Raw genomic sequence first — 222,711 nt, 5'->3', positions numbered from 1 at the left:
AGTCGCGCGCCGGCCAGGACCTCTACTCGGCCCTGCACGCCTGGTTGCACCGCGTGCCCGGCGGCCTCGGCGTCGCCAACGTCTTCGCCTGCGCGCTGTTCGCCGCAATGGCAGGCTCCTCGCCCGCGACCTGCTCGGCGATCGGCTCTGCCGGCATTCCCGAGATGCGCAAGCGCGGCTATTCCGGCGGCTTTGCCGCCGGGATCATCGCCGCCGGCGGCACGCTCGGCATTCTGTTGCCACCCTCGATCACCATGATCCTGTTTGCCGTCGCCGCGGAAAAATCGCTCGGGCGGCTCTTCCTCGCCGGCATCGGCCCCGGGCTTTTGCTCGTCAGCCTGTTCGGCGCCTATGCCGTGATCCGCTTCCGCCAGGAATATGCGGCGGCTGAAGCCGCCTACAAGAACGGCGGCCCTGAGGCTGCGATCCTGACCCGCGACGAGTTCACATTGGCCGAACGTTTCAGCGTGCTGCCGCGCGTCATTCCGTTCGTGCTGCTGCTCACGGGCGTCATGATCGCGCTCTATGGCGGCTATGCCACGCCATCGGAGACCGCGGGACTGGGTGGCCTGCTCGCGCTGGCGCTGATCGCGATGATCTACAGCGTCTGGCGGCCGACAGATCTCGGGCCGATCATGAAGTCGACGATCCGGGAATCGACCATGCTGATGATGATCATCGGCATGTCGCTGCTCTATTCCTACGTGATGAGCTATCTGCACATCTCGCAATCGGCCGCCGAATCCATCGTCGCGATGCACTTGCCGCGCTGGGGCCTGCTGTTCGCGATCCTCGCCATGGTGGTCGTGCTCGGTTTCTTCCTGCCGCCAGTCTCGATCATCCTGATGACCGCGCCGATCATCCTGCCGCCGCTGCGTGCCGCCAATTTCGACATCATCTGGTTCGGCGTCGTCATGACCATCGTGATGGAGATGGGGCTGATCCACCCGCCGGTCGGTCTCAACATCTTCGTCATCCGCAACGTCGCCCCGGACATCCCCTTGAGCGAGGTGATCTGGGGGACGCTGCCCTTCGTGCTGTTGATGATGGGTGCCGTGCTCCTGCTTTGCTTCGTGCCGGAGATCTCGACCTGGCTGCCGGATCTCGTTATGGGCCCCGACGGCAGCAGGTGAAGCTTCTACCGCGGGCTAACGGCACTGCCGTAGAGTGGGCAAAGGCGCCTAGCGCCGTGCCCACAATCTTTCGATAGCTACACACAGAAATGGTTTCACAGAAGTGGTGGGCACGCTTCGCTTTGCCCACCCTACGAGTTCGCTACGAAGCCGCACGCCGCTTCTTCGCATTCAATGCCGTCGCCACGCGACTCACCGGCGGACGACCGAGCAAGCCACTGATCTCGTTCGTCACCGGCAGCAGCTTCTCCATGTCGATACCCGTCCTGATTCCCATGCCCTCCAGCATGTAGACGACGTCCTCCGTTGCGACGTTGCCGGTCGCGCCCGGCGCATATGGACAGCCGCCGAGCCCGCCGGCGGCGGAATCGATGACGCGGATGCCCTCCTCCATCCCCGCATAGAGATTGGCGAGCGCCTGGCCATAGGTGTCGTGGAAATGCATCGCGAGATGCGCGGCCGGGACGTTCGCGGCAACCGAGCGCAACATGTCCTTCGCCTTGGTCGGCGTGCCGACGCCAATGGTGTCGCCGAGCGAAATCTCGTAGCAGCCGAGATCCCACAGCGTCTTGGCGAGATCGGCGACGGCTTTCGGCTTGATCTCGCCGTCGAAGGGGCATCCCAGCACGCACGAGATATAGCCGCGCACCTTCACGCCGTCGGCCTGCGCGCGGGCAAGGACAGGCTTGAACCGCTCGATGGACTCCGCGATCGAGCAATTGATGTTGGCCCGTGAAAATCCTTCCGAAGCTGCCGCGAACACCGAGACGACCTTCGCGCCAGCTGCACGCGCGGCGTCAAAGCCCTTCTCGTTCGGCACCAACACGTGGAATTCGGCATCCGTGAGGTGGCTCACGCCGCGCAGCACGGTATCCGAGCCCGCCATCTGCGGGATCGCTTTGGGCGAGACGAAGGCGCCGACCTCGACGGTGTGAAGACCGGCCGCGACCAGCGCCTCGACGAAGGCGATGCGCGCCTCCACGCTGACCGGCGTCTCCTCGTTCTGGAGGCCGTCGCGCGGCCCCATTTCGATGATGCGGACCTCGTCGCTCATATGATCTCACTCGCCGATCGGTTCGACCTCGGCAAGCTCGGCGCCTTCCTGCACGATGTCGCCGACCTTGCACTTGATTGCCGTCAGAACGCCCGCAAACGGCGCGCGCAGCGTCTGCTCCATCTTCATGACTTCGAGCGTCAGGATTGCTGCGCCTTTTTCAAGCTTGGCCCCCTCCGCCGCGAGCACCGCCACCACCGTTCCCGGCAAAGGCGCGGCGATCTTGTCCTCGCCGACGTGCTCCTCGCTCTCGCCGCCGAACGGATCCACCCAGTGTAGCTCGAACCGCCCGTTGCGCGTGCGCAAATAGAGCTCGTGACCATCGATCACGGCCGCGACCGATGATTTGACGCCGTCGAGCGTCAAATCGAATCCGCCCTCCTTCGGCGCCATCGCGAAAGCCAGCTCCCGCTCACCGATGACGAGCGTCGAGGGACCGCTGCCATAGTTCAGCGAAATCGTCTGCTCCGGCCCGTGGCCGACGCGGAAGGCGAAGCTGCGCTGACGCCGTCCGACCGGCTGCCAGCCAAAGGTCCGCCAGGGTGAAATTGTATCGTCCTGAGCGGCCCGGTGCTCCTCATTGACGATAGCTGCAACGGCCGCACACAGTTCGAGCTCGCCGGGCGCAGCGCCTGCCGCCGTCAGCCCCGCCAGCTCCCGCTCGATGAAGCCGGTATCGATCGCGTTCGATCGCACCTTCGGATGCGTCACCAGCGCCGAGAGGAACGGGATGTTGGTGACGATGCCGCGGACGTCGGAATTCTCAAGCCCGCGGTTCAACCGCTCGATCGCCGCATCCCGCGTCGGCGCCCACGCGATCATCTTGGCGAGCATTGCGTCATAGTAGGGCGAGACGGTATCGCCTTCACGATAGCCGGCGTCGATGCGCAGGCCACCGGCCTCCTCAGGCAAACGCCAGGTCGAAATCCTGCCGACCGAGGGCATGAAGCTCTTGGTCGGATTCTCCGCATAGACACGCGCCTCGATGGCGTGCCCATTGAGGCGGATCTCATCCTGCTTCAGCGGCAGCGTTTCGCCGAAGGCGACGCGCAACTGCCACTCGACGAGATCGATCCCGGTGATCAATTCGGTGACGGGATGCTCGACCTGGAGACGTGTGTTCATCTCGATGAAGAACACGTCCTTGCCGTCGGAGACGAACTCGATGGTGCCGGCGCCGACATAGCTGACCGCGCCGGCCGCCTTGCGCGCGGCGGCGCAGACGGTCTCGCGTTGCGCGGCATTGAGCGTCGGCGACGGCGCCTCCTCGATCACCTTCTGATGCCGCCGCTGGAGAGTGCATTCACGCTCGAACAGCGACAACAGATTGCCGTGGCTGTCACCGATCACCTGCACCTCGATATGGCGGGGATTGTCGACATATTTCTCGATCAGCATCTTGTCGTCGCCGAATGCCGCTTTTGCTTCCCGCTTGGCGCTGACGATCGCAGATCCGAGTTCGGCGGCCGAGCGCACGATGCGCATGCCGCGGCCACCACCGCCCGCAGAGGCCTTCACCAGCACGGGAAAACCGATCTTGTCGGCGGCCTTCGCAAGCGTCGTATCGTCCTGCGCCTCGCCGTGATAGCCCGGCACCAGCGGCACGCCAGCCTTCTCCATCAGCGCCTTCGAGCCTGATTTCGAGCCCATCGCCGTCATCATCCCGGCGGTTGGGCCGACGAAGACGAGGCCGGCATTCAGACACGCCTGCGCGAACTCGGCGTTTTCCGACAGGAAGCCGTAGCCGGGATGCACGGCCTCGGCACCCGTTTTCCGCGCCGCCTCGATCAACCGCTCGACATTGAGATAGCTGTCCCGTGCACGCGCGGGCCCTAGCAGCACGGCCTCGTCGGCGAGCGCGACGTGCATCGCGTCGCGGTCGGCCTCGGAATAGACGGCCACAGTATGCAGGCCCATGGCGCGCGCGGATCGGATGACGCGGCAGGCAATCTCGCCGCGATTGGCGATCAGCAGCGTGCGAAAGCGCCGGTAAAGGTTTGAGCGGTCCATCGTCACATCCTGAACAGGCCGAATTTCGTGGGTTCGATCGGCGCGTTCGACGCCGCTGACAGCCCAAGCCCGAGCACGAGCCGCGTATCGGCCGGATCGATCACACCGTCGTCCCACAGCCGCGCCGTGGCATAATATGGATGCCCTTGGCTTTCATATTGCGCACGGATGGGCGCGCGGAATTTCTCTTCCTCGTCTTTCGACCAGCTCTCGCCCTTGGCCTCGATGTTGTCGCGCCGCACCTGGCTCAACACCATCGAAGCCTGCTCGCCGCCCATCACGGAGATACGCGCGTTCGGCCACATCCAGAGGAAACGCGGACTATAGGCGCGCCCGCACATGCCGTAATTGCCGGCCCCATACGAGCCGCCGATCACGACGGTGAATTTCGGCACCGAGGCGGTCGCCACGGCCGTAACGAGCTTGGCGCCGTCGCGGGCGATGCCGCCGGCCTCGTATTTCCTGCCGACCATGAAGCCGGTGATGTTCTGCAAGAACACCAGCGGAATGCCGCGCTGACAGCACAGCTCGATAAAATGTGCGCCCTTCAGCGAGCTCTCGCTGAAGAGAATGCCGTTGTTGGCGATGATGCCGACCGGATATCCCCAGATGTGGGCGAAGCCGCAGACCAGCGTCGTGCCGTAGAGTTTCTTGAACTCGTCGAACTCCGAGCCGTCGACGATGCGCGCGATGATGTCGCGGACGTCGAACGGCTTGCGGCCGTCGACCGGCACGACGCCGTAAATCTCTTCTGCCGCAAACACCGGATCGCGCGGCCGACGCATGTTGAGGTTTGGCCGCGCCGGCGGTTTCAGCGTCCCCACGATACGACGCGCGATGCCGATCGCATGCGCATCGTTCTGCGCGTAGTGATCGGTGACGCCGGACTGCCGCGAATGCACGTCGGCGCCGCCAAGTTCTTCAGCGCTCACGACCTCGCCGGTCGCGGCCTTCACCAGCGGCGGGCCGCCGAGGAAGATGGTACCCTGGTTGCGCACGATGATGCTCTCGTCCGACATCGCCGGCACATAGGCGCCGCCAGCCGTGCAGGACCCCATCACGATGGCGATCTGGGGAATGCCAGCTGCGGATAGCTGCGCCTGATTATAGAAGATGCGGCCAAAGTGCCGCTCGTCAGGAAAGATGTCGTCCTGCATCGGCAGGAAGGCGCCGCCGGAATCGACCATGTAGACGCAAGGAAGATTGTTCTGGCGCGCGATGTCCTGCGCGCGCAGGTGCTTCTTCACCGTCATCGGGTAGTAGGTGCCGCCCTTGATGGTGGCATCGTTGGCGACGATGACGCACTCGCGTCCCGAGATCCGCCCGATCCCCGTGACGACGCTGGCCGAATGCACGTCGCCGCCGTAGAGGCTGTAGGCGGCAAGCGGCGACAGCTCCAGAAACGCAGTGCCGGGGTCGACCAGGAGATCGACGCGCTCGCGCGCCAGCATCTTGCCGCGCGCGGTGTGCCGCTTGCGTGAAGCCTCGCCGCCGCCGCCGGCGACCTGAGCGAGCTTTTCACGGAGGTCCGCGACGAGCGCGCGCATCGCCTCGGCATTGCCTGCGAAATCCGATGACGAAGGATCGATGATGGAGTGGAGCAGCATGGGTCCAGCGCTTCTATTGACGTGGTGAGATGCCGCAACAGGGTGGACCATTTTCGCGGCGATTCCAAATGGCTTCAGGCCGTCTCGGCCATCAGCTCCCGGCCGATCAGCATGCGGCGCACTTCCGAGGTGCCGGCGCCGATCTCGTAGAGTTTTGCATCGCGCCAAAGACGCCCGGTCGGAAATTCGCTGGTATAGCCGACGCCGCCGAGTGCCTGGATCGCCTCGCCCGCCATCCACGTCGCCTTCTCGGCGGAGTAGAGGATCGCAGCGGCAGCGTCCTTGCGCAGTGAGCGCGCGTGACCGCCGCGGTCGCAGGCGCGGCCGACGGCATAGACATAGGCGCGCGTGGCCTGCCAGGTCGAATACATGTCGGCAAGCTTGCCCTGCATGAGCTGAAAGTCGCCAATCGGCTGACCGAACTGTTTTCGCTCGTGCATGTAGGGCACGACTGCGTCCATGCAGGCCGCCATGATCCCGAGCGGACCGCCGGACAGCACGGCGCGCTCATAGTCGAGGCCGGACATCAACACCTTGGCGCCCTCGCCCACGCCGCCCAGCACGTTCTCGGCCGGCACCTCGCATTCGTCGAAGAACAAGGGATAGGTGTTGGAGCCGCGCATGCCGAGCTTGTCGAGATGCTGGCCGTGCGTAAAGCCCTTGAAGCCTTTCTCGATGATGAAGGCGGTGATGCCGCGCGGGCCCGCCTCCGGGTCCGTCTTGGCATAGACCACCAGCACGTCGGCGTCGCCGCCATTGGTGATCCACATTTTCGAGCCGTTGAGCACATAGCGGTCGCCGCGCTTGTCGGCGCGCAGCTTCATGGAGACGACGTCGGAGCCGGCGCCCGGCTCGGACATCGCGAGCGCGCCGACATAGTCGCCGGTAATCAGTTTTGGCAAATAGCGCTGCCGCTGCGCGTCATTGCCGTTGCGGCGGATCTGGTTGACACAGAGATTGGAATGCGCGCCGTAGGACAGGCCGACGGCGGCCGACCCGCGCGAAATCTCCTCCATGGCGACGATATGGGCGACATAGCCCATGTTGGAGCCGCCATATTCCTCCGGCGCGGTCATCCCGAGTAGGCCAAGATCGCCGAAGCGCTTCCAGAGGTCTGCGGGAAACAGGTTCGCCTTCTCGACCTCGGCGGCGCGCGGCGCGACCTCGGCCTCCACGAAGGCGCGTACCGTATCGCGCAGCATGGTGATGTCTTCGCCCAGGTCGAAATCGATGCTCGGGATGTTCATGGGCTGCGCTCCTCCAGTCTATCTTGCCTGCAAGCCTACCCCCGATCGGGCATTCGGGTCGTCGAAAAGGTTGCATTTTCCGCCATAGTTGGCGAGGATTCGGCATGCCTTTTCAAGCCACCGCAGCAGTTCCTCGCCGTGCCGTGACACCGGCCGCCTTTGTGCGCGGGGTGGTTGCCGCCTACGCCAGATATGGCCGCGACGCGGCCGAGGCGCTAGCCAAGAGCCAGGTGTCCGCCGACCTTCTCAGATCGGCGGACGGGCGGATCACGGCCACCCAGTTCGAGATCCTGGCGGGTTACGCCATGCGCGAGCTCGACGACGAGGCCCTCGGCTGGTTTTCGCGCCGGCTGCCCTGGGGCACCTATGGCATGCTGTGTCGAGCCTCGATCACCGCTCCCAATCTCGAGGTGGCGCTGAAGCGCTGGTGCCGGCATCATCGCATCCTCACCGAGGACGTGCTGTTCGAACTGGCGGTCGACCGCGACACCGCCGTGATCTGTATTCGCGAGCAGCGCGACCTCGGGCCCTTGCGCGAGTTCTGCCTGGTGACCCTGCTGCGCTACGTGCTCGGCTTCTCCTGCTGGGCCGTCGATTCCGCGATCGCGCTCCGCGCCGCGGAATTCCCTCATGCCGAGCCGCGACACGTCTCGGTCTATCCTACGATCTTCTGCAAGAACGTTCGCTTCGAAGCGGAACGCGCCAGCATCACCTTCGACAAGCGCTATCTGGCGCTGCCGCTGAAGCGCAGCCCGTCCGATCTCGACAGCATGCTGAAGGGTGCGCTGCGCCTGACCGTGCTGCCCTACCGGCGCGACCGCCTGATGGTGGAGCGGATCAGGCGCGTGCTGCGCAGTGCGCGCGGTCGGATCCTGACCGCCGACGACGTCGCAAGCGAGCTTGCGCTGTCGACCCGAACCATGCATCGTCGCCTCCGCGACGAGGCAACTTCGCTGCGCGCGTTGAAGGAAGAGGCAAAGCTCGAACTCGCCAGGGAAGCCTTGATGCGCGGCCGCGCGCCGATCAAGCGGATCGCCGAGATCGCCGGGTTTCGCAACGAGAAGAGCTTTTCGCGCGCCTTCCGCAATTGGACCGGCGCCTCGCCGCGCGAGTTTCGCGCCAGGTACCGTTAGGCTTGCACAGATGATCTTAACCGCTATCCGCCCCCTCGCCGCACGCGACGCTGCGCTTTGCCATGGATTGAGATGCAGGGAACGATGGCAAATTCGCTGACGAGCGCCTGCGTGCTCGAGACGACCGGCGCGCCAAGCGATCTGGCTGCGCGAAAACAGGCAACAGGGCGGACAACGAAATGGGGGCGTACCGGGGCTTATATTTGACTAAACGGCGGGCGTGGTCGCGGCGGCGATTTCCTGCACGGGCAGCGGTACGTCCTTGGCAACGCCCAGCACAGGGAAGCTGCGGACGTTCTTCACGTTCGGCATGGCGGCAAAATGCAGCAGCTGCTGCCGCATGCTGTCCACGCTCGGGGCCACGCATTTCAAGAGATAGTCGGTATCGCCGGAGATCCGCCAGCACTGCTGGATGCGCGGGATGGTGGCAATGGAGATCTCGAAAGCCTCCAGAACCGGTTGGGCCTGGCTGCCGAGCTGGATGGCGACGAACGAGATCACCTCGTAGCCGAGGAGCCGCTCGTCCAGAATGGCGCGCACTGCTTTGATCACGCCGCGGCTGACGAGGGATTTGAGCCGCCGCAGGCAGTTCGGCGCGGAGACGCCGACACGATGTGCGAGCTCATTGTTGCGGACGCGGCCGTCTTCCTGGAGCTCCGCCAATATCCTCAGGTCGACGCCGTCGAGCTGGTAACGCCCGGCCATACCCACCTCGTCATGATCCCGTCACGGTTCGCCCAGCGAAGCATGCGAGAAAATCCCTGCCAAGGGCTCGAGGGGAGGCTGGCAGCCGTACGGCCCTACGCTCAGCGCGTCCGGATCAGTGCGTCCAAGGCTCGCCGCGGCGGAAGGAGAAATTGTCGGCATAGGCGACCGGGCGGCGGATCGACTCCTTGGCCTCGATCACCTGGTAGGCAATACCCTTGCGCTCGCAATAGGCGATCGCCTCCTCCTTGGTCTCGAAGCGCAGCGTGATCTGCTGCTTCATGTCCGCCGACGAGGTCCAGCCCATCAGCGGTTCGACCGCGCGCGGCTGCTCCGGCTCATAGTCGAGCTGCCATTCCCGGGTCTTCCCCTTGCCCGATTGCATCGCGTTTTTGGCGGGCTTGAAAATGCGTGCGGTCATTGGACGGCCAGATCCCTTTAACGTCTATTCGGTCTAACTGTATGCGTCACCGAAGCTATTGGTGGAAACCACCGGGATAGTATAGAGAACACCGTATCGGGAATTTGAACGGTGATTCCACAATCCTGGGGGTAGCGTTGCCAACGGGTATAGTCATTATGCTGCGCCGTGACAATCTCAGCCCCCGCGCACCGCGGACCAGGAGCCTGGCCGCGCGGTACGGCTGATCTGGGCGTTCGCCGCGCGCTCCCCGTGTTCTGCGTTTCCTCCTCGAAAGCTGCTTCGAATGGCCTTCCTGAACATCAACGCAACGCTTCCCGAAAAAGGCCGTGACCTCCGGCTGGACCTGTTTCGCGGGGTCGCGAACTGGGCGATCTTCCTCGACCACATCCCCGACAACGTCGTGAACTGGATCACGACGCGGAATTACGGTTTCAGCGACGCCGCCGACCTCTTCGTCTTCATCTCGGGCTATACCGCCTCCTTCGTCTATGCGCGGATGATGCTGGAGCGCGGCTTCATCGTGGGCGCCACCCGGCTGACCAAGCGCGTCTGGCAGCTCTACGTTGCGCACGTCATCCTGTTCGTGATCTACATCGCCGCGATCAGCTATCTGGCCTTGCGCTTCGGCGATTCCGAAATGATCGATGAGTTCAATGTCGCCGGCCTCGTTGACAATGCCACCGAGACGCTGCGGCAGGGCTTGTTCCTGCGCTTCAAGCCGCTCAATCTCGACGTGTTGCCGCTCTACATCGTGTTGATGGGATTATTCCCGCCAGTCCTGTGGTTCATGCTACGCAAGCCGGACCTCACGATGGGGCTCTCCATCATCCTCTGGCTGGTAGCGCGGCATTTCGGCTGGAATCTCACTGCCTACCCGGCCGGCACCTGGTATTTCAACCCGTATTGCTGGCAGGTGCTGTTCGTGTTCGGGGCCTGGTGTGCGATGGGCGGAGCGCGGCGCTCGATGACGCTGATCAACTCGTCGATCACGCTCTATCTGTGCCTCGCCTATCTCCTGTTCGCGCTGATCATGACGATGGCGGGCCGCTTCCCGAACCTCGGCGCGATGTTTCCGGAGTGGCTGTTCTCGGCTTTCAACCCGAACGACAAGACCAATCTTGCGCCCTATCGCTTCATCCATTTCGTCGTCATCGTGATCCTCGTGATCCGCTTCGTGCCGAAGGACTGGCCGGGCCTGGAGTGGAAGGTCTTCGATCCCGTGATCGTCTGTGGCCAGCAGTCGCTCGCCGTGTTCTGCGTCGGCGTGTTCCTGTCCTTCGTCGGCCATTTCGAACTGTCGATGAGCTCGGGCTCGCTGTTCGCGCAGCTCTTCGTCAGCATCGCCGGCATCGCGATCATGACGACGGTCGCCTACTACATCTCCTGGTCGAAGCGACAGGACAAACCGTTAAAGCCGCCCGCTACGGCGAAGCCAACGGCCACCAGTGCGAAGGCGGGCTGAGCGAGCAAACGCGAAACGCCGCTTCAGGCCGCTTCGTCGCTATATTCGGTGAACTTCTTGTAGATCCACCGACGGCCGTCGTGGCGACGCCAGACCTTGCCGTAGACCAACTGCCCGTTGATCGAGCGCCTCGGCACGATAATGGTCCACAAGTGCCAGATCTCGGTCCAACCGGATCGTAAATCGGGGATTTGGGAGCTGCGATCGAAAACCATGACGAGAAACTCGCAAGAGACGAAGACGCCGCGGTGTCTGCGAAGTTGTGTGAGCTAGGTTCGTCGGCGCTGCGGCGAGCCGGGACTGATTTGATAACAGTCGACAAACTGGCCGCAACACGAGCGTGCGCTTAACCTAACCCATCAACCTTAACTGTCGTGGATGTGCAGGCCGCCGTGGTTGAAACGGTGTCCGGTCTTTTCTAGAATGCGTGAGATTTGAGATGACCGCGCCGTTTTGAGGCGTGACGATTTCGAACTGAATTGAATTTTTGAGACGCCTGCTATCCGGGTCGATCGAGATGAGTTTGCTCAGTGTGAATTTGCTCAACGTCAGTCTGCAATGTGCTTGTTTGCATCTGGCGATTCCGTCTCCGCCTTCGACGCCGACCGTCGGACGAGCCGCCGAAGAACTCCCCGATGCAGCGAATGACAATCAGACGGTTTGGCCGCTCGTCCCGTTCCCGGCGGGCTGGTGCGCGTCGAGTTGAGACGGTCCGCACGGCCAATCGGTTGGCTCCGGAAAAGCGCGACGCCGCTCAAGCGGAATATCATCGCTTGGCGGCGTCCGTTTACATATTGGGCGCTGAAATCCCCAATACCCGTATGTCTACCGCGGGCTCAAAAGGTTCGATGAAGCCTTGGTCATTTCGCATGAGGCAAACGCGCCATCTGCCTGAATCGCGCAGAAGTCGCGACGCGCTGCGAACAGAAACCCAAGGTTTGAATAGGCGGAGCTTGCCGCGGACTGAGACGTTACCGCTGCGCTGGAGATCGAACCGATCGCCGTGAACGACATGGGAGCCTCGCCAAATGCTGATTTGCCGGGCGCCATGCGAGATCCACCCTGTCCTTCAACGCGGCTCCCACCAAAAGCAGGCGCCGGGATCGCTTGCAGCGTGAGCGATACGACCTTCAACCCGCAGGCGGCGAACGTCGTCTTTCAATCCTTTGGCGATGCCTGTGAGCGAGGCCTCAATCTTCGTCGTAATCGTAGCCGCGACGGCCATAATAACCACGCCCCTGCTGGAATTGAGGCGGCACCGTTCCGTTCGGGTAGCAGCGTCCATCTCGGACGTCGACGTCTGCGCCATTGCCGCATGGGACAGGATATCTACCGTAGCCGTAGCCGTAGCCTCGACCGCGGCGATAGTAACCTTGCAGCGCTTCCTGCTCTTGCGGTGGAAGGTATCCGTTTGGATAACACATGCCGTCACGAGCGCTCACGTCCCATCCACGGCCGCATGGCGGGGGATGCCTGGGAACTCCATACTGGACCCGCTGGATGGAAGGTTGGATATCGGCGGCCGGCATTGCCTGGCCCAGCGTCAGCGCGGCTGTGAGAACAGTAACGATCATCGGAGAACCTCCTAGCTGCAGATTGGCCTAGGGAGAATGAACCCGATCTGAATGGGGCCGCCGGAGCAGCTATTCTTCGCACAGACCGGCAACGTAATGCTGCTGCGGATGTTCAATCCGTGACGCGGGCGAGCGGGACCGGGTCGTTCATTTCAGCCCTTCGCCTTGAGTGCCTGCTTGGCAGATCGCTGTCTCCGGTGCTCGGTTGACGGCTCCGAGTCTTCGTGGATCAGTTCTCTCGTTTGTCCGTCTCTAATTTTCTCGTGGCACCAGTTTATTGGCCCGACCTGACGATCTACGATCTTCTCGACCCGCTGCTCAAGCAGGTGCCGGCGGACGAACGCACGGGCGCGATCGTCAAGGGCCAGCACCGCACCTACGCCAAGACGTTCCGCAAGATTGCGCGCGCCCGCGGGACGGGAGAAGCTGCCGGGCGTGGTCTCAATCAGTCGCGATAGTAGTGCCGTGGCCGATACTCGTCCCTGTAGTACCGGCGCGGCTGGTAGTAGCCGTAGCCTTGGCGCGCGGCTTGGTACTGCGGCGGGATGACGCCATTCGGATAGCAACGACCATAGATGTCGATGTCATAGCCGTTGCCGCACCACCCACCACGAACCAGAACCAGTGGCGCTTCGTCCTGGATTGCGGGCACTTCGTTCTGGACGACTGCGGGTGTCCCGAGCTGAAGGGCGAGGATGGTAGCTGCGGCTGCGCTGGTCAATGGCATGTTCAGTTCCTTCCCATGGGCCTTGTTGTAGGAACTAAACGCCGCAAAGCCGCGCGCGGTTTCTCGGAGCGAGAGTGGATTTTGCTACTGGCCGCGCGCGGGCATTCATCGACTATTCATCAACCATGCCGGCTCGTGAGCGTGCCGGTGATGGCGGATACGGTTATTCTAGCGGATGAGCCGACAAGCCTTCGTTCACTTGCGCAAGATCAATTTGCGTCGCCGTTCCGCTCGCCTAGCCTCCGCAAGTTGAGCTTTCCGCTGTCGGCATACATCGTGGGTCATCAGCGGGGCAGAGCATCGAGCGCAGTCGGGCGTCTGCATAGCCCACGCGCGCTGTCTGGAGCTTGCCAACTTCGTGCGCCTTGATCTCATCGGCTCGCTGGACACGACCAGGGCGCGGGGCTCCGGTCCCGCGCCCTCTCAGGCCCCATCGAGGGATGGCTGCAGTGCCGGCATTTTCTGCTGAGGCTGGGTCGCCGTGGCGCGACTCTTAAAGTGGTCAAGGACGAACAAGCGTATCGCAGACGACAGATTGCCGTGCGGGCGGTTGCTGTCGATCTCGCAGACCAACTCCGACAGCGTCATGCTGCGCAGGCCGGAAATCTCCTTCATGCCATTCCAGAAGGCCGCTTCCAGGCTCACGCTGGTCTTGTGGCCGGCGACAACGATGGATCGTTTAACGACGGGGGATTTCATGGATTCCTCACACTCGATCGCCGCCCGCCTGAAATGAACGCGGGCTGTGCTCCAGCCCGGGAAGGAGAAGCAAAATCCCGGAATGACGTCAGTGTGGGCGAGTCGTTCGGTGCCGTCTGTTCGATATGCAACAAATCGTTCCGCAATCGCCCACTCGCACCCGCCCGCTGACCACCCGGTGACCGGGCGAGCGCGCTCTCATTCCAGAACCTCGTATTCGAAGGCAACGCCTTCCGGGTCGTTCTCATCGAACTCAATCGCGCCCAATTCGCTTTCCGCCCATTTCTATTGTTGCAGTTGCCGCTGCGCAGTCTCATTCCGCAATCAATTGCTCACGTATCGCCAGCATGTTTCGTTCAGGGACTAGACTAGAGTGACAGGTGTTTGACTGACACATCTGAAGGCATGGAATGGCTGTTTGGGAGGGCCGTCTATGCCATGGCGGCAGGTGCTGGCGATCGAGCAGCGGCTTCAGTTTATCAGGCCTGCGACGCAAGAAGGCGCGAACCGGCGCGAACTTTGCCGGCGGTTCGGGATAAGTCCGCAGGTTGGCAACAAGCGGATCCGCCGATGGTCGGCGGGCGATAGTGAGCATCTCGATCGATGCGCGACCGCACCAACGTCCCGATCGAAGCGAGGCGAGGGTCGAGCGGGCGCGTGCTTGGGGTTCGCGAGGCTCTCGAAAGCCCGTTTAGATTTTCTGCTAAGTGCTTGAAATTACTGGTCGGGGCACGCGGATTCGAACCGCGGACCTGCAGTACCCAAAACTGCCGCGCTACCAGGCTGCGCTATACCCCGAATGTCCAGCAGGCCCCGTCGATACACGCTTCAGGGGCAGCCAGCAAGGCGCTTCGGCCGGCTGTTTTCGTTTCTCTATTTGGCGCCGAACAGCGGGTGCGCGACGCGGTCGCCGGGGCGGATGCCGTATTTCTGGGCGGTGCCGGCCGGCACCTCCAGGACAGCACGGGCGAGCCCGCGCGAAGGGATGATCTTGGTCGACAGCGGCTCGGTATTCTCGGCGATCCGCAGGATGCGACCGTCGGCTCTGATGAAAATCATGTCTAGCGAGATGTAGGTGTTTTTCATCCACATCGTCACTTCCTGCTCGGGCGAGAAGTCGAACAGCATGCCCTTCCCGTCCGCGAGCTCCTTCCGGTACATCAGGCCGGTCGTCTTCTCCTCTTCGGTCGTGGCCATCTCGACGGAGAATACCTGAACGCCGTTCCTGGTCGCGATCTCGAGCGGCTGGAAACTCGCGGCCCGCATGGGGCTGACGCAAGCGGCGAAAACGAGGACTGCGGCCAACAAGCCCCGGATCAGCGACCAGGCTGCCTTGCGATCAAGATTCATGGAACGGCACTCATGCCAGCGGCGTGGGGTGGGATGCGCATCCTAACCCGGCGATCATGGCAAATGCCAGACTGCCCCACCCGCCCCGGCCGCTCACGAGTCCGGGAACAGCCGGCTGGAAGAACTGGTAGCTAGTGGGACTGGAGCCCCGGCGATCCGGTCTCGGGATGGATCTCGGCGGCCATCATGCCCTTGGAGCCCGGCCCATAGCGGACCAGCACATACTGGCCCGGGCGCAACTCGGTCATGCCGAAGCGGCGCAGCGTCTCCATGTGCACGAAGATGTCGGGCGTGCCCTCGCCGCAGGTCAGGAAGCCGAAGCCGCGAAGGCGGTTGAACCACTTGACCTGCGCCCGCTCGAGCCCGCTCGTCGGCGTCACCGTGACATGGGTGCGCGGCGGCAGCATCTGGGCGGGATGGATCGCGGTCGACTCATCCATCGAGATGACGCGGAACGCCTGGTAACCCTTGGTGCGCTGGATACACTCGACGACGACGCGGGCGCCCTCATAAGCGGTCTGGAAACCATCGCGCCTGAGCACGGTAACGTGCAGCAGCACGTCGGGCCAGCCATTGTCGGGAACGATGAATCCGTAGCCCTTCGAAGCGTCGAACCATTTGATGACGCCCGTGACTTCGACAAGATTGGCGCTGGCCTCACCGAGCCCGGTGAAGGGATTGAGTGCGGCATCGCGACCGGCACCAGCAATCTCACCTGGTGCCAGCCGCCCAGACGACGCGCCTGGCGCGGGAACCCCAACCTTCTTGGACTCGAATCCGTCCGACGACCCCATAACCCCGGACCTCACACATCAAAGGCAGACCGCCCTCAGCGACGGTGCCGAATCACGCGTCTGGACGAGACCTTCTCACCCTGACGCCACACGAATCTCTCGAATCAAAAGATAACATTCCCGGTTGCGGCGCATAGACAAAAAAGAGATTCGCCGGAACCTATGAACAGCCTTGCACAGCCACGAATCAAGTTCGACGTCAGTTGCCGACGAAGGGCCCCAAGGTCTCGCCGATGTCGTGGTGGATCACGAGGTCGGCGATGTCGTCCTGCTCGGTCGGCTCGCGGTTGATGATCACGAGACGAGCACCGCAATTCTTCGCCATCACTGGAAAACCTGCCGCCGGCCACACCACGAGCGAGGAACCAATCGCGATGAAGAGATCGCACTGCTGCGCAAGCTCCGTCGCACGCTGCATCGCATCTTCCGGCATCGCTTGCCCGAACGAGATCGTCGCCGTCTTCACCGGCTCGGCACAAAGGCTGCAATCCGGCGCGATGCCGTCTGCGTCAAACCGGCGCTTCACCCAGTCGAGCTGATAGGTCTCACCGCAGCCGATGCAGCGTGCGTAAGTGGTATTGCCATGGAGTTCAATCACGTGGTCAGGGGCAAAGCCCGACGCCTGGTGCAGATTGTCGATGTTCTGGGTGATGACGGCGGGAGCCTTGCCGGCGCGGTAGAGCGAGGCAAGCGCGCGATGACCGCGTCCGGGCTTCGCGGCGGCAAAGGTCGGCTCCATCGCGAAGCGTCGGCGCCAGGATTCATCCCGCGCCTCCTGGCTCGCGACGAATTCGTCGAACGGGATCGGACGGTTACGCGACCACAATCCGTCCGGCGAGCGGAAATCGGGGATACCGCACTCAGTCGAGATGCCGGCGCCGGTGAACGGCACGATGGTGCGTGCCGCGGCGATCAAGTCGCCGAGCCTGTCGACGCCGCTGCGAAGATCTGATGCAATCATAGGCAGCCATCCCCTTCGCGAAGGTACCCAGCACGCGACGAGGTCTGCAAGCGTTTTTCCGACCATCGCCTATCCACAATCCTGCAATGCCTCGTCCCCATTGACGCCCCATTCAAGGTCGAACAATGCATCCGTTCGAATCCGACTCAACGCAATGCGGCGGCAGCGCTTGAGTCGCTTGGTAAGAAGGGGATGGACATGACAGAAGAAGAACAGCGTAAAGCGAGGGAGCGAGAAGAGATCGCCGCGCGCGTCGCCGCTTTTCGCGCGACTCAGGAGAAATTCAAACGCGAACGAGAAGAATATTTTGTCTCGACGCTGGAGAACGCCCGCAAGGTCGAGCGGCCGTCGCTTTGGCCGTAAGGCCGTTTTGAATTGAACACGCAAAAAGCCCGGAGCGCTGCTCCGGGCTTTTTGTTTTGGCTTTTGGTCTTACCAGTGACGCCAGTGATGGTGTCGATAGTAGACCGGTCCGCCATAATAAGCATAAGGACCCGGTCCGTAGTAATAGCTCGGACCATAGTCATAATAATCCGGGCCATAACCATAATAATACGGATGGGACGCGGCGATCGCGCCCGCCGTGAGCGCGCCGGCTGCGAGGCCGAACGCGAGCCCCGGTCCGATTCCGCGCCCGCGCGCCTCTGCCGGTGACGCAATCGCGGTCGCGCCGACGGTCGCAACGGTGGCCAGAACTGCCAGTGTTTTTCTCATGCGCTTTCTCCTCCATTCCTGGTGGGACCAACGCCTGCATCGTCCGATGGTTGCGGGCGCTCGATGCCGGCGAAACCCGGCCCTTTCGAAAAAAATCGAACCATTGTGGAACAAACGGGCTCGCGGCGCATTCGACCCGCAAGTGCGGCAGCCTCCGCCATCCGGGTCGAGGCGAAAGCACGAAGCCCCGTCAGCATCCTCCGTGGTGCTGGCGGGGTTTTCAATTTCAGGGCGCGGTGGCAGCAGAGGCGCCCCTTTGCCAATCGGGGCAATTGAGGAGGTCCGTTTGCCGATATCCGCATTGCTTGCCCGCATCCGCAGGCTGATTCCCAGACGCCAGGATGAGCACTACGAGGAAATTGTCCGCAGTTTCGGGGTGGGCGCTTTGCGCCCGCCACCGACGCCGATGAGCGATGGCGAACTTGCCCGTGCGATCGCCGAGTTCCTGAAGGACCCGCCCTCGGCAACTTCGGTCTCGAACCTCGGGCGGCGGCTGGATCCGTCTTCCGGGACTTGAGTGATCGTCGAGCCGGAACAAAACTGCCCTTAGCGCGTTGGCTATCCTCGTTCGCGCAAAGAGGCTGCGATGCCCGCGTGGCTTGAAGTCCTGCTCAACCTGGTCGGCTACGCCGGATTCCTGGCTCTCGCCGCACACAGCGCCTCGCGTGCCCGCGGCCCCGGCGACGACTCACATTCGCGGCGATAGGATTCGCTGCGGCGCACTCAGTGCGTCTGCGGCGGTTGCCCCGCCGTCCGAATCGGCCGATCAGCCTTCACGAGCACGTGCGATCCCTCTTCCATCTGCGGGCGCAGCGAAAAGCTGATCACCATGAAGGCGGCGCAGAACAGCGTGCCGACGACCGTGACACGACGAAAGGTCTCCCGGTCGGCTTGGTAGAAGGACGGCGTCGAAGGTGGTGTCATGGCCGTTGTGTCTGCCACTCTCAATTGGCTTTGCCTGCGAGCCGACACCTATCGCAATGCGCCGCAACTGCAACGCGATATGGTTTTTAACCTAACCGAATAGGGTTATCCGATCTTGCGCAAGTTCTCGTTAGGCTTTGCCGCGCAACGCTTTCCGGTGCGCGATCAGATGTCGGCGAGCCGCTTCAAAGTCGCGCGAAAGCTCAGGCTGCGGTTGCCGCCGACCAGCACGGTACCGAACACCTCCGCCTCCTTGTCGGTGAACGTCCCGGAGAACCCGCTGGTGACCTCCTGCCCGCCGAACAGCGGCCGGACGAAGGGATCGGCAAACGGCGTGTGCTGGTTGGTTGCGAGCTCGCCCTTCCAGGTGCCGTTGCCGACCGTGTACGAACCTTGCGACCAGAAATACGGCCCGCCGCCGAGCAGCACCCCATCGCGCAGTACAAGCACGCCGCTGTCGCGACCCTTCACGCCGTCGAGCATGTGGATGTGGATGGAGTAGAGGCCGTTTTTCATGGCGGGCCCGACGATTCAACCCGGCGCCGACAGCGTCGAGCAGGGGCGCGAAGCGCGAGCCTGCCATGCAGCGGGTTGCAAGCTCCTCCCCTGCCCTCGCCGTGCGTTTGCTGCTATGGAACGGCCGAACGAAGCCCGCCTCAGTCAAGGACCGCCTAGGGAGAAAAAGACCATGCGTTACCTCCACACCATGCTGCGCGTGCGCAATCTCGACGTCGCGCTGAAATTCTACCAGGACGCGCTCGGCTTGAAGGAGGTGCGACGGATCGAGAACGACAAGGGGCGCTTCACGCTCGTCTTCCTGTGCTCTTCGGACGATCTCGAAGCGCTCAAGAAGCTCCCCCAGACGCGCGGCGCGCCGCTGGTCGAGCTCACCTACAATTGGGACGAGGAGAAATACGGCGAGGACCGCTATTTCGGTCATCTCGCCTACGAGGTCGACGACATTTACGCGACCTGCGACCGGCTGATGAAAGCCGGCATCACCATCAACCGTCCACCGCGCGACGGCAACATGGCGTTCGTCCGCTCGCCCGACCTGCACTCGATCGAGCTGCTGCAGAAAGGCGAACCGAAGCCCCCGCAGGAGCCGTGGCTGTCGATGCCGAACACCGGTCACTGGTAGGCAGCACGCTGGTTCCGTCTGGAACGAGCCCTGGCCTTCGGCGTTCACTCCTCAACAAGGACATCTGGAGGAGGACACGAATGGCGAGAGGGCTGTTGCTGTGGTTGCTTGGCGTGCCGATCCCGGTGATCATTCTGCTGTGGCTATTCTTCGGCCACTGAGGCCGGTCACCGCTATCGGATGCGTCTGAAAGCTCCGCCCGAGGCGGAGCTTTTTGCATGAGAGGGAGTTCGTCGACGCTGCTCGCGCGGCGCGCGATATTCCGCTATCACCCGCCGCAAAGCATGGGAGGAACAACGTGCCGGAGCAAAAGCTGCAATTGACCGTCTGGGGCCGCGCCAACTCGGTCAACGTTCAGAAGGTGCTGTGGTGCCTGACCGAGCTTGATCTTGCTTTCATGCGCATCGATGCCGGAATGCAGTTCGGCCGCACCCGCGATGCCGACTACCTCGCGATGAACCCCAATTCGCGCATCCCGACGCTGGTCGACGGCGACTACGTGCTGTGGGAATCCAATTCCATCATGCGTTATCTCTGCCTCGCCCATCGTCAGGACACCCCGATCTATCCGCAAGCCGCGAAACGGCGCGCCGGCGTCGACCGTTGGCTCGACTGGACGCTCTCAACGCTGCAGCCGGCCGATCGTCCCGTGTTCTGGGGTATCGTCCGAACGCCGCCTGGCGAGCGCGATATGGTGCAGATCCAGAAGGATGCCGACGCGGCGGCCGAGGTCTGGCGCATCCTCGACCAGCAGCTTGCGACACGCCGCTTCGTCGAGGGCGACGACTTCACCATTGCCGACATCGCGCTCGGTGCATATGCGCGCCGCTGGCTCGGCGTCGAAGGCATCACCCGCCCCAAGCTTTCCAATCTGAAACGCTGGTTCGCTGAATTCGCGAGCAGGCCCGGCTTCGAAAAGTACGTCGCGCCTCCGATGTCGTGACGACGTTGTTTTGGGGCATGATCTCGTCGGAAAAAGGTGCCCGGATCAGGCCCTAACGCCAGCCGCGTTCGACCAGCAGCACGCAGACGACCAGCACCAGCGTGACGGCGGCGGTCGCAAGCCGCGCGGTCCAGCCCATGCCGCGGCCGACCCACCAGAGCAGCGCGCAATACACCAGGATGGGGACGATGATGTCGAGCGACAGGACGTCCGCCGGCATGCGACGCTAGCGCCGGCTGGAGGCGCTGATCCCGACATCGAGCGTGCCGCCGATCTTCACGCAGCTTCCCGTGGCCTCGACCTTGACGAAGCCCGGGCCATAGGCGGCGCAGGCATTGGCGCTCCCCGTGCCCTTGAGCGGCAGCACCTTGCCGGTCTGAGGCGACCGATCCGATGTGGGCAGGCGCGCCGTCTCGGCACGGGCGGATGCGATGGCGAAACAGCCGATGGCGATGATGATGGAGAACGCGCGCATGCCGCCTTGTAGCTCGGGCACGGTCCGGTTTCCATCCGAACCGCCGCGGGTGCCGAAGGTCAGATGAATTTGATCCCGGCGGACTTGCCACGCCGCCACACCACCTGGCAGTTCCGGCCGGTCCGGGCATCGCGCGCGAAGGCCAGCCGGATGATGCCGGGCAGTTGGGCCGCGTCCTCGCCAAGCGTGATGCGGGCGCCCGAGGTGGAGATATCCGCCACGAGGCAGTGCCGCGCGGCGAACCCGCCCTCAAGCGTGATCCAGGCGTGCTTGGACAGCAATTTGCGTGCTTCCCGCTTCTTGGTTGCGGTCATCGGCCGAAACTCTCCTCCTCCAGAACTACCGCAGGGAACGCTAAGAAACCGTTGAAATTGCCTTCGAATTTTCCCTGGGCGGGGTTTCTCCACCGGTCCCAAAAGACGTTCCCGAATGGCTTGCCCCATCGGCCAAAGGCCACTATACGTTCGGCCGCCGCAGGGCATTCCGGGCACGACTCGTTTGGACCCCGGCACGGCGCAAGTTTTGCTCCCTTCGTCTATCGGTTAGGACGCCACCCTTTCACGGTGGAGAGAGCGGTTCGATTCCGCTAGGGAGCGCCACAGCCGGCCCTCGCACGCAACCAACGTATAGCTATCGGAATACCGCAAATTCCGGCCTCATCCGTGCATGAGGAACGAAACCGTCTGGATCATTGTGCCCGCCATCGGCTTCGCCATTTTCTTGGCGACGATCGTCCTGCTTATCGGCCGGTGATGCCAGGTTCCGCCCGCCAATCCCTGACCTCGGACTGGCTCAGAGACCTCGGACTGGCTCAGACCTCAAAATATACTAGAGTTCGGCGAGAGGATGTTTCATGCCGTTGTTCGTCGATCACGTCCGCCTTCGTCCGGTCGAGCCGCGCCATGCAGCGGCCTTCGGTTTCGCGCTGCTGACCACCTCATGCGCGCTTGCGAGCTTCGCGCTCGCCTGTGCGACTCCCTTTGCGGCGTTTGCCGTCATTGCCGCGGCCACACTGGCGCTTCGGCCGGCCCTGCTCGTCGTCGCCGGCGCGTGGCTCGTCAACCAAACCATCGGGTTTGCCGCGCTTCATTATCCGATCGACGTAGGCACTCTGGCCTGGGGTGTTGCGATTGCCGCCGCCGCCCTGGCTGCGACCACGGTATCGTCGGCCGCGCTCTGGCGTCTCTCCTTGAAGAGCACGCCGCTCATGCTCGCACTCGCGCTGCTTTGCGCCTACGGCGCGTACGAGCTCACGCTGCTTGCTATCACACCGCTCCTTGGCGGCACCGGTGCCTTCACGACGGCGGTGGTGGCACGCCTCGGACTGCTCAACGTCGCGTGGCTGATCGGTCTCGTTGCCACCTGCGAAATCGTTCGACTGATCGCTTCCGGCCGTCGCGACCACGCAGTTTCACGATAACGAGCCGTCGCGCGACCTCGTAGCACTCACATCGGGGATTGCCGCCGTGGCGATAGTGCACGCACGTCTGATCTAGTGGTTCGCTCCACAGCGCCCCCGAAGGCCCCGGCCTGAGACCCCGACGCTCGCCTCGGAAGCGGGGTAGCATTTTAACTTTCCTTCAACTGAATTGTTGGAATCGCTGGCCCTCAAGCTTTAGGGTGCGCGCGCGTACCCTCACAATCGCGGCGGGATCGGGAGTGTGGAATGTCCGTGGCTGATGCAGAGTTCGTCCCGGAAGGGTCCCAATCGACCCTGGCGCAACTTCCACCCGGGGTGATCGTCAGCGGACCCGTCGTTCAGGCCAAGCTGCGCGAAAGCTATCTCCTCCTCGGCATCCTTTACGTCGGCTCGATCGCGGGCCTGATCTGGGCCTTCACGCAAGGCATCGGCAAGGTGGAACTTGCTGTCTTCGCAGGCATGTTCTCGCTCACGACGTTCGGCATCGGCGCCGGCATGCATCGCTTGCTCGTGCATCGCAGCTTCCGGTGCGGGCCCGTGATGCGGACATTCTTCTGCGCCATCGCGCAGATGGCGATACAGGGCTCGATCGCCAAATGGGTCGCCAATCATCGCCGCTATCATCTCTACGCCGACCACGTCGGCGATCCCCACAGCCCGCTCTACGACGGCTTCGGCAACCGCTATATCAGCCTCTTGAAGGGCTTCCTGCATGCCCAGGGCGGCTGGGTGTTCGACCAGGCGACCACCGACAACGATTTCTACGCCAAGGATATTCTGGCCGACCCGATCGCGATGTTCTTTGTCCGCACGCGGTGGGTTTGGTATGGCCTGTCGGCGGTGTTCCTTCCGGCAGCCATCGGCTACGCCTGCGGCGGCATTCACACCATGATCGGCTGCGCGCTGTTCTCCGGGCTCTTCCGCGCCTACCTTCTCATCCTTGTCAGCCAGCTCACCGGCTCGGTCTGCCACAGCTACGGCTATCGCCGCTTCGAGCTCGACGACGCCTCGACCAACGAGCTTGTGACCACGATCCTCACCTTCGGAGAGGGACTGCACAACAATCATCACCGCTTCCCGCGCGATGCCTATGTCTCGCATGCCTGGTACGAGTTCGATCTCAACGGCCTGATCATTCTGGGCATGGAAAAGCTCGGCCTTGTGCATGACGTCTTCCGCGCCTCGCACCGTCAGCTTGAGCTTGCGGAGACGGCGCCGGAGGCGTGAGCCCCATCGAGAGCCGGCTGATCCCTTCCTGGCTGGTTGCCCGCGCCGGCCCGCCTTAACCGCATTCGACTAATCGCCTTGCCTTGGCCCAAATTTTCGCGGCAAACTGATGCCGACCGTGCCTTGTGCGCGGCCTTCGCTGTCATTGCTCGTTTGCGATCGGAGACCGAATGGCTGTCAACAAGATCACCTGGGAACGCGTCGGCCGGGTCACCGAGCCCGGTCGCTACATGTACACGTTCGGCTGGCTGACGATCACGGAGGGGGACCTCCAAGTCTGGCAGCAATATCCGGACGCAGCCTTCACGCTCCTGGCGCAAGTGCCGTCAGCAGATGCGGTCGGCGATGAATTCCATCTCGGCACGTTCGACATCTCGCCCGACGCCCAATCGGCTTCCGACGGCACATATGCGGGTGCGGTGACAGGCGGGCTGCACTAGGGCGCGATGAAGCTAGGATGAATCGTCGTCGCGCTTCAGGTTGTTGTTTGCGCAAGATCTCCGCGCAAACGCGTGCCGCGTTTGTCGCGAGGGAAAACCGCATCACACTTTTCCGGATCATGCTTTAGCAGCACGTCTGCACCGAACGCGGAGCGCCGCGGGGAACAGATGGCATAGGTGTTGCTTTGTCAGGGGCATGATCCAGCTTGCCGCTCCAGATCAAGCCGTCCTGCTACTGCTCATCATCGTCAGCCTGGGCTCATGTTTTGTGCGGGTCTTCTGGCAGCTCGAGCAGGTCCGCGCACGCCGCAACCAGCCGCCGCATCAGCGATAGGCGCTCTGGGCCTACCCGGTTTTCGCGATTTTGCTTGTGGACATGCCGTTCGAACATCGCATCGTAGAGCGAAGACGCGACCGGAACTCATTGTTTTGTCTGACTAAACATAGCTTCGCGCGGCCAGCGCGATTCTTGATGTAGATATCGAGCGGGGGGCGGTTATACGGTTGATTGCGCTCTCCCTTTCGATTCCCGCGTCGAGTACGGATGAACGGAAGCTGTCGGAACCGTAAAGGCTTGCGACAGCAAACGCATGACACATCGTCGCATCGCCGCAAGTGGATAAGCCGACCAAGGGAACCTATTGTCCAGCCGATGATGACCCTGCTTGAAGCATTGCCGACCGTGATCGGGACGGCCGCCGTCGCACCGGCCTTGTTGATGCTCTGGCTCGTCATTGCGGCCGAGGAGCGTCCCGGCCCGCCGGCCCAGGTCTGGACCGCCTTCGTGCTCGGTGCGGCCAGCATTTCGCTGCTGGGGCTCGCCCGTGCGCCGTTCGCCAAGATGGTCGCAGCTCCCGACGATCCCTGGGCGGCGCTCGCCATGCATTCGATCTTCGGCGTAGCGTTGCCGGAGGAAGCCGTGAAGGTCATCGCCATCGTGCTGGTTTCCTCGACCAAGCGGCGGAGCTTTGCCAATCCGATGGACACGGTGGTCTATGGCGCCGCGGTCGGGCTCGGCTTTGCTGCCTACGAAAACCTCGCCTATCTCGTGCAGCATGCCGACATGTGGCGCTCGCTGGCGGCTTTGCGCAGCGTGCTCACGGTGCCCTTCCACGGCGCGCTCGGCATCATTGCGGGGGCCTACCTCGCCATCGCCCGCTCCGGCACGGCGCTCGGCGCGCACCGCCATCATCGCGACTGGGCGCGTTTCTCGAGCCGCGTCCTGATGCTTGTGGGCCCGCTCGCGCTGCACGCGAGCTTCGATTTTCCGCTGCTGACCTTGCAGCGAATGCCCGACCTCGATCCGAATGTGCGGATGTGGTTCGGTGCGGCGAGCCTTCTGATCGGCTTCAGCTCGATCGCTTTCGCCATCCGCCTGGTGCGCCGCGTCGCGCGCCACCACGCACCGCGCACCGAGATTGCGCGCGAGCGCCTCAGCCAGCTTCGGCGGATGTGGGCCCTGCTGGTCATCGGCGGCGGCATCGGGTTTGTCGGCCTCGCTTTCGTGCTGACCTCGATCCATCACTGGCTGGTCAATCCCGATCACAACGTGACGCTGGTGCTGATCCCCATCGGTCTGACCTCGATCCTGCTCGGCATCGCCCTACTGGTTGTCACAACGGCGATCTACGTTCTCGGCCGCAACCGCATCCGCACCACCGCGGAAGGGTTTTCATCCGCGCCCTGAGTGGTCACTGCGGAACGCACATACTACAATGAGCTCTGGTCCTTGCGGCCTGGAGGCCACTATGACGTCGCCCGAGCAATTTACGCGCTTGGAGTCCGCCATGAGCCGAGCGGTCAAGGCGCATTGGAAAGCCTTCCTGTTCGAAGGCATCCTGCTCGTCATTCTCGGCATTGCCGCGCTGATCCTGCCGCCGCTCGCAAGCCTCGCGATCACGATCTTTCTTGGCTGGATGTTCCTGATTAGCGGCATCGGCGGGCTGGTCGTCACCTTCTGGGCGCGCAACATGCCGGGCTTCTGGTGGTCCCTGATCTCGGCGGCGCTGGCCGTGCTCGCCGGGATGGTCCTGCTGGCGCGGCCGATGCAGGCGGTGCTGACGCTGACGATCGTGCTCGGGGCATATTTTCTCGCCGAGGGCGTCACCACCATCATGTATGCGCTGGAGCATCGCCGCGAGCTGACCGGCCGCTGGTCGTGGCTCATGATCTCCGGCCTCGTCGACATCGTGATCTCGTTTCTGGTCATCACGGGCCTGCCGAGCTCGGCGGAATGGGCGATCGGTATCCTCGTCGGGATCAACCTCCTGTTCGGCGGCGCCACGCTGATCGGCATCTCGCTTGCGGCGCGCAACAGCAACACTTGATCGGCGCGTTGCTCGCCCCTTATTGGGGGTGACAAGCCCCAAATGCTGCGCTATAGAGCCGGCCATGATCACCCTCGCCACCAGCTATTTTTGGTACTTTAGCTACGGCAGCTTGCTGGCGGCGGGAGGATCGCGCTCAATCTGATACATTGCAGCAAGACATCCGAACAGCCGCCAGACCTGGCGGCTTTTTTATTGGCCGGCAGGTTCTCTAACAACAGGAGCCCGCCGTGCTGAGCACGACCGACGACCTTCGTATCCGCGAACTGAAAGAGCTGAGCACGCCGGAAGAGGTGATGCGGGAGGTCCCGCGCACGCTCACCGCAACCCGTGTGGTGATGGCAGCGCGCAACGCGATCCACGCCATCCTCAACAGCCAGGATGACCGCCTTTTGGTGGTCGTCGGCCCCTGCTCCGTGCACGATCCCAAGGCTGCGATCGACTACGCCGAGAAGCTCGCACGCCTTCGCGAGGATCTCGCCGACCAGCTCGAGATCGTCATGCGGGTCTATTTCGAGAAGCCGCGCACCACCGTCGGCTGGAAAGGCCTGATCAACGACCCCGACCTCGATGGCAGCTTCGACATCAACAAGGGCCTCCGGCTAGCGCGCAACGTGCTGTCGGCGGTGAACAATCTGGGCCTGCCTGCCGGCGCCGAATTCCTCGACATGACGACGCCGCAATACATCGCCGACCTCGTGTCCTGGGCTGCGATCGGCGCGCGCACGACTGAAAGCCAGATCCATCGCGAGCTGGCGTCGGGGCTTTCCTGCCCGGTCGGCTTCAAGAACGGCACCGATGGCAATGTCCGCATCGCTGCGGACGCGGTGAAGTCTGCCGCCCATCCGCACCATTTCATGGCGGTGACCAAGCGCGGCCGCTCGGCGATCGCGTCGACCGCGGGCAATGAAGACTGCCACATCATCCTGCGCGGCGGCAGCAAGCCGAACTACGACGCCGCGAGCGTTGCGGCGGCCTGCAACGAGCTCGCCAAGGCCGGCGTCGGACCGCGGCTGATGGTGGACGCAAGCCACGCCAACTCGAGTAAGAAGCCGGAGAACCAGCCGATCGTCACCGCCGACATCGCCGGTCAGATCGCTGGCGGCGAGAGCCGCATCATGGGCGTGATGATCGAGAGCAACCTCGTCGCCGGGCGCCAGGACGTCGTGCCGGGCAAGCCGCTCACTTACGGCCAAAGCATCACCGATGGGTGCATCGACTGGAGGACGACGGCGCGCGTGCTCGAACAGCTTGCCGACGCGGTCGAAATCCGGCGGAACACGCAGCGCTCCGGAGTCCACGAGCGCTCCGCGTAGACCAAGCCTGCGGGCGGGGCGAGCTGTCGCGCCCCTCCCGCAGAAAAATACTCTAGCACCCGCGGCAGATGCTCTTGATCTTCTTGTCGAGCGCCTGGTTTTCCTTGCTCAGGGGATCACTGGGATCGCTGAGGTTCTTCTCGCTCGGCACGTCGGAAGCGCGCGGCTGGCGATGACCGACGGGCGCAGGCAGTACCGAGCCTGACGCCGCTCCTCCCGATGAGGCTCCTCCCTTGCCGCCGGTCTGGGCGATGGCCGCACCATCGAGCAGGACCAGAAGCGACAGGGCCACGACGATTTTTTTCATTCTTCTCCTCCATTCCTTCCTGCCGACGCCCCAACCGCTTAGCTTTCGGGCGGATAGAGATGAACGTCGCCGCAATAGTCAACGATAAGATAGCGCGTTTCCGCCGCCGCATCACCTTTGGCGGGTGCGGTATTTTGCGCCCCCAACACGTAATTCGGGCCAACCGGCGATTTGCCGGCGCCACCGGGAAGATCGAGCACGAATTCCGGCTGGCACAGTCCCGATATCCGGCCGCGGAGCGCGCGCATCAATTCCTGACCCGTCGCGAGCGTGGTGCGCAGATGGGCAGTGCCCGGCGCGAGATCGCCGAGATGCAGATAGTACGGCTTGATCCGGCATTCGACGAAAGCGCGCATCAAATCCGACAGGGCGGAGACGTTGTCATTGACCCCGCGCAGCAACACGGACTGGCTCACCATGGGAATGCCGGCATCAACGAGGCGGGCGCAGGCGGCACGTGCCTTGTCCGTCAGCTCGCGGGCGTGGTTGGCGTGCAGGGCGACCCAGGTCGTCGCGCCCTCGACCTTCAACGCCGAAACCATCTCTTCACTGACGCGATCGGGATCGGCCACGGGCACTCGGGTGTGCAGGCGGATGACCTTGACGTGATCGATCCCGGAGAGATCGGCCATGATCTCGCCCATCCGCCGCGGCGACAGCATCAGGGGATCGCCGCCGGTGAGGATCACCTCCCAAATCTCGCTGTGCGCGCGGATATACGCAATCGCCGCGCGATAAGCGCTTTCCGACAGCGCGTTCTCCTTGCCCGGGCCGACCATCTCCCGCCGGAAGCAGAAGCGGCAATAGACCGCGCAGACATGCACGAGCTTGAACAGCACCCTGTCGGGATAGCGATGAACGATGCCGGGGACCGGCGACCAAGCCTGATCGCCGATCGGGTCGGCATCTTCGCCCGGCTGCACCTCGAGTTCCGCAAGATTCGGAACGAATTGCCGCGCGATGGGATCATCGGAATCGGAGCTGTCGATGAGACTGGCGAGTTCGGGCGTGATCGCGACCGCATAGCGCGAAGCGACGCGCTCGAGCGCCGTGAGCTCTGAGGCCGGCGCGAGGCCGTGCTCTACGAGCTCGGCCGGCTCGCGCAAGGTGCGTGCAAGATTGGTCTTCGTCATGTCTCACCTTGAGGCGGCGTCCACACCACCTGATCAATCCGCAATGCGCCGCTCGCCAACATCACCAGCCGGTCGAAGCCGAGCGCCACGCCGCTCGCCTCCGGCATTTGGCCGACGGCGGCGAGAAAATCCTCGTCCAGCGGATAGGCCTCGCCATAGCGCCGCTGCTTCTCCGCCATCGAGAGTTGAAAGCGCCGGCGCTGCTCCGCGGCATCGGTCAATTCGCCAAAGCCGTTGGCAAGCTCCACCCCGCAGGCATAGACCTCGAACCGTTCGGCCACCCGTGGATCGGCCACCTTCGCCCGGGCCAGCGCTGCCTCGGGAGATGGGTATTCGAACAGAATGGTCAAACGCCCCTGCCCCAGATTCGGCTCGATATGCTCGACCAGGACCTTGCTGAAGACGTCCGACCAGGTGTCGTCCTTCGTCACCCGCACTTTCGTCCCGGCGGCAGCGGCGAGCGCATCGCGGTTGCCCTCGCCGTCTGAAATCGTCGACAGCAGGTCGATGCCTGCGAACTGCTCGAAAGCACCGGCAACCGTCAGAAGCTCCGGCTCTGCAAAGGGGTCGGCGGTCCGGCCACGGAACGAGAACTGGCCGATCCGCGTCGCTTGCGCGGCGCGGGCGATCACACCGATGCAGTCGGCCATGATCGCATCATATGGGGTGCCCGCCCGGTACCATTCCAGCATGGTGAATTCGGGCAGATGCAGGTCGCCCCGCTCCCGGTCGCGAAACACCCGCGCCAGCTCGAAAATCCGGGGTTCCCCGGCCGCGAGCAGCTTCTTGCAGGCGAACTCCGGGGATGTCCGTAAATACCGCGTCATCCGGCTTCCGGCGGGGCGCATGATCTCCGTTCGGGGCGCGTGCAGATGGATCTCGTTGCCCGGCGAGACCTGCAAAACCGAGGTTTCGACCTCGACAAATCCCTGCTCGGCGAAGAAGTCCCGAACCGCGGCCGTAATGGTCCCCCGCGCCTGGAGGAAAGGCCGCCGGTCGAGGTGCCGATCCCTTGACCAGAACGGGGACGTGGTTTTGTCCCCAGCCATCAGCCGACCGCTCCGGGAGGCAGCAAAACGCTGGCATCCAACGGCAAAATCAGTATGTTGCGGCCCGAAACGGGCGCCGAGGTCCGAGTTAAGGCCCCCAGTCCCCCATCAATTTGACCACGCCCTGGCCAGTGCCGGGCCAAGCAAGCAGGAAATATAGCTTTGAGAGTCATCGCCAGTTCTATTCGCAAGGGCAACGTGATCGAGCAAGACGGCAAGCTTTACGTCGTCGTGACCGCCGAGAACATCCATCCCGGCAAGGGCACCCCGGTCAGCCAGATCGAGATGCGCCGAATCAGCGACGGGGTAAAGATCTCCGAGCGGTACAAAACCACCGACCAGGTCGAGAAGGTCACGATCGAGGAGCGCAACTACACCTTCCTGTATGAGGATGGCGACGGCTACCACTTCATGAACCCGGAGACCTATGACCAGGTCCAGGTTTCCAAGGACATCGTTGGTAGCTCGGCCGCCTATCTCCAGGAGAGCATGACCGTCAAGCTGTCCATGCACGACGCCAACCCTGTGTCGATCGCGCTGCCGCAGCGCGTGACGCTGGAAGTGGTCGAGACCGAGCCCGTGACCAAGGGCCAGACCGCCTCCTCCTCCTACAAGCCCGCAGTGCTCTCCAACGGCGTCCGCACCACCGTGCCGCCGCACATCTCGGTTGGCACCCGCGTCGTGGTGATGACTGAAGACGGTTCTTACGCCGAGCGCGCCAAGGACTAGGCAAGAGACCGAGCGGTCGGAACAGGCAAGGTCGCCGGGGGGCGAGACAACAGTGGGCAGGCACAGCTTCCGCTTCGTCTCGTCTCTTAGGGGATTGCTTACACTTATGGTCGCTGGCTCTTCGCCGCTGTTCGCGGACGAGTTCCGCACCCCATCGCTCACAGCCCTGCACGTGGATTGGCGCGCAGCACTCGACCAGCTCCGTAGCGAGATCAACGCGCATCCCGCGATCGCCAGTGACTTCGTGTTCACGCAGCGCCGTTCGGTCGGCCGATTCGACCCCCGCGCGCAGCCGGCGCTGGTGCAACTCAACGGGGTTTCCTCGCAGTTCTTCTCAGGTATCGCGCGCAGCTCCGTTCCGGTGCTGCTGCCGTTCGACGCCGCCGCCTATCTCGATGCGCGGCGCAGCGGCGCACCGGCGAACCTGCCGCTTGCCCGCTACCAGTCCGACTTCAGCCCGGCCGACGTGTTCGATGCGGGCCCTGCCGGCTACGACGCTGTCTTCTCGCTTGAGCCGGGCGTCGGCGACGGTCTGCCGCAGCGGGTGTTCGCAAAGCCGGTGGAGATCCAGATCACGGGCTCCGGGCTGATCTACGATCTTGCCGATCCCGCCGGCGGCAAGGGCGAGCCGGTCAAGGCGCTCTCCGGCCAATATCCGGATTTGCGCCGTTTCATCCGCGAAGGCTATGTGCGTTATGCCTTCAGCCGCTTCGGCGCCGCCTATGTCGTGTCGATCCAGTGTCTCGACAGCGTCGCAAAACCACGGCGGCTCGCCTGCAAGGAGGCTTATCCGGTTGCCGAGCGTTTCCTGAAGGCCTTGCATGTGGCGGGCGGCCAGCGCATGCGCCCGCCGACGGACCTCGCCTCCGAGATGGTCGATCGGCCTTTGGGGCGATCGGCGGATTTCGGCTACCGGCCGAGCGGCGACATTATTCCCAACACCGGCTACCGCAAGCAGGCGGGCCATCCCGACGTCATGGCCTATGCGCAGATCCGCTTTCCGCTGGCGAAGGCGCCGGCCTTCGTCCGCTCGCAATCCTACGGCAAGCGCGACAAGACGGAGGGACCAATCACCTATCCCTGGCGCGACAATTTTTGCGAGTCCCGCAGCTTCGAGGTCTGGCAGTGCCCGGGTGGCTACGGCCATCAGGGCGAGGACATCCACGCCGCCGATTGCCCAGCGAATTCTGACGCCAGCGAACGTTGCGACCCCAAACATCAGAGCGTCGTCGCCGTGCGCGATGCGACCGTGATCCGCGGGCCGAAGGACCAGGCGGCGACGCTCCAGGTGAACAGCCGAACCGAGCATATCCGCTTCCGCTATATGCACATGAATCCGGCCGCGATGAACGCCGACGGTCTCGTCAACGGCCGCATCGTCAGCGAGGGCGAGAAAATCGGCGTCATCTCCAATTATCTCGACCATCCCGGCGGCACCTCACTTCACCTGCATTTCGATGTCCAGGTATTCACCCGCGACGGCTGGATCTGGGTCAACCCTTACGTCACCCTCGTCTCCGCCTATGAACGCATGATCCACGGCCGCGGCCGCGAGATTGGCCCGGAGGTCGCCGGCGCGGCGCAGCCGCTTGCGCACGCGCTGCCCGAAGATGCGGTCAAGCCGGATCAGCGCGAGGGCGCGAGCAACGAGGAGAATTGAGGCGGGAACGGCCGTCGAGAGACGGCGCGTGCTCCGCTTCAACGTACGCATAGAGCATCCTGCCCATCGGAATACTGATGGCAGCGCATGATCCATTCCGAGCGTTCCTCCGCGATCGACTGGAAGTCGATGGTGTCGGGCGCCGGCAAGGCGACGCAATAGCGCAGCAAACCGACCAGCCTGATCGCGCTAGTTGATGAACGTTGTAAGCTGGGCGCCTTCATCCGCCACGAACACGGCGATCAGCTCCGCCGGCTCCGTGTTGCTCGCATTCGCCGACACCAGATGCGTCGAGCCCGGCGGTTCGAAGAAGGATTGCCCGACCGTGAAGGTCTCGACCGGGCCGCCGCCGAGCTGGGAGCGGATCTCGCCCTTCGTGATATAGGCGGTGACGGAGCCGGCGTGCCGGTGCGGACGCGAGAAGCCGCCCGGGCCGTAAGTGACGCGCACGATGGTGACGCGCTTGCCTGGTACGTTTGGCAGCGCGTACGAGCCGATCGGCTCGACCTTGTCGAGCGGCGATCCTTCCGTTGCGTTGGCGCAGAGCGGCGCCAGCGCGCCGGAGACGGTGTCCATCGTGAACGGCGGCGCCTTTCCAAGACCCAGCGCGCAGGCGAAACCCGCGACGATCGCGAGCGACAGCGGTCGTGATTGAAGTCGCCAGGGCGTGGCGGAGATGGCTGATATCGTTGACGACATCCTGTGTCCTCCGAAAGTGTATCGGATCACGACGCCTTGGCGTGCGCCGCGGCCGGCCGCTGCGCCGGCGTCCAGCGATAGGCGACCCCAAAGCGGTTCCAGACGTTGACCGAGGCGACCGCCGAAGTCAGGTACATCAGCTCCTTCTCGGAGAATTCGCGGCTCGCCTCGGCATGGACGTCATCGCTGACACCCTCGGGCAGGAAGGTCAGCGCCTCGGTCCAGGCGAGCGCGGCTCGCTCGCGCGCCGAAAAGATCGGAGCCTCGCGCCACACCGCGACCAGATTGAGCTTGTCGACGGGCACGCCGAGCCTCTCGGACAGCAGGATGTGATGCTGCACGCAGAAGGCGCAGCCGTTGATCTGCGAGGCGCGCAGCTTGATCAGCTCGACCAGCTGCTTGTCGAGACCGGCCTTGGCCGCAAGCTGGCCGAGCGCGAGCGTCAGGTCATAGGCATCGGGAGCAAGCGCCTTGAAGTCTTCATATTCGCTGCGGGCGTGTGACATGGACCTCATCTCGTGACATTATGAGTGTGCTTACAAGTTATCAGAGCTCTTATATTATGCGCAAGCCTCGCCAGATCACGAGTACGCAACCGGAACGGATGATCGTTCCGCCTGCCCCGGGCGAGGGCAAACGCGGCGAAGAGGGTTATCTCGGTTATCTCTTGCGCCAGGCCCAGGCCGCCGTGAGGCTGAGCATGGAGCGCAGCCTCGCCGATCTCGGCGTCACGCCGCCGCAATTTGCCGTCCTGACCATGCTGAAGGCCTATCCCGGCCTCTCCGGCGCCGAGGTCGCCCGCCTGGCGTTCCTGACGCCGCAGACCGTGGGCGTGATCATCGGCAATCTCGAACGCGACGGCGCTATCCGCAAATCGCGGCATCCCGTGCACGGCCGAATCCTGCAATGGACGCTCACGGCGCGCGGCAAGACGCTTCTGAAAACGTGCCGGGAGCGTGTCCTCGCCCTGGAGCACCGCCTGGCCGCAGGACTCGATGCGAAGGCGGAGATTGCCATTCGGCGCTGGTTGGTGCGGATCGCGGCGGAGCTGCAGGAGGGTTAGTCGCCACCCCGGTCGAAGTTCGGGAACTCCCTGCCGATGCTGTGATGCCCGCCGCCAAGGGTTTCCGCGATGATCGCCACGATCAAGGCAAGCAGTCCGCCGGCAAAAGGCAACGGATTGGCGCGGATGAGGTCGAACAGCTCATGCATGCCGCCATTCTGTGCAACGAGATGCGAAGGTTCCGTAAACCGATGGGCGCCAAAAGTCGCTCCCCCGGCGTCGGGTTTCACAAACGAGGGCGCCTGCTTCCGGCTAAACTGTCCGCATGAACCAGCCTGATTCCTTACCCCTGCCGACCCGCCGTGCCGCGCTGCAATCCGTGCTCGGCGCAGCCGCCCTCATCGCCTCTCCGGCCCTTGCGGCCGCTCCGCCCGGCTTCGAGGAATGGCGTGAGAGTTTCCGCGCTCGCGCCATGGCCAAGGGCATTTCGGCCGCCACGTGGCAGCGCGCGATGGCGCGTGTCGAGCCGGACATGAGCGTGTTCAAGGAGATCCGCAACCAGCCGGAGTTCAACGAGCAGGTCTGGCAGTACATCAACCGCCGCGTCTCCGACTGGCGCATCATCAACGGCAAGATCGCGCTGAAGAACAACGAGCCGCTGTTCGCACGCATCGAGCGTGATTTCGGCGTCGAGCGCGGCACGTTGCTCGCGCTGTGGGGCGTGGAATCCGCCTATGGCGATCCGCTGGTGCAGCAGAACCACATGAAGCCGGTATTTCCCTCGCTTGCTGCGCTCGCCTGGAACGAGCCGCGGCGAAAGGTCTACTGGGAGACCGAGCTGATCAACGCGCTGCGCATCGTCGACAGGGGATGGAGCACGCCGGAAGAGATGCGCGGCTCCTGGGCCGGCGCGATGGGGCATTCGCAGTGGATGCCGGAAGTCTGGCTCAATGTCGGCATCGACTACGACGGCGACGGCAAGGTCTCACCATTCGGCAAGCCCGACGATGCGCTGGGCTCGACGGCAAAATATCTCGTCAACCGCGGCAAGTGGCGCCGCGGCGAGCACTGGGGCTACGAGGTGCGCGCGCCCGGCAACATGAGCGGCGGCCGAACCTATGAAGCCTGGCAAGCCGCCGGCGTCATGCGCGCCGACGGCCAGCCGTTTCCGCAACCCAATGCTTCGGCGCAGATGTGGACGCCGGTCGCGGGCGGGCCGACGTTCCTGCTGGGACCGAACTTCTATTCGGTGAAGAGCTACAATCCATCGATGAACTATGCGCTGGCGATCTGCCATCTCGGCGATCGCTGCCTGGGCGCGCCGCCCTTCATCCAGCCCTTCCCCGGCTCCGAGCGTGCACTGACGCTCGCGGAAGTGCAGGAGATGCAGACGCGTTTGACGAAAGCCGGCTTCGATACCGGCGGCACCGACGGCCGCGTCGGCAACGACACCATGAAGGCGATCAAGGATTTTCAGCAGCGGGCCGGGATCGCGCCTGCGGATGGCTACGGCGGGCTGAAGGTGCTGGCCAAGCTAAGACAGGGCGGGTAGGCGCGAGCCTATTTCCACTGCCATTCCGGGGCGCGCGCAGGCGCGAACCCGCAATCTCGCGCCGCATAAGCTTCCAGGTTCGAGGCTCTTCCGAGCCCCCTACACCCTTCGAGGCACGCTGCCCGCGTTCATGCCACCGTCGATGACGAGCTCCGTGCCGGTGACGTAGCGTGAGGCGTCAGAGGCGAGATAGAGTACGCCGCTGGCGATCTCCGCTGCATGGCCGGCGCGCCCCAGCGGGCTTGCGAGCTTGGCGCGTTCCTCCGGATCGATCGGCGCATTGCTCTGGCTGCCGGCGGCGCCCGTCGGGATCTTGCCCCAGATTGGCGTGTCGATGATGCCCGGATGCACCGAGTTGACGCGGATGCCATCGCCGGCACCGGCGCATTCCATGGCAATCGATTTTGCGAACAGCCGCACGCCGCCTTTGGTGGCCGAATAGGCGGACAACCCCGGCGCGCCGCGCAGGCCCGCGAGCGAGGACATCATGATGATCGAGCCGCCGCCGATTTTGCGCATCAACGGTAGACAGTGCTTGACCGAGAGAAACACCCCGTCGAGGTTGACCGCGTTCTGCTTGCGCCAGTCCGCTAGCGTCATGTCGACGATCGAGGGCACGGCGATGCCGATGCCGGCATTGGCGACCAGCACGTCGAGCCGGCCAAAGCGTTTTGCGATTTCGGCTGCGATCTCCACCCAGCGCTCCTCGCTGGTGACGTCGTGCTCGAGGAAGACCGCCTTGCCCCCGGCTTTGGTGATCCGCGCCACGACCTCGGGGCCGCGGAGATCGTCGACGTCGGTTGCGATGACGATTGCGCCTTCTTTCGCCAGCAATTCGACGACAGCTTCGCCGATGCCCGAAGCACCGCCGGTCACGAGCGCGACCTTGCCTTCCATCTGTCCTGTCATTTGCACTCCCTTTTTTTATTGTTGGTTGACGCTTATCGGATGGTTTGTGGCCCCTGGTCAGGCAAAGCGACGTCGATCACGCGAAGTTGCACGCGCTCGGCGCCCTGGTACCGGTCGAGCGATAACGCGCCCGCGACATGCAGTTGCTGGCCGCGATTGGCGAGAAGCGCATTGCCGAGCTTCTGGCCAATGGAGCGGAACGCGATGCCGTTGACGATGGCGCCATCGCCCGACTTGAGGCGCAGCCGCAAATGCGCCTGGCCGACTTCGTCGGCATAGACGAGCTCATGCGCCGGCAGCGCCAGCATCGGCTCGGGATTGCCGCTGCCGAAGGGGCCGGCGCGATTGAGCGTGTTGGCGAGCTCCGGCGTCACCGCGCGCGCGGACACCGCACCGTCGATGAAGAGCTCGTTGACGTGGCGCGCCTCCGCGACGTCGCGCGCGAGCGCGCTCTCGAGATAGGCGCGGAATTCGGCGAGCTTCTCCCGGCGCAGCGTGACGCCGGCGGCCATGGCGTGCCCGCCGCCCTTGAGCAAAATACCGTCGGTAACGGCCTGACGGACCGCCTTGCCAAGATCGACGCCGGCGATCGAGCGGCCCGAGCCGGTGCCGATGCCGCCGGGTTCGAGCGCGATGGCAAACGCCGGCCGTGAAAACTTCTCCTTCAGCCGGGAGGCGACAAGGCCGACGACGCCGGGATGCCAGCCTTCGGAAGCCGTGACGATCACGCCGAGCTTGTCCTCCAGCCCGATCGAGGCGAGCGCCTCGGCTTCGGCCTGCGCTTCTGCCGCCTGCTCGATGATGCGGCGCTCGCCGTTGAGGCGGTCGAGCTCGGCGGCGATCCGTGCGGCCTCGACGCTGTCGCCTTCCAGCAGCAGCCGCACGCCGAGATCGGCGCGGCCGATGCGGCCGCCCGCATTGATGCGTGGCCCCAGCATGAAGCCCAGATGCCAGGCCTCCGGCGGGCCGTTGAGCCGCGCCACATCCATCAGCGCGGTGTGGCCGACATGGTCGCGCCGCCGCATCGCGATCAGACCTTTCGCGACGAAGGCGCGGTTGAGGCCGATGAGCGGCGCCACGTCGGCCACCGTGCCGAGTGCGACGTGATGCAGCATGCCCAAGAGATCGGGCTCCGGCATCTCGGAAGTCCAGAAGCCGCGCTGGCGCAGTTCGCGGTTGACGGCAACGAGCGTCACCAGCACGAGGCCAACGGCAGCGAGGTGGCCAAGGCCCGAGAGATCGTCGAGCCGGTTCGGATTGACCAGTGCATCGACTTCCGGGAGATCGGCGCCGCACTGGTGATGGTCGATCACGACCACGGACATGCCGAGGCGCCTCGCTTCGGCCAATGGCTCGATGCTGGTGGTGCCGCAATCGACGGTGACCAGCAGCGTGGCGCCCTTGGCGGCCAGCGCACGTACAGCCTCCGTGTTAGGGCCGTAGCCCTCGAACAGCCGGTCGGGGATGTGGATCAAGGGATCGAGCCCGCAATGGCGCAGGTGCCAGGCGAGCAGCGCGGCCGAGGTCGCGCCGTCGACGTCGTAGTCGCCGAAGATCGCGACCTTCTCGCCCCGCACCGCTGCCTCTGCGATTCGTTTTGCGGCCGCCTCCATCTCCGTCACGGTGAACGGGTCCGGCAGCAGCTTGCGGATGGTCGGATCGAGGAAGTCACTGACCGCGTCGATGTCGACGCCGCGCCCCGCCAGCACCCGCGCCAAAAGCTCCGGGAGTTGATGACGCTGGACGATGGCGAGCGCCCTTGCCGCTCCGCGCGCGTCCAGCCGGTCACGCCAGAGCTTGTCGGTCAGCGAGCGCGCGACGCCGAGGAACGCCTGGGGCAGCTCGACGGGCAAGGCAGTGGCGGGCGGCGTCATGATTCGAGGGCTCGATGAGTTCAGATCAGGCCGGTGGCCTCGGGCGATCAGGATTCCGCCGGGAATCTCGAGCCATTTGCAATGTCCGGGCTGAATAAAGCGGTGGATTGCCGAAACCAGATGCGATCTGACTATCATTTGAGCAGCCGCACCGGCAGCAAATTAAGTGGGCGTTAGGCGGAATCTTCGAAAAAGACCCATATTCGATCTGTAGTTTTTTGGTTCCGCGTCATTGCAGATCAGACTTCATTGCAAGGGAATCCCCTCGATGTCTGCTGCGCTGGCCCTGAAGACCAAGCCGCTTCCCACCGGAACCAATCCCGAGGCCGCCGACGACAATTCCGACATCTCCGTGCTGATCAACCGGCTGACGGCTGAGGTCAACCAGATCGCGGTCGACAAGACCAAGTCGATCCAGCAGATCACCAACCAGATGAAGATGCTGGCGCTGAACGCGCTGATCGAAAGCTCTCGCGCCGGCGCGCAAGGCGCAGGCTTCGCCGTGGTGGCGCAGGAGGTGCGCGGCGTCGGCCAGCAGGTCGAGACCATCGCGCGCGAGCTCGAAACGCAACTGACGAAACGCACCGGCGATCTCGTCGCCTCGATCGAGCGCATGAGCCAGCGGTCGCGCGGCGAGCGCATGGTGGATCTGTCGCTCAACGCCATCGAACTGATCGACCGCAACCTCTATGAACGCACCTGCGACGTGCGCTGGTGGGCGACCGATCCCGCCGTAGTGGACTGCGCAGCCTCGCCGAGCACGGTGACAGTTTCGCACGCCTCGCAGCGTCTGAGCGTCATCCTCGGCGCCTACACCGTTTATCTCGATCTCTGGCTCTGCGACCTCGACGGCAACGTCATCGCCAACGGCCGCGCCGGCCGCTTCCGTGCCGTCGGCCAGAACGTCGCCAACACAAGATGGTTTCGGGAGGCACGTTCCTTGCGCTCGGGCGACGACTACGTCGCCGGAGACGTCGAGAACCAGCCGCTGCTCGGCAACGCGCAGGTTGCGACCTATTGCGCGAGCGTGCGCGCGGGCGGCCAAGCCAACGGCGCGCCGATCGGCGTGCTCGCCATCCATTTCGACTGGGAGTCGCAGGCCCGCGCGATCGTGCAGGGCGTGCGCGTCGGCGACAGCGACAAGGCGCGCGTGCTGCTCGTCGACTCGAATCTTCGCGTCATCGCCGCCTCGGACGGCCAGGGCATTTTGTCAGAGCGCGTCTCGCTCTCGATGAACGGCCAGCGCTCAGGCTTCTATCATGACCGCAGGGGCGCCCTCGTCGCCTTCCACGCCACACCGGGCTACGAGACCTACCGCGGCTTGGGCTGGTACGGCGTGATCATCTGCGGGGCGTGACCAGCAGAAACCGAACGGCGAAAGCTCAGCCCGTTCGGCCCGTCCGAGCAAAATTGCGAAAACAACCCCATGCAAAGGAGCCGGGGGCGCCGCCCGACGCCCCGTGCATTTCGGAAAAACAGTTGACACGTCGGGCAAATCAGGGGCAATAGTCGACCATCGCGAGGTTTGCGGCAGGCCTGCGAAGAAGCTTGCGCTCGGATTTGAAGCACCTCCCCGCTATCGACTGTCGATGGTCTGCTGATGTCGCGTCTCCTGTGTCTATCGATTGCCATCGTTCTCTCGCTGCTGCCGGCCTCCGCACCGGCGGCGCCAACTCACAAGCGGCCGGCGCCGGTCTGGCGCGGCTACGGCTTCTTGCCGGCTATCATCAGCCGCCGAGCAACAGTCTTCCGCTTTACGCCCAGAAAGCCGCAGTGCGGCGCATGGCGCGCGGCAACCGACGGCCCTGGTATATTGATCCAGTGCCCAGCTACTACGGGTATGATGGCAACTGGCACTATTTCGGCCGGCCCGGCTTTTATGAAGGACGCTACAATAACGGCAGCTTTGGCCCATGCTGGACGCGGACACCTATCGGACCGATCTGGAATTGCGGCTGATTGGCTGATTGCCTCCGAGATCGCTTGGCCGATCTGACAGCGCTGCTCAATGGGCTTCTGCTTCCTCAACCCTTGCTCGAAAAAGATCGGAAGGGCCGAGGACATGAAATTTCTCCGTTTGAGGCCTGATCTGTGAACTAACTAACATTCGAAGGTCGTATTTCCCCTAGATTGCAGCCGGACGAGCTCATGGCGATTTGAGGCCTGACCTTTGAGGCTTGACCTTTGAGGCTTGACCTTTGAGTCTTGACCTTTGAGTCTTGGCCTATGGCCGCTGACACCGGTCCTTCGCAACCGTTCTGGCCAAAATCGCATCGACGCCAATGCAATTGAAGTCTGTTTAAGGTCAAATCGATGTAAGCGTTCGCGTAACGTTGAGTGTTGTGAGGCTGCCATGCCTGAGTTCAGCTCGACACGATCGCCTGTCCTGGATGTTCGGGCTCGCAATCTCCTGAGTACGGAGCAAGGCATACGGCGACACGTGATCGGAGCGCTTCGCAGCCGACGAACGAGCCTGAAGGGAGCGCTGCAGCCCCTGATCGACGAACAGGCCCGGATGCTTGCCCTGGAGCACGGACTTGACACTCCGACCATCGACAAGATCCTGCAATCGCAGTGCACTGTCCTCAATGTGCTGTCCGACCGTTACGACGCGCTCGACGACAGGACGGCGTCCTTCGCACTGACCTGACCGGCAGGATTCGGTTTGCCAACGAGCGCGCCACCGAGATTCTCGGCTTCTCGGAAGCCGATCTCAAGAAGATGCTACTGTCCGAGGCACTCGAGCTCGAAGGGGAAGATGCTGGCGAAAGACAAGCGGAATGGCTCGATGCACAGACGGGTTTCTCTGGTTTCGTCAAATTCCGCACACGTGACGGGCAACCCATCCCCGCCAGAATCAGCGGAGCGCCCTATCTGGAGGGGCCCAATAGCCGCGCCGGACTCCTGCTGCTCTTTGCCCCGCTCGCTGAAGATCTCGCCCGCCAAGAACTGAAGACCATCCTCGTTGACCATGAGGATCCGCAGGAAATCATCGAGGCGACGCTTGGCGCGATCCGCAAGGTCATACCATTCGAGATGGCCACGTTCGGAATCTACAACGAGGCATGCGATCATTGGCGGGCGCTCGCCATCGTGCCCCAGCCCCAGTGGGAGTGGACCACGCGCTGGTTTCGCGTGTCGCCCGGCGTGATCGACTGGCTCAAACAAGGCCGGACTTGGGACAATGATCTGCACTTGTTCGTCGAGCGGCTGAACCCGGACGAGATGGACAATCCGGTCAGCAAGGCCATCCTTCGTGATGGGCTCGACAGAATGATCGTGCTGCCCATCCGAGAGGCCGGCGGTCGCTTCCGGAGCGCATTGTGCTTGCTCAGCCGCACCCACAAGTTCACTGCAGCCGACCTGCGAACCTTGCATAACCTCGGCGTCGAGGAGGTCTTGCAGGCCGCGGACGCGGCCATGGAACGCTCCCGCGCCCTCGCCCAGCGACAGCTCAGGGACGACCTGAACAAGGCCGTCAGCACCCGCGCAATCGCGGAACTCCTGGCCAAGGGGACCATGCATTGCTTTGGCTGGGAATATGTCGGCGTATTCCGGGTCGACCGCGCTCGTTCGTGCTTTGTGTTGTTCGCAGAGCATTGCGAGAACGACCGGGACCTCCTGGTCAGGGAGGCCGGCAGCCGGGAAGAATACACGCAAAGCCTATCCGCAGGCATGCTTGGCCATTGCCTGGCCAAGCAGTCGATCCTGGTCGTCCCTGACGTCACTGATCGCGAGCGAAACTACGGCTTCATTCGCACTGCGCCCGATCAAAGGTCGGCGATGACGGTGCCGCTGTTCGTGAACGGCAAGATCGAGATGGTCCTCGACCTTGAATCATCCGAGTTCAATGCGTTCCTTGGACCCGATCTGGAGGCCGCACGCGGACTGGCTTCCGATTGCGAGCAGATTTTCGCTGCCCGTTGGCACCAGACCATCGAAGACAGCCTCATGAACAGGATTGAGCAGGCCGCCGTGATCGTAGATGGGGTCGGCGAGATTCGTCGTTTGAACCGCGCCGCCGAAGCCATGCTCGGGCAGGTCCGAGGCACACGGCTCGCTTCATTCGGGGCCCGCGACGAGGATTGCGCGGAATTGGCGCAGTCCGGCATCCAGCATCGCATCCGCATCCGTCTTCTCACAGGAGCAGAGCCACGTGTCGAGGTGGCGACGCTTGCAAACCGCGATCCGCTCTTTGACGACTATGGCCATCATCTCTGGCTCTTCACCAGCCTCGCCGACCAAAGTCGGGAGAGCGACTTGCAATATCTGGAAGAGACGGTCACCGCCGTCGCCCGCCAGACTCGGGCTCCCCTGCTGATGGCCGACGGCCTGCTACGGGGTGCCAAGAACCTCTTGCGCGAACCCGAACAGATGCAGGACTGCGCGAGTCTGCTTGATCAGGCTGCGAACCACCTCCTGAAGGCCGACCTCACGTTCGAACGGTTATCCGAACGTCTGACGGTACAGAAGATACCACGGGATGCGCCGATCGAGTTCGACGCGCTGCAGGGCCTCGAGCGCGAGATCGATAATCTGCCGCAGGAAGATCGGGAGGCAGTCGCCATCATCGACAAGATCGACCCGACCGCACGAGCACTCGTCAAGGGTTGGCCCGAGCGGCTGAGCTTTGCGTTCCGCTCGGCGCTGGGCTCCCTGCTCATGCTGCGCGTGACCCCGACCGACAAGCTGACGGTCGAAATCGCGGAGAGTCCGCCGCGTCACCTGCTGATACGCATGCACCTGCCTGAGCTTGCCATTCAGGTCCTCGAAACCCAGGTTGTAGATCCCATCGAGCGCAGTCAGATCCGGGCTCGGGAAATGGCCAGCGTCGCGGTTGAGGCGATTGAGATGTCCATCGCGCAGCACGGTGGCACGTTGACCGAACAACACGGCACGGGATTTGAGATCAGGTTGCCGCTGTGCGCCGAGGAGACCGCGCCATGGCCGCCAAGATTGCCATAGCAACCGCTGAACAGGGCATGTTCGAGACGCTGCGCAGGCATCTGCACGCGGCAGGCATTGCGCCGGATGACGTGCATGCCAAGACATTGAAGACCGCGGACCAGACAAGCGAATGGATCACCGCCGGCGAGCCGGGGCTGCTCGTCCTTGACGCCGAGTTGCCGACGGACCCGCGCGCGCGGCGGGATAGCCGCTCGACCCTCGGCGCGCGGAGTGTCTTCGAGGTCGTGCGGGCCCGCGAGCCCTGTGCGCTGGATCGGCACAAGCTTGCCCAGGAGCTGGCTGGACAAGTCACGTGGAGTCGGGACGCGGCTGTTCAAGAGCTTCGTGGTCAAGGCCGCTGGTGAGCACCTGTTCTCGCAGATCGAGAAGGCAGCCGGCGGGCTCGAGGGCCTGTCATTTCGATTCGTGATCAATGATGCGGACTTCTATCCCGCACCGTTCGAAGCAAGCGTCCGTTACCTCCGGACCGAGGAAAACGGACCTTTCGTGCTGCTCCACGCCCCGATTGTCCGGCGTATACCGCCTGCAATTCGGCTGAGGGCGACAGCCGCTGTCACACGTATCCCACGGGGCGCCACCCTCATGTTCGTTCGCTCGCAAATCGGAGAGCACCGCGAAAAGGCATATGAACGGGTGACGTACGACGGAAAGGTGTTCGACAAGCTGGGCAACATTGACATCGAGCTTCAATACCTGCGCGCTCTGCGAGAGGCCGGCCATTTCGACGTCAGAGAGGTCGACTTGTCGGATGCGCCGCCGGGCAAGGCGGCGGCTCACTTGCTTTCCCAGATCAATGAAGTGCAACCGACGATCCTTCACTACGCCGGCCATGCATGGAGCGATGGCCAGAGAAGCGCAACCCTCGTCCTACCCGGGCAAGCGCCAGACGAAGCCATGGGACTAAAGCTGGACAAAATGGCCGCGCATCAGGGCCTTTCGGCCACCAGGTCGTCTATCTCTCGGCGTGCCGCGGTATCTCCAAGGGCAGCGTGCAGCAATTGGTCATGAATGGGATTCCCTATGCTCTGGGGTTCCGCTGGAATGTCGAGGATGAGCGCGCACCTGACTTCGCGAGAGCTTTCTACGACGAGCTATGCGCTACCCAATCCGTTTGTCTGGCTTTCCGGAAAGCTTGCCGCGCCTCGTGGGAAGGGCTCAGCTACGAGGAGGAGAGCCCGATCTGGATCTCTCCCATTTTGCTCGCCCAGTCGACGGACTGGGCGATGAGGTCTTAATTCACGGGGGGAGTCTACATGACGCTCTGGGCCACACTAAGTACCGTGGTCGATCACTGGGCCAGCCGCGAGCTGGAACGCCCGTTCGTCGGCTACGTGCGATCTGCCAGCGGCAGCAACGCGATTGCGACGGACAAGACATTCGTCCCCGAGGCGAGTTATTTCGGCGTGCGCATGGTCGAGATGAACCTGCGCGAGGGCGGAAAATTCTTCAATTCGTTTCTTCCGCTCGGAGTCGTGCTCACGGAATTCAGCTTCGGCAGTGAGCGCCAGCGCCGCCCCACGATCCTGAGCAACGACGAGATCGCTGCCCAGCTCAGGGCCGCCGGCGCCACCCCGGGCTACATCGAATTCAAGAACATTTATGCCGTCAGGCGGGCTCCGATGAAGCAGGACAACCTGTCCCTCTTCGTGGGACTGTTTCGCCTACCCTTCCACGACATCGCCCAACAGGTTTTGCAACTCGCCGCCGACTTGACTTCGCAGACCGGCCTAGCACCGGGCGCAACCGAAGGGCTGAAAGTGGCGGAAAAGGTCTACGACCGTATCGCCGGCCTGTTCGGGCTGAACATTGTCACACCGCTGTTCTCGTATGCCGATGGGAACACGCTCGATCAAAGCGGTTACCTCCTGATCGCGGGGTCCACGCTGGACGACGCCACCGCGAGCCGCCTCACCGTGACGGACAACAGACTTCTTCTGGATGGCCGGCGCATGTCGGGAGTGGACTACTGCCTCCTCGCGATCGAGCACACCGCCACACTTCTCCCGGACGGGCCCGACTCCATCAACCCGCTGACGCAGCTCGGCTTCCATCAGCGTTGGCGAGATGTCGCACTCAGCACCATGAGACGGGATTTTGAGAAGGCCGAGGAGCAAATGCTGAACCTCCGGGCGGATGTGATCACCTCGCCCGAATTAGCCGAGAACGATCGCATCGTCGCTGTTGGTGCCTACGAAACCAGTTTCGACAAGCTCAAGGAACGAATGACGCCAACGGACGCGCATCGGGGCGCGCGCGGGCCGCTGCTGGTCGGACTCAAGGAGACGCCGCGCGGCGCGTCGGCCGTGGCAGAGGTTTTGGGAGGCGTTCGGCGGCGCCTGCTCGCAGGGGTGAAGAATGCGCCCGAGGACCCGGATAAACTTTTCGCACTGGAAGCCTCCGAGCTCAAGAAGACGCTCGACCAGGTGCCCCCGGTCGGCACGAATGCCGCCACCACGCTCGCTCGCGCATTCGATCGCGCGGTGACACAGCGCGGCCCCAACTAGCCTCCTCGTGCATGCCGAGCACGGAATGACGAGGCCACCAGCCTGGCGAGATCGCGACTTGTTGCAGTCGTTGACCCGTCAGTTAAAACAGCGGAACGCCGTCATCGCCCGCGGTTCCCTGATTGGCGGAGATCGCACCAACATTTGCGTCTCACAAGCAGCGGGAACGCGAGCGCTGGTTATCATGGCGTGCGTTCGGATCAATTTATGCGCGGGTGAATGTCAATGACCGTTGACAATGGCGCTCAAGCAACGAGGCCGCGGCCGATGGCCAATCTATAGGTGTGCCGACCCAGGGTGCGCTCGCGCTGCCCTGCCTCGCCCACGACCGCTCGATATGCCATCCTGGCCGCGAAATTACTGCCGAATGAGAGCACGCCCGTGACTGATCTTCGCCTGGGGCGCTGCCTGCCTGAATTCGCCGAGCGGGCGACCGAACACGCCTACCGGCTCTGGGCCATGCCCGACACTGTCGGCATATCCCGGCCGGTGCTGCTGATCGGCGGCGCGGTCACACTGCTGTTCGGCGTGAACGACGTGGCCTTGCTCGGCTGGCAGAGCACGACCTATGCACTGCTCCTGACACGCGTGGTGCCGACCGCGCTGGCGGGCGCGATCCTCTGGCGCATCCGGCGGCCGATCCGGCCCTGCCGTTTCGACCGCGCCATGGTGTCCTGGGCCGGGCTCGTGCAAGTGCCGGCGGTAGCCGGCGCGATGACGCGGCCGCCGGATTTCGTCAGTACCATGCTGGCGCTCCAGACGCTTCTGCTCGGCATGCTGGTCTTCGTGCCGCTGCGGATCCGCCCGCGCCTGATCATTTCGCTCGGGGGTGCCGTGTTGACGATCGCCGGCTGGGCCGCGGTCGTGCCAGGCGTCAGGCTCGGCACCATCGTGCCGGCGATGCTCTTCACGGCGCTCGCCGGCGTCGCCCTCATTCTCCAGCTGGAACGATTGCGCCGGTTCGAGTATGCGCGGCTTATGGAAGTCGAGGCGGCCAATGCGCAGCTCTCTGTCGAGATGGCGGAGCGAGCCCGGCTGGCCGCCGAGCTGGCCTCGCGCGAGCAGAGTCTGAGCAAGATCTTCGAGGTTGCTCCGGTGCCGATGAGCCTTGCGGATGCGGTGACCGGCGAGATGCTGCGCTCCAATCGCGCGGTGCCGGAAATGCTCGGCCTGGACCCCGAAAGGCACGGGCCTTTGAACGTGCTCGACTTCTACGACGATCCGCAGGAGCGGCACCGGATCGTCGAGCAGCTCTCGGCGGCGGGCAGGATCAACGATGTCGAGTTCGCGGCGCATCGCCAGGACGGCTCGCCGCTGCGGCTCTCGGCATCGGGGCGCCTGCTGGAGCTCGACGGCCGCCCTTGCATGCTGGGTGCCTGGATCGACATCTCGGCGCGGCACGAGGCGGCAGAGGCGCTGCGCCGGGCCAAGGAGGCGGCGGAGCGGGCCGATCAGGCGAAAAGCCGCTTCCTTGCCATGGTCAGCCATGAGATCCGCACGCCGATGAATGGCGTGCTGGGCATGCTCCAACTGGTGGAGAGCGGCGAGCTCGACCCGGTGCAGCGGCGGCAGGTTGCGATCGCACGGGATTCGGCCGAGAGCCTGACCGGGCTGCTCGATACGATCATCGACTATGCCCGGCTCGACGCCGAGATCGACCGGCCCGTCCCGGTCGATCTCGAGCTGGCGGAACTGCTCGAAGCGACCATCGAACTCATGCGCCCGCGCGCTGCTGCCAAGGGGATCGGTCTGGAACTCGACCTGGCGGGCCCGCTGCCATATGCAGTGCGCGCGGATCCGCGCCGGCTGCGTCAGGTGCTGGTCAACCTGCTCAGCAACGCCGTGAAGTTTACCGAGGCCGGGCGGATCACGCTGGGTGCGGCCGTCGAAGGATCGATCCTCTATTTCCGCGTCGAGGATACAGGGATCGGCATGCCGGCGGAGGCGCTTGACCGGATCTTCGACGAGTTCACCCAGGCGGATGACGGCATTGCCCGCCGTTATGGTGGCAGCGGACTTGGCCTCGCCGTGTGTCGTCGCCTCGTCGAGCTGATGGGCGGCACGATCGGCGTCGCCAGCACGCCGCGCATGGGCAGCGTCTTCACGGTCGCCGTGCCGGTCGAGCCCGGCGCCGCGCCCGAGCTGTTCACACCGGGAACGGGCGGGCGGCAGCGCCTGGAAGTGCTCGTGGTCGACGATGATTCGATCAACCAGATGGTCGCCTCGGGCCTGCTGGCCCAGCTCGGCCACAGCGCGACAGTTGCGGCGAGCGGAGATGCGGCGCTGGAACTGCTTGGCCAGCGGCATTTCGATCTTGTCCTCATGGATCTGCACATGCCGGGAATGGACGGGTTCGAAACGGTTCGGCGGCTGCGCCAACGGCCCGACACGGGGTGCACTGCGGTGCCGGTGGTCGCACTGACGGCGGATCTGGCGGCCGCCGACGATGCTCGCGTGGCGGCGCTGGGCTTTGCCGGCGTCGTCACCAAGCCGGTACGGCGCGCAGCTTTGGACGCGGCGCTTCATGTGGCGGTCGGCCGTGCGGAGCGGTCTGATGGTGCCGGGCGCTCCGATCGCCTTGCGGCCGACCAAGCGGCCGATGCCACCTATATCGCGGAGCAGACTGCCCTGCTGGGGGTTGCTGCGCTCGATCGCCTGTACCGCCAATTCCGCACCGCGGGCAGGCAGACGATCGGCGAGATCGTCGACGCGGTTCGGCGCGGCGATGGCGAGACGGTGCGATTCCTGGCGCACCGGCTCGCCGGTTCCTCGGCCTCGCTCGGCTTCGGCGCCCTCAGGGCGCAAGCCGAAGCGATCGAGCGAGCGGCGAGCTCGGGCGGTGACGGCTCCGATCGGCTCGCCAAGGCGCTGCGTGACACGTTCGAGGACGCCTATATAGCGCTGCGCAATCTGGTTCGGGAAACCCGGCTCACCCGGCAATCTCGACCGGCGAATCGAGACGATAGCCCTCGCCCTTGACGGTGCGAATCGGGCAGGGCATCGGCACGACCTGTTCCAGCTTGCCGCGCAGTCGGGCTACCAGGGAGTCAACCGTTCGGGGCGTCACGGCGATGTCCCGGTTGCTGACCACCTCGACGAGATAGTCGCGGGTCACCGTTCCGCCCCGCGCCAGCGCCAGGGCGGCCAGTAGATCGAACTCGCCGCGCGTCAGGCGCAGCACGCCGCCATCCTGGCGGAACAGTTCACGCCGCTTGAGATCGATGATCCAGCCGGCAAAGGACAGGATGACGTCGTCTGGCTGAAAACGCCGGTCGAGCGCCCGGCGGCGGGACAGCGCCCGCACGCGCGCCAAGAGTTCGCGCAGGTTGATCGGCTTAGTGACGTAATCGTCGCCGGCCGCCTCCAGCGCCTTGATCCGGTCGGAATCCTGATTCTTGCTGGTGACGAAGATTATGCCAACCGCGCTCTCGCGCCGCACTTCGCGCGCGAACTCGACGCCGTCGCCATCCGGCAGGGCGATGTCGAGCAGCAGAACATCCGCCGGAAGTCGCCGGAAAGCCTGGCGCGCCTCGGCAAGACTGGAGACGGCTTCAGCCTCATAGCCCTCGCCGCCGAAATATTGCCGCAGGATGGCCTGGGTGATCGGATCGTCCTCGACGATCAAAGCACGCTCGCGTTCTGCCGCCATCGCCTCTCTCGCGCTCGCCGATATGTCAACGGATGTTGACATATACTCTATCTATGGTTGTGAACAATATCTCTTGCTTCTATCGATCTCTGTGCGGGCCCGTGGTGGGCCGCGCTTGAACAGATCAAGCAAGATCACGTGTCAGGAGAGAAAGATGGCTAACCGCACGATTGCCGGGACAGTCCGCAAGGACGGTACGATCATCTCGGGCGCAGAGTTCTCCGTCGAAAAAACGAATCGCGGAGAATACGTGGTATCCTTCCGTCCCGCCTTTTCCAATGTACATGGCGGCAGCGCGACGCAAATCTACGAAGGGAAGGATGGTTCGACGCTTGATAACGTTGTACTGCGCGTGCTGAACGTAAACAACGCGATCGTCGCTACCGGCGGCCACAAGGGTGACCTGAACGATCGCGACTTCACCTTCGTCTTCAACGGCAGCTGATACCGCTAAGCTGTCATCGGTCCGCCGCCGTCACGACACCGAAGCTCATTCTACTCTTCTGGGAGCAGGAAGCACCAAACGTCGTATGGCTGAGAGAATTCCTCACATAGTAGACCACGGGCGGTGCGAGGGCTTCCTGGACGGGGCGGACCAACAACGCCATGGCTAATTACATGAGCGGGCTAGGCTTGGTTGAAGAGCCCGCGCTTCCGTTTTTCGGACGGGCGCGATCCATCACTGTCCCGAAACGAGGAGCGCAAGGTCAGCCCGATTCGACCTCACTGTGGCAGGGAATCCGGGGCAACGTCACTGGCAGCCTGGCTTCTTTGGGGAATGCCGATGTTGCACGAACCTGCTCCAACGGCAGGGACCGCAGCGCCCGTAAGTGCCCCCTGCCCTAGCACCCCAGCCGATCGGCAATCCCGCCAAAATCCTTGGCAACGATGTCCCAGTTGCCGGTGGCGTCGAAATCGATCTTCTGGAGCGGGCCGTATTCGGTCGGGCGCGCGACGAAGGCGGTCTTGAGACCATTGTTCTGCGCGGCCTGGAGATCGCCGTTGTGGGCGGCGACCATCATCACCTCCGCCGGTTTGAGGCCGAGGAGCCGCGCGGCACCGAGATAGGTCTCGGGATCGGGCTTGTAGTGCTCGAACAGCTCGGCCGACATCACGAGATCCCAAGGCAGGCCTGCGAACTTTGCCAGGTTGGTGAGCAGCGCGACGTTGCCGTTCGACAGCGGCGAAATCACGAATTTGGTCTTCAGCCGCCTCAAGCCGCCGACGCTGTCGGGCCAGGGGTGCAGGCGATGCCAGCCCTTGGTGAGGTAATCGAGATCGGTTTCGGTGAGGCCCTTGATGGCGAACTTCTCGACCAGCTTCTCCAGCGAGCGGCGGTGCAAATCGTCGAGAATGACATAGCCGCGCTCGGGATGTTTGCGCACGTCATCCATCGAAGCCATGTACATGCCGCGCCAGGCATCGACGAGGGCCGTCCAGTCCGCGGTGATGCCGCGGCCCTTCCCCCACCACATGAAGTCGGTGATCAGGCTGGTGCGCCAGTCGACGACGGTTCCGAACACGTCGAACACGAGGGCTTTGGTGGCTGAGAGATCGGACATGTGCGCTTTCCCCTGTTATTCTTGTTATCATTCCGGGGCACCGGGACCGCGCGAAGCGCGGCCCGGCGAACCCGGAAGTTGCGGCGCGAGATTTCGGGCTCGACGTCACCCCGGAGCGACGGCAGGCGTCAGTCGAGGTGGAACTTCGCCAGCTCGCGGTGCTCGGCCTTGATGTAGCGCACGGTGCCGGTGACCGAGCGCATCACGACGGTCTCGGTCTCGATCACACCGTCCTTGCGGAACTTGACGCCCGAGAGCAGCGAGCCGGTGGTAACGCCGGTGGCGGCGAACAGGCAGTCGCCGCGCGCCATGTCCTCGATGCCGTAGATCATCTTGGGATCGTTGACGCCCATCTTGGCGGCGCGCTCGCGCTTCTCGTCGGAGTCGAGGATCAGCCGGCACTGCATCTGACCGCCGATGCAGCGCAGCGCCACGGCTGCGAGCACGCCTTCCGGCGCGCCACCTGTGCCGAGATACATGTCGACGCCGGTGTTATCAGGGTCGGCGCAGTGGATCACGCCGGCAACGTCGCCGTCGGTGATGAGGCGCACGGCCGCGCCAGTCGAGCGCACGCTCTGGATGATGTCGGCGTGGCGCGGACGGTCGAGCACGAGAACGGTGATGCCTTCCGGCTTGACGCCCTTGGCCTTGGCGAGCCGGCGAACGTTGTCGGCCGGCGAGGCATCGAGCTCGACCACGCCCTTGTCGTAGCCCGGACCGATCGCGAGCTTCTGCATGTAGACGTCGGGGGCGTGCAGCAGCGTGCCACCATCGGCCATCGCCATGGTGGCGATCGAACCCGGCATGTTCTTGGCGCACAGCGTGGTGCCCTCGAGCGGATCGACCGCGATGTCGACCTTGGGGCCCGCCTTGAGGCCGACCTGCTCGCCGATGAAAAGCATCGGCGCCTCGTCGCGCTCGCCCTCACCGATCACGATGGTGCCTTCGATGGGCAGCTTGTTCAGCTCGCGGCGCATGGCGTCGACCGCGGCCTGATCGGCCGCCTTCTCGTTGCCGTGGCCACGCAGCCGCGCCGAAGATACCGCCGCCCGTTCCGTCACCCGCACGATCTCCAGCGTGAGAATGCGCTCGAGCAGCATCTGCGGGGGGACTGAAATATGGGTCGACATTGGCTCACTCCTTCAAAACAGCTCTCAGCGGATGTCCGCCGCATCAGTTCGCAACGTCACGGTTCGGTTCGAACCGCTCTTCCGGATCTTGCTCTAGTTCTTCTCGATCCGTATCACCTGCGGCCGCCCGCTGATCACCTTATCGTGCTGCACGGCGGCTAGCGCACGACGGACGGCGTCCTCGTGGGTCGCATAGGTGATCAGGATGACGGGCACGGGCACAGCCTTGCCGGCGGTCTGCGCAGGGCCGCCATTGGGGTGGCGCTGCACGATGGATTCGATCGAAATCTTCTGCTCCGCAAGCCGCGTCGCGATCGCCGCTGCCGTGCCCGGGAAATCGCGTGCCAAGAGGCGGATGTAGTAGCCGCCCTCGTGCCGCTCCATCGGCGCCTTGCTGGTGTCGCGCAGCTGCGCCACCGGCCGGCCGAATGGATTGGCGCGAATGCCGCGCGCGACATCGGCGATATCGGCGACGACGGCAGAGGCCGTCGCAGCGCCGCCCGCGCCAGGGCCGACCAGCGTGATCGGCGGAATGCCTTCGCCATCGATCGTGACCGCATTGGTGACGCCCATCACCTGCGCAATCGAGGACGACTTTGGAACCATGGTCGGATGCACGCGCTGCTCGATGCCCTTCGCCGTGCGCACGGCAACGCCGAGCAACTTGACGCGGTAACCGAGATCGGCGGCCGCGCGAAGATCTTCCGGAGCGATCGAGGAGATGCCTTCGACATATACTGCGCTTTGAGCAACTTTCGTGCCGAAGGCGAGGCTCGCCAGGATCGCGAGCTTCTGCGCGGTGTCGTGGCCGTCGACGTCGAAGGACGGATTGGCCTCGGCATAGCCAAGCCGCTGCGCATCCTTCAGGCATTCGGCGAACGACAGACCCTCCTGCTCCATCCGCGTCAGGATGTAATTGCAGGTGCCGTTGAGGATGCCATAGACGCGGTTGATGCCGGTTCCGGCGAGGCCCTCGCGCAGCGTCTTGATCACGGGGATCGCGGCGCCGACGGCTGCCTCGAAATTCAGCGCGCCGCCGTGCTTTTCGGCGGCTTTCGCCAGCTTGATGCCGTGCTTGGCAAGCAGTGCCTTGTTGGCGGTGACGACGGACTTGCCCGCGCTCAGCGCGGCTTCGACAGCGGACAGTGCGGGGTCGCTTGCCCCGCCCATCAGCTCGACGAAGCAGTCGATGCCGGGATCCGTGGCGAGCGCCATCGGATCCTTGGCCCATTCGACGCCGTGCAGGTCGATGCTGCGCTTCTTCGCCTTGGAGCGCGCGGTGACGGCGACGACGCGGATGCCACGGCCGCTGCGGCCCGCGAGCACGCGGGCCTGGGTTTCAATCAAGCGGACAACTTCGGCGCCCACAGTGCCGAGCCCCGCGATACCCACTTTGAGGGGTGCGACCATAATGCTTCGAAAACCTGCCGGAAGGAATTAACGCCGATTGGCGAGCGGAACGACGTTGTGCAACGTTTCGATGCCGCTTTCAAGGAAGCGGCGCACGCCGCGCGCGGCCTGCCTGATCCGTTGCTCGTTTTCCACCATGGCGATGCGGACATATCCTTCGCCATGCTCGCCGAAGCCGACGCCGGGCGATACCACCACGCCGGATTTCTCGACCATCAGGGTCGCGAACTCCATGCTGCCCACGCTGCGGAAAGCTTCGGGCAGCGGCGCCCATGCGAACATCGACGCATCCGGCGGCGGGATCTCCCAGCCGGCGCGGCCGAACGATTCCACCAGCGCGTCGCGGCGCTTGCGGTAAGTGTCGCGCATCTCCTTGATGCAATCGTCGGGGCCGTTCAGCGCCGCGGTTGCGGCAACCTGGACCGGCGTGAACGCGCCATAATCGAGATAGGACTTCACGCGGGCGAGCGCCGCGATGACGCGCTCATTGCCGACCGCAAAGCCCATGCGCCAGCCTGCCATCGAATAGGTCTTCGACATCGAGGTAAACTCGACGGTGACGTCGATTGCGCCGGGCACCTCGAGGACCGAGGGCGGCGGATTCTTGTCGTCGAAATAGACCTCGGCATAAGCGAGGTCGGACAGGATCAGGATCTCGTGCTTCTTCGCGAAGGCGACGAGGTCCTTGTAGAAGTCGAGGCTCGCGACGTAGGCGGTCGGGTTCGAGGGATAGCAGACGACGAGCGCCAGCGGTTTTGGGATCGAGTGGACGATCGCCCGCTCGACCGCTTCGAAGAATTGCGGCGTCGGCTCCGACGGCACCGAGCGGATCACGCCGCCCGCCATCAAAAAACCGAAGGCGTGAATCGGATAGCTCGGATTGGGGCAGAGGATCACATCGCCCGGCGCGGTGATCGCCTGCGCCACGTTGGCAAAGCCCTCCTTCGAGCCGAGCGTCGCGACCACCTGGGTGTCCGGATTGAGTTTTACGCCGAAGCGGCGGGCGTAATAGGCGGCTTGCGCCCTGCGCAACCCGGGGATGCCACGCGAGGCCGAGTAGCGGTCGGTGCGCGGCTTGCCGAGGGTCTCCTTGAGCTTCTCCAGCACGTGCGGCGGAGCCGGCAGGTCCGGATTGCCCATGCCGAGGTCGATGATGTCGGCGCCGGCGTTCCGCGCGGCCGCCTTGGCCCGGTTGACCTGTTCGAACACGTAAGGCGGCAGACGGCGGATACGGTAAAATTCTTCCATGGGTTCCAGGCTCCGAGCAACCGGCCAGGGCAGAATCGGGAGGGCTCGACAATTCAATCGAGAGGATGCCGGCCCCCGCCTGAAACCCACTCCAAATCAAATGTTTAGAGTGGGTTCTTTAAGGCAGGGACTGAACTCCCTCACCCTGACTTTCGGCTGAATGAGGTCTTTTAGCACGGAGAGGCGGTCGCGCCAGCGATTACGTTGGCGCGAGGTTACTTAGCTGACGGTTATTTGGCTTGAAATTACTTGCCGTTCGCGTCCTTGGCGGCCGCCGCGGCCTGACGGTCGCGCGCGGCCGTCAGCTCGGCTTCGATCTTGGCGCGCTGATCCGGCGGGATCACCGCCTCGTCGCGCGCCGGCGGCAGATCATGCACAGGCAGATAGCCGCCTGCCTCTTTCGGATGCGGCTGCGTGTCTGCCGGCGTCAAATCGGCGATCTGGCTCGAGCAGCCGCCAAGCGAAAACGCAATCATGAGCAGCGCACACGGCGCAAGCCGCCTCGTTTGTCGGTCCCACAACGCCAACACTTGGGGAATCCCCTACTCGTCCCAACAGCACGGCCGGTGGAGCTTACCCCCAACAGCGCACCTCGGCTCAAACCATTGCTGCCCTCAATGGCGCGAGCCGACTTACATCCAAGACCCCTGCCGCCATTGGTGAACCCTGATTGTGACAGAAGCAAGAACTATGTCGCAGTGCAACACATGTTCGCACGCGATTAACCTCAAAGCTGCGAGCTTCGCGGTGACGAATGCGGAATGAATCGTTACTGTTCTGTCCATGAGTACCGTCACGACCGATACCCCCAAGTCCGGGACAAACGCGTCCGAAAAGAAGTTCGATGCGGAAGCCTTCGCGATGAACGTCGCGCGGGCCATGGAAAGCGGAGGCAAGGCGCTTGCCGCCTACCTCAGACCGCGCGAAATCGGCGAGGTCCAGGACCGCCCGCCGCCCGAGCTGACCGAGATGGTCAAGACCTTCACCGCGGTCGCCGAATACTGGCTGTCGGACAATGCGCGCTCCTCGGAGCTCCAGGCGCGGCTCGCCAAGGACTATCTCGACCTCTGGGGCTCGGCGGCCCGCCGCATGGCCGGCGAGGACGCGCCGCCCGCGATCGCGCCCTCGCCGCGCGACAAGCGCTTCGCCGATCCCGAGTGGAAGTCGAACCAGTTCTTCGATTTCATGATGCAGCTCTATCTGCTCACGACCAAGCGCGCGCAGGAGCTGGTGAACGACGCGCAAGGCCTCGATCCGCACACTCGCCGCAAGGCGGAGTTTTACGTGCAGCAGATCACCAACGCGCTGTCGCCGTCGAATTTCGTGCTGACCAATCCGGAGGTGCTGCGCCAGACGGTCGCAAGCTCCGGCGACAATCTGGCGAAGGGCCTGCAAATGCTGGCCGAGGATATCGCGGCCGGCAAGGGCATGCTGAAGATCCGCCAGTCCAATCCGGACAATCTCGAGCTCGGCGTCAACATGGCGACGACGCCCGGCAAGGTGATCTACCAGAACGAGATGATGCAGCTCATCCAGTATGAGCCGACCACCGAGAAGGTGCTGCGCACGCCGCTCCTGATCGTGCCGCCCTGGATCAACAAGTTCTACATTCTCGATCTCAAGCCGGAAAAATCCTACATCAAATGGTGCGTCGATCAGGGCATCACGGTGTTCGTGATCTCCTGGGTCAATCCGGACAAGCGGCTCGGCAACAAGGGCTGGGAAGACTACATGAAGGAAGGCCCGCTCACGGCGATGGACGTGATCGAGCGGGCGACCGGCGAGATGAAGGTGCACACCGCCGGCTATTGCGTCGGCGGTACGATGCTCGCGACCACGCTGGCCTGGCTTGCCGAGAAGCGCCGCCAGCGCGTCGCTTCTGCGACATTCTTTGCCGCGCAGGTCGACTTCACCCATGCGGGCGATCTCCTCGTGTTCGTCGACGAGGAGCAGATCTCGGCGCTCGAGCATGACATGAAGGCCGCCGGCGTGCTCGAAGGCTCCAAGATGGCGATGGCCTTCAACATGCTGCGTTCCAACGATCTGATCTGGTCCTACGTCGTCAGCAATTATCTGAAGGGCCAGCAGCCGAGCGCGTTCGACCTGCTGCACTGGAATTCGGACGCAACCCGCATGACGGCGGCGAACCATTCCTATTATTTGCGCAATTGCTACTTGGAGAACCGGCTGTCGACGGGCAGCATGGTGCTCGACAACACGCTGCTCGATCTCTCCAAGGTCAAGGTGCCCGTCTACAATCTCGCCACCCGCGAGGACCACATCGCGCCGGCCGAATCCGTGCTCTACGGCTCGCAGTTTTTCGGCGGTCCGGTGAAATATGTGCTGTCGGGCTCGGGCCACATCGCGGGCGTCATCAACCCGCCGGCTTCGAACAAGTACCAGTACTGGACCAACGACAACATCAAGGCCGTCAACGTCGCGCAGTGGATGAAGGGCGCAGAGGAGCACAAGGGCTCGTGGTGGCCGGACTGGCGCGAATGGCTGGGTGGGCTGGACCCCGAGGAGGTCCCGGCACGCACGGTGGGCAGCGCGGCGGTGCCGCCGATCGAGGACGCGCCCGGCAGCTACGTCCGCGTTCGCGCATAGCGGAATCTCTCGCGCTTTTGTATAAGCTCCCTGTTTAGCACGGCGAACAAAGTGGGGATCGGACTATGACGCGCGAATTGTTCTGGCTGACCTTGACGGTGATCCTGACCGGCATCCTCTGGATCCCCTACATCATCAACCGCTGCCAGGTTCGCGGCCTTTCGGGCGCCATGGCCAACCCGTCCCGCAACGACAAGCCGCATGCCGAATGGGCGACGCGGCTGATGTTCGCGCACGACAATGCGGTCGAGAACCTCGTGATCTTCGCGCCGCTGGTGCTGATCCTGAACGCGATCGACTACTCGAGCAAATGGACGGTGCTGGCCTGCGCCGTCTATTTCTGGGCCCGCGTCGCGCATCTGATCGTGTACTCGCTTGGCCTGCCGGTGTTCCGCACGCTGGCCTTCACCGTCGGCTTCCTCGCCCAAGCCGTGCTGGCGCTGGCGATATTCAAGGTGGTTTGATCTCGTGTCCCGGACGCGGCGCAGCACGCCAGTGATGCGCCGCAGAGCCGGGACCCAGAGACGTTGGCAGCACCGCCGAAATATGTAACGTTAGGTAGTAACGGGCCGCCGGCGTCTTCTCCATGCAGACATGCTTTTTCGTCTACATCCTCGCGAGCAAACGAATGGCACACTCTATGTCGGGGTCACCAACGACCTCGCCCGCCGAATGGTCGAGCATAAGGCCAGGCTCGTTCCAGGATTTTCCCGACAGTACGACGTGACCCTGCTCGTCTATTTCGAAACGTACGCATCCATCCTCGACGCGCGGGCCCGCGAGCATTGCTTGAAGCGTTGGCGGCGCGCCTGAAAGCTCCGGCTGATAGAGAAGCTCAATCCAACTTGGCGTGATCTGACGAAGGATCTGAACTCCTTGGCGACCTGACTGGGCCCCGGCTCTGCAGCGCATCGTTTCACGCTGCGCTGCGTCCGGGGCACGAGCGCGCCCTACTCCTCCGGCAATCCCAGCATCAGCCGCATGTTCTGCACGGCGGCGCCCGAGGCGCCCTTGCCGAGATTGTCCAGACGCGCGACCAGCACCGCCTGGTGATACTTGTCGCTGGCGAAGACGTAGAGCTCGAGCGTGTTGGTCTCGTTGAGCGCCTCCGGCTCGAGCCGGCCGCTCCTGGTTGCCTCGTTCTGAAGCGGCATCACCGAGACGTATTTCGAGCCTGCATAACGCTGTGCAAGCGCGACCCGAAGATCAGCGCCATCAGGCTTGCCCGGCAGCGTGTCGAGCTGGAGCGGCACTGAGACCAGCATTCCCTGCCGGTAGTTGCCGACGGAGGGGATGAAGATCGGCCGCCGCGTCAGGTTCGAATAGAGCTGCATCTCCGGCAGATGCTTGTGCTCGAAGCCGAGGCCGTAGAGCTCGAAGGACGGCGCGCTGCCGTCTTCAAAGCTCGCGATCATCGACTTGCCGCCACCGGAATAGCCGCTCACCGCATTGACGGTGACGGGATAGTCTTGCGGGAGCAGGCCGGCATCGACGATCGGCCGCAATAGCGCAATCGCGCCGGTCGGATAGCAGCCGGGATTGGAGACCTTTTTCGCGGCCTTGATCTTGTCGGCCTGATCGGGCGTGAGCTCGGGAAAGCCGTAAGCCCAGTCGGGCGCAACGCGGTACGCGGTCGAAGCGTCAAGCACTTTCGGCGCCGAGGCGCCCATGCTGTCGACGAGCGCGACCGTCTCCTTGGCGGCGTCATCGGGCAGGCAGAGGATGACGAGATCGACCTCCTCCATCAGCGCCTTCTTGGCCGCCGGATCCTTGCGCTTGTCGTCGGGAAGCGTCTTCACCGCGACGTCGCCTTGCAGCTTGAGCCGCTCGTTGATGCCGAGGCCGGTCGTGCCGGAGCCGCCGTCGACGAAGACGACCGGCTTCTTGGTGGCAGCACCGGCATCCGGGGCTTTTTTGGTCTCAGCGAGGCTCATGTCGCGCTCCTTTCGAGCTTGGTCGTGTCATCTGCAAAGGCTTGATCAGTGAAGACTTGCGGCCGGGTCTGTCGCATCAATTGTGAAATCGCTTTCGCGTCGGCATCGCCATCGCCGAGCGCATTGGCGATCGCGGCATAGTCGGCTTCGGACTTGTGCTGGTTGAGCTTGAAACTGCCTTCGACCTCTTCAACCGTCATGACCAGGCCAACGATCGCCTTCTTCATCGACTCGAGTCGCCCCGCCGTCATCTTCGCCGAGGTCCAGGGCTTCTTCGGCTTGAGCCAGTCCTCGAACTTGGCGCTGAGCGTGTCGATCTGCACCGCGAGCTCCGCGTCCGACAAGACCCGCACCGGCCCGGTCAGATGCACCGACTGGTAGAGCCAGGTCGGCACCTGGTCCGGCGAGACGTACCAGTCCGGCGATACATAGGCTTCCGGACCATTGATCGCGAGCAGCCACGACGTGGACCCGTCCGCGAGCTTTACCAGCGGATTGTGACGGGCAGCATGAAAGGCGGCCTGCGGCGTGCCGTCATCGGCATAGGTCAGATAGAACGGCAGCGAGGACGCGACCGGCTTTTTGCCGTCGAAGGCGCACATGGTGCCGAACCCGCGCTCCTCCGCGAATTTGAGGCTCGCGGCGCGGTCCTGCTTGAAAAGGGGTGGCGTGTACATCTCGGTCTCCTGCTGGGCCTCTTGGGGGGCCGCCGGATCAGATCGCGCTGACAGGAGAGAGAATGCCGCGGATTGGATCCAGCGGCAAAGACGATGATCTCAAACGCGATCGACCGCCCAAACCGCGAAAGAGCGGCGGCGGCGACGGGCGAACGGAATGGTCGCGGCGTTGATCATGGCGCGCGGCTATAAGACCATGCAGTCCCGGCGTCAAGGTTTGACACCGTCACACCAGGCGCAAAATCCACTCCATGATCCTGGCCATCACGTCGCCGAACAACAGCAGCGCCGCCGCCCAGACCAGTGCCGAGACGAAATTGGCGGCCTGAAAGCTCCAATACGGCATCTCGAAAATGCCGGCGGCGAGCGGCACGGAGGCGCGCAAGGGGCCAAAGAAGCGGCCGATGAAGATGCTCGGCACGCCCCAGCTCCTGACGAAGGCTTCGCCGCGCGGCAGGATCTCCGGATAGCGCGACAACGGCCACATCTGCGCGACCTGCTCCTTGTAGCGGAAGCCGAACCAGTAGGAGACCCAGTCGCCGAGCGCCGCCCCGATCGCACCCGCAATCCAGACCGGATAGAAACTGATGCCGCTCACCCCGATCAGGGCGCCGATCGCAACCAGAGCACCCCAGGCCGGGATCAGAAGCGAGATGAAGGCGAGCGATTCACCGAATGCCAAAAGGAACACGATCGGTGCTGCCCAGACCTGATGAACGCGCACGAACTCCGCCAGCGCGTTCGCATATTGCTCCATGCCAAAAATGCCTTCCCCGCCCCGCCGCGCGTCCGTGATCGTGAAAATGACTGGTAAGCCAACGCCTTGCGTGACATCAAGTCACAAAGACCGGCTCGGTACGGGCCATGAAGTCAAATTGCCGGGAACAAAGGGCTGGGGCGGCGTAAAATCGCCGGGATTGGCTCGCAACGACACCGGCGACCGGCCGAAGGTCACTTTTTCAGGCCAGCCGTGGCATAGTCGGACTAACCGATTCGCCGCCTCCGCGGCCCTCAAAACGCATCAAGATATATGTCCAAGCAGTTGAAAACCAAAGTAAAAGACGACCTGTTCGGCGCCGATGAGCCGAAGCCCCGCGCGCCCGCCAAGGCAGCCTCGCGCGCGAGCGGTGGCGAGGCCGACTACACCGCGGCCGACATCGAGGTGCTGGAGGGTCTGGAACCGGTCCGGCGCCGTCCCGGCATGTATATCGGCGGCACCGACGAGAAGGCGCTGCATCACCTGTTCGCTGAAGTCATCGACAACTCGATGGACGAGGCACTCGCCGGGCACGCGACCTTCATCGAGGTCGATCTGAGCGCGGACGGTTTTCTCACCGTCACCGACAACGGCCGCGGCATCCCTGTCGACCCGCATCCGAAGTTTCCGAAGAAGTCGGCGCTCGAAGTCATCATGTGCACGCTGCATTCGGGCGGCAAGTTCGACTCCAAGGTCTATGAGACCTCGGGCGGTCTGCATGGCGTCGGCATCTCCGTCGTCAACGCCCTCTCCTCGCGCCTCGAGGTCGAGGTTGCGCGCAGCCAGAAGCTCTATCGCATGACGTTCGAGCGCGGGCACCCGAAGGGCAAGATCGAGGATCTCGGCAAGGTCAACAACCGCCGCGGCACGCGTGTGCGCTTCAAGCCGGATACCGACATCTTCGGCGCCAAGGCTGCGTTCAAACCCCAGCGCCTGTTCAAGATGACGCGTTCGAAGGCGTATCTGTTCGGCGGCGTCGAGATTCGCTGGAATTGCGCGCCCGAGCTCTTGAAGGGCGTCGAGGACGTGCCGCCGGAAGCGACGTTCCACTTCCCCGGCGGCTTGAAGGATTATCTCGCCGCCGCGATCCACGCCGACACGCTGGTGCATCCCGACATCTTCTCCGGAAAGTCCGGCCGCAACGGCGCGCACGGCGCCTGCGAATGGGCCGTGGCGTGGACTGCGGACGCCGACGGCTTCCTGTCCTCCTACACCAACACCGTGCCGACGCCCGATGGCGGCACGCACGAATCCGGCTTGCGCAGCGCGCTGCTGCGCGGCCTGAAGGACCACGCCGAGCGCGTCGGCCAGGGCAAGCGCGCGGCCTCGGTCACCTCGGAAGACGTGATGGTGGGCGCGGCCGTCATGCTCTCGGTGTTCGTGCGCGAGCCTGAATTCCAGGGCCAGACCAAGGATCGTCTCGCCACTGCCGAGGCCCAGCGCATCGTCGAGCAGGCGATGAAGGACCCGTTCGACCATTGGCTCTCCGGCAATCCGAACCAGGCCAACCGGCTGCTCGATTTCGTGATCGATCGCGCCGAGGAGCGACTGCGCCGCCGCCAGGAGAAAGAGACCGCGCGCAAGACCGCCGGCAAGAAGCTGCGCCTGCCCGGCAAGCTCGCCGACTGCACCGACGCGGGAACGGAAGGCTCCGAGCTCTTCATCGTGGAGGGCGACTCGGCCGGCGGCAGCGCCAAGCAGGCGCGCGATCGCAAGACCCAGGCCGTGCTGCCGCTTCGCGGCAAGATCCTCAACGTCGCCTCTGCCGGCAAGGACAAGCTGACGGCGAACACCCAACTCGCCGACCTCGTGCAGGCGATCGGCTCCGGCACGCTCGCGCAATATCGCGAAGAGGATCTGCGCTATCAGCGAATCATCATCATGACCGATGCCGACGTCGACGGCGCCCATATCGCTTCGCTGCTGATCACTTTCTTCTACCGGCAGATGCCGCGGCTGATCGACGAGGGCCACCTCTTCCTGGCGGTGCCGCCGCTCTACAAGCTGACGCACGGTTCCAAGTCGGTCTACGCCCGCGACGACGCACACAAGGAGGCGCTGCTCAAGAGCGAATTCAACGCCAACGCCAAGGTCGAGGTGAACCGCTTCAAAGGCCTTGGCGAGATGATGCCGGCGCAGCTCAAGGAAACCACCATGGACCCGGCGCGGCGGACGCTGCTCAAGGTGGTCCTGCTCGCCGACGACCGCGACACCACGGCCGATTCGGTCGAGCGACTGATGGGCACCAAAGCGGAGGCACGGTTTGCCTTCATTTCGGACAAGGCCGAATTCGCCAGCGAAGACATGCTGGACGTGTGAGTCCAACGCCACCTCTAAGCAGTTCATATCAAATAGTAATTTCGGTCGGCGCCAGCCGCTGGCTGAGGTGTGTCTTCCGTACAACTGCGGAGCGTTTTCGGGTGATTGTGTCTGACCGGCAACAGCTTTTCGCTGGGAACCAGCTATAGTTCGGGCATCAGTTGAACGGAATTCAGTGCGCTCGCGCCTGTTGGACACAGACCGGAACTTGGGGATTTGGATATGAACAAGATTGTACTCGCTCTGACGGCGGTCATGGCGATGACGAGCGCAGCTTCGGCGGCTGACCTGGGTGCCCGGCCCTACACCAAGGCTCCGGTGGTTGCAGCTCCGGTCACCAGCTGGACCGGCTGCTATCTCGGCGCCGGCGGCGGCGGCGCGATGACCAACAACGACTACAACGATTTCGTCACCGCGACCGGCGCTGTGCTTGATCCCAACATCACCGGTGGTGCACGCGGCTGGTTCGGCACGGTCCAGGGCGGCTGCGACTACCAGTACCAGAACTGGGTCTTTGGCGCGTTCGCCGATTATGACTTCATGGACGTGCACGGCGACCACTCCACTCTCGGTGGCTTTGCCGGTCAGCAGAAGCAAGACTGGCAGTGGGCTGTGGGCGGCCGCGTCGGCTATCTGGTCCTCCCGCAGTTGCTGACCTACGTCTCCGGCGGTTACACGCAGGGCCATTGGAAGGGCACGGACTATAGCTTCCTTGGAGCTCCGGCCGTTTCGACGTCTGGCTTCACGAAGGGCGGCTGGTTCATCGGCACCGGCGACGAGTATGCTTTGACCAGCTTCCTCCCCGGCCTGTTCTGGAAGACCGAGTATCGTTACTCGGAGTTTGACCGCGCCAACACTGACATCACCTTCTTTGGTGGCGGGCTGACGGGCGCTACCCAGACTCAGAAGCTGCGCGAGCACAGCGTGCGCAGCGAGCTGGTCTACCGCTTCAACTGGGGTGGCCCGGTCGTCGCCAAGTACTGATCTGAGATTCGACATTGACTTCAAAAGCCCCGGCATCGACGGGGCTTTTTCGTTGCTCACTCAATAGAACAGCCCGGCGTGGCGCTTGTCATAGTCGTTGCGCCATATCGCCGTCTCGAGCCATGCCGTCCCGGCCGGATCGAAGGCGCGCAGATCCGCTCTTCGCAGCCAGACCGCATAGATCGCGGTCAACGCGATCGCGAGCGCGAGCCCGACGCCTGCCCTGCGAAAGGACATGACAGCATCCCTCTCCTCGCCCCTCCGTCAGCCCGGTGGCCATTGTATCCGCACCAAAGCTACGGCTAGTCTGGCCCCAAGTTGTTTGCGACCGCCGGCATTGTCGATGTTGCGGCGCGACAGAAGCAGACCGACGGGAGGGACGCATGCGCAGATTTCTGCTGATCGCAGGCCTGTTTGCGACTGCCATCGGCCTGATCTGGATCGGACAGGGCACTGGCACGTTTCCATGGCCGCGGTCGAGCTTCATGGTCAACCAGCTGCAATGGGCCGGCTACGGCGCGGCCATGGCCGGGTTCGGGTTGGTCCTGATCTGGGAAAGCAGCCAATAGAAGAAACAAACAAGAAGAAAAGGACATCACAGCATGACACTCAGCCGGTTCGATCTCCGTGGCAAGGTCGCGATCGTCACGGGCGGCAATGGTGGCATCGGGCTCGGCATGGCTTGCGGGCTCGCCGATGCCGGCGCCGACATCGCCGTGATTGGCCGCAACGAAGCGAAGTCGAAAGCGGCGGTCGAGGATCTCCGCCAGCGCGGCATCAAGGCGATCGCGGTTGCGACCGACGTCACCGACAAGACGGCGGTCGAGGCGATGGTTGCGCGTGTCGCAAAGGAACTCGGCCGCATCGACATCCTCGTCAACAATGCCGGCATGAGCATCCGCAAGCCGCCGCACGAGCTCGAGCTCGAAGAATGGAGCAAGGTGATCGACACCAACCTCACCAGCGCTTTCGTGTGCTCGAAGGCAGCCTATCCCGCGCTGAAGGCGTCCGGCCACGGCAAGGTGATCAACATCGGCTCGATGATGTCGATCTTCGGCGCGAGCTTCGCGCCGGCCTATGCGGCGAGCAAGGGCGGCATCGTGCAGTTCACGCGCGCCTGCGCCAACGCCTGGGCGGCCGACAACATCCAGGTCAACGCCATCCTGCCCGGCTGGATCGACACCGATCTCACGCGCGGCGCACGTGAACAGGTGACTGGACTGCATGAGCGCGTGCTCGCCCGCACGCCCGCGGGGCGCTGGGGCCATATCGACGACTTCGCGGGCATCGCGGTGTTCCTGGCATCATCCGGATCCGATTTCGTCACGGGCACCGCGATTCCCGTCGATGGCGGATTCTCGGTGATGGCGTAGGAAGCGTCCGGCGCATTAAAAAAGCCCCGGCTTGCGCCGGGGCTTCGCGTTTCGTCTGGAAGGCTGTCCAGTCTCAGTAGCGCGCGATGACGGGCGCATCGAACTTGTAGCTCGCGCGCACCACCGCCCACTGAATGTCGCGCGGTTTGGCGTCGAAGGTGTAAGTTCCCGCGGCCGTGCCGGCGAGCTGATAGGTCTGGCTTGTGAAGGCGGCGTAGTTGTACTCGACACCGACGATCCAGTTGCGGGTGATGCCGTATTCCCAGCCGGCGCCGACGGTCCAGCCGTTTGCCCAGTGCGTCTGACCGCCCGCGCCAGTTGCCGGCCCAACCGTATCAGAGACCGAGAGGCGGTTGTTCGCGCCGGCGTAGCCGCCCTTGATGTAGAACAGGTTGTTCTGCACGGAGAAGCCGGCACGGCCGACGATCGTCGCCAGCACGTTGGTGCGCCAGCTGAACACGTCGTCACCTGCGCCGAACGCCGTGTTCACGACGGTGCCGCGATTGTCGAGCCCGGAGATCGTGCCTTCGAGGCCGAACACGTAGTTGCTGGCCTGCCAGTTGTAACCGATCTGTGCGCCGCCGATGAGGCCGGAGCCGCGCTGGCGATAGCCCTGGCCCGGCGTGAGATCGCCGAATGCCGTGGTGTTCGCGCTGTTGATGAACTGCTCGTTCGTCCAGGCGCCGCCGATGTGGCCGCCGACATAGAAACCCGTCCAGTTGAAGAGCGGCTCGATATAGGCCGGAGCCTTCGTGTAGGGCCGCGCGGCGAGATCGGCGGCGAAAGCGTGACCTGCAGCGACGAGCGCGGTGGTGCAGGTGAAGGCGGCAATCAACTTGGAACGCATTGTACAACCCTTGTCCTTGGATGGGGCGCACACTCACAGACAGTTCTTACTAAAATTGGAATCCACGAAGTTAAGCGGCATGACAGCTTTCGCTCGCTTCGAATCGAATTGCGCTGTTGCACTCGCGCAACGCGCACGATGCGATTTAACGCGCCGTTATCCCTACCGAACCGTTCACACGGTCACGATGCGCGCGCGACCGGCGAATGTACGTGCTCCGGTCGTACGCCGAGTGCGATAAAGCGCGCAGGAATTTTCTGGAGCCACGGCAGCGCCGTGACCAAGCGCACGATCAGCGGAACCTTCACGGGCTGGTTGCCGGGCCTGAGTGCACCGCTGATGATGTTGTTCTGCACGACGACCTGCATCGCCTGCGTCATCTTTACCGGAAATGCTCGCCGCTGCCGCACGGCGTCGAGCTCGTCTTCGGATGGGCAGCCGTTCCGGATCTTGTCCGCAAGCAGATTGGCGGTCGCAACCGCATCCTGGACCGCGAGATTGACGCCGACGCCGCCGACCGGCGACATCGCGTGCGCGGCATCGCCGATGCAGAGCAGGCCCGGCCGGGTCCAGCGCTTCATGCGGTTGATCGCGACGGTAAGGAGCTTGACGTCGTCCCAGCTCTTCACGTCGGAGATTCCGGATGAAAGGATCGGCGCCATGCGGACGACCTCGTCGAGCAGTGCTTGCAGCCCCCTCGCCTTCACCGCGTCATACTGCCCTTTGGCGATGACATAGGCGCATTGCCAGTACTCGCCGCGATCGAAGGTGATCATCATCTTGCCGGGCTCGACGCGCGCGAACACGTTCTCGGATTCGTTCGGCCGCTGTCCGGCGCGAAACCACAGCACGTCCATCGGCGCGCCGATCTCCTCGACTGCGAGGCCCGCGCGCTGGCGAACCGTCGAATGACGGCCGTCGCAGGCGATGGTCAGATCCGCCTCGATGTCGATCGGACCTTCCGGCGTCGTCGCGCGCACGCCGGCAATCGCCTCGCCGCGCCGGATCAGGTCGGTTGCCTCAGTGCTCATCATCACCTTGAGCGAGGGAAAGCGCTGACCGCTCTCGCGCAAGAAATTCAAGAAGTCCCATTGCGGCATGAAGGCGATGAAGGGGTATTTGGTGTCAAGCCGGCGGATATCGGCGATGCGCACCGGCGTGCCGCCGAACATGCCGTCGAGCGTCTGCAAGCGTTGATGCGGCAGTTTCAGGAAACCGTCGATCAGGCCGAGCTCGTCCATGACCTGGAGCGTCGAGGGATGCACGGTATCGCCGCGAAAATCGCGGAAGAAATCCGCATGCTTCTCCAGCACCGCGACATCGATGCCGGCGCGTCCCAGGAGATAGCCGAGCATCATCCCGGCCGGCCCGCCGCCGACGATGCAGCAGCGGACTTTCATGGAACGAGGTGCGGTTGGCTGTTGCAGCGCGTTGGCGTTCATGATCCGGTTCTCGGCGGTTTCAACAACGATTGTCGCGCCGGCTCGGCACCAAGATGCTGAGTGACAAGATCGAGGAACTCACTGGCCAGCGGCGAGATGCTGAGTGACCTATGGCGAATGACGCCAACCGTACGCTTGATTTCAGGGGCAGAGATGGGAACGGCCCGGATATTGGAGCCGGCAGTTGTCGGCAGGGCCATGGCCGGCAAGATGGCGCAGCCGACGCCTGCTTCCAGAAATCCAAGGATGCAGGAAACGTGCTCGACCTCGTAGAACCACCGCAGCTTCAGGGCGGCATTTCCGAGCAACACTTCCAGCAGGAGCCTGTTGCCACTGTCGCGCCCGCCAATGACGAGCCGAACTTTCGCCATCGCCTGTAGCTCTTGCAGGGTCACCTCGTGACGCGCGGCCAGCGCGTCGTCCTTGTGCACGGCCAGGACGAAACGATCTGCCAACAACGGTGCGAACGTTAGATCCGGATCTGTGCCCGGATCCACACCGATGCCGAATTCGGCCAATCCCGACAAGACCTGACGAACGACAAAGTCCTGGTTGCCATCGAAGACCTGCACACCGACATTCGGATGCCGCTCGGTGAACGTCCTCAGCAAGGACGGAAAGGCCTGGCACACGACGGTCGGAATGCTGGCCACCCGTATCTTGCCGAAGCGCCTCTCAGCGACCTCGCGGATCGAATCCAGCATCCCGTTGAGGTTGTTGATCTGCTGGCGAGCCATTGGAAGGAAATGGCGTCCAGCTCCGGTGAGAACAACCGACCTCGTGGTGCGGCTGAACAGCTCCACACCCAGCGTCTGCTCCAGCTTCTGGATCCGGCGCGACAGGCCAGGCTGGGTCAGATGGAGTTTCTCAGCGGCACGCTGGAAATTCAGCAGCTCCGCCGCGACCACGAAGGCCTCGAGTTCAGCGTTCTCGACTTTCATGCGGGAGTCTCATCAGTCGCAAGCGAACCCGCATTGGACCTCAATGATGGCGGTTCCTACCATCCTGGCGGATAGCCACAAAGGGAACAGGTAGCACCGATGCCCACCCAGCAGCAACTTGCTTCGACCATGCCGATCGCCGCGGCCGCAACACCCGAGGTGACCGGAGCGGACGCGACGTACCGGAAGATCGTGCTTCACATCATGCCCTTCATCCTCGCCTGCTATTTCTTTGGCTATTTGGATCGGGTGAACGTCGGCTTCGCCAAGCTCGGCATGGTCAGTGACCTCAGTCTGAGCGAGGCCGCTTATGGCCTCGGCGCAGGCTTGTTCTTCATCGGCTATCTCCTGCTCCAGGTGCCCGCCGGCTACCTGGTTCAGCTCTACGGCCCGCGCAATTGCATCGCGGGATCGATGATCGCATGGGGGCTTGTCTCTATGACGACCCTGCTGACGCGGGACGAAGCCAGCTTCTACGCACTTCGCTTTCTGCTCGGGGTCACCGAAGCAGCGTTCTTCCCGGCCGTCATTGCCTGCTTCAGCCTATGGTTTCCCTCGTACAGGCTGAGCAAGGTGATGTCCTTGCTGTTCCTTGCCCTGCCTCTCGGGGTGATCCTCGGCGGTCCGCTGTCCGGCTGGATCATGGACGTCACCCATGGCGGCTACGGTCTAAAGGGCTGGCAGTGGATGTTCCTGCTCGAGGGACTGCCCGCGTTGTTGCTTGGATTGTTCGCGATCAGGGCGATCGTCGAACGGCCGGACGATGTTGCCTGGTTAACGGCCGGCGAGAAAGCCCTGGTGCAGCGAGAGCTCGCCCTGGAAGCCCGGGACAAGCAGACGAGCTTGTTGCCAGCGTTGCGCGAGCCGACGCTGTGGATTCTGTTCGCGACGACGTTTCTCTACAACCTTGGCAATTACGGCCTCGTTTTCTGGATGCCGAGCATGATCAAATCAATAGGCGGGCTGACGAACTTCCAGATCGGTATCGTGACTGCGGTGCCGTACCTCGTTGCCGCCTGCGCCATGCTGCTCAACTCGTTCCACTCGGTGAAAACCGGCGAGAGACTCTGGCACACCGCGCTGCCCCTGATCGCTGGCGGCATCGCCCTGGTCGCGGGTGTGACCACGCGAGACGTGCCATTGCTGTCCCTCCTGTGCATGACCGTCGGCATCTGCGGCATCCAGTGCACGCTTGCCATGTTCTGGAGCCTGCCATCGCGCGTGCTTGCCGGAACCGCGGCGGCCAGCGGCGCCGGACTGGTCAATATCGGCGCGGCGATCGCGGGCTTTGCCGGTCCGGCGGTCCTCGGGCTCCTCGGTCAACTAACGGGCAGCATGACGGCCGGTGTTTCGCTGCTGGCGATCGCGCTGTTCGCCGCGGCTGGGCTGATCTTTGCGATTCCGCGGCACCTGATGGCCCGGCATATCGTCTCATCCTAAGGGGGCGACATGGTCTCCAAGGCTCCAATTCCCTCCACCCCCAAGCATGGCCTGCACAAACCGTTTCGGATTGCGACCGCCGGATTTCATATCGAGTCCGTGAGTTTCCTGCCAACCGCCTCGACCTGGGACGATTTCGAGCAGGTGGCCCTGCGCGGGAGCCGCATCGTCGAAGAACTCCGAGGCACCAACACCGTGATGGGCGGCTTCATCGAGGTCTGCGAACAGGACGGCGTGGAGTTGGCTCCGCTCGTGCACACGGCCCTCGGTGCCGTCGGGCCCGCGACCGACGAGGCCGTCAGACGTTACGCGGACGAGATGGCAGCCGGTATCCGCGCTCTGTCGGACCTGGATGGCGTGCTGCTCTTCCTCCACGGCGCGTGCTGGACGGCTTCCTATCCGGATCCCGAGCGCTTCATCATCGACACAGTCCGCGCCGCCCTGGGGCAGGACAAGCCCTTGATCGTCGCCCTCGACTACCATGGCAACATCGACGCAGACACGCTGAAGAACGCGACCGCAGCGTTCGCCTATCGAAAATCGCCGCATACCGATACGGGGGACACGGGACGCCGCGCCGCCACCTGCATGCTGCGCACGCTGCGGGGACAGATTTCGCCGGCGTGGGCGATCGCAAAACCAGGCGTGCTCGTCCCATCGATCTTCAGCGCGACCGCGCTGCGCCCCCTGGCGGATATCATCGAGGAAGGACAGCAAATCGAACGCGACAGCGAGCGCTACACCGATATTTCGTTGATGGCGGGCTTTTCCTATGCAGACGCGCACAATGCCGGCTTCTCGGTGCTGTGCGTCACGGACGGCGACCCCGACCGCGCTCGGAGGGTCGCGGACCATCTTTCGGATCGGATCTGGAGCGAACGGCATGCACTCTACAGCCCGTTCGACATCTACACCGCAGAGTCGGCGGTCTCCCGGGCATGCACGGGCCTGATGACGCGCAAGGCGGCGGGACGCCCCTATGTCCTGGTCGAGCACGCAGACCGAATGAACGATTCAACGTACCTGCTGGCCGAGCTGCTCAAGCGCCGTGTCCCGCGGGCTGCCGTGCCATTTCTCTGGGATGCAGCCGCTGCGCAGAAGGCGTTCGAAGCCGGCGTTGGTGCGGTGGTGAATCTCGAGCTTGGCGGCCACAGCTCGGAGAAGGCGGGGCCGACGCTCGACGTCGCCGCACGCGTGCTGTGGGCGGGCCCGAAGTCGTATCGCGTGTCGGGCTCCTACATGCATGGCATGCCCGTCGACCTGGGAATGACGGCGTTGCTTGATGTCGATGGCGTGTCGGTGAGTGTCGTCAGCGCTTTTGCATTCGCGGTCGATGGCGATGCATTCGGAGTTTTCGGGTTGCGTCCGGAAGACTTCGACATCATCGTGCTTCGTTCCAAGACCCATTTCCGTGCCTTCTACGAGGGACTGGCGGAGGAAATTCTGATCGTGGATACACCGGACCACGGCGTCGCCGACCTGCGGCTCCTGCCCTACGAGCGGCTGGATACGCATCGTGTGTTTCCTCTGGCTCCTGAAGGTGCCCGTTGATGTCGTCTGAACACGAGCAGAGGGGGACACGCGCGGAACGTCTGGCCCGCCACAGGAGAACGAACAAGCGATGACCGGCAAAGTGAGCGTGAGCCTGATCCAGTTTGATGCCAAAGTGCTGGAGCCGGAGTCGAATCTCGAGCGAATGCGAGCAGCGATCCTATCGGAGGCAAAGGCAGGCGCGCAGTTGATCGTGTTCCCAGAGCTGTCGAACACGGGATACGTGGAGCCGCTGACGCCGGGCGCCCCTTTCAGCCCGGCTTCCGGCGGATCAGAACAGTATGCCTTCCGATTATTTCAAGCAGCAGAACCGGTGAACGGCCCCTTCATCAAGTCGCTGTGCGACCTGGCTCGCGAGCACAGCCTCCATGTTGTTGTCGGGCTCGCCCTTCGTCATCCGGTGCAGCAGGGTGCCATGCATAATGCCTCGATCCTGATTGGTCCCCACGGCGTGCTCGGCACCTACCACAAGATTCACCGCTGGCATCTGGAAAAGCTCTACTTCATGGCCGGCGAGAGCATCTCCGTGCAGCAGACGACGTTGGGCCCGATCGGGATGCAGATTTGCTACGACATCCGGTTTCCGGAATTGACGCGGGCACTCATGCTGCAAGGCGCGCAGATCGTCACGAATGTTTGGGCGTCTTTCCGGCCCCAGGACAAGCCCCTGGAGGATGAGCAGATATTCACGCACCGCGCCTACACGCGCGCGACCGAAAATGGCCTCTTCTTCCTCAGTTGCAACCGCGCTGGCAGGCAGGGCAATTGCGCCTTCATGGGCCGAAGCGTCATCGTTGCGCCGGACGGCAAGATTCTCGCGCAGTCCACCTCGGAGGACGAGGACGTCGTACGCGCGGAAATCGACCTTGATGACGTCGCCCGCTATCGAAGCTATGTCGGGCTCGCCACAGACAGGCGCGCGGATATCTACGCACGATATCTGACGGCGCCCGTCTGAGAATTCACCGCACGGTGCGGCAGAAGGGGGCTGCACCTCGAAGCCAGCCTCATGGGTCAAATCGAACCGTTCAGTTGTTGCTGCGGTTCGCAGTGCGAAAGCTCTTGATCTCCGACACGCTGCCGTCGCGGTAGGTCAGCTCGACGGAGACGAACTGCGTCGAGGGCGCGAGCTTCATGTAGAGCGGCATGCCGGCGGAAATTCCCGAAGGGTCCCCGGTCGGGTCCCTCATGTTGCAAGGCGGTATCTTCAGCACCTGGTTCGGCACCGCGGTGTCGATGCCGATGCGCACCTCGCGGATGGCGCAGCGATAAGAAACCAGATGGGTATAGTAGACCAGCAGCCCGTTGAACTCGCGGAACGACAGCCAGCTCGTCGCGGTCATGTCGAGGATCTTGCGCTGATCGCGGAGCAGCGCAGCCTCGGGCTCGAACTTGATCGGAAACGGACCCTGCATGTCGCCGGAGGCATCCACATAGCGCACCTCGATGGTACCGGCCTGCGCGTCCGGCGGCAGCTCGATCGACGGGTTCGGCATCCGCTTGCGGGTGCGCGGGTCGAGCGCGTCGATGAAGCCGGTCTCGCGGAAATCGCCGTTGCCGGCCATCCGCCAGGAAACGCCGAGGGTCGGGTCTGCAAAGGAAAACGTCACCGTCCAACCACTGCTGTGGCGCGAGAAGTTCGCAATCGGCGCGTTGGTGACCTCCTCCTTCGGGACGCGCGGCACCGAGACCGGCGGCAGCGCCGCGACCTTCTGCGGCGGCGGGTCGTCCGGACGTGACGCGGCGTCGGACGCGACCTTTGCCGAACCATTCAGAAAGACGTCGTCGACCATCTGGTCGAAATAGACCGGCACCTGCTTGTGCTTGACCGTGTCGGCCATCTCGCTGACGAGCCGCCGGGTATGCTGAGCCACCTGCACGAGGTTCTCGCCGGGCTGCAACAGTTCCTTGGCAAACGTGCGCGTGAACACCGAATTGGGATTGGCATCGTCGTTCGACAGACGATCGAGCGCGGTCTGGCGGGGGCCGGCGGAGAACACCGAGAACACGCCTTCCGGCAACTGCGTCATCGGCGCGAGGCCTCCGCCGCCGGCGACCGCGCGCGTGCCGGTGCGCTCGAACGGATTGTTGCGGCAGGCATCGAACACGAGGATCGCAGTGCGCGCCTTCTTGTTCTGGAGCCGCTCGACGATGCGGTCGGCGAGGATGGAGGAATCGCGCACCAGCTCTTCCTGCCCTTCGGTCGCCGCCGGCACGTCGGTCGGCAGCAAATAGTTCTGGCCCGCGATCTCGAAACCGTGCCCGGCATAGAAGAAGAACGCGGTGTCGCCGGGCTCGATCGCCCTGTCGAAGGTGAGCAGCGTCTCAGAGAACTGCTGGCGATTCTGGTTCTCAGCTACCATCACGGAGAAGCCGAGCTGCTTGAGCGTATCGCCCATGGTGCGGGCGTCGTTGACGGCCTTGAGCAGTTTTGGAACGTTCCTGTAGTCGTTATTGCCTATCACGAGCGCGACGCGCTTTTCGGCATGCGCGGGGGCAGCGAGCGCCGTGAGACTGGCGGCGATGCCAACGGCTGCCAAAACCGAGAGAAGCCTGCGCGTCATCGAAAATCCCCGTTTGCAGGAGTCCTTGCCCGGCGCTCCTGCGGTCGCTGATGTCATAGTCGGCCGAGTCATGGCTGGGGTTCAACAGGGCCCGAAAGGGCTCCGCCGGGCTGGCCATGGCCCCTGCACCACTGTCCTATGGCATGCTCCGCTGGAATCTGCTTTTTCTTTGTTTGGTATTGCCTGTCTACCCGAGGGTCTTCCGTGTATCGCTGGTGCACCGACGAGGTCGAGCCGCAGGACCGCTTCGACTATTGGCGGGAGGTGCGCGCCAAGGGGCTGTTCGGCGTCACCGCGGAGCTCGCGCGGGAGCAGCGCGCTGATTTCTCCGGTGAGTTCTCGCTCCGGCAGATCGGCGGGGCCGGCCTCGTCGAACTGCGGGCCTCACCCTACCAGGTCGAGCGCAGCAAGACCGACATTGCGCACGCCGCCAGCGACAGCATCTGCGTCTATCAGCAGCTCGGCGGCGGCGGCTGGTTCGGCGGCATGCGCAGCGATGACTTCGCGATCGAAAGTGGCAGGTTCGCCACCAGCCATACCGACCTGCCCTATCGCACCGTGCCGCTCGGCGCCGCCGGCTTCCACCTGCGGATCCTGAAGATTCCGGTGGCCAGCATCCCCGGGCCGGACAGGCGCGTTCGCGACCTCACGCCGAAGCCGGTCGGCGACCCTGCCCTGGCCCCCCTGCTCGACGCCGCCTTTGCCGAGCTCGGCGAATTCGCCGGCGAGGACGAGGCTGCGCACGCCAAGCCGCTGGTGGAGGCGCTGGCCTGTCTCGTCTTGATCGAGCGCGGCATCGTCAGGCCCGCGGGCCGCCGCGGACAGTACGCGCTGCGGATCGCCCGCCTCTCGCTGGCGCGCCGCCTGATCGTGCGCCATCTGAACGATCCCCCGATTGTCCCCCGCGATGGTCGCCGACTGGCTCTGCGTGTCCCTGCGCCACCTCCACATGCTGTTCGAAATGGCGGAGAAGAGCTTCTCCCAGACCGTGACCGAGCAACGCCTGGCGCAAAGCCGCCGCCTCTTGCGCGAGGCGCCGGAACGGCTGATCGCCGATGTCGCCGCCGCCTGCGGCTTCGAAAGCATTGCGACCTATTACCGGGTCTTTAACGCCGCCTACGGACTGCCCCCGGGCGATTTCCGGGCCCAGCAAGCGGCGACGGACAAAGTTCCGGGAGGCTGACCCCGGGCGGGCGACGGGCGAAAAATCCAAGCTGCGCCGGCAAATTGAGCAAAAACGCTAGGTTTTTAAGAGCCTTCCCGCGCCTGCTCCATTGACTTTGCCCGATTCCGCCCTATGTTCCGGGCAACGCGGCTCGGTATCGAAACGCGATTCCTGAGCTTGGCGCTTTGTCCGCGCAGGTCAGCACCCCCAGCTTCTTTGAGAGCGCGCCGTTTCGGGGTGGAGCGCGACAGCCTTATTACCCCTCGATTCCGAACGGCGGTTTCGACTAGAGGCTCAATGTCCTTTTCAAATCTCGGACTATCCGAAAAAGTCCTCGCCGCAGTGGCGGCCACCGGTTACACCAACCCCACCCCCATTCAGGAACAGGCGATCCCCCACGTCCTTGCACGCAAGGACGTGCTCGGCATCGCCCAGACCGGCACCGGCAAGACCGCGGCCTTCGTGCTGCCGATGCTCACCATCCTCGAAAAGGGCAGAGCCCGGGCGCGCATGCCGCGCACCCTGATCCTCGAGCCGACCCGCGAGCTCGCCGCCCAGGTCAAGGAGAACTTCGACCGCTACGGCGCGGGGCAGAAGCTCAACGTCGCGCTGCTGATCGGCGGCGTCTCCTTCGGCGACCAGGATGCCAAGCTGACGCGCGGCGTCGACGTGCTGATCGCGACCCCCGGGCGCCTGCTCGACCATACCGAGCGCGGCGGTCTCCTGCTCACCGGCGTCGAGCTGCTCGTCATCGACGAAGCCGACCGCATGCTGGACATGGGCTTCATCCCCGACATCGAGCGCATCTGCAAGCTGGTCCCCTTCACGCGGCAGACGCTGTTCTTCACTGCGACCATGCCGCCGGAGATCCGGCGCATCACCGAGGCCTTCCTGCACAATCCGCAGAAGGTCGAGGTTTCCAAGCCCGCCACCACGGCGGTGACCGTCACACAGTCCCAGGTGCCTGCGGGGCGCGAGGCACATGAGAAGCGCGAGCTGCTTCGCCGCCTGCTGCGCGAGGCCAAGGATCTCAAGAACGCGATCATCTTCTGCAATCGCAAGCGCGAGGTCGCGATCGTTCACAAATCGCTCCAGAAGCACGGCTTCAGCGTCGGTGCGCTGCACGGCGACATGGACCAGCCGGCCCGCATGGCAGCGCTGGATCAATTTCGCAAAGGCGAGCTGCCACTGCTAGTCGCCTCCGACGTCGCCGCGCGCGGCCTCGACATCCCCGAGGTCAGCCACGTCTTCAATTTCGACGTCCCCCATCATCCCGATGATTACGTTCACCGCATCGGCCGTACCGGGCGCGCCGGCCGCACCGGCACCGCGATCTCGATCGTGACGCCGCTCGACCAGAAGTCGATGGCCGCGATCGAAAAGCTGATCGGCCTGAACATTCCGCGCGCCGAAGGCGAGTTCGAGGTCCACGGCGAGTCCGCCGAGCCAACCGAACGTTCGCGCGAGCCGCGTGGCCGGGAGCGGACCCGCGGCGGTCGCGGCAAGTCGCGCCGCGGCCATGAGCAGCGCGGTGACGCCAGGCACGCCTCGGACGCAAGGCCAGCACCGGAAGCAAGGCCTGCACGCGAGCCAAAGCCTGCGCGCGAAGCAAGGCACGCCCCCGAGCCGCGCCACGGCTCGCGCCAGCAGGCCAATACGTCGCACGTGCCGTCGATCGGCCGGCCCGAGCCGCGCCGTCCGCAGCGTGAGGCCGACAGCGAGCCCGGCGATCATTCGCATCTGCCGGCGTTCCTGCTGCGACCTGTTCGTTCCCCCGCCGGCGCCTGAGAAACGACCGTTTACCGGTCGTTCAGAATCGCCCGTTAGCCTACGAACATAATTTATGCATTGCAGCGATCGGCGGCGCACCGATCGCCGTGGGGAATGTTCAGTGGTCAACGTGCTCGATGAACACGAACGCACCATGGCGTTCGCCGAGGTGGCTCTCGGTCAGATCCGATCGCTCAGGCAGACCGCAATTCCCCGCAACTACGAGATCTGGTATGTCTACGCCACCGGCTACAACGCTCCCCTGAACAAGATCATCAACGAGACGCTGGCACGCAACGGCAGGCTGACCGAAGCCGATCTCGAGCAGATCTACGAGACCTACCTCTCCCACATCAAGACCACCGACCGCATCGACAAGGTCGGCGCGCGCGTCATCGGCGAAATCGACGACGTGATGAAGGTGCTCAGCGAAGCGCTCGGCATGTCCGCATCCTATGATGCGAGCCTGTCGGGCGCCGCCGCAAAGCTGTCCACGGCCAGGGACCGCGACCAGATCAAGGCGATCGTGGACGCGCTGCTGGGCGCGACGCGCGACATGCGCGAGACAAGCAAGGCGCTGGAGGACCGGCTGACCTTGTCCAAGAACGAGATCAGCAACCTTCAGCAGAGCCTCGAGGCGATCCGCGCCGAGAGCCTCACCGATCCCCTCACCGGCCTTGGCAACCGCAAATATTTCGATCGCATGATCGGCATGGCCGTGCAGAACGCCCTCGCAAACGGCGAGCCGCTGTCGCTGCTGTTGTTCGACATCGACCACTTCAAGTCGTTCAACGATTCCTACGGCCACCTCACCGGCGACCAGGTGCTGCGCCTCGTCGGCCTGTCGCTGAAGCAGACCATCAAGGGCCAGGACATCACCGCGCGCTATGGCGGCGAGGAGTTCGCGGTCGTGCTGCCCAACACCGCGCTGCGCCAGGCGCTCACGGTCGCCGACCACATCCGCCGCGCCGTGATGGCGAAGGAATTGAAGAAGAAATCGACCGGCGAGATCCTCGGCCGCGTCACGATCTCGGTCGGCGTCTCCATGCTGAAGCCGGGCGACGACACGGACTCCCTGATCGAGCGCGCGGATGCCTGCCTCTACGCCGCCAAGCGCAACGGCCGCAACCGCGTGATCTGCGAGGCCGATCCGGAATACAGCGCCGAAGCGCGCAGCCAGGTGGCTTAGCTCCGACCTCATTTGAGGAAGTCGTAGATTGGGCAAAGGCGCATCGCGCCGTGCCCACCATCTTTCCTACATCGCGATTCTCAGCGGTGGGCACGCTCGCTTTGCCCACCATACGGACCGCTACGCTTTCCGCCTGGCGCGCTTGCGAACCGCAGCCTTCTTGGCAGGCTTCTTCACCCTCGTCGAAGATTTGGCGGCCTTCTTCATCCCTTTGCTCGCCGCCGCCTTCTTCTGGGGCCGCTTCTTCACCTTGGCGCGCTGGGCAGCGGCGAGCGCGGCCCTCGCCCACTCGGCAAGCTCCTCGGAATCGTCGAACAGGCGCGCGGGCAGTTGCCAGTAGGAACTCACTGTCACTGTCTTGGCGCGGGTCTGGTACTGGAAGGGCGCCGAGCCTTCGGCCTCAAAGCCTGGGATTGTTACTTCATCGGCGCGAAAGAACAGCCCGGCGCGCAAGGCCAGCGCAAAATTGGTGCCGTCGGCAGAAATGCCATAGCCGGAAAACATCCGGCGGATGGTGACGGGGCCGAAATCGGCGAACAGGTCGATCAGGAATTCGCGGTCCATGGGCACCCTCGCGCCCCCAACGCAGCGCAGCGCGCCATCAGCGCGTCGACGCGCGTCTTCGACACGCTATGGCGCTGCTGAGCCGGGGGCCAGTCTTTTGCACCCGATGACTATAGCGTGGGTCCCAGCTTTGCGCAGCAGCGCACCGGACGATACTGCGCATCGCCGGGGAGCGCTGCTAGCGCGTCCGGGACACGAGAGAGTATTGGGGAGAAGCTACCCCTCGACCTTGGCCGGCCGCAGTTCAACCGACTCGCCGCAGCCACAGGCGGAAATCTGGTTGGGGTTGTTGAAGACGAACTGGGCCTGCATCTTGTCAGCCTTGTAGTCCATCTCGGTGCCGAGCAGGAACAGCACGGCCTTGGGATCGACCAGGATCTTGACGCCCTTGTCCTCGACGACCTCGTCGGTTGGGCGGATCTCGTGGGCGTATTCGACGGTGTAGGACTGCCCGGCGCAGCCACCGTTCTTCACACCGACCCGCAGGCCCACGATCTCCGAGTCCGCACGCTGCGTCAGCTCAGTGATGCGCTGCGCGGCGGCATCCGTCAGCCGCATCACCTGCGGGCGCGGGCGCCGCGGCTTGGGGGTAGTAGCTGGTGACGGCTGGGTCATGTCAGTCATGTGGTCCGTTGCGAAGCAAGTTCAATGCCAGATGTGGATCTCACCACATGTTGAGCACGAGGCGGGCCTCGTCGCTCATGCGTTCCGGCGACCAGGCCGGCTCCCAGACGACCTTGACGTCGACCACGCCGACGCCGGGAACGCTGGCAACCGCATTCTCAACCATGGTCGGCAGCTCGCCGGCGGCCGGGCAGTTCGGCGTGGTCAGCGTCATCAAGACGTCGACGGAGCGGTCGTCCTTGATCTCGACCTTGTAGATCAGGCCGAGCTCGTAGATGTCGGCCGGGATTTCCGGATCGAACACAGTCTTGAGCCCGGCGATGATCTCGCGCGTCAGACGCTCGGTCTCCTCCGGCGGCAACGCGGAATGCGTTTCCATCGGATTGGCTTTGATTTCGGCCGTGTCACTCATGCGAACAAATCCCGCGCCTTCAAGAGCGCCTGTGCCAGATGGTCGACTTCGTCCCTTGTATTATACATGCCGAAGGATGCCCGGCACGTCGCGGTCACGTTGAACCGCTCTAAAAGCGGCATCACGCAATGAGTGCCTGCGCGCACCGCGATGCCCTGGCGGTCGATCACGGTGGCGACGTCATGGGCGTGCGCGCCCTTCAGCTCGAAGGAGATCACCGGGCCCTTGCCGCGCGCTGTGCCGATCAGCCGCAACGAGTTGATTTCGCGCAGGCGGTCCTGGGCATAGGTGACGAGATCGTGCTCGTGGGCGGCGATGCGCTCCTTGCCGATCGAGTTGACGTAGTCGATGGCCGCGCCTAGCCCGACCGCCTCGACGATCGCGGGTGTGCCGGCCTCGAACTTGTGCGGGGGATCGCCATAGGTGACGATTTCGCGGGAGACCTCGCGGATCATCTCGCCCCCACCATTATAGGGACGCATCGCGATGAGGTGGTCGTATTTGGCCCAGAGCACGCCGATGCCGGTCGGTCCGTACACCTTGTGCCCGGTGAAAACGTAGAAGTCGCAGCCGATGTCCTGGACGTCGACCGGCAGATGCACGGCGCCCTGACTGCCGTCGACCAGCACGGGAATGCCGCGGGCGTGCGCGATTTTGACGACGTCCTTGACCGGCACGATGGTGCCGAGCGCGTTCGACATCTGCGTGATCGCGACGAGCTTGGTCTTCGACGTCAGCTGCTTCTCGAACTCATCGATCAGGAAATTGCCTTCATCGTCGACCGGCGCCCATCTGATCACCGCGCCGTGGCGTTCCCTGAGGAAATGCCAGGGCACGATGTTGGAGTGGTGTTCCATGATCGAGAGGACGATCTCGTCGCCAGCTTTGATGTTGGGCTCACCCCAGGACGAGGCGACGAGGTTGATCGCCTCGGTCGCGTTGCGCGTAAAGATGATCTCTTCGGTGCGGCTGGCATTGATAAACTGCGCGACCTTGGCGCGGCCGCCCTCGTAAGCCTCCGTCGCAGTATTGGCGAGGTAGTGCAGGCCGCGATGCACGTTGGCATATTCGCTCGTATAGGCCTGCGTCATGCGGTCGAGCACGGATTGCGGCTTCTGCGCCGAGGCCGCGTTGTCGAGATAGACCAGCGGCTTTCCGTAGACCTGCAGGGCGAGCGCCGGAAAATCCTGGCGCACCCGCGCGACGTCATAAGAACCGTTCAGGACCGCCGGATGCGTGCTCATGACCGTCGCTCCAGCCAGCGCTCGGCAATGCCGATCACGTGCTCACGCAGGTCATCATCGGCGATCTGCTCGATTGCCTCACCGACGAAGGCCTGGATCAGCAGCGCCTGCGCGTCCTTCTCGGACAGCCCGCGGGCGCGCAGATAGAACAGGAGACTGTCATCCAGCGCGCCGGCGGTGGCACCGTGGCCGCAGGAGACGTCATCGGCAAAGATCTCGAGCTCGGGCTTGTTGTCGGCCTCTGCCTCGTCCGAGAGCAGCAACGCCCGCGTCATCATCTTGCCATCGGTCTTCTGCGCATCGGGGCGGACGATGATGCGGCCCTGGAACACCGAGTGGGCGCGATCGTCGACCACGGCGCGGAAGATCTCGCGGCTGGTGCAATGGGGCACGGCGTGGTCGACGACCAGCGTCGTATCGCCATGCTCGGTCTTCTTCAGCAGGTTCACGCCGTTGACCGCGAGCTCGCTGCCCTCGCCTGCCAGCGTGATGAAACCTTGCAGGCGGCTCACGGCGCCGCCGGTCGTCATGTTGAAGAAGTTGAGCTTCGTATTCGCGCCGACCGTAATGATCTGCGAGGTGATGTTCACGGCGTCGGGCGCATCGTCCATCAGGCGGATATGCGCGACGTCGGCGTCATCACCGATCGAGACGATGACGGCGTCGTTGACCTGATAGCCGCCGGCGCCGGCCGCGACGAAGGTCTCGATGATGGTGGCGCGGACGCCCTTGCCGATCCGCAACTGCGAGCGGGTGAAGGCGGATGCAGACGCCAGGGTCGCGACATGGATGATCTGGAGGGGAGCGGAAGGCTGCACGCCGTCCGCAATTGACACCACGACGCCGTCGGTCGCCAGCGCCGCGTTCAGCGAGATCATCGCGTCCGTCGAGGCTGTCGCGAGCAGGTCGCCGGACTCCTTCTCCAGCGTTTCGCGCAGCGTCTTGACGCTGACCTGGGATGCGAGTGCCTTCAAATCCGACAGATCGGCCGCGAACACGCCATCGACCAGCACCAGCTTGCGGGCGCCCGCGAAGGCCTGTGCCTTCACGGCTTCGGCCGCGCGCGACAGCGCTGCGGCGTCAGGCGCGGCCGCAAGCGGCAGCACCTCGCCAAGGAGTGCGCGCAGGTCAGTGTATTTCCATTCCTCGATCCGGCGGTGCGGCAGGCCGAGACGCTCATAGGTCTCGAAGGCCTCGCGGCGCACTGCTGTGACCGCGGGCGAACCGGGCAGCCGGCCCTCGGCGCTGGTGAAGAGATCGCTCACCGCGCGGCCGTTCCCGGTCTTGGCCAAAGCAACGTTCATCGCAAAATCCCTTACGCCGCGTCCTCGAACTGGGCGTAGCCGGACTCCTCCAGCTCCAGCGCCAGTTGCTTGTCGCCGCTCTTCACGACGCGGCCGCGTGACATCACGTGCACGAAATCCGGCACGATGTAATTCAGCAGGCGCTGATAGTGGGTGATCACCACCATCGCGCGCTTGGGCGCGCGCAGCGCATTGACGCCGTCGGCCGCGATGCGCAGTGCGTCGATGTCGAGACCGGAATCCATCTCGTCGAGGATGCACAGGCTCGGCTCGAACAGCGCCATCTGGAGCACTTCGTTGCGCTTCTTCTCGCCGCCGGAGAAGCCGACATTGACGCCGCGCTTGAGCATATCCTGCGGGATGTTCAGCGACTTCGAGACCTCGCGGACCTTCCTCAGGAAGTCCGGCGTCGAATATTCACTCTCACCGCGCGCCTTGCGCTGCGCGTTCAGCGCGGTGCGCAGGAAGTTCATGGTGGCGACGCCGGGAATCTCGACCGGATACTGGAACGCCAGGAACACGCCCCTGGCGGCGCGCTCTTCCGGTTCCATCTCCAGGAGGTCCTCGCCCCTAAACAGGATCTGGCCGTCGGTCACCTCGTAGCCGGGCTTGCCCGCGATGACATGGGAAAGCGTCGACTTACCCGAGCCGTTCGGCCCCATGATCGCGTGCACCTCGCCCTCGTTCACGGTCAGCGTCAGCCCATGGAGGATCTCACGCTCCTCGACGCGAACCTTCAGATCTTTCACTTCAAGCAAAGCCATCTTGGTTTCCAGTCTATTCAAATGATCAAGGGAGCGCCGCGGCGCGCCGCGAGGGCCGGCAATTAACCGACCGACCCTTCAAGCGAGATCGAGATCAGCTTCTGCGCTTCCACCGCGAACTCCATCGGGAGCTGCTGGAGCACGTCCTTGACGAAGCCGTTGACGACGAGGCCGACGGCTTCCTCCTGGCTGAGACCGCGCTGGATGCAGTAGAACAGCACGTCCTCGGAGATTTTTGAGGTTGTCGCCTCGTGCTCGAAGGTGGCCGAGGAGTTCTTCGCCTCGATGTAAGGCACGGTGTGCGCGCCGCATTTGTCGCCGATGAGCAGCGAGTCGCAGGCGGTGAAGTTGCGGGCGCCGGTTGCTTTCCGATGCGCGGTGACGAGTCCGCGGTACGTGTTTTGCGACTTGCCGGCCGCGATACCCTTGGAAATGATCCGGCTCGAGGTGTTCTTGCCGAGATGGAGCATCTTGGTGCCGCTATCGACCTGCTGGAAGCCGTTCGAGATCGCGATCGAGTAGAACTCGCCGCTCGAATTGTCGCCGCGCAGGATGCAGCTCGGATATTTCCAGGTGATGGCCGAGCCGGTCTCGACCTGGGTCCAAGAGATCTTGGAGTTGTTGCCGCGGCAGTCGCCACGCTTGGTGACGAAATTGTAGATGCCGCCCTTACCCTCGGAGTTGCCGGGGTACCAGTTCTGCACCGTCGAATATTTGATCTCGGCGTCGTCGAGCGCGACGAGCTCGACCACGGCGGCGTGCAACTGGTTCTCATCGCGCTGCGGCGCGGTGCAGCCTTCGAGATAGGAGACGTAGGAGCCCTTGTCCGCAATGATCAGCGTGCGCTCGAACTGGCCGGTGTTGCGCTCGTTGATGCGGAAATAGGTCGACAGCTCCATCGGGCAGCGCACGCCCGGCGGCACGTAGACAAAGGAGCCGTCGGAGAACACCGCCGAGTTCAGCGTCGCGTAGAAATTGTCAGAGGTCGGCACTACGGAGCCGAGATATTTCTGCACCAGCTCGGGATGCTCGCGGATCGCCTCCGAGATCGGCATGAAGATCACGCCGGCCTTTTTCAGCTCAGCCTTGAAGGTGGTCGCAACGGACACCGAATCGAAGACCGCGTCGACCGCGATCTTGCGCCGGGCCGGATCCTCCTCCCCCACCTTCGGCTCGACGCCTTCGAGCATGGCGACTTCCCGCAAGGGAATGCCCAGCTTCTCGTAGGTTTTCAGGATCTCCGGATCGATCTCATCAAGCGAGGAAACCGTCTTCTTCGGCCTCGGCGCCGCGTAATAGTGGATGTCCTGGAAATCGATCTTGGGATACTCGACGCGGGCCCAGGTCGGCTCGGTCATGGTCAACCAGCGCCGATAGGCCTCGAGCCGCCACTGAAGCATCCAGGCCGGTTCGTTCTTCTTCTGGGAGATGAATTTTACGGTCTCCTCCGACAGACCCTTCGGGGCCTTCTCGGAGTCGATCAGGGTCTCAAACCCATAACGATATTGGTCGACGTCGATGCGCTTCACGCGCTCGACCGTCTCTTGTACGGCTGGCATTCCATCCTCCGCTCGCGGTTTCAAGGACCGCGGTGGATCAAACTCGGACGACTATTACGATGTTTCTATGCGGAAAGCACGCGCTTAGAACCGTTCAAGCCGTGTTTCGTCGCTTATCCCTTAAGTAGGGTATTACCGAGCTTTCGCCAAGCCTCCAGGGTACGATTGATGTCCGCCTCCTGCGTGGACCAGCCCAGACTGAGGCGCACCGCTCCCTGGGCGGTTTTGGGGTCGAATCCCATGGCGGAGAGCACGTGGGACGGCTGTACCTTCCCCGAAGAACAGGCCGAGCCTGAGGACACGGCGATGCCTTCGAGGTCGAAGCCGATCACGGCGGTCTCGGCCTTCATCCCCGGTCCCGTAAACAAGGTGGTATTAGGCAACCGCCTAGCATCGTCCGAGAAAATCATCGTGCCGGGCACGGTTCGCAGCCCATTTTCCAAGCGATTCCGGAGGCTTCGAAGATGCTCCGCATCCTTCGCCAGAGCCTGAACGACCGCCCCCACCGCCGCGCCAAAGCCGGCAATGCCGGCAACGTTCTCGGTTCCTGCACGGCGGCCGAGCTCCTGCCCGCCACCCCGCAGCACCGGTTCGAGCCCCGTCACGTCCCCGGCCAGGACCAGCGCGCCGATGCCCTTTGGGCCGCCGATCTTGTGTGCAGAGAAGGTGGCAAGATCGGCTCCTACCTCTTTGATATCAAATGGTATCTTGCCAAGCGCCTGAATCGCGTCGACGTGCAGGAGCCCCCCTGCCTCATGGGCGATCCGCGCCGCCTCCGTCACCGGCTGAAGTGCGCCGGTTTCGTTGTTGGCAGCCATGATCGACACCAGCGCCGGCGGCCCGGAACCGATCAGCGCCTTGAGGTGGTCGAGATCGACGACGCCAGACCGCGTCACCCGGATCTGACTAATGGCGTTGGCCGGAAACCTTCCGCCTGCCAGCACGGAGGCGTGCTCGATGGCGGACACCAGAAGCCGTTCGACCGGACCGCCCGACGGGCCTCGCAGACCCGGCGACAGCGCCAGCATGTTGGCCTCGGTTCCCGCGGAGGTGAAGACCACATTCCGCGGCAAGGCCCCGACGGCCCCGGCCAGCGCCGCGCGCGCCACCTCGACCAGCCGCCGCGCCTCCCGCCCCTCGGCATGCACCGAGGACGGATTGCCGACCAGATCATAGGCCGCGACCATCGCCGCCCGCGCCTCGGGGCGCAGCGGCGTGGTCGCATTCCAGTCGAGATAGACGCGGGTCGGCATGCCGCCCTCTTAGCACCTTTTGCCATCGCGCCAATCGGAACCCCGCCCGCATCAGGCTGGCTGCTGCTGCGCGATCCCGGCCGGGTGGCGCGGCCCGCTCCGCAATCCGAACAGCGGCCGCAGCCAGGCGATGCGCCGCGCGATCTCATATGTGACCACACATGTGAGCGCGGTGCCGACGATGATGATGGAGGCCTCGATCCCGGCCGACAAGCCGCCGTCATGCAATCCATGCGCGATCATGAGGATCGCGGTCTGATGCACGATGGAGTACAGGAAGATAGCGTCCGTGAGATAACGGCGCACGGGTCCGTCGGCCGTGAAGCGCCGCCGTGCGAAACCGAGCACCGCAGCCATTGCGAGCCACTGATAGCAGCCGTAGGCGATGCTGGCGCACTTCTTCAGCAGCGGCGACGACACTCCAGGGCAGCCGGCGTACCGGTCAGCGGTTGCCTCGCTCGGCGGTCGAACGGCTCCTGAATGAATCGCTCCAGGACTGCCGGACGATCGATAAAATCGCCGTGATTCCAATTGTTTAACTGTGGCGCCTGACCTCAGCGCCGGTTTTCGTCGTCGATTTGCCGCATGCGGCGGAGCACTCCTGATGCCGAGATGACCAGCTAAGCTCTTGAGTGCATTACGAGATGTCGAAGAAGCTTGCTTTTTGACCCTCAGCCTATGTTAGAACGCGCGCGTCAAGTCACCGTGCGCCACTCGCGCATCATCCGAGGGCGCCCTTCCACTCCAATTCGCGCTTTCGTCGGCTTTGCAGCCGGCGAAGCCGCCACAATCGGTTGATTGCTGAGGATCATCTCGAGGGAATCAATCAAGAGACCATCATGCCTGAAGTCATTTTCGCCGGCCCCGCAGGCCGTCTCGAAGGCCGCTACCATCCGGCCAAGCAGAAGAACGCGCCGATCGCGATGATCCTGCATCCGCATCCGCAGTTTCACGGCACGATGAACCACCAGATCGTGTACCAGTGCTACTACGCCTTCGCACATCGCGGCTTCTCCGTGCTGCGCTTCAACTTCCGTGGCGTCGGCCGCAGCCAGGGCTCATTCGATCACGGCACCGGCGAATTGTCCGATGCCGCCGCAGCGCTCGATTGGGCACAGACCATCAATCCCGAAGCGCGCGCCTGCTGGGTCGCCGGCTTCTCCTTCGGCGCCTGGATCGGCATGCAGCTCCTGATGCGCCGACCCGAGGTCGAAGGTTTTATTTCGATCGCGCCGCCAGCCAATCTCTATGACTTCTCCTTCCTCGCACCCTGCCCGTCTTCAGGGCTGATCGTACACGGCGAGAAGGACGCGGTGGTGCCGCCCAAGGACGTCAACACGCTGGTCGAGAAGCTGAAGACGCAGAAGGGCATCGTGATTGACCAGCAGGTCATCCCCGGCGCCAACCACTTCTTCGACGGCAAGCTCGAGCCGTTGATGGAGACCATCACCGCCTATCTCGACATGCGGCTCGCCAACGTGCGCTAAAGGCCTCACATGGGCTCGTTCGTTGCCTTGCTCCGTGCCGTGAATGTCGGCGGCACCGGCAAGCTGCCGATGAGCGAGCTCAAGGCGATGTGCGAGGAGCTCGGCCTTGCCGCCGTGCGCACCTATATCGCGAGCGGCAATGTGGTGTTCACCAGCCGCAAATCCGAGGCCGCGATCAAGGCCGCTCTGGAGAAGCGACTACACGCCTACGCCGGCGCGCCGGTCGGTGTGCTGCTGCGCAGCGCAGAAGAGATGGCGCAGGTCGCGGCCGACAATCCCTTCCCGAAGGCCGCGCCCAACCGCACCGTCGCGATCTTCCTCGACAAGGCCCCGCCGGCAGACGCACTCGCCGGCATCCGCAGTCAGAAGAATGAGGAAGTTCGCCTCGGCCGCCGCGAGATCTATGTCCACTATGGCGACGGCATGGGGACGTCGAAGCTCGTCATCCCCGCCGCGAAGACCGGCACTGCCCGCAACATGAACACGATCGCGACGCTGGCGAAGATGGCCGCAGAGCTGTGACGGCTGGGGAGCCGCTTCAAGCGGCGAGCTTCAACAGATGCGCGTCGTGACGCACGAGGAAGGCGCGCAGCAATTGCGGATAGTCGGCACCCACGGCGGTGCGAACGCTCGGACGCCTGGCAAGCTCTGCGCGCCATGCGCTGACCTTCGGCAAATCCTCGAAGATGCCCAATTCGGCGAGCTCATCGAACACGTCGAAGTAACGGAAGATCGGCGCGAAGACGGCGTCGACCAGGCTGAACGGTGCGCCGGCGAAGAACGGGCCGGCGCCAAGCGCGGCCTCGACGCGCGCGAACTTGCCCGCAATCGCCCGCCGCTTGCTGTCGAACACGGCCGGATCGGTCGCCGTCTCCAGCCCCCAGAGATCGCCGAGGATCGCGGAGCCGAACTCCATCCAGGCACGGTGCTCGGCGCGCTTGAGCGCGTCGGCCGGATGCAGCTTGCCACCCCCTTGTGTCTCCTCGATGTATTCGCAGATCACATTGCTCTCGAACAGCGCCACCTCGCCCTCTTCGGTTGCGACCACCAGCACGGGCACCTTGCCGAGCGGCGATATCTTCAAGAACCAGTCCGGCTTGTTGGCGAGATCGATGTCGACCCGCTCGAACGGCACGCCCTTCTCGGTCAGCGCAATCACGGCGCGCTGCACATAGGGGCAAAGCTTGTGGCTGATTAGTTTGAGGGCTGCAGTCATGACGGAGATCCTGACGGTTCATGCAATCGCATCAACATAGATGCATTTGCATGAAACCGTCAAGGTCGATGCATCTGCATCAACCAACCGTGATCTAAGGCCTTGCGATCACTCCGCCCGTCATCGGCATCGGCACCCCCGTGGTGGCCGGGTAGGACAGCGGCAGACCCTTCAAGCCGCGCGCCGCCAGGAAGCCGAAGGCCTGCGCCTCGATGGCATCGGACGCCCAGCCGAGCGTTTCGGCGGCCTCAACGGTCGCCGAACCAACGCGCTCCCGCAGCATGCGCAGCATGGTGAGGTTGCGCGCGCCGCCGCCGCACACGATCCAGCTCCGCGGCCGCCTCGGCAATAGCGGGATGATGCGGGCGATCGCCGCAGCGGTGAAGGCGGTGAGCGTTGCCGCCCCATCGGCCGGCTGTACATCACCAAGCTTCAGCGCGGCGAAATCGTTGCGGTCGAGCGATTTCGGCGGCGGCAGTGCGAAGAACGGCAGTTCCAGCGCCCGCGCGATCCAGGCCTCATTGGCCTTGCCGAGCGCGGCGAACTTGCCCTCGGTGTCAAACGCCTGATTCATGGTGCGGTACATGAAGTCGTCGAGCAGTGCGTTGCCGGGACCAGTATCGCAGGCGATCAGCGTGTCGATGCCGTCGATATAGGTGATGTTGGAGACGCCGCCGATATTGACGACGACGATCGGCCCCTCGCGCTCCAGCGATTGCGCTAGCGCCCGATGGTAGACCGGCACGAAGGGGGCGCCCTGCCCGCCGGCCTCGACGTCGGCGGCGCGGAAATCATGCATCACGGGAATATGGATCGCCTTGGCGAGCGCCGCTGCGTCGCCGATCTGCACCGTCATCCGCCGCTCGGGACGGTGCAGCACGGTCTGGCCGTGGAAGCCGACGATGTCGATCTCCTCCGGCTTCATCCGGTTCTGAGCCGTGAAGGCGGCGACCGCCTCGGCATGGGCCAGCGTCACCGCGCGTTCGGCCTCGGCCAGAACCCCCGGCCGGGCATCGCGCCGCGGCAAATGGACAGCCTCGGTGAGCGCCTGGCGCAGCAGGCTGCGCTCGGCATTGCTGTAAGGCCGGTAGCCGGACGGCCCGAACGCCTTGATCTGCTTTCCATCCGTTTCGATCAGTGCAACGTCGACCCCGTCAAGCGAGGTCCCGCTCATCAGACCGAGTGCGGTTAACATCATCTCAAGTAAGCCTCGACGTCTCCCTACCCCGACGCCTGGCTTGTATCAAACAAGCACATCTTATAATGCCACAGCGCGCCGTTCCGCGGCAGTCCGTTCCTTCCGGGTTCCGCAACTGGCCGCAATTACCGTAAAATAAGAATGATCAGAGCCGACGACAGATGAGCGCATTTAAATCGGATTTCCTCAATATTTTGCAGGAACGGGGTTTCATCCATCAGTGCTCCGATTTCGAGGGGCTGGACGCGCTCGCCGCCAAGGGCGAGGCGACGGCCTATGTCGGCTACGATTGCACCGCGCCGTCGCTGCATATCGGCAACTTCCTGACCATGATGATGCTGTACTGGCTCCAGCAGTCCGGCAACAAGCCTATCACGCTGATGGGCGGCGGCACCACCATGGTCGGCGATCCCTCCGGCAAGGACGAGACGCGCGCCATGCGCTCGATCGCCGAGATCGAGGCCAACAAGGTCTCGATCCGCGGCGTGTTCGCCAAGGTGCTGCACTACGGCGACGGTGCCAGCGATGCCGTGATGCTCGACAATGCGGAGTGGCTGACCAAGCTGAACTGGATCGAGATGCTGCGCGACGTCGGCAAGCATTTTTCGGTCAACCGCATGCTGACCATGGACTCCGTACGGCTGCGCCTCGAGCGCGAGCAGGAGATGAGCTTCATCGAGTTCAACTACATGGTCTGCCAGGCCTACGACTTCGTGCAGCTTTCGCAGCGCGCCGGCTGCCGGTTGCAGATGGGCGGCTCCGACCAGTGGGGCAACATCATCATGGGCGTCGATCTCGGCCGCCGCATGGGGACCCCGCAACTCTTCGCGCTGACGACGCCGCTGCTCACGACGGCCTCCGGCGCCAAGATGGGCAAGACGGCACAAGGCGCGGTGTGGCTCAACGCCGACCAGTTCAGCCCTTACGATTTCTGGCAGTACTGGCGCAACACCGAGGACGCCGACGTCGGCAAGTTCCTAAAGCTGTTCACGACACTGCCGATGAGTGAGATCAGGAAGCTCGAGGCGCTCCAGGGCTCGGAGATCAACGAGGCCAAGAAGGTGCTCGCCACGGAAGCCACCGCGCTGTTGCATGGCCGCGACGCGGCGAACCAGGCGGCCGAAACCGCGCGGCGGACGTTCGAGGAAGGTGCGTTGGCCGAGAGCCTTCCGACGATCGAAATTCCGCGTAGCGAACTTGAGGCCGGTCTGGGCGTGCTCAACGCCTTCGTCAAGGCGGGCCTCGTGGCCTCCAACGGCGAAGCGCGGCGTCAGATCAAGGGCGGCGGCCTCAGAGTCAATGACGAGCCTGTCACCGACGAAAAGATGACGCTTACGCCGGCCCATCTCACACCGGAGGGCGTGATCAAGCTCTCGCTCGGCAAGAAGAAGCACGTCCTCGTCCGGCCTGCATAGGCGTATGAGGTTTTCACTGCTTGTCAGGGCGCGCGGAAGCGCGCTCCCTGACGGGCAATGGATCAGAACACGCCCATAGGGAACGCTCAGCGCGACGCCGCGGCACAGTCGGGCGCGCCGGTGCGAATTGCCCTCGTCGTGCTCGCGCTGTGCTTCACGCTGTCGGTGTTCGGGCGCGGGCTCGGCGACAGCTTCACGGTGTTCCTGAAGCCGATCTCGGAAAGTTTCGGCTGGGATCGCGCGCAGATCGTCTCGGTCTACTCACTGACCTGGCTCGCGAGCGGCCTCACTGCGCCCTTCGTCGGACGGTTGTTCGACCATTCCGGACCGCGCAGCGTCTATGCGCTTGGGCTGCTCCTGCTCGGCGCCGCCTTCCTGATCGCGGCGCACGCAAACTATCTCTGGCAGTTCCAGGTCTCGATCGGCCTCTGCGTCGGCGTCGGCATCGCCTTCATCGGCATCGTGCCGAACTCAATCCTGCTCGGCCGCTGGTTCGGCCCCCGCCTGCCGACCGCGATGTCGGTGGTCTATTCGGCGATGGGCGGCGGCGTGCTCGTGCTGCTGCCGATCTCGCAAATCCTGATCGACCATGTCGGCTGGCGCGGCACCTACGAGATTTTCGGCTTCGCAGCACTCGGCCTTCTGCTTCCCTTGCTGCTGCTGCCGTGGCGGATGTTCGCCTCGGGCTCGCCGCATGTCGTCAAGAAGACCGATCCCGATTTCGTCGACGAAGGTTGGACGCTGCTCCGCGCGATGCGCCATCACGCGTTCTGGGCGCTGTTTTCGACCTTCTTCTTCACCGCGGTCGGCATGTACTCGATCGCGGCCCAGATCGTCGCCTATCTGATCGATGCGGGCTTCCCGCCATTGCAGGCCGCAACCGCCTGGGGATTTTCCGGCGTCGTGCTGGTATTCGGCATGTTAGGAGTCTCCGCGCTCGACGGCCTGATCGGCCGCAGGCCCTCGGTGCTGCTGAGCTACGCGATCTCGATCCTCGGCATCTTCCTCCTGTGGCTGTTGCAGTACAGTCCGAATACCCTCCTGCTCACCGGCTTCGTCGTCAGCTTCGGCAGCATGATGGGCTCGCGGGGACCGCTGATCTCAGCCACCGCCATGAAGATCTTTCACGGCAAGCGGATCGGCACGATCTACGGCAGCATCTCGATCGGCAGCGGGCTCGGCTCGGCATTCGGCTCCTGGAGCGGCGGCCTGATCCACGACGCGACCCAGAGCTACAAACCGCTGCTCGCCTTCGCACTTGCGAGCGTGGTACTCGGGATGCTTCCCTTTCTGGTTGTGCCCGCCTTGAGGCGTTAAGTGTACTGGAAGTAACCTGCAACCGTCGTAGTAACCGGGAAACTACGGAAAAATGCCGAATCTGCCGGGCTCAAAGTCCGGCCTGCGGTGTTTTTCTCAGTACTGACGAAAATGTCAGCGCGAATTGACGGCGCATGGCTTGCAGGAGGGAACCGAATACGTTTGAAGAGTTAAGGAATTGGATGGAAGGGCGCAAAACATGAATTCAATGTCTCGGTTTCAACCGGCTCTGTTGAGCCTGTTTCGCTTCATCACCGGCCTGCTGCTGTTTCAGTACGGCGTGGCCAAGATCTTCAAGTTTCCGGCGGTCCCCTACTTCGCCGACATCCCGCCGCTGATCTATGCGGCCGGCGCGCTTGAGCTCGTGCTCGGTGCCGCCCTGATGATCGGCCTGTTCACGCGGATCTCGGCGTTCGTCCTGGCGGGTGAAATGGCCTTCGCCTATTTCCTCGGCCACATGTTCAAGAGCGGCTCGCCGGTATTCCTGCCGCTTCTCAACGGCGGCACCGCGGCGATCCTGTTCTGCTTCGCCTGTCTCTACATCTCCGCGGCCGGCGGCGGTCCGATCAGCGTGGACGCGCTGGTGCGCAAGGAGGGCGAGGAGCCGAGCGGCGCCTTCGCGCGACGCTGAGATCGCCTGTATGCGCATTGGCACCGGCGAACTCGCCGGTGCCACGTCATCGCCCGCCGAGCACGTTCCAGATGACGGCCAGTGCCACGGCCAGCAGCACGGCCATGATGATACGGTGAACGAGGCGGTTCATTGCGGGCTTGCCGAGGCTGCTCACTTGTCGAAAGCCCTGTGCTGGTATTCTTGAGCCGATATTCTTGGGCCGATTTTCTTAACGATCTGAACGGACGCAAGCAGGCACGTGACGCCTCGCCGCGCTCATCCTATCGCCGCGCCACATTGCAACCGCTTGGGACCGGCCGCGACGATCCCGTGTCGCCCGACTGCGTCGGCAGCTCGTCGAACGGCGAGTTCTGCTTGCCGGTGTTGAACTCGAAGATCTTGCGGAATAGGCCCGGCGCCATCGCCGAGATCGGATTGACTCGCATCACGGGCGCGGCGGGCGTACCGACGACCTCATAGGTCACGCCGATCAGACCCTCATTGTTGCCGCCGCCAAGGAAGATGCCGAACAACGGAATCTGGCCGAAGATGTTGTTCACGCCGTACATCGGCACGAAGGTCCCGCTCATGCAGACCTGATTGCCGGGATAGTCGATTGCGCCTTCGATGGTGGCGCCGATCATCGGCCCCTTGACGACGCCGTCGCGGATGGTGAGCGCGCCGTTCTGCCGGGTGAATTCAGCGCGCAATGCGGAGAAGGCGACGCCGCTCTGCGTGCCGTTGGAGCCGCCCGCCGCAACGCGATCAAGCTGCTCCATGCCCTTGACCGTGAAGTCACGCACATTGATGAGACCTTCCCGCGACGTCGGCTCCGACGTCGGCGGCTCCATCGCCACCACCATCTGGCCGCCGAACACCTTGTTGGTGGTGTCGGAGAAGCGCAGGAAGGCGCCGGCGTCGTTGGTCTGGAGATAGATCACCTCGCGGCTGCCCTGCGCACGCCCGCCACGCAAATCCGCCGTCACCGGCGTGTCGCGGCCGATCTTGCCGTTCAGCGTGAAAGCCTTCACGGCTCCGCTCCGCCGCGACATCTTGGCATCGACGCTGCGCATCGCCTCGCCATTGAAGCCGGCGACCGCACCTAACTTGATGTCGATGTCGAAGTCGACGTTCCTCAGCTTGCTCTTGTTGTCGTCCTTGCCGGAATTGCCTGATATCGCCAACTTCAGGAAGCCGCGACCGTCGAACACGTCGCCGCGCATGGTGCCTCTCACCACGCCGTCGGGACCGCGCTCGACCCTGAGCGATGCCTTGTCGCCGTCGGACGGCGAATAGGTCGGGAAGTTCGCATTCATGAGATCGCCGTTCTGGTCGACCTCGAGCGAGCCCTTGATCGAGACGCCCGCGCCTTCGACGACGATGTCCTCGAGCCGCGTCGATTGCGCTGAAGGCACCACCTTGAAGCTGGCCTTGCCCGATTTGCCCGGCAGCTTCACCCAGCCCGGCAGGAGGTTGTCGAGCTTGAGCGAGGTCAGGTCGGCTTCGATGCCGAGGCGCGTGGTCTGCTCGGGCCCGCTCGCGATCTTGCCTGAGACCTTGACCGGCAGCGAACCGCTGACGGCGGGACTCAGGTCGAAGCCGAGACGGGCGCGGCTCGCATCGTCGAGCGTGGCCTGCAATTTGACGTCGGCATCGCCGTCGGCCGGCTTGCGGTAATCGAGCGAGGCCGCCTGCCCGTTGATCTTGACGTCGCCCTTGACCTGGTAGCCCTGGTTGCTGGCGACGATCTTGAGGCTGTTGGCCTCGAGCTTCTGGTTCATCACGATCTTGTCGGCGGCAAAGCCGTTGAGGTCGGCGGTGACGCTGTAGCTCGTATCCGCCTTGGTCAGCTCGCCCTTCACCGGCATGGCGAGCGTGATGTTGGCCGAGAACGTGCCTTTGCTGGTGTTGGGATCGACGACGGTGGCGGATAGATCGCTCAGGCGATCATTGGCGAGAATTTCCGCAGCCGCCGGCACCGGACCATCGACGCGGAATCTGCTGCGCGACGGCGACGGCTTTATCGCCATGTCCGGCACCTCGAAGGTGAAGTCCGAAAAGGTGATCTTGCGCCCCGCCGGCGTATCGGCAATGCCCTGCCCGATCGTCACCGTCGCGGTGCGACCGGTGATGTGCGCTTTGAGGTCGGCGTCGTGCACCGAAGGCATGCCGTCCACCGGGTGAACCGCGACGCCGCTGGCAACGATGTTGACCGACAGGCCGTCATCTGGGATCGGCGGTCCCTTGCGCGGGAGATTGCGCACCGGCGAGTTGACGCCGACCTCGATGCGCTGGAGCGTGCCGCGCTCGATCCGCTCGATCACCCATTCGCGCAGCTCCGGCACGATCAGCGTCGGCCACATCCGCTTGAGCGCGGACGCCGACATCGGCGTGCCCGCAAAGCCCAGCATCAGCCGCGGCTCGCCGGAATAGTCGATGGCGCCGGTCCCGGCGACGCCGATCTCGCCATTGCTGATGTCGGCCTGCGTCAGCACGACGCGCTTGTGATCGATGTCGAAACGGAAGCCGATGGCGATGCGGTTGAAGACCAGCGGCGCGTCATTGTCGATGCCGCCGAGCAGGATCGATCCGCCGCTGAACCCGAGCTGCCAGTCGTTGGTGGTGCCATTGGGCGGCTCGAGATGCGCGAGCAGCGTGACCCGGTTGGCGCCGGAGATGATCTTGAACGGTGCCACCAGCACCCGGCGCCCGGCGTCCCATTCGACGTTGATCTCGGCCGAGTCGATCGCCATCGGATAGTCCGGCGTATCGGTGTCGATGATGTTGCCCGCCCCGATGAGAACCTTGCCGCGGAAGAATGTCGGCAGGCCGTCGCGGCCGAGCTCGCCCTTGAGTTCGCCGGTCAGCGGCAGGTCGGCATTGTAGGTCAGGTCCTTCAACCGCAACGCCAGCAGGATGTTCGAGGTCGAGACCTTGTCGGCCCGGATATCGACCGAGCGCACGCCGTTCTCGGCAGGACCTATCGTTGCGCGGAGCGACCATGGCCGCGCGCCCTCTTCACCGAAGCTGAGCGCGACGCCACCGCCGTGCGGCCGGCGCAGGCTGAGGCTGATGTTCTCGAAGCTCCACTTGCTGCCGCGCTGCTGGTCATCGACGATCAGATTGCCGTTCTTCAGGCCGATCTCGTTGAGGTTCTGGCCGTCGAGCCCGGTCATGCTGAGGCTGTCGAGCCAGTCGAGCCCGGCAAGCAGTCCGCTCTGCGTGCCGCTGCCGGCCGACGACGCTGCAGCCGCGTCCTGACCGGACGGCGTGGCCGGAGCGGTCGCAGGAGGCGTTGCCGATTCCGGACGCGGGAAGGTCGGCGGCAGGCCCGCCTCCTTCTTCGACGCGACGCCGGTGGCGAGCGGCTTTGCGGTGTCGCCGGCCGACACCGTGACGGTGCCGTCAGGCGCGATCCTTATCGCGAGCTCGGCATCGACGAGATTGAGGCTTTCCGCGCGCAGCCGCCCCATCAGGAGCGCCATGCCCGACAGCCGCACTTCGGCCTTCGGCGCGCTTGCGACGATGGCGTGATCGCGGTCGCGGACGATGATGTCGCGAATGCGCACGGCGACGCGGATCCGCCCGGCGCGCTCGATCTGGGTGCCGCCGACCTCGACGGTATTGCCGTGGCCGATATTGTCCTCGATCGCGGCCGCGAGCCATGGCGTCGCCATGTCGAGATTGATGGGACCAGCGCCAAGCCGCCACCACAGCGTGGCGAAACAACAGACGAAGATGAAGACGAGCGTGCCGGTGACGAGGGCGAGCCGCTTGACCCAGCGATCAGCCGCAAGCCAGCGCCCGAACGCGCCGAAGCGGTCACCCAGGCGATGGAAGCGGGAATCGGAACGCGACAATAGCCGGCGCGCCCGGTGGCCCGCCGCCTCTTGGTCCGGATCCCAATCGATGTCATCCCATTCCGGAGAGTCCAACACTCCGGCGCGCCGATCGAGGTCCCGGTTATTGAAGGCCCCGTTGTGATCACGGTTATGATCTTGGGGCGACGTATTCCTAGACATTGCCTCTCGATACAGGCGCCCCTCTTTGGATTGAGCGCCGCCGGGGCCGCAGCCGTCCACGGGGACCAAACGCCCCTGCGCCGGCATTGCCGCCATTCCCTTGATATTCCTGCTGTTCGTCATGTCGCCCCGAGAGCGCGTTCAACGAGCAGTGGGGTGGTACTTGGAATTCCTTGTAACCATACTCCGGCGTCGTCAGACTTGCCCAGCCAAGGGCGCGATTCCGGCACGCCGGACGAGAGCTGCAATACCGCCTTGGTTGACCCGCCGAAAGCGTCGAAAGGAAGGCGTATGTCCAAGGAAACGCGAAAGAAATCGTCCAAAGCGGCCTCCGGCAGCCCAACTCCCAGGAAAAAAGGGACTCAAACGCGGACTAAAGCGACAAAGAAGCCCGCGACGACGCAGCAGGCCGCAACACGCAAATCAACCAAGGCCTCAACCGTTGCAGCATCGCACAAGGCCACGTCGAAACAGTTAAAATCTTCCGAATCGACTGCCGCCCCAGCGAGGGCCGCCAAGGGCGCCCTGTCCGAAGGCCAGAAGGCGCCCGCCTTTGGCCTGCCGCGCGACGGCGGCGGCCTGGCGAGGCTGGCCGACTATGCCGGCAAGAAGCTGGTTCTGTTCTTCTACCCACGGGCCGATACGCCGGGCTGCACCCGGGAGGCGATCGACTTCAGCCGGCTCAAGGACGCCTTCACTGCTGCCGGCACGAGCGTGCTCGGCATCTCGGCCGACCCGCCGAAGGCCCAGGAAAAGTTCCGCGACAAGCACAAGCTTGCCGTTCCCCTGATCTCGGATGAGCGACACGAGATGCTCGAGGCCTACGGCGCCTGGGGCGAAAAATCGATGTACGGCAGGACCTTCCTCGGGATTCTTCGCACGACGGTGCTGGTCGGCGCCGACGGCAGGGTGGCGCGGATCTGGCGCAACGTCCGGGTCGACGGCCACGCCGAGGACGTGCTGGCGGCGGCAACATCTCTTTAACCAGTCCCTCGAACTCGAGCGTTCCCGTTTCCGGAAAATTAACCATGAGCGACCCAGATTGCTTCGGCAATTCAGCCGTACGGAACCTCTCCGACCGGCGCGGGAGTGCCGATGTCGAAAAGTTCTGCCCAATTCTCGCAGTATCCCCAACACCATCCTCATGACCACGGGCGGCCCTTCAACCGCCGTCCGGTCAGCACCGCCACCGCCATATCCCCGCCCGCTGCCGACGACGCCTACACCATCGTCCATCATGGCAAGCAGGTCCGCCTCGGGCCCGTGGTGTTCTGGATCGTAGTCGGAACCGTCGTGCTGCTCGGGCTCTGGTCGGCGGCGACCGCCACCTATTTCGCCTTCCGCGACGACGTGCTGACGCGGCTGATCGCGCGCCAGGCCGAGATGCAATACGCCTACGAGGATCGCATCGCCGAGCTCAGGGCCAAGGTCGATCGCACGACGAGCCGACAGTTGCTCGACCAGGAGCAGTTCGACCAGAAGCTCGACCAGATCATGAAGCGGCAGACTGCGCTGGAGTCCCGGGCAACGGCGCTCGGCGCCATGCCCGACGTGACAGGATCGATCCCGCGCGCAACACCGCAGCGCGGCGACGCCACCCCTCCCCAGGGCACGCCAAAGCCATCGCCGATCAGCGACACCGTGATTTTCGTGGCGCCGCCGGATCGCGAGGCGCGACTTGAATCGCGCACGCCCGTCATCGCCAGCCCGCAGCCGAACCAGTTCGCCAAGATTCAGGGTTTTGACAATGTCCTGGTGCGTTTGCAGACCTCGCTTGACCAGGTCGAGCGACGACAGATCGCTGCGCTCAGCGCCGTCGAGGACAGCATTGAATCGCGCGCGCGCCGGATGCGCGGCGTGGTCAGTGATCTCGGCCTGAACCTCGCCGATCTCGAGGCCGCCGTGCCGCGGACCGCGATGGGCGGGCCTTTTGTACCCGTCAAGCTTACCGCGAATGCCGGCCCATTCGAGAAGCAGCTTTATCGTATCAACACCGCGCGCGCCGAGGTGGATCGGCTCAATCGCACGCTGGCGCTGGTGCCCTACCGCAAGCCCGTCATCGGCGAAGTCGAGTTCACCTCCGGCTTCGGCGTGCGCAGCGATCCGTTCCTCGGCCGGCCGGCGATGCACACCGGCCTGGATTTTCGCGCCGCGACCGGCGATCCCGTCCGCGTCACCGCCAACGGCAAGGTGGTCTCGGCCGGATGGTCGGGTGGCTACGGCCGCATGGTCGAGGTCGATCACGGCAACGGGCTCTCGACCCGCTACGGCCATCTCTCCGAGATCAACGTCAAGGTCGGCGAGATCGTGAAAATCGGCCAGGTGGTCGGACTGGTCGGATCGACCGGCCGCTCCACCGGCCCGCATCTGCACTACGAAACCCGCATCGATGGCGAAGCGGTCGATCCGCAGAAATTCCTGCGCGCCGGCGTGCGTCTCAGCGCAGGCTAGTCGCCCGATTCCAGCGCGTTCTCCATAGCGGCTGCTACGAACGCGTGGCCTTCGGCGGAATGCCCAGCGCCGTCGGCCGTGGACTCGCAACGTCCAGTTGTTGTCTCGCCAGGAACTCAAGAGGACGCCTTCCGGCATAGTGACCTTCGAAACGGCAATCGGTCGCGATCATGTTTTTCTACGTGGGGGTGGCCGCGTCGGGAGCTCCGCCTGCAGCAATCGTCGCGATTTTTCGCGCGGAGAACCAACGGTAGGCACAGACCGCGGTGCTGAGCCTCTGGATTGCGACAGAAGTTCTTCAAGGCGCTTGGCTTCAGCCTGCAATGACGGGACCAGGATGCGCTGTCGTGCTTCATCCAGCCGCTGCTCCACCGCGGCGATCGACAGGGCGCCTACCACATGCCCGTCGCCATCCCTGATCGGAACCCCAATCCCCCACGAGCCCTGCATGAGCAGACCGGGGTTGAGCGCATAGCCCCGCTTCCGAGTTTGCTCGATCAGGCGACGCAGCAGAACGGACGAGAACTTCGGATACTGCTCGCGCAGAACGCTGGCATTTGCGCGGAGGATGGCGTCGATTTCATCGTCGGCAAGCGCGGACAGCAAAGCGAGGCTGCCGGCGCCGACGCCCAAAGGATGGCGATCCCCGGCTTGAAGAACGTGCGTCCGGATTGGATATGAGCCTTCTTCGCGATGCAGACAGACAGAAAATGTACCACGTCTGACGGAGAGGAAGGTCGTATCACTTGTCGCTTGGCTGAGCCGCGCGAGCCCATCGAGCGCAAGCGCGTGGATACCGAAGCGGGCTGTCGCCAACGTGCCGATAACGTAGCTTTCCGGTCCGAGGAAATACAGTCGCGTGCTCTCGTCTTGATCTAGCAAGCCGGCTCGCACCAAGGCGAGAAGCACGCGCCGAACAGTAGGCTTGGGCAGCTGCGATCTCTTCACCAGGTCCGACAGCCGACTTCCCTGAGGAGAGGCACGTCCGACGAGCAGCAGAAGCTCGATCGCGCGATCGATGCTTTGGGTTCCTGCAATCCGCTCCGAGCGCTGACCGTCAGCCATGTCAAGTGGGTCTACATTATGGACTATGATCAACTAGCAGAATTCGTAGCGATGTCTACTTATTAACTTTCCACATTCGTTGGACGTCGAAGCACGAAACAGTGGCACGCTGTGCTTGGTAAACATATTGATCCATATTATGGACCACCTTCTCCCTCCATGGAGGAATGCGACATGCCCCGGAGCCTGTCGGAAACCGACCACTGTCCTCCGCGGAGCGCTTTCGGATTGAGGCTTCGGCCAAATCCCATAGGCGGTGGTCAGTGCCGCATTGAACGTGCCGTAGCATGCGCTTCTGACGGTTGCACGCCACTACTCGGGAAACGGCCTCGCCAGAACATGACGCGCTCACTCCTGAATTCGCATTTGTTCGATTTTCACGCGGGCTGGATCTACGTCCTTGGCGCCGGCGTCGCCGGCGGCATGACGCCTAAAGCATGATCCGGAAAAGTGCGAAGCGGTTTTCCGAAGAGATCATGCTCAGACAACAACCTAATGCGCGATGACGATTCATCCTGATCTCATCGCGCTTCAGAGGCCGAAAGCCGCTGAACAGCGGCGCCAGACCATCAACATGCGTCCGTCGATCACCAGCAACGCGCTACCGACGACCATCGCGCCCGCGATCTCGCGCAGCGAGACCGGCTCGCCCAACACGAGCCAGCCAAGAAGAATTGCGGTCACGGGAATGAGCAGCGTCACCAGCATGACATTGGTCGCGCCCGAGCGCCGCAGGATCTGGAAGAAGACGATGTAGGCAAGCGCTGTCGACAGACCCGCGAGGCCGAGCACTGCAAGCCAGGTCGTCACGCCCGGCATGGGCAGACGCCATGGCTGCTCCATGGCCCCGGCGACGATCGTCATCATCACGGTCGAAGCCATCAGTTGAAAGGTTGCCGTCCCGAGCGGCGGCGAGTCCTTCAGCAACCGCCGCGCCGCCAGTGCCGCAAGACCGTAGCTGAAGGCGCCGCCAAGGCAGAGCAGAATGCCAAACCCTTGTCCGTTCCTCGCCTCGGCGCCCCAGCCTCTCAGAGGCTGTGAATCTTTTTGACTGCTCGCAAGCGGTATAGCCGAAAGCTGGTGCTGTGTGATTCTCTTGCGGTGATGGATTCGCAGGAGGGATGATGGCCGCTGATGAATTGTTTGGGGATCTGCCGGAGCAGGCAAAGCCGCAAGCCGGTGCGGCGCCGCTCGCAGCGCCGCGACTTCGTGAGCCCCAACGCGATCAAATCGAGTTGCGAGCAGTGGATATCGAGAGCCTGATCGGGGAAGACCATCCGGTGCGCCTGATCTGGTCCTATGTCGAGGAACTCGACCTGAGTGAGCTGGAGAACCGGATCAAAGCGCGGGGCGATCGGCCTGGTCACCCCGCGACATCGCCGCGGCTTTTGCTGGCGCTGTGGCTCTATGCCACCAGCGAGGGCGTCGGCAGCGCGCGCGCGTTGGAGCGGCTTTGCGAGAGCCATGACGCCTATCGTTGGCTGTGTGGCGGGGTGTCGGTGAACCATCACACGCTGGCGGACTTCCGGGTCGGTTGCGCCGACCTGCTCGACCGGCTGCTTTGCGAGCATTTGGCGGTGCTGGCGAAGGTCGGCCTCGTCAATCTGGAAACGCTGGCGCAGGACGGTGTTCGGGTCCGGGCCAGCGCCGGGGCCGCTTCGTTCCGGCGGGAGGCGACGCTCGATCGGCACCTGGCCTTGGCTGAGGCGGTGGTGGAAGACCTCAAACGCGAGGTTGACGCTCGTTCGGATGCTAGCAATCAGCGCATGAAGGCCGCCAAGGAGCGCGCCGCGCGTGAGCGCAGAGCGCGCGTCAAAGCGGCGCAGACGGCGCTCGCCGAAATCAAGCAGCAGCGCAAGGAGCGCGAAGAAAAGCGCGGCAACGGCAAGAAGCCGAAAGAGCCGCGGGCCTCCACGACGGACGCCGACGCACGGGTCATGAAGATGGCCGACGGCGGCTTCCGCCCCGCCTACAACGTGCAGGTGACGAGTGCCGCCGGCCAGCCGATCGTCGTTGACATCAAGGTCTGCAACACCGGGTCCGACCGCGGCCTGATGCGGCCCATGCTGGAGCGGCAGCGCGCGCGTCCTGGCGGGTTGCCCAAGGACCATCTCGTCGATGGCGGCTTTGGCAGTGCCGAGGACATCGAGTGGGCGCACGCCGAGGGCATCGATATCTTTTGCCCGCCCACTCAATCCAAGCACGGCACCGATCCCCATCTACCGCGACGCGGCGACGGCCCGGGGGTGTTGGCCTGGCGTGCGCGCATGGCGAGCGAAGAGGGCAAGGCCCGATACAAGCCCCGGTCGATTTGCGAGTGCATACATGCCCGCTGGCGCAACTGGGACCTGCGGCAATTGACCGTGCGCGGCCTCGAAAAGGTCCGCGCCGTCGTGCTCTGGTACGCCCTCGCCAACAACATCCTGCAAGGCAACCGCCTCGCTAGCGCATAGAGGAGCGTTCATCGACATCCCCCAACCTCGCCACAGCCGCCCAGCCCACGCGTTGCCACGACGAGGAACTGCCACATCCTTCGATGACCACGCAAAACGAGAAAGATTGGCAAGCTCTCAGGATGATCACGCCGACGAGCCCCAAAGCGACGCCGGCCACGCGCCGCATCTGCAACGTTTCTTCGCCCGCTACCGCCATCACGATCACGGTGAACAGCGGCGTCGTTGCGTTCAGGATCGATGCCAGCCCGCTCGGAATGAAGGTCTGGCCGATCACGATCAGGGAGAACGGGACGACGTTGTTGAGCAGCCCGATCGCGAAGAACGTTCGCCAGCCTGCAACGCCCTTGGGAAAAGCGATCTTCCGGGTACGCAGCAGCGGCAACAGAATGGCCGCGCCGAGCGCGACACGCAGAAACACCAGAGTCAAAGGCGGCAATTCCCGCAGCGCCGCGCCATTGAAGAAGAACGAGCCGCCCCAGAGGATCGAGAGCACAGAGAGTAGCGACCAGTCTCGTGCGTCGATCCGGTTGGCGTTGGCGGGCATGGCGTCTCACATTGGCGATCGAAGGGACCGCCTACCGCGGAGCCAGGGACATTGCCACCCGATTTCCGATTGGGATGAGTTGGCCTATTTCGGCCGTGACACGAGCTCGATCATCCTGCCCTCGTCATCGTCGGGCATCACGGCTTTCGCCCGTGCATAAGCCTCCACGGCAGCGCGGCCGACCAGCGGCTTGTCGGCGAGCAGGCTTTCGGCGAGCTTCACCGCATAGTCCGCATCCTTGTGCCGCAGCGCCGCTGTAAACGTCGCGCCGGAGAAGTCGCGCGCGACCATGCGCCTGGAATGGCGCAGCACCTGCGGGCTTGCGGCGACGCCGGCCTGGATCGACTCCAGCACGAGCTTCATGTCGAGCCCAGCCTGCTCGGCGATCGCAAGACCTTCGGCGAGCCCTGCGATCTGGATCGCGCCCAGGAGGTTGTTGATGAGCTTGTAGACCGTGCCCGATCCCACCGCACCGAAATGCCGGATGGTCGTGCCGATCGGCTCGAGGAACGGCCGCGCGCGTTCGAGGTCGGCGGGATCGGAACCGACCAGCAACGTCAGCTTCCCCGCCGCGGCCGCGTCCGGCAGACCGGTCACAGGGCAGTCGATGTAGACGAGCCCCCGTCCGTTCAACTCGCGCCCCATCTCGCGCGCGTGATCATACGAGACCGTGGAGCACTCGATCGCGATCGTGCCGGCCTTTGCCGTCTTGGCAGCGCCATCGAGACCAAGCCATACGCTGCGCGAGGCTTCATCATCGGCAACCATGGTCACCACGGCGTCGGCATCGATTGCGGCGTCTTCGGGTGACGTAGCCCAACCCGCGCCGCGCGCGATCAGGTCTTCCCCCTTGGCCTTGCTGCGATTCCACAGCGCCACGGTAAAGCCGGCATCGAGATAGCGGCCGGCCATGCCGTGGCCCATGCGCCCCAATCCGATGAAGGCGATGCGGGGCATGGCTAGTCGACGTCCTCGATCTCGCCGGTGGTGGTGCCGAAGGCGCGCTGGGCAAGCGTTGCCGCCATGAACTCGTCGAGATCACCGTTGAGCACGCCCGAGGTGTCGGAGGTCTGCACGCCGGTGCGCAGGTCCTTCACCATCTGGTAGGGCTGGAGCACGTAGGAGCGGATCTGGTGGCCCCAGCCGATGTCGGTCTTGGCGGCCTGGTCGGCCGCGGCCTTCTCCTCGCGCTTCTTCAGCTCGATCTCGTAAAGGCGCGCGCGCAGCATGTCCCAGGCCTGGGCGCGGTTCTTGTGCTGGGAGCGGCCGGCCTGGCAGACCACCGCAATCCCGGTCGGGATGTGCGTCAGGCGGACCGCGGATTCGGTCTTGTTGACGTGCTGGCCGCCGGCGCCGCCCGAACGCATGGTGTCGGTACGAACGTCGGATTCCTTGATGTCGATCTTGATGCTGTCGTCGATAACTGGGAAAACCTGCACGCTCGAGAACGAGGTGTGGCGCCGCGCATTGGAATCAAACGGCGAAATGCGCACCAAGCGATGCACGCCGGCTTCCGTCTTCAGCCAGCCATAGGCGTTGTGGCCGGAGACCTGGATGGTTGCCGACTTGATGCCGGCCTCTTCGCCGTCGGACTCTTCAAGCACCTCGACCTTGAAGCCGTGGGTTTCGGCCCAGCGCGTGTACATGCGCAGCAGCATCTGCGCCCAATCCTGGCTTTCGGTACCGCCGGCGCCGGCATGGACTTCGAGATAGGAATCGAAACGGTCGGCCTCGCCCGAGAGCAGAGCTTCGAGCTCGCGCCGCGCGACATCCTTCTTGAGGGCTTGCAGCGCTGCTTCCGCTTCCGTGACAACGCCCTCATCGCCCTCGGCCTCGCCGAGCTCGATCATGCCGACGTCGTCTTCGAGCTCCTGTTCGACCTTGCCGATACCGGACAGCGCGTCCTCCAGAGAGGTGCGCTCCTGCATCAGCTTCTGGGCTTTCTGCGGATCGTTCCAGAGATTGGGATCTTCCGCGAGCTTGTTCAGCTCAGCGAGGCGCGCCGTCGATTTCTCGACGTCAAAGATGCCTCCTCAGCAGCCCGACTGACTGCTTGATCTCTTCTACCAACCGTTCGATTTCGGCGCGCATGTCGTTCTCTGGTCTCCCGGAATCTCCGCGTGCGATGTCGAGAAGGGGATGTAGCGGCGGGGGCTGCAAAGCGCAACCACCAGAGTGCTTTGGGTCGTCCGTCTTATCCTGGGGCCCTAGTACAGTCCGCCGGTGCCGGGCCGCATGAAGAAGCCGGAATCGGGCGGCGCCTGCTGCGGGCCACGGCCATCGGCATCGGCAACGCCGATGACGGAGTAGTTATCGGGCGGCGCCGTGCCCGGCTTGAAGGCTTCGAGGATCGTGCCACCGGTCTCGCCCGGGCCAGCCCGCATGCCGGTCTTGGCGACAACGCGGATCAGCTTGATGCCGGCCGGAACCTTGAACGGAACAGCCGGCTTGTCGGCGAGCGCGAGCTTGAGGAAGTCGCGCGCGATCGGCGCTGCGAGATGGCCGCCGGTCGCCGCATTGCCCTTACCAAGCGGACGCGGCTTGTCGTACCCCATATAGATGCCAACTGCGATGTCAGGCGAGAAGCCGACGAACCAGGCGTCCTTGGCTTCGTTGGTGGTGCCGGTCTTGCCGGCGATCGGCTTGCCGACCTCCTTGACCACGGTCGCGGTACCCGCCTGGACGACGCCTTCCATCAGCTCAGTGATCTGGTAGGCGGTCATGGAGTCGAGCACCTGCTCGCGGCGGTCGACCAGCTGCGGCTCGGCCTGGTTCTTCCATCCGGCCGGAGCATCGCAGCCGCGGCATTCGCGCTGGTCGTGCTTGAAGATGGTGTGGCCGTAGCGGTCCTGGATACGGTCGATCAGGGTCGGCTTCACGCGGCGCCCGCCATTGGCGATCATCGAATAGGCCGTGACCATGCGCATCGCTGTCGTCTCGCCGGCGCCGAGCGCGTAGGAGAGATAGTTCGGCAGCTCGTCATAAACACCGAACCGGCGTGCATACTCGCCAATCAGCGGCATGCCGATGTCCTGCGCCAGACGCACCGTGACCGTGTTGAGCGACTGCCGCAGCGCGTTCCGCAGCGTCACCGGCCCCTGATACTTGTTCGCGGAAAAGTTTTCGGGCCGCCAGACGCCGCCGCCCTGCCCCTGGTCTATTTCGATCGGCGCGTCGACCACGACGGTCGACGGCGTGTAACCGTTATCCAGCGCTGCCGAATAGACGATCGGCTTGAACGACGAGCCCGGCTGACGATAGGCCTGTGTGGCGCGGTTGAACTGGCTCTGGTCGAAGGAGAAGCCGCCGACCATGGCGAGCACGCGGCCGGTCCAGGGGTCCATCACCACCATCGCGCCCGACACCTCGGGGATCTGGCGGAGCCGATACTGGCCCTCGACCGGTTGCCCGTCCTTGTAGAGCGGATCGGCGTAGATCACGTCGCCGGGCTGAAGCACCTGCGATACCGCGCTCGGGGCCTTGCCCCTTGCGGGGCCCGAGGCAGCCCTCGCCCATCTCACGCCGTCGAGGGTGATCAGGCCGGTCTCGCGCTGCTTGCTGACGGCGCCACCGAGCTCGCGGCCCGGCTGAAAGCCGATGCGCGCCGACTGGTCACTGGTCTCCAGCACCACCGCCATGCGCCATGGCGAAATGTCGGAGAGCGACTTGATGTCGGCGAGCTTGACACCCCAGTCGCCGGAAATGTCGAGCTTGCTGATCGCGCCGCGATAGCCCTGCTGTTCGTCATAGTTCACGAGGCCGGTGACCATGGTCTTGCGAGCCATGACCTGGATCTTCGGATCGAGCGTCGTGCGCACCGAAAGGCCGCCCTCGTAGAGCTTCTTCTCGCCATAGCGCTCGAAGATGTCGCGGCGGACTTCCTCGGCAAAATATTCGCCGGCGAAGGTGTGGGCGCCGTTGGAGCGGTTGGTGACGACCAGCGGCTCCTTGCGCGCCTTCTCGGCGTCGGCCTGCTTGATCCAGCCGTTTTCCTGGAGGCGGTCGATCACGTAGTTGCGGCGCTCGATGGCGCGGTCACGGTTGCGCACCGGATGCAGCGTCGCGGGCATCTTGGGTAGCGCCGCGAGATAAGCCGCTTCCGCGACCGTCAGCTCGTTCACCGACTTATCAAAATAGACGAGCGAGGCCGCTGCAATGCCGTAGGCGCCGAGGCCGAGATAGATTTCGTTGAGATACAGCTCGAGGATCTTGTCCTTGGAGTAGGTCCGCTCGATCCGCATCGCCAGCAAGGCTTCCTTGATCTTGCGGGCGAACGACACTTCGTTCGTCAGGAGGAAGTTCTTGGCGACCTGCTGGGTGATCGTGGAGGCGCCCTGGGGACGACGGTTGGAGCCGTAATTCTGTAGATAGAGCAGACCGGCACGCGCCATGCCGGTGTAGTCGATGCCGCCATGCTCGTAGAAATTCTTGTCCTCGGCAGCGAGGAAGGCGTTGATCACGAGCTTGGGCACCGCCTGGATCGGCAAATAAAGCCGACGCTCCTTGGCATATTCGCCGAGCAGCGAGCCGTCGACCGCGTGAACACGGGTCATCACCGGTGGTTCATAGTCCTGAAGCTGAGAGTAGTCCGGCAAGTCCTTGGAAAAATGCCAGATCAGGCCGGCCACGGCCCCGACGCCCACCAGGAAGACCACGGTTCCCGCGGCGAACAGGAAGCCCATGAACCGTATCAGCAAGCGCATTATCTGTTTATCCGTTCAAACCTTGAACAACCCATGGAACGATTCTTGGCGCCGGCAATAGGCGCCTTCCTCAAGTCGCGAAATTCACCGGCGTACCAGATTACACCATTTAAGAGCTTCGTTGGGCATTAGCCCTAACACGCTTGCCGAGGGGGTTGTCGATTCCAACCGTCGGCGATTTTATAGAGCGCCCGCTGTGGCCAAACTAGGGCTTTGCGGGATCAACAAAACTCCGTTTTCAGTTGGACCCGGCCGTCGCGAGCCGTTTGGCCAAAAAGGCGTCGATGGCCTGGGCCATCGACGTCACAGTCCGGGAACGCCAGTTCTCGGAGACCAGGTGCTCAAGGTCTCCTTTGTTGGAGACGTAACCCAGTTCGACCAGCACCGAGGGCACGTCGGGCGCCTTCAGCACCCGGAAGCCTGCCGACTTCAGGGGGTGTTTGTGCATCCGCACCGTCGTCTTCATCTCGCCCATCAAGAGGTGGGCGAAACGGTTTGAAAAGGTACGGGTTTCCCGCTGAGCGAGGTCGATCAGGATGTCCGCGACGTCGGTTGGCTCATCGGACAGGTTGACCCCGCCGATGGCGTCGGCCTTGTTTTCGGTATCCGCCAGCCGCTGGGCCTCGGCGTCGGAGGCCTTGTCCGACAGCGTATAGATGGTGGCACCCTGGGCGTCGCCCTCCCCACGCCGCAGCGCATCGGCGTGGATCGAGACGAACAGCGCGGCATTGATGGAGCGAGCGACTTTGACCCGGTCGTTGAGCGGGATGAAAGTGTCGTCATCCCGGGTCATCACCACCCGGTACTTGCCGCTCTTCTCCAGCCGGTCGCGCAGGGCGAGGCCAAAGGCCAGCACCAGATTCTTTTCGCTCTCGCCGCTCGACTGCGTGCCGTTGTCGATGCCGCCATGGCCGGGATCGATCACCACCACGGGACGAGAATCGGTCGGCGCTGCCGGTTTTTGCTTGGCGGGCTCGGGCGCAACCGTTGCCGTCGCTGCCGGAGGAGCGTCAGTTGTCGCCGGGCGCAGAGCGGCCCGGCTTTCCGGCGCCGTCGACTGCACGAAAGCAGCGCGATCGACCTCCTCCAGCTCCAGCACCAGCCGGGCCGGCTGACCGTTGGCGGCTTCGAGCACGTAGGAATTGGCGATCTTGGCCGGGCCTGCGAGGTCGAGCACGAGTCGCGAGCCGCCTGGCATCACCAGGCCGTAGCGAAACGCCTTGACCAGCCCGCGTCCGGCCGCCCCTGTGCCGGCAGGAAGGTGGAAATTGATCTGGGGAACGTCGACCACCACTCGGTACGGGTCCGCCAGCGTGAAGGCCCGAAACGTGATGGTCTGGTCGAGATCCAGAACAAGGCGGGTCTGCCTGATGTCCCCGGCCAGACGCGCTGCCGAGACGACCGGGAAATTCGACACTGAGGCGGGAGCTAGCGGCTGATTTTCCGCGGCGGCGACGGGCCTGGAATCAGAGCACGGCAATGCTGCGGCGCACAGCAGCGCAGATCCCAGCAAAATCAGATGATTTGCGCGGCTCGCCACCGACTCCGTGCCTCCGAGCAGCTCTTCTAACGCAATAGAACCGCAGGGTTAATCGGTCCTTAACGGCGCAATGACCAAATCTCGCCAAGTGTGACCGGCGCGCGACGCCCCTGACGCTCCCTTGCACCAAGGTCGCATTCCTCGTATGTACGAACTGCTGACGGCCAATATTTCCGGTTGTGTCGCTCTCAGCCTCCCGGTGCAGCGCCGGAACTCTCAAGGTTTGAGGATTCCAGCGTTTTCCCCCCTTCTTCACGGCCAGCGCGGCGCGCGGCAGCGAGGTTGGACGGGTCAAGGCTCCGGTGGCGCCGGTCCCAGGTTACCACCAATTTCCAGGGACGGCTTTGACAGGCGGCATAGCCCGTAACCCGGCTCCTTTTCCTAAGGACCGGCCGTATTCCCCCGGGGCGAGCGCTTTCGCGCCACACCCTGGCCAGCAGCAACTGATTAAGGGGCGGCGCGCTCGCCGCCCAATGTTTCATACGGGCCGACGCTTGATGCGCCAGACTGTGCCGACCAAAACCGAGAGACAATTCGCGACATTGCGGAGCGAAACTTCCGCGCGCCGCGTTGTCCCCTCGGCTTCCGGTTCGGCGCGGCGCGAGCGCGGGTGTTTTGGCCTTCCCCTCACCCCCGAATCAGGTGGACCGTCGCGTCACCCGGCAGCGCTCATCGCGCCCACGGTGAATCGCGCCCGCCGCCGCCAAGAGTTAAGACATGCCCAACAAGATGTTGATCGATGCCACCCACCCGGAAGAGACCCGGGTCGTCGTGGTCCGCGGCAATCGCGTCGAAGAGTTTGATTTCGAGACCGCGCAACGCAAGCAACTGCGCGGCAATATCTACCTCGCCAAGGTCACACGGGTCGAACCGTCCCTCCAGGCCGCCTTCGTCGAATATGGCGGCAACCGCCACGGCTTCCTCGCCTTCAGCGAAATTCATCCTGACTACTACCAGATTCCGGTTGCCGATCGGCAGGCACTGATCGAGGCCGAGGAGCAGGCTCATCGCGAGGCCGAGGAGGAGAACGAAAACCGTTCCCACAACCGCCGCCGCTCGCGCCACCGCAACGCCCGTCGTCGCGGCCATGGCGAGCGCGTGCAGAGCGACATCGTCGAGGGCCTCGAGGCTGGCGCCGATACCGCCGCCCAGCCGCTCGAAGGCGAGATGCAGCCGGAGGTCGCCGAGGGCACCGCGCACGAGGGCGAGCAGCTGCACGCCGAAGCCGAGCATCACGACGCGTTCGAGGCTCACGAGCACGATCGTGACGAGCATGGGCACGGCGATCACCATGACGACCATGATCATGAACACCATCATCACGATGATGGCGAACACGAGCACGAGTACGACCACGATCACGACCATGCCGACGAGGCGCCCGCGCCCGTTGCAGCCGTCGGAGCCGAGCCCGTCGTCGCGACCGAGGTCGCAGCGGAGCCGGAGGAGGCTGCCGCTTCCGAAGCGCCGGCGTCCGAACCGCATGCCGAGGCGCTGGCGGAAGCCGTGACCGCCGCGATCGAACCCGCCGACGCCGTGTACGCGGCCGCTGAGAGCGCCGAGGCGCCGCATCCTGGGGCTGCCACCGAGGACGACGCCGAGGATGGCGAGGACGGTGAAGAGGCCGAAGAGGAAGTCGTCGAGTCCGTCGGCGGCGACGACGTGCTGGAGGAAGTGCCGGAGCGCACTTTCCGCCCGCGCCGCCAGTACAAGATCCAGGAAGTCATCAAGCGCCGGCAGGTGATGCTGGTGCAGGTCGTCAAGGAAGAGCGCGGCAACAAGGGCGCGGCGCTGACGACCTATCTGTCGCTCGCCGGCCGCTATGCCGTCTTGATGCCGAACACGGCGCGCGGCGGCGGCATCAGCCGCAAGATCACCAGCGCCCAGGATCGTTCGCGCCTGAAGGAAGTCGTGCAGGATCTCGACGTGCCCGAGGGCATGGGCATCATCCTGCGCACGGCCGGCGCCTCCCGCACCAAGCCCGAGATCAAGCGCGACTTCGAATACCTCATCCGGATGTGGGAGACGGTGCGCGACCTGACGCTGAAGTCGCAGGCCCCAACCCTCGTCTACGAGGAAGGCTCGCTGATCAAGCGCTCGCTGCGCGACCTCTACAACAAGGAGATCGACGAAATCCAGGTTGCGGGCGAAAGCGGCTACCGCGAAGCGCGCGACTTCATGAAGATGCTGATGCCGGCCAATGTCAGCGCGGTGAGGCAGTATCGCGACGGCCAGCCGCTGTTCTCGCGCATGGGCGTTGAGAGCCAGTTGGATGCGATGTTCTCGCCGACCGTGCAATTGCGCTCCGGCGGCTATGTCGTCATCAATCAGACCGAGGCGCTGGTCTCGATCGACGTCAACTCCGGCCGCTCGACGCGCGAGCACCATATCGAGGACACCGCACTCAAGACCAATCTGGAAGCGGCCGAAGAGGTCGCGCGCCAGCTTCGGCTGCGCGATCTCGCCGGCCTGATCGTCATCGACTTCATCGACATGGACGAGAAGCGCAACAACCGCGCGGTCGAGCGCAAGCTGTCCGATTGCCTCCGGCAGGATCGCGCGCGCATCCAGGTCGGCCGCATCTCGCATTTCGGCCTTCTGGAGATGTCGCGCCAGCGCATCCGCGCCAGCGTGCTCGAGAGCTCGACCGATCCCTGCCCACATTGCGGCGGCACCGGCCACGTGCGCTCGGTCTCCTCCGTCGCGCTCCAGCTCCTGCGCGGGCTGGAAGAGATTTTGATGAAGGGCGCGACCCACAATCTGGTGGTCCGCACCCGCACCGACGTCGCGCTCTATGTGCTGAACCACAAGCGCGGCCATCTGCGCGACCTCGAGAACGGCTTCAAGGTCACGCTGTCGATCATCGCTGATCCCAGCGTCAGCGGCCCGCAGGCCTTTGTCATCGACCGCGGCGAGCAGGTGCATACGCTGGAAGCCGCCAAGGCGCTGCTCGCGGCGCAGGCCGCGGCAAGTCCGCCGCCCGCCGCTGAAGAGGCCTATGACGACGAGGACGGTTTCGATCTCGAGACCGAATCCGAGGTCGAGACGGACGAGACCGAGGGTCTCGGCGAAGAACAGGCCGCAGGCGACGCGGTACCCGAGCAGGACGGCCAGCGCCGTCGGCGTCGTCGGCGTCGTCGCGGCCGCGGCGGCCAGCGCGAAGGCGAGCTTCGCGAGGACACCGCGCCGACCGTTCCCGAGCCGGCCATGGCTACAGGCGAGTCCGACGAGGAAGCCGACGCGGAGCAGGAAGGCGAAGAGACCGAGGAGCAGATCGACCAGGCCCGCAGTGAGCAGGGTGGCGGCGAGCGCCGTCGCCGGCGTGGACGTCGCGGCGGACGCCGCCGGCGTGGCGGTGTCGAGGAAGGACTTGCCGGTTCGATCAGCGACGAGCTGAGCGCCAATCCACCGCCTGAGGCGACGGAGGCGGTCGCCGATTTCGACGGCTTGACGCCGGAGACACCGTCGATCGCGCAGACCGAAGCGACCGTTCAACCCGCTGCGCCTCAGCCTGAAGAACCGGCCGACGCAACACCTGCCCCGGCTCAATCCGAGGCGGCCGCCGCTGATGGGTCCGCGTCGGACAGCGACAAGTCCGCGCGGCGTCGTTCGACCGTGCGTGAAAAGGTGAGCTTCCTCAGCAGCCAGCCCGAGCCTGCTGCCGAGGTCGCGCAAGCGCCCAGCGAGGTTACGCCGCCAGCTCCCGCGGCCGAGCCCGCACCAGAGGCCGCAGTCGAAACACCGGCGCCGCAGCCGCGTCGCGCCGGCTGGTGGTCACGCCGCTTCGGCGGTGGTCAATAGGTCGAACACCAACAGACAAAACGCCCGGCCAAGCCGGGCGTTTTGCGTTTGGATCAGCGGTGGCTACAGCGGCGGCAGTGCGTCGTCGAGCGGCGGCACGTCGCGGGATGCAATCTGCCGGAGCTGGTCGTAAAGGTCGGGCGCTTCGCTGGTGCAGAGACAGACGGCCTTGGCGGCAGGCGCATCGCCGGCGTTGAGGTAGGCGTGGCCCATGGTGCTGTCGAGATAAATGCCGTCGCCCTCGCCCAGAATCTCCGGCGCGTAGAACTCGGTGTGGACGGCGACGCGTCCGCTCGTCACCAGAAAATACTCTTCACCTGCGTGGCGCAGCAGCGGGCCGAACTCCTCCAGCGAGCGCGCACGGACTTCGGCCATGATCGGCACCATGCGTTTGCCGATCAGGTCGGTGCATTGATAGTTGTAGGTGTAGAATTTCGTGGTGATCACCTGCCCTTGCCCGGCGCGGCTGATGCTTCGCCGCGCCGTGACCGGCCGGCCCTGCTCGGGGCGCATCGCGGTCGCCGGATTGAACAGCTCGGCGATCTCCATCTTCAGGCCCGCGGTGAGCTGCAACAGCTTGTCGTAGGTCAGCGACATCAGGCCGTTCTCGACCTTGGACAGGGTCGAGAGCGCCATGCCCGTCCGCTCCGCCACCTGCTTGAGCGTCAGGCCGCGCGCCTGACGGGCGGCCTTGAGGCATTGGCCAAGCTGGGAATTGGCACCTTCAGGCGTCGCGATCTCGCTCATGCAGCAATCCTATCACGGCAGCGGAAAAAATATTGGCCTATCCATCTAATCTTTTCGGCCTAGAAGGCCCCAAATCGCCATTGTCGGGCCGCCTCCGAGGCAATCCGGCTAGGATTTATGCACGGAACCGGCCCTTTTGATGAATATTGGTGCGCCGACTGCATTTTCCGATATGCTAAACCGTTTTCATAATTTGAAAGGGATTGGCATTGTCCGGACTTTGCGATTCCAGTGCCGTTGAGCTGCGCCGCCTGCTGGCTGCGCGGGCGATCTCGCCTGTCGAGCTGCTCGACGCCTGCCTCTCGCGGATCGCCGCAACCAATCCTGCCGTGAACGCCGTCGTGACGCTGGATGAGCGCGGCGCACGCACCGCGGCCAAGGAAGCGGAGGCCGCCATCCTGCGCGGCGAGGAACGTGGCGCCCTGCATGGCCTCCCCGTTCTCATCAAGGACACCCAGGATACCGCCGGGCTGCGCACGACCTATGGCAGCCCTTTGCTCAGGGATCATGTGCCGTCGGCTGACCAGGCTTCCGTTGCGCGGCTGCGCGCGGCCGGTGCGATCATTTTCGGCAAGACCAACACACCGGAATGGGCGGCGGGCGGCAACACCCGCAACCCCGTGTTCGGCGCGACCGGCAATCCCTTCGATCCCATGCGCTCGGCGGCCGGCTCCTCCGGCGGCTCGGCGGTGGCGCTTGCCTGCGGAATGGCTCCGCTCGCCTCCGGCTCAGACACCGGCGGCTCCTTGCGCAATCCGGCCGGCTTTGCCGGCATCGTCGGCATGCGTCCCTCCTACGGCCTCGTGGCGAGCGAAAAGCGCGCCTTCGGCTGGTCCAACCTGTCGACCGACGGACCGATGGCGCGCAACGTCGCCGACACCGCACTGATGCTGTCGGTGATGGCGAGCGACGATGCGCGCGATCCGCTCGCCTACACCCTGCCGGGCGAGCAATTGCGCGGACGCGCCGAACGCTGGGCCGCACCGCGTCCTGCCGAGCTCGGCAAGCTGCGCGTCGCCTTCACCGAGGATTTTGGCTTTGCCCCGACCGAGCAGGCGATCCGCCGCGTATTCCGCCGCCGCGTGGGCAAGCTTGCGCCGCTGTTCGCCGAATGCCGCGAGGCAACGCCCGATTGCTCCGGCGCCGACGATGCCTTCGCCGTGCTTCGCGCAGGCATGTTCCTCGCCGTGCACGGCAAGAACTACAAAGAGCGTCCGGAGATGCTCGGCCCCAATGTGCGGGCCAACGTCCAGGAAGGACTGAGCTATACGCTCGAAGACTACGCGCGCGCGGCGACCGCGCAGACGCGGATCTATCGCGCCTATCAAAGCTTCTTCGAAAGTTGCGACGTGCTGATCAGCCCGACCATCACGCTGAGCCCGCGACCCTGGTCGGAGCTCTATCCGGCGGAGATCGACGGCGCGCCGACCAAATCGTACTTCCACTGGCTCGCGCTCGCCTATGCCGTGACACTTCCAGGTCATCCCGCGCTCAGCCTGCCGCTCGGCGTCGATGAGGCCGGCCTGCCGTTCGGTCTTCAGATCGTGGGACCACGCGGCGGCGACGTTATCGTGCTCTCGGTCGCCGCGAGCATCGAGGCCGAATTTGTCAGCAATCCGCAGCTTTGCCGCCCGATCCCCGATCTGGCACGGCTCGCCGCGGCGCCGCCTCTCTCGGCCGCGCCAGGCTTCCTCACCTGGGAATGACCCCACAGCAGAGTTAGCAGCGCCACGGGATCGCCGGCGAAACGGAGATGAGCATGCCTGAATTGTCGCAGCGGAAAACCGGGGTCGTCGCGTTCGTCCTGCTCTACATCGCCTACTGCATCTCCTACGTCGACCGTGCCGCGATCTCGCTGGCGCTGGCGCAGATCGGCAAGGACTTCAACCTCCAGGCCGCCGATCTCGGCATCGTCATCAGCGCGTTCTTCCTGGGCTATGCCGCCATGCAGGTGCCGGGCGGATGGCTCTCCGACCGCTTCGGCTCGAAATATGTGGTGATCGTCACGATCGTGATGTGGTCGCTGTTCACGGCCTTCACGAGCCTGGCCTGGTCGCTGACGTCGCTGATCGCGATCCGCTTCATCTTCGGCATCGCCGAGGGCGGCTTTCCGCCGGCGAGCATCCGCGCCATCGCCGAACTGTTCAAGAAGGACAGCCGGCCAAAAATGTCGGCGCTGCTGCTGTCGTCGAACTATGCCGGCAGCATGCTCGCGCCGCTGATCATGGCGCCGCTGATCCTCTGGCTCGGCTGGCGCCACGCCTTCAACACGATCGGCATCGCCGGCCTCGTGTTCGCGGCGGTCTATTTCCTGTTCGTCCCGCATCTGGGGCGCATGGGCGAGGCTCAGGCAAGAGCGGCGACGGCGAAGCCTGCGGACCGCGCGCCGATGCGCGAGCTGATGAAGAACCCGCTGCTCTGGCAGTTGATGGTGGTGTGGTTCGGCCTCAGCTGCGTCAACAAGGGGCTGGATTCCTGGATGCCGCTCTATCTGCTCCAGCAGCGCGGGCTCGACCTCAAGACCGTCGGCGTGGTGGCGCCGATCCCGTTCGTGATGGCAACGATCGCGACCGCGATCGGCGGCTGGGTCATGACGACGTTCTTCGCCGAGCGCGAAAAGTATCTTCTGATCGGCAGCTCCGCGTTGACCGGCATCTTCCTCTACGCCATGTACAGGGCCGAGACAATCGCGGTGCTGATCACCTATCAGTCGCTGGTCTATTTCTTCAAATCCTTCGTGCTGGCCTCGGTGGTCGCGCTTCCGACAAAGCTGCTTCGCGACGACCAGATCGGATCGGGCGTGGGCATGGTCAATCTCGGCGGCCAGAGCGCGGGCTTCGTCGCACCGGCGGCGATGGGCTTCATCGTGACTGGAACCGGATCGTTCGATGCGGCCTTCGGCTTCCTGGTAGCAATGACCGCGATGTCGGTCGTCGTCGCCGCGACCATCAACACGGCGCAGCCCAAGCTCGCGCCGCGCCCGGCCTGACAGGAGTTTTTGTCGATGCAAAGCGCGATCGTCCTCGGCGGCGGCATGATCGGTGTCAGCGCCGCGCTGCATCTGCAGCGGCGCGGCTGGTCGATCACGCTCGTCGATCGCACGGAGCCGGGCCGGGAGACCAGCTACGGCAATGCCGGAATGATCCAGGCGGAGGCTGTGCGGCCTTATCCGATGCCGCGCGACTTTGCCACATTGCTGAAGATCGCGGCCGGCCGCACCAACGACGTCCGCTATAGCCTCGCATCCCTCCACCGCCACGTCGAGCCGCTGCTCCGCTATTGGTGGCATTCGGCGCCGAAGCGGCATCGCGAGGCAAGCGAGGCATGGGCGCGCCTGATTGCCTATGCGACCTCAGAGCACGATATCCTCATCCGCGCGGCTCACGCCGACAATCTCATCCGCCGCGCCGGCTATCGGCTGCTGCATCGCGACCCCGCCGAGTTCGAGCTCGCGATCAAGACCGCAGAGGAAAACCGGCGCGACTTCGGCGTGAACTTCCGCGTGCTCTCGGGCAGCGAGTTGGCGAAAGCCGAGCCGTTGCTGCGCGACGATCTTCCCGGCGCGATTCACTGGCTCGATACATGGACCGTGTCGGATCCCGGCGCGCTGGTCGCCAGCTATGCCGACCTGTTCCAGCGTCTCGGCGGCCATATCCTTCTCGGCGATGCGCAGACGTTGCAGCAGACGTCCTCCGGCTGGTCCGTGCAAACCGACGACGGAGCGATCGATGCAGCCGATGTCGTCGTCACGCTCGGGCCGTGGTCGCCCAATCTGTTGCAGAAATTCGGTTACCGCATTCCGCTGGTGCGCAAGCGCGGCTACCATATGCACTATAGCGGCGGCGCTTCGCTCGACCTTCCCCTGGTCGATGCCGCACGCGGCTACGCCATGGGGCCGATGGCCAAGGGAATACGTATCACAACCGGTGCAGAGCTGACCGGCCCGGATGCGCCGGCCACGCCTGTGCAACTCGGAAGCGCAGAAGCGTCCGCACGCGAGCTGCTCGATCTCGGCGCGCGCGTCGAACCCGAGCCGTGGTTCGGCACCCGGCCCTGCACGCCAGACATGCTGCCGGTGCTTGGGCGAGCGCCGCGCCATCGCGGGCTCTGGATGAATTTCGGCCACGGTCATCAGGGTTTTACGCTGGGACCCGCGACCGGACGTCTGCTCGCGGAAATGATGAGCGGCGAGACGCCGTCGATCGATCCCGCGCCGTACCGGCCGGAGCGCTTCTAGTTCGCCAAGCCGCTCTGTATCTGCCCTGAGCGTCAAAATCCGGTCTGACGAGATCATCTCGCCCGGGAAGCAACGCGGCGGGCAACTCGACAAGAGCGAGCCTCCGCTTGGGTACCTCTTAATGGTCGGCGCCCGATCTACCGCGCGTTCCCAACCATCGGCATCATGCAGGCATTGAACGCTGTGAGGCAAGACAATGACCAACGATCAACGCGCGCAACTGCCGCCGATCCCTCACAACAGCAAAATCGGCATCGTCGGAGCAGCAATCCTCATGCTGGGGCCAATTGCCGCCGGCGCCACTCTAAGAGCAGGAACGCGCATCTATGAAGGCTTCGAACCGTTCGAGAAATCCGCGAATGAGCGTGTCTCCGCCGGCTTCGAAGGTACTAAGGGTCTCGCGCCCGTTTCCGACCAGCTGATGAGCGCGCTGGCGTCGCTTAGCCAGAGCGTTCAGGGCGCGCAGAAGCCCCTGGTTCGGGCCGAGGGCAACGAATGACCCTGTACCCACCAAGTTCATCGTGCTGACGCAACGAGGGGGGTTGGATGCGAAAGATTCATGCTCCGACCGTTGACGCGCAGAGCTGGGAAGCTCTCCCTGGCTGATCCCGAAAAGCAACGGGGAAATGACTTCAGCATGGCTCAACGATGGTTCATCGTGGGTGCGATCCTCCTGGCGGCCTCGTTCATTCAAATACCGATCGTTCTCGACCCTGATCTGGGCTGCCTGCTCACTGAAAACGAAAAGATCCTGGATGGCGGAAAGATTGGAATCGACCTCTTCGAGGTGAATTCGCCCCTTTCAATTTACATGTACATGCCGGCAGTGAAGGTGGCACGGATGACCGGCATTGCACCTGAAATCATCGTGATCATGATGGTGATCATCGAGATCGCGGGCGCGCTTTTTTTAATCGATCGAGCGGCTCAAGCGGCAAAGCTGGGAGCCAGAGAGAGAACCATTTCAACGTGGTCGCTCGCGCTTTTGCTTGCAATTCTTCCTGGCACGGTATTCGGCCAGCGTGAACACATGGCCACAATTGCACTGACCCCATTTGTAGCCATCACTGGGCTGCGTTGGCGCGGCTTCGAGCCCGGACCGGTCGCGATCCTCGCGGGCGTGGGGGCGGGGTTGGCCATGAGCATCAAGCCCTTCTTTGCTCTGGTGGCAGGCCTTCCGCTCATCCTTGGCATCGTTCACCAACGTTCCTTCAGAGCTTTGTTTACCTCTGAAGGATGCACAGCCGCGGTTATCGCAATCGGCTATGGCGTGGTCCTCGTTGCTGTCTTCCCCGACTATCTCTTTACATATGCGCCGATGGTCGCCGACGCCTATCTGCCGATCAGGAGGGAGTTTGGCGGCCTGGTTCTTGTTCCAATCGCGGTGATAAGCGTCTCTATTGCGTTCCTGCGCCTGTTGGCTCCTCAAGAGCTCAAAATGGGGAGCGACGCAATGCCGTGGTTGGCCGCCTCGATTGGCGGAGCCGCGAGCTTCCTGCTCCAAGGCAAGGGGTGGCCATACATGGCTTTCGCGCTGTGTATGTTTGCGATTGCCGCGCCGTTGCTGCACATTCGAAGGCCATTGCGAGCGCCAGTCATGATTGGCGGCCTCGCTACCATTTGGATTATCGGGCTCTATCTGTCCTCACCGGCCCCGGGGTTTCCGCCACTGAAGGGGCGCATCCAGGCACTTGTGAAGCATCCGCGGCTGCTCACGCTTACCGATCACGTCGGTCTGGGGCATCCGCTCGTCCGTCAAATCGACGGAACTTGGGTCGGCCATTCTTGCGCGCCGCAACTCTTAACTGCCGGTGCAATCGTGCGCCAGAACAGCTCACAACCAACTCAACCCGAGCAAGCAAAGTCGGACAGCGTCATACAACTCGAGCGGCGCCATTTGTTGGCGAGCCTGCGAAACGATCGCCCGGATGTCATTCTCGTGGATACTTACCTGCTTAGTTCGTTTCAGTTCGACTGGTTGGCTTGGGCTAATAGAGATCCCGAACTCCAGATGGAGCTCGGTCACTATCGTGAAGTCGAGGATGTTGGCCGCGTTCGAATATTCGTCGATCAATCGAAGTTGGAACGATGATCCGTTCAATGCCCTAGGTCGTGTGGACTCTTGGGATTCTCAAATCGGATGGAACATGATTCAAGGCTTTCTTTTTGGGAGGAAGCCTTGAGCGTCATGGACCCGCTCGTTCTGAGCGACGATCGATCTCGATGGCGCCGATAGGCCGCTTCCGCCTCCTTGAAGCGCGACAGCTCAGCCAGCGCCGCGCCAAGCTTGTTGTGAAGGCCTGCATCGCGCGGCCGCCGCAGAAGCGCGCGCTGAACCCCACCACCGCCCCATCCCGCTCGCCCTTCACGTCAAGCGCATCGCCCTAGGCTCGGCATCCACCCGCGCCCTGCTCGGTTGGGCCCCTAAACAGCCAGGGCTGATCGAGGATCTCGACCAGCCCTACTATTTCAAGGCGCAACGGCGCGATGTGCCGGCTGGCAGATCAGTCAGTCGTGAGCGCCGTCTCCATGTCGGTCGGATCGATCTGCTGGCTCAGCCGCGCGTTGAGCTTGTCGCGGTCCAGCTCGCCCTCCCACCAGGCGACGATCACGCAGGCGACGCCGTTGCCACAAAGATTGGTCAGCGCGCGGCATTCGCTCATGAACTTGTCGATACCGAGCACGATCGCCATGCCCGGCACGAGCCGCGGATCGACCACCGCCAGCGTCGCAGCGAGCGTGATGAAGCCGGCACCGGTGATGCCGGAGGCACCTTTCGAGGTCAGCATGGCGACGACCAGGATGGTGAGCTGCTGGCCCAAGGTGAGATCGAAGCCGAGCGCCTGCGCGATGAACAGGGTCGCCAGGGTCATGTAGATGTTGGTGCCGTCGAGGTTGAACGAGTAGCCGGTGGGCACCACGAGACCGACGACCGACTTGGAGCAACCGAGCCGTTCCAGCTTCTCCATCAACGACGGCAGCGCGCTTTCCGAGGACGAAGTGCCGAGCACGATCAGCAGCTCATCCTTGATGTAGGCGAGGAAGCGGAAGATCGAGAAGCCTGCGAGCCGTGCGATGGTGCCGAGGACGATAAGCACGAACAGCGCAGCGGTGACGTAGAAGGTCGCGATCAGCCCGATCAGGTTGAGGATCGCGCCGGTGCCGAACTTGCCGATGGTATAGGCCATCGCGCCGAATGCGCCGATCGGCGCCGCGCGCATCACGATCGAGATGACGCCGAACACGGCATGGGCGGCATCGTCGATGAAGCTGCGGATCACGTGGCCGCGCTCGCCGAGGCCCATGATGGCGAAGCCGAACAGCACCGAGAACAGCAGCACCTGGAGGATCTCGCCTTGTGCGAAGGCGCCGACCACGGTGTCAGGGATGATGTGCAGGATGAAGTCGACGGACTTCTGCGCTTCCGCCTGCTTGGCGTAAGTGGCGACGGCTTGCGCGTTGGCTGCGGCATTGCCAAAGCCCGCGCCGGGACGAACCAGGTTGCCGACGGCAAGACCGATCATCAGCGCGAAGGTCGACACGATCTCGAAATAGACCAGCGCCTTGACGCCGATGCGGCCGACCTTCTTGGCATCCTGGATGTGCGCGATGCCGGAGACGACGGTGCAGAAGATGATCGGGGCGATCACCATCTTGATCAGCTTGATGAAGCCGTCGCCCATCGCCTTGATCCAGTCGTTGGTCGCGACCGAGGGCCACAGCCAGCCGACGATGGCGCCGAGCACGATAGCGATCAGCACCTGGACGTAGAGAACTCTATACCACGGTTTGGCGGCCGCCTTCGGCGCGGCCGCCGCCAACGTTGTCGTCGCCATCTGCTCCCTCCCCTTAAACTCTCTTGGTTCTAGCCAAGATCAACTTGGTGGGCCGAGTCAAATGGAACGGCCCGGCCGTTGGCCGCCTATTGGCGGCGATCGACGCCCCGGCGAAGAGCCGGCATCAGCGTCGCCCCGAGGGCGTTCTTGATCAGCGACGCCGCGATGAACGGCACGATGCCGACCTGCCAGGCCTTGGCGGCGCCCAGCCCGAGGCCGAAAGCAAGCCAGGCAAATCCCATCGCCAAAATCGCGACGTGGCCGATGGCCATGGCCGCGAACAGCCGGAGCATGCTGCGATCCCAGCCACGCTCAGCGAGAAAGCCTGTGACGAAGGCCGCCACGACGAAGCCGAGCAGATATCCGGCCGTAGGGCCGACAAGTGGAGCGAGGCCGCCGACCGGGCCTGCGAACACCGGCAGGCCCATCGCGCCTTCCGCCAGATACGCGATCATGGTGGCACTACCGAGGCGCCAGCCATAAGCGGCGCCGATCATCAGCACGACCAGCGTCTGCAACGTCATGGGTACATAGGGCAGCGGCAGGCTGACCTTGGCTGACAGCGCCATCAAAGCCGTTCCAATCGCGACCAGCACGACCGTGCGCAGCGCGCCCGCGGCTTCGCCGCTTTGGATCGGCCACACGATGGCGGCGAGAGGAAAATGCGGGGCGGCAGCTGGCGATCTGTCAGACAAGTTGGACTCCGGAAGGCTCTTTAGAAAACTGGCGGGCTATTTAAGCCAGTGAGCGATCCGGTCAACCGCTTCCCGCATCTCGTCCGCCGATCGTGCATAGGAGAAGCGGATGAATGAGTGGCCGTGCACGGGATCGAAATCGATGCCGGGCGTGGCCGCGACATGGGCCTGCTCCAGCATCTGCTTGGCAAACTCAAAGCTGTCGGAGGTGAAATCCGAGACGTCGGCATAGAGGTAGAATGCGCCGTCAGCGGGCAGGAACTTGCTCAGGCCCGCCTTGGGCAGCCCCTCGATCAGGATGCGGCGGTTCTCCTGATAGCCGTGCTTGATCTCCTCCATCTCGGCAGCGCCGTCGAATGCTGCTTCAGCCGCAATCTGCGAGAGCGACGGCACCGAGATCGAGAGGTTCTGCTGGAGCCGCTCGACCGGCCGCACCAAGACGTCCGGCACCACCATCCAGCCGACTCGCCAGCCGGTCATGCAAAAATATTTCGAGAATGAATTGATGATGAGCGCATGGTCCGACAGCGCCGCCGCGGTGACGGCCGGGAATGCGTAGTCGAGGCCGTGATAGATCTCGTCCGAGATGAAGCGTATGCCGGCCCCCTCCGCGGCCTCGATCAGGCTGGACAGCGCCTCCCTGGACATCATGGTCCCGGTGGGGTTGGCGGGGCTTGCGACCAGCACGCCCTTGAGCGGCGCCTTGCGATGCTCAGCCAGCAGCGCCTCGCCGGTCAGGGCATGGCGGGTCTCGCTGGTGGTCTCGATCGGCACCGGCTCGCAGCCGAGCGCGGTCAGGATATGACGGTATGGCGGATAACCGGGCACCGTCACCGCGACGCGGTCACCTGGCTCGAACAGGGCAAGGAAGCCCAGGATGAAGCCGCCGGAAGATCCCGTGGTGACGACGATCCGCTCGGGGCTCACCGCGCAGCCATAGGCATCCAGATAATGGCGCGCGATGCGTTCACGCAACGACGGGATACCGAGCGCGGAGGTATAATCGATCCGCGCAGTGTCCAGCGCCCGGTGGGCGGCCGCGATCGCGGTCTTCGGGGCCGGCGCGGCAGGCTGTCCGACCTCCATGTGGATGACGTGACCGCCGGCCGCCTCGATTCGCGCGGCCGCCGCCATCACGTCCATCACCATGAAGGGGGGAACGTCACTGCGGCGGGATGGCGTCAGCCAGGGCTCCAGCCGGTTCCTCAATATCGCATCGCGCATCAATATCTGCTATTCGCTTCCGGTCCGGAACCCCAGGGGGCCGGAACGGGGCGCCCCGGCGCCCCAGACTGGCCGCATTGTGCGGCTCATTAGGGGCATATCCCGTATCCGGTCCGACGCCAATCACCAAGACCAATCACGAAACTGCATTTCAAGACCGATCGATGCTGCTCCAGCTCGCTTTGCGCAAGAAGGCCTCCGCTGTCACCGCCATCGTGACCGCGGCGGCCATGATGCTGTCGTCGCTCCCGGCGACCAGCGCGCAGGAGGGACCCAAGGGCCCGCCGGTGCTGCGCGACACCGAGACCGAACAACTGCTGCGCGAATATACGAGGCCCATCCTGCGCGCCGCCGGTCTGGAGAAGCAGAATATCCAGATGGTGATCCTCAACGACGCATCGTTCAACGCGTTCGTCGCCGATGGCCGCCGCATCTTCGTCAATTACGGCGCGATCATGCAGTCGGAAACGCCGAATCAGCTGATCGGGGTACTCGCGCACGAGACCGGGCATCTGGCCGGCGGCCACCTCGCCAAGCTGCGCCTGGAGCTCGCCAACGCCCAGACCCAGATGATCATCGCCATGCTGCTCGGCGCTGGCGCCATGGTCGCCGGCGCGAGGAGCGGCAACGCCAACAGTGGTCTTGCCAACGCCGGTGCGGCCGCCGTCGCCGGGCCGCAGGAGATGATCCGCCGCTCGCTGTTGTCCTATCAGCGCCAGCAGGAGGAGAACGCCGACCGCGCCGGCGTGAAGTTCCTGACCGCGACCCAGCAGTCGCCAAAGGGCATGTACGAGACCTTCAAGCGCTTCACCAGCGAGAGCCTGTTCGCCGCGCGCGGCGCCGATCCCTATCTGCAGTCGCATCCGATGCCGGCCGAGCGCGTCGAGGCGTTGGCCCAGTATGCGCGCTTGAGCCCCTATTGGGACAAGAAGGACGATCCCGCACTCCAGGCGCGCCATGACATGGTTCGCGCCAAGGTCTCCGCCTTCATGGAGCGGCCCGAGACCGTCTATCGCCGCTATCCGCTGTCCAATGACAGTTTGCCCGCCCGCTATGCCCGGGCCATCAGCACCTATCTGCACGGCGACCTACGCAGCGCGCTGGCCCAGATCGACGCACTGATCCAGGTGCAGCCGAACAACCCGTATTTCTACGAGGTGCGCGGCCAGGCGCTGCTCGAGAGCGGCAAGCCGGCGGAAGCGATCCCTGCCCTGCACAAGGCGGTGCAGCTCTCTGGCAATGCCCCGCTCATCGAGATGTTACTTGGGCAGGCTCTGGTCGGAACTGATAATAAGTCCTACACCGACGAAGCGATCCGGATTCTTCGTGCCGCGGTGGCGCGGGAGCCGGAGGCGCCGCTCGGCTACATGCAGCTCGCGATCGCCTATGGCCGCAAGGGAGACTATGCGGAGGCCGACTTGGCGTCGGCGCAGGCAGCCTACCTACGCGGCGACAACAAGACCGCACGCGAGCTTGCGACGCGCGCTAAAACCCGTTTCGCCATCGGCACGCCCGGGTGGGTCAAGGCCGATGACATCGTGGCGTCAAAACCGCCGCGCAACAATTAGACGATTAGAACGAAACCGACACCACGACGTCACGGCATGGCCACGTTAGATCGGCCGGGATGTTTTCCGAAACCTGCTTTCGACCAGAGGATCTGCCAATGCCTTCGCTGCGCCTGATCGTACCCGCCCTGTTTGCGTTCGCCGTGTTCGGCGCAACCGGGCCGGCCACGGCCGACAGCTTCACCGACTCCCAGCGCTCCGACATCGAGGCGATCATCAAGAACTATCTCGTCAGCCATCCCGAGGTGCTCGAGGATGCGATGGCCGAGCTCAGCAAACGTCAGGCGGCCGCCGAAGCACAGAAGCACGAAGCAAGCATCGCGCAGAATTCGGATGCGATCTTCAACTCGCCGCGCCAGGTCGTGCTCGGCAACAAGGACGGCGACGTCACCTTCGTCGAGTTCTTCGACTACAATTGCGGCTACTGCAAGCGCGCGATGGCCGACATGCTCGACCTCATGAAAAACGACCCCAAGCTGAAGGTCGTGCTGAAGGAGTTTCCGGTGCTGAGCCAGGGCTCGGTCGAGGCGGCCCAGGTTGCGGTCGCCGTCCGCATGCAGGATCCCACCGGCAAGAAGTATCTCGACTTCCACCAGAAGCTGCTCGGTGGTCGCGGCCAGGCCGACAAGGCGCACGCGCTTGCCGCCGCCAAGGAAGCCGGCCTCGACGTTGCGAAGATCGAGAAGGATATGGCCAATCCGGAAGTGCGTGCCACGATCGAGGAGAACTTCAAGCTCGCCGAAGCGATGGGCATGAACGGCACGCCGAGCTACGTGATCGGCAAGCAGATCGTGGTCGGCGCCATCGGCCTCGACGGCCTGAAGGAAAAGATCGGCGCCGCACGCTGCGGCAAGGCGACCTGCTAGTTCCCACTTTCGATTATCCGAACATGCAAAGGGCCGGCTTTTGCCGGCCTTTTTTGTTGTCAGGATCGTGGCGCGACCATTCATCGCGCATTCAACAAACAAAAGCCGCGGAACCTCTGAAGTTTCGGAACATCTCATTTCTCCTTTCGTTGTCGGCGCGGGCAATGACGCACGAAACACGTGAGGAGAGGTTCAATGACTAATCGCTTTATGATCTCGGTTGCCGCGCTGGCACTCGTCGCGGGCACTGGTCTCGCGAATGCGCAGGGAACTGGGACCAAGGAGTCTGGCGGCACACAGCAGATGCAGCATTCGCAATCGGGCGGCGCAGCTGAGCATGGAAGTGCCGCTGGCAAGGAATCCATGGGCAAGGAATCCATGGGCAAGGAAAAGGGCACTGTCGGTCAGGCCGGCGGAACGGAAGAGAAGTCCTCGGGCACCATGAAGCACGAGCAATCCGGTGCCATGCACAAGGAGTCTACGGGCAAGGAAGGCAAGGAAAAGGGCACCGTCGGACAGGCCAAGTCCGGCGCCGAGGAGAAATCCTCGGGTGCGATGAAGGAGGAGAAGTCCGGTGCAATGAAGGACGAGAAGTCCTCGGGCACGATGCACAAGAATCCGACAGCTGAGGAGAAGTCGGGTGCCACGAAGGGCCAACGCACCGATGAACGCGCCCAGGGTCAGCAGGACAAGTCGAAGGGCATGAGCTCCGAGACTCAAACCAAGTCCGGCACGGCCACCGGCGAGAACCGCCAGGGTCAGACCGGCACAAACGTGCAGGGCCAGGCTGGCTCCTCGACGTCGACCCAGACCACCGGCCAGGCCGGCGCTGGCGCCAAGCTCTCGACCGAGCAGCGCACGCAGATCACCTCCGTCATCCGCGAGGAGAAGGTTGCTCCGGTCAGCAACGTGAACTTCTCGGTTTCGGTCGGCACGCGGATTCCGCGTGAGGGCATCGAGCTGCACGCCCTGCCGTCCCGGGTCGTGACGATCTATCCGGAGTGGCGGAGCTACAGGTACATCCTGGTACGCGACGAGATCGTGATCATCGATCCTGCCACCTACGAGATCGTGGCGGTTCTCAACGCCTGAGGGCCGGCAGATCGACTACCCCAAAGGGCGGGCAGCAATGCCCGCCCTTTTTGCCATGGGCCGGCAGCCATGCTTTGGGCTGGTTAACAAGCAATTTCCGTAGCTTCCGCACAGCTTTTTGCAGTCCGGATGAGCTATCTCAGGCCCCACGGAAGGTCCTTCAAGGCTTCCCCTGACGCTCTTTGTTACCTATAACCCCGCCACCTCCGCCAAAGCACCTGCCGGGATTTGAATGGCTGAACCTGCGACCGACACGATCCTCGTCCTCAACGGGCCGAACCTCAACATGCTGGGGACGCGCGAACCGGAGAAATACGGGCACGCAACGCTCGCCGACGTCGAGGCGCTCTGCCGGGAGACCGCGGCGAAGTTCGGCCTCAAGGCCGACTGCCGCCAGTCCAACCGCGAAGGCGAATTGATCGACTTCATTCACGAGGCACACGGGCGCAAGATGGCCGGCATCATCATCAATGCCGGCGGCTATTCGCACACCTCGATCGCGCTGCACGATGCCCTGCTCGCGGTGCAGATCCCGACCGTCGAGGTGCACGTCACCAACATCCACGCCCGCGAGAGTTTCCGTCACCATTCCTACACCGCCCGCGCCGCGTTCGCGTCGTTGTGCGGCTTCGGCATCGAGGGCTACCGCCTCGCGATCCAGGGCCTTGCCGCCAAGCTTGGCATCAAGCCCAAAGCCTGACGCCCCTTTTCAAACAGAAGGTTCGGAATCAAGATCATGGCGCGCCAGCCAGACGATAAAGCAGCCGCAAAGTTTTCCAGCGAGGATTCCGCGCTCATCCGCGAGCTCGCGACCCTGCTCGACGAGACGAGCCTCACCGAGATCGAGATCGAACGCGCAGGGCTTCGCCTGCGCGTTGCGCGCAACGTCAGCGTCGCCGCGGCCGTGCCGACGTCGGTCATCGCGGCCCCTGTCGCGGCAGTTGCCACGGCGGCTGCGACTGCTGCGCCGGCGGATCTCTCCAAACATCCCGGCGCCGTCACCTCGCCGATGGTCGGCACCGCCTATTGGGCGCCGGAGCCGGGCGCAAAGCCTTTCATCGAGGTCGGCTCCAAGGTATCGGTCGGTCAGACGCTCCTCATCATCGAGGCGATGAAGACCATGAACCAGATCCCTTCGCCGCGCGCCGGAACGGTGACGCAGATCCTGGTCGAGGACGGCCAGCCGGTCGAGTTCGGCGAGCCGCTGGTGATCATTGAGTGAGGGAGTGGCGAATGGTGAGTAGCGAGTAGTTACTCTTCCCTATTCGCCATTCGCTAGTCCCCATTCGCCCCCTGAGGCACAATGTTCGACAAGATCCTCATAGCCAATCGCGGCGAGATCGCCCTTCGTATCCTGCGGGCCTGCAAGGAGCTGGGGATCGCGACCGTCGCCGTGCACTCCACCGCCGACGCCGACGCGATGCATGTCCGCCTCTCCGACGAGAGCGTCTGCATCGGACCGCCGCAGTCGAAGGACAGCTATCTCAACGTTCCCGCGCTGCTCGCGGCCTGCGAAATCACCGGTGCGGACGCCGTGCATCCGGGCTATGGCTTCCTGTCGGAAAATGCGCGCTTTGCGGAAATCCTCTCCGAGCACAATCTGCATTTCATCGGCCCGAAGGCCGAGCACATCCGCCTGATGGGCGACAAGATCGAGGCCAAGAAGACCGCCAAGCGGCTCGGCATCCCCGTGGTGCCCGGCTCCGACGGCGCGGTCGGTCCCAACGACGACGCGATGGCGATCGCGAAGGAGATCGGCTTCCCCGTGCTCGTGAAGGCTGCCGCCGGCGGCGGCGGCCGCGGCATGAAGGTCGCGCACAGCGAGGCAGACCTTGTGCTGGCGCTATCGACGGCCGCGAACGAGGCGAAATCAGCCTTCGGCGATGCGTCCGTTTACCTGGAAAAATACCTACAGAAGCCGCGCCACATCGAAATCCAGATCCTCGGCGACGGCCGCGGCGGCGCGATCCACCTCGGTGAACGCGACTGCTCGCTGCAACGCCGTCACCAGAAGGTCTGGGAGGAAGGCCCTTCGCCCGTCCTCTCCCCGGCCGCGCGCGCCAAGATCGGTGAAACCTGCGCCAAGGCAATGCGCGAGATGAAATATCTCGGCGTCGGCACCATCGAGTTTCTCTACGAAGACGGCGAGTTCTACTTCATCGAGATGAACACCCGCATCCAGGTCGAGCATCCCGTCACCGAGAGCATCACCGACATCGACCTCGTGCTGGAGCAGATCCGCATTGCCGCCGGCGGCGACCTGCCGGCCAAGCAGGAGGAGATCCAGATCATCGGGCACGCGATCGAGTGCCGCATCAATGCCGAGAACCCGCAGACCTTCCGGCCCTCGCCCGGCCGGATCTCGCAATACCACCCGCCCGGCGGCTTGGGCGTACGGATCGATTCGGCCGTCTATCAGGGCTACACGATCCCGCCTTATTACGATTCGCTCGTCGGCAAGCTGATCGTGCACGGCAAGACGCGCACGGAATGCCTGATGCGGCTGCGCCGCGCGCTGGACGAGATGGTGGTCGACGGCATCGAGACCACGCTGCCGCTGTTCCGGGCTCTGGTGCGTGAACCCGGCATCATCGACGGCGATTATCACATCCACTGGCTGGAACAGTATCTGGCCGGCCAATCCGGCAACTAGCGGCATCCCTCTCTTCCCCTGCTATGGAACCGAACGCCGCTTGCGGCGTTATCGGCGGGTTTTCTGCACGGGGGAGTGGAAATTCTTAAGTTCGGAACCGGAGTTGGCGTAACGCCTGACCTGAGACGGCGGCGCGCTCTTTGGCAGATCCTGCTGTTCGCGGCGGGACTCCTGGTGCTGACGGTGATCAGCGCCGGCTCGGTCTACCTCGTCAACAAGGCGCGCGATGACAACGCCTCGGTCATTCGCACCATCGAGGTCGAGAACCAGATCCACTCGCTGCTCCTGGAAATTCGGCGCGCCGAGAGCAGTGCAAGCGTATTTCTCCTCACGCGCGGGCCGGAATTTTGGACCGACCATCAGGCCGCAGTGGCGGCAGTCCTGCCGCATCTCAACAGGCTCGTGGAGCTGACCAAGGACAATCCCGCGCAGGCGGAAAACGTCGGTAAGCTGCGGCCGGCGATCGAAACCCGGCTCGACCAGTTCACGCGCGAGATGAATTACATCCAGCAGAGCGACTTCGCGCGCGCCGCCGCGCTCGTCCGCGAAGCGGCGGCCGGTGACGCGACGAGCACGATCCGCGACGCTGCGGACGCCATGCTCCGCGAGGAGCAGCGATTATTCGCGCTCCGTACGACCAATGCCAACAACAGCCAGACGCTGGCGGCGTCCCTGACCGGCATCGGCTCGGGTCTGGTCGTGGTGCTCGCGCTGATCTCGATCTGGCTGGTGCGGCGCTCGGCAGCCGTCCGCGACGAAGCGGAGGCCCGCCTGCGCGACTCCAACCTCAATCTCGAGGCCACCGTCGATGAACGCACCGCAGACTTGCGCGAAGCCAACAACGAGATCCAGCGCTTTGCCTATATCGTGAGCCACGACCTGCGCTCGCCGCTGGTCAACATCATGGGCTTCACCAGCGAGCTGGAGGAGTTGGGCAATGACATCTTCAAGCGCATCGGCAGCCTCACCCACGTCCCGGCGGACGGTCCGCCGCTGGCGATGAACGACGCCGCGGAAATCGCGCTCGAGGGGCCGGACAAGCAGCTCTCGCAGGATTTTTCCGAGGCGCTCGGCTTCATCAAATCCTCGATCGGCAAGATGGACCGCCTGATTTCGGCAATCCTCAACCTCACCCGCGAGGGCCGGCGCGAATTCGAGCCGGTCAGGATCGACACGGGCGAACTGATCGAGGCGATCGTGGCAACGGTGGCGCATCAGGCCGCCGAGGCGCACGCCGAAATCCGCGTCGGCGAGCTGCCCGAAATCGTGAGCGACCGGCTGGCGCTGGAGCAGATATTCTCCAACCTGATCGACAACGCCATCAAGTATCTCAAGGCCGGCGTTCCCGGCCAGATCGTGCTGCGCGGCCGCACCAAGCTCGGCTATGCGATCTTCGAGATCAGCGACAACGGCCGCGGCATCGATCCGAAGGATCACCAGCGCATCTTCGATCTGTTCCGTCGCGCCGGTCTCCAGGACAAGCCGGGCCAGGGCATCGGTCTTGCCCACGTCCGCGCGCTGGTGCGCCGGCTCGGCGGCACGATGTCGGTCTCCTCCGAACTCAACGTCGGCAGTACCTTTACGATCACACTGCCGATCAAGTGGAACGCCAGCAAGCGGAACGCAGAGCAATGACCCTGCCCGTCACCATCATCATGATCGAGGACGACGAAGGCCACGCCCGCCTCATCGAACGCAATATCCGTCGCTCCGGGGTGAACAACCCGATCGTGCCGTTCGCCAACGGCACGGACGCAACCCGCTATCTGTTCGGCGCTGACGGCTCCGGCCTCGTCCAGAAAGGCAACGCCTTGCTGATCCTGCTCGATCTCAACCTGCCCGACATGACCGGGATCGAGATCCTGAAGCGGATCAAGGAGAACAGGTACCTGAAGCCCTCTCCGGTCGTTGTGCTGACCACCACCGACGACTCCCAGGAGATCAAGCGCTGCTACGAGCTCGGCTGCAACGTCTACATCACAAAGCCGGTCAACTACGAGAATTTTGCCAACGCAATCCGTCAGCTCGGGCTATTCTTCTCCGTCATCCAGGTTCCCCCAGCCGCGACATGAGCCAGACCACGCCGACCCTGCTCTATATCGACGACGACGATGCGCTGGCGCGCTTGGTCGAGCGCGGCCTGACGCGCCGCGGCTACAAGGTCGTTCTTGCCGCAAGCGGCGAGGAAGGCTTGGCGCGTATCCGGCAGGGGAGCGTTGACGGCGGCATCGACGTCGTGGCACTCGACCAGTACATGCCGGGCCTCGATGGCCTCGAGACACTCGAGCAGATCATGGCGATTCCGGATGCCCCGCCGGTCGTCTTCGTCACGGCGTCGCAGGATTCCAGCATTGCCGTCACGGCGCTGAAGGCGGGCGCAGCCGACTACCTCGTCAAGGACGTCAAGGGCGACTTCATCCCGCTGCTGCATGTCGCGGCCGACGGCGCCCTGCGCCAGGCCGAACTCCAGAAGGCGCGCGAGGAGGCGGAAGCTGAAATCCACGCCTCGCGCGACCGCTACGCGGCGCTCGCCGCCGAACGCGAGATGTTGCTGCGCGAGGTCAACCACCGCGTCGGCAACTCGCTCCAGATCATCGCTTCGCTGTTGCATCTCCAGGCGAGCTCGGCTGCACAGGAGGAGGTCAAGGCGGCGCTGACCAATGCGATGGGCCGCGTCGCCGCGGTTGCGCAGGTGCACCGCCGCCTCTACACCTCACAGGATCTGAAGAGCGTCGTCCTCAACCAGTATCTGGACTCTCTGCTCGAGGACCTGCGCCGTTCGGCCGAGGGCAACCGGATGTCGCGCCTGACGCTGAAGGCCGAGCCGATCGAGATCGACCCGGACCGCGCAGTCGCGGTCGGCATCATCGTCAACGAGCTCGTCATGAATGCGGTGAAATACGCCTATCCGGACGGGGCCGGCCCCATTCACGTCGAGCTGACCTCGCAGGGCGAGGATCTCGTGCTGTCGATCGCCGATGATGGCGTCGGCGACAACGCCAGGGCCGATCCGCGCTCGACCGGGATGGGCCAGCGCATCGTTGCGGCGATGGCTTCCAAGCTCGACGCCTGCGTCGAACGTGATCCGGATCACGGCGGAACGAAGATCCTGCTGAGGTTCCGCCGCGTGCCCGTGCCATCGAGCACGGCGGGCAACGCCGCCGCGAGCTGACGCGCGATGCCTCGCATCGCCCCCATCGCAAGGCTGCTGCGATCCTGCTAATGTGCCGCGTATGACTGCGCGCGACTCCGCCTCGTCTGAAATCACTCCCGCCGTGCTGCTGCGTGCCTACGCCTGCGGCATCTTTCCGATGGCCGAGAGTGCCGACGATCCGACGCTGTTCTGGGTCGAGCCGGAGATGCGCGGCGTGATCCCGCTCGACGGATTTCGCGTCGCCTCGCGCCTTGCGCGCACCGTGCGCTCGGACGTGTTTCGCGTCACCGTCAACACCGCCTTCAAAGCGACGATCGCCGGCTGCGCCGCGCCGCAGGCCGGACGCGAGGACACCTGGATCAACAAGCGCATCCGCGACCTCTATGGCGGCCTGCACGAGCTCGGCCACTGCCACAGCGTCGAGGCCTGGCAGGGCAATGACCTCGTCGGCGGCCTCTATGGCGTGAGCCTGGGACGTGCTTTCTTCGGCGAAAGCATGTTCCACACCGCGCGCGATGCCTCGAAGGTCGCGCTGGTACATCTGGTCGCGCGTCTCATCTCCGGTGGCTTCGAGCTGCTCGACACGCAATACGTCACCGAGCATCTGCGCAGCTTCGGTGCAATGGAGATTTCCAGGCGCCGCTATACCGCCCTGCTCGACAAGGCACTGGCGGGTGAGTCCGCCGATTTCCTGAAGTTGCCCGGCAACGCGATCCCCGGGGCGCGCGCGCTCGAGATCATCGCAACGAGAAGCTGAAGCATGATCCGGAAAAGCGTGACGCGGTTTTCCCTCGCGACAAACGCGGAACGCGTCTGCGCGGAGATCATGCGCAAACAACGCGGGCTTTAGTTCCGGCCGAAGCCCGGGAACGGCAAGAGACCCGGCTGTTGTGGCGGCGGCGGAGGCGGCGCCTGCTGCTGTTGCGGCGGGGGCTGCGGCGGACGCGGCTGCTGCACGGCCTGCTTGGGCGCGGCCTTCTTCTGCGCGGGCGGCGGCGCCGGCGTGGCCGGCTTGCTCGCCGGATCCGGCGCTGCGGTCGCGATCGTCTGTTGCGGCTCTTTGCAGTCGGTCAGCCAGATGTCGTAGATCGGGTGCTCGACGCCATGCAGGCCGGGGCTTGCCGCGAACATCCAGCCCGAAAAAATCCGCTTCACCTCGCCTTGCAGCGTGATCTCGTCGACCTCGACGAAAGCGTCGGTGTTGGCGGCTTCGGTCGCCGGTCGCGTGTAGCAGGCGTCGGTTTTGACGCGCAGCGCGCCGAACTGCACGGTCTCGCCGATCTCCTCGTCGAAATTGATGATGCGGCCGGTGATCTTGTCGAGGCCGGAGAAGGTCGCCTTCTTGTTCACGATCTTCTGCGCCGGCGGCTCGGTGACGATCTCATCGCCCGGCTGAAGGCTCGCCGGCGTCTGCGGCACGCCGTTTTGCGGTGTGCCCTTGGGCTGGCGCTGCCCCGGTGGCAAGCCCGGGAGCGAGGGATTGGCGCCCGGCTGCGGCGGGGGGCTTTGAGGATTGGGCGGCGCGACCGCGATAGAGGGTTGCTGGTTCTGCGGCAGGACGTTGGTTCCCGGCGGCGGGGCCAAAGGCTGCGTCTCCACCGACCCCGGCAGCGCATTGGGCGCGATATTTCCTTGGCGGGGGACGGGACGGTTCGGCGTCGGCAGCACCCGCCCCTGCGGCGGCAGCTCCGGCACCTCCTCGTCGTCGTCGGGCATCTGCTGCTGCGGCTGGTTGCCGCGCGGAATGCTGCCGGGCGGCCGCAGCGGCGGCGGATCAGAGAAGATGGTGCCGATCTGCGCCTGCGCCGGAGGCGAGACGGTCATCGCTGCGGCGGCAAACAGCGCCGCAAGGCCGGTCAGGATCAGGTTTCGAGACATCTCGCGCGGCTTCAACAGCGAATCGGGTTTATCGAGCATTGTATAGGGGTTACGGCCGCTCGCAGATCATCCGGTTAACACGCCGAATACGGCGGGGGTGTGTTGTCGGGTAAAAACACTGCAAGTTCAAGCCAACGAGTGCCATCTCCTTCCATCCTTTAACGGACTTTTTCATGGGTTTCCGGGACCAATCCGGGACCGCCTGATCACTGTTCGTTCTCGTCAGCTCATTGGCAAGACAAAGCGCAATATCTGAAATGACGATGCCCATCACGTCAGCTTCGAACCGCCGACCAGGCCGATGATCGCTCCCACACCTGCCGTGAAAAGCTTCAGGGCAGTGTTGTAAAGCTCGGTCATCATGGGCGGTCCGGGGTCGTGCCCGAAGGCTACGATGAACGCGGCGACGCCTCCGCAGACGAGCGTGAGCGTAACGGTTGTAAAGAAAACGATGAGGAATTTGTCGGCCATTGGGTGCCCTTTCGCCGACACCCAACTGTAGCAGGAAGTATGGCGAAAAAAGTATCAAAAATGGTCTTCTCAGGATGAGAACTGTCATTTTGACTGAACGCGGTTCTTAAGAAAGTAAAAGAGGTGGCGACTCCGGTATTCCCCCGATCTCGCAATAACACTTTTTTTCTCCAACTGGTCGAGAATGCGTTTCGTGGCGCGCCAACCGAGCCCGATAAATCGGCCTGCGTCGGTCACGTTGACGCGCGGATTGTCCGCCAAGTAGTTCACGATCATTTTCTCGCTCTCAGAGAGAGATGCATATAGCTCGGGATTGATCCCGGCAGCAGCCTCCGAGCGGACATAGTTCCTGCGATGCTCAACATGATTTTTGAGCGTAACCGTTACTCGGAAGGTCCCTTCTGAGTTTTGAACGAAGATTGGATCTGGAAGGTTCGCATTTCGCATCGTATCGCGCATTCGGCGCGTGCCTTCGAAGGCGCATTGCACGAAGTCAAAGTAGTACAGTGCCCACATCGTGTTCGGGTTGCGGGGGTTATGGGCTTCAAACACAGTGTTAGCGGTCGTCGGGGGTAGGAAGGCTCCCGGAGACTCAACAACCAATCGATCCTCAAAAAGTTTGACGAATATGTTCATGTTCTTGAGGTTGTAAGAACGATGAACTACCGCGTTCACGATAGCCTCAGACCACGCTTCATCTGGGAATTCCGGTCTTGTCTCAAATCGCTGATCGATACCAAGCCGCGTAAAGCTCCGTATCAGAGGAGTGATGAACTGAATTGCGTGCGCTAACTGTATTGGAAGTGGACCATCAATCACGCGGTCGGCAATGACGTTTAACTTGCTGCCAAACTTTTCTTCTGTGCCTTCGTAGCGAATTACTCGGATGAAAGCGCCGGGGATGAGTTGACGAGGGTCCCGAGCGAATAGCAACGCGCATCCGAGATTTGGGACAAAACCTCCTGCTGTCTTCTTCCCGAGCTTGCTCATGGCAAGCACGTCTTCGATTGTAAATCTGTCCTGAAGTCGTCGTTTCTTGATGAACTCTTGCCGGTACGTCGCCAAAAGAGTTGCGTCAAATTCGTTTGGATATTGCAGGGGAACCCTTTCAGTCTCCAAGTCGAGCTGTCCCTTGTTCAGTTTGATCTCTCGCTTCTCCTCCTCTCTGAGAGATCGCTTTTCGTCGCCTTCTCTAATGAAGGCTTCCCCCGAGACAGTTTCAACTAGTTTGTCTTCGCGATAGTAGACTCGCATTACTTCGACGAAATCGTCTTCTCCCTTTGCGTTCTTGATCGCAACTCGCTTGAATTCAACTTTCGCATCTGGGCAAAGGCGACGAACTGTGCGGAGTTCGTTCAATTGATTTTCGTGAAGATGCTTGCACCCTATGATGCTGCCCTTGTCGGCAACACCTAGAAGGGTGATGCCGCCGTGCGGCTGTGTATTGGCCCACATCGAAACATAGTCGGCCAATGCATTCTGTTTGATGGACCCTGGTTTTCGTTCAACCCGATGGTCCTCTTTAAATCTCTGGACAGTTTCCGCTGTGCAAGTCTCGAAGATGTCATCCGGCGTCCACAGCTGCGGTAAAGTCGGCAACGGCGGCCCGAAGTCCATCTCGAACTGTTCTGCCATCGGGTTTTCCCAGTCGGCCCCATGCAGACTTGGAGCCAGAATAATTGAAAAATCAGATGTTTACTGTCTGCGCAGACTAGGGAAATTTACCCAACGCCAGCTACATCGAAAAGCAGACAGTGGCGAATATGAACAAGCCTTCCACAGCTCCCGCTGAAGCTGCCCTCACGCACTTCTCCTTAGATTGCAATTCCAAGGCACTAAGCCCTGTCGAATAGCTTTCCCGCCGGTCCGTGGCTTGCAATGCAACTACACCGCGTATTCGGCGTGTCAGGTTGGTTTCGAAAGAAAATTGTAATGTGAACACGACCAACTACTGCGTTAATATTCTCTATAAGTATTTGATTTTGTTAAAAACATTGCAATAATTCGTTTCCGGGACCAATCCGGGACCGCAAGCTCCAAGGGTTCGCCAAACCCTATAAAAATAGGCATCTGCAATTAACCCGCCGGAAGCGGCGGGGAAAGGGCGGTTTCCCCTCGCCCATGGGCCTCCGGCTGGCCAGAGAGCCCACCAGATGGGATAGTTGGGCGGCCGCCCCCTTCCGGCGAGCCCTGACGGATGCCGGCTTCCGTCGTTCCGTGGTGCAAGCGAACCCGAAAACGACATCCGCAAACCCTCGCAAGGCCTCCCATGCCAGTCGTCCTCGATCCCGATGCCGCCGCGGTCTACAAGGCGTTCCTCGACGCCGACCGTCCGCCTTATGAAACGCTGACCGCAGCGCAGGCGCGCGCAGATTATTCGCAAGCGCGCTTCGCGACCAATCCCGAGCCGCCTGAACTGGCACGCATCGAAGCGCTCGCGATTCCAGCGCCGCACGGCACGATCCCTGCCCGCCTCTACGTGCCAATGACACTACGCCAACATCACGGTCTATCGCCGGGCCTTGTGTTCTTCCATGGCGGTGGCTGGGTGATCGGCGATCTCGACACCCATGACGTCGCAGTCCGCAAGCTCGCCGTCGAGGGCGAGCTGATCGTGATCTCGGTCGACTATCGCCTCGCGCCTGAGCACAAGTTTCCCGCCGCCGTGGACGATGCCGTCGCCGCGACCCATTGGATCGCGGCGAACGCGAGCGCGCTCGGCATCGATGCGTCGCGCCTCAGCGTCGGCGGCGACAGCGCCGGCGGCAATCTCGCCGCCGTGGTCGCCATCGCCGCCCGGGACGCCAACCGCGTGAGCCTCGCAGGTCAGGTGCTGATCTATCCCGCCGTCGATTTCGCGATGATGCACCCCTCGCACAGCGAGCCCGAAACCAGCCTGCTCCTCACCCATTCCGTCGTCCGCTGGTTCCGAGACCATTATCTCAACGGCGCCGCCGACACGCACGACTGGCGCGCCTCGCCGGCCCGCGCCACGCTCAATGGCCTGCCTCCGGCCTATGTGCTGACTGCCGGCGCCGATCCGTTGCGCGACGAAGGCCACGACTATGCAGAGCGCCTGAGGCAGGCCGGCGTGCCCGTCGCCTATCGCCACTTCCCCGGCCAATTCCACGGCTTCTTCACCATGGGCAAACTGCTGCAGCAGGCCGATGTCGCGGCCGCAGAGATCGGCGCGTGGTTGAGGGAGTTAAGTTGAAGACGCTGTCATGGCGCGCATGCAGCGAAGCGGGATGCAGGGGCTGTCGTTATTTGTCCGCTACCCGGATTGCGCCGCGCGACCTCCGGGCCACGCGCGCAATCCACGGTAACGACTTGCTACTTTGAGCTTGGAGGCGATTGCTTCAAGAGTTTATCCTCACGTCGCCTTCCGCTTTCCGCCGAGGCGACACTCTCCTGGACGTTCACATGCCTCCCAGCCTGCAAGCCACCCTGGCCACTCCCGTGCGCTGGCTGACATGGCTCGGCGACCAGGGCACCCGCGCGGTGGCGGCGCTGGTGCTGTTCGGCATCGCGATCCCGCCGCTCGGCGCGCTGCTGCGGCCTTTCGTGACCGAGGCGATCTTTCTCCTGCTCGTCATCTCCTTCATGCGGGTCGACCTCGCAGCGCTCCGCGCGCAGCTGCGCCGGCCGGGGCTGATCGTCGCGGCAACCGCCTGGACGACGATCGGCGTTCCCCTGATCTTTGGCCTCGCCGCGCATCTCACCGGCTTCGATGCCCGCTTGCCCGAGCTGTTCCTTGCCCTGATGCTCCAGGCCATCGCTTCGCCGATGATGGCCTCGCCCGCGATCGCCGCGCTGATGGGCCTCGATGCCACGCTAGTGCTGGTCACGCTGGTGACCTCTACGGCGCTGGTGCCGTTCACGGCGTCGCTCTTCGCCGCACTCTTCCTTGCCGGAACGCTCAGCATCCCGCCGCTTGCTCTCGGCGCAAAGCTGCTCGCGATCCTCGCGGGATCGCTCCTGGTTGCCACGGTCATCCGCTGGCTGTTCGGCACCGAGGCCATCCAGCGTCAGCGCCGGCCGATCGACGGCATCAACATCATCATCCTGCTCGTCTTCGTCGCGGCCGTCATGGGCAACGTGATCGCCGACTTCCTCGCCGATCCCCTGCTGTCGATCGCCATTGCGCTGCTCGCCTTCGCAATCTTCTTTGCGCTGCTGATCGTCACGACGCTGCTATTCCGCCGCATCGGCTACGAACAGGCGCTCGCGCTCGGCCTGATGGTGTCGCAGCGTAATCTCGGGCTGATGCTGGCGGCGACCGCCGGCGCGCTGCCCGGCATGACCTGGCTCTATTTCGCGCTCACCCAGTTTCCCTACTACCTCGCGCCGCAAATGCTGACGCCGATCGCAAGACGTTTGACGGCGCAGCCGCAAGCAACAAGCGCGGCGGCAGCCGGTGGCGCCTTAAGGCACGATGAACCCTCATCGCGCGGGCTTTATCTTCGATCACGAAAACAGAAAGGTCCCAATCAGCAGGCCCGCGGCAAAAGCGAGGAGCCCCAGGGTGCTGGCTGACACGATGCGGACGAGGATGCGAACCTGCTCCTCGTACTCTTCTTCTGCGGTCTTGTGGGACTGAGCCGCCATTGCAATTGCCCTGCCATTGCCCAGATTTCTCCGCATGTAAGCTCGAAATCATGTTCAAGGCGAGGCATTTTGGTCCCGCCGCGATGCCCTGTTCGTGATCTGGGGGCTTTTCTTCAGGCGGGAAAGCGCAATCACAGCGGAAAACGAGCGCGCCCCGGGGGTTAACGGTCTAACCCGCCCGCGCCGCCCGCCGCAGCGATTGCGGCGGCTGGCCGAAGGCGCGGATGAAGGCGCGGCGCATCCTTTCAGGGTCGCGGAAGCCGGTCGATTGCGCGACGCGCTCGATCGCTTCGCTGGACGACTGCACGCGCTCGCGCGCCACCTCGACGCGCAAGCGTTCGATCGCCTTCGACGGTGTCGAACCGGTTTCGGCGGCAAACGCGCGAGCGAAATGCCGCGCACTCATGTTGGCGCGCTCGGCCAGATCCTCGACCGTCAGCGGCGTATCGAGGTTCTCGCGCGCCCAGGCGAGCAGCGGTCCAAAGCGGCCGTTCGGCGCCTTCAATTCCAGGAGTGACGAGAACTGCGACTGTCCGCCGCTGCGGCGATGGTACAGCACGAGCTGGCGTGCAGTATCCTGTGCGACCGCCTCGCCGTCGTCCTCCGTCACCATCGCGAGCGCAAGATCGATGCCGGCGGTGATGCCGGCCGACGTCCAGATGTCGCCGTCGCGCGTGAAGATCTGGTCCGGCTCGAGCTTGACCTTGGGATAGCGCGCGACGAAATCGCGTGTGCGGCCCCAATGAGTGGTGGCGCGCTTGCCGTCCAGCAAACCAGCCTCCGCCAGCACATAGGCGCCGGAGCAGACGCTCGCGACGCGCACGCCGCGCCTGGCCAGCCGCTGCACGAAGGCAAGCGTGGCTGGGCAGCGCGCTGCGCCCGCCACACCCTCGCCGCCCGCGATGATCAGCGTCGTGACCGCATTCGCCGATTTGAAATCGCGCGCCATCATCTCGACGCCGGACGAGCTGCGCACCGGCCCGGCATTCAGCGCCAGCACACGGATGACAGGCGCTCTCCGCGCATAGCGCGCCGCGATCTCGAAGACCGAGATCGGGCCCGCCGCATCGAGCAACTGGAAGTCGGGAAAGATCAGAACGCCGATCATGGGACAAGTCCTCAGGCTATGTCCGAAAACGAGGGAATTATGCCATTTCTGACAGAAGAGCATCATGGCATCGTCGGCCCGTCAAGCTGATTGTCTGGAGGCTCTCATGTCGTCACCGCTCAGAATCGGATGTCTGGTTTTTCCGCGCGTCACCCAGCTCGACCTCACCGGTCCCGTGCAGGTGTTTTCCTCCGTGCCCGGCGCCGAGGTGCATCTGATCTGGAAACGGATCGAGCCCGTCCCGAGCGATTCCGTGGTGACTCTGACGCCGACCACGACCTTCGCCGATTGCCCACAACTCGACGTGATCTGCGTGCCCGGCGGCTTCGGCACCGATGCGCTCGTCAATGACGAGGAGGTACTCGATTTCCTGCGCAGGCAGGCCGAGGGCGCCAAATACGTCACCTCGGTGTGCACGGGATCGCTGGTGCTGGGCGCAGCCGGCCTGTTGAAAGGCTATCGCGCAGCCACCCACTGGACCGCCATGGAGGTGCTGGCGCTGTTCGGGGCGACCCCGACGCGGACGCGCGTCTGCATCGACCGCAACCGCATCACCGGCGGCGGCGTCACGGCCGGGATCGATTTCGCGCTGACGCTGGTCTCGATTCTGGTCGACCGCACCATGGCGGAAGCGATCCAGCTCCGCCTGGAATACAATCCGGCACCGCCGTTCAACGCGGGCTCGCCGGAGACCGCACCCACTGAGGTGCTCGCACTGATGAAGGAACGGATCGCTCCCGCGCAAGCGCGTCGCATCGAAGCCGCAAAACGCGCCGCGGCCAGGGTGATGTGATCGATCGCAACAGAAAAAGGCCGCCTGGTTTCCCGGGCGGCCTTTCCTGTCTTACGACAGCTGCACATTCAAACGGGCGATTTCGGAGCTTCCAGACCGGGGGCCTATCTCCCGATCGAGTCCTACTCGGCAGCCGCTGCATTTCGGGACAGTCGCGAACCGTTGCCCGAACCGTACGCGATGGTCTCCCATCTCCGTAAGATGGGTACATTGAGCCGCATCGCTGGCGGCAGCGCAACGGCCGCTCATGCGGCGTCCCCGCTGTTCCCGTTGTTCACAGCGTCGTTAGCTGGATGCGAATGCATCCAGCGCCCAACAGCTTCGGAAATTGGATCTGCGGAATTGTCGGTTTAGCCAGGCGTCCAGGGCTGGTAGTCGCCGGTCGCCTTGGGGCGCTTGCCGGTCGCGAGCGTCGAGCCGGACGGCCGGTAGGCTTTGGGCGTGCCGGTCAGGTTCGGCTGATGCGGCTTCTCCCACTCGCGCGGCTTGTAGTTCAGCTCTGTCGGCGGAACATCGACGACGTGATGCAGCCAGCCGTGCCAGGCCGGCGGCACGCGGCTCGCTTCGGCATAGCCGTCATAGATCACCCAGCGCCGCTCGAAGCCGAGCGTCGGATCGATCACGCCGCCGCGGGTGCGGTAGTAGCGGTTGCCCTGCTCGTCCTGGCCGACCAGTTCGCCGAACCGCCGGGTCCAGAGCTGCGTGCCAAAGGTCTGGCTGTTCCACCAGGTGAAGAGCTTGAGGAAGAATTGTTTCATGCGGCAAAAGGCCCTGCTTCGTGGGGTCCTGATGCCATCCGGAAGCGAACTTGTCCAGTTGCCGCACGGCGGATGGGACATGCGCTGATCCGCCGCAATGCGAACGCGATCCGTTCATGCCGGGTACAGACGCGGTCAGGAATGCTGCGTTTCCCCCGCAAACCTCGCGGGCGCCTGGGAACCACTACCCGCTTGAGCGGTTTGAGTCCGGGAACAAGGAGCCGAATATGAACAATCTCAGACTTTTGAGTGCCGCGGCTGCGCTGGCACTGGTCCTCCCGCTGGCAGCCCCCTCCGTCAGCTTCGCTCAATCCCGCGTTCAGGGTGGTGGCGGCGGCGGTGGTGGCGGAGCCCGGGTGAGCGGCGGCAATTTCGGCGGCGGTGCCGCCGCCGTCCGCGGTGGCGGCGGCAATTTCGCAGCCTCCACGGCGGTTCGTCCCGGCGTTGCTGCGCCGGCCTTCAGCGGCGGCAGCCGTGTCGCCGCCGGTGCTCCGTCCGGCACCTGGAGCGGCGGCAGCCGTGTCGCGGCCGGTGCTCCGTCCGGCACCTGGAGCGGCGGCAACTGGCATGGCGGCGGCTGGCGCCATCACGGTGGCGGTTTCTGGCCGGGAGTGGCCGCAGGCGCCGCAATCGGAACGATCGGCTCATACGCCTATTATGGCGGTCCGTACTACAGCGATCCCTACTATTACGGCGACGATTACTATTATGACACCGGCCCAAGCGTAGCCGTCGTGCCCGACACCGGCGGTGATTCCGCAGCCTATTGCGCCCAGCGCTACCGGTCCTATGACCCCGCGTCAGGCACCTATCTCGGCTATGACGGCCTGCGGCATCCCTGCCCCTAGGGTCGTGTAGTTGCATCGCTCCAATTTGATCCGAAAGGCGCCGCTCTCACGCGGCGCCTTTTCACGTGTCGTCTCGCGCCGTGCGGGGTTTCACACGAACGCCATACGCGCGCTTTATGCACCGCACCGTGCATATCTGTACTGGTCCAATCCAAAATTGACCCGATCCACGATTCGCCTATATCAGCAAAGCTATGGGGACTTCGATTGGTTAGGCAGAGTCATGCCGCGTATTCTCGTGGTTGATGACGATCCGATGGTCGGCGCGACCATCGAGGTCCTCCTCCAACGCCACGGCTTCGACGTCACGTTGACTGACGGCGGCGAGACCGGGCTGGCTGCGCTCGAGGCGCAGACCTTCGACGCGATGCTGGTCGATATCTTCATGCCGCATATGCGGGGCTTCGAATCGATCCGCATCTTCCATGAACGCGCGCCGACGATCCCGCTGATCGCGATGTCCGGCTACGCCTTTGCCTCGTCCGCATCGCCCTCGCCCGATTTTCTCCGCATGGCGCTCGAACTCGGCGCGACGCGTTGCCTGCGCAAGCCGTTCACGCCCGAGACGCTGCTGACTGCAATCAAGGAATGTCTCGACGAGGCGACGCCGGTGAAGGACAACAAATCCCCTTGATTGCTTCGCAGCGCGTCATTCTCGGTGCCGGACTTGCGATCCTCCTGATCATCACTGCGGCCTCGATCGGACTCGACGTCAAGTCGCGGTCCGACACGTCATGGGTCGATCACACCGTCGGGACGCTGAAGAAGATCTCGGACCTGCGCCTGCTCGTCCGCCGCGCCGAAAGTGCGGCGCGGGGCTTCGAGCTCTATCGCAGTCGGGCCTTCGACGACGAGTTCCAGGCGACGCGCGGAGCCATCGCGCCTGCGCTCGCCGAACTCAAGCGCGCGCTCGGCGACAATCCCGATCAGGTCGCGCTGCTTGAGGGCACCGAACCGCTGATTCTGCGCCGGCTCGATATCGCGGCCGAAGCGATGCGGCTGCGCGCCGCCAACGACGAGGCCGGCATCGCCGCGCTCCAGGGCAAGGCCGAAGGCCGCGGCCTGATGGAGGCGGTGACCGTAAATCTCGACCGGCTGACCGCGGAGGAAGACCGGCAGCTTGCCGCCCGCGCGGTGGAGTCGCGCCGCACCGGCATCGTCCTCCTCGGCATCGACGTCGCGGGCGCGATGCTGATCCTGCTCCTGGTCGCGCTGCTGTTGCGCGAGACGCGGCGCACCAGCTTCGCCCTGCAAAGTACGCTGCACGAGACCAGGGTTGCCAACGAGGCGTTGGAGGCGGCCGTCGCCGAGCGCACCGAGCACCTCGTCACCGCCCATGACGAGCTCCGCCTCTCGGTGAACGTGCTGCAAAGCACCTTCCACAGCATGGCGGAAGCCGTGCTCGTCATCGACAAGGACAGCAACGTCCTTCTGTCCAATCCCGCCGCCGAGCGCATGTTGCTGCATCGCGCCGGGATGAACCTGACGAGCCTGCCCGCGATGTCGGATGTTTTCCACGGCGACGGCGTGACGCCGCTCGCCCCTGGGGAGCTGCCGTCGGCGCGCGTACTGCGCGGCGACGAGTTCGAAGAGATGGAGATGATCGTCCGCCCGCACAGCGGCAATCCCGTCCGCCATCTCGTCATCAGCGGACGGCCGATGCGCGATGCGCAAAAGGCGATCTCAGGGGCGGTGCTGGTCTATCACGATGCGACCATCTCGCGCGAGACCGAGCGGCAGCTGCAGCAGTCGCAGAAGTTGGACGCCATCGGCAAATTGACCGGCGGCGTCGCCCACGACTTCAACAACATGCTGACCGTGATCTCGGGCAATACCGAGACGCTGGTCGGCAGCCTCAAGGAACAACCTGAGCTGCAGCGCGTGGCGCGCCTGATCGACGATGCCGCGCAGCGCTGCGCCGAGCTGATCCAGCACCTGCTTGCGTTCGCCCGCAAGCAGCCGCTGGAGCCGCGCGATGTCGACATCAACGCGGCGATATCGGACATCGTCAAGCTCCTGCGTCCGACCCTCGGCGAGCAGATCCAGATCGAGACCGCGCTCGAACAGGGGCCGATGACCTCGCATATCGATCCGTCGCGGCTCACCAACGCCGTGCTCAACATGGCGATCAACGCCCGCGACGCCATGCCCGACGGCGGCAAGCTGCTGCTCGAGACGCGCCGGGTGACGCTGGACGAGGCCTACGCGCAGGCCAACCCGGACGTCGCGCCCGGCACCTATGTGATGCTCGCGGTCAGCGACACCGGCAGCGGCATGCCGCCCGATGTGCAGGAAAAGGCCTTCGAGCCGTTCTTCACCACCAAGGAGATTGGCAAGGGCTCGGGGCTCGGGCTCTCCATGGTCTACGGCTTCGTCAAGCAGTCCGGCGGCCACATCAAGATCTACAGCGAGGCCGGCCACGGCACGACCATCAAGCTCTATCTGCCGCCCGGCGAAGCCGCGAGCGAGACGACGACCGGCGCGGCGCCGGCGGCGACCGGCGGCGTCGAGACCGTCCTGGTCGTGGAGGACGACAATCTCGTGCGCAACTTCGTCACCGCGCAGCTGCAAAGCCTCGGCTACAAGACCATCTCCGCCGCAGACAGCCACACGGCGCTGGCGCTCATCGACCGCGGCGAGCCGTTCGACCTCCTGTTCACCGACGTCGTCATTCCCGGCGGCATGAGCGGACGCGTGCTTGCACTGGAGGTGGAAAAACGCCGGCCGGGCGTCAAGGTGCTCTACACCTCCGGCTATACCGACAACGCCATCGTTCACCAGGGCAAACTCGATGAGGGCGTGCTGCTGCTGACAAAACCCTATCGCCGCAACCAGCTCGCCGAGATGATCCGCCTGGCGCTCGGCAAGGAGCCGGCGAATTAGGGCGAGCGGCTTTGATCTGCATCAACTACGAGGCCGGATTTCCAGCCGACCGTTGCCGCCATGCGTGGTGGTACGAGACCATCCTCCTGATCCGCCTTTCGCGTGTGAGATTGCAAGGATCGGCATGTGAACGACCTGCGCAACCGCGTTGTCCAACTTCGGCGCTTCGGCGGTCCCGAGCAGCTGGAAGTGGTCGACGCTCCCCTGCCGGAGGCGGGGCCAGGTGAGGTGCGGGTCCGCGTACTTGCCTCAGGGCTCGAATACACCGATACGCTGATCCGTCGCCATCTCTACCCGCAAACCGCTTCCCGCCGCCCACCGTTCGTCATGGGCTACGATGTCGTCGGGGAAATCGATCAGCTCGGCGACCGCGTGAGTGGATTTCAGCTTGGCGACCGCGTGGCCGACATGACGGTGCTTGGGTCGAATGCTGCCTACCGCACGCTCCAGGCGAGCCACTTGACCCCGGTGCCGGCGGGTCTTGACGCGGCGGAGGCCGCTACGCTGATCCTGAGCTGGATGACTGCCTACCAGCTCCTGCACCGCGCTGCGCAGGTGCGGCCGGGACTGCGCGTACTGGTGCATGGAGCTGCCGGTGCTGTCGGTCAGGCACTGCTCGTACTGGGCGGCATGGCCGGCCTTCAGTTGTGGGGCGGGGCCTATGGGAAACACGCCGCTCTGATCCGCGAGCTCGGGGCCACGCCGATCGACTATCAGCGCGAAGACTTCACGCGTATCCTACCCGACGGATTTGATGTCGTCTTCGACGGCATCGGGGACGACGGCTATCGCCGCTCGTTCGCGGCGCTCAGGCGCGGTGGCCTGCTCTGCGCCTATGGCTACTCGGCGGGCGTTCAGGGGCAGCGGCGCATGGCGACGATGCTGATGTGGATTGCACGCCTGTATCTTTGGAGCTGGCTGCCTGGCGGCAAGCGGGCATTCTTCTACTCCATCAACGCGATGCGGTTGCGACATCCCGGATGGTTCACGGAGGATCTGGCACGCCTGTTCGCCCTGCTGGCGAGCGGCGCTATTCATCCGCGCGTCGCCGAGCGGGTCTCGCTGGATGACGTCGTTGATGCGCATTGGCGGCTCGAAGCCGGCGGCCTCGAAGGCAAGCTCGTCCTTTGCCCGGAGCTCACGTCGCGACGCGACCAGCATGCCGCCTGACACGGCGCGCACCGTTAGATTGGCGCGTCGCCAGCACGACGCCGGCGAGGGTGAAGATCAGGCCGGGGCGAAGCGCGTCCGCATTCCCCGTTTTGTCGAATCATGCATGCGGTAACCCGGTGACAACGGCCCGGCTTGGCGCGGATCGGCGCGGTCGACCGCTAGCCAGGCGGGCATGGCTGCCTGTACCTTCCGTAGCACTACGTGAGTCCTGCTGACGCAATGCTTCCGGCCAAAAATAAACCCGCCCTGTGAACAGCGGGATGAAGCCTTTCCCCGATCACCAAACGCAAATTTTTTCGGTTGGGAATCTCTCAGGACTCACTGATACTTGCCTTCACAACAGGCGCGGCTCCGACCCCTGTTATCCCCGTCTTTCCACCATATTTAGTATTTGATTCAGGAACTCGCACTAGTTCTTGACGTGCGCAACGGAGAGTCCTAGCTTTCGGTCCGTTCGGCGCGAGTGTGTTTGCGTCCCGCCGGTCACTCCCCAAAGGGTCTACGCAAATGACCACTCCGCCAGCCGAAGGGGGCAGCGGGTGAAGGGCTTGTCTGCCCTTGATTTGCCGACTCTCGGGGGCGCTCGAACGGGCCGAAACAGGCCCGGAGCAAGCGTGGTGTGGTGGTGTTGAACGCATGTCGCGCGCATCCCCGAGGGGGCGGATGCGGGTGGACATGCCGGCGGAGGACGTGGTGCGCGCACCGGCCCTTCCGTCGGGAGAAACTGGGCCGGATCCACCGGCTGAACTGCGAAGCCTGAAGGCCGAAAGGCCGGGAGGAGTCGCGCAAGAATAACGACCCGGCACCGCCCGAACCGAGGTGGTCCGGCTAGAAATGGACGGGGCAAACTATGAAAATTGAGCGGCGCCACACCACAGTAGGACAGTCACCCTATGCCGGGATCGATTTCCGGCTGACCACGTCTGAGATTCGCAATCCCGACGGCTCTGTCGTGTTCAAGCTGGATAACGTCGAAGTGCCGACCGAGTGGTCGCAGGTCGCTTCAGACGTGCTGGCCCAGAAGTATTTCCGCAAAGCCGGCGTCGCCGCGCGCCTGAAGAAGGTCGAGGAGGAGTCCGTCCCCTCCTTCCTGTGGCGCTCCGTGCCCGACACCGATGCGCTGGCCGCCCTGCCCGAGAAGGAGCGCTATGTCAGCGAGCTCTCGGCAAAGCAGGTGTTCGACCGCCTCGCCGGCTGCTGGACCTATTGGGGCTGGAAAGGCAAGTATTTCTCGTCCGACGAGGACGCCCAGGCCTTCTATGACGAGCTTCGCTACATGCTCGCCATGCAGATGGTCGCGCCGAACTCGCCGCAATGGTTCAACACCGGCCTGCACTGGGCCTATGGCATCGACGGCCCCGGCCAGGGCCATTATTACGTCGACCCCTTCACCGGCAAGCTGACCAAGTCCAAGTCGGCCTATGAGCACCCGCAGCCGCACGCCTGCTTCATCCAGGGCGTGGGTGACGACCTCGTCAACGAGGGCGGCATCATGGACCTCTGGGTCCGCGAGGCGCGCCTGTTCAAATATGGCTCCGGCACCGGCTCGAACTTCTCCCGCCTGCGCGGCGAAGGCGAAAAGCTCTCCGGCGGCGGCCGCTCGTCCGGCCTGATGAGCTTCCTCAAGATCGGTGACCGCGCGGCAGGCGCCATCAAGAGCGGTGGCACCACGCGCCGCGCCGCCAAGATGGTCGTCGTCGACGTCGATCACCCCGACATCGAGACCTATATCGACTGGAAGGTGAAGGAGGAGCAGAAGGTCGCCGCCCTCGTCACCGGATCCAAGATCAACCAGAAGCATCTGAAGGCGGTGCTCAAGGCCTGCGTGAACTGCGAAGGCTCGGGCGACGACTGCTTCGACCCGGAGAAGAACCCGGCGCTCCGCCGCGAGATCAAGCTCGCGCGCCGCAACCTCGTGCCCGACAACTACATCAAGCGGGTGATCCAGTTTGCCAAGCAGGGCTACAAGGACATCCAGTTCGACACCTACGACACCGACTGGGATTCGGAGGCCTACCTCACCGTCTCCGGCCAGAACTCCAACAACTCGGTCTCGCTGAAGGACGACTTCCTGCGCGCGGTCGAGACCGACGGCGACTGGAGCCTCATTGGCCGCACCAACAAGAAGGTGATGAAGACGCTGCGCGCCCGCGACCTCTGGGAGAAGATCGGTTACGCCGCCTGGGCGTCGGCCGACCCGGGCCTGCACTTCAACACCACCATGAACGACTGGCACACCTGCAAGGCGTCCGGCGACATCCGCGCGTCCAATCCGTGCTCGGAATACATGTTCCTGGACGACACGGCGTGCAACCTCGCCTCCGCCAACCTCTTGACGTTCTACAACACCACGACGAAGCGCTTCGACGTCGAGGGTTACGAGCATCTCTGCCGGCTCTGGACCCTGGTGCTCGAAATCTCCGTGATGATGGCGCAGTTCCCGTCCCGCGCGATCGCCGAGCTCTCCTACGAGTTCCGCACGCTCGGCCTCGGCTACGCCAATATCGGCGGCCTGCTGATGACCATGGGCCTGCCCTATGACAGCAAGGAAGGCCGCGCGCTCTGCGGCGCGCTGACCGCCGTCATGACCGGCATCACCTACAAGACGTCGGCGGAGATTGCGGCCGAGCTCGGCACCTTCCCCGGCTACAAGAAGAACGCCGCGCACATGCTGCGCGTCATCCGCAACCACCGCTGCGCCGCGCACGGCCAGAGCTCTGGTTACGAGGCGCTCAGCGTCAACCCGGTGCCGCTCGACCACGCCTCCTGCCCGCAAGCCGACCTGGTCGCGCATGCGCAGGCGGCCTGGGATGCGGCGCTGGAGCTCGGCGAGCAGCACGGCTATCGCAACGCCCAGACCACGGTGATCGCGCCGACCGGCACGATCGGCCTCGTCATGGACTGCGACACCACCGGCATCGAGCCCGACTTCGCGCTGGTGAAGTTCAAGAAGCTCGCCGGCGGCGGCTACTTCAAGATCATCAACCGCGCGGTCCCCGCAGCGCTGCGCGCGCTCGGCTATCGCGAGAGCGATATCGCGGAGATCGAGGCCTATGCCGTCGGCCACGGCTCGCTGTCGAACGCCCCCGGCATCAACGCCTCGACGCTGAGGGCCAAGGGTTTTACGGATGAAGCGATCGCCAAGGTCGAAAAGGCCCTTCCGACCGCCTTCGACATCAAGTTCGCCTTCAACAAGTGGACCTTTGGCGAAGATTTCATCCGCGACCAGCTCGGCATCGGCGCGGAAGCGATCGCGGCCCCCGGCTTCGACCTGCTGCAGGCCGTGGGTTTCACCAAGCGCGAGATCGAGGCCGCCAACGTCCACATCTGCGGCGCGATGACGGTGGAAGGCGCGCCGCACCTGAAGGCCGAGCACTATCCGGTGTTCGACTGCGCCAACCCCTGCGGCAAGATCGGCAAGCGCTATCTGTCGGTCGAGAGCCACATCCGCATGATGGCAGCCAGCCAGCCCTTCATCTCGGGTGCGATCTCCAAGACCATCAATATGCCGAACGACGCCACGGTGGAGGACTGCAAGTCCGCCTACATGCTGTCGTGGAAACTCGCCCTGAAGGCCAACGCGCTCTACCGTGACGGCTCGAAGCTCTCCCAGCCGCTTAACTCCCAGCTCATCAGCGATGATGAGGACGAGGACGATGCGGTCGAGGCGATCTACGAGAAGCCGATGGCCGCGCGTGCCGCCCAGGTCTCCGAGAAGATCGTCGAGAAGCTCGTCGAGCGCATCATCGTGATGCGCGAGCGCGAGAAGATGCCGGATCGCCGCAAGGGCTACACCCAGAAGGCTGTTGTCGGCGGCCACAAGGTTTACTTGCGCACCGGCGAGTATGACGACGGCCGTCTCGGCGAGATCTTCATCGACATGCACAAGGAAGGCGCGGCGCTGCGCTCCTTCATCAACAACTTCGCGATCGCGGTCTCGCTCGGTCTGCAATACGGCGTGCCGCTCGATGAATATGTCGATGCCTTCACCTTCACCCGCTTCGAGCCGGCGGGCCCCGTGCAGGGCAACGACAGCATCAAGTACGCGACCTCGATCCTCGACTACGTCTTCCGCGAGCTGGCGGTGAGCTACCTCAGCCGCTTCGACCTCGCCCACGTCGATCCCAACGAGACGGGTTTTGACGCACTCGGCAAGGGCGTCGAGGAAGGCAAGGAGCCGGATGACGAGGGCGGCCACCACGCGACGAAACTCGTCTCGCGCGGCCTCACCCGCTCCCGCACGGATAATCTGGTCGTGATGCGCGGCGGCTCGGCCACGGTCTCCTCCGGCAACGACAGCGCCCCCGCCGGCGGCCACCGCGTCACCGCCCTGCACGGCGCAGGCGCCCGCGCCGGCGATACGATCGAAGGCGCCGTCGCCCTGAAACAGGAAGCCAGCCACGACCTCTCTCCGACAGAGAAGCTCGAGCAACTCCAGTGGAGCAAGGCCGGCACCGCGCAGACGATCGTCCCCACCAAGGCCGAACGCCGCGCGGAAGCGAAGGCCAAGGGCTACGAAGGCGAGATGTGCAGCGAGTGCGGCAACTTCACGCTGGTGCGGAACGGCACGTGCATGAAGTGCGATACGTGTGGCAGCACGACGGGGTGTTCGTGAGGCGGTAGATCATCGCTACGATCGTTATGCCCGGGTTTCGCCCGGGCATCCACGAAGGGCGGCCGAAAGGCCGCCCTTTTGCTTACCCGTGGTGCCGCTCAAACGGCCATAGATATCAGATACATCGTCAAACCTAAGGCCGTCTGGCGCTTACTTGCAGCACCTCGGTAGGATACGATACGTTAAACGCCCAAAACGCGCTGGAATGACGATGGCAAAAACTGAGCCGCACACGCTTCGTTTGACTCGGCTTAAACTGACAAACTGGCGCAATTTCCAGTCGGCAGATGTTCTACTGGCGAAAAGGGCCTTTTTCATCGGCCCGAACGCATCGGGCAAGTCAAACCTGCTGGATGCTATTAGGTTTCTCCGCGATATTGTGAAGCCCATTGCGGGTGGCTTCAGCACTGCGCTCGAAATACGCGATGGCTTGCGCGCCGTACGGTGCCTTCAGGCTCGGCGCGTGAGCTACGTGGAAATTGACGTCGACATCGGAAATGACGAGCATCCAGCATCGTGGTCATACCGCATCCGTTTCACGCGGTTCGGTAGAGAGCAGTTTCCGAGCGTTGAGGAAGAAGAAATTAAGAAGGATGGAAAGCTTGTCCTCGAACAGAGGAGGTCTGCGGATACGTCCGAACCCTTTAGGTTCAGCCAATCGTTGATTCAGCAAGCGACGAATCAAGCCAAATTTCGCGAATTGGTCGAATTCTTCAGTTCTATTCGTTATCTCCATGTAGTTCCACAAATCGTCCGAGATCCTCGTCGGGCCCTTGATCGAACGGAAGATCCCTACGGCGGCGATCTCCTAAAGAGAATAAACGAGACAACTCCTCGTACGAGAGAGGCTCGCCTACGCCGAGTGGCTGAGGCGCTCAAAATTGCTGTGCCCCAATTCGTTGACCTAAAGCTCGACCACGACAAGGAGGGACGACCGCACTTGAAAGCTGGCTTCAAGCACTGGCGGCCGAATCCGACGTATCAAACTGAAGAAGTCTTTTCTGATGGCACGCTCCGATTGATCGGCTTTCTTTGGTCTCTGGGGGAAAAAGACGGTCCCTTGCTTCTCGAAGAACCTGAGCTTTCGCTGCATCCCGATGTAGTGCGACAACTCCCCTCGATGATCGCACGAATGCAAAGACTCTCGGGAAGACAAGTCTGTATGACCACGCACTCAGATGCGCTTGTTGGTGCGGACGGTGTTGGACTGCATGAGGTACATCGGTTGATTCCCGGAGAAAACGGCACGACCATTGAGACCGCCGGAAACAATCCGCAAATACGCATTTTGGTCGAAAGTGGATTGTCGGTGGGTGAGGCGGCCATGCCCCTGGCGCGCCCCAAGGGCGTCGAGCAACTGTCATTGTTCGATGCAGTCGGCCCCTGAAATTCATTACCTTGTGGAAGGAGATACGGACGCTGCGGTCGCTCGGCGGCTTATTCTTGCTTGCGGCGCGATACCAGGCATGGAGCGCGTAACTCGTGGGAAGGCGAGATTTGCATCCAATCTCCCCAAATACAACGCTGCCGCGGCTCACTACCCTTGGTTGGCGATCCGTGACTTGGATCATGATGCGGCGTGCGCGCCCGCCCTTGTCCAAATGGCATTACCAAAGGTAAGCCCACTAATGTGTTTCCGAATTGCCGTCCGTGAGGCAGAGGCTTGGTTATTAGGAGATCGTGAAGTTTTGGCTCGATCGCTGGGAGTATCGATTTCACGGGTCCCAGATCGGCCCGAGACGTTAGCCGATCCGAAGCTCACTGTCGTAAATTTGGCTCGACACTCAAAGAAACGTGCCATCCGCGAAGGACTGGTCCCTGCGCAAGGCTCAGGCATCCCGGCTGGTCCGGAATATGCCGCATGGATCATCGATTTCGTGCAAAGCGAATGGGATCCGCTCCGCGCGATCGCAAGCAAAAGCGTTCCCTCCTTGGAGCGGGCATTTGGTGCCATACAGCGGTTGGTCCAGTTGGCAGCCGCGAAATTGGATGCCGACCGCTAAAGCGAGCTTGGCCCGTAGGACGGGCGGAGCGAAGCGATACCCATCAATTGCCCGATGCCAACTGATGGGTTTCGCAAGAGCTCAACCCGTCCTACGCTGGCGTCCTCGCCTTGGCGAACGCCTCTAAATCCATCCAGTTCACGCCCCAGAGATGGCCATCGGGGTCCTCGAAACTGCGGCCATACATGAAGTCGTACTCATCCACAGGCGACGGATCGATCACGCCGCCGGCGCGCCCGGCCCTGCTGACGACATCGTCGACCTCGGCGCGGCTGTCGGCCGATATGCAAAGCAAAACCTGGCTGGTGGTCTTGGCGTCGGCAATTGTCTTGGTCGTGAACTGCCGATACTTGTCGTGGGTCGTCAGCATCGCATGGATCGTGTCGGAAAAGACCATGCATGATGCCGTGTCGTCGGAAAATTGCGCGTTCTTGACGGCACCAATCGCCTGATAAAAAGCGGTCGCACGCGCGAGGTCGCTGACGGGCAGGTTGATGAAGATCAGCTTTGCCATTTGGTGGCGGGCTCCTGTTGCTTCCGTTCCGAGGACGAACTGGCCACAACGGTCCCGACACAGCCTCCAAATTTTTTATTCTGGATTTGAGCTATCCTGTCTTACGGATCGCACCTTACCATAAGCAAGCGCAGCGCGTAGGACGAGTCGAGCGAGGCGATACCCATCAAACTCGGCCAAGTGATGGGTTTCGCAAGGACTCGACCCATCCTTGTATTAGCCCGATCTCTTATGATGGTGCCGTTCCGTGAGGAATGGCCCAGCCCGGGTGACGGCCCGAGCTGGGTCGCCGTTCGATCGGATCGGTACCCATCGAAGCCTTAAGGGCTGTCCGACGTAGCGAGATCGCGACCGGCACTTCATCGGGACCCGAATGGTTGAACGAACTTGAGGTTCGCATAACAAGGGAGGGATCGACGAAGATGGGCAAGCATACCACGACCTGTGCCGGGGTCGATACCGGCAAACGGAAGCTTGATGTGGCGATCGAGGGCCGCCGCGAGCAGTTGCAGGTGGAGAACACGTCGGAAGGTCACGAGGCTTTGTTGGCGTGGCTGCGACAGCATCGCGTCAAGCGCATCGGCATCGAGGCGAGCGGCGGTTACGAACAGCCTGTCGTCGCTGAACTGCGACGCAAGCGGTTTGTGGTTGTGGTGTTTCAGCCGGCTCAGGTCCGGGCCTATGCCAAATTCCACTTGCGGCGGGCCAAGAACGATAAGATCGATGCTGCTCTTATCGCAGCTTGCACCGCAGCGGTGCGGAAGATCCATGCCGCTCCCGATCCTCGGTTGCGGCCATTCGCCGAGCAACTGACCATGATCGATCAGATCGGCGAGGATATCGCGCGCCTCAAGAACAGGATCGAGAGCTGCCGCAATGTAGGGATTAACCAGCTCTGGCATGAGGATATCGCGCGTTTGGAACAACGTGAGAAGGCCGCACTCAAGGCTCTGGTCGCCTCGATCTGCAAGCATCCCGACCTTGCCAAGAGGCTTGCGCTGATCAACAGCGTCGACGGCATCGGGCTGCCGACCGCCGTTGCCATCCTGGTGCGTCTGCCTGAGATCGGCCGGATCACACGGGAGCAAGCTGTCGCTCTCGCCGGACTTGCGCCCTATGACGACGACAGCGGCGACCAGGTCGGGGTTCGGCATATTGAAGGCGGACGAAAGCGGCTGCGTCGCGCCCTTTATACCGCTTCACTGGCTGCATCGTTTCGATGGAATCCACAGCTCATCGAGCTCTACCGCAGGCTGACCGCAGCCGGAAAGGAACACAAGCGCGCGCTCGTTGCCTGTGCCAGGAAGATGCTCATCTGGCTCGCGGCACGCCATGGTGCGGCGAACCGCCGGTGCGATCCTTCTCTGTTTCTTAGTTGGACCGGGACGAGTTTCTTCGTCCCGACCTACGGCCTCTCACGACGCCGCGCGCAGCGTCCGTCAAGGCTGGCCGTCGCTCGCCAGAACTCACCTTATCTGCCGCCAGGCCACGCCTTGACGGACGCGAGTACGGCGTCATCGTGGCGGGCTCGGATGATCAAAAGGGCGTAGAACACAGCCACCATTTAATGGTTGCTACACGCAGTGGCCGATCACCACATGCCACAGAATGCGATCGTTGTTCACCACCAGTATGGCCACCGCCACCCCTCATAGCGCACCCACGACGACTCCAGCGGCGGGCCGTATGGATCGACCCGGTCGTCTTCAGGGCGATAACGATATCGTGGAACAACATTATAATCCCACGGAGTTGGCCTGAGCACGGGCACCGTGACAACAAGCCTCTGCTGTGGTTCACGAACGACTTGAGCCTTCCGCGCCCGGGCTTCCGCACCCGATATCCCAAGGTTGGACAGCACCAGGGCCGTTCCGAGCACACACGCCACGGTCATTATCTTCATGCGTTTGCCTCCTTCCCAGAGAGTGCTAAAGGACGCAAAGCAAGGCAAGCTAATTCGCTCTCGACTTGCCTGAATGACCGCTGTCGGCTCTGGTGAGGCGAAAGCGATACCCATCGGCATCGGCTCAGTCATGTGACGGGTTTCGCAAGGGCTCGACCCACTCCTCGCTCCCCCAAACACCCATGCCAAGAAAACGCATTCGCCTCCTCCCTCGCCTCCGCAGTGTCCGGCGGGGCGTTCGTTGGGCGCGAAAGAGGTTCGCGCGCGCGCCGCGGATGGTTCGGATCGCGGGCAGCGTGGCGATCCTGCTTGCGGTGGTCGTGCTGGTGAACCTCGTCTATCACGTGATCCGCAAGCCGACCGAGCTGTTTGTCTTTGTCGGTCACGGGCTCGACAAGGAGCCGGCCGAGAATTGGCGGCAATATGGGCCGCTCTTCCGTCGCTTTTCCACCGATACGATCACGCCCGAATTGCTGGCCGCGCTGGCGCAGGTCGAGAGCTCGGGCAATCCGGTGGCGCGCACGTACTGGCGCTGGCGATTGAGCCTCAATCCCCTCGCGATCTACCGGCCCGCCTCCAGCGCCGTCGGCCTCTACCAGATGACCGATCCGGCCTACGCCGAGGCCGCACGGTTCTGTGTCCGCGGCAACGCGGTCACGGAGACCGGCTGCGGGTTCACCAGCCTCTATATCCGCGCGATCCCGAGCCACGCCATCGAGCTCACATCCGTGTATCTGGATCGCAATGTGGCTGATGTCCTCGCCCGCGCGGGCGACGTGAGGGCCAGCGCGCAGCAGAAGCAGGATCTGGCTGCCTTCATCCATCTCTGCGGCGCAGGTCCCGCCACAGCCTACGCCCGCCGTCACTTTCAGATGATTGCCGGCGAGCGCTGCGGCGATCATCTCGTTGCCGCCTATGTCTCGGGGGTCAACGCGATGAAGCGGCAGTTTCAGCGCCTTGCGGCGGATAACGGCAATTAGCGCGCAGGACTTCCTACCTGATCTTGGCCAGGCACTCCTTCAGACGCTCCAGCTCCGAACGCACCTGCGCCTCCATCGCGTCCTGCAGTGCGAGTGTGCCCCTGCTGGACAACTCTGCGGAGGCCTTTCTGTCCAGGTTCTGCTTCCAATCCCGGATTGCTTGCTTGGTGGCCCTTTGAGCCTCCGACGTCGCCTTCAGGTACTCCTTCATGCAGGCATCGGCCATTGAGCATGTCTGGCAGTCCTCGGCGGCGGCCGGACTTGAAAGAAGCAGGACGAGTATCGCAGTAAGGACCCTCATTGCTCTTCCTCCCGCGACAGCATAGCACATCGCAGGGTTGCCAAGGGGAGCAGCGCGCGGCTGTTTCGGCGCCAGACGTCTTGAGCGATCGGGCGACGCTCCGCTGGAGCGCAACCGTGTGCCGAGGTCGCCATAAATTCTCCCTCACGCTCGCGTTGTCTTGATCAGGACGGCGGCGGGACCTATTCTTTCTACATCCTCGGACTCGCACTCATTCCGTTGACGCAAGACTGAACGGAGAGCGCATCGGTGCCTCAGACGAACGACCCCAAGCCGGACGATTGCAAGCCGGGCGATTCCAAGCCGGACGATTCCAAGCCGGACGATCCGCAAGGCCCAGAGCGCGCCGATGTCGAGCTGGCGCGGGCCCATGAACGGATCAAGAGCGCCAATGAAGAGCTTGCTCGGCTCGACCGATTGGTCTCCGGAATGGAGCGTGGCAGCGACAGCCCACCGATGCGCCAGGAAAAGGCCGCCGCGGAACCAAGCGATGCAAGCGTGGTCAAGGCGCCGGCGGCGGAGAGCAAGATCCGCCATCGGGGCCTGACAGGGGACAGGCCCATGCTGCGAGCCTTCGTTGGCCTGTTGCTGGCGATAGGTATCCTTGGTGCTGCGTTCGCTTCGCAATATCGCGATGAGGCCAGGGCGATCATGGCGCGATGGGCCCCGCCAGTCACGACGGCGCCCCCGGAGACGTCCGGGCTTCGCGCTCCGGCGAAATCGCCGGCTGTCCGGGTGGCGGCTGCCGATGAACAGCCTTCCCTGCCAGCGCCTCCGAGCCATAAGGAAGCGGACGATGTTCCATCAACCGGAACCAACACAGCCCCCAGTTCGACGTCCACCAATCCAGCATCCGGGAATTCGGCATCTGCCGATTCGACTTCCGCCGAGGTGGCGCAGTCGCTCAAGACCATCGCGCACGACCTTGCGAGCATCAACGAAAAGCTCGAGCAACTGAGAAGCAGTCACGAGCAAACGCTTCGCGACCATGCCAACGCCATTCAACAGCTCAAGACGACGCAGGAGCAAACCGCCCGCGACAACGCGCGCATCGCCGAGCAGGTCCAGGCGCTGCAAACGCAGCTTGCCGCCTCGTCCGCGAAACCCTCCGCACCGGGCTTGATGAAGCAGAATGTTGCAGCCCCGCGCCAGCACGTCCCTGCACCCGCGCCCTGGCGGCCCAAGCGGCCGCGAGCACCCTGGATGGCCCCGCCGGATATGGTCGAACCCTGGGGGTATCCTCCGGATTGGTAAGGTGCACAACGGTGGACACCTCTCCCTCCGGGAGAGGTGCATCCCTGGGATCACAGCGTTCAGTCAAAACTCATCACGCTTTAGGCGATTTTCTTGCTCCGCAGCCCTTCGTGCGGGTGTCGACGATCGCCACGTCGATTCGACTTGCGAACGTAGGTGACGAGCGCCTCGGGGTTCTCGAGCTTGATCCTGAGCGCCGCGACCAACGCGTCCTCGGCATCGATCGTGAGCGCCTTGGCGCGTGTCCCGAGCTTCAGCCCGACCGTATACGACGTCATGGCAGGTCCCTCGATTCAGGCGCCAACCCTACCGCAACTGGCGCCCCTGCGAAACCTGCAAGCTCCCTCAGCGAGGCCGACACCAGATCACGCCTGTTCTATCAGGATCGGCGAACCCAGTTCTTCGAAACGAAAGAGCGTAAAGACCCGCTGGCCGTTGAAGTCGAGGACTCTCAAGTCATCGGTCTCGTGCAGATTGCTTTCGACCGCCTGAAAGTGCCCGCCGTAGCGCGCTCTCGCGAGCGACAGAGGGACCTCAAACCCGACGAACTTGCCGATCCCTTTTTGCCTGAGCACCTCGAGCAGCTTCTGGTCGCGCAAGGACTGGTGCGAGGTGAGAATGAGCAGCGGACCGCTCGCCGTGAGCAGCAAAAGCGATTTCATAGGACACTCCTGCGCTGTTAGGACTGAACGACGCAGTCATGCGCAGTCTAGAGCATGATCCGGAAAAGTGTGAAGCGGTTTTCCCTCGCGACAAACGCGGAACGCGTTTGCGCGGAGATCATGCTCAAACAATAACCTAAAGCGCGATGACGATTCATCCTAATCTCATCGCGCTTTAGTTTAGCGCGTTGGATGGCTGGAGCGAAGCCTCCCTGTCAGTTGCGGCGCTTGTGGAACCAAACACCCATCAAAGGTTTGAAATAAGCTAGTCCGTTATGGGTGGCACTGACGAGTTGAGAGGCGAAAATGGTCCTGATGGGACTTGGCGCGCTGCTCATCATCGGCGGACTCCTGTACATGGCGCGCGTCACGATTTGGCGAGGACCGCTTAGTGGCCAGGATTCCGCTGGGGACGTTCGCGGCACGCTGGAGCCGCCGCGGCGCGGTCTGCGCTTCCTTGGCTTCAAATCGAACTGGCCAGGAGTTCTTCTGATGGCCCTCGGCGCAATGCTGATGGCATCAGGCGCCAACTTCTAGCCACGGCCATGCGCACGGCAAAAGATTTCAATCGCTACTATGAAACGCCTGACCCGTGGGGCTACGCAGGCGCGACATTCAGGGACAAGGTGCTGCGCCGGCGCCTGACGCGGTCCATTCGCAAGAAATCGGTTCTCGAGCTTGGTTGCGGCGAAGGCCACCTCACCCAGGTGATTTTCCACAGGGCACGATCGGTGACGGCCGTCGACATCAGCGACGTCGCGATTGCCCGTGCGAAGGCGTTGAATCTACCAAATGCCAGGTTCGAGACCGCCGATCTCCTGGACACGTCGTTTGGCGGTTACGACGTCATCACGGCCATCGAATGTATCTACTATCTGTCCCATGAGGAGCAGGGAGCATTCCTGGCGAAGGTTGCCAGGGAACACTCCGGCAAGTTGCTTTGGCTTTCGGGTCCAATCATCGACTATCAGAGATACTTCGGCCACAGGCGATTGATGCTCGAATTCAAGACGCTCGGATTCACCGTCATCAGATTTTACAATCTGTCGGTCTACTGGCACCCGCTTTCAGCTCGAATTGTCGGCAAGCTCCTCAAGCTGCCGCTTGGCTACAGGCTGCTGGATCGCCTCCCCGAACGGATGATCTACCAGAGACTGTACGCCCTGCGAGCACCGTAGGCGCATTTCCTCGGCTTCGTAGGGGGTAGCGCCACTTCTCTCAACGCCCGGACAGCAAAGAGGCGGGTTACGCTCCGCTAACCCGCCCTGTACGCATCGTGCACATCAGTTCGATTGCGTCACGCCGCCTTTGCGGCATTCTCCGGCTGCGCCGTTTCCATCGCGCGCATGTAGAGATCAAGCAGGGTTTCGCGCTCGTCGCGCTCATTCTGATCCTGCTTCCTCAGCTTGATGATCTCCTTGAGGATCTTCACGTCGAAACCGTCAGCCTTGGCTTCCGAGAAGACCTCCTTCTTCTGCTCGTTCAACTCCTGCAATTCGGTATCCAGGTTCTCGATCCGCTCGACGAACGATCGAATTTTTCCGCCGGGTATGGTGATGTCGGTCATGGTGCCTCTTTGTTGAATGAGGCGATGAAAATGACCGCAAACGAATGACCAATGTGTTAACTCAGGGGTCCCGCACAGCACGCGGGAACCCCGCGATGGGTCTCGCGAGGGGCTCAACCCATCCTGGGTTCTAGTTCTGTAGCGTCCGTCAGTACCCTGACTTTGTGCTCGAGCCGGTGGTCGACTTCGTGCTCGCGCCAGTGGTTTGACCCGGAGCGTAACTGGACGCGCCGTGGCTGGCCTTCTTCGAGGTCTTTGCGTGGTGCATCGCATGGTGCATCCTATGTCCGGGAGCGTAGCCCGAAGCGCCCGGCTCACCTTTCTTGGAGCCCATTTGCTGCATTTCGTGTCCGGGCGTCTGGCTCGATGTACCCTGAGCGAACACGGCCGGTGGTGCAGCCATGACTAAAGCCGCAGAGAGCGCGATGATCTTTGCTTTCATGCCGTCCTCCTCCTGACGATAAGCCCCCGCAGTTCAACGAAATGAACCCAGCGCCCGTTCCTCTGAACGAATATTCATAATGAGTGTGCGAGCGCCGCACGCCACCCACGCCGAGCCGCCGACGCCTTTGCATGGGGTTGTTTTCGAGATTTTGGTTGGCCGCCCTACCCGGCCACCCCTCAGGGGATCTCGTACACCGACACCCTGTCCGCGATGCCGCTCAGCGCCACGCTGCGGCGCGTCGGTATCAGCCCGCCGGCCTCGAGCAGGGTTTTCGTGTCGACATGCTCCACCACCTGCTCCGTCACCACGATTGCGCGTGAGGCGGCAAGCCCCTGGACGCGCGAGGCGATGTTGACGGTCTGGCCAAAATAGTCCTGCTGGCCGTTGAGCGTGACCGCCAGGCACGATCCCTCGTGGATGCCCATCTTGAGCAGCAGGCCCTGATACTGGCGCTCGGCGCCGAGCTCGCTCATCGCCTCGCGCATGCGGATGGCGGCGGCAATGGCACGGTCGGGCGTCTCGAAGGTCGCCATCACGGCGTCCCCGATGGTCTTCACGATGGCGCCCCGCTCCGAGGCGATGATCTCCTGCAACAGGCGGAAATGCTCGTTGACGAGATCGAAGGCGACGAGATCGCCGACATGCTCGTAGAGCCCGGTGGAGTCCCGCAAATCCGAGAACAGGAAGGTCAGGCTGAGGATTTTGAGGCGCTGGCCGATGGCGAGCGTGTCGGTGCGGTAGAGATCGCGGAAGGTCTGGTTGGTGAGGAGGCGTTTTGCGGTCAGCGCCGGCTTGCGCCGCGTCAGGAGAGCGTCGAGCACGGGGTTCGCGACCCACACCGCCGGCAGCACGCGGCCGTCGGTGCGGTTGTCCAGCGCGAGCCGCAACGGCCCGGGGCGCAAGGTGATCGCCTCGGCGGGCGTCTCGGCCTTGTTGAAGATCATCGAGAGGTTTTGCCGTTCGCTGGTTTCCTCGCCCTTGATCTGGAGGAACTGGGCGGTATGCGTCACGGGATCGAACACGATCAACGTGCCTTCCGGCACATGCAGGGACAGGATGGCCCGCTCGCCCGGCGGCAGATCGAAGGTTTCGAGCGTGACCTCGCGCAGCAGCGTCTCCAGATCGGGCGGAAGATCGATGGCCGAGCTCCAGAAGATCTGGCGATAGTAGTCGGCCAGCGACAATTCGTCGGGATTGTGGGCCGCGATCTTGCGCACGCGCGGGCTGATCGTGAAGGTCACCTCGACGAGATTGTCGAGCGTCGTCTCATAACCCGCGGCGCAGAAGGCGCAATGATAATGCGGGCTGTTGAGGGTCTTCAGGCTCTTGTTGGCGGAGAGAACGCCGGCGCAGCTCGGGCAGATCACGCTCCACGTCATCTCGGCCATGCCGAGCTGCACCGCGTGCAGCAGCCCCGCGACGACGCGCTCCTCGTCGAGGCCGGCACGCGCCGCGAGGTCCAGCGCGTTCATGCGGTTCAAGGCATGGTCCGGCGCCTCCCGCACCATGCGCTGGAGCATGTCGACGACGCCTTCGTCGGCCGACTGACGCAACACACCGAACAGGGTTTCGATTTCGCTCATGCGATGATGTTACCTTGGGACATACGGGCGAACCCCAACCCCGCCCCTCATCAAGTATGCGTGGCAAGGCCATGCACAAGCGGTATCGGGTGATTGCTGCGTCGCGATGTCAGCACGTTTTTCCGCGCCTCGCCGGGGTGGTGCGACCTGTCCGCCGTGGCTCGAAGAGCGCAGGCGGAAGCGGGCCGGAACTTCCTCTTGATTTACCTGGCTACGAACCTACGGTGCGCCTCGCCCGAACGGGCCTAAGAGGATGACGATGACTGACGCCACGAAATGCCCCGCTTGCAAGTCCGAGCATGCCTATCAGGATCGCGATCTCTGGGTCAGCCCGGAATGCGGCCACGAATGGGGCACCGCTGCGGATGCGGTCGCGGAGGCCGCGATCGAGGCGGGCGTGCGCGATGCCCACGGCAATGCGCTTGCCGATGGCGACGGCGTCATCGTCATCAAGGATCTCAAGATCAAGGGATCGTCATCGGTCGTCAAGGGCGGTACCAAGGTCAGGAACATCCGTCTCCAGGACGCCAGCGACGGGCACAACATCGCCTGCAAGATCGACGGCATTGGCGCGATGAACTTGAAATCGGAGTTCGTGCGGAAGGCGTAAAGCCGGCCGCATCGATGGATGCGAGGACGACCGTGAACGGCAATCGCTACTACGGAGTTCGGGTCGAGGGCGCGAAATATGGCGTCGGTTTTGGTTCGGCGCTCGCCATCGCGATCTCCTACACCAAGAACCATTCGATCCTGTGGGCGATCATCCACGGCATTCTGGGCTGGCTCTATGTGATCTACGCCGCCCTGTTTGGCTGATCGGCCTTTTCGGCCAAGGGATTCCTATTCAAGGGATTCCTCTTTACGAATACTTCGGACTTGCGGCATCAATCGCATCGCCATTGTCCGAAACGCGAGCGGCAGCCCGGATGGAGCGGAAGTGCAATCCGGGATTGTGGCCGACGGCACCATCGTACCCGATCTCGTGCTGCATCGCAACAATGCAGATTTCCGAGGCGGCGCGGACCGCGCATCCTGGAACGCTTCCATCGAGTCCGGCGTTCATCCTGCCAAATCTCATCACATGGCCGCCACGCCTGCGACAAGCCGCAATCGCGATTTCAGCGCAAATACGGCGGAGGCTCGCGGCTTCATCAATATTGGGGAGTAGCTTTGTAATGTTGAGCGCCGACCACACTAAGCCGACCGGAAAATCCGGCCAGCGGAACCGGAAGAAAAAGACGAGGCAGGCCAAGGCCGACGAGCAACAAGTGACCGCAACGGATCAGTTGCGGGATCCTGCGCCGGAAATTGGTGAAATTGGTCAAGCGACCGAGCTGGAGACCGGTATAGACCTCGATCCACAGTTCCCATCGACCGACGTCTCTGTCACCGAGACTGCAAACCCTCCGGCCGCTTCGATGGAACTCGTCCCGGTCAGCGTTCAGTCGATCGCAGATGCCTATGGCGATTACACCAGGAGGTCGCTTGAACACGCCTGGTCCTTCCTCGGGAAGCTGGCGAGCGCGCGCTCACCCGCTGAGGCGTTTGAGCTTCAGATGGAATTCGCGAAGCAGGCGTGTGAAACCTTCGTCGCAGAAACGCAGAAAATCGCCGACCTGAACAGCCAACTGGTCAAACAGAGGGTCGTCAATTTTGAGGGCTTCGTGGCCAGGATCACGCAGACCACGCTGGAAGTCCGTGCAACGCGCCACTAGCTGGCCGTCCCGTATCCGAGACCTCAAGGCCGCTCGCGCGAAAGAAAAGAGAGAGACCGCCCGAAAGCGGTCTCTCATCCCCCCGGATCAAGGGGACCGGATCCTGGGGGACCTAGGCGCTTACGGATACCTGCTCCTGCTCGGCGGGCTCCTCTTCCTCCTTGGAGGAAATGCTGCCCGCAGCTCCCATTCTGCGCTTCACCTGCTCGCACGTCTTGCGGACGTCCTCGGTGAACAGGGCGCATTCTTCGATCCTCTTGAAGATCTTGCGTCCTTCCTCACGGTAACCCGCGGCCGTTTCGCGCATATACGCTATCGCATCGTGCACCTGGGCCGTCAGCGCCTCACACTTTTGCGCTGCGCCGATCAACTCGGCTCCCATCGCCTCAATCTCTTTTGCAGCGGATTCATAGTCGCGAATGACCGCCTCTGCGCTGAGGGCGCCTACGCGCGTCACCCCCTCTGTGTGCTCGACATAGTCGGGCAATGCAATTGCAGCTAATGAACTTCCGTGGCGAACCGACGCAATGTCCGCCTCAAGTTGAACCAAGTTTACCGAGTCTTTTCTTCGCAATTGTTCGACACCTGCCATGAGTAGGTTCTCCCGATACGCGCCCCGAACAACCCCAACACTCGCAGTGTATTACGGGGGTAACTGGCCTTCTAATTGTATATGCTCTTGACCGCCTCAAGCTTGCCGTATTTTGACAGCGTCCCGCGGGACACCTACAGATGGTAGTTTTAGCAGTCGCTCAACCTGCTGGGGTGACGAGGCAAATCTCCTCCGATCCTGTTTGATGCGTGTGCGCGATCACCGTAAACACATGATCGACCGCCAGGCGAACCGCCGTCTCGACCGTCGCTCCCTTCGCAAGCCCCGCAGCCACGAGTCCCGACAAGAGATCCCCAGTCCCGCATGGCCGGATCGGCAGCCGCGCCGTCGCAATGCGCGACAGTTTTTCGTCCTGGCAGAGGATCGTCTCCACCTGCCCTGCTTGCGTGTCGGCGAGCGTGCAGCCGGTAGTGATGACGCCTCGCGGGCCCTGCGCCGCGATGGCGGCGCTCGCGACGACCAAGCCCGATGCGTCCTTGATTGCGATCCCTGTCAGCAGCTCCAGCTCGAACTGGTTCGGCGTGATGAAGGTCGCGGCCGGCACCAACCGCTCGCGGATCACATCCAAAATACCGTCGGCGACGTAGGCCTTGCCATCGTCCCCGATCACGGGGTCGCAGAGATAGATAAGGTTTGGATTTCGTCGCAGCGCGCGCGCGACGAAATCGGCGACGACCTCTGCGTTTGCCGGCGAACCGAGATAGCCGGTGAGAAGAACGCTTCCCCGCTCGATAAGGCCACGCTCCTCGACGCCGAGCAGGAGATCAGCGACCAGTTCCGCGTCCAGCACGCGTCCACGCAGGGTCGGATAGCGCGGATGGTTCGAGAGCAATGTCGTCGGCACCGCCGCGACATTCACGCCCGCCGCCTGCATGGGATAGACCGCGGCCGAGTTGCCGACGTGGCCGTAAACGACCTGGCTTTGAATGGAGATGACGAGCATGTGCGGGCGTAGGGTCCGTAGCTTCAGCTGCAACGATATCAGGTCGATTGCGCCACGACGATGATACCTTTCGCAACGGCGCAACCCCGTGACGCCCATCTGCGAGGTGAATGGATTGTAGTAGGGAAAGAAAAAGGGACTATAGTCCCTCCCCGCTGCCACACCGGACGTGCCGAAGTCCGCGATTTGTCAGGCAGCTTGCAGATGAGTGGAGCGAGACCCGTCAACCGCCTCACAGGAGCCGATGGGTTTCGCCAAATACGCGTTAAGCTTTCGCATTAACCGAAACTATAGGTTCCCTGCGGGAACTTACTTTTTCGTCACACGGCCGCAAAAAATTGACGTAAGGTTAGAGCGACCGGGCAGGACTTTGCATCTCGAACGGATTTTCAAGTCCCGGGGCTGGCTCTTGCCATACCAACTTTGATTGGCTCTGCGCATTCAGACTCAAAAGGCCGTTCCTCGGGCGGCCTTTTTTGCTCCTCGTCCCCGCGGACGTCATCTCCTGCGCACGTCATCATCGCGCAACCCATGTGAGTAGCGGGAACCGCATGGAACCCGCACGTGTCCCACGGGCAACACTCTCCCTGAAAAGCAGCGCAGTCGCGCTTTGTGCCATTGCGCGGCCACATCCTACCCCGAACAATTGCTGCGTCGCATGCTTGGCTGTTGCATCGGGTTCCGGCGGGAGCCTCTGGAGGCTGGGATGATGAACGATCAGCGCTCTCTCATCGTGGCGGTGTCGTGCCCTGCGGCGGTTCTTGCCGGCTCCTTTGCATTCTGGCTCGTCGCGGTCGCCCCGGGGGAGATCCAGAACAGCAGTGCCAACATCGAACTCCCCGCACCATCTCTGGCCGCGCAGACCGAAGTTGCGGATGTCCCGTGCTCTGCGAGCGTGAGCGAGCCTGTCACCGTGATCGGCGAGGTTCCGACGATCGCACTGCCGGCAGTGAGTACAACGACCGAGGTGGCGCCGACTGAGGCCGCAACCGAACCAGTCATCAAACTCGCGTCGGCCGATCCCGTGCAGATGCTGCCGGCGGAAGAGCCTCAGCAGCCCGTGAATTCAAGCGCGCCGAATGCGGTCGCTGCTGACGCCACGGAGACGCACGAGCCGGCCGTCACGCTCGCTACCGCGGATCCGGCGGACGTTCTGCCTGCGGAGACGCCGCCGTTCGCCGCAGCGAGCGCGAGCACGCCGGAACCCCTCGTTACCGACGCGAAAGCGATCGCGCACGAAAGTCCGGATCCGCTCGAAGCCGTCGATGAATGTCTCGTCGTCGACGTCTGCATCGACCGCTATCTCTGGGCGCTCTATCAGCGCACGCCCAAGGAAGACTCGATCAAGGTGCAGGACCGCCGCAGCGTCACGATCAAGCGGCGCGGCAAGATGGTGACGGTCATGCGGAGCTTCACCAAACTCGTCGACGAGGATTTTGCCTGGAAGGATCCGAAGGCAGCGGACAAGGCCGGCATGTCGCTGATGGACTATGTGATCGGCGGCATGGACCGCGGCTTCAAGCTGAAACTCTATCACGCGCTGCACGCGGCCGAGGCCGCAGGTCTGTCGCCCGGCATCACCAGCGCCTTCCGCGACGACTATCGCCAGTCGATCGCAAGCGGCCTGAAGGCCGCCTCCAACCGGTCGTATCACGGCGGTAGCTCTCGCGGCGGTTACGGCCATGGGCTCGCCGCCGATATCGTGAGCGTCAAGGGCGAGAACCGCGCGCAGCGCTGGGTCTCCACCGAAGTGCTGTGGAAGTGGGTCGATGCCAACGGCAAGGCGCTCGGCATCGGACGGCCCTATCTCGACCATGATCCGCCGCATGTCGGCCCGATCGACGGCCAGGAATACGTCTCTCGCCGCGGTGGCGCGACCTCCAAGGAGGCTGCAGCCGAGGCGAAGCCACACCGCAAGCATGTCGCCGCACGCGCGGCGCGAGGCAAGGCGAAACTGACGGCGGCGCGCGACGCGCGAAGCTCCGGGAAACAGCCGCAAGCAGCCAAAGCCTCAAAGGTGCGTACGAGCTGAGCCGAGCGGGCCGTAACCCAGCAGTTACCTCTGCGGCACCGGCGCCGGCGGCCGCACCGACGACCGCGGTGCACCGGGGGGCTTCGACGATTTCGCCGCCGCGTGCGGCTTTCCGGCAGGCGGACTGTCGACGCTCTCCAGATACGCGGCGAGCGCCTTCGCCGAATCCGCGCTGCTCGCATAATGGTCCTTCAGGAACCAGTAGAGCGTAAAGCTGAAGCGCCCCTTGGCAAGTCCGCGCGGGCTCCGGTGGCAGCTCGCGCAGCCATCGGCAAACAGCTTTTGCGGCGGCTTGCCCTCGTCGAGATTCTGCGCGCGCACGATTCCCGCCGTCAGCAGGATTGCTGCGGCCACACCAAACAGGGGCGCGACGAGCCCGCGCCCCGATCGATCAGATGACGTCACAATTGTACCCTATCCCCCATCAAGCGGCCGATCAGGCCGCCAGTAACGCCTCGAACTCGGCCGGCGCGTAGACCTTGCCATGCTCGTCGGTGATCACCACCTGCCAGCCTTCGCTCGCCCACACCCGCGCCTTCGCCACGATCACGAGCCGACTCTCACGCTCGAACCTATACGTCTCATTGTCGCGTTCTGCGACCATCTTGTAAGCCACTATCGTCCCCAATCGCAGTCCCCCGCACCCGCCCCCCACGTGCCAGCGGGCTTTGGCGGCAATTCGCCGGGAGCATGGCAATTTGGTGCCGTCCAAAGCATCGTGCAGCCTCGCGACCGCCGCCGCGGCACGCGAAACCGTCACTTCATGGACGTCGGGCGGGCTGGGCGGCGGTCAATGCACGCGAATGATGTGCGGCCGGCCGAGGTCGATCAGTCCCTGAACCGCCGAAAGGCGGTCTTCCAATGCTGCAATCGTCACAAGCAAATTATTGCGCCGCTCGTCCAAGATTCCTTTGTCGGCGTCGGACAACTTCGTCCGCGTCCGCAGCTGGTCGAGATCGAGAAGCGAGCCGCGATAGCCTGCGATCACGCGTGCAAGCTGCTTCGCCTCCTTCGACATCGACTTCATCGCGACATTTTGCCGGCGCGTCTCCGAGTGGCCTTGCTGCCTCATGGTCACATCCTCCCGTAAGCCCCTTGCCCCGAGTGGATGGGGAAAGCATCCGGTGAAGTTGTTACGTTCGATGAAATCTACCTCTGCGCAATTGCCTCAAATTGTGCAGGCCCGGAAAGGAAAAGCCCGGCTCGTGGCCGGGCTTTCGCTCTTCTTAGTGCCGCTCACGGCCTGGAGCCCCGCCGGCCGGCGCGCCGCCGCCATGCGGCGCGGCGTTGATATGCGGGGCACCGCCACCACCACCGCCGACATGGGGCGCTGCCGGCGCTGCTGCACGCGGAGCCGGCGCCTGCGCATGCGCATTCATCGGCGAGCCGCGGCTGACATTGGGTTGCGCGACGTGCGGCATCGCGGGACGCGCAGCAGGCGCGGCCGAGACGCGCGGCGCCTCGTGGCTTCGCGCGATGTTGGGCTGCGGGCGTGCCATCGGTTGTACGCGGGCAGCGGCGCGAGCGTTCTCATGGACCGCAGCGCGCGCATTCTCATGCGTCGCACGCACGGCGTTCTCACGCGTCATCCGCGCCTGTGCATCCGCCGGGCGACCGCGGATCTCGCGAGCCTGCGATTGCTCGCGCGTCACACGGGCTTGCGACTGCTCGCGCGTCGCACGATTGATCTCGCCGGCGCGGGTCCCGCCTCCGACCGCGATCGCACCTTCACGCGTCGCAGCACGGCCGATGCGTGCGGCTCGCGGATCGAGCGGCATCCGCGTCGCGTCGCGCTGGTGCGAGGTCCAGTAGTTCGCCCAGTAGTCACGACGGTGATACCAGGGCCGGCCGGCATAGTAGCTCGACCAGTACGAACTCAGCACGAAGGGCACCACCGGCACGTCGATCTCGTCGACATAGTCGGGCAGATAGACGTAGTGGTTGCGGTAGAGATATTCGAGATATTGCGACGACACCCAGCCGCGGTCATCCGACCAGCTCACGTCGCACCAGGCATTGCCCCGCAGGCAGCCGTGGATGTTGACCCGAGAGCCGCCGGGAATGCGATCGACCATCGGAAAGCCGGGCCCCGGCCCAGCCCTCAATCCGACGGACGCGGTGACAATGCCGGGCGCCGCAAGCGCGGCGGTCGGCGCAAGCAGCATGGCTGCAGCAAAAACAAGTCTAAGCTTCATGGCGTGATCCTCCTCATCCGAGCAGGAACGTTCGACCGGAACGAGCGTTCCGCGCCATGACGTTGAACCAGTTAAAAGATGGACGCGGCCGGCGTTCGGGTTCAATATTCATCCGCCATTCATCGCGCCGAGCGCGTTGAAGAGCAGTCCGGATGGAGCGAAGCGCTATCCGGGTAGCCTCCCGCGGGCTCTAATCCCGCCGATTGCGCTGCGCTCCATTCGGGGCTTCGATTTCCTCGCTCAGTCCACCGGCAACATGAAGCCATCGAAGAATGCCGCCAGTTCCGCGTAGGCATCGAGCGGCAGCACAAGGGCGACATATTGGTCCGGCCGCACCACGACCATGCATCCCGCATTGCGATCGATGCCGCGCATCGCGAAGATGTCATGACCGCTCCTGAGATCGCGGCAGAACATCTTTTCGTAGTCGCGAAGTCCGTACCGCCCCTTCGCGGGCAGAAGCAGTGACGGCATCGCGCCGATGGCGAGCTCGCGATGATCCTGCTGGAATACCGCGCGTACGTCGATCACCGAGTCGATATCCGCATCCCCAGGCGTATAGCGCCGCACGGGCGACTCCCGTCCCTGGCTCAGGAAATTGCAAAGCGCGGCAATTGCGCCATCGCCAGCTGTGGGGTTGCCCGCACCGGCAAAGGCAAAGATACGCCAGCGGCCGTCCGCTTTGGCGACGTGGCCGAGGTGAACGTGTTTTGCATCGGCAAGGCGGATGACCGGCGCGGAATGAAAGCGCTTGCCGATCACGAGACCGTTGGCCAGATGCTGATGCGTTGTCTTGCCGGTGAGAAGGCCCGGCCGATAATGCGTTGCCGTCCCCGCGGTGTAGCGCCCATGGCGGACAAAATAGTCCTGGGTCTTGGCCGCATCCGCGGCCTTGCCGTCGCCCTTGGCCGAGGCCAGCATCGCCGCCCATTCGCGATCGAACTCGATCAGCTCTTTTGCCACCGCCTGGCGTTCGGCCGAATAGCTGTGCAAAATGTACGGCACACACTGCTTGCGTAGCACCGCGGCGAGCTTCCAGCCCAGATTGAAGGCGTCCTGCATCGAGACGTTCATGCCCTGCCCCGCCTTTGGACTGTGGGTGTGGCAGGCGTCACCAGCGATGAAGACGCGCGGCAGCCGCGTCGCGGTCTCCACCTCAGGCACGTCGTCGAACTTCTCTGTCAGGCGCTGACCGATCTCGTAGACCGACCACCAGGCGATCTCCTTCACCTCGAGCATGTACGGATTGAGAATGCGACGTGCCTTCGCGATCAGATCGTCGGAAGTGATGTTGCGGTTCGCTACACGCTCGCCGATGTCAAGCGTCGTCAGCTCGACGTAGAGGCGCACGAGATAGCCGCCCTCGCGCGGGATGACGATGATGCTGCCGTCATTTGCCGACTGGATCAGTGCCTTGAAGCGGATGTCGGGGAAGTCGGTCACCGCGAGCACGTCCATCACGCCCCAGGCGTGGTTGGCGGAATCGCCGTGCAGCTCACAGCCTATGGATTTGCGCACGGTCGAGCGCGCGCCATCGCAGCCGACGACATAGCGCGCCTTCACGGTTTCAATCTCGCCGTGATGGCCGGGATCGACCCGCTCCAGCCTCACCGCCACCGCGTGATCTTCGAAGCGCGCCGCGGGGTCGACATGGAGCTCGATGAGATGCCGCGCGTAATGCGGCTCGAGCCTGGCCGGCGACTTGTGCATGACGTCGAGAAAGCCGTCATGCACGCGCGCCTGGTTCAGGATGACATGCGGAAATTCGGAGAGCCCATCCTCGACGTCCTGCACCCGGCCGCTGCGCACGATGTTTGAGCTGTGCTTGTCGTCGGGTTTCCAGAACGTCGTCTCGTTGACCCAATAAGCTTCCCTCATCACGCGCTCGGCAAAGCCGTAGGCGTGGAACATCTCCATGGTACGGCAGGCAACGCCGTCGGCCTGGCCGACGAGAAGCCTACCGGGCTTCTGCTCGACGATGCAGGTCTTGATGTCGGGAAACGCGGCGAGCTGCGCCGCGAGTGTCAGGCCTGCCGGACCGCAACCGACAATCACAACGTCGACCTCGTCCGGAACCTGGCCGGTCGCACCAGAGGCCTGAATGCGCTCTGCGGGGTCGGCGATATCGGGGTCGCCCGGCAAAAATCCGTTGAGATGGAACTGCATAAAACCTGCTCCTCCCCTTGTGCTTTAAAACGCCCTGCGGGCCGCGTTAGGCATCTCTCAATATTGCTCAGTATACTGACTATCAGTATACTCGTCAACCTCACCACCCGAGGAGCGCCCTGTGAAAGACAACAGCGACATGCCCGGCCATCTGGCCCGCCGCTTTCAGCAGATTGCGGTGGCGGTGTTCTTGGCCGAGGTGGAGAACGCAGGCTTCGATCTCACGCCCGTGCAATATGCGGCGCTCGCGACGATCAAGGCCAATCCCGGGCTCGACCAGGTAACGTTGGCAGGACTGATCGCCTACGACCGCACGACCATCACCGGTGTGATCGATCGCCTCGTGCAAAAGGGCCTCACCGAGCGTCGCGCCAGCAGCCGCGACCGGCGCGCACGCGAACTCGAGATCACCGACGAGGGACGCAAGACGCTGCGCGCCATCACGCCCGCGGTCGAGGCGGCACAGCGGATTATGCTGCGCGGCCTGACCGAGAAAGAGGCCAATGAGTTGATGCGGCTCATGCGCAAGGCGATCGCCGCCGGCAACGATCTCAGCCGCGCGCCGCTGCGCGAGTCGCCGACGTGACGCACTCAGGTCTTGAGCTTCAGCCGTCCCATGAAATCGCGTTTTCCCAGCGGCGCGCCCTTGTGGCGGAGGATGGCGTAAGTCGTGGTCGCATGGAAAAAGAAGTTCGGCAGCGAGAACGACATCAGAAAACCTTCCGCGGTGAATGGCAGCGTGCGGTCACCGACCTTGAAGCTGACATCGCGGCCGATCAGAGCATCGACGGCGTCCGGCGGAAGGGCGGAGACCTCGTTGCGCGCCTCCGTCACCAGCGCCTGAAGCGCGGCGTAGTCGAGATCGGGCTTGATGCTCGGCGGGACGAACACCCCGTCCCTTGCCGCTGCGAGCGCGCCGCGCGAATGATGCGCGACCGAGACCACCTGGGCGCGCAGCGGCCACATGTCCGGCGCAAGGCGCGTCTCCACGACCTCGGCCGGATCGATGCCCTTCTCCTTGAAATAGACAAGGCTCTTGTCGAGGAAGCCCCCGACTGCGCCCAGGGTTTGCAGATAGCTGGCAACCGTTGCGTCGTAGAGCGAAAAGGCCATGGCGTAACTCCCCCGTTTCGACGTCCTTCGGGTTAGAGTTCCTTCGCGGCGATTGCAACAGTGCCCAAATTTGTCGCAACGCGGCGAAACCTGGAACTAACTTTTTGGCTGATACCGTCGCTCCATTCCGCGCTTAACGCGCGCTTAACTTTGCGATCGGGGGCCTTGGAGATGTTCAGGTTCGTCATGGTGGCCGCAGCCGCATTGTTCTTTTCCGAGCAGGCGCTCGCAAACGGACACGGCTCGGATGCGCCGCCGCCGCCAAAGCCCGACGCCGCGATCGCGCCGGCGCGCGTAATCCTGACCAAGCAAGGCCCAAAGCTCGTCGATCTCAAGGGTATGACGCTGTACTATTACGAGCGTGACACCAGCGGCAAGACGTCGAACTGCGACGGCAAATGTACCCAGAGCTGGACGCCGCTGTCAGCGCCTACCGACGCCAATGCGGTCGGCGACTTCACCGTGATCACCCGCAACGACGGCAGCAAGATGTGGGCGTACCGCTATCGTCCGCTCTATACGTCTCCCGCCGACAAGGCGCCCGGCGACACCAATGGCAACGCCACGACCCTGCAATGGCGGATTGCCCGGCCCGACGAATAGCGCGACCGCTTGACGCTCAGTGCCGCGAACTGCTCGCGACCTTTGCATGAGGCACAGGATCGGCGGAAGCGTAGTTCACCTCCGGATTCCAGTGCAGCGCCGCGTACAGGATCATTCCAGCGAGAATTGAACCGTAAAAGCCGACACTCGCCCACCGCCATTTGCGCGCAATGCGGCGGCCGTCGCCATTCAATTGATGAAAGAATTTCCGCATGGCGCCTCCGATGGCAGCTTGCCCACGCGGCATAGCGCACGTGCAGCAAATCCGCTGTGAGGCAGTTCACCTTTTGCGGTTCTAGATTTCCAGCGCCGGCCAGCCCCGCGGTGTGAGGGACGGTTCACCACGCCTTTCCGGTTTTGCGGCCGGCAAAGGCAAGAGCATGGCTGACGCGGGCATCACCCGCGCCAGAATCCAGTCGCCCCGGTTTGCGCAGTCCGTCCCGGCGGCAGCACCACCACGGTCGAACCAAGCTTCACCCGGTCGTAGAGGTCGATCACGTCCTCGTTGCGCATCCGGATGCAACCGGACGAGATCGCCTGGCCGATATATTCCGGCTGGTTGGTTCCGTGGATGCGATACAGCGTGTCCTTGTTGCCGGCGTAAAGATAGAGCGCCCGCGCGCCGAGCGGATTGGCGGCGCCGCCGGCCACGCGTGACGGATAGGGCCCAAGCCGCGCCTGGATCTCCGCCGTCGGAATCCAGTCCGGCCATTCGGCCATCTTGCCGACCCGTGCCACACCGGAGAACGCCATCGCCTCCTCGCCGACGGCCACGCCGTAGCGGATCGCCTTGCCCTCCGGCATGACGTAGTAGAGATAGCGCGCGTCGGTATCGACCAGAATGGTACCTGGCTGCTCCTTGCGCGGATAGTCGACGATATGGCGAAGATACTGCTCAGGCACGTTCGCCTGCGCATAAGGCGTATGCGCCAGCAACTGCCGGTCGCGCGGCGTCATGCTTGCATCGTTGGATGGCGCCAGCGTTGCCTGCATGCAACCGCCCAGCGACAGCAATACAACCGACAGCATTGCGAGAGTGGATTTTTGCACAGCCTGCCCCAGGTTGCGCCCCCAAACCTTGAACATCTGCTGCCCAAATCGTGCTGAAAAAATGGCAGTCCGGCGGGAACACCGACATGTGTTCGGGAGCCAGGGGTTCCACGGGCGTCCGGCAAGGGGGCAGCCCCACACTCTCCTTCCCGCCGCCTTGCTTTGGTCAAACCCGGCTGGACTCGTGCGTATTGGGGCGGAGGACCGACTGATCTCTTTCAAACGGCTCGCGCGAATGCGGACGACCAAGGTTTAAGGAGCTTCGATGCTCGCGACGCTGAACAGCAAGCAAATCGTCGATGAAATCGTCAAGGACACCATAAAGGATAATGATCCACACGACGTGCTCGATATCGCGCCCGAGATCGTCCTCGCCTCGCGCCCGGACAAGCCCGCGCCCGCGCTGGTGCCCGACAGCGCGACACGTCCGGAGCCGAAGATCAACCTGGTGACGCAGGCTCCCGCCGCTGCGCCGTCGGTCGATACCGCAGTTCGCGCAGCGGCCAGCGATCTCCACGTCGCGCGCAAACGCTCGTCGGTCGGCAAATGGCTCAGCGGCGCGTTCGTCACCCTGCTGTTCGCCGCAGGCAGCGCCGCCGCGACCGTCGCCTGGCAGACTCACGGCGATACGGCGAAAGCAATGGTCGCTGCATGGATGCCGACGCTGGTCGGTTCGCCGTCGCAAGCAACACCGCCGGCGACGGAGCAGGCTTCTTCGTCAACCGAGCAGCAAGCGGCTGCGGCTGATCAACCCGCCGAGCAACCGGCAACTCCAGCTCAAGCGCAGGACAATGGCGACACGAGCTCACAGACGACAGCGCCCGACGCGGCGCAGTCGCTCCAGTCGATGACGCGCGATCTCGCCGCCATGACGCAGCAGATCGAGCAGCTCAAGGCCAACATCGCCGAACTGAAAGCGAGCCAGGAACAGATGGCACGCGAGATCGCGAAGGCCGCACCGGCGAAGCAGGCTGAGGCCAGGATTGCCGATCCGCGCGCGAGGCTTTCGGCTCTGCCGCCGCGGTCGCCGGCGCCGCCAGTACGCAAACCCAGGCCCGTGGCCGCGACCCCGGCCTATGCACCGACTTACGCGCCGGTGCCGATTGCGCCTCCGCCGCAAGCTGCCGCCGTTCCGCCGCCGCCACCGCCTGCTTCCACTTCGCAGATCGCCGATGACGACGGACCGGTGGTGCGACCGCCGATGCCGGTGCACTAGCCTCGGGCCATTCGCACTGATCGGACCAGCAGGCTGGATCATTTCAACGGTCGCAGGTCCGCAGGCTTCGGACAACTTCGTCGCCAACGTCATGACGCTGTTCGGGATGCCGGTGCTGTTCGCGCCGCTTGCGATCCTGTTCTACGCGCTCGTCTCGCTCGTGCGCTGGCCCACGCCGAAGCACAGGTGACGCTGTCCGAGTCGTGGTGAGGCGTTGAGTCCGGGCGACTACGGTAGCGAAGATTCGTGCTGTGCCCGCAAAGAGAAAAGGCCGTCGGGATCTATGCCGCCGGCCTTCTCTTGCAACTGCCGGTTCCCGGAGCCCGGTTCTGTTGCAATTCCATGGGGCAAGCATGACGCGCGCATATTTAATAAAATCTTAACGGCCTCGCGCGCCGCACATGATTTTTGCGTCATACGCACAGAGATTGCGCGAACGCCTCGTTCGGGAGAGATCGACTCAGTGGTAATATGTCTGGCGTGAGACTTGTCGCAGGACTTGAGAATTCAGGACTTGAGTAGTCAGGACTTGGTAGTGAACACTTGGGGACCTCGAATGCCTTACTATTCCTTCGATCTCGTGGTTGGTGAAGAGTTCAAGAACCAGGGCGGCATTATCCTCGAAGACCTCGAGGTCGCATCCGATCGCGCTGAACAACTGGCCAACGAGTTGTCGCAGGTGAACCCTGATCTTCAGCACAGGGGTTGCGCCGTGCGCGTCACCGACCGCGATCACAACGAGGTCTATCGGACGCCACTCGATCCCGTTCCGAGCTGGCAGCGGTACGGTTAGTCGTCGCGCATCGCCATCGCGTTCGCCATCGCAAGGACGGGGCGGCATTCCCGTGTGAGGCGTCCCGACCTGACGGGCCGCATGAGCGCGTGCGATCTTCCACCCCCGTTGCGCAACCGGGCGCCCAGCACTAGCCTTCCAAAAAACGGGAGGACATTGGAATGCGCTATGGTTGGTTGATCGCCGGCTTGATGCTGATTGCTGCACCCGCCCAAGCAGAGCCGCGGTCGGTCTATGTGACGATGGTCCTGCAGGCCTTCGCCGCCAAGGTCGAATGTCCCGGCACCGATCTCGTCTATCAGGACCTGGTGAAGAGAGCGCAGGACATGCAGCTGCCCGACGGCACGACCGAAAAAGTGCGCAAGGCCATCGCCTTCATGCACACCGGTGGCAAGATGGGCGAGAAGCAGGACGACGACCTCATGGCCGAGGTTGCGGTTGCAACCCAATCGACCGATTTCGACCAGCGGCGACTCGGGATGAGCGGCTGGTGCGAAGCCCAGAAGACCAACCTCGCCGGGCTCATTCACACCAAATAAGGCTCCCGCGGCGCAGCCATCTAAAGCTTGATCCGCGAAAGTGTGAAGCGGTCTTCCCTCGCGACAAACGCGGAACGCGCTTGCGCGGAGATCATGCGCAAACAACAACCCAAAGCGCGATGACGATCTAATCTCGTCGCGCTTCAGCCCGTCGGACAGTGAGGCGTTCGCGCAAACGTTAGCCATGCCGCGATGAACCGGTGGCCTTGGCCAACAATCGTCACAATCCTGGCAAGCATGCAGTCGGTTTCGTCAAGGAGATCCCGATGCGGACTGCCCACATCCTGCTTGTAGGCGTGCTCGCAGGCGCGTTGACCGCGCCCGTGCTCGCCAGGAATTCCAACAGCCAGCAGACCGAAGAGAAATCGGCCGCATCAACCTGCAGTGCGTATCAGCAGGCGCCGGACGGTTCGTGGACCCAGCTTCCCTGCAAGGAGACCGGCGAGCACAGCAGCCAGGCACAGACGCAGCATAAGCCGCCGGCGTCGGGCACCGAGCCGGGGGTGCACTGAGGCGGCGGCCGCGCCAGCTCAGCTCTGGTGCGGCCCCTTCATGACCTTCATGGCGTCCGCGATGTGGCGCCATTCCTTTGCTTCCTCGGCTTCGCCGCGGCTCTCGCAGGCCTGCGCCTGCTGGGCGGCCTGAGCGATCGCGGCAAAGCCGTGCTTCTCAAGCATCTGACGCGCGATGGTATGAACCTGGATCTCGGACATCATGGGCGCTCTCCCGGTTAACGCGTCGCAGCCGCGTCGTTGACGCCGCCGCAGCCCCTGTCAAACGGTCGAGCGCAAGCCGGGTTCCCTCCAGGCGGCGAACGCAACAAAGGCAGTCCGCCGTCGCCAGCGGACTGCCTTCTCATCCACCCCAAGCTCAAGCATGATCCGGAAAAGTCTGAAGCGGCTTTCCCTCGCGACAAACGCGGAACGCGTTTGCGCGGAGATCATGCGCAAACAACCACCTGAAGCGCGATGTATCCCAATCTCATCGCGCTTCAGACGAACCCGACCGGGCCCTACCCGACCGCCACCCGCTTGCGCTCGATGTCGTTGGGCACCTCAATGTCCACCTCGAGCGTCGAGACTTCGTCGCCGCGCTCCAGCCGCACGATCACCTTGGTCGGGTCGAGCTTGACGTGTTTCGAGACGACGGCGAGGATTTCCTCGCGCAGCACGCCGAGCAGATCGGGCTGGCCGCGCAATCCACGTTCATGGGCAAGCAGGATCTGCAACCGTTCGCGTGCGACGGGAGCAGACGCCTTGTTGCCGCGCAGAAGTCGGAGCAAACCCATGCTCATGCTGCCCTCCGTCTCAAGAGACGATCCATGAAGCCTTTTTTCTCGGAAGGCACGGTCATCCGGATGTTTTCGCCACACAACCGCTTCGCCGCGTCCATGTAGGCCCGCGCTGGCGCACCATCCGCATTGGACAGCGTCACTGGCGTACCAACGTTGGAGGCCTTCAGCACGTCCTGGCTCTCCGGGATTATGCCCAACAGCGGCGTTGCGAGTATCTCGAGGATGTCGTCGATATTCAGCATCTCGCCACGCGACGCACGCGAGGGATCGTAGCGCGTGATCAGGATGTGTTTTTCGACCTGCTCGCCCTTCTCGGCCCGCACCGTCTTGGAGTCGAGCATGCCGATGATGCGGTCGGAGTCGCGAACCGAGGAGACCTCGGGGTTCGTGACGATCACCGCCTGGTCGGCAAAGCGCATCGCCATGGAGGCGCCACGCTCGATGCCGGCGGGGCTGTCGCAGATCACCCAGTCGAACCGGCTGCGCAAATCGGCGATGACGGCGCGGACGCCCTCCTCCGTCAGCGCGTCCTTGTCGCGGGTTTGGGAGGCCGGCAGCAGCCAGAGGTTCTCGAGCCGCTTGTCGCGGATCAGGGCCTGCGGGAGCTTTGCAACCCCCTGCACCACGTTGATGAGGTCGAACACGACGCGCCGCTCGGCGCCCATCACGAGGTCAAGGTTGCGCAAGCCGACGTCGAAATCGACGACCACGACCTTGTCGCCGCGCTGCGCCAGCGCCGCCCCCAAGGCTGCAGTCGTCGTGGTCTTGCCGACCCCGCCCTTGCCTGATGTCACGACCAGTACCTTACTCATCTGAAATATCTCCTTTGCTGGTCAGTTCAGTGCTGTAATTCGCATGGTATTCCCCTGCAGCCAGGCCTGGGCCGGCTTGCCGCGCAAGGCGGCGTCGATGTCGTCCGCGGTCTGGTAAAACCCGTCAATTGCAAGCAGTTCAGCCTCGATCTTCTGACAATAGATACGCGCGGATGAGTGTCCGTTGACACCCGCCATGGCGCGCCCGCGCAGCGCGCCATAGACGTGGATGGATCCGCCCGCGACGACCTCGGCCCCGGAACTGACCGAGCCCAGGATCGTCACATCGCCCTCGGGGAAGATCACGGTCTGGCCCGAACGCACGGGGGTTTCGAGCAGCAGCGAGCTCGGCTGCTTCGTGACCTCGGCCTTCTTCGGCACGCTCGGCTCGAGTCCGCAAGACCGTCCCCCCGAGAGCAGCGGGGGCATGTTCGGCGTCAGCCGCGCCTCCTCCACCCCCTCGAGGCCGAGCACGCGGATGTTGCGCTCCTGGAGGCTTCCGAGCAGATGTGTGATGCCGGACTGACTGAGATCGACCGAGGACAGGTCGACCACCACGGGACGGCCGGCAAAGAATCCCGGCGACCGCGCCATCGTGGCGTCGATCTGCTGGAGCCAGTCGACGATCGGAACCGTCGGCACGAAGACGAAGGCGACGTAGGATCGGCCGCGCAAGCGCACCAATTGGCGTTGAGGTCTTGCTGCTGCCTCCATGGCTGCCGACTCGTCCTTGTTATTGAATGGTTAACGATGCGGCGGATTTGGTTAACGGGCAGTTAATTTTCCGACACTTACGCCGCCGCGAGTTGAAGCATGACCGCCGTGCTGACGCCGGGCCTCGCCCTTCGCGGCGTCCGCTGCTGACCAAAGACATCCGTCTCTTGCGGCCCGAAGTTCGATCGATCCCGCATGCTTGGCAGACATTGCTCGAGCTTCACAACACGCATCCGCAGCGGGCCAATTGGGCATGGGCCAACAGCCGGGGATCGGCGTTGGCATGCGCCTCGCAAAAGCGGTCTATGATTTGGGTTACCCGCTGGGTTAAGCCTTGCGCGATCTGGCTGTCCGCAAATCCCCGTAATGCTGGCTCCGGATCCTCGAACAGGCGAGTGAGATGAGACAGGGCTTCCATCGGTGACGGATCCCACCAGTCATAGTCCGGATCGAAGTACCAAGGCGCTTGCTGAAAGCGAACTTCGCGCCCAAAAGCGTGTTCCAGCCAATCATCAAAAGCGAGATTCTGCAGGCGCATCACAACAGCCCGGGACCGATATACAACGATCGAGCGAAGCGCACGGATTTGTCAGCCACCTTCGTCCGTATGCGTCCCGCCGCCTGCCACGGATCTGAACTTCACATGCGAAGGTGTTGCTCAAACGGCAGGATTTTAGGGATCGTCGATTCCCAATGCCTCGACAACAAAGACCGGCGTATCCGGTGAGGTCTACGGTACCACTCGGTCGATTCCCGGGCTACGACGAAGCACAGTACCGAGCGCGCCGGCGCGCTATCAGCGGGTCGTGCAAAAAGATCGACAGGCCGCTTCAATTTTCGCTATGCGCGCGGTCCGTTTATCGCGGCGAGGGTCTTTCGGCGCGAGGCAGCTCCTATCTACCACAGATGAAAGCCCCGCACTGAGATCGGCCACTATCCTGCGTTGGGCACCGCCTTTTCGATTTCGAGCCAGTCCACACGACGTGCCGGGCTGAGGCGGTCTACGCGGCATCGATCGTCATGCAGATGGGGTTGCTGCCTCGACGACGAGAACGATCTGCGAAGCGGAGAAGCTCGTTCAGAGCAGCCTTGCGCTTACGAACAACGCGCGCACGGCGTTCGTCGCCTGCACGGCAAGCATCGCGTTGTCGGCGGCGCCTTCGAGCGCGGCGACGGCGTCCTCGTGCAGCGAGCGGTATTCCATCCACTCCATCGAATTGTAGTTGGTGAGGAATTGATAGGCCTGGCCGACGGTCGCAATCGCCAGCGTGTTGCCGTTCAGGCGGATCTTGAACGTCGTGCGCAGCGGGGTATCGGAACTGGATGGATCGCTCATGGGCTGCTTCTGCACGAAAACGGCTTAACGAAGGGAAAACGGCAGCCCCCGCCGTTTGTTCACCTCAACTCAGGAGTCCGAGGCCGATGCGCGCTGCGACACCGACGTGGCGCCCTTCAGGCTCGGCACCACGACCAGGCGGTTGATCTCGCCGTCGTCATAGGCCTTCCGGAAGCGATCGTAGAACTTGATCGAGACGCATCCGTTGGAGTCGCCGCGCGGTCCGAGCATGTAGCTGTGCGTCAACAAGCCGACGCGGCCAAGGGCACTGGTCCCGTCGACCGGTGTCATGCGCAAAGCGGGCACGCCATGGAACAGCTTTTCGCGCGGCTTCAGTTCGTAGGTCGCCGGCGGGGTCGCGCCGACCATGCGCTGGTCGACATGGTTGGGATCGTCCATCATGGCGCCCATGCCCGAATGCGCCTCGAGCGCCACGCCGCTCGGCAGGTACACCGCCTTCGCCGAGATGTCGTAGACCGCGGTCTGCGAACCGTAGCCGAGCGCGGCGAGGTCCGGCCCCTGCCGGAACAGGCCGCTGTCGGGCGTCAGCGAGGCCAGCCTGATCTTGCCCGGCAGGATGTCGGAGAACTTTTGCAGCAGGCTGCGGTTGTCGCTCTTCGGCAATGAATCGGCGAAGGCTTGGCTGGAGGCGACCTGGGAGGCGAGGTCGGCCTGGAGCGGGCGCGACCGGGGCATCGGGACGTCGAGCTTCTGCGGTGGCGGCGCCGCCTCGGCCACCTGCTTGTCGTCCTCGGTCAGGGTCGATCGCCAGTCGTTACTGACGAGCTGCTGGGCGAGCAGCGCCTTGGCGTCGCGGAGCTTGAGCTGGAGCATGCTCACCGCCGAGCGCTCAATGGGACGCAAACCGGTCTCGCGCGGCGGCGAAATGGGCTGGAATCGATCGTCAAATGAGGTCATTGGGCCGTTGGGCGGCAAGGCGGCGGAGGCAAGCGAGGCGGTCTCGTTGCCACAAGCGATCCAGGCAGCCGCCCCGAGCGACAGCGCCATTGCGGCCAGCGACAGCAAAAATGTTTCCGCCCGCCCGATACGGCGGCGCGACAAGAGCTTCTCGGCCCGTGCTGCGTCGGAAACCATCAGATCCCCAAATCGACCCGCTCAACCCCGTCCCGAACCCCGGGGGTGCCCAACCCCCATCGAGACTCTATACCAACTACCACATCAGGAGCCAAAAGTTAGGCATAATCGCGGCCGGGGCGGGAGCCGGAGGCAGTTAATGAGCGATCCTTTTGACCTCGAACGCTTCGTCCAGGCTCAGAACGACGTCTATCCGGGGGTCGTCAGGGAGCTCTCGGCGGGACGCAAGCGCAGCCACTGGATGTGGTTCATCTTCCCGCAAGTGGCGGGGCTCGGCTTCAGCGCCATGTCGCAGCGCTATGCCATTGGCTCGCGGGCAGAGGCAGAGGCCTACCTCGCCCACCCCGTGCTCGGGCCGCGCCTCATCGAATGCACCGGCCTCCTGCTCGCGGTGAAGGATCGCAGCATCAACGCGATCCTCGGCGCGCCCGACGACGCCAAGTTCCGCTCGTCGATGACGCTGTTCGAAGCCGTGTCGGATGAGGCGATCTTCGGCCAGGCGCTCGTCCGCTATTTCGCCGGCGAGCGCGATGGTGCGACGCTCGAGATCCTCGCAAGCCTCGATCGCTAGCGCGCGGGCTTCAGCGCCCCTGGAAGACGGCGGCGCGACGCTCAACGAAAGACTGGATGCCCTCCTTCGCGTCGGCACTATTCAGCACGCGATCGCGGATCTTCGGTATGTAGGCGATCGCCGCCGCCTCGCCACCTTCGATGTATTTGGCAGCGGCTTCCTTGGTAACCTGGATGCCCAACGGCGCGTTGCGCGCAATGATCTCCGCGAGCGCCATGGCGCGGTCGACCTGCTGCCCTGCCGGCACGACCTCCTGCACCAGGCCGATCTCGCGGGCGCGCTGCGCCGAGAACTCGTCGCAAAGGAACAAATGATACATCGCGTTGCCCCAGCCGGCGCGCGACAGGAAACGGAAATGCGCGCCGCCGAGCGGGGCAATGCCGCGTTTGGATTCCATCTGGCAGAAGCGCGCATCGTCGGCGGCGACCACGATGTCGCCGGCGAGCATCAGCTCAATCCCGATGGTGAATACGATGCCCTGCACCGCCGTGACGATCGGCTTCCTGCAGCGTTTGCTGAGCCCGAACGGGTCGATATTGCCTTCTCTGATATTGCGCTTTTCGGCGGCCGGGCCGAAGAATTTCGGCATGTCGAGGCCGGCGGTAAAATCCCTGCCCTCCGCGCATATCACGCCGACCCAGTGGTCGTCGTTGTTGTGCAGTTCTGTGAGCGCGTCCGAGAGCTGCTCCATCATCGCCGGCGAGAACGCATTCTTCTTCGACGGGTTGTCGATGATGATCTTGAAGATATGGCCATGCATCTCGCTGCGGACCTGTCCTTCGGCTGTCATGCGTTGCTCCCTCAGTCGGTTTGTTTGAAAAACTTTCGTCGTCAGTTGACGGGCGGGATCGCGTCGCGGATCGCCTTGATCCGCGCGGGCGTGAACACGCCACTGTCCAGGAGATCGAGGATCGACAGCACGCCGCCGCGCGAACCCCAGCTTCCCTTGATGGTCATGATGTCGCGCGGCCTCGTGGTCGGACAGGAGCTTGCCGCCGATCGCCATGCAATCGGCTGCCAGGGTGCGGAAATGGACCTGAAAGCCCTGCCGCGCCGCGGGCGCGAGTTGGCCGACTTCCGCCTCCAGCACGGCATCGGTGAGGCTTTCCGCAAGCAAGCGGCGCTGCGCGAGGCTCAGCCGGCCTTCCGGGGCAGTCACGGTGATGATGGTCACGGTTACCTCTTGTTCGATATGACAGCCGTCATAATCAATACGAGACTGGCTATGTCAAGCGTCATAGATTAGATCTGGACCGAACCTCTGGACCTGGCCGATGACATCAACCACCCGCGACAAGATGATTGCCGGCGCCGCCGATTTGATGAGCCGGCGCGGCGTCAACGCCACCAGCATGCGCGACGTCGTCCGCCACACGGCAACGCCGCGCGGCTCGATCGGCCACCATTTTCCGGACGGCAAGCCGCAACTCCTCGCCGAGGCCGTTCGCTTCGCCGGGCAGCGGGTCTCCGTGCGGTTGGACAAGGCTTTGAGCGAGCTCGGCGTCATCGCCGGCTTTCGCGCCCTCGTCGCATCCTGGCGGCGGCGGCTGGAGACGACGCAGTTCGAGGCCGGCTGTCCGGTGCTGGCGGTCGCCGTCGACCACTATGTCGGCGAGACATCGGACAAGGGTGATGCGCGCGACGAGGCGACGCAGCAGCATCTGCTCGACCTTGCCCACGACGTGTTCACCGACTGGCAGCAGGTCATGCTTTTGGCGCTCAAGCGAGAGGGCCTTGCGGCTGCGCGCGCAACCCGGCTCGCCACCCTGGTGGTCGCCGTCATCGAGGGTACGGTCGCGCTGTGCCGCGCCGCGCGCAGCACGCAGCCGCTCGATCACGCCCAGCAGGAACTCGAGCTGATCCTATCCGAAGCCCTGGGCCGGAAGGCCGAATAATCGCAGCCCAGGTCCCGCCCCCGGAGGGGCGCGCCATCACCGTAAACCCGAGATTAATCCGGCCAGCCTAACCTTCGGGGAAGAGCCAACTTTTCCCGCGACCATTGCCGGACAATCCATGAAAATTGGGACGCTTCTGACTGCCGCCATCGTCTCGCTGTCGACCATCGGCGGCGGCCTCGCCGTCTATGTCGCGGTGACCAAGTATCAGACCATGGACCGCATCGCCGAGGCGCAAAGCCGGCTCCAGCTCGTGCGCGCGGTCGGCGATATCCCGCGCTATCTCAATCCCGAGCGCGGCTACGCCACCAATATGCTCTACGGTCCGGCTACGATCGATCCCGCGATGCGCACCGAGCATGAGAAGCTGCGCAAGCTGACCGACGGTGCCCGCGACAAAATGAACGCGCTGCGCAAGGAGCGACTTCCGGGCGGCCTCGACGACGGCAACACCATCGCGAGCAGTATCGATGCGCTGAATGCGAAGTTCTCCGCCCTGCGCGAAGCCATCGACAAGGCGATCGAGGGACCTGCCGACGCCCGCAAGGACGCCGCGCGAAAAATCGTCGCCGACAATGCCGTGTTCAACAGCGACATCACGGCGCTGCTCAACGAGCAGGTCCGCCGCATGGCGATCCTCAATGGCGATGCCTACCGCCAGGCAAGCTATGCCAACGTGGCCTGGACGCTGCGCGACGTCGGCGGGCTGAACTCGAGCCTGCACAAGAACCTCGTCGGCTCAATGAAGGCAGCGAGCGAAGCCGACTCGACATCAGCCGCACGCAGGGACGCCATGACCAGATCCTGATGTCGTTACAGGACCTTCGCGGCAATCCGACGACGCCTTCGAATGTCGCGGCCGCACTCGAGAAGATGAACTCCGACTATGTCGACGGCTTTGGCCGCGACCTCAAGCTCGTCAAGGACGGCGTCGCGAGCGGCAAGTACGACATCGACGTCGCGACCTTCTATTCAGACTCGCAGCGCGGCCTTGGCGCGGTGATCGGCGTCCGCGAGGCCTTCTACGACAATGCCGAGCAGATCCTCGGGGCGGCCTCGGCCGCCGCGCGGCTGAGCTTCACGATCGCGCTGGCGGGCCTCGCGGCCGTGCTCATCGCGAGCGTCGGGCTCATCGTGATGGTCCGGCGTCGCGTCTGCGCGCCGATCGTCAGCCTGACGATGCGAATGTCGCGCCTCGCCGCCGGCGAGATGGCGGCCGAGATTCCGGGCGCTGCGCGTTCCGACGAGATCGGCGCGATGGGCGCTGCCGTGCAGGTCTTCAAGGACAACATGATCAAGGCCGAGCAGCTCGCGGCCGATAAGCAGGCCGAGAACGACGGCAAGATGCGGCGGGCGCAGATCCTCGACGAACTCACCCGCGCCTTCGAGGCCAAGGTCTCCGAGCTCGTCGGCGGCCTGTCCTCGGCATCGGCCACGATGGAGAGCACGGCACAGTCGATGACCTCGACGGCGTCCGCGACCAACAGCCAGGCCGCGGTCGTCGCGGCCGCCTCCGAACAGACCTCGACCAACGTGCAGACGGTCGCCAGCGCGACCGAGGAGCTCACCTCCTCGATCGCCGAGATCGGTCGCCAGGTCGCCCAGTCTACCGAGATTGCGGCGCGCGCCGTGGACAATGCGCGCCGCACCGGCGATACCGCCCGCGCCCTTGCCGAGGGCGCGCAGAGGATCGGCGACGTCGTCACGCTGATCCAGAGCATCGCCGAGCAGACCAATCTGTTGGCACTGAACGCGACCATCGAGGCGGCGCGCGCAGGTGATGCCGGCCGCGGTTTTGCCGTGGTCGCCTCCGAGGTCAAATCGCTGGCGGGGCAGACGGCGAAGGCCACCACCGAAATCTGCGAGCAGATTTCCGCGATCCAGTCCGCGAGCGACGAGACGGTCGCCGCAATTCGCAATGTCGCCGACGTTATTGCCGAGATCGATCAGATCGGCACTGCGATCGCGGCTGCGATCGAAGAGCAGGGTTCGGCGACCAAGGAAATCTCGCGCAGCGTCCAGGAGGCCGCGCGCGGCACCCAGGAGGTCAATTCCAACATCACCGGCGTACAGCGCGCCGCCGACGATACGGGAGCTGCCGCCAATCAGGTGCTGGGTGCGGCCGAGCAGCTCTCCTCGCAGTCGCGCGACCTTGCCGGCCAGGTCAACCGCTTCCTCGCCGAAGTCAGGGCCGCGTAGGGTCATTATCCGAGCATGATCTCCGCGCAAACGCATTCCGCGTTTGTCGCGAGGGAAAACCACTGCGCATCTTGCCGGATAATGCCCCTTAGTACGGCGGCTGCTTGTGCGCGCGCTGTGCCTTGGCAGCCTCGACCCACCAGGTGAGATCGTCGGCAAAACGCGGGAACGAGCGTTCCAGCGCCTTGCCGCCCTCGCCCGTCGGCTCGCCCTCCGCCGACAGCGTCTGGGCGATCGGACCGACCGCGATCGTGCTCGATATCACCACCATGCCCATTTCCGACAACGTGCCGTGCCAGGCGGTTGCGGCGCGTGCGCCGGAGAAGCGACCGGCGGAGTAGCTGACGATTGCGGCCGGGCGCCAGAACCATTCCTCGAGAAAATGATCGGTGAGGTTCTTCAAGCCCGGTTGAATACCCCAATTGTATTCGCCGGTGACGAACACGAAGCCGTCGGCATCGCGGATCTGCGCGGCCAGCGTCTCCAGGGCCTCTGGTGCCTGCCCTTTTGGATATTCCTTGTACATGCGGTCGAGCATGGGAAGGCCAACCGCCTTCGCGTCGATGAAGGCGACGTCGTCGCCGCGGATCCGCAAGCCGTTGACGACGAAATGCGCCAAGCGAATGCCCATCCGATCGGAGCGGTAGGAACCGTAGAAAACGAGGATGCGATTGCCCATGATGGGCGCATCCTAGCACGAAGCGCCCGCGACGAAAGGTCAGGCCTTTCGGGCACGCTCCAACGTTTGCGACGGCGTTTCCCCGAACTGGTGCCGATAGCTTCTCGAGAAGTCGCTGAGGTGCCAGAAGCCGAAGGCGAGCGCCGCCGCCTTCACGCTCTCGGGCCCGGCCAGCAACCGCTTGCGAACGAGCCACAGCCGCCGCAAGCGCAAATAGCGGTGCAGGCTCATGCCGCGATAGCGCTGGACCGCATCATGCAGGCTGCGCACGGACAGGCCGAGCTTCCTGGCCAACTCCTCGCTGTAAATGGGCTGCCCGAGGTCATCGAGCAGCAGCGCACGGATCTCCTGGAAAGTCCCGAAATGCCGCTCATCGTTGGCTCGCGCAGTCCAGCGCGCCGGCAATATGCCTTCGAACGCCGCGTCGATCCCGGCAAGCAGGGATTCTCTCATCGCGGACGCCCTCATCGGCCATTCGACGGCATCGACGGGTTCCGAGGCAGCAGCGATCACCTCCCTGATCAGCTTGCGCAGCCAGCTCAGCGCCAGCGCGCTCGTTTCATGGATGCGGAAGTTCGCCTTCGTTTCCGGCCAGCCGCGCCCCATCACCTCCGGCGTGAACATCACCGAGGCGTATTCCCGCTCGACTTCCTCGACCGTGTTGAAGGCAGCGCCGCCGCCGCCGATGACGATGGCCGCTCGATCCCGCTGCGCGCCATTGAAACGGATGGGAACCTCGTGGTCGTCCATTGCGAAGCCGACCGCGGTGCAATTCTTCACGAGTTGCGCGTCCACGATGCGCGGAAAGGATTTCGTGAAATTGACGTCGCACCCCGGCAGATTCAGGATGGTCTGCTCGGCCGCTATCTTCCGCACGAGCGGTGTAAATTCCACGTCCAGAGTTCGAATCGAACTGCGGAATTCGTCAACATCGTCAAATCGAAATATCTTTGGCCCCAACGTCGGCGCCCCAAATGTCATTTGTCGCGAATCAAGAAAGCGTTATCTTATCGCAACCGTCACCCGGATTGGTCGCCCGCTCAATCGCATCTTGGGTGTTATCCGGCGCGTGCCTGGGCGCGCAAAAAACTCGCAACTCCGAGAGATATCGTGGGCACGTTTGCCGAATTTCGATATCGATTCAAATCCAAAGGACGGTGCGATGACACCACCGCGTGTTTCCGACATAACCTAAGTTTAACGACTTTCGCGCGCAATTGATCCCGTAGAAACACCGTCGTTTTTTTAGCGGATCAGGCCCGCCATGAATGCCATTTTGCCTGCCGATATTGTTGCCGAGCTCGAAAGCACCATCGCAGGGTGCGCTTATGAGCGCCGCGTCCGTATGCTTCGGCAGACGACCGACCTGCTCGTTGCAGGTCGCAATCGTCTTCAGGAGCCAGAGATCAATGCGCTGGACCAGGTCCTGCTTCGCATTGCGGAACGCATTGAGCCGAAGGCGCTCACGCAGCTGAGCGCAGCGCTGGTCGATCTGAGTTTGGCTCCCAGGGAAACGTCGCGCCGGCTTGCGTTCCATGATGACCCAATGGTTGCCGGCCCGCTCCTTCTCAAGTCCCGCATCCTCTCGGAGAGCGACCTGGAGGCGATCGCAACATCACGCGGCGAGCAGCATTTGCTGGCGATCGCCGGACGGAGCTCGCTTGATCCAGCCCTGACGGACATCCTGCTCAAGCGCGGCGGCAAGAATGTCGGTCGCGCGCTCGTGAGCAATCCGGGCGCCACGTTTTCCGACGCAGGCCATGCCATGCTGATCGCCAGGGCCCAACACGACGGCGAGATCGCGAGGGGGCTGGCATTCCGGCCCGACACGCCCGACAAAATCGTCCGCGGGCTCTTCCCCAGGCTGACGCCGGAGGCCAGAGCCTCCATACTTGATGCAGCCGCCCCCGCCTTGCGCGAGCGGATCGAGACCATGCTGTGCCCGACGCCAGCCGCGGCACGGCCGAAGCTACCGTCATCGATCGACTATTCGGAAGCGCGGCTCTCCGTCGTCGCGCTCAACCGCGTCGGCAAGCTCAACGATTCAACCATCAACCGCTTCGCCGTCCGCGGCGAGGCGGCCAATCTGATCGCCTCACTCTCGGTGCTGTCGGGTGCGCCGATCGACGTGATTGAAAAGATCATCGCAGACGAGGATTGCGAAGCGCTGGTCATGGCCTGCCGCGCCTCCCGCCTGAACTGGCAGACGACTCTCGCAATTCTCTGCAATCGCGGCGGCTCGCGCCTTTCCTACGAACAGCGCGAGCGCGCCCAAAAGCTGTTCGATGAGCTCTATCTTTCGACAAGCCAGTGGACCGTGCGCTGGGGCGAAATGGCCGCGAGCGCAGTTGCCGCTGACAATAACAACAAGCGTCTGAAATCGGGAGCCAACCGATGAGATTCGACAGTCGCAAATCACACCGCGTCCGGATGGATCACAAGCAGCCCGTCAACCTGATGGGCGCCGACGGCACCTGGCGCCGTACCTGCGTGCTGCTTGATGTTTCGGATACCGGCGCCAAGATCGAGGTCGAGGGAACTCTCGACGTGCTGCAAGCGAGGGAATTCTTCATGCTGCTGTCCTCGACCGGCCTCGCCTATCGCCGCTGCGAATTGGTATGGATCGACGGAACGATGGCGGGGATTCACTTCATCAGGCCGGGAACCAGGAAAGGACCAGCGAAGGCCAAAAACGAACTAGCGACGCAGAAGACCAGGGGCAGGTAGCCGTCTCAGAAAGCCACAGTCGTGCCAAGTTCCAGCCTCGTCGTGCCAGTCAGCAACGCCCCTGGGCCTCGGGCGGCTTCCTCGTTCGTGCATGTGCTTGCCGACAGCTCCGACAAGCTGTCGGGGGTTTGCTCGATCGTCGAGCGGAAGTTCGCCGTGGCAGGCGAACGGCTCGATGCCGAGGCACGGCTACCGCACTCGCCGATTGCCGTCGTCGTGCGGGCGGACCTTCGCGACGTCGACAACATCGCTGCGCTGAAGAAGCGAGCGGCGCGACTGGCCAAGGCGGACAAGCGCATCTTCCTGGTCGAGCCGCCTTCGCATGTTTGCATCTCGCAGGCTTACGCTCTCGGCGCCACGCACGTCCTGCCGGGCGCGCCCAACCAGACCAAGCTCCTGGCGGCGCTATTGGGGTCGCCGAACCCGGATGCCACATCCGCCGATGGCCAATCGCAACCGGAAGATGCGGTCGAGGCGGCCGCGACCGCCATCGGCTCGATGTTCAGCTCGGTCATGCTCGGTGAAACCATCGACGTCGACGGAGCGAAGGAGGCCGGCCGCAAGATCGCCAACCGCATCGCCGAGCACGGCCTGTCGGAATGGCTCACGACTGTGCGGCGCCATCATGAGGGAACCTACCAGCATTGCCTGCTGGTCACCGGCGTCGCGATCGATTTCGGGCTAAGTCTCGGCGTCAGGAAAGACGATCTCGAACGGCTGTATTCGGCGGCCATGTTTCACGACATCGGCAAGGCGAAGATTCCGCTCACGATCCTCGACAAGCCGGGGCGCCTGGACGCCAACGAGCGCACGCTGATAAAGACGCACCCGATCGCGGGATACGAGGTTCTGAAGGATCATGCCAACATCTCGCCCGAGATCCTCGATGCGGTACGTCACCACCACGAATATCTCGACGGCAGCGGATATCCGGACGCGCTTTGCGCCGACAGCATTACGGATGTCGTTCGAATTCTCACCATCTCCGACATCTTCGCCGCACTGATCGAGCACCGGTCATACCGACCGACCATGCCGCGCAAGCAGGCCTACGGCATTCTCCTGGGAATGCAGGGCAAGCTCGAAAAGGCGCTGGTCGCCTCATTCAAGCAGGTCGCGCTGACCCGCTGATCGCGCATCGGCGCCTCCAATGCGCGACCTTAAAGCGCCGACCTCAAGGCGACGGCCTTAGTGCGTCGCGCGGTATTTGGCGCGGTGCGGGATCGACCGGCACGCCAACCCCTCTGCCAACCGTTTCATGTCATCGCGCTTGCCGCTGCTGATCAGCCGGCCAAATTCCTCTGATGTGAAGGGGAGACTTGGATCATCATCAACCGGATACCGCACTCGCGGCCCGAGTAACCATCGCACCAGGCTAGCCAGCCGCCGCATGTCAATTCCCTCGCGCCAGCAACAAACCTTTCACCGCGCTTATTGTTCCTCCTGACGAGTCGAGATTGCAAGAGCCGGTTGGGAGTCCGCACCAAAAATTTCGGCCGGAGAATATTCTCGGGCGCAAGCCGCGATGCACGTCTGGAGTGTACGAGCTTCAGTCGGCAAATCCGACGTAGCGCACGAACTCACTGTTCTCCTGCCGATCAGACCGCACGGCATTGGCGGCAAACGTGTCGTCCGGATATCCCATCGCGACGCAGGTCATGATGACCTCGTCGTCGGGGATGCTGGCGACCTCGCGCACGATGTCGGAGCGCATGATGTCCTGCCCGTTGATGACAGACCCAAGGCCGCGATCCCATGCCGCGAGAACGTTACCGTAACAAAGCGCGCCGAGATCGAAGTGGCAGACCGCGCCAGGGTCAAGCAAGCGGTCATAGGTGAGTACCAGCGAGGCGCATCGAACTGACGAAGCCGCGCAGCACCCAATCCTGCCGCATCGGCTTGTCGTCGCGCGCGATCCCCATCGCGCCGAATAATTTCTTGGCGATGTCGACCTGGCGCGTGCGGTGAATGCCCTGGTATTCGCCATGGCTGACGATGTCTCGCTTGACCTTGGCGCCGGCGACCATCTCTTCCATGTTGCGTCGACGGACCTGCTCGAGCGGCGCGCCGGCGAGCACATGAAGGTGCCAGGGCTGGGTGTTCATCGAGGACGGCGCGCGCTTGGCCACATCGATGATCGCCTCGATCACCGCGCGCGGCACCGGGTCCTTCTTGAAACCGCGCACGCTGCGACGGGACTGCACCAGCGTTTCGAAATCCACCTGTTCCTCCTGCCTCTCCTGCTTTCCGTGCCACGCAATTCGGCATGACGCGGCCGCCGGTGGCCCGGGCGGCGCGCGAAACCTATGCTAGCGCACAAGCAAAACCAAGAACCCTCGCAAGAACCCTCGAAGGACCCGCCGATGACCGCGCCGCTCGATCCCGTCATTGCCCACGACGGCTTGGTTCGATCCGTTGCGCGACGAGGGCGCGGCCTACGCGCGGGCGCTGGAAGCTGCCGGCGTTCCGGTCAGGCATCATGAGGGAGCCGGCCTGATCCACGGCTATTTCAGCATGGGCGAAGCCGCCGAGGTTGCGCGCATCGAGGCTCAGCGCGCGCGCGGATTTCAGGGCATTGCTCGCCCGTGGCGCATGAAGAGCGGCTAGCTGCGGCGCGCCCGCTGCACAGCAGAGGGTCACGCGCGGCACAGCAAGCAGGGTTGAATCTTCGCTTCCGCCAGTGTCTCCTGCCGGCAGACCAGCGATTCCAACGAGCATGCCAGCCTATTGCATCCGTATTATCTTAGCCGCGGTCACCTCGATATGGCTGATGTCCGACGCGGCAGCCGCACCAGAGACGGTCTATTTCCGCAGCGCCGACGGCGGCACGCAGCTGGTCGGCTACCTGTTCCGGCCGACTAAGGCGGGCCCCGTTCCTGCCATCGTGCTGTTGCACGGCCGCGGAGGGCCCTATTCCAGCAACGTCAATGCTGGCTGCACCGTCGTTGGCCCCGAGGCCTCCTCACCCTGCAACGCCACGACCTTGTCGAAACGGCACGCGATGTGGGGCGAGTACTGGGCAGCGCGCGGCTATCTGGCGCTGCTGCCGGACAGTTTTGGTCCGCGCGGCAAGGCCCACGGTTTCGGCCGCTTCACCCATGACGATCCCGACCGCGACGACGTCAACGAGAAGACCGTGCGTCCGCTCGATGCCGAGGGGGCGCTGGCCTATTTGCGCAGCCGCGGCGATGTGATCGGCAACCAGATCTTCCTCCAGGGCTGGTCGAACGGCGGCAGCACCGCGCTGAACGTGATGATCCGGCAAGGCGCAAACCTGGCAGCCGGCTTTCGCGGCGCACTCGCGTTCTATCCGGGTTGCGGACCGAAGGCGCTGTTGCAGCCGACGATCTCCACGACCGCGCCGATCGCCATTTTCCTGGGCGCCGACGACGAGGAGGTGTCGCCCGCGTTCTGCCAGCAGGCCGCCGACCGGGCGCGCCAGGCCGGCAGCAAGATCGACGTCACGGTCTATCCGGGCGCGACCCATGATTTCGACGATCCCTCGTCGCAGCGCCAGTCGGTCGCCGCAAACCAGGCGGCGTTGAACGACGTGCAGGGCAAGGCCGTTGCTACGGTTGCACGCTGGAAAAATTGAAGGGACCGCCAAGCCGGCGCGCTCATCTTGCTTGATTGCGCCACGATTCGGAGTTCCAATTCCCGAACCATTGTTTAGGGAGACACCCATGATGAAGCGGATTTTCCTGGCTGGCGTCGTCGCCACCTTCGCGGCCGGCTCGGCCTTCGCGGAAGACACGTGCGCAAGCAAAGCGGTCGGCTCGGACGGCAAGCCTCTAGCGGGTGCCGCCAAGACATCGTTCATGAAGAAGTGCAAAATGGATACCTGCTCGGCCAAGGCCGTCGGCTCGGATGGCAAGCCGCTCGCGGGTGCCGCCAAGAACAGCTTTATGAAGAAGTGCGAGACGAGCGCATAGAGCGCGGCGCGATTAGCTTTCGATCCCGATACGCCCGCTCACTCGCGGGCGTATCTTGCTTTGGAGCGGCCCACTGCTTGAAACGGTCGTCGAAGGCTCTCATGCCGTGCCGGCGTCGAGGCAGCCTTCCATGATACGATCGATCTCCTCGCGCGAGAGGACGCCGATCTCCGCAACGAAGACGATCCGCGTTCGCGCTACCCCCTCGACCCTTGTCCCGCCTGTGGTCAGCGTCGCCCGGCCGCCGGCGAGTTGAAACACCATCACCCGCCCGGGCTGCTCGACGGTCTCGAACAGCCCCTTCGCGCGCGCCAGTTTCGGCGCGAGCCGGCCGATCGCCGCCTGCAACCGCGGCAGCGACACCGGCTTGTCCGACCTCCAGCTCATGGTTTCGAACCGCTCGGCGGCCGGCCGTTTCGGCCCCGGCTCGCGTGGCGCCGGCGCGCGATCGACGTCGGGCGCAAACAGCAGCGCTCCGGGCACTTCGCCCTGGAGAGCATCGACCAGGACGGCTGAGGGGCGCATCGCGCGAAGGGCATCGCGCATCTGCGTGATGCCGGCCGCGTCGACCAGATCTACCTTGCTCAGCGCGACCACGTCGGCTGCCCGTATTTGAGATCGCAGCAACGCATCGTCCAGCATGGCCATCTGCATCGTCGCGTCCACTACGCACAGCACGGTTTCCAGCGGCGCTTCGCGAAAGATCAGGGGATCCATCAGGTTGCGCACGACGTCCGCCGGGTCGGCCACGCCGCTGGTTTCGATCACGATGACATCCGGCCGCGAATCACGCCGCAGCAGCACGGCAAGCGTGCGCAGGAGATCGCCTTCCAGCGAGCAACAGATGCAGCCATTGGCGAGACTCACAACGCCATCGGCGGCGCCCATGATCAGCTCGGCGTCGATGTTGATCGCGCCGAAATCGTTGACGACGGCTGCGATCCGACGTCCGTCGGCATGCGCCAGTAAATGGTTCACGACCGTGGTCTTGCCCGCCCCGAGAAACCCAGCCACGAGCAGAACCGGGACAGGCACGCTTCAGCCCTCGGCAACGGGCCGGCGCACCGGCCGGCCGGGCCTTGCCGCCACATCCAGCACGCCATCGGTGATCAGCGGATGACCGCTGACCACGAGGTAGCGCACGCCTTCCGACGCACGATTCATCGCGGAGAATTCCGCCCGGTCGGTCAGCGTCTCGTAGTCGAACACCACGATGTCAGCATCGGCGCCGGCTGCGAGCCGTCCCTTGGCACGCATCGCGGGCGTGGTGTGCTCGAGAATCTGCGCCGGGATCAGCGCGCATTTGCGTACGCCCTCCAGCAGCGACACCGTGCGACGCTCCCGTACCCATTCGCGGATGAAACGCGTGAAGCAGCCGGCCGAGCGCGGATGGGACGTGGCGTCCTTGGGCAGCGGCCAGGCATCGCCAGTGTAGGTGCGGCCATCGGAGAGCGTCCAGGGCATGGCGTCGGACGCGATCGCGCCGCCGGGATACAGCACCGACATGTCCAGGAGATCGCGGTGGTGTGCGTTGTTCTCGATATCGAGGATGTGCCAGAGCACCAGCGTGGAGGGCTCCGCGGCCTGCGCCGCCAGCAGCTCCTCCCGATCGCGGAAGCGCCTTCCGTCAGCAACCCGCTGTACCGAGTCGTAGCCGGTGCCGTTGCGCGCCACGAATTCGGGATCGCTAAAGAACGCGGCTGCGAGCACGGTCGAACCGGTGCCGTAAGGGTAGGCTTCGACCGTGATCGGAAGCCCCTGCGCCTGCGCCTTGGCCACCAGCTTCACGCAACGTTCGATGTCGGTCTTGCTGGAGGAGTTGAAGTGGCAGATGTGCATATGCGCGCCGGTGGCGCCGGCATAGCCGATCAGGCGGATATAGGCCTCGGCCGCGCTTTCCGGATCGATGCGCGACATGAAGGCGACGTGGGTGAAGGTCGGCACGTCATGCGCGGCCGCCAGTTGGCAAACCGCAGTGAGCTCCTGCACGCCAGCGCCGGGGGCGTAGGCGTTGAGGATGCCGATGCCGATGCCGCCTTCGTTCAGCCCACCCGCCAGACGATCGAGGATGCCGTCCACCTCAGTGTCGCTCGCCACGTTGTCGATCCAGCGGCGATCGCGCATGGCATTGCCGAACGCCTCCAGCGAGCTTTCCGAGTTGGAGCCCGTCATCGCGCCGATACGCGCGAAGGCCCAGTTGGTGGAGGCGCCGTAGTTGAGCACGCGTCCCTTCGCGGCCTGTTTGCGATACCAGGCAACGACCGGCAGCACACCGGCCTCGAGGTCCAGCGTCGTCGTCACGCCGTCGAACGCCTGCATGCGATCGGCGGGGATCGACTGGCCATGCGCATGCAGATCGATGAAGCCTGGCGCCACCACGAGGCCAGTCGCATCGATCGTCCGCTCGGCGTCGCCAAGGGAAGTGCCGACCGCGGCGATCCGGCCGTCCATGACAGCCACGTCGCCGACAGCATCCATCCCGCTGGCAGGATCGACCACCCGGCCGCCCCTGATCACCAAACCGCCCATTCTCGCAACTCCCGCATTCCAAAAAGCCGGGCGAGCGTAGCGAGACGCATCAACGCGTCAAGGCGCGTACGGGAATGCTAGCTCCGCAATCCCGGCGCTTCCTGGCCGGTGCGGGCGACGTATTCGGTGTAGCCGCCGCCATATTGGTGAATGCCCTCGGGCGTCAGCTCCAGCACGCGGTTGGAGAGCACGCTGAGGAAGTGCCGGTCATGCGAGACGAACAGCATGGTGCCTTCGAAATCCGACAGCGCCGTGATCAGCATCTCCTTGGTGGCGAGATCGAGATGGTTGGTCGGCTCGTCCAGCGCCAGGAAGTTCGGCGGGTCGAACAGCATCTTGGCCATCACGAGGCGCGCCTTCTCGCCGCCGGAGAGCACGCGGCAGCGCTTCTCGACGTCGTCGCCGGAGAAACCGAAGCAGCCGGCGAGCGCGCGCAACGACCCCTGCCCTGCAGTCGGGAACGCGTCCTCCAGCGACTGGAACACGGTGCGGTCGCCGTCCAGCAGGTCCATCGCGTGCTGCGCGAAATAGCCCATCTTGACGCTGCCCCCGAGCGCCACCGTGCCATGATCGGGATCGCTCGCACCGGCCACGAGCTTGAGCAAGGTCGACTTGCCGGCGCCGTTGACGCCCATCACGCACCAGCGCTCGCGGCGGCGGATCATGAAATCGAGCCCGTCATAGATCCGCTTGCTGCCGTAACCCTTATGGACGTTTTTCAGCGCCACGACGTCCTCGCCCGAGCGCGGCGCAGGCAGAAAGTCGAAGGCGACGGTCTGGCGGCGGCGCGGCGGTTCGACCCGCTCGATCTTGTCGAGCTTCTTCACCCTGCTCTGAACTTGCGCGGCATGCGACGCGCGCGCCTTGAAGCGCTCGATGAACTTGATCTCCTTGGCGAGCATCGCCTGCTGGCGCTCGAACTGGGCCTGCTGCTGCTTCTCATTCAGCGCACGTTGCTGCTCGTAGAACTCGTAATCGCCGGTGTAAGTGGTGAGCGAGCCGGAATCGATTTCGATCACCTTGGCTATCACCCGGTTAATGAACTCGCGGTCATGCGAGGTCATCAGCAGCGTGCCTTCATAGTCGCGCAAAAACTTTTCCAGCCAGATCAGGCTTTCCAGATCGAGATGGTTGCTCGGCTCGTCGAGCAGCATCACATCGGGGCGCATCAGGAGGATGCGCGCCAGCGCGACGCGCATCTTCCAGCCGCCGGAGAGCGCGCCGACGTCGCCCTCCATCATCTCCTGGCTGAAGCCGAGGCCCGCCAAGGCCTCGCGCGCCCGGCCGTCCAGCGCATAGCCGTCGAGTTCCTCGAAATGATGCTGCACCTCGCCATAGCGCGCGATGATCTCCTCCATCTCGTCGGCACGATCGGGATCGGCCATCGCAGCCTCGAGCTCGCGCAGCTCGGCCGCGACCACGCTGACCGGCCCCGCTCCATCCATGACTTCAGCCACGGCGCTGCGGCCGCTCATCTCGCCGACATCCTGGCTGAAATAGCCGATGGTGATGCCGCGATCGATCGAGACCTGGCCCTCGTCGGGCAGTTCCTGGCCCGCGATCATGCGGAACAGCGTGGTCTTGCCGGCCCCGTTGGGGCCGACGAGGCCGATTTTCTCACCCTTGTTGAGCGCTGCGGAGGCTTCGATGAAAAGGATTTGGTGGCCGGCTTGCTTGCTGACGTTGTCGAGGCGGATCATGAGGTCTTTTTGGGGGAATTTGCGTTGCCGCCTCTTAGTCCATGCTGGCGCCCAGGGGAAGCCCGGCCGCCCCGGGTTCATGCGTCCCTGACGAATCCTTAGCAATTTTGCGCCAAAACCGCGCTGCGCCTGCCGGATCTAACGGGCGCGTGTTGACGTAACGTAATGTTGGAAATGCCCCGGGGAATGCCAATGAACCATCATTTTCGCCTTGCCGTGGCTGCCGCGCTGATGCTTGGCAGCGTTGGAGCCGCAACCGCCCAGACCCTGCCCGACTACATGGCGCCGATCTCCGGCAAGAGCGCGGCCGCGCCTGGCGATGTCGCGACCAGGGACGTGATCGCGCTGAACACGGCCATGTTCGATCTTTACGGTGACGCCGCAAAGGTGTTCCAGAAGAACATCCTCGACAAGCATCCGGTGATCCTCGGCCTGTTCTCGGGCGCCGGTGGCCGCCTGATCCTCTACCGGCCGGGCCAGCCGCCGCTCGATGCGCCGCAGGTGCCCGTCGTCTATCAACTCCTGAAATCGGTCGGCCACAGCACCATGGCGCTGGCCGAGGTCGTTGGTCCCTATGTCGACAATCCCGACAACAAATCGTGGCGCGGCGCGATGCTGGCCTATCGCAGCCGGATGCAGTCGGCGCTCGACGCTCTCGACGCGACGCCGATGCAGGCCGACTGGCGCGACAACAGCCGCACCATTCTGCAAAACAACATCGCCTTCATGGACGAGTGCCTCGCAAATGGTGCCATTCCCTTCGCCAAGCTCGAGGCGTTCGGCAAGAAGCAGGCGCCGTTCCTCGCCAAAAACGTCGCCTGGGCGGCCCAGACCCAGGTCGCGCACTGGATGGGCGTGCTCGCAGACTGGAAGGCCCAGCTCGGCCCCGATTGGGAGAAGACCTATGCTGCCAGCAACACAATCTATGTCGCGCGCCAGAACAACGTGATCTTCAGCGTGCTCGCGCAGTTCTTCGGCCCCGAAGCCATCAACACACGCTTGCTGCTGATCGAGACCGTGTCCTTCACGACGACGCCGGCCGACATGCTGGAAGCACTGACGCGGATCATCGCCGACCGCTCGGTTGGCGCGCTGTTCTTCGGCAATTATCACCTGATGGATTACGAGCTGATGGGGGGCGATGCGCGCGCCGCAATCATCGCCGAGACGGCAAAGCGCGGCATGACGCCGTTCCTGCCCCCGCTGGTTCCCTTCGGCTCCAAGCAGTGGCCCACCCTGGTCACGCCGGGCCCTGGCCCCGCGACGATCGCCGACCTCAAATAGCGCCGGTCGAAAACAGGGAACAAATATGGCGGCCGCCTCGCCGCGGCCGTCTTCATTCGTTGGTAAGTCCTATCCTGTCTATTGTCGCATGACGAATCACACGCTAGCGTTGCAGCGCATTGCTGGCGTTGATCGCGTCGCCTTCATCACGCCTTTGAAAATTTGAAGGAAATGATCATGCGGCCTTCGCGACGCGAGTTCGTGAAGTGGTTGTCGGCGGGAGGCATCTCCGTCAGCCTGTCGCAGCTTGCTTTGGCGAAGAATGCCCCCTTTGCCGCGCATGAGACGCTGCCAGGACGCGGCAACTTCAATCCAGCCACGCGGGGTGCCGGCCGCGTCGACGGCGTTGCCAAAGTGACGGGCGCAAAGCTCTACGCCTCCGATTTCCGCGCCAACGATATGCCGGGCTGGCCACAGGCGACCTCGCACGCGATCCTGGTCCGCGCCAACGACGCGACGCATGTCTACACCGGCATGGACCTCGCGCGGCTCGGCGGCGCGCTCAAGCCTTCCGCCGTCGTCACGGCCGACGATCTCGATCGGATCGGAACGCAGGTGCCGGAATTCCATGCCGGCGATCTGTTCTGCCCGGTCGGCAAGACGCCGCTCTATCTGGGGCAGCCGGTCGCGCTCTTGATCTTCGAGGCGTTCGACACCTTCGATCAGGCACGCCTCGCGCTGCGCGACGGCACCTTCGTCCGGTTCGGCGAGGAAACCGGGCCGGTGATCGCGCCCGACTACGGCTCCTTCCGCTTCACGCGCGTGGCGGGTGCTTCGCGCGACAAGCCCGACGTCTATTCGCCGATCCAGGCAGGCTGGGTCTCGCCCAAGAAGGTGCAGAGCACGGCGCTGCCGGTGTGGTCACCCCTCGCCAAGGAGATGCCGGCCGATTACGCCAAGGCGGCAAAGCATGGAGAGCAGATCCGAGCCGCGCTTGGCGCGGAAGATTCCTCGCTGCTGGTGCTGGATCGCGAGTTCGAGACGCAATCGGTCGATCCGATGTTCCTCGAGCCCGAAAGCGGCCTCGCCTGGTACGACAACAGGGGCGGCAATCTCGAGCTGGTGCTCGGCGTACAGTCGCCTTATGAGGCGACCAAGTCGATCGCGTATCTCTTGGCCAAGGCCCGCGCGCCCTACAAGCCCGCCCATATCAACGCGCAATTCGCCCATGTCGGCGGCGGATTTGGCGGGCGGGATCACACGCCGTTCGTACTCTATGTTGCGCTCGCGGCGATCTGCTTTCCCGGCAAGCCGGTGCGGCTCGCCCATGACCGCTACCAGCAGTTCCAGGCCGGCATCAAGCGCCACCCGATCAAGATGCGCTCGCGCATCGGCATCGATCGCGCGAGCGGGACGATCAAGGCGTTCGCCGCCGATCACGTGCTCGACGGGGGTGGTCTCGCCAATCTCTCGGCCAACGTCGCCGTGGTCGCCGCCACCGCTGCAATCGGCATCTACGATATTCCAAAGGTCGACGTTACGACCGTGGCACTGCATTCGCGCGGCGTCACAGCAGGCTCGATGCGCGGTTACGGCACGCTGCAAAGCATGACCGCGCTGGAGGTGCTGATCGACGAGGCGGCAAGCGAGCTCAAGCTCGACCCGATCGAATTCCGGCGGCGCAATGCGCTCAAGCAAAACGGCCGGACCATGACCGGCAATCCCTATATCGTCTCGGTCCGCACGCCGGAAATCCTCGACAAGCTCGAGAAGCATCCGATCTGGCAGCAGCGCGCGCAGTTCAAACAAGGCGCATCCGACCGGCTGATCGGCACCGGCGTCGCCTGCGTGACCAAGGACTACGGCTCCGGCGCGGATTGCTCGCTCGGGCGCGTCGAGCTGACCGCCGACGGCAAGATCGCGATCTTCTGCGACCACGTCGAGATGGGCAACGGCATCGGGACGGCACTGGCCAACCGCGTCGCGACCCATCTCGGCACGATTGCCGACGAGGTCTCGGTCGCCCGCGTCGACAGTTACGACGCGCTCGGTCTCGTCACCTCCGGCGATCCCTACACGATGGATCAGAAGACCCAGGACGCCGCCGAGAGAAATCCGCGCTGGGTGCCTGCGATCAGCTCGGCGACATCAGCCTCGATCGGCGCCCATGTCGGCACGCATTCATCTGCGGAAGCTGCCCGCGTGATCTTCCGCTTCGGCCTGTGGCCGGCGGCGCTGGAGCTCTGGCACATCCCGAAGACCGACGCACGCGCAAGGCAATGGGCCAGCGCGCGCTGGGAGAACGGCCAGCTCGTCATGCCTGGCCTGGAGCCGTTGGCGCTGCCGGCGCTCGCCGCAACCGCCCATGCGCGAGGCTTCGTCACCGGCGCGGTCGCGCACAGCTTTTCCCGCTGGGCCTGGTCGCGCGCGCGCTTCCCGCTGTTCGGCGAGCAATATCGCGCCGACATCGACGCGCTCGCTATCCGCCGGGGGAACGGCAGGTTCGAGCGCATCAACCGCACCAACGTCAAGTTTCCGCCGACCGACAACAACCGCATCGGCACATCCTACACCTCGATGTGCGGCGCGGTCGTCCGTGTCGAGATCGAGCGCGCGACGGGCGCCTTGCGCATCGCCAAGGCCTACAGCGTGTTCGAATGCGGCACCGCGCTCGTGCCCGAGGTCGTCATGGGCCAGGCCCATGGCGGCTTCGCGATGGGCGTCGGCTATGCCCTGCTCGAGACCTTGCCGCCCTTCGAAGGCGGCCCGGGCAACGGCGAATGGAATCTCGGGCGCTACCTCGTCGCGCGCGGCTCGGACCTCCCCTTGCGCGATCTCGAGATCGAGATGCTGAAGCCGTTGACGCCGGACGAAGAGCCGAAGGGCATGGCGGAGGTCGTGATGATCCCGATCGTGCCTGCGCTCATCAACGCCATCCATGATGCGACCGGCCACCGCTTCCGCGCGCTGCCGGTGACGCCAAGCCTTTTGAAGGGAGTGCTCGCGTGACGACACTTAGCCTCACCATCAACGGCCAGAAGCATGGTCCGATGGAGGTGCGCGACGACCTCTCGATGAACGATTTCTTGCGCGAAATGCTCGGCATGACCGGCACGAAATTCGGCTGCGGCGCCGCGCAGTGCCTGAGCTGCGCCATCATCGTCGACGAGCCCGATGGCACCAGCTACACCAGCCCAACCTGCATCGCGCCCGCCGTGAACTTCGACGGCAAGTCGATCCGCACCGTGGAGGGACACGCCAGAGATGGCGAGCTGTCCGCGCTGCAAAGGGCCTTCATCGATCATTTCGCGTTTCAGTGCGGCTACTGCACGGCGGGCTTCCTCAACGAGGGACAGGTCCTGCTCGAACGCCTCGCGCGCAAGCCGGTCGCCCGCGACGCGCTGGAGCAGACGATCGCCGACGCGCTCGACGGCCATCTCTGCCGCTGCACCGGCTACATCAAATATCACGAGGCGGTGCGCGACGTGATCCTGGCCGATTCACAACGCTACCTCATCGCCACCAAGTGACACGAGCCATGTTCTCTGACGCGCGCTTCAAGACGATGGCCGTGATCGCGGCGCTCGCCGGCAGCCTTTGCACAGGCTACGCGGCCTCGGAAACGGCAAGCCATGCACTGGCCTCGCCCGAGAGCTTTGCCGACATTGCCGACACCGAGAAACGCTCGGCGACGATGTTCACCGAGCTCGGAAAGGTGCTGACGCATCCCCGCTGCACCAACTGTCATCCCGCCGGCGACAGCCCGCGGCAAGGCGACAATCCGCATCTCCATCAGCCGCCGGTCACGCGCGGCGCCGATGGTCATGGTCTGGAGTCGATGCGCTGCCACACCTGCCACCAGAAGGCCAATTTCGAGCCCGGCCGTATCCCCGGCCATCCCGAATGGCATCTTGCCCCACGCGAGATGGCATGGGAGGACAAGACCATCGGCGAGATCTGCGAGCAGATCAGGGATCCCGCGCGCAACGGCGGCCGCAAGGTGGAGGAGCTGATCGACCACATCGGCAAGGATACGCTGGTCGGCTGGGCCTGGAAGCCGGGCTTCGGCCGTTCGCCGGTACCCGGCACACAAGCGCAGGCCGGCGCACTGGTTGAAGCCTGGGTGAAGACCGGCGCCGCGTGCCCTGCGCCGTGATGAGCCGCTGGGGCAAGCACTCTAATAAACGCCGGCTTCCGAGGCTGAAGCGGAGGTCGCCCCGCTTGGTCATCATCGACGGCTCATGACCCAGGGCGGATTTCCAGCAAGGTCAGCTTTCGTGCTGCTGTCGGCAGCATGGCGAACATACACCGGGTTCGATCTGAGCGCCGCGATGTCTGCGTGATGCGCCTTAGTCGGTGTTCGCGGCTAACAATGACCATGCCTTGTCGACGCCGCCGACGATCGCGTCCTTCAGCGCCCGCGTCACACGATCCGTGACCCAGTCGCTTTGGTGCAGTCTGGTTTCATCCCCCGGGTCGACCATCCGGTCGAACGAGACCCCCTCGACCTCGTGTAAGCCCTCCATGAACGCAAAGCGGTGGAACACATTGACGCCGTTGGCGTCCGCCGCCAGCTTGCTGATTGCCTTGACCATCGTGATCGCCTTGTCCTTCTTGGCGGGCGTCAGGACCGCCGGCAGATATTGCAGGTCCATCAGGATCACGTCGGCCTGCGTTTCGTCGCGCAGCTTGATAAGCCCATCGCGGATGGCCTTGGTAGTATCGTTGAACGTGGGAGGTGGAGGCTTCAGATCCGGACTTTGCCATACTGCATTCGTTCCGACCTGCCAGATCACCAGATCGGGCTTCTCGGCAATGACATCGGTATCGAACCGCTCGAGCTCGATCGGCGCTTCTTGGCCGCCAATTCCCTCGTTGACCATAGTGATCTTGGCGTTTGGATATGGGACCTGAAGAAGCGCCGGGAGCCGGTCTGGGTAGGGCTTGATGTTGCCTTCGCCCGCTGTCGTCGATGAGCCGATCGCAACGATCTTGGACTTTCCTCTGATGAGGCTGTGCGCGAAGTGAGGCAGGCCGTGCTCAAAGGGAATTGGCCCAACCGGGATGATCTGTGAGGGATCGCTGTCCACGGGTCACCTGTCAGTTGCGGCAGAAGTAACATAATATGGAGAAAGGATAGCGCGTCACGGCGAGATCGCCTAGCCTGCGGGCGTGCATCGCCCACCTCGCCCGGATGGGTCTTTCGAGTCCGAATTGGCCAACTGCGAAGTTCGGATCTGTGCAATGGTCCGCTTGTCGGGGTGGACCGGAAATGACGGGACGACTTCCCAAACGACGCGATTGGACCCACAGCGGACTATGCTCGTCTAATTCCGACGTCTGCCTTCGAGGGGCAAAGCGGACATCGCCCAGTCATAGGCGCTCTCAACCAACGGGCCGGCGGCCTAGCTATGTAATCGTCTACCGATAACTGTCGGCAGATGCTTACTCGCCCTCTTTTCGCTCGGGTGAGTGATACAAGCCGGAGCGTTTGGCGCACGAAGTCGACTCGAAAGACGCTCCAGAATAGCGTAGAGTTTTGCTCGCACTCCCGGCCTCAACCTAGAGCATTGAGAGCTCGACGATCCCGTCTTCAAGTTCCCCTGAGGCGAGGCGTGCCCGCGCCATATGCTCGAACTCCGTCCGATGCTTATGAAGATAACTGAAGGCTTGCTTATCCGTCTGAAACGTTGTCGTTAGTCTGCACATCTGTCTCGCTGCGCCGAGCGCAAGAGAAAAAGTGATTGTTCCGCCGCCGTCTGACTTGGCTCTAGGCACGATCCGCACTTTCCGGCATCTGGCTCGTCCTCGGCAAATTCATCGACGGTGTTAAAACTGACTATCGCTGCAACTTCCTCGTGCGCTTCGTTAGCGAGGGCGCCGGCAACGATGCTCGACGGATCGCATCGGCGGCCTCCCTTGTTTCGCGGAGCTCTCGAAGTCGCGCCATGTTCTTTCGAACCTCGATGGCCTGCCTTTCGACATCCGCCAATGCCCGCGCTCCTTCTTCGGCGGCCAATCGTTGACGGTTGGAACGCGCGATGCTTTCGGGTGACGGTTCTGCCGATTTCTTGGCGCTCATCCTTCACCCCGTTCCGCAATGGGCAAAACCCGCTCAATCTGGAGATCGAGCGGGCAGCATGGCCGTTTCAGTACATCCGTGAAACGGCACCACGAAACTCAGGCCAGCGAGAGGTTCTCAGCGCTGACTTTACCCCGCATCTTGTCGGTCTTGATCTCGAAGTTGACCTTTTGTCCCTCGGCTAGACCCGAAAGGCCAGCCCGTTCGACCGCACTGATGTGAACGAACACATCGTTGCTGCCATCGCTCGGCTGGATAAATCCGAAGCCCTTTTGGCCGTTGAACCACTTTACGGTACCTGTCGTCATTTCTTTCTCCAAAGCGCCCAAGCGCATGCCGCGTGATAATCACGCGGTAATGTTCAACTTCGTCGATGTCTTTGGAAAAAGAGCCCGCGGGCGCGTTCAACAAGGCACAGCGGCTAATCGAATGGGCTCAATATACATGACTTTCGCAAATTTACAAGGAAGGGGGCCAATTTGTTTCAGCCGGGCACTTCTGGTGCCGGTCGAGCAGCTTCGAACGGGCCTGTCGACGTGTAAGAAGTGCTTTATCGATTGACATGGTCGCGCGAGAGTGGTCACGTCACTTCTACCGAACTGGATCGCCGTGACGAGTAGACCGGCTTGTTCGAGGCCGGCGAAGAAATACGCCGTCACTCTCATCCTCATCATCGCAACGAGACTCCTGCGCAATTGGCTGCATGCAGGACTGCCGCGTTTTCGCAGCCCAGCGAGGAGTTTCAATTGCAGGTACTAGTCCGCGACAACAATATCGACCAGGCGCTACGTATTCTGAAGAAGAAGATGCAACGCGAGGGCGTCTTCCGCGAAATGAAGCAGCGACGCTCGTATGAGAAGCCTTCGGAGAGAAAGACGCGCGAGAAATCCGAGGCCATTCGCCGGGCCCGCAAGCTCGCTCGGAAGCAAGCGATCAGGGAAGGATTACTGCCAGCGCCCCCGAAGAAGAAGCTTCCGGAGCGCAAGCCGCCTTTGCCGGAGGTCACCAACAAGGAACGCGCTTAGCAAATGGAGCTTCGGTGCCGGGAGAATGCTCAGCATCGAAGAACGTTGTCATCGCAGATCTATTGCCACGGTAGTTGCGTCAGGTCTCGCTGTCGACAGCCCGCGCAGAAGATTCGTTTGAGTGCTAATGGTGGGACATGGCAAGGCCTTACGTCCTGAAATCAATGCCTCGTAGCACGATCCCCCGTGGGTTTCCTTCAAGTTCCGACGCTCGATATTTGCTGGCCGCACGCGCCTCTATGCGGTCCCGTAGGCGGGTGAACTGAGCTTCGCGCTGCTCGGGCCTCGCCTGCGGGCCGCGCTCGAGGTAGTCCATCGCGGAGGTCGAGATCGCGCAAGGGATTTCCCTCGCGCCGTCGTGCATCGAGAACAGCACGATCATCCGGTCGTATTCGAGGCCGATGTAGCGGCCGCTCGTGAGCGTCATGGCTTACTCCCTTGCGCGATCGCTCTCTTAGGCAATCGCGCCCTCACGCGATCGTTCCTTCACCCTCCGCGCTCCCCGCGTCCGGCCGCCCGCCTCCCCCTGCGCCGAGCATAGCGGGCGAGAGAACGCGGACGGCCGGGATCGCCTCAGCTCTCTCCGGAGAGCCGGGCGAAATCCCCGAGCACAGCCGCCACCAGCGCGCGGTGCCGCGCGTCCTCGGCGGGCAGGCTCGCGGCGTAGAGTTTGAGCACATAGCGCGCCTTCGCCGCCGCCTCCGGCCACGAGGCGGCCGGCACCGTCAGGAGGTGGTTCTCGAGATCGGCCTCGCGCTCGCGCAGCTCCCGCAGATTGGTCTCGACCTCGGCCAGCGCTCGGCGCAAATCGGTCGCCTTCTGCGCGGCCATGCCGCGATGCTTGTCGAGATCGACGGTGTGGTCAGTCATTGGCAACGCTCGCATCTGCGGCTTGCGCGTCTGCAAGGTCGACCGAACCGATCGACAGCATCTCCGTCGTGCTGCGCGCGGCTTCCGCGGGTACGATGATCATCGTCGCGACGCGCCAGACCGAGAGGGAGAGGCCCTCGATCGTCTCCTCGTCGGTGACGACCTCATAGGCGCCGGCGGGCAGCAGGCGCTCGACGCCGCGGATGCGGAACGGATGCTTGAAGGTGACGGTTTCGCGCCGCGAGCGGATGGTCATGCACGCCTGCCTTTCGCAGGAGGGGGCCCCGACCGACGCTGCAACGACGAGCATGCGCCCATTGCACGGCAATAGCCAGAAGTTTCGCCACCGCACCACGTGCGCCGATGCCGCAAGCCCCGCGCGCACGCGGATCGTTTTAGGGCTCGCTATTGGCCTGGCGCAGGCGTAAACTGCCCGCATCACCGTACTTTCCAACGGCATCGACCGGTGACTGAGGGTCACGCGCGCTCCCGCCGACAGCCTCGAAGGGGCATTCGATGTCGCGTGTTCGCATCTCGCCGTGGATCGTGCCGCGGGTCATCGTTCCGCTGTTTCTTCTGCTTCTCATATGTGCGGCGGCCTACCTCAATGGCTAGGACCTTGCGCGTGCCGTTCCTGGTCAGCGGCACCAACGAATACGGCAGTTCCAATCTCGGTCGCGGCAGCGCCGTGGTCGCGCTGCGGCTCGCAAGGAAGCTTTTGCGCCAGGGCTACATGGACGTGAGAGTCTGCACGCCGCGCGGGCGCGTGCTGCAGGCGGACGAACTGGACGAGCTCGAACCTCAGAAGGAGACAGACGACATGGCCAAGGGACAGCAGCGCAGCAATCGCGAAGCCAAGAAACCGAAGAAGGAGAAAGCCAAGGTGATCGCCGCGGCGCCAAGCCGCAAGGAGGCCGCCTGGCAGCCGGATTTCGGGCCGGCGAAGAAGAAGTAGGAAAGGGCTTCCCATCGAGCTGAGCCAGAAGCCGGACCATCATTCCGGCGCCCGCGAGGCACCTCCCAAGTCAGGCGGGAGCGCGACGTGTCTCTCAGCCGCGGATGCCTACGCGCAAAGCCCTGATCAGTGATGAATGGACAATAGGGCTGATACCAAATGGTTGCTAGGCAGCAGCGGCTCTATCCATGATGCGGAGGTCCAGGGCCGTTAATCCCTGCTGGCCTCGTCCGTCGGCCAAATGCCCCATTCCGCTGCGAGCGTGTTGATCTCGCGCGGCGCGATCGCTGAGGCATCGCGGCCGCGAAACACAGTGGCGTCGCAGCGATTGTGCCGGATCGTAAGGACATTGGCCACTCCCCGTCGCGAGTGGAATGAGGCGTTCAGTCGATCCCGAGCAGAGCAGCCAGGCATTCGCGCACGTCCGTGAGCACGACGTCAGTCCCCGCCCGGCATGCCGGAGAGGTCGTTGTTTCCCAGGAGATGCTGCGGGGCTGGTCGGCAAGCACCACGCCGTGAACGCCGGAGCCTTCGGGCAAATTCACTTCGAAGGGATAGTCGCGGACCCGGCTGGCGATCGGGCAGATGACGCAGAGGCCGGCTGCGGCATTGAACCAGGCCGGCTGCAAAGACGTTATCTCAGCAAGAACGTAGTATCCTGGAAAACAGGTCGCGCGTTCATCTCCGACTGGCAGCGGCAATGTCCTCCTCCGACAGTACAAGTAAAGCCAGTGAGGCGGCCCGCCGAGAGCGGAGACGAAGCAATTCGCTCCTGCTGGCCTTGCTGGTTGGTTTTCTCATCTTCGGCGCCGCAGCGGGCGCACTGCTTTATGCGTTGCGCCCGGAAACTCTCCGGATTGCGGTCGGACCGCCAGAAAGCAACGATAAAAAGGTCATTGAGGCGATGGCCGATGCCTTCGCCAATGAAAGCCGGACCGTCAGGCTGAAACCGGTCATCACCGAGGGGGCGGTCGAAGCTCTCGCTACGCTTCGCGCCGGCAAGGCCGAGCTTGCGGTCGGTCGCGCCGATCTGGAGATGCCCTCTGACGCGCAGACCATCGCAGTCGTGCGCAAGAATTTCGTCGTGCTGTGGTCGCCTTCCGGACTTGCGGGCAAGGGTCCCAAGAAAAAGCGCGCGCCGAAAATCAAGGAGGTTGCCGACCTCGCAGGCCACCGTGTCGGCGTGATCGGCCGGACCGCGGCAAACGCGTCATTGCTGCACGTGATTCTGAGCGCTTCCGGCGTAGAGCCCGACAAGGTAGCCATCACGCACTTCGGCACGGAAGATGTCGAGCCAATGGCGCGCGACATGACCGTCGATGCGTTCATGGCGGTCGGCCCACTCGACAGCAAGATCACGGCGGACGCCATCGCGGCAACGGCCCGGACGCGAGGCGAGCCGAAGTTTCTCGCGATCGAGACATCGGAAGCCATCGCCTTGAAGCACCCGCGTTATGAATCCGAGGAAATTCCGCCGAGCGTCTTCAATGCGGATCCGGCCTGGCCGGATGACAAGGTTGAGACGGTCAGCGTTAGCCACCTGATCGTGGCGCGAAAAAGCTTGTCGGAAACGACGGCGGCCGCCTTTTTCCGCCAGCTCTTCGCCGTCCGCCAGGCGATCGCCAGGCAAGTCCCCGGTGCCGTCCATATCACGAAGCCGGACACCGACAAAGATACCGAGCTGCCGGTCCATCGGGGCGCGGCGGCCGTCATCGACGGCAATGAACGCACCTTCCTCGACAAATACGGCGATTACTTCTGGTTCGGGCTGCTGCTTTTGTCCGCGATCGGTTCGGCCGGCGCCTGGCTGCGTCGCTATTTGAACCGGGACGAAAGGGAGGAGAATACCAGCCATCGCAAGAGAATCCTGGCGATGATCGCGACTGCGCGGACGGCGGAATCCAACCAGGACCTGCTGGCACTGCAGCGTGAAGCCGACAAGATCATCGGTGAAACGCTCGAATGTTACGACGACGGGGCCATGGAGCAGGAAGAGCTGGCGGCATTTGCGCTGGTGCTCGAACTCTTGAGCCATGCCATTGCGGAGAGGCGCGCCGCGCTGCAACGTGGCATCCTTGAGCCGGTTCGCGCGGCGACAGCCCAGAGCCTGACGCCGCGAGGGTGATTTCTTTCGAGATGGAAGGCCGACGATCAGACTCGGCGGAGTTAGCCACGGGCCTCCACCAATTGCGTACAACCTGAAATTTTCGAACCCAGCTGGCCGCGCGACCGTTCGAAAATTGCCGACCCGCAACAAACTTTGCCCCGCATGGACAAAAGAGTTTGACGCGCCGGACTTTCTCTGCGCTTAGATCGTGCATTCGTGACGGGTGAAATGCCCGCGCTCTTGAGGGCCACAATGCGTATCGCACGCACACACATCGCAGAGACTGCCGCCTTCGTCCGGCCGCTTACCCGGCTGGCTGGCTGGTCGTGCATGTCCGCGATGACGCGGAATATTCAGCTCGATGCCGGGCTGATCCGCAAAGCAAGAATGTAACGCTCGGCGCAGGGCCGCTCCCTCCGCCGTAACGGCAGGAGGGAAAGATGAACGCCCAGGACGACGTCAAGAAGCGATCTGATCAGAGCCTGGATGCGCGGCTTGTGCCGGCACAACGGCGGCTTGCCGCGCGGGTTGATCGTCTCGTGGCCCGGTGGCTCGAGCGCTGCGCCGCGAACGTCGAGGCCGCAAGCCGGTTGTTCGAGGCCGACCACAAGGCCACGCGTGACGTCGGGATCGGCGCAAGTCTCGTTTCACCTCGGTGTTGGGATGAGCCCCATGACGCGAGGCCGGCGGCGGGGTGGAATGGATCAGAAAGAGGGCTGCCCAGATGGCGGCAGGTGTAAACATTCACCGCGTGCTACAGCCCGCCCAGCAAGAACGCCACGGTCAGCAACGGCCGTGGCGCCTTGCGAACCATGCCGCGCACGATCTCGGTCCAGGGTCGTTGATCTCGGCCGGTCTCACCCGCCGGCCAGATGCCCCATTCCGCTGCAAGTGCGTTGATCTCGCGCGGCGCGATCCGCGAGGCATCGGGGACGCGAAACACCGTGGCGTCCGCAGGTCGTCAGCTCATGGAGGCAGACCAGAAGCAACCGGCCGCCCTTCCGAACGGCGCTTATGTGAAGATGCTATGGGGTGGGCGGCGAGGGTATGGGACCTTCGATGCTCTTCAACAAATGAGCGACGGAGCGCCCCATGTTGGAAGCTTTCAAGCAGGTCCCTTACCGCCCTCGAACAAGATAGCACGGTCATCGCCGTGATTGAGATGAGCCAATCGAAATGGCTCGTTGCAGCCGTTATTCCCGGGATCGAACGCCAGCCCCTCAAGAAGATCGATCCCGACGAGGAAATGCTACTGAAGCTGTTGCATCGGTGGCAGAACGAAGCTGGTCGCGCCGGGCGCGAGATCAAGCGCATCGTCGTCGCCTATGAAGCTGGCCGCGACGGCTTCTGGCTGGCTCGCTGGCTGCGGGCACGCGGCATCGAGACCTACGTGATCCATCCAACAAGCGTCGCGGTGTCGCGAACATCGGCGCGCGACGACGGATCGCCTCGACACGGAACTGCTGAAGCGCGCCTTTCTTGGCTGGCTGCGAGGCGAAAAGCGCCATTGCAGCATGGCGGCAATCCCGACGCTCGAGGAGGAGGACGCACGCCGACCGAACCGCGAGCGAGAGAACCTGGTCACCGAGCGAACGCGGCTCATAAACCAGATGAAGGCCATCCTGGTCCGGTACGGCATCCGCACCTTCAAGCCCACCCTCCGCAAGGCCGAGGAGAAGCTGGAAGGTCTGCGCACGGTGGAGGGAACACCGTTGCCGCAGAACACGCATGCTGAGATGCGCCGCCAACTCGCGCGCCTGCGCGTCGTGCGCGAGCAGATCAGTGCGATCGAGCAGGAACGGCTACGCAAACTCGCGGCGGCTCCAGCTGAGGAGAGAGGCCCTCACGCGATGGTTCGGCTCCTCGCACGGGTTCTGGGCGTTGGGGTCGAGACGGCGGATATGCTGGTCAACGAGATGCTCTTACGCCACTTGCGCGATCGCAAAGCGGTCGCCCGGTACGCCGGCCTCACCGGCTCGCCAGACGAGAGTGGCAAGCGGAGGCGCGAGCGAGGACTTGCACGTGCCGGCAGCGCTCGCGTTCGATGCGGCATGATCCAGTTGGCCTGGCGTTTTCTCAGATTCCAAAAAGACAGCGCCCTGGCCCAATGGTTCAGGATGCGAACGGCCGATGGTCGGAGCGCCACGCGCAAGATCATAATCGTGGCGCTGGCACGCAAGCTGCTGATCACGCTATGGCGTTTGGTCACCACGGGCGAGGTGCCGAGGGGCCTCATCTTACGTCCAGCATCTTGAGCGACAGCACGGAAGGGGAGGCATAACAGGACAACAGCTTGGCAGCCCATGCCGGGATCTGCCGACGACGATCCGAGGTGGTGGTGACCCGACGCCAAACCCACGGCTTCCACGCCGCTGTGAAGAATGGGCCCGCCGCCCCGGAGCTTTTGCCGCCGATGCGCATGACTTATATGAGGCTTCGTGAGTCAAGAGTTTTTTCGCGATCAACATTTCTTCCTTCTGTCCGTTTCAAGAGGCTCACGCGAGCGCAAGTCTGCATTGATGGCACGGCGGCTCCTCTGCTTGGTCGCGCTGAGCGGTCAACCCCCGGAGCCCGGAGGGTCGCGCCGGAAGGCGCGAGGGGTTGACGGCGAAAGCGCGCGCCGAGCTACAATCGTGTCCGGCCATCACGCTGCATACGTATTTTGCGCTCCTGATCCCCTCTTGCCCGATTGAAGTTCCGACTATGTTTGTTCAATTGATCCCAAGGCGGAGCTCTTTGGCTATGCGGCGCTCGCCGCATCAACTTATATCCGGTCGGGGCGAGCCCCGTACCAAGGTCCCTCATGCAACATGCGAGGGCACAGGGCTCCAAGGAGGATGGCACCCTTCTGCAACACGGCTTCTTTCAGCCAGTCATGCGCACGGTCACACATCCACCTTGGGATCGGTAATGTTGTTTTCGTCCACTTTCCGCGATTCAAATTACACCTTCAGAATGGCGCCCTCAGGCGCCAGACCTGTCTCGAGATAGCGCCAGAGAGCAATCAGCAACTTGCGTGCGACTGCGACGATCGTAATCCGCCGGATACGGCCCTTGAGTTTGCCGACACGATCGTGGAACCAGACGCTCAAAGGGCTGGCGGGCTGATGTCGCAACCACAGCCACGCGAGCTCAATCATGACCCTGCGAGCCTTGGCGTTACCGGCCTTACTGATACCTTGATCACGGCACGTCTCGCCGCTCTGGAAATGCGCCGGCGTCAGACCGACGTAGCTCGCTAGCTGTTTGCGATTGTCAAAAGAGCGGTAGAATACTTCGCCGACAAGTGTAGTTGCAAATTCGGGCCCGATACACTTGACTTTGGCCAGATCCTGAATCCGTTTTGCGCTGCTATGCTCCGTCTCAATCTTGGCCGATGCAATGGCATCGCGCTCCGCCTCGATCGTCTTGATCATTCCGATCACAAGCTCCAATCGCTGCAGTTCGCGCAGGATTTCTGCCTTGAGCCGCGGTGACAGTGTCCGGCCATCAGCGGTGCGCAATCGTTCCAGCCGCTTCATCCGATCGTGGCCCAGGGGTTGGTAGTCATAGATGCCATGGATCGCGAGCAGTCCCTTGATCCGGTTGACGTGTTGGATACGTTCGTTAATCAGCCGGCCACGCTCACGATGGAGCCGACGGTCGTCCTCCTCGGCGACACTAGGCACGCACACCACGCTCCAAACCTTCGGTTCCCCACGCAGATACGCCATCAGTGATCGCAGCAACCGCTCGACATCGACGCGGTCTGTCTTGGCTCGGCGCGCACGACGATCAACCTGCAGACTTGCCGGATCGATGACATAGTTGCGTATGCCGTGTGCTTCGAGCAGACGGTGAAGCCAGAAGCCGTCGTAGCCCGCTTCGTAGCAAGAAACCAATTCGACGTCTTTCTTCAGTTCTTGGGCGATCCGCGTCCCGATCCGCTCGCACAGCTTTAAAAGCTCCTTCCAATCACAGGCCTTCAACGTGTAGCGACTGATCTTCTCCGACGAGGGCGTGTTGACCGCGACAATCCAACTCTTCTTGCTCAATTCGATTGCAAGAACGCAGCGTACTGCGTCATCATGGGATGCGGCGGGCGGCGGGTTGTTTACTGTGCGGGCTTCCATCAGAGTCGTCTCCTATGCACTGGTGGGAAGGTAGAAACCGAGGCGGTAACACACCTCCCGTCCGTCGCGCCTGCATAGGATCTGCATCATGGTTCGATCCGCCCCGGATCGACCGAATACAAGGCTGTGGCGCGGATGCCCGCGCCCCGATGGCGAGCTCCCCTCGGATTTTGTCTTCGTCCCGCTACGGCATGACTCACCTAGTCTGCCGCCGTGCTCGTGACCGTCAAGGGCAAATCGCTTCGCGATGGCCAACGGCCACCCTTGACGGTCACTGTGCGCGGCGCCAATCGAAAATCGAAGGTCGGGACGAGGAGATGGTCGCCAGCTGGATCGAACAAGGAGAGATGGCAAGTTGATTTGAGCTTGACAGCGGTTGCCCCATACAAGGGTTTCGGATGCCGGCCGCTTGAGGGACAGCGCCGCGTATTCGGCGGCCGGCGTCCGAAAGCCTCCAAGGGAGGAAAACCGCGCATGAGGGAACGTGAGGCCGTGCCGCAGGTGCTATGGGGAATTGGGCGCCGCGGGCGGGCCGGCTGATTTGGATGGAGCCGGCGCAACGAATCGTGTGACGGCGAAGCGGCTGACGAATGCGCGACGGATGGCGTCGAACTCCAAAAGTTGCCCGACGATGTGCGACGGCAGGCGGATGTCTGAGCGCATCCTGCCGTGGCCGGTCGAGAGGCGATAAGCGCAACGAACAGATTTGCCAGATCGTGACGCGGTCATGAGGTATCGATCCTGATGACGGTTGCTGGACTTGTCGGCCGATGCCTTGGCGTTGCGCCGTGCACGAACACCTCGATGATGATCATGCGACCGCCGCAGCATGGACAGGCGGGCTTGCTGGGATCGACGGCTGCAGCGGTAGGCTGACCGTCAGGTTTTGCAGCGGCGAGCAGCTCCCGGGCGTGGGCGATATTGTCGGCGCAAGAGCCCTTGGCGAACAGGCCGTAGTGGCGGATGCGGTGCAGGCCTTTTGGCAGTACGTGGATGAGGAAACGGCGGATGAACTCGAAGGTCCCGAGCAGAATAGTCTTGACAGCAATCGCCCCATACAAGTCCCTTGACCCGAAGCGGGCACGAGGCGTCGAACCGCGGGATATTTTTTCCCGGGACATAAGCCAGCGATTTTGGCTAAGATTGTCACTCAAGAAAGCCAGTATTATCGAGCGGCCGTGGATCAAGGCGACGATCGAAAGCGCGCGGACGAACGTCGCAGCCTGTTGGCGGTCGCGGCAACTGCCTTCATTGTCGGAGCTGTGACTGGATGCATCGGAGCGATCTTCCGGTTCTTCCTCGGGCAGGCCGATCGCATGCGCGACGCAATGATCGCTTGGGGCCATGGCCATGCCATCTGGGGATTTCTGATTGTCGTCGGTGCGTGCGCCATTGGCACCTTCCTTGCCGCCTGGATGGTGCGACAATTCGCACCACACGCTTCGGGCAGCGGCATTCCGCATGTCGAAGCCGTGTTGCGCGATCAGATTCCCCCGGCTCCATTGGGACTGGTGCCAGTGAAATTCTTCGGCGGCCTCCTGGCGATCGGCTCGGGGCTGGCGCTGGGCCGCGAGGGTCCGACGGTGCAGATGGGGGCTGGCGTTGCGGTTTTGACCGCGCGCATCTGCCGGCTCCCATGGGCCGACGCCCGTGTTTGTCTGGCCGCCGGTGCCGGCGCCGGGCTGGCGACGGCCTTCAATGCACCGATTGCCGGACTAGTGTTTGTGCTCGAGGAACTGGTCGAAAGATTCGAGCATCGCTTTGCCGTCGCCGCGCTTGCGGCGTTGGCGACGGCGATCCCAATCGCAAGGCTTTTGCTCGGCGATGCGCCGGACTTCCGGGTTGAGCCGCTGAACTATGCCAGCGCGGAGTCCGCGCCGCTGTTCTTCATTCTGGGTGCCATCGCGGGTCTGCTTGCCGTCGCTTATAACCGCGCTCTGCTCGCGGCCATCGCAATTCGCGATCGTTTCGGACGGTTGTCGACCGAGCTCTGCGCCGGATTGATCGGGGCCGGCGTCGGCATCTTGGCCTGGCTCACGCCCGATCTCGTTGGCGGCGGAGATCAGCTCACGCAGCGGGCGCTGACCGGCGACGAAGACGTGGCGATCGTTGTCTTTGCATTCCTGATCCGGTTCGGCCTCGGCGCTGTCTCCTACACTGCCCGCACCCCCGGAGGGCTGTTCGCTCCCCTGCTCGTGCTCGGAGCCCAGTCGGGGCTGCTGTTCGGAGTGGCCTGCCGCGTTGTATTTCCGGCGCTCGCCATCCAGCCACAAGCATTTGCATTGGTGGGCATGGCCGCTTTCTTCACCGGCATGGTCCGCGCGCCGGTGACCGGCATTGTTTTGGTGGCCGAGATGACCGGTAACGTGACAATGCTGTTGCCGATGGTGGGCGCCAGCTTCATGGCCATGCTGATGCCTATGCTGCTGCGCGATCCACCGATCTACGAATCCCTGTGTGAGCATACGCTGCGCCTGGAGCGGCAAATTAAGCAGCGGTGAAGTGGGTTGACTCTGATGCTGTGTAGGCCGACGAGGTGATCAAACAATGCCGCGGCGCATGAGTCCGCAAATTTGAAGGGTTTCGGATGCCGGCCGCTTGAAGGACAGCGCCGCGTGTTCGGCGGCCGGCGTCCGAAAGCCTCCAAGGGAGGAAACCGCGCATGAGAGAACGTGAGGCCGTGCCGCAGGTGGGCTGACATGGCCGGCATGGGCTTGGCGCCATGCTGCGCCATAGTCGCGAAAGATATCCGCAACCTTCAGGGCCGTGCGCGACACGCGTGCGTCAGCCGGGCGGCCGGATCTCCTTGAGCTTGAGCGCGATATGCTCCAGCGGGCTCATGACCTCGCTGATCGTCTTGGGGGCGACGCGGGTGTAGAGCGCCGTGGTATCGAGTTTGGCGTGACCGAGCAGCGCCTGGATGACGCGGACGTCGATGTTCTGCTCCAAGAGGTGGGTGGCGAAGCTGTGCCGCAAGGTGTGCAACGAGACGCGCTTGTTGATCTCCGCCATCTGGGCGGCGGCGTGACAGGCGCGATTGAGCTGGCGCGTGGTCATCGGCTGGGCCGGATCGCGGCCCGGGAACAACCAGCCCTGCGGCCGCGCTGCAGGTGGTCTGCCGATGACGATCCGAGGTGGTGGTGATCCGCTTTTCACAATGGCTTTCAAGCCGCGGTCAAGGATAGACCCACCGCCCCGGAGCTCGCCGCCGATGCGCATGACTGCATCATGGTACGATCCTCAAAGAATCGACCGAATACAAGGCTGCGGCGCGATCAGCGCCTGATAGCGGGCTCGCCTCGGATTTCGTCGCCGGTGCCAATGCCGCTGTACACGTGGCGTCACGCTTACGGGCGAGAAGACGCGCCAAACGGCGTGTGAAGATGAAGATCATGAACTTCGCTGTCAGGCCTTTCTGGCATGGCACATTATCGCTCGGCACGCGCTTTCGCCGTCAATCCCGCGCGCCTAAAGGCGCGCCCCTTGCGGGCTGCGGAGATTGACCGCTCAGCGCGGCCAAGCAAGGGGGCTTCATGCCAAGAATGGAAGGAAGCGCCCGCTGAACCCAGCCAACCGGAGGACCCGACAAGAGAGCAGCATGTGGGGAAATTTACCCTTGACAAGGAAAGCCCCATACAAGGTGAAGAACCGTAAACATCCCGCGATTGAGCGGGTGATGGAGGCGCTTGGATGGAACCGGCCAAGCGAAGCAACCCGGACGAACGGCCATTGATACTGATCAACCCCCAACTTGCATAGTTGCGGCAGGGGGAAGCGGTTCGCATGGGCAAACCCGCCAAGGGCGAACCCCAATGAAGAAGGAGGCCTGCCGTGCATTTCGCTATCTCCGCCACGTATGGTCCAACTGATCCAACCCGGGCAATGTTGCCGTTCCTTTTCGCTGCGTCGGCGGTGCAGAACGGCGACAGCGTTACGCTGATGCTATTCGCCGATGCGGTGTTCGTAGCGGTCGAGGGCGCGGGCGCGAAGCTCGTACCGGTCGGCCCGCCGAACCGGTACGAGGAGATCACAGCGCATCCCAATGTGATGCTGATGGCGTGTAAGCCGTGCGTGGAGGCGCGCGGTCTAGCAGCATCAGCGCTCGACAAGCGCGTGAAGCTTGCTGGGATGAACGAGTTCCACGCCGCAGCCAAGCAGCCGGACGCGCGGGTAGTGAATTTTTAGAAGCTCGCGGTGGCAAGCATCGGGGTGCGGGATTCGTTTGGCCCGGCCCCCAGCACCGGTTGCTCTTGGGGGCACAGCGGAAGTTGACGGACAGCCGCCTAATGTAGAGGGCGACGCTCCTGACCCCAGGCGGCATCGGCTGCCCTGCGCAACGAAGTTCGGCCGAACTCACAAGAAGCCTTCTCTCAGTGGCTCCCGATGTTACGGACGAGCGGACACCGGCCTTAAATGGCAAAGCGACGCGGATGACTCATCCGGAACGACCTCGAAGGCCGCTTCCGCGCCAAGAAAAGCCGACTCGGAGTGATCACCATCAGGTTCATCCGCCTGGAGCTTCACTGGGCCATTGCCCGGGCGTTGCTCTTGCGAAGTCTGTCGAGGTCCTCATCAACCGATAGAGCCATGGGCGTATTGTGCGGCGTCATCCGATACGCCTGCAAAGATGGTGCGGCCGCAACCAAAGTCGGCCACGCCGACTCCGCCTCGACGGCGTGGCCGGTGCGGACCAGTGACGACAGCCAGATCGCCTTGCAGACGCCCAGCGCCGGCATTCGATCCATACATTCGCGGGCGAAACGCATCGCATTCTCGTAGTCCTGCACGGAATAGCGCAGCCTTGCCCCAACGCCAGCATATTGTGGTGGGCGTAGCGGGCTCCAGGAGATCGCCTTCTCGAAGGCTTCAATCGCTGCTTGGGTTCGACCGGCATGGTGCTGTGCGAGGGCGAAGACGAGCCAATTGTCCGGATCGCCAGGGCCGAGTTCAGTCGCCCGCTCGGCCGCGCTCACTGCTGCCTCAGGGTTCTGGCTCGAGTCGATTGCGACGGACAACACTCGCCACGAGCTGGCAAGCAGCGGGTCCAACGCAATCGCGTGCTCGATGTCGGCGATCGCCTGCGGCAAGTCCTGACGACCGAGCCCAGGATCGTGATGGCCAAAGATCAACAGTGTCTTCGCCTGTCCGAGA

The 222,711-nt window shown here is 63.6% G+C and carries 216 protein-coding genes, 2 tRNA genes and 10 pseudogenes (2 of these 228 running past the window's edge); 112 read left to right on the top strand and 116 right to left on the bottom strand.

Annotated elements, in window-relative coordinates:
* Positions 1 to 1,133, top strand: the 3' portion of a protein-coding gene (locus QA640_RS22640) for a TRAP transporter large permease (protein ID WP_283035175.1). Its footprint begins 226 nt before the window's first position; only the last 1,133 of its 1,359 coding nucleotides appear in the window; its start codon lies off the left edge, out of view; it ends in the stop codon at positions 1,131 to 1,133.
* 142 nt (positions 1,134 to 1,275) lie between these two features.
* Here QA640_RS22640 and QA640_RS22635 read toward each other — a convergent pair whose 3' ends face one another.
* The 4 genes from QA640_RS22635 to QA640_RS22620 all read right to left on the bottom strand — a co-directional run bounded on the left by QA640_RS22635 (position 1,276) and on the right by QA640_RS22620 (position 7,051).
* On the bottom strand, positions 1,276 to 2,187 hold the full coding sequence (locus QA640_RS22635; RefSeq protein ID WP_283035174.1) for a hydroxymethylglutaryl-CoA lyase: 912 nt from the start codon (positions 2,185 to 2,187) through the stop codon (positions 1,276 to 1,278).
* Positions 2,188 to 2,193: 6 nt separating this feature from the next.
* Positions 2,194 to 4,197, bottom strand: coding sequence for an acetyl/propionyl/methylcrotonyl-CoA carboxylase subunit alpha (locus tag QA640_RS22630; protein ID WP_283035173.1), 2,004 nt, complete (start codon positions 4,195 to 4,197; stop codon positions 2,194 to 2,196).
* A 2-nt stretch (positions 4,198 to 4,199) separates the two neighbouring features.
* Entirely contained in the window at positions 4,200 to 5,804 is a 1,605-nt protein-coding gene (locus tag QA640_RS22625; RefSeq protein ID WP_283035172.1) for a carboxyl transferase domain-containing protein, read from the bottom strand.
* A gap of 74 nt (positions 5,805 to 5,878) precedes the next feature.
* Positions 5,879 to 7,051 carry an isovaleryl-CoA dehydrogenase gene (locus QA640_RS22620; RefSeq protein ID WP_283035171.1) on the bottom strand — a complete coding sequence of 391 codons (1,173 nt, stop codon included), beginning with the start codon at positions 7,049 to 7,051 and terminating at the stop codon, positions 5,879 to 5,881.
* 104 nt (positions 7,052 to 7,155) lie between these two features.
* Here QA640_RS22620 and QA640_RS22615 point away from each other — a divergent pair, with 104 nt between their 5' ends.
* Complete coding sequence (locus QA640_RS22615; RefSeq protein ID WP_283035170.1) at positions 7,156 to 8,184, top strand: AraC family transcriptional regulator; 1,029 nt, start codon at positions 7,156 to 7,158, stop codon at positions 8,182 to 8,184.
* A 207-nt stretch (positions 8,185 to 8,391) separates the two neighbouring features.
* Here QA640_RS22615 and QA640_RS22610 read toward each other — a convergent pair whose 3' ends face one another.
* Positions 8,392 to 8,889, bottom strand: a complete 498-nt coding sequence (locus QA640_RS22610; RefSeq protein WP_283035169.1) for an Lrp/AsnC family transcriptional regulator — start codon at positions 8,887 to 8,889, stop codon at positions 8,392 to 8,394.
* A 115-nt stretch (positions 8,890 to 9,004) separates the two neighbouring features.
* A complete protein-coding gene (locus tag QA640_RS22605) occupies positions 9,005 to 9,310 on the bottom strand; it encodes an ETC complex I subunit (protein WP_283035168.1) in 306 nt (101 codons plus the stop codon).
* A gap of 286 nt (positions 9,311 to 9,596) precedes the next feature.
* Between QA640_RS22605 and QA640_RS22600 the strand changes: the two genes are divergently transcribed.
* Positions 9,597 to 10,775, top strand: coding sequence for an OpgC domain-containing protein (locus tag QA640_RS22600; RefSeq protein WP_283035167.1), 1,179 nt, complete (start codon positions 9,597 to 9,599; stop codon positions 10,773 to 10,775).
* Positions 10,776 to 10,798: 23 nt separating this feature from the next.
* Here the strand turns inward: QA640_RS22600 and QA640_RS22595 are convergent, their stop codons facing one another.
* Positions 10,799 to 10,990 carry a hypothetical protein gene (locus QA640_RS22595; protein ID WP_283035166.1) on the bottom strand — a complete coding sequence of 64 codons (192 nt, stop codon included), beginning with the start codon at positions 10,988 to 10,990 and terminating at the stop codon, positions 10,799 to 10,801.
* A 975-nt stretch (positions 10,991 to 11,965) separates the two neighbouring features.
* On the bottom strand, positions 11,966 to 12,349 hold the full coding sequence (locus QA640_RS22590) for a hypothetical protein (protein ID WP_283035165.1): 384 nt from the start codon (positions 12,347 to 12,349) through the stop codon (positions 11,966 to 11,968).
* A 224-nt stretch (positions 12,350 to 12,573) separates the two neighbouring features.
* Between QA640_RS22590 and QA640_RS22585 the strand changes: the two genes are divergently transcribed.
* On the top strand, positions 12,574 to 12,807 hold the full coding sequence (locus QA640_RS22585) for a hypothetical protein (RefSeq protein WP_283035164.1): 234 nt from the start codon (positions 12,574 to 12,576) through the stop codon (positions 12,805 to 12,807).
* Here QA640_RS22585 and QA640_RS22580 read toward each other — a convergent pair.
* Both QA640_RS22580 and QA640_RS22575 read right to left on the bottom strand, forming a co-directional pair.
* Complete coding sequence (locus QA640_RS22580) at positions 12,795 to 13,076, bottom strand: hypothetical protein (protein ID WP_283035163.1); 282 nt, start codon at positions 13,074 to 13,076, stop codon at positions 12,795 to 12,797. The genes QA640_RS22585 and QA640_RS22580 overlap by 13 nt on opposite strands.
* Positions 13,077 to 13,499: 423 nt before the next feature.
* On the bottom strand, positions 13,500 to 13,775 hold the full coding sequence (locus tag QA640_RS22575) for a ribbon-helix-helix domain-containing protein (RefSeq protein ID WP_283035162.1): 276 nt from the start codon (positions 13,773 to 13,775) through the stop codon (positions 13,500 to 13,502).
* 433 nt (positions 13,776 to 14,208) lie between these two features.
* On the opposite strand from QA640_RS22575, the pseudogene QA640_RS22570 reads away from it, so the two are divergent.
* A pseudogene (locus QA640_RS22570) lies at positions 14,209 to 14,322 on the top strand (IS481 family transposase); the annotation flags it as partial.
* Positions 14,323 to 14,496: 174 nt separating this feature from the next.
* On the opposite strand, the gene QA640_RS22565 reads toward QA640_RS22570, so the two are convergent.
* The 4 genes from QA640_RS22565 to QA640_RS22550 all read right to left on the bottom strand — a co-directional run bounded on the left by QA640_RS22565 (position 14,497) and on the right by QA640_RS22550 (position 16,880).
* Positions 14,497 to 14,573, bottom strand: a tRNA-Pro gene (locus QA640_RS22565).
* Between the two features lie 75 nt (positions 14,574 to 14,648).
* Entirely contained in the window at positions 14,649 to 15,125 is a 477-nt protein-coding gene (locus tag QA640_RS22560; RefSeq protein WP_283035161.1) for a DUF192 domain-containing protein, read from the bottom strand.
* Positions 15,126 to 15,256: 131 nt separating this feature from the next.
* Positions 15,257 to 15,919 carry a cold-shock protein gene (locus tag QA640_RS22555; RefSeq protein ID WP_283035160.1) on the bottom strand — a complete coding sequence of 221 codons (663 nt, stop codon included), beginning with the start codon at positions 15,917 to 15,919 and terminating at the stop codon, positions 15,257 to 15,259.
* A 199-nt stretch (positions 15,920 to 16,118) separates the two neighbouring features.
* Positions 16,119 to 16,880 carry a Sir2 family NAD-dependent protein deacetylase gene (locus tag QA640_RS22550; RefSeq protein WP_283035159.1) on the bottom strand — a complete coding sequence of 254 codons (762 nt, stop codon included), beginning with the start codon at positions 16,878 to 16,880 and terminating at the stop codon, positions 16,119 to 16,121.
* 198 nt (positions 16,881 to 17,078) lie between these two features.
* Here QA640_RS22550 and QA640_RS22545 point away from each other — a divergent pair, with 198 nt between their 5' ends.
* Complete coding sequence (locus tag QA640_RS22545) at positions 17,079 to 17,243, top strand: hypothetical protein (protein ID WP_198031950.1); 165 nt, start codon at positions 17,079 to 17,081, stop codon at positions 17,241 to 17,243.
* 69 nt (positions 17,244 to 17,312) lie between these two features.
* On the opposite strand, the gene QA640_RS22540 is transcribed toward QA640_RS22545, so the two are convergent.
* A complete protein-coding gene (locus QA640_RS22540; RefSeq protein WP_283035158.1) occupies positions 17,313 to 17,594 on the bottom strand; it encodes a hypothetical protein in 282 nt (93 codons plus the stop codon).
* 286 nt (positions 17,595 to 17,880) lie between these two features.
* On the opposite strand from QA640_RS22540, the gene QA640_RS22535 reads away from it, so the two are divergent.
* Entirely contained in the window at positions 17,881 to 18,111 is a 231-nt protein-coding gene (locus QA640_RS22535; protein WP_283035157.1) for a hypothetical protein, read from the top strand.
* A gap of 206 nt (positions 18,112 to 18,317) precedes the next feature.
* On the opposite strand, the gene QA640_RS22530 is transcribed toward QA640_RS22535, so the two are convergent.
* On the bottom strand, positions 18,318 to 18,518 hold the full coding sequence (locus QA640_RS22530; protein WP_283035156.1) for a hypothetical protein: 201 nt from the start codon (positions 18,516 to 18,518) through the stop codon (positions 18,318 to 18,320).
* Positions 18,519 to 18,683: 165 nt separating this feature from the next.
* On the bottom strand, positions 18,684 to 19,034 hold the full coding sequence (locus QA640_RS22525) for a GrlR family regulatory protein (RefSeq protein WP_283035155.1): 351 nt from the start codon (positions 19,032 to 19,034) through the stop codon (positions 18,684 to 18,686).
* 172 nt (positions 19,035 to 19,206) lie between these two features.
* On the opposite strand from QA640_RS22525, the gene QA640_RS22520 reads away from it, so the two are divergent.
* Positions 19,207 to 19,659, top strand: a complete 453-nt coding sequence (locus tag QA640_RS22520) for a VOC family protein (RefSeq protein ID WP_283035154.1) — start codon at positions 19,207 to 19,209, stop codon at positions 19,657 to 19,659.
* Positions 19,660 to 19,957: 298 nt separating this feature from the next.
* Positions 19,958 to 20,602 carry a glutathione S-transferase gene (locus tag QA640_RS22515; protein ID WP_283035153.1) on the top strand — a complete coding sequence of 215 codons (645 nt, stop codon included), beginning with the start codon at positions 19,958 to 19,960 and terminating at the stop codon, positions 20,600 to 20,602.
* A gap of 52 nt (positions 20,603 to 20,654) precedes the next feature.
* Here QA640_RS22515 and QA640_RS22510 read toward each other — a convergent pair whose 3' ends face one another.
* Genes QA640_RS22510 through QA640_RS22500 form a run of 3 tightly spaced genes read right to left on the bottom strand, consistent with a single transcriptional unit; the run spans position 20,655 to position 21,391 of the window.
* Entirely contained in the window at positions 20,655 to 20,822 is a 168-nt protein-coding gene (locus tag QA640_RS22510) for a hypothetical protein (protein WP_283035152.1), read from the bottom strand.
* A 6-nt stretch (positions 20,823 to 20,828) separates the two neighbouring features.
* Positions 20,829 to 21,098: a hypothetical protein gene (locus QA640_RS22505; protein WP_349253635.1), complete on the bottom strand. Its 270-nt coding sequence runs from the start codon at positions 21,096 to 21,098 to the stop codon at positions 20,829 to 20,831.
* 38 nt (positions 21,099 to 21,136) lie between these two features.
* Positions 21,137 to 21,391 carry a PilZ domain-containing protein gene (locus QA640_RS22500; protein ID WP_283035151.1) on the bottom strand — a complete coding sequence of 85 codons (255 nt, stop codon included), beginning with the start codon at positions 21,389 to 21,391 and terminating at the stop codon, positions 21,137 to 21,139.
* A 210-nt stretch (positions 21,392 to 21,601) separates the two neighbouring features.
* Between QA640_RS22500 and QA640_RS22495 the strand changes: the two genes are divergently transcribed.
* From QA640_RS22495 to QA640_RS22465, 7 genes are all read left to right on the top strand, one after another.
* Positions 21,602 to 21,676: transfer RNA gene (locus tag QA640_RS22495), tRNA-Glu, on the top strand.
* Between the two features lie 254 nt (positions 21,677 to 21,930).
* Positions 21,931 to 22,497, top strand: a complete 567-nt coding sequence (locus tag QA640_RS22490) for a hypothetical protein (RefSeq protein ID WP_283035150.1) — start codon at positions 21,931 to 21,933, stop codon at positions 22,495 to 22,497.
* Between the two features lie 246 nt (positions 22,498 to 22,743).
* Entirely contained in the window at positions 22,744 to 23,724 is a 981-nt protein-coding gene (locus tag QA640_RS22485) for an acyl-CoA desaturase (protein ID WP_283035149.1), read from the top strand.
* A 170-nt stretch (positions 23,725 to 23,894) separates the two neighbouring features.
* Positions 23,895 to 24,164 (top strand): hypothetical protein, encoded by a 270-nt coding sequence (locus tag QA640_RS22480; protein ID WP_283035148.1) that lies wholly within the window; start codon positions 23,895 to 23,897, stop codon positions 24,162 to 24,164.
* Between the two features lie 655 nt (positions 24,165 to 24,819).
* On the top strand, positions 24,820 to 25,851 hold the full coding sequence (locus tag QA640_RS22475; RefSeq protein ID WP_283042859.1) for a PrsW family glutamic-type intramembrane protease: 1,032 nt from the start codon (positions 24,820 to 24,822) through the stop codon (positions 25,849 to 25,851).
* A gap of 61 nt (positions 25,852 to 25,912) precedes the next feature.
* Positions 25,913 to 26,491 carry an HdeD family acid-resistance protein gene (locus QA640_RS22470; RefSeq protein ID WP_283035147.1) on the top strand — a complete coding sequence of 193 codons (579 nt, stop codon included), beginning with the start codon at positions 25,913 to 25,915 and terminating at the stop codon, positions 26,489 to 26,491.
* 230 nt (positions 26,492 to 26,721) lie between these two features.
* A complete protein-coding gene (locus QA640_RS22465) occupies positions 26,722 to 27,807 on the top strand; it encodes a 3-deoxy-7-phosphoheptulonate synthase (protein WP_283035146.1) in 1,086 nt (361 codons plus the stop codon).
* Positions 27,808 to 27,859: 52 nt separating this feature from the next.
* Here QA640_RS22465 and QA640_RS22460 read toward each other — a convergent pair whose 3' ends face one another.
* From QA640_RS22460 to epmA, 3 genes are read right to left on the bottom strand one after another with little or no spacing between them, the layout of a single operon-like run.
* Complete coding sequence (locus QA640_RS22460; RefSeq protein ID WP_283035145.1) at positions 27,860 to 28,114, bottom strand: hypothetical protein; 255 nt, start codon at positions 28,112 to 28,114, stop codon at positions 27,860 to 27,862.
* Between the two features lie 38 nt (positions 28,115 to 28,152).
* Positions 28,153 to 29,247, bottom strand: a complete 1,095-nt coding sequence (locus QA640_RS22455; protein ID WP_283035144.1) for a lysine-2,3-aminomutase-like protein — start codon at positions 29,245 to 29,247, stop codon at positions 28,153 to 28,155.
* Positions 29,244 to 30,296: an EF-P lysine aminoacylase EpmA gene (gene epmA / locus QA640_RS22450; RefSeq protein ID WP_283035143.1), complete on the bottom strand. Its 1,053-nt coding sequence runs from the start codon at positions 30,294 to 30,296 to the stop codon at positions 29,244 to 29,246. The genes QA640_RS22455 and epmA overlap by 4 nt, the downstream gene beginning before the upstream one ends.
* A 162-nt stretch (positions 30,297 to 30,458) precedes the next feature.
* On the opposite strand from epmA, the gene efp reads away from it, so the two are divergent.
* Positions 30,459 to 31,025, top strand: a complete 567-nt coding sequence (gene efp, locus QA640_RS22445; protein WP_283035142.1) for an elongation factor P — start codon at positions 30,459 to 30,461, stop codon at positions 31,023 to 31,025.
* A 106-nt stretch (positions 31,026 to 31,131) separates the two neighbouring features.
* A complete protein-coding gene (locus QA640_RS22440; RefSeq protein WP_283035141.1) occupies positions 31,132 to 32,685 on the top strand; it encodes a M23 family peptidase in 1,554 nt (517 codons plus the stop codon).
* Positions 32,686 to 32,874: 189 nt separating this feature from the next.
* Here the strand turns inward: QA640_RS22440 and QA640_RS22435 are convergent, their stop codons facing one another.
* Positions 32,875 to 33,384: a cupin domain-containing protein gene (locus QA640_RS22435; protein WP_283035140.1), complete on the bottom strand. Its 510-nt coding sequence runs from the start codon at positions 33,382 to 33,384 to the stop codon at positions 32,875 to 32,877.
* A 26-nt stretch (positions 33,385 to 33,410) separates the two neighbouring features.
* Complete coding sequence (locus tag QA640_RS22430) at positions 33,411 to 33,890, bottom strand: carboxymuconolactone decarboxylase family protein (RefSeq protein WP_283035139.1); 480 nt, start codon at positions 33,888 to 33,890, stop codon at positions 33,411 to 33,413.
* 56 nt (positions 33,891 to 33,946) lie between these two features.
* Here QA640_RS22430 and QA640_RS22425 point away from each other — a divergent pair, with 56 nt between their 5' ends.
* Positions 33,947 to 34,447 (top strand): MarR family transcriptional regulator, encoded by a 501-nt coding sequence (locus QA640_RS22425; protein ID WP_283035138.1) that lies wholly within the window; start codon positions 33,947 to 33,949, stop codon positions 34,445 to 34,447.
* Here QA640_RS22425 and QA640_RS22420 read toward each other — a convergent pair.
* Complete coding sequence (locus QA640_RS22420) at positions 34,444 to 34,596, bottom strand: hypothetical protein (RefSeq protein ID WP_283035137.1); 153 nt, start codon at positions 34,594 to 34,596, stop codon at positions 34,444 to 34,446. The two genes, QA640_RS22425 and QA640_RS22420, sit on opposite strands and share 4 nt — an antisense overlap.
* Positions 34,597 to 34,712: 116 nt before the next feature.
* On the opposite strand from QA640_RS22420, the gene QA640_RS22415 reads away from it, so the two are divergent.
* On the top strand, positions 34,713 to 35,939 hold the full coding sequence (locus QA640_RS22415; protein ID WP_283035136.1) for a lytic murein transglycosylase: 1,227 nt from the start codon (positions 34,713 to 34,715) through the stop codon (positions 35,937 to 35,939).
* A 99-nt stretch (positions 35,940 to 36,038) separates the two neighbouring features.
* Here QA640_RS22415 and QA640_RS22410 read toward each other — a convergent pair whose 3' ends face one another.
* Both QA640_RS22410 and recJ read right to left on the bottom strand, forming a co-directional pair.
* A complete protein-coding gene (locus QA640_RS22410) occupies positions 36,039 to 36,848 on the bottom strand; it encodes a glucose 1-dehydrogenase (RefSeq protein WP_283035135.1) in 810 nt (269 codons plus the stop codon).
* A gap of 32 nt (positions 36,849 to 36,880) precedes the next feature.
* The gene (gene recJ, locus QA640_RS22405; RefSeq protein WP_283035134.1) at positions 36,881 to 38,722 is read right to left on the bottom strand and encodes a single-stranded-DNA-specific exonuclease RecJ; all 1,842 of its coding nucleotides are present in this window, start codon (positions 38,720 to 38,722) and stop codon (positions 36,881 to 36,883) included.
* Positions 38,723 to 38,990: 268 nt separating this feature from the next.
* Here recJ and QA640_RS22400 point away from each other — a divergent pair, with 268 nt between their 5' ends.
* The 8 genes and pseudogenes from QA640_RS22400 to QA640_RS22365 all read left to right on the top strand — a co-directional run bounded on the left by QA640_RS22400 (position 38,991) and on the right by QA640_RS22365 (position 49,173).
* Positions 38,991 to 40,079 carry a methyl-accepting chemotaxis protein gene (locus tag QA640_RS22400; protein ID WP_283035133.1) on the top strand — a complete coding sequence of 363 codons (1,089 nt, stop codon included), beginning with the start codon at positions 38,991 to 38,993 and terminating at the stop codon, positions 40,077 to 40,079.
* A gap of 243 nt (positions 40,080 to 40,322) precedes the next feature.
* Positions 40,323 to 40,681: pseudogene (locus tag QA640_RS22395) on the top strand (hypothetical protein).
* A gap of 394 nt (positions 40,682 to 41,075) precedes the next feature.
* The gene (locus QA640_RS22390; RefSeq protein ID WP_283035132.1) at positions 41,076 to 41,372 is read left to right on the top strand and encodes a hypothetical protein; all 297 of its coding nucleotides are present in this window, start codon (positions 41,076 to 41,078) and stop codon (positions 41,370 to 41,372) included.
* On the top strand, positions 41,297 to 43,687 hold the full coding sequence (locus QA640_RS22385; RefSeq protein ID WP_283035131.1) for a PAS domain S-box protein: 2,391 nt from the start codon (positions 41,297 to 41,299) through the stop codon (positions 43,685 to 43,687). The genes QA640_RS22390 and QA640_RS22385 overlap by 76 nt, the downstream gene beginning before the upstream one ends.
* Positions 43,666 to 44,034, top strand: coding sequence for a hypothetical protein (locus QA640_RS22380; protein WP_283035130.1), 369 nt, complete (start codon positions 43,666 to 43,668; stop codon positions 44,032 to 44,034). The genes QA640_RS22385 and QA640_RS22380 overlap by 22 nt, the downstream gene beginning before the upstream one ends.
* Complete coding sequence (locus QA640_RS22375; protein ID WP_283035129.1) at positions 44,015 to 44,698, top strand: hypothetical protein; 684 nt, start codon at positions 44,015 to 44,017, stop codon at positions 44,696 to 44,698. The genes QA640_RS22380 and QA640_RS22375 overlap by 20 nt, the downstream gene beginning before the upstream one ends.
* Before the next feature lie 245 nt (positions 44,699 to 44,943).
* Positions 44,944 to 46,194, top strand: coding sequence for a hypothetical protein (locus tag QA640_RS22370; protein ID WP_283035128.1), 1,251 nt, complete (start codon positions 44,944 to 44,946; stop codon positions 46,192 to 46,194).
* Positions 46,195 to 46,575: 381 nt separating this feature from the next.
* Positions 46,576 to 49,173, top strand: coding sequence for an ATP-binding protein (locus QA640_RS22365; RefSeq protein ID WP_283035127.1), 2,598 nt, complete (start codon positions 46,576 to 46,578; stop codon positions 49,171 to 49,173).
* Here the strand turns inward: QA640_RS22365 and QA640_RS22360 are convergent.
* Positions 49,124 to 49,843 (bottom strand): response regulator transcription factor, encoded by a 720-nt coding sequence (locus QA640_RS22360; protein ID WP_283035126.1) that lies wholly within the window; start codon positions 49,841 to 49,843, stop codon positions 49,124 to 49,126. The two genes, QA640_RS22365 and QA640_RS22360, sit on opposite strands and share 50 nt — an antisense overlap.
* A 154-nt stretch (positions 49,844 to 49,997) precedes the next feature.
* Between QA640_RS22360 and QA640_RS22355 the strand changes: the two genes are divergently transcribed.
* A complete protein-coding gene (locus QA640_RS22355; protein WP_283035125.1) occupies positions 49,998 to 50,288 on the top strand; it encodes a hypothetical protein in 291 nt (96 codons plus the stop codon).
* Between the two features lie 397 nt (positions 50,289 to 50,685).
* Here the strand turns inward: QA640_RS22355 and QA640_RS22350 are convergent, their stop codons facing one another.
* The 5 genes from QA640_RS22350 to QA640_RS22330 all read right to left on the bottom strand — a co-directional run bounded on the left by QA640_RS22350 (position 50,686) and on the right by QA640_RS22330 (position 55,669).
* Entirely contained in the window at positions 50,686 to 51,405 is a 720-nt protein-coding gene (locus QA640_RS22350; RefSeq protein WP_283035124.1) for a haloacid dehalogenase type II, read from the bottom strand.
* 128 nt (positions 51,406 to 51,533) lie between these two features.
* A complete protein-coding gene (glpX, locus tag QA640_RS22345; protein ID WP_283035123.1) occupies positions 51,534 to 52,535 on the bottom strand; it encodes a class II fructose-bisphosphatase in 1,002 nt (333 codons plus the stop codon).
* A gap of 93 nt (positions 52,536 to 52,628) precedes the next feature.
* Positions 52,629 to 53,945, bottom strand: a complete 1,317-nt coding sequence (locus QA640_RS22340; protein ID WP_283035122.1) for a homoserine dehydrogenase — start codon at positions 53,943 to 53,945, stop codon at positions 52,629 to 52,631.
* Positions 53,946 to 53,972: 27 nt separating this feature from the next.
* Positions 53,973 to 55,193 (bottom strand): LL-diaminopimelate aminotransferase, encoded by a 1,221-nt coding sequence (locus QA640_RS22335; protein ID WP_283035121.1) that lies wholly within the window; start codon positions 55,191 to 55,193, stop codon positions 53,973 to 53,975.
* A 245-nt stretch (positions 55,194 to 55,438) separates the two neighbouring features.
* Complete coding sequence (locus QA640_RS22330; RefSeq protein ID WP_283042726.1) at positions 55,439 to 55,669, bottom strand: hypothetical protein; 231 nt, start codon at positions 55,667 to 55,669, stop codon at positions 55,439 to 55,441.
* A gap of 307 nt (positions 55,670 to 55,976) precedes the next feature.
* On the opposite strand from QA640_RS22330, the gene phaC reads away from it, so the two are divergent.
* From phaC to QA640_RS22315, 3 genes are all read left to right on the top strand, one after another.
* On the top strand, positions 55,977 to 57,800 hold the full coding sequence (phaC, locus tag QA640_RS22325) for a class I poly(R)-hydroxyalkanoic acid synthase (protein WP_283042725.1): 1,824 nt from the start codon (positions 55,977 to 55,979) through the stop codon (positions 57,798 to 57,800).
* A 65-nt stretch (positions 57,801 to 57,865) separates the two neighbouring features.
* Entirely contained in the window at positions 57,866 to 58,264 is a 399-nt protein-coding gene (locus QA640_RS22320) for an MAPEG family protein (RefSeq protein ID WP_283042724.1), read from the top strand.
* 130 nt (positions 58,265 to 58,394) lie between these two features.
* Entirely contained in the window at positions 58,395 to 58,613 is a 219-nt protein-coding gene (locus QA640_RS22315; protein WP_349253741.1) for a GIY-YIG nuclease family protein, read from the top strand.
* Positions 58,614 to 58,750: 137 nt separating this feature from the next.
* Here QA640_RS22315 and argC read toward each other — a convergent pair whose 3' ends face one another.
* The 3 genes from argC to QA640_RS22300 form a co-directional block, all read right to left on the bottom strand.
* Positions 58,751 to 59,734, bottom strand: coding sequence for an N-acetyl-gamma-glutamyl-phosphate reductase (argC, locus tag QA640_RS22310; RefSeq protein WP_283042723.1), 984 nt, complete (start codon positions 59,732 to 59,734; stop codon positions 58,751 to 58,753).
* Positions 59,731 to 60,411 (bottom strand): FMN-binding negative transcriptional regulator, encoded by a 681-nt coding sequence (locus tag QA640_RS22305; RefSeq protein ID WP_283042722.1) that lies wholly within the window; start codon positions 60,409 to 60,411, stop codon positions 59,731 to 59,733. Before QA640_RS22305 ends, argC begins: the two co-directional genes overlap by 4 nt.
* A gap of 226 nt (positions 60,412 to 60,637) precedes the next feature.
* On the bottom strand, positions 60,638 to 61,168 hold the full coding sequence (locus tag QA640_RS22300; protein ID WP_283042721.1) for a DedA family protein: 531 nt from the start codon (positions 61,166 to 61,168) through the stop codon (positions 60,638 to 60,640).
* A 273-nt stretch (positions 61,169 to 61,441) separates the two neighbouring features.
* Between QA640_RS22300 and parE the strand changes: the two genes are divergently transcribed.
* Entirely contained in the window at positions 61,442 to 63,487 is a 2,046-nt protein-coding gene (parE, locus tag QA640_RS22295) for a DNA topoisomerase IV subunit B (RefSeq protein ID WP_283042720.1), read from the top strand.
* Between the two features lie 222 nt (positions 63,488 to 63,709).
* Positions 63,710 to 64,471 carry a porin family protein gene (locus QA640_RS22290; RefSeq protein WP_283042719.1) on the top strand — a complete coding sequence of 254 codons (762 nt, stop codon included), beginning with the start codon at positions 63,710 to 63,712 and terminating at the stop codon, positions 64,469 to 64,471.
* Between the two features lie 60 nt (positions 64,472 to 64,531).
* On the opposite strand, the gene QA640_RS22285 is transcribed toward QA640_RS22290, so the two are convergent.
* On the bottom strand, positions 64,532 to 64,708 hold the full coding sequence (locus tag QA640_RS22285) for a hypothetical protein (RefSeq protein ID WP_283042718.1): 177 nt from the start codon (positions 64,706 to 64,708) through the stop codon (positions 64,532 to 64,534).
* 146 nt (positions 64,709 to 64,854) lie between these two features.
* Here QA640_RS22285 and QA640_RS22280 point away from each other — a divergent pair, with 146 nt between their 5' ends.
* Both QA640_RS22280 and QA640_RS22275 read left to right on the top strand, forming a co-directional pair.
* Positions 64,855 to 65,040, top strand: coding sequence for a hypothetical protein (locus tag QA640_RS22280; protein ID WP_283042717.1), 186 nt, complete (start codon positions 64,855 to 64,857; stop codon positions 65,038 to 65,040).
* Positions 65,041 to 65,073: 33 nt separating this feature from the next.
* Complete coding sequence (locus QA640_RS22275) at positions 65,074 to 65,844, top strand: glucose 1-dehydrogenase (protein ID WP_283042716.1); 771 nt, start codon at positions 65,074 to 65,076, stop codon at positions 65,842 to 65,844.
* Between the two features lie 73 nt (positions 65,845 to 65,917).
* Here QA640_RS22275 and QA640_RS22270 read toward each other — a convergent pair whose 3' ends face one another.
* The 3 genes from QA640_RS22270 to QA640_RS22260 form a co-directional block, all read right to left on the bottom strand.
* Positions 65,918 to 66,691 carry an outer membrane beta-barrel protein gene (locus QA640_RS22270; RefSeq protein ID WP_283042715.1) on the bottom strand — a complete coding sequence of 258 codons (774 nt, stop codon included), beginning with the start codon at positions 66,689 to 66,691 and terminating at the stop codon, positions 65,918 to 65,920.
* 182 nt (positions 66,692 to 66,873) lie between these two features.
* Positions 66,874 to 68,133, bottom strand: coding sequence for an FAD-dependent oxidoreductase (locus QA640_RS22265; RefSeq protein WP_283042714.1), 1,260 nt, complete (start codon positions 68,131 to 68,133; stop codon positions 66,874 to 66,876).
* The gene (locus tag QA640_RS22260) at positions 68,130 to 69,074 is read right to left on the bottom strand and encodes a LysR family transcriptional regulator (RefSeq protein ID WP_283042713.1); all 945 of its coding nucleotides are present in this window, start codon (positions 69,072 to 69,074) and stop codon (positions 68,130 to 68,132) included. The genes QA640_RS22265 and QA640_RS22260 overlap by 4 nt, the downstream gene beginning before the upstream one ends.
* A gap of 99 nt (positions 69,075 to 69,173) precedes the next feature.
* Here QA640_RS22260 and QA640_RS22255 point away from each other — a divergent pair, with 99 nt between their 5' ends.
* From QA640_RS22255 to QA640_RS22245, 3 genes are all read left to right on the top strand, one after another.
* Positions 69,174 to 70,514, top strand: a complete 1,341-nt coding sequence (locus QA640_RS22255) for an MFS transporter (RefSeq protein ID WP_283042712.1) — start codon at positions 69,174 to 69,176, stop codon at positions 70,512 to 70,514.
* 9 nt (positions 70,515 to 70,523) lie between these two features.
* A complete protein-coding gene (locus tag QA640_RS22250; protein ID WP_283042711.1) occupies positions 70,524 to 72,065 on the top strand; it encodes a M81 family metallopeptidase in 1,542 nt (513 codons plus the stop codon).
* A gap of 70 nt (positions 72,066 to 72,135) precedes the next feature.
* Complete coding sequence (locus tag QA640_RS22245) at positions 72,136 to 73,023, top strand: carbon-nitrogen hydrolase family protein (RefSeq protein WP_283042710.1); 888 nt, start codon at positions 72,136 to 72,138, stop codon at positions 73,021 to 73,023.
* Positions 73,024 to 73,093: 70 nt separating this feature from the next.
* Here the strand turns inward: QA640_RS22245 and QA640_RS22240 are convergent, their stop codons facing one another.
* Positions 73,094 to 74,629 (bottom strand): caspase family protein, encoded by a 1,536-nt coding sequence (locus tag QA640_RS22240; RefSeq protein WP_283042709.1) that lies wholly within the window; start codon positions 74,627 to 74,629, stop codon positions 73,094 to 73,096.
* Between the two features lie 204 nt (positions 74,630 to 74,833).
* On the opposite strand from QA640_RS22240, the pseudogene QA640_RS22235 reads away from it, so the two are divergent.
* From QA640_RS22235 to QA640_RS22225, 3 genes and pseudogenes are all read left to right on the top strand, one after another.
* A pseudogene (locus tag QA640_RS22235) lies at positions 74,834 to 75,812 on the top strand (helix-turn-helix transcriptional regulator).
* A 279-nt stretch (positions 75,813 to 76,091) separates the two neighbouring features.
* Positions 76,092 to 77,582 (top strand): DEAD/DEAH box helicase, encoded by a 1,491-nt coding sequence (locus QA640_RS22230; RefSeq protein ID WP_283042708.1) that lies wholly within the window; start codon positions 76,092 to 76,094, stop codon positions 77,580 to 77,582.
* Positions 77,583 to 77,685: 103 nt separating this feature from the next.
* Positions 77,686 to 78,753: a GGDEF domain-containing protein gene (locus QA640_RS22225; RefSeq protein WP_283042707.1), complete on the top strand. Its 1,068-nt coding sequence runs from the start codon at positions 77,686 to 77,688 to the stop codon at positions 78,751 to 78,753.
* 120 nt (positions 78,754 to 78,873) lie between these two features.
* Here QA640_RS22225 and QA640_RS22220 read toward each other — a convergent pair whose 3' ends face one another.
* The 9 genes from QA640_RS22220 to QA640_RS22180 form a co-directional block, all read right to left on the bottom strand.
* Positions 78,874 to 79,317 (bottom strand): TfoX/Sxy family protein, encoded by a 444-nt coding sequence (locus tag QA640_RS22220; protein WP_283042706.1) that lies wholly within the window; start codon positions 79,315 to 79,317, stop codon positions 78,874 to 78,876.
* A gap of 216 nt (positions 79,318 to 79,533) precedes the next feature.
* The gene (locus QA640_RS22215) at positions 79,534 to 79,941 is read right to left on the bottom strand and encodes an iron-sulfur cluster assembly accessory protein (RefSeq protein WP_283042705.1); all 408 of its coding nucleotides are present in this window, start codon (positions 79,939 to 79,941) and stop codon (positions 79,534 to 79,536) included.
* A 40-nt stretch (positions 79,942 to 79,981) separates the two neighbouring features.
* Positions 79,982 to 80,353 (bottom strand): SUF system Fe-S cluster assembly protein, encoded by a 372-nt coding sequence (locus tag QA640_RS22210; RefSeq protein ID WP_027553631.1) that lies wholly within the window; start codon positions 80,351 to 80,353, stop codon positions 79,982 to 79,984.
* A complete protein-coding gene (locus tag QA640_RS22205) occupies positions 80,350 to 81,597 on the bottom strand; it encodes a cysteine desulfurase (RefSeq protein WP_283042704.1) in 1,248 nt (415 codons plus the stop codon). Before QA640_RS22205 ends, QA640_RS22210 begins: the two co-directional genes overlap by 4 nt.
* Positions 81,594 to 82,901: a Fe-S cluster assembly protein SufD gene (gene sufD, locus QA640_RS22200; protein ID WP_283042703.1), complete on the bottom strand. Its 1,308-nt coding sequence runs from the start codon at positions 82,899 to 82,901 to the stop codon at positions 81,594 to 81,596. Before sufD ends, QA640_RS22205 begins: the two co-directional genes overlap by 4 nt.
* Before the next feature lie 11 nt (positions 82,902 to 82,912).
* Positions 82,913 to 83,665, bottom strand: coding sequence for a Fe-S cluster assembly ATPase SufC (gene sufC / locus QA640_RS22195; RefSeq protein ID WP_283042702.1), 753 nt, complete (start codon positions 83,663 to 83,665; stop codon positions 82,913 to 82,915).
* A 62-nt stretch (positions 83,666 to 83,727) separates the two neighbouring features.
* The gene (gene sufB, locus QA640_RS22190; RefSeq protein ID WP_283042701.1) at positions 83,728 to 85,224 is read right to left on the bottom strand and encodes a Fe-S cluster assembly protein SufB; all 1,497 of its coding nucleotides are present in this window, start codon (positions 85,222 to 85,224) and stop codon (positions 83,728 to 83,730) included.
* A gap of 113 nt (positions 85,225 to 85,337) precedes the next feature.
* Positions 85,338 to 86,477: a cysteine desulfurase family protein gene (locus tag QA640_RS22185; RefSeq protein WP_283042700.1), complete on the bottom strand. Its 1,140-nt coding sequence runs from the start codon at positions 86,475 to 86,477 to the stop codon at positions 85,338 to 85,340.
* 51 nt (positions 86,478 to 86,528) lie between these two features.
* Positions 86,529 to 86,897, bottom strand: a complete 369-nt coding sequence (locus QA640_RS22180; RefSeq protein ID WP_283042699.1) for a hypothetical protein — start codon at positions 86,895 to 86,897, stop codon at positions 86,529 to 86,531.
* A 419-nt stretch (positions 86,898 to 87,316) separates the two neighbouring features.
* Between QA640_RS22180 and QA640_RS22175 the strand changes: the two genes are divergently transcribed.
* Together QA640_RS22175 and QA640_RS22170 are read left to right on the top strand one after the other, a co-directional pair.
* Entirely contained in the window at positions 87,317 to 87,964 is a 648-nt protein-coding gene (locus tag QA640_RS22175) for an alpha/beta hydrolase (RefSeq protein ID WP_027524593.1), read from the top strand.
* A 9-nt stretch (positions 87,965 to 87,973) separates the two neighbouring features.
* Positions 87,974 to 88,486 (top strand): DUF1697 domain-containing protein, encoded by a 513-nt coding sequence (locus QA640_RS22170; protein WP_283042698.1) that lies wholly within the window; start codon positions 87,974 to 87,976, stop codon positions 88,484 to 88,486.
* A gap of 16 nt (positions 88,487 to 88,502) precedes the next feature.
* Here the strand turns inward: QA640_RS22170 and QA640_RS22165 are convergent, their stop codons facing one another.
* Together QA640_RS22165 and QA640_RS22160 are read right to left on the bottom strand one after the other, a co-directional pair.
* A complete protein-coding gene (locus QA640_RS22165) occupies positions 88,503 to 89,180 on the bottom strand; it encodes a glutathione S-transferase family protein (RefSeq protein ID WP_283042697.1) in 678 nt (225 codons plus the stop codon).
* 94 nt (positions 89,181 to 89,274) lie between these two features.
* A complete protein-coding gene (locus QA640_RS22160) occupies positions 89,275 to 90,378 on the bottom strand; it encodes an anhydro-N-acetylmuramic acid kinase (RefSeq protein WP_283042696.1) in 1,104 nt (367 codons plus the stop codon).
* Between the two features lie 161 nt (positions 90,379 to 90,539).
* Between QA640_RS22160 and tyrS the strand changes: the two genes are divergently transcribed.
* The 3 genes from tyrS (at position 90,540) to QA640_RS22145 (ending at position 93,741) form a co-directional block, all read left to right on the top strand.
* A complete protein-coding gene (gene tyrS / locus QA640_RS22155; protein WP_283042695.1) occupies positions 90,540 to 91,793 on the top strand; it encodes a tyrosine--tRNA ligase in 1,254 nt (417 codons plus the stop codon).
* 57 nt (positions 91,794 to 91,850) lie between these two features.
* A complete protein-coding gene (locus QA640_RS22150) occupies positions 91,851 to 93,110 on the top strand; it encodes an MFS transporter (RefSeq protein WP_283042694.1) in 1,260 nt (419 codons plus the stop codon).
* A gap of 199 nt (positions 93,111 to 93,309) precedes the next feature.
* Entirely contained in the window at positions 93,310 to 93,741 is a 432-nt protein-coding gene (locus QA640_RS22145; protein ID WP_283042693.1) for a DoxX family protein, read from the top strand.
* Between the two features lie 263 nt (positions 93,742 to 94,004).
* Here the strand turns inward: QA640_RS22145 and QA640_RS22140 are convergent, their stop codons facing one another.
* The gene (locus tag QA640_RS22140) at positions 94,005 to 97,832 is read right to left on the bottom strand and encodes a DUF3971 domain-containing protein (protein ID WP_283042858.1); all 3,828 of its coding nucleotides are present in this window, start codon (positions 97,830 to 97,832) and stop codon (positions 94,005 to 94,007) included.
* A gap of 204 nt (positions 97,833 to 98,036) precedes the next feature.
* On the opposite strand from QA640_RS22140, the gene QA640_RS22135 reads away from it, so the two are divergent.
* Positions 98,037 to 98,729, top strand: a complete 693-nt coding sequence (locus QA640_RS22135; RefSeq protein ID WP_283042692.1) for a peroxiredoxin — start codon at positions 98,037 to 98,039, stop codon at positions 98,727 to 98,729.
* Positions 98,730 to 98,840: 111 nt separating this feature from the next.
* The gene (locus QA640_RS22130) at positions 98,841 to 100,196 is read left to right on the top strand and encodes a peptidoglycan DD-metalloendopeptidase family protein (RefSeq protein WP_283042691.1); all 1,356 of its coding nucleotides are present in this window, start codon (positions 98,841 to 98,843) and stop codon (positions 100,194 to 100,196) included.
* Between the two features lie 168 nt (positions 100,197 to 100,364).
* Here the strand turns inward: QA640_RS22130 and QA640_RS22125 are convergent, their stop codons facing one another.
* The gene (locus QA640_RS22125; protein WP_283042690.1) at positions 100,365 to 101,261 is read right to left on the bottom strand and encodes an IclR family transcriptional regulator; all 897 of its coding nucleotides are present in this window, start codon (positions 101,259 to 101,261) and stop codon (positions 100,365 to 100,367) included.
* Positions 101,262 to 101,792: 531 nt separating this feature from the next.
* A pseudogene (locus QA640_RS22120) lies at positions 101,793 to 102,293 on the bottom strand (DMT family transporter); the annotation flags it as partial.
* An 89-nt stretch (positions 102,294 to 102,382) separates the two neighbouring features.
* Between QA640_RS22120 and QA640_RS22115 the strand changes: the two are divergent.
* Positions 102,383 to 103,714 carry an IS1182 family transposase gene (locus QA640_RS22115; RefSeq protein WP_283035864.1) on the top strand — a complete coding sequence of 444 codons (1,332 nt, stop codon included), beginning with the start codon at positions 102,383 to 102,385 and terminating at the stop codon, positions 103,712 to 103,714.
* Positions 103,715 to 103,829: 115 nt separating this feature from the next.
* On the opposite strand, the pseudogene QA640_RS22110 reads toward QA640_RS22115, so the two are convergent.
* The 5 genes and pseudogenes from QA640_RS22110 to QA640_RS22090 all read right to left on the bottom strand — a co-directional run.
* Positions 103,830 to 104,261: pseudogene (locus QA640_RS22110) on the bottom strand (DMT family transporter); the annotation flags it as partial.
* An 84-nt stretch (positions 104,262 to 104,345) separates the two neighbouring features.
* Complete coding sequence (locus QA640_RS22105) at positions 104,346 to 105,218, bottom strand: NAD(P)-dependent oxidoreductase (protein WP_283042689.1); 873 nt, start codon at positions 105,216 to 105,218, stop codon at positions 104,346 to 104,348.
* A 2-nt stretch (positions 105,219 to 105,220) separates the two neighbouring features.
* A protein-coding gene (prfB, locus tag QA640_RS22100) for a peptide chain release factor 2 (RefSeq protein WP_283042688.1) occupies positions 105,221 to 106,352 on the bottom strand; the annotation gives its coding sequence in 2 pieces (ribosomal slippage) (positions 105,221 to 106,282 and positions 106,284 to 106,352; 1,131 coding nt in all).
* Between the two features lie 116 nt (positions 106,353 to 106,468).
* On the bottom strand, positions 106,469 to 108,964 hold the full coding sequence (locus QA640_RS22095) for a penicillin-binding protein 1A (RefSeq protein WP_283042687.1): 2,496 nt from the start codon (positions 108,962 to 108,964) through the stop codon (positions 106,469 to 106,471).
* A 238-nt stretch (positions 108,965 to 109,202) separates the two neighbouring features.
* Positions 109,203 to 110,504, bottom strand: coding sequence for an N-acetylmuramoyl-L-alanine amidase (locus QA640_RS22090; RefSeq protein ID WP_283042686.1), 1,302 nt, complete (start codon positions 110,502 to 110,504; stop codon positions 109,203 to 109,205).
* Positions 110,505 to 111,221: 717 nt separating this feature from the next.
* Between QA640_RS22090 and QA640_RS22085 the strand changes: the two genes are divergently transcribed.
* A complete protein-coding gene (locus QA640_RS22085; RefSeq protein WP_283042685.1) occupies positions 111,222 to 114,305 on the top strand; it encodes a ribonuclease E/G in 3,084 nt (1,027 codons plus the stop codon).
* 63 nt (positions 114,306 to 114,368) lie between these two features.
* On the opposite strand, the gene QA640_RS22080 is transcribed toward QA640_RS22085, so the two are convergent.
* Positions 114,369 to 115,052 (bottom strand): XRE family transcriptional regulator, encoded by a 684-nt coding sequence (locus QA640_RS22080; RefSeq protein ID WP_283042684.1) that lies wholly within the window; start codon positions 115,050 to 115,052, stop codon positions 114,369 to 114,371.
* Positions 115,053 to 115,261: 209 nt separating this feature from the next.
* Here QA640_RS22080 and QA640_RS22075 point away from each other — a divergent pair, with 209 nt between their 5' ends.
* The 5 genes from QA640_RS22075 to QA640_RS22055 all read left to right on the top strand — a co-directional run bounded on the left by QA640_RS22075 (position 115,262) and on the right by QA640_RS22055 (position 121,381).
* Positions 115,262 to 116,758, top strand: coding sequence for an amidase family protein (locus tag QA640_RS22075; protein WP_283042683.1), 1,497 nt, complete (start codon positions 115,262 to 115,264; stop codon positions 116,756 to 116,758).
* A gap of 53 nt (positions 116,759 to 116,811) precedes the next feature.
* Positions 116,812 to 118,041, top strand: coding sequence for an MFS transporter (locus QA640_RS22070; RefSeq protein ID WP_283042682.1), 1,230 nt, complete (start codon positions 116,812 to 116,814; stop codon positions 118,039 to 118,041).
* Between the two features lie 15 nt (positions 118,042 to 118,056).
* Positions 118,057 to 119,289, top strand: a complete 1,233-nt coding sequence (locus tag QA640_RS22065) for an FAD-dependent oxidoreductase (protein WP_283042681.1) — start codon at positions 118,057 to 118,059, stop codon at positions 119,287 to 119,289.
* 196 nt (positions 119,290 to 119,485) lie between these two features.
* Positions 119,486 to 119,788 carry a hypothetical protein gene (locus QA640_RS22060; protein ID WP_283042680.1) on the top strand — a complete coding sequence of 101 codons (303 nt, stop codon included), beginning with the start codon at positions 119,486 to 119,488 and terminating at the stop codon, positions 119,786 to 119,788.
* A 60-nt stretch (positions 119,789 to 119,848) separates the two neighbouring features.
* Positions 119,849 to 121,381, top strand: a complete 1,533-nt coding sequence (locus tag QA640_RS22055) for a hypothetical protein (protein WP_283042679.1) — start codon at positions 119,849 to 119,851, stop codon at positions 121,379 to 121,381.
* A 412-nt stretch (positions 121,382 to 121,793) separates the two neighbouring features.
* On the opposite strand, the gene QA640_RS22050 is transcribed toward QA640_RS22055, so the two are convergent.
* The 3 genes from QA640_RS22050 to QA640_RS22040 form a co-directional block, all read right to left on the bottom strand.
* On the bottom strand, positions 121,794 to 123,125 hold the full coding sequence (locus QA640_RS22050) for a dicarboxylate/amino acid:cation symporter (protein ID WP_283042678.1): 1,332 nt from the start codon (positions 123,123 to 123,125) through the stop codon (positions 121,794 to 121,796).
* Between the two features lie 86 nt (positions 123,126 to 123,211).
* Positions 123,212 to 123,769 (bottom strand): biotin transporter BioY, encoded by a 558-nt coding sequence (locus QA640_RS22045; RefSeq protein ID WP_283042857.1) that lies wholly within the window; start codon positions 123,767 to 123,769, stop codon positions 123,212 to 123,214.
* An 87-nt stretch (positions 123,770 to 123,856) separates the two neighbouring features.
* A complete protein-coding gene (locus QA640_RS22040) occupies positions 123,857 to 125,044 on the bottom strand; it encodes an aminotransferase class I/II-fold pyridoxal phosphate-dependent enzyme (protein WP_283042677.1) in 1,188 nt (395 codons plus the stop codon).
* Positions 125,045 to 125,208: 164 nt separating this feature from the next.
* Between QA640_RS22040 and QA640_RS22035 the strand changes: the two genes are divergently transcribed.
* The 10 genes from QA640_RS22035 to aat all read left to right on the top strand — a co-directional run bounded on the left by QA640_RS22035 (position 125,209) and on the right by aat (position 135,134).
* Entirely contained in the window at positions 125,209 to 126,612 is a 1,404-nt protein-coding gene (locus QA640_RS22035) for a M48 family metalloprotease (RefSeq protein WP_283042676.1), read from the top strand.
* A gap of 98 nt (positions 126,613 to 126,710) precedes the next feature.
* A complete protein-coding gene (locus QA640_RS22030; protein WP_283042675.1) occupies positions 126,711 to 127,478 on the top strand; it encodes a DsbA family protein in 768 nt (255 codons plus the stop codon).
* Positions 127,479 to 127,673: 195 nt separating this feature from the next.
* Positions 127,674 to 128,570: a DUF1236 domain-containing protein gene (locus QA640_RS22025; protein ID WP_283042674.1), complete on the top strand. Its 897-nt coding sequence runs from the start codon at positions 127,674 to 127,676 to the stop codon at positions 128,568 to 128,570.
* Positions 128,571 to 128,802: 232 nt separating this feature from the next.
* A complete protein-coding gene (aroQ, locus tag QA640_RS22020) occupies positions 128,803 to 129,270 on the top strand; it encodes a type II 3-dehydroquinate dehydratase (protein WP_283042673.1) in 468 nt (155 codons plus the stop codon).
* A gap of 36 nt (positions 129,271 to 129,306) precedes the next feature.
* On the top strand, positions 129,307 to 129,792 hold the full coding sequence (accB, locus tag QA640_RS22015; RefSeq protein ID WP_283042672.1) for an acetyl-CoA carboxylase biotin carboxyl carrier protein: 486 nt from the start codon (positions 129,307 to 129,309) through the stop codon (positions 129,790 to 129,792).
* Positions 129,793 to 129,873: 81 nt separating this feature from the next.
* Positions 129,874 to 131,223, top strand: a complete 1,350-nt coding sequence (gene accC, locus QA640_RS22010) for an acetyl-CoA carboxylase biotin carboxylase subunit (RefSeq protein WP_283042671.1) — start codon at positions 129,874 to 129,876, stop codon at positions 131,221 to 131,223.
* Between the two features lie 81 nt (positions 131,224 to 131,304).
* Positions 131,305 to 132,858: an ATP-binding protein gene (locus QA640_RS22005; RefSeq protein ID WP_283042856.1), complete on the top strand. Its 1,554-nt coding sequence runs from the start codon at positions 131,305 to 131,307 to the stop codon at positions 132,856 to 132,858.
* Complete coding sequence (locus tag QA640_RS22000) at positions 132,855 to 133,295, top strand: response regulator (RefSeq protein ID WP_283042670.1); 441 nt, start codon at positions 132,855 to 132,857, stop codon at positions 133,293 to 133,295. The genes QA640_RS22005 and QA640_RS22000 overlap by 4 nt, the downstream gene beginning before the upstream one ends.
* On the top strand, positions 133,292 to 134,395 hold the full coding sequence (locus tag QA640_RS21995) for a histidine kinase dimerization/phosphoacceptor domain -containing protein (RefSeq protein WP_283042669.1): 1,104 nt from the start codon (positions 133,292 to 133,294) through the stop codon (positions 134,393 to 134,395). Before QA640_RS22000 ends, QA640_RS21995 begins: the two co-directional genes overlap by 4 nt.
* Positions 134,396 to 134,456: 61 nt before the next feature.
* Positions 134,457 to 135,134 (top strand): leucyl/phenylalanyl-tRNA--protein transferase, encoded by a 678-nt coding sequence (gene aat, locus QA640_RS21990; protein WP_283042668.1) that lies wholly within the window; start codon positions 134,457 to 134,459, stop codon positions 135,132 to 135,134.
* Positions 135,135 to 135,223: 89 nt separating this feature from the next.
* Here aat and QA640_RS21985 read toward each other — a convergent pair whose 3' ends face one another.
* The 3 genes from QA640_RS21985 to QA640_RS21975 all read right to left on the bottom strand — a co-directional run bounded on the left by QA640_RS21985 (position 135,224) and on the right by QA640_RS21975 (position 138,361).
* Complete coding sequence (locus QA640_RS21985; RefSeq protein WP_283042667.1) at positions 135,224 to 136,294, bottom strand: DUF2155 domain-containing protein; 1,071 nt, start codon at positions 136,292 to 136,294, stop codon at positions 135,224 to 135,226.
* Between the two features lie 231 nt (positions 136,295 to 136,525).
* Positions 136,526 to 136,726: a hypothetical protein gene (locus QA640_RS21980; RefSeq protein WP_283042666.1), complete on the bottom strand. Its 201-nt coding sequence runs from the start codon at positions 136,724 to 136,726 to the stop codon at positions 136,526 to 136,528.
* Positions 136,727 to 136,810: 84 nt separating this feature from the next.
* Positions 136,811 to 138,361: an ATP-binding protein gene (locus QA640_RS21975; protein ID WP_283042665.1), complete on the bottom strand. Its 1,551-nt coding sequence runs from the start codon at positions 138,359 to 138,361 to the stop codon at positions 136,811 to 136,813.
* A 634-nt stretch (positions 138,362 to 138,995) separates the two neighbouring features.
* Between QA640_RS21975 and QA640_RS21970 the strand changes: the two genes are divergently transcribed.
* Together QA640_RS21970 and QA640_RS21965 are read left to right on the top strand one after the other, a co-directional pair.
* Positions 138,996 to 139,940 (top strand): alpha/beta hydrolase, encoded by a 945-nt coding sequence (locus tag QA640_RS21970; RefSeq protein WP_283042664.1) that lies wholly within the window; start codon positions 138,996 to 138,998, stop codon positions 139,938 to 139,940.
* Between the two features lie 209 nt (positions 139,941 to 140,149).
* On the top strand, positions 140,150 to 141,262 hold the full coding sequence (locus QA640_RS21965) for a Na+-dependent transporter (protein ID WP_283042663.1): 1,113 nt from the start codon (positions 140,150 to 140,152) through the stop codon (positions 141,260 to 141,262).
* 241 nt (positions 141,263 to 141,503) lie between these two features.
* Here QA640_RS21965 and QA640_RS21960 read toward each other — a convergent pair whose 3' ends face one another.
* Entirely contained in the window at positions 141,504 to 142,442 is a 939-nt protein-coding gene (locus QA640_RS21960) for a GlxA family transcriptional regulator (protein ID WP_283042662.1), read from the bottom strand.
* A 106-nt stretch (positions 142,443 to 142,548) separates the two neighbouring features.
* Here QA640_RS21960 and QA640_RS21955 point away from each other — a divergent pair, with 106 nt between their 5' ends.
* Entirely contained in the window at positions 142,549 to 143,235 is a 687-nt protein-coding gene (locus tag QA640_RS21955) for a DJ-1/PfpI family protein (RefSeq protein ID WP_283042661.1), read from the top strand.
* Between the two features lie 350 nt (positions 143,236 to 143,585).
* On the opposite strand, the gene QA640_RS21950 is transcribed toward QA640_RS21955, so the two are convergent.
* Positions 143,586 to 143,993, bottom strand: coding sequence for an NADH:ubiquinone oxidoreductase subunit NDUFA12 (locus tag QA640_RS21950; RefSeq protein ID WP_283042660.1), 408 nt, complete (start codon positions 143,991 to 143,993; stop codon positions 143,586 to 143,588).
* A gap of 227 nt (positions 143,994 to 144,220) precedes the next feature.
* On the opposite strand from QA640_RS21950, the gene QA640_RS21945 reads away from it, so the two are divergent.
* The 6 genes from QA640_RS21945 to QA640_RS21920 all read left to right on the top strand — a co-directional run bounded on the left by QA640_RS21945 (position 144,221) and on the right by QA640_RS21920 (position 154,899).
* Positions 144,221 to 144,841 carry a BA14K family protein gene (locus tag QA640_RS21945; RefSeq protein ID WP_283042659.1) on the top strand — a complete coding sequence of 207 codons (621 nt, stop codon included), beginning with the start codon at positions 144,221 to 144,223 and terminating at the stop codon, positions 144,839 to 144,841.
* 223 nt (positions 144,842 to 145,064) lie between these two features.
* Positions 145,065 to 145,475 (top strand): response regulator, encoded by a 411-nt coding sequence (locus QA640_RS21940; protein WP_283042658.1) that lies wholly within the window; start codon positions 145,065 to 145,067, stop codon positions 145,473 to 145,475.
* Positions 145,472 to 147,724, top strand: a complete 2,253-nt coding sequence (locus tag QA640_RS21935; RefSeq protein WP_283042657.1) for a CHASE3 domain-containing protein — start codon at positions 145,472 to 145,474, stop codon at positions 147,722 to 147,724. Before QA640_RS21940 ends, QA640_RS21935 begins: the two co-directional genes overlap by 4 nt.
* Before the next feature lie 126 nt (positions 147,725 to 147,850).
* Positions 147,851 to 148,894: a medium chain dehydrogenase/reductase family protein gene (locus QA640_RS21930; protein WP_283042656.1), complete on the top strand. Its 1,044-nt coding sequence runs from the start codon at positions 147,851 to 147,853 to the stop codon at positions 148,892 to 148,894.
* 853 nt (positions 148,895 to 149,747) lie between these two features.
* Positions 149,748 to 153,512, top strand: coding sequence for a vitamin B12-dependent ribonucleotide reductase (locus QA640_RS21925; RefSeq protein WP_283042655.1), 3,765 nt, complete (start codon positions 149,748 to 149,750; stop codon positions 153,510 to 153,512).
* Between the two features lie 211 nt (positions 153,513 to 153,723).
* Complete coding sequence (locus tag QA640_RS21920) at positions 153,724 to 154,899, top strand: ATP-binding protein (protein ID WP_283042654.1); 1,176 nt, start codon at positions 153,724 to 153,726, stop codon at positions 154,897 to 154,899.
* Positions 154,900 to 155,606: 707 nt separating this feature from the next.
* Here QA640_RS21920 and QA640_RS21915 read toward each other — a convergent pair.
* Positions 155,607 to 156,029 carry a VOC family protein gene (locus QA640_RS21915; RefSeq protein ID WP_283042653.1) on the bottom strand — a complete coding sequence of 141 codons (423 nt, stop codon included), beginning with the start codon at positions 156,027 to 156,029 and terminating at the stop codon, positions 155,607 to 155,609.
* Positions 156,030 to 156,451: 422 nt separating this feature from the next.
* On the opposite strand from QA640_RS21915, the gene QA640_RS21910 reads away from it, so the two are divergent.
* Positions 156,452 to 157,579, top strand: coding sequence for an IS110 family transposase (locus QA640_RS21910; RefSeq protein WP_283039038.1), 1,128 nt, complete (start codon positions 156,452 to 156,454; stop codon positions 157,577 to 157,579).
* Between the two features lie 535 nt (positions 157,580 to 158,114).
* The gene (locus QA640_RS21900; protein ID WP_283042651.1) at positions 158,115 to 158,912 is read left to right on the top strand and encodes a transglycosylase SLT domain-containing protein; all 798 of its coding nucleotides are present in this window, start codon (positions 158,115 to 158,117) and stop codon (positions 158,910 to 158,912) included.
* 13 nt (positions 158,913 to 158,925) lie between these two features.
* Here the strand turns inward: QA640_RS21900 and QA640_RS21895 are convergent, their stop codons facing one another.
* On the bottom strand, positions 158,926 to 159,213 hold the full coding sequence (locus QA640_RS21895; protein ID WP_283042650.1) for a hypothetical protein: 288 nt from the start codon (positions 159,211 to 159,213) through the stop codon (positions 158,926 to 158,928).
* 249 nt (positions 159,214 to 159,462) lie between these two features.
* Between QA640_RS21895 and QA640_RS21890 the strand changes: the two genes are divergently transcribed.
* Positions 159,463 to 160,467, top strand: a complete 1,005-nt coding sequence (locus QA640_RS21890) for a hypothetical protein (protein ID WP_283042649.1) — start codon at positions 159,463 to 159,465, stop codon at positions 160,465 to 160,467.
* An 80-nt stretch (positions 160,468 to 160,547) separates the two neighbouring features.
* Here the strand turns inward: QA640_RS21890 and QA640_RS21885 are convergent, their stop codons facing one another.
* Together QA640_RS21885 and QA640_RS21880 are read right to left on the bottom strand one after the other, a co-directional pair.
* Positions 160,548 to 160,745, bottom strand: coding sequence for a hypothetical protein (locus QA640_RS21885; protein WP_283042648.1), 198 nt, complete (start codon positions 160,743 to 160,745; stop codon positions 160,548 to 160,550).
* Positions 160,746 to 160,832: 87 nt separating this feature from the next.
* Complete coding sequence (locus tag QA640_RS21880) at positions 160,833 to 161,117, bottom strand: cytosolic protein (RefSeq protein ID WP_283042647.1); 285 nt, start codon at positions 161,115 to 161,117, stop codon at positions 160,833 to 160,835.
* A gap of 318 nt (positions 161,118 to 161,435) precedes the next feature.
* Here QA640_RS21880 and QA640_RS21875 point away from each other — a divergent pair, with 318 nt between their 5' ends.
* Entirely contained in the window at positions 161,436 to 161,666 is a 231-nt protein-coding gene (locus tag QA640_RS21875) for a hypothetical protein (protein ID WP_283042646.1), read from the top strand.
* A gap of 8 nt (positions 161,667 to 161,674) precedes the next feature.
* The gene (locus tag QA640_RS21870; RefSeq protein ID WP_283042645.1) at positions 161,675 to 162,307 is read left to right on the top strand and encodes a class I SAM-dependent methyltransferase; all 633 of its coding nucleotides are present in this window, start codon (positions 161,675 to 161,677) and stop codon (positions 162,305 to 162,307) included.
* 119 nt (positions 162,308 to 162,426) lie between these two features.
* Here the strand turns inward: QA640_RS21870 and QA640_RS21865 are convergent, their stop codons facing one another.
* From QA640_RS21865 to QA640_RS21855, 3 genes are all read right to left on the bottom strand, one after another.
* Positions 162,427 to 162,696, bottom strand: a complete 270-nt coding sequence (locus QA640_RS21865; RefSeq protein ID WP_283042644.1) for a DUF2312 domain-containing protein — start codon at positions 162,694 to 162,696, stop codon at positions 162,427 to 162,429.
* A 148-nt stretch (positions 162,697 to 162,844) separates the two neighbouring features.
* Positions 162,845 to 163,138, bottom strand: a complete 294-nt coding sequence (locus QA640_RS21860; RefSeq protein WP_283042643.1) for a hypothetical protein — start codon at positions 163,136 to 163,138, stop codon at positions 162,845 to 162,847.
* A 179-nt stretch (positions 163,139 to 163,317) separates the two neighbouring features.
* The gene (locus QA640_RS21855) at positions 163,318 to 164,724 is read right to left on the bottom strand and encodes an adenylate/guanylate cyclase domain-containing protein (protein ID WP_283042642.1); all 1,407 of its coding nucleotides are present in this window, start codon (positions 164,722 to 164,724) and stop codon (positions 163,318 to 163,320) included.
* A gap of 259 nt (positions 164,725 to 164,983) precedes the next feature.
* On the opposite strand from QA640_RS21855, the gene QA640_RS21850 reads away from it, so the two are divergent.
* From QA640_RS21850 to QA640_RS21835, 4 genes are all read left to right on the top strand, one after another.
* Positions 164,984 to 165,334 (top strand): zinc ribbon domain-containing protein YjdM, encoded by a 351-nt coding sequence (locus tag QA640_RS21850; protein WP_283042641.1) that lies wholly within the window; start codon positions 164,984 to 164,986, stop codon positions 165,332 to 165,334.
* A gap of 32 nt (positions 165,335 to 165,366) precedes the next feature.
* Positions 165,367 to 165,540, top strand: coding sequence for a hypothetical protein (locus QA640_RS21845; RefSeq protein ID WP_016840760.1), 174 nt, complete (start codon positions 165,367 to 165,369; stop codon positions 165,538 to 165,540).
* 136 nt (positions 165,541 to 165,676) lie between these two features.
* Entirely contained in the window at positions 165,677 to 165,892 is a 216-nt protein-coding gene (locus QA640_RS21840; protein WP_283042640.1) for a hypothetical protein, read from the top strand.
* A 7-nt stretch (positions 165,893 to 165,899) separates the two neighbouring features.
* Positions 165,900 to 166,439, top strand: a complete 540-nt coding sequence (locus tag QA640_RS21835; protein ID WP_283042639.1) for a phasin family protein — start codon at positions 165,900 to 165,902, stop codon at positions 166,437 to 166,439.
* Between the two features lie 112 nt (positions 166,440 to 166,551).
* On the opposite strand, the gene QA640_RS21830 is transcribed toward QA640_RS21835, so the two are convergent.
* Complete coding sequence (locus QA640_RS21830; protein WP_283042638.1) at positions 166,552 to 167,031, bottom strand: hypothetical protein; 480 nt, start codon at positions 167,029 to 167,031, stop codon at positions 166,552 to 166,554.
* A 160-nt stretch (positions 167,032 to 167,191) separates the two neighbouring features.
* Complete coding sequence (gene pdxY, locus QA640_RS21825; protein WP_283042637.1) at positions 167,192 to 167,995, bottom strand: pyridoxal kinase; 804 nt, start codon at positions 167,993 to 167,995, stop codon at positions 167,192 to 167,194.
* Between the two features lie 709 nt (positions 167,996 to 168,704).
* On the opposite strand from pdxY, the gene QA640_RS21820 reads away from it, so the two are divergent.
* Positions 168,705 to 170,027, top strand: coding sequence for a hypothetical protein (locus tag QA640_RS21820; RefSeq protein ID WP_283042855.1), 1,323 nt, complete (start codon positions 168,705 to 168,707; stop codon positions 170,025 to 170,027).
* Positions 170,028 to 170,051: 24 nt separating this feature from the next.
* Here QA640_RS21820 and QA640_RS21815 read toward each other — a convergent pair whose 3' ends face one another.
* The 5 genes from QA640_RS21815 to QA640_RS21795 all read right to left on the bottom strand — a co-directional run bounded on the left by QA640_RS21815 (position 170,052) and on the right by QA640_RS21795 (position 174,388).
* A complete protein-coding gene (locus QA640_RS21815) occupies positions 170,052 to 170,432 on the bottom strand; it encodes a hypothetical protein (RefSeq protein WP_283042636.1) in 381 nt (126 codons plus the stop codon).
* Between the two features lie 31 nt (positions 170,433 to 170,463).
* Positions 170,464 to 170,643: a hypothetical protein gene (locus tag QA640_RS21810; RefSeq protein ID WP_283042635.1), complete on the bottom strand. Its 180-nt coding sequence runs from the start codon at positions 170,641 to 170,643 to the stop codon at positions 170,464 to 170,466.
* Between the two features lie 174 nt (positions 170,644 to 170,817).
* Positions 170,818 to 171,099 carry a hypothetical protein gene (locus tag QA640_RS21805; protein ID WP_283042634.1) on the bottom strand — a complete coding sequence of 94 codons (282 nt, stop codon included), beginning with the start codon at positions 171,097 to 171,099 and terminating at the stop codon, positions 170,818 to 170,820.
* Between the two features lie 154 nt (positions 171,100 to 171,253).
* Positions 171,254 to 172,222 (bottom strand): SH3 domain-containing protein, encoded by a 969-nt coding sequence (locus QA640_RS21800; RefSeq protein WP_283042633.1) that lies wholly within the window; start codon positions 172,220 to 172,222, stop codon positions 171,254 to 171,256.
* Positions 172,223 to 172,462: 240 nt separating this feature from the next.
* A complete protein-coding gene (locus QA640_RS21795; protein WP_283042632.1) occupies positions 172,463 to 174,388 on the bottom strand; it encodes an FAD-binding monooxygenase in 1,926 nt (641 codons plus the stop codon).
* Between the two features lie 121 nt (positions 174,389 to 174,509).
* On the opposite strand from QA640_RS21795, the gene QA640_RS21790 reads away from it, so the two are divergent.
* Positions 174,510 to 174,974 (top strand): MarR family winged helix-turn-helix transcriptional regulator, encoded by a 465-nt coding sequence (locus tag QA640_RS21790; RefSeq protein ID WP_283042631.1) that lies wholly within the window; start codon positions 174,510 to 174,512, stop codon positions 174,972 to 174,974.
* 5 nt (positions 174,975 to 174,979) lie between these two features.
* On the opposite strand, the gene QA640_RS21785 is transcribed toward QA640_RS21790, so the two are convergent.
* Positions 174,980 to 175,501 (bottom strand): DUF1993 domain-containing protein, encoded by a 522-nt coding sequence (locus tag QA640_RS21785; RefSeq protein WP_283042630.1) that lies wholly within the window; start codon positions 175,499 to 175,501, stop codon positions 174,980 to 174,982.
* A gap of 171 nt (positions 175,502 to 175,672) precedes the next feature.
* On the opposite strand from QA640_RS21785, the gene QA640_RS21780 reads away from it, so the two are divergent.
* On the top strand, positions 175,673 to 176,104 hold the full coding sequence (locus tag QA640_RS21780) for a hypothetical protein (protein ID WP_283042629.1): 432 nt from the start codon (positions 175,673 to 175,675) through the stop codon (positions 176,102 to 176,104).
* A 16-nt stretch (positions 176,105 to 176,120) separates the two neighbouring features.
* Here QA640_RS21780 and QA640_RS21775 read toward each other — a convergent pair whose 3' ends face one another.
* Both QA640_RS21775 and QA640_RS21770 read right to left on the bottom strand, forming a co-directional pair.
* Positions 176,121 to 176,318: a hypothetical protein gene (locus QA640_RS21775; protein WP_283042628.1), complete on the bottom strand. Its 198-nt coding sequence runs from the start codon at positions 176,316 to 176,318 to the stop codon at positions 176,121 to 176,123.
* A 182-nt stretch (positions 176,319 to 176,500) separates the two neighbouring features.
* Positions 176,501 to 177,133, bottom strand: coding sequence for a L,D-transpeptidase (locus QA640_RS21770; RefSeq protein WP_283042854.1), 633 nt, complete (start codon positions 177,131 to 177,133; stop codon positions 176,501 to 176,503).
* Between the two features lie 286 nt (positions 177,134 to 177,419).
* On the opposite strand from QA640_RS21770, the gene QA640_RS21765 reads away from it, so the two are divergent.
* The 5 genes from QA640_RS21765 (at position 177,420) to QA640_RS21745 (ending at position 180,214) form a co-directional block, all read left to right on the top strand.
* Positions 177,420 to 178,370: a hypothetical protein gene (locus QA640_RS21765; protein WP_283042627.1), complete on the top strand. Its 951-nt coding sequence runs from the start codon at positions 177,420 to 177,422 to the stop codon at positions 178,368 to 178,370.
* A complete protein-coding gene (locus QA640_RS21760; RefSeq protein ID WP_283042626.1) occupies positions 178,327 to 178,560 on the top strand; it encodes a hypothetical protein in 234 nt (77 codons plus the stop codon). The genes QA640_RS21765 and QA640_RS21760 overlap by 44 nt, the downstream gene beginning before the upstream one ends.
* A 366-nt stretch (positions 178,561 to 178,926) precedes the next feature.
* Positions 178,927 to 179,163 (top strand): hypothetical protein, encoded by a 237-nt coding sequence (locus tag QA640_RS21755; RefSeq protein ID WP_283042625.1) that lies wholly within the window; start codon positions 178,927 to 178,929, stop codon positions 179,161 to 179,163.
* Positions 179,164 to 179,324: 161 nt separating this feature from the next.
* Positions 179,325 to 179,702 (top strand): hypothetical protein, encoded by a 378-nt coding sequence (locus tag QA640_RS21750; RefSeq protein WP_283042624.1) that lies wholly within the window; start codon positions 179,325 to 179,327, stop codon positions 179,700 to 179,702.
* Between the two features lie 266 nt (positions 179,703 to 179,968).
* Positions 179,969 to 180,214 (top strand): hypothetical protein, encoded by a 246-nt coding sequence (locus QA640_RS21745; protein WP_283042623.1) that lies wholly within the window; start codon positions 179,969 to 179,971, stop codon positions 180,212 to 180,214.
* A gap of 18 nt (positions 180,215 to 180,232) precedes the next feature.
* On the opposite strand, the gene QA640_RS21740 is transcribed toward QA640_RS21745, so the two are convergent.
* From QA640_RS21740 to QA640_RS21710, 7 genes are all read right to left on the bottom strand, one after another.
* Entirely contained in the window at positions 180,233 to 180,418 is a 186-nt protein-coding gene (locus QA640_RS21740; protein WP_283042622.1) for a hypothetical protein, read from the bottom strand.
* Positions 180,419 to 180,714: 296 nt separating this feature from the next.
* Positions 180,715 to 180,996 carry a cell division topological specificity factor MinE gene (minE, locus tag QA640_RS21735; protein WP_283042621.1) on the bottom strand — a complete coding sequence of 94 codons (282 nt, stop codon included), beginning with the start codon at positions 180,994 to 180,996 and terminating at the stop codon, positions 180,715 to 180,717.
* Entirely contained in the window at positions 180,993 to 181,808 is an 816-nt protein-coding gene (gene minD, locus QA640_RS21730; RefSeq protein WP_283042620.1) for a septum site-determining protein MinD, read from the bottom strand. The genes minE and minD overlap by 4 nt, the downstream gene beginning before the upstream one ends.
* Before the next feature lie 21 nt (positions 181,809 to 181,829).
* Positions 181,830 to 182,522, bottom strand: coding sequence for a septum site-determining protein MinC (gene minC, locus QA640_RS21725; protein WP_283042619.1), 693 nt, complete (start codon positions 182,520 to 182,522; stop codon positions 181,830 to 181,832).
* Between the two features lie 220 nt (positions 182,523 to 182,742).
* Positions 182,743 to 183,060, bottom strand: coding sequence for a hypothetical protein (locus QA640_RS21720; RefSeq protein ID WP_283042618.1), 318 nt, complete (start codon positions 183,058 to 183,060; stop codon positions 182,743 to 182,745).
* 540 nt (positions 183,061 to 183,600) lie between these two features.
* Positions 183,601 to 183,858 carry a hypothetical protein gene (locus tag QA640_RS21715; protein WP_283042617.1) on the bottom strand — a complete coding sequence of 86 codons (258 nt, stop codon included), beginning with the start codon at positions 183,856 to 183,858 and terminating at the stop codon, positions 183,601 to 183,603.
* A gap of 69 nt (positions 183,859 to 183,927) precedes the next feature.
* On the bottom strand, positions 183,928 to 184,953 hold the full coding sequence (locus QA640_RS21710; protein ID WP_283042616.1) for a DUF2778 domain-containing protein: 1,026 nt from the start codon (positions 184,951 to 184,953) through the stop codon (positions 183,928 to 183,930).
* A 139-nt stretch (positions 184,954 to 185,092) separates the two neighbouring features.
* Here QA640_RS21710 and QA640_RS21705 point away from each other — a divergent pair, with 139 nt between their 5' ends.
* Positions 185,093 to 185,524, top strand: coding sequence for a DUF1810 domain-containing protein (locus QA640_RS21705; protein ID WP_283042615.1), 432 nt, complete (start codon positions 185,093 to 185,095; stop codon positions 185,522 to 185,524).
* A gap of 10 nt (positions 185,525 to 185,534) precedes the next feature.
* Here QA640_RS21705 and QA640_RS21700 read toward each other — a convergent pair whose 3' ends face one another.
* Together QA640_RS21700 and QA640_RS21695 are read right to left on the bottom strand one after the other, a co-directional pair.
* Entirely contained in the window at positions 185,535 to 186,314 is a 780-nt protein-coding gene (locus tag QA640_RS21700; protein ID WP_283042614.1) for a crotonase/enoyl-CoA hydratase family protein, read from the bottom strand.
* A 41-nt stretch (positions 186,315 to 186,355) separates the two neighbouring features.
* Positions 186,356 to 186,481, bottom strand: a complete 126-nt coding sequence (locus tag QA640_RS21695) for a hypothetical protein (RefSeq protein WP_283042613.1) — start codon at positions 186,479 to 186,481, stop codon at positions 186,356 to 186,358.
* Position 186,482: 1 nt separating this feature from the next.
* On the opposite strand from QA640_RS21695, the gene QA640_RS21690 reads away from it, so the two are divergent.
* The 3 genes and pseudogenes from QA640_RS21690 (at position 186,483) to QA640_RS21675 (ending at position 189,618) form a co-directional block, all read left to right on the top strand.
* Complete coding sequence (locus QA640_RS21690; RefSeq protein WP_283042612.1) at positions 186,483 to 186,770, top strand: hypothetical protein; 288 nt, start codon at positions 186,483 to 186,485, stop codon at positions 186,768 to 186,770.
* Between the two features lie 28 nt (positions 186,771 to 186,798).
* Complete coding sequence (locus QA640_RS21685) at positions 186,799 to 187,419, top strand: helix-turn-helix domain-containing protein (protein ID WP_283042611.1); 621 nt, start codon at positions 186,799 to 186,801, stop codon at positions 187,417 to 187,419.
* A gap of 118 nt (positions 187,420 to 187,537) precedes the next feature.
* Positions 187,538 to 189,618 (top strand): annotated as a pseudogene (locus QA640_RS21675) (methyl-accepting chemotaxis protein).
* Positions 189,619 to 189,706: 88 nt separating this feature from the next.
* Here the strand turns inward: QA640_RS21675 and QA640_RS21670 are convergent.
* On the bottom strand, positions 189,707 to 190,297 hold the full coding sequence (locus QA640_RS21670; protein ID WP_283042608.1) for an NADPH-dependent FMN reductase: 591 nt from the start codon (positions 190,295 to 190,297) through the stop codon (positions 189,707 to 189,709).
* A 39-nt stretch (positions 190,298 to 190,336) separates the two neighbouring features.
* Positions 190,337 to 191,278: an AraC family transcriptional regulator gene (locus QA640_RS21665; protein WP_283042607.1), complete on the bottom strand. Its 942-nt coding sequence runs from the start codon at positions 191,276 to 191,278 to the stop codon at positions 190,337 to 190,339.
* 283 nt (positions 191,279 to 191,561) lie between these two features.
* Between QA640_RS21665 and QA640_RS21660 the strand changes: the two genes are divergently transcribed.
* The 3 genes from QA640_RS21660 to QA640_RS21650 are packed head-to-tail and all read left to right on the top strand — an operon-like array spanning position 191,562 to position 194,155.
* A complete protein-coding gene (locus QA640_RS21660) occupies positions 191,562 to 192,695 on the top strand; it encodes a DUF2336 domain-containing protein (protein WP_283042606.1) in 1,134 nt (377 codons plus the stop codon).
* A complete protein-coding gene (locus tag QA640_RS21655; RefSeq protein ID WP_283042605.1) occupies positions 192,692 to 193,024 on the top strand; it encodes a PilZ domain-containing protein in 333 nt (110 codons plus the stop codon). The genes QA640_RS21660 and QA640_RS21655 overlap by 4 nt, the downstream gene beginning before the upstream one ends.
* Positions 193,025 to 193,066: 42 nt before the next feature.
* Positions 193,067 to 194,155, top strand: a complete 1,089-nt coding sequence (locus QA640_RS21650; protein WP_283042853.1) for an HD domain-containing phosphohydrolase — start codon at positions 193,067 to 193,069, stop codon at positions 194,153 to 194,155.
* 418 nt (positions 194,156 to 194,573) lie between these two features.
* Here QA640_RS21650 and QA640_RS21645 read toward each other — a convergent pair.
* A pseudogene (locus tag QA640_RS21645) lies at positions 194,574 to 195,246 on the bottom strand (nitroreductase).
* A gap of 160 nt (positions 195,247 to 195,406) precedes the next feature.
* Here QA640_RS21645 and QA640_RS21640 point away from each other — a divergent pair.
* The 3 genes and pseudogenes from QA640_RS21640 to QA640_RS21630 all read left to right on the top strand — a co-directional run.
* A pseudogene (locus tag QA640_RS21640) lies at positions 195,407 to 195,620 on the top strand (alpha/beta hydrolase fold domain-containing protein); the annotation flags it as partial.
* A gap of 174 nt (positions 195,621 to 195,794) precedes the next feature.
* Positions 195,795 to 196,619, top strand: a complete 825-nt coding sequence (locus QA640_RS21635) for a dienelactone hydrolase family protein (RefSeq protein WP_283042604.1) — start codon at positions 195,795 to 195,797, stop codon at positions 196,617 to 196,619.
* 88 nt (positions 196,620 to 196,707) lie between these two features.
* Positions 196,708 to 196,956 carry a hypothetical protein gene (locus tag QA640_RS21630; RefSeq protein WP_283042603.1) on the top strand — a complete coding sequence of 83 codons (249 nt, stop codon included), beginning with the start codon at positions 196,708 to 196,710 and terminating at the stop codon, positions 196,954 to 196,956.
* A 99-nt stretch (positions 196,957 to 197,055) separates the two neighbouring features.
* Here the strand turns inward: QA640_RS21630 and QA640_RS21625 are convergent, their stop codons facing one another.
* The 3 genes from QA640_RS21625 to QA640_RS21615 all read right to left on the bottom strand — a co-directional run bounded on the left by QA640_RS21625 (position 197,056) and on the right by QA640_RS21615 (position 201,185).
* Positions 197,056 to 197,991: a GTP-binding protein gene (locus tag QA640_RS21625; protein WP_283042602.1), complete on the bottom strand. Its 936-nt coding sequence runs from the start codon at positions 197,989 to 197,991 to the stop codon at positions 197,056 to 197,058.
* Between the two features lie 3 nt (positions 197,992 to 197,994).
* The gene (locus tag QA640_RS21620) at positions 197,995 to 199,485 is read right to left on the bottom strand and encodes an amidohydrolase family protein (RefSeq protein ID WP_283042601.1); all 1,491 of its coding nucleotides are present in this window, start codon (positions 199,483 to 199,485) and stop codon (positions 197,995 to 197,997) included.
* Positions 199,486 to 199,562: 77 nt separating this feature from the next.
* Positions 199,563 to 201,185 (bottom strand): ABC-F family ATP-binding cassette domain-containing protein, encoded by a 1,623-nt coding sequence (locus QA640_RS21615; RefSeq protein ID WP_283042600.1) that lies wholly within the window; start codon positions 201,183 to 201,185, stop codon positions 199,563 to 199,565.
* 192 nt (positions 201,186 to 201,377) lie between these two features.
* Here QA640_RS21615 and QA640_RS21610 point away from each other — a divergent pair, with 192 nt between their 5' ends.
* The 4 genes from QA640_RS21610 to QA640_RS21595 all read left to right on the top strand — a co-directional run bounded on the left by QA640_RS21610 (position 201,378) and on the right by QA640_RS21595 (position 206,565).
* Positions 201,378 to 202,469, top strand: coding sequence for a hypothetical protein (locus QA640_RS21610; protein ID WP_283042599.1), 1,092 nt, complete (start codon positions 201,378 to 201,380; stop codon positions 202,467 to 202,469).
* A gap of 177 nt (positions 202,470 to 202,646) precedes the next feature.
* On the top strand, positions 202,647 to 205,418 hold the full coding sequence (locus QA640_RS21605) for a molybdopterin cofactor-binding domain-containing protein (protein ID WP_283042598.1): 2,772 nt from the start codon (positions 202,647 to 202,649) through the stop codon (positions 205,416 to 205,418).
* Entirely contained in the window at positions 205,415 to 205,939 is a 525-nt protein-coding gene (locus QA640_RS21600; RefSeq protein ID WP_283042597.1) for a (2Fe-2S)-binding protein, read from the top strand. The genes QA640_RS21605 and QA640_RS21600 overlap by 4 nt, the downstream gene beginning before the upstream one ends.
* Before the next feature lie 8 nt (positions 205,940 to 205,947).
* On the top strand, positions 205,948 to 206,565 hold the full coding sequence (locus tag QA640_RS21595; protein ID WP_283042596.1) for an Isoquinoline 1-oxidoreductase subunit: 618 nt from the start codon (positions 205,948 to 205,950) through the stop codon (positions 206,563 to 206,565).
* Between the two features lie 193 nt (positions 206,566 to 206,758).
* Here the strand turns inward: QA640_RS21595 and QA640_RS21590 are convergent, their stop codons facing one another.
* The 4 genes from QA640_RS21590 to QA640_RS21575 form a co-directional block, all read right to left on the bottom strand.
* On the bottom strand, positions 206,759 to 207,499 hold the full coding sequence (locus tag QA640_RS21590; protein ID WP_283042595.1) for a GDSL-type esterase/lipase family protein: 741 nt from the start codon (positions 207,497 to 207,499) through the stop codon (positions 206,759 to 206,761).
* Between the two features lie 472 nt (positions 207,500 to 207,971).
* Entirely contained in the window at positions 207,972 to 208,196 is a 225-nt protein-coding gene (locus QA640_RS21585; protein ID WP_283042594.1) for a hypothetical protein, read from the bottom strand.
* A 52-nt stretch (positions 208,197 to 208,248) separates the two neighbouring features.
* On the bottom strand, positions 208,249 to 208,491 hold the full coding sequence (locus QA640_RS21580) for a transcriptional regulator (protein ID WP_283042593.1): 243 nt from the start codon (positions 208,489 to 208,491) through the stop codon (positions 208,249 to 208,251).
* 98 nt (positions 208,492 to 208,589) lie between these two features.
* A complete protein-coding gene (locus QA640_RS21575) occupies positions 208,590 to 208,799 on the bottom strand; it encodes a cold-shock protein (protein ID WP_283042592.1) in 210 nt (69 codons plus the stop codon).
* Between the two features lie 438 nt (positions 208,800 to 209,237).
* On the opposite strand from QA640_RS21575, the gene rpsU reads away from it, so the two are divergent.
* Positions 209,238 to 209,516 (top strand): 30S ribosomal protein S21, encoded by a 279-nt coding sequence (rpsU, locus tag QA640_RS21570; RefSeq protein WP_283042852.1) that lies wholly within the window; start codon positions 209,238 to 209,240, stop codon positions 209,514 to 209,516.
* Between the two features lie 148 nt (positions 209,517 to 209,664).
* Here rpsU and QA640_RS21565 read toward each other — a convergent pair whose 3' ends face one another.
* The 3 genes from QA640_RS21565 to QA640_RS21555 form a co-directional block, all read right to left on the bottom strand.
* Positions 209,665 to 209,943, bottom strand: a complete 279-nt coding sequence (locus tag QA640_RS21565; RefSeq protein ID WP_283042591.1) for a DUF1488 domain-containing protein — start codon at positions 209,941 to 209,943, stop codon at positions 209,665 to 209,667.
* Between the two features lie 146 nt (positions 209,944 to 210,089).
* The gene (locus QA640_RS21560; protein WP_283042590.1) at positions 210,090 to 210,386 is read right to left on the bottom strand and encodes a hypothetical protein; all 297 of its coding nucleotides are present in this window, start codon (positions 210,384 to 210,386) and stop codon (positions 210,090 to 210,092) included.
* Entirely contained in the window at positions 210,379 to 210,642 is a 264-nt protein-coding gene (locus QA640_RS21555; RefSeq protein ID WP_283042589.1) for a hypothetical protein, read from the bottom strand. The genes QA640_RS21560 and QA640_RS21555 overlap by 8 nt, the downstream gene beginning before the upstream one ends.
* A 351-nt stretch (positions 210,643 to 210,993) precedes the next feature.
* Between QA640_RS21555 and QA640_RS21550 the strand changes: the two genes are divergently transcribed.
* Entirely contained in the window at positions 210,994 to 211,341 is a 348-nt protein-coding gene (locus QA640_RS21550; protein WP_283042588.1) for a hypothetical protein, read from the top strand.
* A 210-nt stretch (positions 211,342 to 211,551) separates the two neighbouring features.
* Here the strand turns inward: QA640_RS21550 and QA640_RS21545 are convergent, their stop codons facing one another.
* Positions 211,552 to 211,698 carry a hypothetical protein gene (locus QA640_RS21545; protein ID WP_283042587.1) on the bottom strand — a complete coding sequence of 49 codons (147 nt, stop codon included), beginning with the start codon at positions 211,696 to 211,698 and terminating at the stop codon, positions 211,552 to 211,554.
* A 26-nt stretch (positions 211,699 to 211,724) separates the two neighbouring features.
* Entirely contained in the window at positions 211,725 to 211,970 is a 246-nt protein-coding gene (locus tag QA640_RS21540; protein WP_283042586.1) for a type II toxin-antitoxin system PemK/MazF family toxin, read from the bottom strand.
* Between the two features lie 71 nt (positions 211,971 to 212,041).
* Between QA640_RS21540 and QA640_RS21535 the strand changes: the two genes are divergently transcribed.
* On the top strand, positions 212,042 to 213,466 hold the full coding sequence (locus tag QA640_RS21535) for a TAXI family TRAP transporter solute-binding subunit (RefSeq protein WP_283042585.1): 1,425 nt from the start codon (positions 212,042 to 212,044) through the stop codon (positions 213,464 to 213,466).
* Between the two features lie 736 nt (positions 213,467 to 214,202).
* On the opposite strand, the gene QA640_RS21530 is transcribed toward QA640_RS21535, so the two are convergent.
* Positions 214,203 to 214,391, bottom strand: a complete 189-nt coding sequence (locus QA640_RS21530) for a hypothetical protein (RefSeq protein ID WP_283042584.1) — start codon at positions 214,389 to 214,391, stop codon at positions 214,203 to 214,205.
* Between the two features lie 667 nt (positions 214,392 to 215,058).
* Between QA640_RS21530 and QA640_RS21525 the strand changes: the two genes are divergently transcribed.
* A complete protein-coding gene (locus tag QA640_RS21525) occupies positions 215,059 to 215,703 on the top strand; it encodes a transposase (protein WP_283042583.1) in 645 nt (214 codons plus the stop codon).
* A 687-nt stretch (positions 215,704 to 216,390) separates the two neighbouring features.
* Here the strand turns inward: QA640_RS21525 and QA640_RS21520 are convergent.
* Together QA640_RS21520 and QA640_RS21515 are read right to left on the bottom strand one after the other, a co-directional pair.
* A complete protein-coding gene (locus QA640_RS21520) occupies positions 216,391 to 217,560 on the bottom strand; it encodes an IS110 family transposase (RefSeq protein WP_283041371.1) in 1,170 nt (389 codons plus the stop codon).
* A gap of 935 nt (positions 217,561 to 218,495) precedes the next feature.
* Positions 218,496 to 218,600, bottom strand: a pseudogene (locus QA640_RS21515) (transposase); the annotation flags it as partial.
* A gap of 138 nt (positions 218,601 to 218,738) precedes the next feature.
* Between QA640_RS21515 and clcA the strand changes: the two are divergent.
* Positions 218,739 to 220,061 carry a H(+)/Cl(-) exchange transporter ClcA gene (gene clcA, locus QA640_RS21510; protein WP_283042582.1) on the top strand — a complete coding sequence of 441 codons (1,323 nt, stop codon included), beginning with the start codon at positions 218,739 to 218,741 and terminating at the stop codon, positions 220,059 to 220,061.
* Between the two features lie 283 nt (positions 220,062 to 220,344).
* Here clcA and QA640_RS21505 read toward each other — a convergent pair.
* Positions 220,345 to 220,665, bottom strand: a pseudogene (locus tag QA640_RS21505) (tyrosine-type recombinase/integrase); the annotation flags it as partial.
* Between the two features lie 726 nt (positions 220,666 to 221,391).
* Here QA640_RS21505 and QA640_RS21500 point away from each other — a divergent pair.
* Positions 221,392 to 221,745, top strand: coding sequence for a DsrE family protein (locus tag QA640_RS21500; RefSeq protein ID WP_283042581.1), 354 nt, complete (start codon positions 221,392 to 221,394; stop codon positions 221,743 to 221,745).
* A gap of 335 nt (positions 221,746 to 222,080) precedes the next feature.
* Here the strand turns inward: QA640_RS21500 and QA640_RS21495 are convergent, their stop codons facing one another.
* On the bottom strand, positions 222,081 to 222,711 hold the 3' end of the coding sequence (locus tag QA640_RS21495) for a winged helix-turn-helix domain-containing protein (RefSeq protein WP_283042580.1). 1,007 nt of this gene lie beyond the right edge of the window; only the last 631 of its 1,638 coding nucleotides appear in the window; its start codon lies beyond the right edge, outside the window; it ends in the stop codon at positions 222,081 to 222,083.

Origin of the sequence: Bradyrhizobium sp. CB82 (assembly GCF_029714405.1) — a bacterium.
Classification (GTDB): Bacteria; Pseudomonadota; Alphaproteobacteria; order Rhizobiales; family Xanthobacteraceae; genus Bradyrhizobium.
Note: the sequence above shows the minus strand (reverse complement) of the source record. Positions and strands in the feature narration are given on the sequence as shown.

What these genes read in the sequence shown, in the direction of transcription:
- QA640_RS21885 (WP_283042648.1), bottom strand. Translation starts at nt 160,745, where the DNA reads ATGACGTCGTATACGGTCGGGCTGAAGCTCGGGACACGCGCCAAGGCG.
- QA640_RS22530 (WP_283035156.1), bottom strand. Translation starts at nt 18,518, where the DNA reads ATGACACCACCTTCGACGCCGTCCTTCTACCAAGCCGACCGGGAGACC.
- QA640_RS22595 (WP_283035166.1), bottom strand. Translation starts at nt 10,990, where the DNA reads ATGGTTTTCGATCGCAGCTCCCAAATCCCCGATTTACGATCCGGTTGG.
- QA640_RS22255 (WP_283042712.1), top strand. Translation starts at nt 69,174, where the DNA reads ATGCCCACCCAGCAGCAACTTGCTTCGACCATGCCGATCGCCGCGGCC.
- QA640_RS21630 (WP_283042603.1), top strand. Translation starts at nt 196,708, where the DNA reads ATGATGAAGCGGATTTTCCTGGCTGGCGTCGTCGCCACCTTCGCGGCC.
- QA640_RS22245 (WP_283042710.1), top strand. Translation starts at nt 72,136, where the DNA reads ATGACCGGCAAAGTGAGCGTGAGCCTGATCCAGTTTGATGCCAAAGTG.
- QA640_RS22550 (WP_283035159.1), bottom strand. Translation starts at nt 16,880, where the DNA reads ATGATTGCATCAGATCTTCGCAGCGGCGTCGACAGGCTCGGCGACTTG.
- pdxY (WP_283042637.1), bottom strand. Translation starts at nt 167,995, where the DNA reads ATGCTCGTCATCTCCATTCAAAGCCAGGTCGTTTACGGCCACGTCGGC.
- QA640_RS22160 (WP_283042696.1), bottom strand. Translation starts at nt 90,378, where the DNA reads ATGATGTTAACCGCACTCGGTCTGATGAGCGGGACCTCGCTTGACGGG.
- QA640_RS22240 (WP_283042709.1), bottom strand. Translation starts at nt 74,629, where the DNA reads ATGACGCGCAGGCTTCTCTCGGTTTTGGCAGCCGTTGGCATCGCCGCC.
- QA640_RS22000 (WP_283042670.1), top strand. Translation starts at nt 132,855, where the DNA reads ATGACCCTGCCCGTCACCATCATCATGATCGAGGACGACGAAGGCCAC.
- QA640_RS22275 (WP_283042716.1), top strand. Translation starts at nt 65,074, where the DNA reads ATGACACTCAGCCGGTTCGATCTCCGTGGCAAGGTCGCGATCGTCACG.
- QA640_RS22085 (WP_283042685.1), top strand. Translation starts at nt 111,222, where the DNA reads ATGCCCAACAAGATGTTGATCGATGCCACCCACCCGGAAGAGACCCGG.
- QA640_RS22480 (WP_283035148.1), top strand. Translation starts at nt 23,895, where the DNA reads ATGGCTGTCAACAAGATCACCTGGGAACGCGTCGGCCGGGTCACCGAG.
- QA640_RS22360 (WP_283035126.1), bottom strand. Translation starts at nt 49,843, where the DNA reads ATGGCGGCAGAACGCGAGCGTGCTTTGATCGTCGAGGACGATCCGATC.
- QA640_RS22320 (WP_283042724.1), top strand. Translation starts at nt 57,866, where the DNA reads ATGACGCGCGAATTGTTCTGGCTGACCTTGACGGTGATCCTGACCGGC.
- QA640_RS22580 (WP_283035163.1), bottom strand. Translation starts at nt 13,076, where the DNA reads ATGCCATTGACCAGCGCAGCCGCAGCTACCATCCTCGCCCTTCAGCTC.
- QA640_RS22425 (WP_283035138.1), top strand. Translation starts at nt 33,947, where the DNA reads ATGCGCAAGCCTCGCCAGATCACGAGTACGCAACCGGAACGGATGATC.
- QA640_RS21690 (WP_283042612.1), top strand. Translation starts at nt 186,483, where the DNA reads ATGTCGCGCGGCCTCGTGGTCGGACAGGAGCTTGCCGCCGATCGCCAT.
- QA640_RS21580 (WP_283042593.1), bottom strand. Translation starts at nt 208,491, where the DNA reads ATGAGCGCCAAGAAATCGGCAGAACCGTCACCCGAAAGCATCGCGCGT.
- QA640_RS21800 (WP_283042633.1), bottom strand. Translation starts at nt 172,222, where the DNA reads ATGAAGCTTAGACTTGTTTTTGCTGCAGCCATGCTGCTTGCGCCGACC.
- QA640_RS22600 (WP_283035167.1), top strand. Translation starts at nt 9,597, where the DNA reads ATGGCCTTCCTGAACATCAACGCAACGCTTCCCGAAAAAGGCCGTGAC.
- QA640_RS21785 (WP_283042630.1), bottom strand. Translation starts at nt 175,501, where the DNA reads ATGGCCTTTTCGCTCTACGACGCAACGGTTGCCAGCTATCTGCAAACC.
- QA640_RS22355 (WP_283035125.1), top strand. Translation starts at nt 49,998, where the DNA reads ATGGCTAACCGCACGATTGCCGGGACAGTCCGCAAGGACGGTACGATC.
- QA640_RS21795 (WP_283042632.1), bottom strand. Translation starts at nt 174,388, where the DNA reads ATGCAGTTCCATCTCAACGGATTTTTGCCGGGCGACCCCGATATCGCC.
- QA640_RS22485 (WP_283035149.1), top strand. Translation starts at nt 22,744, where the DNA reads ATGTCCGTGGCTGATGCAGAGTTCGTCCCGGAAGGGTCCCAATCGACC.
- QA640_RS21985 (WP_283042667.1), bottom strand. Translation starts at nt 136,294, where the DNA reads ATGCTCGATAAACCCGATTCGCTGTTGAAGCCGCGCGAGATGTCTCGA.
- QA640_RS22380 (WP_283035130.1), top strand. Translation starts at nt 43,666, where the DNA reads ATGGCCGCCAAGATTGCCATAGCAACCGCTGAACAGGGCATGTTCGAG.
- QA640_RS22525 (WP_283035155.1), bottom strand. Translation starts at nt 19,034, where the DNA reads ATGAAAAACGGCCTCTACTCCATCCACATCCACATGCTCGACGGCGTG.
- QA640_RS22305 (WP_283042722.1), bottom strand. Translation starts at nt 60,411, where the DNA reads ATGTACACGCCACCCCTTTTCAAGCAGGACCGCGCCGCGAGCCTCAAA.
- QA640_RS22170 (WP_283042698.1), top strand. Translation starts at nt 87,974, where the DNA reads ATGGGCTCGTTCGTTGCCTTGCTCCGTGCCGTGAATGTCGGCGGCACC.
- minC (WP_283042619.1), bottom strand. Translation starts at nt 182,522, where the DNA reads ATGGAGGCAGCAGCAAGACCTCAACGCCAATTGGTGCGCTTGCGCGGC.
- QA640_RS22290 (WP_283042719.1), top strand. Translation starts at nt 63,710, where the DNA reads ATGAACAAGATTGTACTCGCTCTGACGGCGGTCATGGCGATGACGAGC.
- QA640_RS22400 (WP_283035133.1), top strand. Translation starts at nt 38,991, where the DNA reads ATGTCTGCTGCGCTGGCCCTGAAGACCAAGCCGCTTCCCACCGGAACC.
- QA640_RS22615 (WP_283035170.1), top strand. Translation starts at nt 7,156, where the DNA reads ATGCCTTTTCAAGCCACCGCAGCAGTTCCTCGCCGTGCCGTGACACCG.
- parE (WP_283042720.1), top strand. Translation starts at nt 61,442, where the DNA reads ATGTCCAAGCAGTTGAAAACCAAAGTAAAAGACGACCTGTTCGGCGCC.
- QA640_RS22260 (WP_283042713.1), bottom strand. Translation starts at nt 69,074, where the DNA reads ATGAAAGTCGAGAACGCTGAACTCGAGGCCTTCGTGGTCGCGGCGGAG.
- QA640_RS22270 (WP_283042715.1), bottom strand. Translation starts at nt 66,691, where the DNA reads ATGCGTTCCAAGTTGATTGCCGCCTTCACCTGCACCACCGCGCTCGTC.
- QA640_RS21820 (WP_283042855.1), top strand. Translation starts at nt 168,705, where the DNA reads ATGAACGATCAGCGCTCTCTCATCGTGGCGGTGTCGTGCCCTGCGGCG.
- minE (WP_283042621.1), bottom strand. Translation starts at nt 180,996, where the DNA reads ATGAGCATGGGTTTGCTCCGACTTCTGCGCGGCAACAAGGCGTCTGCT.
- QA640_RS22340 (WP_283035122.1), bottom strand. Translation starts at nt 53,945, where the DNA reads ATGGTCGCACCCCTCAAAGTGGGTATCGCGGGGCTCGGCACTGTGGGC.
- QA640_RS22420 (WP_283035137.1), bottom strand. Translation starts at nt 34,596, where the DNA reads ATGCATGAGCTGTTCGACCTCATCCGCGCCAATCCGTTGCCTTTTGCC.
- QA640_RS22605 (WP_283035168.1), bottom strand. Translation starts at nt 9,310, where the DNA reads ATGACCGCACGCATTTTCAAGCCCGCCAAAAACGCGATGCAATCGGGC.
- QA640_RS22050 (WP_283042678.1), bottom strand. Translation starts at nt 123,125, where the DNA reads ATGGCGACGACAACGTTGGCGGCGGCCGCGCCGAAGGCGGCCGCCAAA.
- aroQ (WP_283042673.1), top strand. Translation starts at nt 128,803, where the DNA reads ATGGCTGAACCTGCGACCGACACGATCCTCGTCCTCAACGGGCCGAAC.
- QA640_RS22080 (WP_283042684.1), bottom strand. Translation starts at nt 115,052, where the DNA reads ATGAGCGAGATCGCGACGCCTGAAGGTGCCAATTCCCAGCTTGGCCAA.
- glpX (WP_283035123.1), bottom strand. Translation starts at nt 52,535, where the DNA reads ATGTCGACCCATATTTCAGTCCCCCCGCAGATGCTGCTCGAGCGCATT.
- QA640_RS21740 (WP_283042622.1), bottom strand. Translation starts at nt 180,418, where the DNA reads ATGATGTCCGAGATCCAGGTTCATACCATCGCGCGTCAGATGCTTGAG.
- QA640_RS21805 (WP_283042634.1), bottom strand. Translation starts at nt 171,099, where the DNA reads ATGAGGCAGCAAGGCCACTCGGAGACGCGCCGGCAAAATGTCGCGATG.
- QA640_RS22040 (WP_283042677.1), bottom strand. Translation starts at nt 125,044, where the DNA reads ATGCGCGATGCGATATTGAGGAACCGGCTGGAGCCCTGGCTGACGCCA.
- tyrS (WP_283042695.1), top strand. Translation starts at nt 90,540, where the DNA reads ATGAGCGCATTTAAATCGGATTTCCTCAATATTTTGCAGGAACGGGGT.
- phaC (WP_283042725.1), top strand. Translation starts at nt 55,977, where the DNA reads ATGAGTACCGTCACGACCGATACCCCCAAGTCCGGGACAAACGCGTCC.
- aat (WP_283042668.1), top strand. Translation starts at nt 134,457, where the DNA reads ATGACTGCGCGCGACTCCGCCTCGTCTGAAATCACTCCCGCCGTGCTG.
- QA640_RS22130 (WP_283042691.1), top strand. Translation starts at nt 98,841, where the DNA reads ATGTCGAAAAGTTCTGCCCAATTCTCGCAGTATCCCCAACACCATCCT.
- QA640_RS22175 (WP_027524593.1), top strand. Translation starts at nt 87,317, where the DNA reads ATGCCTGAAGTCATTTTCGCCGGCCCCGCAGGCCGTCTCGAAGGCCGC.
- QA640_RS21780 (WP_283042629.1), top strand. Translation starts at nt 175,673, where the DNA reads ATGTTCAGGTTCGTCATGGTGGCCGCAGCCGCATTGTTCTTTTCCGAG.
- QA640_RS21595 (WP_283042596.1), top strand. Translation starts at nt 205,948, where the DNA reads ATGTTCTCTGACGCGCGCTTCAAGACGATGGCCGTGATCGCGGCGCTC.
- QA640_RS22410 (WP_283035135.1), bottom strand. Translation starts at nt 36,848, where the DNA reads ATGACAGGACAGATGGAAGGCAAGGTCGCGCTCGTGACCGGCGGTGCT.
- QA640_RS22300 (WP_283042721.1), bottom strand. Translation starts at nt 61,168, where the DNA reads ATGGAGCAATATGCGAACGCGCTGGCGGAGTTCGTGCGCGTTCATCAG.
- QA640_RS22500 (WP_283035151.1), bottom strand. Translation starts at nt 21,391, where the DNA reads ATGACCGCAACCAAGAAGCGGGAAGCACGCAAATTGCTGTCCAAGCAC.
- QA640_RS21755 (WP_283042625.1), top strand. Translation starts at nt 178,927, where the DNA reads ATGCCTTACTATTCCTTCGATCTCGTGGTTGGTGAAGAGTTCAAGAAC.
- epmA (WP_283035143.1), bottom strand. Translation starts at nt 30,296, where the DNA reads ATGGCTGGGGACAAAACCACGTCCCCGTTCTGGTCAAGGGATCGGCAC.
- QA640_RS22135 (WP_283042692.1), top strand. Translation starts at nt 98,037, where the DNA reads ATGTCCAAGGAAACGCGAAAGAAATCGTCCAAAGCGGCCTCCGGCAGC.
- QA640_RS21695 (WP_283042613.1), bottom strand. Translation starts at nt 186,481, where the DNA reads ATGACCATCAAGGGAAGCTGGGGTTCGCGCGGCGGCGTGCTGTCGATC.
- QA640_RS22055 (WP_283042679.1), top strand. Translation starts at nt 119,849, where the DNA reads ATGCTCCGACCGTTGACGCGCAGAGCTGGGAAGCTCTCCCTGGCTGAT.
- QA640_RS21830 (WP_283042638.1), bottom strand. Translation starts at nt 167,031, where the DNA reads ATGGCAGGTGTCGAACAATTGCGAAGAAAAGACTCGGTAAACTTGGTT.
- QA640_RS21850 (WP_283042641.1), top strand. Translation starts at nt 164,984, where the DNA reads ATGACTGACGCCACGAAATGCCCCGCTTGCAAGTCCGAGCATGCCTAT.
- QA640_RS22215 (WP_283042705.1), bottom strand. Translation starts at nt 79,941, where the DNA reads ATGACTGACATGACCCAGCCGTCACCAGCTACTACCCCCAAGCCGCGG.
- QA640_RS21525 (WP_283042583.1), top strand. Translation starts at nt 215,059, where the DNA reads ATGAAGGCCATCCTGGTCCGGTACGGCATCCGCACCTTCAAGCCCACC.
- QA640_RS22350 (WP_283035124.1), bottom strand. Translation starts at nt 51,405, where the DNA reads ATGTCCGATCTCTCAGCCACCAAAGCCCTCGTGTTCGACGTGTTCGGA.
- QA640_RS21920 (WP_283042654.1), top strand. Translation starts at nt 153,724, where the DNA reads ATGGCAAAAACTGAGCCGCACACGCTTCGTTTGACTCGGCTTAAACTG.
- QA640_RS21770 (WP_283042854.1), bottom strand. Translation starts at nt 177,133, where the DNA reads ATGCTGTCGGTTGTATTGCTGTCGCTGGGCGGTTGCATGCAGGCAACG.
- QA640_RS21995 (WP_283042669.1), top strand. Translation starts at nt 133,292, where the DNA reads ATGAGCCAGACCACGCCGACCCTGCTCTATATCGACGACGACGATGCG.
- QA640_RS21670 (WP_283042608.1), bottom strand. Translation starts at nt 190,297, where the DNA reads ATGGGCAATCGCATCCTCGTTTTCTACGGTTCCTACCGCTCCGATCGG.
- QA640_RS21660 (WP_283042606.1), top strand. Translation starts at nt 191,562, where the DNA reads ATGAATGCCATTTTGCCTGCCGATATTGTTGCCGAGCTCGAAAGCACC.
- QA640_RS22470 (WP_283035147.1), top strand. Translation starts at nt 25,913, where the DNA reads ATGACGTCGCCCGAGCAATTTACGCGCTTGGAGTCCGCCATGAGCCGA.
- QA640_RS21745 (WP_283042623.1), top strand. Translation starts at nt 179,969, where the DNA reads ATGCGGACTGCCCACATCCTGCTTGTAGGCGTGCTCGCAGGCGCGTTG.
- QA640_RS22105 (WP_283042689.1), bottom strand. Translation starts at nt 105,218, where the DNA reads ATGCCCCGCATCGCCTTCATCGGATTGGGGCGCATGGGCCACGGCATG.
- QA640_RS21750 (WP_283042624.1), top strand. Translation starts at nt 179,325, where the DNA reads ATGCGCTATGGTTGGTTGATCGCCGGCTTGATGCTGATTGCTGCACCC.
- QA640_RS21900 (WP_283042651.1), top strand. Translation starts at nt 158,115, where the DNA reads ATGCCAAGAAAACGCATTCGCCTCCTCCCTCGCCTCCGCAGTGTCCGG.
- QA640_RS21685 (WP_283042611.1), top strand. Translation starts at nt 186,799, where the DNA reads ATGACATCAACCACCCGCGACAAGATGATTGCCGGCGCCGCCGATTTG.
- QA640_RS22205 (WP_283042704.1), bottom strand. Translation starts at nt 81,597, where the DNA reads ATGAGCACGCATCCGGCGGTCCTGAACGGTTCTTATGACGTCGCGCGG.
- QA640_RS21960 (WP_283042662.1), bottom strand. Translation starts at nt 142,442, where the DNA reads ATGATCGGCGTTCTGATCTTTCCCGACTTCCAGTTGCTCGATGCGGCG.
- QA640_RS21655 (WP_283042605.1), top strand. Translation starts at nt 192,692, where the DNA reads ATGAGATTCGACAGTCGCAAATCACACCGCGTCCGGATGGATCACAAG.
- QA640_RS22625 (WP_283035172.1), bottom strand. Translation starts at nt 5,804, where the DNA reads ATGCTGCTCCACTCCATCATCGATCCTTCGTCATCGGATTTCGCAGGC.
- QA640_RS22370 (WP_283035128.1), top strand. Translation starts at nt 44,944, where the DNA reads ATGACGCTCTGGGCCACACTAAGTACCGTGGTCGATCACTGGGCCAGC.
- QA640_RS22220 (WP_283042706.1), bottom strand. Translation starts at nt 79,317, where the DNA reads ATGGACCGCGAATTCCTGATCGACCTGTTCGCCGATTTCGGCCCCGTC.
- QA640_RS21705 (WP_283042615.1), top strand. Translation starts at nt 185,093, where the DNA reads ATGAGCGATCCTTTTGACCTCGAACGCTTCGTCCAGGCTCAGAACGAC.
- QA640_RS21520 (WP_283041371.1), bottom strand. Translation starts at nt 217,560, where the DNA reads ATGGAAGCCCGCACAGTAAACAACCCGCCGCCCGCCGCATCCCATGAT.
- QA640_RS22335 (WP_283035121.1), bottom strand. Translation starts at nt 55,193, where the DNA reads ATGGAAGAATTTTACCGTATCCGCCGTCTGCCGCCTTACGTGTTCGAA.
- QA640_RS22520 (WP_283035154.1), top strand. Translation starts at nt 19,207, where the DNA reads ATGCGTTACCTCCACACCATGCTGCGCGTGCGCAATCTCGACGTCGCG.
- QA640_RS21910 (WP_283039038.1), top strand. Translation starts at nt 156,452, where the DNA reads ATGGGCAAGCATACCACGACCTGTGCCGGGGTCGATACCGGCAAACGG.
- QA640_RS22490 (WP_283035150.1), top strand. Translation starts at nt 21,931, where the DNA reads ATGCCGTTGTTCGTCGATCACGTCCGCCTTCGTCCGGTCGAGCCGCGC.
- QA640_RS22060 (WP_283042680.1), top strand. Translation starts at nt 119,486, where the DNA reads ATGACCAACGATCAACGCGCGCAACTGCCGCCGATCCCTCACAACAGC.
- QA640_RS22185 (WP_283042700.1), bottom strand. Translation starts at nt 86,477, where the DNA reads ATGCCGACCCGCGTCTATCTCGACTGGAATGCGACCACGCCGCTGCGC.
- QA640_RS21555 (WP_283042589.1), bottom strand. Translation starts at nt 210,642, where the DNA reads ATGACCATCCGCTCGCGGCGCGAAACCGTCACCTTCAAGCATCCGTTC.
- minD (WP_283042620.1), bottom strand. Translation starts at nt 181,808, where the DNA reads ATGAGTAAGGTACTGGTCGTGACATCAGGCAAGGGCGGGGTCGGCAAG.
- QA640_RS21615 (WP_283042600.1), bottom strand. Translation starts at nt 201,185, where the DNA reads ATGATCCGCCTCGACAACGTCAGCAAGCAAGCCGGCCACCAAATCCTT.
- sufB (WP_283042701.1), bottom strand. Translation starts at nt 85,224, where the DNA reads ATGCCAGCCGTACAAGAGACGGTCGAGCGCGTGAAGCGCATCGACGTC.
- QA640_RS21955 (WP_283042661.1), top strand. Translation starts at nt 142,549, where the DNA reads ATGTCGTCACCGCTCAGAATCGGATGTCTGGTTTTTCCGCGCGTCACC.
- QA640_RS21870 (WP_283042645.1), top strand. Translation starts at nt 161,675, where the DNA reads ATGCGCACGGCAAAAGATTTCAATCGCTACTATGAAACGCCTGACCCG.
- QA640_RS21915 (WP_283042653.1), bottom strand. Translation starts at nt 156,029, where the DNA reads ATGGCAAAGCTGATCTTCATCAACCTGCCCGTCAGCGACCTCGCGCGT.
- QA640_RS22125 (WP_283042690.1), bottom strand. Translation starts at nt 101,261, where the DNA reads ATGGCTGACGGTCAGCGCTCGGAGCGGATTGCAGGAACCCAAAGCATC.
- QA640_RS21775 (WP_283042628.1), bottom strand. Translation starts at nt 176,318, where the DNA reads ATGCGGAAATTCTTTCATCAATTGAATGGCGACGGCCGCCGCATTGCG.
- QA640_RS21925 (WP_283042655.1), top strand. Translation starts at nt 149,748, where the DNA reads ATGAAAATTGAGCGGCGCCACACCACAGTAGGACAGTCACCCTATGCC.
- QA640_RS22265 (WP_283042714.1), bottom strand. Translation starts at nt 68,133, where the DNA reads ATGAACGCCAACGCGCTGCAACAGCCAACCGCACCTCGTTCCATGAAA.
- QA640_RS22460 (WP_283035145.1), bottom strand. Translation starts at nt 28,114, where the DNA reads ATGAAAAAAATCGTCGTGGCCCTGTCGCTTCTGGTCCTGCTCGATGGT.
- QA640_RS22035 (WP_283042676.1), top strand. Translation starts at nt 125,209, where the DNA reads ATGCTGCTCCAGCTCGCTTTGCGCAAGAAGGCCTCCGCTGTCACCGCC.
- QA640_RS22440 (WP_283035141.1), top strand. Translation starts at nt 31,132, where the DNA reads ATGGTCGCTGGCTCTTCGCCGCTGTTCGCGGACGAGTTCCGCACCCCA.
- QA640_RS21975 (WP_283042665.1), bottom strand. Translation starts at nt 138,361, where the DNA reads ATGGCAGAACAGTTCGAGATGGACTTCGGGCCGCCGTTGCCGACTTTA.
- QA640_RS22230 (WP_283042708.1), top strand. Translation starts at nt 76,092, where the DNA reads ATGTCCTTTTCAAATCTCGGACTATCCGAAAAAGTCCTCGCCGCAGTG.
- QA640_RS21965 (WP_283042663.1), top strand. Translation starts at nt 140,150, where the DNA reads ATGCCTCCCAGCCTGCAAGCCACCCTGGCCACTCCCGTGCGCTGGCTG.
- QA640_RS22280 (WP_283042717.1), top strand. Translation starts at nt 64,855, where the DNA reads ATGCGCAGATTTCTGCTGATCGCAGGCCTGTTTGCGACTGCCATCGGC.
- QA640_RS21605 (WP_283042598.1), top strand. Translation starts at nt 202,647, where the DNA reads ATGCGGCCTTCGCGACGCGAGTTCGTGAAGTGGTTGTCGGCGGGAGGC.
- QA640_RS21860 (WP_283042643.1), bottom strand. Translation starts at nt 163,138, where the DNA reads ATGAAAGCAAAGATCATCGCGCTCTCTGCGGCTTTAGTCATGGCTGCA.
- QA640_RS22210 (WP_027553631.1), bottom strand. Translation starts at nt 80,353, where the DNA reads ATGAGTGACACGGCCGAAATCAAAGCCAATCCGATGGAAACGCATTCC.
- QA640_RS21765 (WP_283042627.1), top strand. Translation starts at nt 177,420, where the DNA reads ATGCTCGCGACGCTGAACAGCAAGCAAATCGTCGATGAAATCGTCAAG.
- QA640_RS21610 (WP_283042599.1), top strand. Translation starts at nt 201,378, where the DNA reads ATGAACCATCATTTTCGCCTTGCCGTGGCTGCCGCGCTGATGCTTGGC.
- QA640_RS21575 (WP_283042592.1), bottom strand. Translation starts at nt 208,799, where the DNA reads ATGACGACAGGTACCGTAAAGTGGTTCAACGGCCAAAAGGGCTTCGGA.
- QA640_RS22150 (WP_283042694.1), top strand. Translation starts at nt 91,851, where the DNA reads ATGGATCAGAACACGCCCATAGGGAACGCTCAGCGCGACGCCGCGGCA.
- QA640_RS21720 (WP_283042618.1), bottom strand. Translation starts at nt 183,060, where the DNA reads ATGCGCCTGCAGAATCTCGCTTTTGATGATTGGCTGGAACACGCTTTT.
- QA640_RS21710 (WP_283042616.1), bottom strand. Translation starts at nt 184,953, where the DNA reads ATGGTTTCCGACGCAGCACGGGCCGAGAAGCTCTTGTCGCGCCGCCGT.
- QA640_RS22330 (WP_283042726.1), bottom strand. Translation starts at nt 55,669, where the DNA reads ATGATTGCGTTTTCGCTTGGCGGCTGCTCGAGCCAGATCGCCGATTTG.
- argC (WP_283042723.1), bottom strand. Translation starts at nt 59,734, where the DNA reads ATGAGCCTCGCTGAGACCAAAAAAGCCCCGGATGCCGGTGCTGCCACC.
- QA640_RS21700 (WP_283042614.1), bottom strand. Translation starts at nt 186,314, where the DNA reads ATGACAGCCGAAGGACAGGTCCGCAGCGAGATGCATGGCCATATCTTC.
- QA640_RS21835 (WP_283042639.1), top strand. Translation starts at nt 165,900, where the DNA reads ATGTTGAGCGCCGACCACACTAAGCCGACCGGAAAATCCGGCCAGCGG.
- QA640_RS22620 (WP_283035171.1), bottom strand. Translation starts at nt 7,051, where the DNA reads ATGAACATCCCGAGCATCGATTTCGACCTGGGCGAAGACATCACCATG.
- QA640_RS21945 (WP_283042659.1), top strand. Translation starts at nt 144,221, where the DNA reads ATGAACAATCTCAGACTTTTGAGTGCCGCGGCTGCGCTGGCACTGGTC.
- QA640_RS21760 (WP_283042626.1), top strand. Translation starts at nt 178,327, where the DNA reads ATGACGACGGACCGGTGGTGCGACCGCCGATGCCGGTGCACTAGCCTC.
- QA640_RS22390 (WP_283035132.1), top strand. Translation starts at nt 41,076, where the DNA reads ATGCCTGAGTTCAGCTCGACACGATCGCCTGTCCTGGATGTTCGGGCT.
- QA640_RS22095 (WP_283042687.1), bottom strand. Translation starts at nt 108,964, where the DNA reads ATGCGCTTGCTGATACGGTTCATGGGCTTCCTGTTCGCCGCGGGAACC.
- QA640_RS21950 (WP_283042660.1), bottom strand. Translation starts at nt 143,993, where the DNA reads ATGAAACAATTCTTCCTCAAGCTCTTCACCTGGTGGAACAGCCAGACC.
- QA640_RS21715 (WP_283042617.1), bottom strand. Translation starts at nt 183,858, where the DNA reads ATGAGCGATCCATCCAGTTCCGATACCCCGCTGCGCACGACGTTCAAG.
- QA640_RS21550 (WP_283042588.1), top strand. Translation starts at nt 210,994, where the DNA reads ATGGCTAGGACCTTGCGCGTGCCGTTCCTGGTCAGCGGCACCAACGAA.
- sufC (WP_283042702.1), bottom strand. Translation starts at nt 83,665, where the DNA reads ATGGCTTTGCTTGAAGTGAAAGATCTGAAGGTTCGCGTCGAGGAGCGT.
- QA640_RS22435 (WP_283035140.1), bottom strand. Translation starts at nt 33,384, where the DNA reads ATGTCGTCAACGATATCAGCCATCTCCGCCACGCCCTGGCGACTTCAA.
- recJ (WP_283035134.1), bottom strand. Translation starts at nt 38,722, where the DNA reads ATGACGCCGCCCGCCACTGCCTTGCCCGTCGAGCTGCCCCAGGCGTTC.
- QA640_RS21560 (WP_283042590.1), bottom strand. Translation starts at nt 210,386, where the DNA reads ATGACTGACCACACCGTCGATCTCGACAAGCATCGCGGCATGGCCGCG.
- QA640_RS21635 (WP_283042604.1), top strand. Translation starts at nt 195,795, where the DNA reads ATGTCCGACGCGGCAGCCGCACCAGAGACGGTCTATTTCCGCAGCGCC.
- QA640_RS22070 (WP_283042682.1), top strand. Translation starts at nt 116,812, where the DNA reads ATGCCTGAATTGTCGCAGCGGAAAACCGGGGTCGTCGCGTTCGTCCTG.
- QA640_RS21875 (WP_283042646.1), top strand. Translation starts at nt 161,436, where the DNA reads ATGGTCCTGATGGGACTTGGCGCGCTGCTCATCATCGGCGGACTCCTG.
- QA640_RS22630 (WP_283035173.1), bottom strand. Translation starts at nt 4,197, where the DNA reads ATGGACCGCTCAAACCTTTACCGGCGCTTTCGCACGCTGCTGATCGCC.
- QA640_RS21940 (WP_283042658.1), top strand. Translation starts at nt 145,065, where the DNA reads ATGCCGCGTATTCTCGTGGTTGATGACGATCCGATGGTCGGCGCGACC.
- QA640_RS22315 (WP_349253741.1), top strand. Translation starts at nt 58,395, where the DNA reads ATGCTTTTTCGTCTACATCCTCGCGAGCAAACGAATGGCACACTCTAT.
- QA640_RS21620 (WP_283042601.1), bottom strand. Translation starts at nt 199,485, where the DNA reads ATGGGCGGTTTGGTGATCAGGGGCGGCCGGGTGGTCGATCCTGCCAGC.
- QA640_RS22140 (WP_283042858.1), bottom strand. Translation starts at nt 97,832, where the DNA reads ATGCCGGCGCAGGGGCGTTTGGTCCCCGTGGACGGCTGCGGCCCCGGC.
- QA640_RS22540 (WP_283035158.1), bottom strand. Translation starts at nt 17,594, where the DNA reads ATGAGAAAAACACTGGCAGTTCTGGCCACCGTTGCGACCGTCGGCGCG.
- QA640_RS22145 (WP_283042693.1), top strand. Translation starts at nt 93,310, where the DNA reads ATGAATTCAATGTCTCGGTTTCAACCGGCTCTGTTGAGCCTGTTTCGC.
- QA640_RS21895 (WP_283042650.1), bottom strand. Translation starts at nt 159,213, where the DNA reads ATGAGGGTCCTTACTGCGATACTCGTCCTGCTTCTTTCAAGTCCGGCC.
- QA640_RS22030 (WP_283042675.1), top strand. Translation starts at nt 126,711, where the DNA reads ATGCCTTCGCTGCGCCTGATCGTACCCGCCCTGTTTGCGTTCGCCGTG.
- QA640_RS22555 (WP_283035160.1), bottom strand. Translation starts at nt 15,919, where the DNA reads ATGGGGTCGTCGGACGGATTCGAGTCCAAGAAGGTTGGGGTTCCCGCG.
- QA640_RS22430 (WP_283035139.1), bottom strand. Translation starts at nt 33,890, where the DNA reads ATGTCACACGCCCGCAGCGAATATGAAGACTTCAAGGCGCTTGCTCCC.
- QA640_RS22455 (WP_283035144.1), bottom strand. Translation starts at nt 29,247, where the DNA reads ATGACGAAGACCAATCTTGCACGCACCTTGCGCGAGCCGGCCGAGCTC.
- QA640_RS21855 (WP_283042642.1), bottom strand. Translation starts at nt 164,724, where the DNA reads ATGAGCGAAATCGAAACCCTGTTCGGTGTGTTGCGTCAGTCGGCCGAC.
- sufD (WP_283042703.1), bottom strand. Translation starts at nt 82,901, where the DNA reads ATGAACGTTGCTTTGGCCAAGACCGGGAACGGCCGCGCGGTGAGCGAT.
- QA640_RS22610 (WP_283035169.1), bottom strand. Translation starts at nt 8,889, where the DNA reads ATGGCCGGGCGTTACCAGCTCGACGGCGTCGACCTGAGGATATTGGCG.
- QA640_RS22510 (WP_283035152.1), bottom strand. Translation starts at nt 20,822, where the DNA reads ATGCCGGCGGACGTCCTGTCGCTCGACATCATCGTCCCCATCCTGGTG.
- QA640_RS21565 (WP_283042591.1), bottom strand. Translation starts at nt 209,943, where the DNA reads ATGACGCTCACGAGCGGCCGCTACATCGGCCTCGAATACGACCGGATG.
- QA640_RS21980 (WP_283042666.1), bottom strand. Translation starts at nt 136,726, where the DNA reads ATGGCCGACAAATTCCTCATCGTTTTCTTTACAACCGTTACGCTCACG.
- accB (WP_283042672.1), top strand. Translation starts at nt 129,307, where the DNA reads ATGGCGCGCCAGCCAGACGATAAAGCAGCCGCAAAGTTTTCCAGCGAG.
- QA640_RS22560 (WP_283035161.1), bottom strand. Translation starts at nt 15,125, where the DNA reads ATGAATCTTGATCGCAAGGCAGCCTGGTCGCTGATCCGGGGCTTGTTG.
- QA640_RS22025 (WP_283042674.1), top strand. Translation starts at nt 127,674, where the DNA reads ATGACTAATCGCTTTATGATCTCGGTTGCCGCGCTGGCACTCGTCGCG.
- QA640_RS21970 (WP_283042664.1), top strand. Translation starts at nt 138,996, where the DNA reads ATGCCAGTCGTCCTCGATCCCGATGCCGCCGCGGTCTACAAGGCGTTC.
- QA640_RS22115 (WP_283035864.1), top strand. Translation starts at nt 102,383, where the DNA reads ATGATGGCCGCTGATGAATTGTTTGGGGATCTGCCGGAGCAGGCAAAG.
- accC (WP_283042671.1), top strand. Translation starts at nt 129,874, where the DNA reads ATGTTCGACAAGATCCTCATAGCCAATCGCGGCGAGATCGCCCTTCGT.
- QA640_RS22575 (WP_283035162.1), bottom strand. Translation starts at nt 13,775, where the DNA reads ATGAAATCCCCCGTCGTTAAACGATCCATCGTTGTCGCCGGCCACAAG.
- QA640_RS22250 (WP_283042711.1), top strand. Translation starts at nt 70,524, where the DNA reads ATGGTCTCCAAGGCTCCAATTCCCTCCACCCCCAAGCATGGCCTGCAC.
- QA640_RS22165 (WP_283042697.1), bottom strand. Translation starts at nt 89,180, where the DNA reads ATGACTGCAGCCCTCAAACTAATCAGCCACAAGCTTTGCCCCTATGTG.
- QA640_RS22285 (WP_283042718.1), bottom strand. Translation starts at nt 64,708, where the DNA reads ATGTCCTTTCGCAGGGCAGGCGTCGGGCTCGCGCTCGCGATCGCGTTG.
- QA640_RS22475 (WP_283042859.1), top strand. Translation starts at nt 24,820, where the DNA reads ATGACCCTGCTTGAAGCATTGCCGACCGTGATCGGGACGGCCGCCGTC.
- QA640_RS21535 (WP_283042585.1), top strand. Translation starts at nt 212,042, where the DNA reads ATGTCCTCCTCCGACAGTACAAGTAAAGCCAGTGAGGCGGCCCGCCGA.
- QA640_RS22065 (WP_283042681.1), top strand. Translation starts at nt 118,057, where the DNA reads ATGCAAAGCGCGATCGTCCTCGGCGGCGGCATGATCGGTGTCAGCGCC.
- QA640_RS22545 (WP_198031950.1), top strand. Translation starts at nt 17,079, where the DNA reads ATGACAGAAGAAGAACAGCGTAAAGCGAGGGAGCGAGAAGAGATCGCC.
- QA640_RS21865 (WP_283042644.1), bottom strand. Translation starts at nt 162,696, where the DNA reads ATGACCGACATCACCATACCCGGCGGAAAAATTCGATCGTTCGTCGAG.
- QA640_RS21665 (WP_283042607.1), bottom strand. Translation starts at nt 191,278, where the DNA reads ATGACATTTGGGGCGCCGACGTTGGGGCCAAAGATATTTCGATTTGAC.
- QA640_RS22635 (WP_283035174.1), bottom strand. Translation starts at nt 2,187, where the DNA reads ATGAGCGACGAGGTCCGCATCATCGAAATGGGGCCGCGCGACGGCCTC.
- QA640_RS22590 (WP_283035165.1), bottom strand. Translation starts at nt 12,349, where the DNA reads ATGATCGTTACTGTTCTCACAGCCGCGCTGACGCTGGGCCAGGCAATG.
- QA640_RS22415 (WP_283035136.1), top strand. Translation starts at nt 34,713, where the DNA reads ATGAACCAGCCTGATTCCTTACCCCTGCCGACCCGCCGTGCCGCGCTG.